General features: G+C 70.7%; 190 protein-coding genes (2 of these 190 running past the window's edge). 79 read left to right on the plus strand and 111 right to left on the minus strand.

The window, feature by feature from the left end; all coding sequences use genetic code 11:
• The 9 genes from VZQ01_RS15670 to VZQ01_RS15710 all read right to left on the minus strand — a co-directional run.
• Positions 1-941, minus strand: the 5' portion of a protein-coding gene (locus VZQ01_RS15670; protein ID WP_426748243.1) for an alkaline phosphatase PhoX. 229 nt of this gene lie to the left of the window's left edge; the window shows 941 of its 1,170 coding nt (coding positions 1-941); its start codon is at positions 939-941; its stop codon lies beyond the left edge, outside the window.
• An 85-nt stretch (positions 942-1,026) separates the two neighbouring features.
• Positions 1,027-1,293: a DUF5985 family protein gene (locus VZQ01_RS15675; protein ID WP_223749247.1), complete on the minus strand. Its 267-nt coding sequence runs from the start codon at positions 1,291-1,293 to the stop codon at positions 1,027-1,029.
• Between the two features lie 15 nt (positions 1,294-1,308).
• Entirely contained in the window at positions 1,309-1,569 is a 261-nt protein-coding gene (locus tag VZQ01_RS15680) for a DUF5985 family protein (RefSeq protein WP_223749246.1), read from the minus strand.
• Complete coding sequence (locus VZQ01_RS15685; RefSeq protein ID WP_223782394.1) at positions 1,562-1,966, minus strand: hypothetical protein; 405 nt, start codon at positions 1,964-1,966, stop codon at positions 1,562-1,564. Before VZQ01_RS15685 ends, VZQ01_RS15680 begins: the two co-directional genes overlap by 8 nt.
• A gap of 30 nt (positions 1,967-1,996) precedes the next feature.
• A complete protein-coding gene (locus VZQ01_RS15690) occupies positions 1,997-3,052 on the minus strand; it encodes a response regulator (protein ID WP_426748244.1) in 1,056 nt (351 codons plus the stop codon).
• Positions 3,049-3,597: a chemotaxis protein CheB gene (locus VZQ01_RS15695; RefSeq protein WP_223749244.1), complete on the minus strand. Its 549-nt coding sequence runs from the start codon at positions 3,595-3,597 to the stop codon at positions 3,049-3,051. The genes VZQ01_RS15690 and VZQ01_RS15695 overlap by 4 nt, the downstream gene beginning before the upstream one ends.
• Positions 3,594-4,427 carry a CheR family methyltransferase gene (locus VZQ01_RS15700; protein WP_267698218.1) on the minus strand — a complete coding sequence of 278 codons (834 nt, stop codon included), beginning with the start codon at positions 4,425-4,427 and terminating at the stop codon, positions 3,594-3,596. The genes VZQ01_RS15695 and VZQ01_RS15700 overlap by 4 nt, the downstream gene beginning before the upstream one ends.
• Positions 4,424-10,327 (minus strand): HAMP domain-containing protein, encoded by a 5,904-nt coding sequence (locus VZQ01_RS15705; protein ID WP_223749242.1) that lies wholly within the window; start codon positions 10,325-10,327, stop codon positions 4,424-4,426. Before VZQ01_RS15705 ends, VZQ01_RS15700 begins: the two co-directional genes overlap by 4 nt.
• Before the next feature lie 331 nt (positions 10,328-10,658).
• Positions 10,659-11,462 carry a hypothetical protein gene (locus VZQ01_RS15710; RefSeq protein WP_223749241.1) on the minus strand — a complete coding sequence of 268 codons (804 nt, stop codon included), beginning with the start codon at positions 11,460-11,462 and terminating at the stop codon, positions 10,659-10,661.
• A gap of 204 nt (positions 11,463-11,666) precedes the next feature.
• Between VZQ01_RS15710 and VZQ01_RS15715 the strand changes: the two genes are divergently transcribed.
• A complete protein-coding gene (locus VZQ01_RS15715) occupies positions 11,667-15,326 on the plus strand; it encodes a protein kinase domain-containing protein (protein WP_426748245.1) in 3,660 nt (1,219 codons plus the stop codon).
• A 387-nt stretch (positions 15,327-15,713) separates the two neighbouring features.
• Here VZQ01_RS15715 and VZQ01_RS15720 read toward each other — a convergent pair whose 3' ends face one another.
• Positions 15,714-16,841, minus strand: coding sequence for an ADYC domain-containing protein (locus tag VZQ01_RS15720; RefSeq protein WP_426748246.1), 1,128 nt, complete (start codon positions 16,839-16,841; stop codon positions 15,714-15,716).
• Between the two features lie 180 nt (positions 16,842-17,021).
• Here VZQ01_RS15720 and VZQ01_RS15725 point away from each other — a divergent pair, with 180 nt between their 5' ends.
• Entirely contained in the window at positions 17,022-18,380 is a 1,359-nt protein-coding gene (locus tag VZQ01_RS15725) for a sigma 54-interacting transcriptional regulator (protein WP_426748247.1), read from the plus strand.
• Between the two features lie 7 nt (positions 18,381-18,387).
• Here the strand turns inward: VZQ01_RS15725 and VZQ01_RS15730 are convergent, their stop codons facing one another.
• Genes VZQ01_RS15730 through VZQ01_RS15740 form a run of 3 tightly spaced genes read right to left on the minus strand, consistent with a single transcriptional unit; the run spans position 18,388 to position 21,089 of the window.
• Positions 18,388-19,209, minus strand: a complete 822-nt coding sequence (locus VZQ01_RS15730; protein ID WP_426748248.1) for a hypothetical protein — start codon at positions 19,207-19,209, stop codon at positions 18,388-18,390.
• Between the two features lie 10 nt (positions 19,210-19,219).
• Positions 19,220-19,588 carry a response regulator gene (locus VZQ01_RS15735; protein WP_046710836.1) on the minus strand — a complete coding sequence of 123 codons (369 nt, stop codon included), beginning with the start codon at positions 19,586-19,588 and terminating at the stop codon, positions 19,220-19,222.
• Positions 19,589-19,613: 25 nt separating this feature from the next.
• A complete protein-coding gene (locus VZQ01_RS15740) occupies positions 19,614-21,089 on the minus strand; it encodes an ATPase domain-containing protein (protein WP_223749236.1) in 1,476 nt (491 codons plus the stop codon).
• A gap of 118 nt (positions 21,090-21,207) precedes the next feature.
• On the opposite strand from VZQ01_RS15740, the gene VZQ01_RS15745 reads away from it, so the two are divergent.
• Both VZQ01_RS15745 and VZQ01_RS15750 read left to right on the plus strand, forming a co-directional pair.
• Entirely contained in the window at positions 21,208-22,551 is a 1,344-nt protein-coding gene (locus VZQ01_RS15745) for a short-chain fatty acid transporter (RefSeq protein ID WP_223749235.1), read from the plus strand.
• Positions 22,552-22,637: 86 nt separating this feature from the next.
• Positions 22,638-23,147 (plus strand): hypothetical protein, encoded by a 510-nt coding sequence (locus VZQ01_RS15750; protein WP_223782387.1) that lies wholly within the window; start codon positions 22,638-22,640, stop codon positions 23,145-23,147.
• A gap of 90 nt (positions 23,148-23,237) precedes the next feature.
• Here the strand turns inward: VZQ01_RS15750 and VZQ01_RS15755 are convergent, their stop codons facing one another.
• The gene (locus tag VZQ01_RS15755) at positions 23,238-24,146 is read right to left on the minus strand and encodes a LysR family transcriptional regulator (protein WP_426748249.1); all 909 of its coding nucleotides are present in this window, start codon (positions 24,144-24,146) and stop codon (positions 23,238-23,240) included.
• A gap of 163 nt (positions 24,147-24,309) precedes the next feature.
• Here VZQ01_RS15755 and VZQ01_RS15760 point away from each other — a divergent pair, with 163 nt between their 5' ends.
• Entirely contained in the window at positions 24,310-25,269 is a 960-nt protein-coding gene (locus tag VZQ01_RS15760) for an MBL fold metallo-hydrolase (RefSeq protein WP_426748250.1), read from the plus strand.
• 57 nt (positions 25,270-25,326) lie between these two features.
• Here the strand turns inward: VZQ01_RS15760 and bla are convergent, their stop codons facing one another.
• Both bla and VZQ01_RS15770 read right to left on the minus strand, forming a co-directional pair.
• Positions 25,327-26,220, minus strand: coding sequence for a subclass B3 metallo-beta-lactamase (gene bla, locus VZQ01_RS15765; RefSeq protein WP_426748251.1), 894 nt, complete (start codon positions 26,218-26,220; stop codon positions 25,327-25,329).
• Between the two features lie 106 nt (positions 26,221-26,326).
• Positions 26,327-26,707 (minus strand): DUSAM domain-containing protein, encoded by a 381-nt coding sequence (locus VZQ01_RS15770; RefSeq protein WP_426748252.1) that lies wholly within the window; start codon positions 26,705-26,707, stop codon positions 26,327-26,329.
• A 217-nt stretch (positions 26,708-26,924) separates the two neighbouring features.
• On the opposite strand from VZQ01_RS15770, the gene VZQ01_RS15775 reads away from it, so the two are divergent.
• The 4 genes from VZQ01_RS15775 (at position 26,925) to VZQ01_RS15790 (ending at position 32,227) form a co-directional block, all read left to right on the plus strand.
• Complete coding sequence (locus tag VZQ01_RS15775) at positions 26,925-28,358, plus strand: hypothetical protein (RefSeq protein ID WP_426748253.1); 1,434 nt, start codon at positions 26,925-26,927, stop codon at positions 28,356-28,358.
• Positions 28,348-30,540, plus strand: coding sequence for a hypothetical protein (locus VZQ01_RS15780; RefSeq protein ID WP_426748254.1), 2,193 nt, complete (start codon positions 28,348-28,350; stop codon positions 30,538-30,540). The genes VZQ01_RS15775 and VZQ01_RS15780 overlap by 11 nt, the downstream gene beginning before the upstream one ends.
• The gene (locus tag VZQ01_RS15785; protein ID WP_426748255.1) at positions 30,537-31,871 is read left to right on the plus strand and encodes a hypothetical protein; all 1,335 of its coding nucleotides are present in this window, start codon (positions 30,537-30,539) and stop codon (positions 31,869-31,871) included. The genes VZQ01_RS15780 and VZQ01_RS15785 overlap by 4 nt, the downstream gene beginning before the upstream one ends.
• A gap of 152 nt (positions 31,872-32,023) precedes the next feature.
• Complete coding sequence (locus tag VZQ01_RS15790) at positions 32,024-32,227, plus strand: hypothetical protein (RefSeq protein ID WP_141331950.1); 204 nt, start codon at positions 32,024-32,026, stop codon at positions 32,225-32,227.
• Positions 32,228-32,311: 84 nt separating this feature from the next.
• Here the strand turns inward: VZQ01_RS15790 and VZQ01_RS15795 are convergent, their stop codons facing one another.
• The 4 genes from VZQ01_RS15795 to VZQ01_RS15810 form a co-directional block, all read right to left on the minus strand.
• Positions 32,312-34,081: a DUF4397 domain-containing protein gene (locus VZQ01_RS15795; protein WP_426748256.1), complete on the minus strand. Its 1,770-nt coding sequence runs from the start codon at positions 34,079-34,081 to the stop codon at positions 32,312-32,314.
• A gap of 41 nt (positions 34,082-34,122) precedes the next feature.
• A complete protein-coding gene (locus tag VZQ01_RS15800; protein ID WP_426748257.1) occupies positions 34,123-36,894 on the minus strand; it encodes a c-type cytochrome in 2,772 nt (923 codons plus the stop codon).
• Positions 36,895-37,149: 255 nt separating this feature from the next.
• Positions 37,150-38,190: a Vgb family protein gene (locus VZQ01_RS15805; protein WP_267698230.1), complete on the minus strand. Its 1,041-nt coding sequence runs from the start codon at positions 38,188-38,190 to the stop codon at positions 37,150-37,152.
• A gap of 91 nt (positions 38,191-38,281) precedes the next feature.
• On the minus strand, positions 38,282-39,400 hold the full coding sequence (locus tag VZQ01_RS15810) for a substrate-binding domain-containing protein (protein WP_426748258.1): 1,119 nt from the start codon (positions 39,398-39,400) through the stop codon (positions 38,282-38,284).
• A gap of 704 nt (positions 39,401-40,104) precedes the next feature.
• Between VZQ01_RS15810 and VZQ01_RS15815 the strand changes: the two genes are divergently transcribed.
• Both VZQ01_RS15815 and VZQ01_RS15820 read left to right on the plus strand, forming a co-directional pair.
• Positions 40,105-41,346 carry a hypothetical protein gene (locus VZQ01_RS15815; RefSeq protein ID WP_223749224.1) on the plus strand — a complete coding sequence of 414 codons (1,242 nt, stop codon included), beginning with the start codon at positions 40,105-40,107 and terminating at the stop codon, positions 41,344-41,346.
• Between the two features lie 287 nt (positions 41,347-41,633).
• The gene (locus tag VZQ01_RS15820; protein ID WP_426748259.1) at positions 41,634-44,153 is read left to right on the plus strand and encodes a sodium-translocating pyrophosphatase; all 2,520 of its coding nucleotides are present in this window, start codon (positions 41,634-41,636) and stop codon (positions 44,151-44,153) included.
• A 68-nt stretch (positions 44,154-44,221) separates the two neighbouring features.
• Here the strand turns inward: VZQ01_RS15820 and VZQ01_RS15825 are convergent, their stop codons facing one another.
• Entirely contained in the window at positions 44,222-44,761 is a 540-nt protein-coding gene (locus VZQ01_RS15825; protein ID WP_426748260.1) for a hypothetical protein, read from the minus strand.
• Between the two features lie 251 nt (positions 44,762-45,012).
• Between VZQ01_RS15825 and VZQ01_RS15830 the strand changes: the two genes are divergently transcribed.
• The 3 genes from VZQ01_RS15830 to VZQ01_RS15840 all read left to right on the plus strand — a co-directional run bounded on the left by VZQ01_RS15830 (position 45,013) and on the right by VZQ01_RS15840 (position 46,515).
• The gene (locus VZQ01_RS15830) at positions 45,013-45,216 is read left to right on the plus strand and encodes a cold-shock protein (RefSeq protein WP_046710823.1); all 204 of its coding nucleotides are present in this window, start codon (positions 45,013-45,015) and stop codon (positions 45,214-45,216) included.
• A 103-nt stretch (positions 45,217-45,319) separates the two neighbouring features.
• Positions 45,320-45,886 carry an endonuclease dU gene (locus tag VZQ01_RS15835; RefSeq protein ID WP_223782378.1) on the plus strand — a complete coding sequence of 189 codons (567 nt, stop codon included), beginning with the start codon at positions 45,320-45,322 and terminating at the stop codon, positions 45,884-45,886.
• A gap of 206 nt (positions 45,887-46,092) precedes the next feature.
• Positions 46,093-46,515: a hypothetical protein gene (locus VZQ01_RS15840; RefSeq protein WP_141331705.1), complete on the plus strand. Its 423-nt coding sequence runs from the start codon at positions 46,093-46,095 to the stop codon at positions 46,513-46,515.
• A gap of 210 nt (positions 46,516-46,725) precedes the next feature.
• Here the strand turns inward: VZQ01_RS15840 and VZQ01_RS15845 are convergent, their stop codons facing one another.
• Genes VZQ01_RS15845 through VZQ01_RS15855 form a run of 3 tightly spaced genes read right to left on the minus strand, consistent with a single transcriptional unit; the run spans position 46,726 to position 48,291 of the window.
• Positions 46,726-47,199 carry an NUDIX hydrolase gene (locus VZQ01_RS15845; RefSeq protein ID WP_267698236.1) on the minus strand — a complete coding sequence of 158 codons (474 nt, stop codon included), beginning with the start codon at positions 47,197-47,199 and terminating at the stop codon, positions 46,726-46,728.
• 59 nt (positions 47,200-47,258) lie between these two features.
• Positions 47,259-47,750: a hypothetical protein gene (locus VZQ01_RS15850; RefSeq protein ID WP_426748261.1), complete on the minus strand. Its 492-nt coding sequence runs from the start codon at positions 47,748-47,750 to the stop codon at positions 47,259-47,261.
• Positions 47,737-48,291: a DUF2378 family protein gene (locus VZQ01_RS15855; RefSeq protein ID WP_223749218.1), complete on the minus strand. Its 555-nt coding sequence runs from the start codon at positions 48,289-48,291 to the stop codon at positions 47,737-47,739. Before VZQ01_RS15855 ends, VZQ01_RS15850 begins: the two co-directional genes overlap by 14 nt.
• A gap of 54 nt (positions 48,292-48,345) precedes the next feature.
• Between VZQ01_RS15855 and VZQ01_RS15860 the strand changes: the two genes are divergently transcribed.
• From VZQ01_RS15860 to VZQ01_RS15870, 3 genes are all read left to right on the plus strand, one after another.
• Entirely contained in the window at positions 48,346-49,098 is a 753-nt protein-coding gene (locus tag VZQ01_RS15860) for a hypothetical protein (RefSeq protein WP_267698237.1), read from the plus strand.
• A gap of 255 nt (positions 49,099-49,353) precedes the next feature.
• Complete coding sequence (locus tag VZQ01_RS15865) at positions 49,354-49,632, plus strand: hypothetical protein (protein ID WP_267698238.1); 279 nt, start codon at positions 49,354-49,356, stop codon at positions 49,630-49,632.
• Positions 49,633-49,637: 5 nt separating this feature from the next.
• A complete protein-coding gene (locus VZQ01_RS15870) occupies positions 49,638-50,138 on the plus strand; it encodes a hypothetical protein (protein WP_267698239.1) in 501 nt (166 codons plus the stop codon).
• A gap of 49 nt (positions 50,139-50,187) precedes the next feature.
• Here VZQ01_RS15870 and VZQ01_RS15875 read toward each other — a convergent pair whose 3' ends face one another.
• From VZQ01_RS15875 to VZQ01_RS15890, 4 genes are all read right to left on the minus strand, one after another.
• Positions 50,188-53,304: an efflux RND transporter permease subunit gene (locus VZQ01_RS15875; protein ID WP_426748262.1), complete on the minus strand. Its 3,117-nt coding sequence runs from the start codon at positions 53,302-53,304 to the stop codon at positions 50,188-50,190.
• A gap of 12 nt (positions 53,305-53,316) precedes the next feature.
• Positions 53,317-54,420, minus strand: coding sequence for an efflux RND transporter periplasmic adaptor subunit (locus VZQ01_RS15880; protein WP_426748263.1), 1,104 nt, complete (start codon positions 54,418-54,420; stop codon positions 53,317-53,319).
• Positions 54,417-55,139, minus strand: a complete 723-nt coding sequence (locus VZQ01_RS15885; RefSeq protein WP_426748264.1) for a TetR/AcrR family transcriptional regulator — start codon at positions 55,137-55,139, stop codon at positions 54,417-54,419. Before VZQ01_RS15885 ends, VZQ01_RS15880 begins: the two co-directional genes overlap by 4 nt.
• A gap of 134 nt (positions 55,140-55,273) precedes the next feature.
• Entirely contained in the window at positions 55,274-55,972 is a 699-nt protein-coding gene (locus VZQ01_RS15890) for a DUF2293 domain-containing protein (RefSeq protein WP_267698242.1), read from the minus strand.
• Between the two features lie 115 nt (positions 55,973-56,087).
• Between VZQ01_RS15890 and rnz the strand changes: the two genes are divergently transcribed.
• On the plus strand, positions 56,088-57,011 hold the full coding sequence (gene rnz, locus VZQ01_RS15895; RefSeq protein ID WP_223782374.1) for a ribonuclease Z: 924 nt from the start codon (positions 56,088-56,090) through the stop codon (positions 57,009-57,011).
• Positions 57,012-57,044: 33 nt separating this feature from the next.
• On the opposite strand, the gene VZQ01_RS15900 is transcribed toward rnz, so the two are convergent.
• Together VZQ01_RS15900 and VZQ01_RS15905 are read right to left on the minus strand one after the other, a co-directional pair.
• The gene (locus tag VZQ01_RS15900; RefSeq protein WP_267698244.1) at positions 57,045-57,572 is read right to left on the minus strand and encodes a hypothetical protein; all 528 of its coding nucleotides are present in this window, start codon (positions 57,570-57,572) and stop codon (positions 57,045-57,047) included.
• Positions 57,573-57,680: 108 nt separating this feature from the next.
• Entirely contained in the window at positions 57,681-58,601 is a 921-nt protein-coding gene (locus tag VZQ01_RS15905; RefSeq protein WP_426748265.1) for an alpha/beta fold hydrolase, read from the minus strand.
• 214 nt (positions 58,602-58,815) lie between these two features.
• On the opposite strand from VZQ01_RS15905, the gene VZQ01_RS15910 reads away from it, so the two are divergent.
• Complete coding sequence (locus VZQ01_RS15910; RefSeq protein WP_426748266.1) at positions 58,816-59,043, plus strand: hypothetical protein; 228 nt, start codon at positions 58,816-58,818, stop codon at positions 59,041-59,043.
• Positions 59,044-59,250: 207 nt separating this feature from the next.
• Positions 59,251-60,933: an amidohydrolase gene (locus tag VZQ01_RS15915; protein ID WP_426748267.1), complete on the plus strand. Its 1,683-nt coding sequence runs from the start codon at positions 59,251-59,253 to the stop codon at positions 60,931-60,933.
• Between the two features lie 7 nt (positions 60,934-60,940).
• Here the strand turns inward: VZQ01_RS15915 and VZQ01_RS15920 are convergent, their stop codons facing one another.
• Positions 60,941-62,956, minus strand: a complete 2,016-nt coding sequence (locus VZQ01_RS15920; protein WP_267698247.1) for a hypothetical protein — start codon at positions 62,954-62,956, stop codon at positions 60,941-60,943.
• 108 nt (positions 62,957-63,064) lie between these two features.
• Here VZQ01_RS15920 and VZQ01_RS15925 point away from each other — a divergent pair, with 108 nt between their 5' ends.
• Together VZQ01_RS15925 and VZQ01_RS15930 are read left to right on the plus strand one after the other, a co-directional pair.
• On the plus strand, positions 63,065-64,309 hold the full coding sequence (locus tag VZQ01_RS15925; protein WP_223749207.1) for a DUF6068 family protein: 1,245 nt from the start codon (positions 63,065-63,067) through the stop codon (positions 64,307-64,309).
• Complete coding sequence (locus VZQ01_RS15930) at positions 64,297-64,623, plus strand: DUF4286 family protein (RefSeq protein WP_426748268.1); 327 nt, start codon at positions 64,297-64,299, stop codon at positions 64,621-64,623. The genes VZQ01_RS15925 and VZQ01_RS15930 overlap by 13 nt, the downstream gene beginning before the upstream one ends.
• Positions 64,624-64,672: 49 nt before the next feature.
• Here the strand turns inward: VZQ01_RS15930 and VZQ01_RS15935 are convergent, their stop codons facing one another.
• From VZQ01_RS15935 to VZQ01_RS15950, 4 genes are all read right to left on the minus strand, one after another.
• Entirely contained in the window at positions 64,673-65,701 is a 1,029-nt protein-coding gene (locus VZQ01_RS15935; protein ID WP_426748269.1) for a pyridoxamine 5'-phosphate oxidase family protein, read from the minus strand.
• A gap of 155 nt (positions 65,702-65,856) precedes the next feature.
• Positions 65,857-66,402 (minus strand): GNAT family N-acetyltransferase, encoded by a 546-nt coding sequence (locus VZQ01_RS15940; RefSeq protein WP_426748270.1) that lies wholly within the window; start codon positions 66,400-66,402, stop codon positions 65,857-65,859.
• 499 nt (positions 66,403-66,901) lie between these two features.
• A complete protein-coding gene (locus VZQ01_RS15945; RefSeq protein ID WP_426748271.1) occupies positions 66,902-67,339 on the minus strand; it encodes an organic hydroperoxide resistance protein in 438 nt (145 codons plus the stop codon).
• Between the two features lie 189 nt (positions 67,340-67,528).
• The gene (locus VZQ01_RS15950) at positions 67,529-69,139 is read right to left on the minus strand and encodes a S8 family serine peptidase (protein ID WP_426748272.1); all 1,611 of its coding nucleotides are present in this window, start codon (positions 69,137-69,139) and stop codon (positions 67,529-67,531) included.
• 217 nt (positions 69,140-69,356) lie between these two features.
• Between VZQ01_RS15950 and VZQ01_RS15955 the strand changes: the two genes are divergently transcribed.
• Together VZQ01_RS15955 and VZQ01_RS15960 are read left to right on the plus strand one after the other, a co-directional pair.
• Positions 69,357-70,142: a HipA family kinase gene (locus tag VZQ01_RS15955; protein ID WP_223782367.1), complete on the plus strand. Its 786-nt coding sequence runs from the start codon at positions 69,357-69,359 to the stop codon at positions 70,140-70,142.
• Positions 70,120-70,518 (plus strand): DUF3037 domain-containing protein, encoded by a 399-nt coding sequence (locus VZQ01_RS15960; protein ID WP_223749199.1) that lies wholly within the window; start codon positions 70,120-70,122, stop codon positions 70,516-70,518. The genes VZQ01_RS15955 and VZQ01_RS15960 overlap by 23 nt, the downstream gene beginning before the upstream one ends.
• A 30-nt stretch (positions 70,519-70,548) precedes the next feature.
• Here the strand turns inward: VZQ01_RS15960 and VZQ01_RS15965 are convergent, their stop codons facing one another.
• The gene (locus VZQ01_RS15965; protein ID WP_141329407.1) at positions 70,549-71,112 is read right to left on the minus strand and encodes a hypothetical protein; all 564 of its coding nucleotides are present in this window, start codon (positions 71,110-71,112) and stop codon (positions 70,549-70,551) included.
• 246 nt (positions 71,113-71,358) lie between these two features.
• Here VZQ01_RS15965 and VZQ01_RS15970 point away from each other — a divergent pair, with 246 nt between their 5' ends.
• A complete protein-coding gene (locus tag VZQ01_RS15970) occupies positions 71,359-72,351 on the plus strand; it encodes an endonuclease/exonuclease/phosphatase family protein (RefSeq protein WP_426748273.1) in 993 nt (330 codons plus the stop codon).
• A gap of 22 nt (positions 72,352-72,373) precedes the next feature.
• Here the strand turns inward: VZQ01_RS15970 and VZQ01_RS15975 are convergent, their stop codons facing one another.
• Positions 72,374-73,333, minus strand: coding sequence for a J domain-containing protein (locus VZQ01_RS15975; RefSeq protein ID WP_426748969.1), 960 nt, complete (start codon positions 73,331-73,333; stop codon positions 72,374-72,376).
• A gap of 136 nt (positions 73,334-73,469) precedes the next feature.
• On the opposite strand from VZQ01_RS15975, the gene VZQ01_RS15980 reads away from it, so the two are divergent.
• The 3 genes from VZQ01_RS15980 (at position 73,470) to VZQ01_RS15990 (ending at position 78,500) form a co-directional block, all read left to right on the plus strand.
• Positions 73,470-76,088 (plus strand): M1 family aminopeptidase, encoded by a 2,619-nt coding sequence (locus VZQ01_RS15980; RefSeq protein WP_426748274.1) that lies wholly within the window; start codon positions 73,470-73,472, stop codon positions 76,086-76,088.
• Between the two features lie 155 nt (positions 76,089-76,243).
• On the plus strand, positions 76,244-78,175 hold the full coding sequence (locus VZQ01_RS15985; protein ID WP_426748276.1) for a PAS domain-containing sensor histidine kinase: 1,932 nt from the start codon (positions 76,244-76,246) through the stop codon (positions 78,173-78,175).
• Between the two features lie 157 nt (positions 78,176-78,332).
• Positions 78,333-78,500 carry a hypothetical protein gene (locus tag VZQ01_RS15990; protein WP_170300435.1) on the plus strand — a complete coding sequence of 56 codons (168 nt, stop codon included), beginning with the start codon at positions 78,333-78,335 and terminating at the stop codon, positions 78,498-78,500.
• Here the strand turns inward: VZQ01_RS15990 and VZQ01_RS15995 are convergent.
• The 4 genes from VZQ01_RS15995 to VZQ01_RS16010 form a co-directional block, all read right to left on the minus strand.
• A complete protein-coding gene (locus VZQ01_RS15995; protein ID WP_223749195.1) occupies positions 78,494-79,102 on the minus strand; it encodes a hypothetical protein in 609 nt (202 codons plus the stop codon). The two genes, VZQ01_RS15990 and VZQ01_RS15995, sit on opposite strands and share 7 nt — an antisense overlap.
• Positions 79,103-79,188: 86 nt before the next feature.
• A complete protein-coding gene (locus VZQ01_RS16000; RefSeq protein ID WP_223782365.1) occupies positions 79,189-82,176 on the minus strand; it encodes a CHAT domain-containing protein in 2,988 nt (995 codons plus the stop codon).
• A complete protein-coding gene (locus tag VZQ01_RS16005; RefSeq protein WP_426748277.1) occupies positions 82,173-82,652 on the minus strand; it encodes an RNA polymerase sigma factor in 480 nt (159 codons plus the stop codon). The genes VZQ01_RS16000 and VZQ01_RS16005 overlap by 4 nt, the downstream gene beginning before the upstream one ends.
• Positions 82,653-82,919: 267 nt before the next feature.
• Positions 82,920-83,477, minus strand: a complete 558-nt coding sequence (locus tag VZQ01_RS16010) for a TspO/MBR family protein (RefSeq protein ID WP_223749192.1) — start codon at positions 83,475-83,477, stop codon at positions 82,920-82,922.
• 128 nt (positions 83,478-83,605) lie between these two features.
• Between VZQ01_RS16010 and VZQ01_RS16015 the strand changes: the two genes are divergently transcribed.
• Entirely contained in the window at positions 83,606-84,196 is a 591-nt protein-coding gene (locus VZQ01_RS16015; RefSeq protein WP_223749191.1) for a DUF924 family protein, read from the plus strand.
• A gap of 7 nt (positions 84,197-84,203) precedes the next feature.
• Here the strand turns inward: VZQ01_RS16015 and VZQ01_RS16020 are convergent, their stop codons facing one another.
• Positions 84,204-84,965 (minus strand): ferritin-like domain-containing protein, encoded by a 762-nt coding sequence (locus tag VZQ01_RS16020; RefSeq protein WP_223749190.1) that lies wholly within the window; start codon positions 84,963-84,965, stop codon positions 84,204-84,206.
• A gap of 1 nt (position 84,966) precedes the next feature.
• Complete coding sequence (locus VZQ01_RS16025) at positions 84,967-86,172, minus strand: hypothetical protein (protein WP_426748278.1); 1,206 nt, start codon at positions 86,170-86,172, stop codon at positions 84,967-84,969.
• Between the two features lie 411 nt (positions 86,173-86,583).
• Here VZQ01_RS16025 and VZQ01_RS16030 point away from each other — a divergent pair, with 411 nt between their 5' ends.
• Genes VZQ01_RS16030 through VZQ01_RS16040 form a run of 3 tightly spaced genes read left to right on the plus strand, consistent with a single transcriptional unit; the run spans position 86,584 to position 90,587 of the window.
• Positions 86,584-88,989, plus strand: coding sequence for a CHASE2 domain-containing protein (locus VZQ01_RS16030; RefSeq protein ID WP_426748279.1), 2,406 nt, complete (start codon positions 86,584-86,586; stop codon positions 88,987-88,989).
• Positions 88,990-89,010: 21 nt separating this feature from the next.
• Positions 89,011-89,586, plus strand: coding sequence for an SH3 domain-containing protein (locus VZQ01_RS16035; RefSeq protein WP_426748280.1), 576 nt, complete (start codon positions 89,011-89,013; stop codon positions 89,584-89,586).
• Positions 89,586-90,587 (plus strand): M48 family metalloprotease, encoded by a 1,002-nt coding sequence (locus tag VZQ01_RS16040; RefSeq protein ID WP_426748281.1) that lies wholly within the window; start codon positions 89,586-89,588, stop codon positions 90,585-90,587. Before VZQ01_RS16035 ends, VZQ01_RS16040 begins: the two co-directional genes overlap by 1 nt.
• A gap of 49 nt (positions 90,588-90,636) precedes the next feature.
• On the opposite strand, the gene VZQ01_RS16045 is transcribed toward VZQ01_RS16040, so the two are convergent.
• The 3 genes from VZQ01_RS16045 to VZQ01_RS16055 are packed head-to-tail and all read right to left on the minus strand — an operon-like array spanning position 90,637 to position 94,893.
• The gene (locus tag VZQ01_RS16045) at positions 90,637-91,851 is read right to left on the minus strand and encodes an extensin-like protein (protein WP_426748282.1); all 1,215 of its coding nucleotides are present in this window, start codon (positions 91,849-91,851) and stop codon (positions 90,637-90,639) included.
• Positions 91,852-91,859: 8 nt separating this feature from the next.
• Positions 91,860-92,819: a ParA family protein gene (locus VZQ01_RS16050; RefSeq protein ID WP_141329317.1), complete on the minus strand. Its 960-nt coding sequence runs from the start codon at positions 92,817-92,819 to the stop codon at positions 91,860-91,862.
• Between the two features lie 40 nt (positions 92,820-92,859).
• A complete protein-coding gene (locus VZQ01_RS16055) occupies positions 92,860-94,893 on the minus strand; it encodes a HEAT repeat domain-containing protein (protein WP_370641891.1) in 2,034 nt (677 codons plus the stop codon).
• Positions 94,894-95,587: 694 nt separating this feature from the next.
• Between VZQ01_RS16055 and VZQ01_RS16060 the strand changes: the two genes are divergently transcribed.
• From VZQ01_RS16060 to VZQ01_RS16070, 3 genes are all read left to right on the plus strand, one after another.
• Positions 95,588-95,950 (plus strand): helix-turn-helix transcriptional regulator, encoded by a 363-nt coding sequence (locus VZQ01_RS16060; protein WP_046710788.1) that lies wholly within the window; start codon positions 95,588-95,590, stop codon positions 95,948-95,950.
• A gap of 195 nt (positions 95,951-96,145) precedes the next feature.
• Positions 96,146-97,042, plus strand: coding sequence for a fatty acid desaturase family protein (locus VZQ01_RS16065; protein WP_426748283.1), 897 nt, complete (start codon positions 96,146-96,148; stop codon positions 97,040-97,042).
• 80 nt (positions 97,043-97,122) lie between these two features.
• The gene (locus VZQ01_RS16070) at positions 97,123-97,872 is read left to right on the plus strand and encodes a helix-turn-helix transcriptional regulator (protein WP_426748970.1); all 750 of its coding nucleotides are present in this window, start codon (positions 97,123-97,125) and stop codon (positions 97,870-97,872) included.
• A gap of 12 nt (positions 97,873-97,884) precedes the next feature.
• Here VZQ01_RS16070 and VZQ01_RS16075 read toward each other — a convergent pair whose 3' ends face one another.
• The 3 genes from VZQ01_RS16075 to VZQ01_RS16085 are packed head-to-tail and all read right to left on the minus strand — an operon-like array spanning position 97,885 to position 100,465.
• Entirely contained in the window at positions 97,885-99,222 is a 1,338-nt protein-coding gene (locus tag VZQ01_RS16075; protein ID WP_426748284.1) for a sensor histidine kinase, read from the minus strand.
• An 8-nt stretch (positions 99,223-99,230) separates the two neighbouring features.
• Entirely contained in the window at positions 99,231-99,836 is a 606-nt protein-coding gene (locus VZQ01_RS16080; RefSeq protein WP_141328883.1) for a glutathione S-transferase family protein, read from the minus strand.
• A complete protein-coding gene (locus VZQ01_RS16085) occupies positions 99,833-100,465 on the minus strand; it encodes a phospholipase D-like domain-containing protein (RefSeq protein WP_223749180.1) in 633 nt (210 codons plus the stop codon). Before VZQ01_RS16085 ends, VZQ01_RS16080 begins: the two co-directional genes overlap by 4 nt.
• Before the next feature lie 104 nt (positions 100,466-100,569).
• Here VZQ01_RS16085 and VZQ01_RS16090 point away from each other — a divergent pair, with 104 nt between their 5' ends.
• From VZQ01_RS16090 to VZQ01_RS16100, 3 genes are read left to right on the plus strand one after another with little or no spacing between them, the layout of a single operon-like run.
• A complete protein-coding gene (locus tag VZQ01_RS16090) occupies positions 100,570-101,250 on the plus strand; it encodes a TetR/AcrR family transcriptional regulator (RefSeq protein ID WP_426748286.1) in 681 nt (226 codons plus the stop codon).
• 32 nt (positions 101,251-101,282) lie between these two features.
• Positions 101,283-102,737 carry an aldehyde dehydrogenase family protein gene (locus tag VZQ01_RS16095; RefSeq protein ID WP_223749178.1) on the plus strand — a complete coding sequence of 485 codons (1,455 nt, stop codon included), beginning with the start codon at positions 101,283-101,285 and terminating at the stop codon, positions 102,735-102,737.
• Positions 102,738-102,761: 24 nt separating this feature from the next.
• On the plus strand, positions 102,762-104,201 hold the full coding sequence (locus tag VZQ01_RS16100) for an aldehyde dehydrogenase family protein (protein ID WP_426748287.1): 1,440 nt from the start codon (positions 102,762-102,764) through the stop codon (positions 104,199-104,201).
• A 24-nt stretch (positions 104,202-104,225) separates the two neighbouring features.
• On the opposite strand, the gene VZQ01_RS16105 is transcribed toward VZQ01_RS16100, so the two are convergent.
• Entirely contained in the window at positions 104,226-105,848 is a 1,623-nt protein-coding gene (locus VZQ01_RS16105) for an ABC-F family ATP-binding cassette domain-containing protein (RefSeq protein ID WP_223749176.1), read from the minus strand.
• A gap of 261 nt (positions 105,849-106,109) precedes the next feature.
• Between VZQ01_RS16105 and VZQ01_RS16110 the strand changes: the two genes are divergently transcribed.
• Positions 106,110-106,889, plus strand: a complete 780-nt coding sequence (locus tag VZQ01_RS16110; protein ID WP_426748288.1) for a hypothetical protein — start codon at positions 106,110-106,112, stop codon at positions 106,887-106,889.
• Between the two features lie 54 nt (positions 106,890-106,943).
• Here VZQ01_RS16110 and VZQ01_RS16115 read toward each other — a convergent pair whose 3' ends face one another.
• Complete coding sequence (locus VZQ01_RS16115) at positions 106,944-107,999, minus strand: zinc-binding dehydrogenase (protein WP_426748289.1); 1,056 nt, start codon at positions 107,997-107,999, stop codon at positions 106,944-106,946.
• Positions 108,000-108,208: 209 nt separating this feature from the next.
• On the opposite strand from VZQ01_RS16115, the gene VZQ01_RS16120 reads away from it, so the two are divergent.
• Positions 108,209-108,748 (plus strand): hypothetical protein, encoded by a 540-nt coding sequence (locus VZQ01_RS16120; RefSeq protein ID WP_426748290.1) that lies wholly within the window; start codon positions 108,209-108,211, stop codon positions 108,746-108,748.
• Between the two features lie 56 nt (positions 108,749-108,804).
• Here the strand turns inward: VZQ01_RS16120 and VZQ01_RS16125 are convergent, their stop codons facing one another.
• Positions 108,805-109,227 (minus strand): hypothetical protein, encoded by a 423-nt coding sequence (locus VZQ01_RS16125; RefSeq protein ID WP_408888257.1) that lies wholly within the window; start codon positions 109,225-109,227, stop codon positions 108,805-108,807.
• A gap of 219 nt (positions 109,228-109,446) precedes the next feature.
• Here VZQ01_RS16125 and VZQ01_RS16130 point away from each other — a divergent pair, with 219 nt between their 5' ends.
• The 3 genes from VZQ01_RS16130 to VZQ01_RS16140 all read left to right on the plus strand — a co-directional run bounded on the left by VZQ01_RS16130 (position 109,447) and on the right by VZQ01_RS16140 (position 112,358).
• Entirely contained in the window at positions 109,447-110,406 is a 960-nt protein-coding gene (locus VZQ01_RS16130) for a helix-turn-helix domain-containing protein (protein WP_426748291.1), read from the plus strand.
• Between the two features lie 222 nt (positions 110,407-110,628).
• The gene (locus tag VZQ01_RS16135) at positions 110,629-111,255 is read left to right on the plus strand and encodes a phenylalanine--tRNA ligase beta subunit-related protein (RefSeq protein ID WP_408888259.1); all 627 of its coding nucleotides are present in this window, start codon (positions 110,629-110,631) and stop codon (positions 111,253-111,255) included.
• Positions 111,201-112,358, plus strand: coding sequence for a phosphotransferase (locus tag VZQ01_RS16140; protein ID WP_426748292.1), 1,158 nt, complete (start codon positions 111,201-111,203; stop codon positions 112,356-112,358). Before VZQ01_RS16135 ends, VZQ01_RS16140 begins: the two co-directional genes overlap by 55 nt.
• Positions 112,359-112,377: 19 nt before the next feature.
• On the opposite strand, the gene VZQ01_RS16145 is transcribed toward VZQ01_RS16140, so the two are convergent.
• Positions 112,378-113,205 carry a glycosyltransferase gene (locus tag VZQ01_RS16145; protein WP_426748294.1) on the minus strand — a complete coding sequence of 276 codons (828 nt, stop codon included), beginning with the start codon at positions 113,203-113,205 and terminating at the stop codon, positions 112,378-112,380.
• A 161-nt stretch (positions 113,206-113,366) separates the two neighbouring features.
• On the minus strand, positions 113,367-114,383 hold the full coding sequence (locus VZQ01_RS16150; protein ID WP_267698272.1) for a zinc-dependent alcohol dehydrogenase family protein: 1,017 nt from the start codon (positions 114,381-114,383) through the stop codon (positions 113,367-113,369).
• Between the two features lie 122 nt (positions 114,384-114,505).
• On the opposite strand from VZQ01_RS16150, the gene VZQ01_RS16155 reads away from it, so the two are divergent.
• The gene (locus VZQ01_RS16155) at positions 114,506-115,465 is read left to right on the plus strand and encodes a LysR family transcriptional regulator (protein ID WP_426748295.1); all 960 of its coding nucleotides are present in this window, start codon (positions 114,506-114,508) and stop codon (positions 115,463-115,465) included.
• Positions 115,466-115,608: 143 nt separating this feature from the next.
• Here the strand turns inward: VZQ01_RS16155 and VZQ01_RS16160 are convergent, their stop codons facing one another.
• Entirely contained in the window at positions 115,609-116,586 is a 978-nt protein-coding gene (locus VZQ01_RS16160; RefSeq protein ID WP_426748296.1) for a GlxA family transcriptional regulator, read from the minus strand.
• A 77-nt stretch (positions 116,587-116,663) separates the two neighbouring features.
• Between VZQ01_RS16160 and VZQ01_RS16165 the strand changes: the two genes are divergently transcribed.
• Positions 116,664-117,251: a cysteine hydrolase family protein gene (locus VZQ01_RS16165; protein WP_426748297.1), complete on the plus strand. Its 588-nt coding sequence runs from the start codon at positions 116,664-116,666 to the stop codon at positions 117,249-117,251.
• 2 nt (positions 117,252-117,253) lie between these two features.
• Here the strand turns inward: VZQ01_RS16165 and VZQ01_RS16170 are convergent, their stop codons facing one another.
• Positions 117,254-117,739: a gluconokinase gene (locus VZQ01_RS16170; RefSeq protein ID WP_426748298.1), complete on the minus strand. Its 486-nt coding sequence runs from the start codon at positions 117,737-117,739 to the stop codon at positions 117,254-117,256.
• A 303-nt stretch (positions 117,740-118,042) separates the two neighbouring features.
• Here VZQ01_RS16170 and VZQ01_RS16175 point away from each other — a divergent pair, with 303 nt between their 5' ends.
• Both VZQ01_RS16175 and VZQ01_RS16180 read left to right on the plus strand, forming a co-directional pair.
• On the plus strand, positions 118,043-119,104 hold the full coding sequence (locus VZQ01_RS16175) for a DNA ligase (RefSeq protein ID WP_223749160.1): 1,062 nt from the start codon (positions 118,043-118,045) through the stop codon (positions 119,102-119,104).
• 196 nt (positions 119,105-119,300) lie between these two features.
• Complete coding sequence (locus tag VZQ01_RS16180; RefSeq protein WP_426748299.1) at positions 119,301-120,170, plus strand: DUF7847 domain-containing protein; 870 nt, start codon at positions 119,301-119,303, stop codon at positions 120,168-120,170.
• A gap of 71 nt (positions 120,171-120,241) precedes the next feature.
• Here the strand turns inward: VZQ01_RS16180 and VZQ01_RS16185 are convergent, their stop codons facing one another.
• Complete coding sequence (locus VZQ01_RS16185; protein WP_223749158.1) at positions 120,242-121,015, minus strand: SDR family oxidoreductase; 774 nt, start codon at positions 121,013-121,015, stop codon at positions 120,242-120,244.
• A gap of 429 nt (positions 121,016-121,444) precedes the next feature.
• On the opposite strand from VZQ01_RS16185, the gene VZQ01_RS16190 reads away from it, so the two are divergent.
• Positions 121,445-121,744, plus strand: a complete 300-nt coding sequence (locus tag VZQ01_RS16190) for a PilZ domain-containing protein (protein ID WP_426748300.1) — start codon at positions 121,445-121,447, stop codon at positions 121,742-121,744.
• Here the strand turns inward: VZQ01_RS16190 and VZQ01_RS16195 are convergent.
• On the minus strand, positions 121,731-123,755 hold the full coding sequence (locus tag VZQ01_RS16195; protein ID WP_223749156.1) for a neutral/alkaline ceramidase: 2,025 nt from the start codon (positions 123,753-123,755) through the stop codon (positions 121,731-121,733). The two genes, VZQ01_RS16190 and VZQ01_RS16195, sit on opposite strands and share 14 nt — an antisense overlap.
• A gap of 489 nt (positions 123,756-124,244) precedes the next feature.
• Here VZQ01_RS16195 and VZQ01_RS16200 point away from each other — a divergent pair, with 489 nt between their 5' ends.
• From VZQ01_RS16200 to VZQ01_RS16220, 5 genes are all read left to right on the plus strand, one after another.
• Complete coding sequence (locus tag VZQ01_RS16200; RefSeq protein ID WP_223749155.1) at positions 124,245-125,081, plus strand: Hint domain-containing protein; 837 nt, start codon at positions 124,245-124,247, stop codon at positions 125,079-125,081.
• Between the two features lie 102 nt (positions 125,082-125,183).
• Positions 125,184-126,923 carry a M1 family aminopeptidase gene (locus VZQ01_RS16205; protein ID WP_426748301.1) on the plus strand — a complete coding sequence of 580 codons (1,740 nt, stop codon included), beginning with the start codon at positions 125,184-125,186 and terminating at the stop codon, positions 126,921-126,923.
• Positions 126,924-126,943: 20 nt separating this feature from the next.
• On the plus strand, positions 126,944-127,747 hold the full coding sequence (locus VZQ01_RS16210) for a hypothetical protein (protein ID WP_223782347.1): 804 nt from the start codon (positions 126,944-126,946) through the stop codon (positions 127,745-127,747).
• Positions 127,748-127,999: 252 nt separating this feature from the next.
• Positions 128,000-129,481, plus strand: coding sequence for a M4 family metallopeptidase (locus tag VZQ01_RS16215; protein ID WP_426748302.1), 1,482 nt, complete (start codon positions 128,000-128,002; stop codon positions 129,479-129,481).
• 48 nt (positions 129,482-129,529) lie between these two features.
• Positions 129,530-130,366, plus strand: a complete 837-nt coding sequence (locus tag VZQ01_RS16220; protein WP_426748304.1) for a hypothetical protein — start codon at positions 129,530-129,532, stop codon at positions 130,364-130,366.
• Positions 130,367-130,431: 65 nt separating this feature from the next.
• Here VZQ01_RS16220 and VZQ01_RS16225 read toward each other — a convergent pair whose 3' ends face one another.
• Genes VZQ01_RS16225 through VZQ01_RS16240 form a run of 4 tightly spaced genes read right to left on the minus strand, consistent with a single transcriptional unit; the run spans position 130,432 to position 133,162 of the window.
• Positions 130,432-131,121 carry a hypothetical protein gene (locus VZQ01_RS16225; protein ID WP_426748306.1) on the minus strand — a complete coding sequence of 230 codons (690 nt, stop codon included), beginning with the start codon at positions 131,119-131,121 and terminating at the stop codon, positions 130,432-130,434.
• Entirely contained in the window at positions 131,118-131,567 is a 450-nt protein-coding gene (locus VZQ01_RS16230; RefSeq protein WP_223749149.1) for a hypothetical protein, read from the minus strand. Before VZQ01_RS16230 ends, VZQ01_RS16225 begins: the two co-directional genes overlap by 4 nt.
• 33 nt (positions 131,568-131,600) lie before the next feature.
• Complete coding sequence (locus VZQ01_RS16235) at positions 131,601-132,764, minus strand: FG-GAP repeat domain-containing protein (RefSeq protein WP_426748307.1); 1,164 nt, start codon at positions 132,762-132,764, stop codon at positions 131,601-131,603.
• 8 nt (positions 132,765-132,772) lie between these two features.
• Positions 132,773-133,162 carry a hypothetical protein gene (locus tag VZQ01_RS16240; protein WP_223749147.1) on the minus strand — a complete coding sequence of 130 codons (390 nt, stop codon included), beginning with the start codon at positions 133,160-133,162 and terminating at the stop codon, positions 132,773-132,775.
• Positions 133,163-133,378: 216 nt separating this feature from the next.
• On the opposite strand from VZQ01_RS16240, the gene VZQ01_RS16245 reads away from it, so the two are divergent.
• From VZQ01_RS16245 to VZQ01_RS16255, 3 genes are all read left to right on the plus strand, one after another.
• Positions 133,379-135,340 carry a HEAT repeat domain-containing protein gene (locus tag VZQ01_RS16245; RefSeq protein WP_426748308.1) on the plus strand — a complete coding sequence of 654 codons (1,962 nt, stop codon included), beginning with the start codon at positions 133,379-133,381 and terminating at the stop codon, positions 135,338-135,340.
• 139 nt (positions 135,341-135,479) lie between these two features.
• Entirely contained in the window at positions 135,480-136,988 is a 1,509-nt protein-coding gene (locus tag VZQ01_RS16250; RefSeq protein WP_426748309.1) for a hypothetical protein, read from the plus strand.
• Between the two features lie 214 nt (positions 136,989-137,202).
• On the plus strand, positions 137,203-138,357 hold the full coding sequence (locus VZQ01_RS16255; protein ID WP_267698286.1) for a hypothetical protein: 1,155 nt from the start codon (positions 137,203-137,205) through the stop codon (positions 138,355-138,357).
• Here VZQ01_RS16255 and VZQ01_RS16260 read toward each other — a convergent pair.
• The 5 genes from VZQ01_RS16260 to VZQ01_RS16280 all read right to left on the minus strand — a co-directional run bounded on the left by VZQ01_RS16260 (position 138,354) and on the right by VZQ01_RS16280 (position 146,357).
• Positions 138,354-139,928 (minus strand): LVIVD repeat-containing protein, encoded by a 1,575-nt coding sequence (locus tag VZQ01_RS16260; RefSeq protein WP_426748310.1) that lies wholly within the window; start codon positions 139,926-139,928, stop codon positions 138,354-138,356. The two genes, VZQ01_RS16255 and VZQ01_RS16260, sit on opposite strands and share 4 nt — an antisense overlap.
• A 795-nt stretch (positions 139,929-140,723) precedes the next feature.
• The gene (locus VZQ01_RS16265; RefSeq protein WP_370641898.1) at positions 140,724-142,760 is read right to left on the minus strand and encodes an ATP-binding protein; all 2,037 of its coding nucleotides are present in this window, start codon (positions 142,758-142,760) and stop codon (positions 140,724-140,726) included.
• Between the two features lie 240 nt (positions 142,761-143,000).
• On the minus strand, positions 143,001-143,660 hold the full coding sequence (locus tag VZQ01_RS16270) for an acyltransferase (protein WP_223749881.1): 660 nt from the start codon (positions 143,658-143,660) through the stop codon (positions 143,001-143,003).
• A 38-nt stretch (positions 143,661-143,698) separates the two neighbouring features.
• On the minus strand, positions 143,699-145,447 hold the full coding sequence (locus VZQ01_RS16275; RefSeq protein WP_426748311.1) for a histone deacetylase family protein: 1,749 nt from the start codon (positions 145,445-145,447) through the stop codon (positions 143,699-143,701).
• A 205-nt stretch (positions 145,448-145,652) separates the two neighbouring features.
• Positions 145,653-146,357 carry a phosphatase PAP2 family protein gene (locus VZQ01_RS16280; protein ID WP_426748312.1) on the minus strand — a complete coding sequence of 235 codons (705 nt, stop codon included), beginning with the start codon at positions 146,355-146,357 and terminating at the stop codon, positions 145,653-145,655.
• A 134-nt stretch (positions 146,358-146,491) separates the two neighbouring features.
• Here VZQ01_RS16280 and VZQ01_RS16285 point away from each other — a divergent pair, with 134 nt between their 5' ends.
• Positions 146,492-147,058 carry a pyridoxamine 5'-phosphate oxidase family protein gene (locus VZQ01_RS16285; RefSeq protein ID WP_426748313.1) on the plus strand — a complete coding sequence of 189 codons (567 nt, stop codon included), beginning with the start codon at positions 146,492-146,494 and terminating at the stop codon, positions 147,056-147,058.
• Between the two features lie 21 nt (positions 147,059-147,079).
• On the opposite strand, the gene VZQ01_RS16290 is transcribed toward VZQ01_RS16285, so the two are convergent.
• On the minus strand, positions 147,080-147,655 hold the full coding sequence (locus tag VZQ01_RS16290) for an imm11 family protein (protein WP_426748314.1): 576 nt from the start codon (positions 147,653-147,655) through the stop codon (positions 147,080-147,082).
• A 1,403-nt stretch (positions 147,656-149,058) separates the two neighbouring features.
• On the opposite strand from VZQ01_RS16290, the gene VZQ01_RS16295 reads away from it, so the two are divergent.
• Positions 149,059-149,367, plus strand: a complete 309-nt coding sequence (locus VZQ01_RS16295) for a hypothetical protein (RefSeq protein WP_223749875.1) — start codon at positions 149,059-149,061, stop codon at positions 149,365-149,367.
• 17 nt (positions 149,368-149,384) lie between these two features.
• Here the strand turns inward: VZQ01_RS16295 and VZQ01_RS16300 are convergent, their stop codons facing one another.
• From VZQ01_RS16300 to VZQ01_RS16330, 7 genes are all read right to left on the minus strand, one after another.
• Positions 149,385-149,819 (minus strand): biopolymer transporter ExbD, encoded by a 435-nt coding sequence (locus VZQ01_RS16300; RefSeq protein ID WP_426748315.1) that lies wholly within the window; start codon positions 149,817-149,819, stop codon positions 149,385-149,387.
• A gap of 106 nt (positions 149,820-149,925) precedes the next feature.
• Positions 149,926-150,168, minus strand: coding sequence for a hypothetical protein (locus tag VZQ01_RS16305; protein ID WP_046710746.1), 243 nt, complete (start codon positions 150,166-150,168; stop codon positions 149,926-149,928).
• Positions 150,169-150,234: 66 nt separating this feature from the next.
• Entirely contained in the window at positions 150,235-150,966 is a 732-nt protein-coding gene (locus VZQ01_RS16310; RefSeq protein ID WP_426748316.1) for a hypothetical protein, read from the minus strand.
• The gene (locus VZQ01_RS16315) at positions 150,966-153,254 is read right to left on the minus strand and encodes a serine/threonine-protein kinase (RefSeq protein ID WP_426748317.1); all 2,289 of its coding nucleotides are present in this window, start codon (positions 153,252-153,254) and stop codon (positions 150,966-150,968) included. Before VZQ01_RS16315 ends, VZQ01_RS16310 begins: the two co-directional genes overlap by 1 nt.
• A 46-nt stretch (positions 153,255-153,300) precedes the next feature.
• Positions 153,301-154,353 (minus strand): hypothetical protein, encoded by a 1,053-nt coding sequence (locus tag VZQ01_RS16320; RefSeq protein ID WP_223749871.1) that lies wholly within the window; start codon positions 154,351-154,353, stop codon positions 153,301-153,303.
• Between the two features lie 107 nt (positions 154,354-154,460).
• Complete coding sequence (locus VZQ01_RS16325; protein ID WP_141331118.1) at positions 154,461-155,198, minus strand: Dickkopf N-terminal cysteine-rich domain-containing protein; 738 nt, start codon at positions 155,196-155,198, stop codon at positions 154,461-154,463.
• A gap of 217 nt (positions 155,199-155,415) precedes the next feature.
• On the minus strand, positions 155,416-157,149 hold the full coding sequence (locus VZQ01_RS16330) for a sigma 54-interacting transcriptional regulator (RefSeq protein ID WP_267698294.1): 1,734 nt from the start codon (positions 157,147-157,149) through the stop codon (positions 155,416-155,418).
• Between the two features lie 135 nt (positions 157,150-157,284).
• Here VZQ01_RS16330 and VZQ01_RS16335 point away from each other — a divergent pair, with 135 nt between their 5' ends.
• Positions 157,285-158,694, plus strand: coding sequence for an NAD-dependent succinate-semialdehyde dehydrogenase (locus tag VZQ01_RS16335; RefSeq protein WP_426748318.1), 1,410 nt, complete (start codon positions 157,285-157,287; stop codon positions 158,692-158,694).
• A gap of 4 nt (positions 158,695-158,698) precedes the next feature.
• Here the strand turns inward: VZQ01_RS16335 and VZQ01_RS16340 are convergent, their stop codons facing one another.
• Complete coding sequence (locus tag VZQ01_RS16340; protein ID WP_223749868.1) at positions 158,699-159,709, minus strand: hypothetical protein; 1,011 nt, start codon at positions 159,707-159,709, stop codon at positions 158,699-158,701.
• Positions 159,710-159,901: 192 nt separating this feature from the next.
• On the opposite strand from VZQ01_RS16340, the gene VZQ01_RS16345 reads away from it, so the two are divergent.
• Positions 159,902-162,847 carry a sigma 54-interacting transcriptional regulator gene (locus tag VZQ01_RS16345; RefSeq protein ID WP_426748319.1) on the plus strand — a complete coding sequence of 982 codons (2,946 nt, stop codon included), beginning with the start codon at positions 159,902-159,904 and terminating at the stop codon, positions 162,845-162,847.
• Positions 162,848-163,375: 528 nt separating this feature from the next.
• The gene (locus VZQ01_RS16350; RefSeq protein WP_223749866.1) at positions 163,376-164,350 is read left to right on the plus strand and encodes a COX15/CtaA family protein; all 975 of its coding nucleotides are present in this window, start codon (positions 163,376-163,378) and stop codon (positions 164,348-164,350) included.
• Between the two features lie 4 nt (positions 164,351-164,354).
• Here VZQ01_RS16350 and VZQ01_RS16355 read toward each other — a convergent pair whose 3' ends face one another.
• The 4 genes from VZQ01_RS16355 to VZQ01_RS16370 all read right to left on the minus strand — a co-directional run bounded on the left by VZQ01_RS16355 (position 164,355) and on the right by VZQ01_RS16370 (position 168,456).
• Entirely contained in the window at positions 164,355-165,881 is a 1,527-nt protein-coding gene (locus VZQ01_RS16355; protein ID WP_426748320.1) for an ABC transporter permease/substrate-binding protein, read from the minus strand.
• Complete coding sequence (locus VZQ01_RS16360; protein WP_408888278.1) at positions 165,878-166,630, minus strand: ATP-binding cassette domain-containing protein; 753 nt, start codon at positions 166,628-166,630, stop codon at positions 165,878-165,880. The genes VZQ01_RS16355 and VZQ01_RS16360 overlap by 4 nt, the downstream gene beginning before the upstream one ends.
• Before the next feature lie 24 nt (positions 166,631-166,654).
• Entirely contained in the window at positions 166,655-167,635 is a 981-nt protein-coding gene (locus tag VZQ01_RS16365; protein ID WP_223749863.1) for a hypothetical protein, read from the minus strand.
• A 155-nt stretch (positions 167,636-167,790) separates the two neighbouring features.
• Positions 167,791-168,456 carry a DUF4142 domain-containing protein gene (locus VZQ01_RS16370; RefSeq protein WP_223749862.1) on the minus strand — a complete coding sequence of 222 codons (666 nt, stop codon included), beginning with the start codon at positions 168,454-168,456 and terminating at the stop codon, positions 167,791-167,793.
• Positions 168,457-168,771: 315 nt separating this feature from the next.
• Here VZQ01_RS16370 and VZQ01_RS16375 point away from each other — a divergent pair, with 315 nt between their 5' ends.
• Positions 168,772-169,659, plus strand: coding sequence for a zinc metalloprotease (locus VZQ01_RS16375; RefSeq protein ID WP_267698301.1), 888 nt, complete (start codon positions 168,772-168,774; stop codon positions 169,657-169,659).
• 157 nt (positions 169,660-169,816) lie between these two features.
• On the plus strand, positions 169,817-171,046 hold the full coding sequence (locus VZQ01_RS16380; protein WP_426748321.1) for an alpha/beta hydrolase family protein: 1,230 nt from the start codon (positions 169,817-169,819) through the stop codon (positions 171,044-171,046).
• 13 nt (positions 171,047-171,059) lie between these two features.
• On the opposite strand, the gene VZQ01_RS16385 is transcribed toward VZQ01_RS16380, so the two are convergent.
• From VZQ01_RS16385 to VZQ01_RS16395, 3 genes are read right to left on the minus strand one after another with little or no spacing between them, the layout of a single operon-like run.
• Positions 171,060-171,359: a hypothetical protein gene (locus VZQ01_RS16385; RefSeq protein ID WP_426748322.1), complete on the minus strand. Its 300-nt coding sequence runs from the start codon at positions 171,357-171,359 to the stop codon at positions 171,060-171,062.
• 34 nt (positions 171,360-171,393) lie between these two features.
• Complete coding sequence (locus VZQ01_RS16390) at positions 171,394-171,630, minus strand: beta-helix domain-containing protein (RefSeq protein WP_408888280.1); 237 nt, start codon at positions 171,628-171,630, stop codon at positions 171,394-171,396.
• Positions 171,627-171,758, minus strand: a complete 132-nt coding sequence (locus VZQ01_RS16395; RefSeq protein WP_255665509.1) for a hypothetical protein — start codon at positions 171,756-171,758, stop codon at positions 171,627-171,629. The genes VZQ01_RS16390 and VZQ01_RS16395 overlap by 4 nt, the downstream gene beginning before the upstream one ends.
• Positions 171,759-172,266: 508 nt before the next feature.
• On the opposite strand from VZQ01_RS16395, the gene VZQ01_RS16400 reads away from it, so the two are divergent.
• Genes VZQ01_RS16400 through VZQ01_RS16410 form a run of 3 tightly spaced genes read left to right on the plus strand, consistent with a single transcriptional unit; the run spans position 172,267 to position 174,698 of the window.
• Positions 172,267-172,593 carry a hypothetical protein gene (locus VZQ01_RS16400; RefSeq protein WP_223782323.1) on the plus strand — a complete coding sequence of 109 codons (327 nt, stop codon included), beginning with the start codon at positions 172,267-172,269 and terminating at the stop codon, positions 172,591-172,593.
• Between the two features lie 9 nt (positions 172,594-172,602).
• Positions 172,603-173,319, plus strand: coding sequence for a response regulator transcription factor (locus tag VZQ01_RS16405; protein ID WP_223749858.1), 717 nt, complete (start codon positions 172,603-172,605; stop codon positions 173,317-173,319).
• Positions 173,316-174,698, plus strand: coding sequence for a sensor histidine kinase (locus VZQ01_RS16410; protein ID WP_223782322.1), 1,383 nt, complete (start codon positions 173,316-173,318; stop codon positions 174,696-174,698). Before VZQ01_RS16405 ends, VZQ01_RS16410 begins: the two co-directional genes overlap by 4 nt.
• A gap of 2 nt (positions 174,699-174,700) precedes the next feature.
• Here VZQ01_RS16410 and VZQ01_RS16415 read toward each other — a convergent pair whose 3' ends face one another.
• From VZQ01_RS16415 to VZQ01_RS16440, 6 genes are read right to left on the minus strand one after another with little or no spacing between them, the layout of a single operon-like run.
• A complete protein-coding gene (locus tag VZQ01_RS16415; RefSeq protein ID WP_426748323.1) occupies positions 174,701-175,405 on the minus strand; it encodes a hypothetical protein in 705 nt (234 codons plus the stop codon).
• 2 nt (positions 175,406-175,407) lie between these two features.
• Positions 175,408-177,645 carry a hypothetical protein gene (locus VZQ01_RS16420; protein ID WP_426748324.1) on the minus strand — a complete coding sequence of 746 codons (2,238 nt, stop codon included), beginning with the start codon at positions 177,643-177,645 and terminating at the stop codon, positions 175,408-175,410.
• 3 nt (positions 177,646-177,648) lie between these two features.
• The gene (locus VZQ01_RS16425; protein WP_426748325.1) at positions 177,649-182,367 is read right to left on the minus strand and encodes an alpha-2-macroglobulin family protein; all 4,719 of its coding nucleotides are present in this window, start codon (positions 182,365-182,367) and stop codon (positions 177,649-177,651) included.
• Positions 182,364-183,986, minus strand: coding sequence for a hypothetical protein (locus VZQ01_RS16430; protein ID WP_223782318.1), 1,623 nt, complete (start codon positions 183,984-183,986; stop codon positions 182,364-182,366). The genes VZQ01_RS16425 and VZQ01_RS16430 overlap by 4 nt, the downstream gene beginning before the upstream one ends.
• The gene (locus tag VZQ01_RS16435) at positions 183,983-184,792 is read right to left on the minus strand and encodes a DUF1175 family protein (RefSeq protein ID WP_426748326.1); all 810 of its coding nucleotides are present in this window, start codon (positions 184,790-184,792) and stop codon (positions 183,983-183,985) included. Before VZQ01_RS16435 ends, VZQ01_RS16430 begins: the two co-directional genes overlap by 4 nt.
• Before the next feature lie 32 nt (positions 184,793-184,824).
• Positions 184,825-185,727, minus strand: coding sequence for a DUF2135 domain-containing protein (locus tag VZQ01_RS16440; RefSeq protein ID WP_426733737.1), 903 nt, complete (start codon positions 185,725-185,727; stop codon positions 184,825-184,827).
• Between the two features lie 238 nt (positions 185,728-185,965).
• On the opposite strand from VZQ01_RS16440, the gene VZQ01_RS16445 reads away from it, so the two are divergent.
• Positions 185,966-186,691 (plus strand): VOC family protein, encoded by a 726-nt coding sequence (locus tag VZQ01_RS16445; protein ID WP_408888285.1) that lies wholly within the window; start codon positions 185,966-185,968, stop codon positions 186,689-186,691.
• 39 nt (positions 186,692-186,730) lie between these two features.
• Positions 186,731-187,093 (plus strand): cupin domain-containing protein, encoded by a 363-nt coding sequence (locus VZQ01_RS16450; RefSeq protein ID WP_046710723.1) that lies wholly within the window; start codon positions 186,731-186,733, stop codon positions 187,091-187,093.
• Positions 187,094-187,098: 5 nt separating this feature from the next.
• On the opposite strand, the gene VZQ01_RS16455 is transcribed toward VZQ01_RS16450, so the two are convergent.
• Positions 187,099-188,709 (minus strand): hypothetical protein, encoded by a 1,611-nt coding sequence (locus VZQ01_RS16455; RefSeq protein ID WP_426748327.1) that lies wholly within the window; start codon positions 188,707-188,709, stop codon positions 187,099-187,101.
• Positions 188,710-188,862: 153 nt separating this feature from the next.
• A complete protein-coding gene (locus VZQ01_RS16460; RefSeq protein ID WP_223749848.1) occupies positions 188,863-189,408 on the minus strand; it encodes a DUF1579 domain-containing protein in 546 nt (181 codons plus the stop codon).
• Between the two features lie 74 nt (positions 189,409-189,482).
• Here VZQ01_RS16460 and VZQ01_RS16465 point away from each other — a divergent pair, with 74 nt between their 5' ends.
• Complete coding sequence (locus VZQ01_RS16465) at positions 189,483-190,547, plus strand: ATPase, T2SS/T4P/T4SS family (protein ID WP_426748328.1); 1,065 nt, start codon at positions 189,483-189,485, stop codon at positions 190,545-190,547.
• Between the two features lie 31 nt (positions 190,548-190,578).
• Here VZQ01_RS16465 and VZQ01_RS16470 read toward each other — a convergent pair whose 3' ends face one another.
• The 3 genes from VZQ01_RS16470 to VZQ01_RS16480 all read right to left on the minus strand — a co-directional run bounded on the left by VZQ01_RS16470 (position 190,579) and on the right by VZQ01_RS16480 (position 193,812).
• The gene (locus tag VZQ01_RS16470; protein ID WP_248543261.1) at positions 190,579-191,049 is read right to left on the minus strand and encodes an NUDIX hydrolase; all 471 of its coding nucleotides are present in this window, start codon (positions 191,047-191,049) and stop codon (positions 190,579-190,581) included.
• Entirely contained in the window at positions 191,046-192,269 is a 1,224-nt protein-coding gene (locus tag VZQ01_RS16475) for a DUF2380 domain-containing protein (RefSeq protein ID WP_426748329.1), read from the minus strand. Before VZQ01_RS16475 ends, VZQ01_RS16470 begins: the two co-directional genes overlap by 4 nt.
• 229 nt (positions 192,270-192,498) lie before the next feature.
• Complete coding sequence (locus VZQ01_RS16480; protein WP_426748330.1) at positions 192,499-193,812, minus strand: hypothetical protein; 1,314 nt, start codon at positions 193,810-193,812, stop codon at positions 192,499-192,501.
• Positions 193,813-194,112: 300 nt separating this feature from the next.
• On the opposite strand from VZQ01_RS16480, the gene VZQ01_RS16485 reads away from it, so the two are divergent.
• The gene (locus tag VZQ01_RS16485) at positions 194,113-194,952 is read left to right on the plus strand and encodes a TonB family protein (RefSeq protein ID WP_426748331.1); all 840 of its coding nucleotides are present in this window, start codon (positions 194,113-194,115) and stop codon (positions 194,950-194,952) included.
• Here VZQ01_RS16485 and VZQ01_RS16490 read toward each other — a convergent pair.
• Both VZQ01_RS16490 and VZQ01_RS16495 read right to left on the minus strand, forming a co-directional pair.
• The gene (locus tag VZQ01_RS16490) at positions 194,933-196,447 is read right to left on the minus strand and encodes a DUF4153 domain-containing protein (protein ID WP_223749846.1); all 1,515 of its coding nucleotides are present in this window, start codon (positions 196,445-196,447) and stop codon (positions 194,933-194,935) included. The genes VZQ01_RS16485 and VZQ01_RS16490 overlap by 20 nt on opposite strands.
• Before the next feature lie 160 nt (positions 196,448-196,607).
• Positions 196,608-197,027 carry an arsenate reductase ArsC gene (locus VZQ01_RS16495; RefSeq protein ID WP_223749845.1) on the minus strand — a complete coding sequence of 140 codons (420 nt, stop codon included), beginning with the start codon at positions 197,025-197,027 and terminating at the stop codon, positions 196,608-196,610.
• A gap of 275 nt (positions 197,028-197,302) precedes the next feature.
• Here VZQ01_RS16495 and VZQ01_RS16500 point away from each other — a divergent pair, with 275 nt between their 5' ends.
• On the plus strand, positions 197,303-198,232 hold the full coding sequence (locus VZQ01_RS16500) for a TerC/Alx family metal homeostasis membrane protein (RefSeq protein ID WP_267698316.1): 930 nt from the start codon (positions 197,303-197,305) through the stop codon (positions 198,230-198,232).
• Between the two features lie 33 nt (positions 198,233-198,265).
• Here the strand turns inward: VZQ01_RS16500 and VZQ01_RS16505 are convergent, their stop codons facing one another.
• The 6 genes from VZQ01_RS16505 to VZQ01_RS16530 all read right to left on the minus strand — a co-directional run bounded on the left by VZQ01_RS16505 (position 198,266) and on the right by VZQ01_RS16530 (position 206,672).
• Positions 198,266-199,105 (minus strand): hypothetical protein, encoded by an 840-nt coding sequence (locus VZQ01_RS16505; protein WP_223749843.1) that lies wholly within the window; start codon positions 199,103-199,105, stop codon positions 198,266-198,268.
• Positions 199,106-199,230: 125 nt separating this feature from the next.
• Positions 199,231-201,498: a PAS domain-containing sensor histidine kinase gene (locus VZQ01_RS16510; protein WP_426748332.1), complete on the minus strand. Its 2,268-nt coding sequence runs from the start codon at positions 201,496-201,498 to the stop codon at positions 199,231-199,233.
• 270 nt (positions 201,499-201,768) lie between these two features.
• Positions 201,769-202,281, minus strand: coding sequence for a thermonuclease family protein (locus VZQ01_RS16515; protein ID WP_426748333.1), 513 nt, complete (start codon positions 202,279-202,281; stop codon positions 201,769-201,771).
• Positions 202,269-204,170, minus strand: coding sequence for a lamin tail domain-containing protein (locus tag VZQ01_RS16520; protein WP_426748334.1), 1,902 nt, complete (start codon positions 204,168-204,170; stop codon positions 202,269-202,271). Before VZQ01_RS16520 ends, VZQ01_RS16515 begins: the two co-directional genes overlap by 13 nt.
• A gap of 112 nt (positions 204,171-204,282) precedes the next feature.
• Positions 204,283-206,319 carry a hypothetical protein gene (locus tag VZQ01_RS16525; RefSeq protein WP_408888294.1) on the minus strand — a complete coding sequence of 679 codons (2,037 nt, stop codon included), beginning with the start codon at positions 206,317-206,319 and terminating at the stop codon, positions 204,283-204,285.
• 155 nt (positions 206,320-206,474) lie between these two features.
• Positions 206,475-206,672 carry a hypothetical protein gene (locus VZQ01_RS16530; RefSeq protein WP_223749839.1) on the minus strand — a complete coding sequence of 66 codons (198 nt, stop codon included), beginning with the start codon at positions 206,670-206,672 and terminating at the stop codon, positions 206,475-206,477.
• Between the two features lie 201 nt (positions 206,673-206,873).
• On the opposite strand from VZQ01_RS16530, the gene VZQ01_RS16535 reads away from it, so the two are divergent.
• Both VZQ01_RS16535 and VZQ01_RS16540 read left to right on the plus strand, forming a co-directional pair.
• Positions 206,874-207,647 (plus strand): alpha/beta hydrolase, encoded by a 774-nt coding sequence (locus VZQ01_RS16535; protein ID WP_223782498.1) that lies wholly within the window; start codon positions 206,874-206,876, stop codon positions 207,645-207,647.
• Positions 207,644-208,216 carry a TIGR02265 family protein gene (locus VZQ01_RS16540; protein ID WP_223749838.1) on the plus strand — a complete coding sequence of 191 codons (573 nt, stop codon included), beginning with the start codon at positions 207,644-207,646 and terminating at the stop codon, positions 208,214-208,216. The genes VZQ01_RS16535 and VZQ01_RS16540 overlap by 4 nt, the downstream gene beginning before the upstream one ends.
• 7 nt (positions 208,217-208,223) lie before the next feature.
• Here VZQ01_RS16540 and VZQ01_RS16545 read toward each other — a convergent pair whose 3' ends face one another.
• The 3 genes from VZQ01_RS16545 to VZQ01_RS16555 all read right to left on the minus strand — a co-directional run bounded on the left by VZQ01_RS16545 (position 208,224) and on the right by VZQ01_RS16555 (position 211,295).
• Complete coding sequence (locus VZQ01_RS16545; protein ID WP_223749837.1) at positions 208,224-209,390, minus strand: ATP-grasp domain-containing protein; 1,167 nt, start codon at positions 209,388-209,390, stop codon at positions 208,224-208,226.
• Between the two features lie 155 nt (positions 209,391-209,545).
• On the minus strand, positions 209,546-210,595 hold the full coding sequence (locus VZQ01_RS16550; RefSeq protein WP_426748335.1) for a GNAT family N-acetyltransferase: 1,050 nt from the start codon (positions 210,593-210,595) through the stop codon (positions 209,546-209,548).
• The gene (locus VZQ01_RS16555) at positions 210,588-211,295 is read right to left on the minus strand and encodes a hypothetical protein (protein ID WP_267698323.1); all 708 of its coding nucleotides are present in this window, start codon (positions 211,293-211,295) and stop codon (positions 210,588-210,590) included. The genes VZQ01_RS16550 and VZQ01_RS16555 overlap by 8 nt, the downstream gene beginning before the upstream one ends.
• A 392-nt stretch (positions 211,296-211,687) precedes the next feature.
• Between VZQ01_RS16555 and VZQ01_RS16560 the strand changes: the two genes are divergently transcribed.
• Positions 211,688-212,293, plus strand: a complete 606-nt coding sequence (locus VZQ01_RS16560; RefSeq protein WP_223749834.1) for a PH domain-containing protein — start codon at positions 211,688-211,690, stop codon at positions 212,291-212,293.
• Positions 212,286-213,041 carry a PH domain-containing protein gene (locus VZQ01_RS16565; protein WP_223749833.1) on the plus strand — a complete coding sequence of 252 codons (756 nt, stop codon included), beginning with the start codon at positions 212,286-212,288 and terminating at the stop codon, positions 213,039-213,041. The genes VZQ01_RS16560 and VZQ01_RS16565 overlap by 8 nt, the downstream gene beginning before the upstream one ends.
• A 581-nt stretch (positions 213,042-213,622) precedes the next feature.
• Here VZQ01_RS16565 and VZQ01_RS16570 read toward each other — a convergent pair.
• From VZQ01_RS16570 to ettA, 3 genes are all read right to left on the minus strand, one after another.
• Positions 213,623-215,251, minus strand: a complete 1,629-nt coding sequence (locus VZQ01_RS16570; protein WP_223749832.1) for a LysM peptidoglycan-binding domain-containing protein — start codon at positions 215,249-215,251, stop codon at positions 213,623-213,625.
• 536 nt (positions 215,252-215,787) lie between these two features.
• Positions 215,788-216,243, minus strand: a complete 456-nt coding sequence (locus VZQ01_RS16575) for a hypothetical protein (protein WP_426748336.1) — start codon at positions 216,241-216,243, stop codon at positions 215,788-215,790.
• Between the two features lie 149 nt (positions 216,244-216,392).
• A complete protein-coding gene (gene ettA / locus VZQ01_RS16580; protein ID WP_141327170.1) occupies positions 216,393-218,072 on the minus strand; it encodes an energy-dependent translational throttle protein EttA in 1,680 nt (559 codons plus the stop codon).
• A 192-nt stretch (positions 218,073-218,264) separates the two neighbouring features.
• On the opposite strand from ettA, the gene VZQ01_RS16585 reads away from it, so the two are divergent.
• The 4 genes from VZQ01_RS16585 to VZQ01_RS16600 all read left to right on the plus strand — a co-directional run bounded on the left by VZQ01_RS16585 (position 218,265) and on the right by VZQ01_RS16600 (position 222,331).
• Positions 218,265-218,648, plus strand: a complete 384-nt coding sequence (locus tag VZQ01_RS16585) for a hypothetical protein (protein WP_223749829.1) — start codon at positions 218,265-218,267, stop codon at positions 218,646-218,648.
• A 158-nt stretch (positions 218,649-218,806) separates the two neighbouring features.
• Positions 218,807-219,748, plus strand: coding sequence for an ABC transporter ATP-binding protein (locus VZQ01_RS16590; RefSeq protein ID WP_223749828.1), 942 nt, complete (start codon positions 218,807-218,809; stop codon positions 219,746-219,748).
• 81 nt (positions 219,749-219,829) lie between these two features.
• The gene (locus tag VZQ01_RS16595) at positions 219,830-220,591 is read left to right on the plus strand and encodes an ABC transporter permease (protein ID WP_223749827.1); all 762 of its coding nucleotides are present in this window, start codon (positions 219,830-219,832) and stop codon (positions 220,589-220,591) included.
• A 99-nt stretch (positions 220,592-220,690) separates the two neighbouring features.
• Positions 220,691-222,331 carry a serine/threonine protein kinase gene (locus VZQ01_RS16600; RefSeq protein ID WP_223749826.1) on the plus strand — a complete coding sequence of 547 codons (1,641 nt, stop codon included), beginning with the start codon at positions 220,691-220,693 and terminating at the stop codon, positions 222,329-222,331.
• A 26-nt stretch (positions 222,332-222,357) separates the two neighbouring features.
• On the opposite strand, the gene VZQ01_RS16605 is transcribed toward VZQ01_RS16600, so the two are convergent.
• From VZQ01_RS16605 to treZ, 3 genes are all read right to left on the minus strand, one after another.
• Positions 222,358-223,947, minus strand: coding sequence for a carboxylesterase/lipase family protein (locus VZQ01_RS16605; protein ID WP_223749825.1), 1,590 nt, complete (start codon positions 223,945-223,947; stop codon positions 222,358-222,360).
• A 366-nt stretch (positions 223,948-224,313) separates the two neighbouring features.
• Positions 224,314-225,753, minus strand: coding sequence for a M20 family metallopeptidase (locus VZQ01_RS16610; RefSeq protein ID WP_426748971.1), 1,440 nt, complete (start codon positions 225,751-225,753; stop codon positions 224,314-224,316).
• A gap of 169 nt (positions 225,754-225,922) precedes the next feature.
• On the minus strand, positions 225,923-227,264 hold the 3' portion of the coding sequence (treZ, locus tag VZQ01_RS16615; RefSeq protein ID WP_426748337.1) for a malto-oligosyltrehalose trehalohydrolase. 500 nt of this gene lie beyond the right edge of the window; only the last 1,342 of its 1,842 coding nucleotides appear in the window; its start codon lies off the right edge, out of view — the gene reads right to left on this strand; the stop codon is at positions 225,923-225,925.

The raw sequence follows: 227,264 nt of genomic DNA on the forward strand, positions 1-227,264 counted from the left end.
CCCGAGCGCGACACCACCACGTTGTCCACGCCCGTCAGCGGCGCGAGCGGCAGGAGCGACGCCGCGTAGATGACCTCCAGCCTCCCCGTCGCCGGCGCGTGCGCCCACACGCGGTTGTCTCCCTTGGTGGTGAAGTAGACGGTGCCGCCGTCGTACCAGCAGCCCTCGCCGCCCTCGAACACCGTCGTGCGCGCCGCGACGTCCGGCTGACGCGACACGGACTTCTCCGGCGAGCACCGCACCCACGACAGCCGGGCCTCACCCGCCAGCGCGTCGCCCGACACCTTCGCGGCCTCCAGCGTGCCCTCCGACAATCGGGGCCACACGGACGGCGTGAAGCGGTACAGCCGCCCCTCGGGCTGGTCCTCCGTCAGGTACAGCCGCTGGCCCACCGGGTCCACCGCCACCGCCTCGTGCGGGAACGCGCCGAGCGCCGGCCGCTCCACGCCCTGCGACGGCCTCGCCGGGTTGCACTCCCACACCCAACCCGTCGGGTGCTCCTCGCACGACAGCCACGTGCCCCACGGCGTGGGCCCGCCCGCGCAGTTCAGCCGCGTGCCCGCGAGGATTCGATAGGCCGCCAGCACCCGGCCGCCCGCGTCGAAGCGCACCGCGCTCGCGCCGCCGGAGATGGCCTCGCTGTTGGACACATAGACGTAGCCACCCTCCGGCCGCGCGAAGCAGGCCCCCCCGTCCGGCGCCGGATGCCAGACGTAACCGGTGGGCCCCACCGGTTGTCCCGAGCGCGCCACGATGCGGGAGGTGAAGCCCGCCGGCAGCCTCAGGCCGTTGGCGTCGGGCGAGCCGGAGATGGCGCCGTAGGGACCGGGGCCCGCCTGGGCCGGGGCCGCGTAGGCGTCCTTCCAGAACCCGGGGCCGAAGGCGAGCGCGCTCCCCCCGAGCGCGGAGAGACGAAGGAAGTCGCGACGACCGAGCCGCATGCGTGGTTCTCCTGTACCGGGAAGGAGAACCACCCGCGCGCCGCCCCACCACTGAACGCGGAGGACGGGTGCGCGTCAGGACACATCAGCCGCGTCGACTCTCGCGATTCTTGTCCCAGATGGCGTAGAGGATGATGAGGAAGGCGACAAGCCGGGCCACGTAGATGTAGTAGCGCCGCTCGTCCTGCACGTCGATGAGCGCGGCCACCACCGAGTTCACCCCGAGCACCGCGAACGACAGCGCGAAGAAGGCGAACAGCCGGTCGTGCGACTGCTTCCAGAAGCGCAGGAAGAACAGCGCGCAGGCCAGCCACGCCATCGCCACCGCGCCATTGAGCATGGAGTGGAACATGGGGGGTTCCTCTCGCTACGAGCCGTCCCAGATGAGGCCGTACAGCAGGACGGAGACGCTGGCCAGGGTGGTGAGCTGGCGGGGCAGGTACAAATCAATCGTCGTCGGCAGGACCACCAGGTCCACGAACAACAGGACGTTGTTGACCGCCATGCCCACGAAGCACAGCCCGCTCCACAGCAGGAGCCGTGACTGGCTGCGCTTCCATGCGCGCAAGAGCAGCACCGCGCACGCCATGCTCGTCAAGGCACAGAGGATGTAGACCGCTTCAGCCATGGTCGCCGTCCTTGTCCTTCTTCAGCACGAAGGCCTCCGCGAAGCCCCGGACCTTGTCCAGGGGCCGGGAGAAGATGAAGGAGATGACACTCACCCGGCGCGCACCGTACACCGCCGCCAGCTCCGTGACGGCCTGCACGTCCTCCGAGCTCGCCGGACTGAAGCGATAGACGGGCACACGTCCGCCGTCGCTCACCAGCAGGCTCCTCGCGGTGAGGTCCGCCAGCCTCGCGGCGGCGGAAGGTTCTGTGATGCGCAGCTCCAGGCTCACCGATGACGCGGTCCACTCCCGCCCCGGCTGGGCTCGAAGCAGGAGGAGCACCTCCAGCTTCTCCAGGGAGTCGATGTGCGTCGTGATGAAGCGCTGGACCCGCGGCGGAAGTCCGGCGTCGCTCACAGGGCCACCATGCCCACGTTATTTTGTGCGTCAACCTTTTCTCGCAACAGGATGTTCAGGTTCCGGCGCGGACGTGTCCCTCGCCCGCTCGCCCTGCCTCACGGGAAGCGGGCCCTCCATGTCCTCCCGTCCCGGGTGGGCGGGCGCAAGCTGCCTGAGTCCTTCCACAAGCTGCACCGTGGCGCTCGGCGCCGCCACGTCCAGCAGGGCGAGCAGCACCGTCTCCGGACGGCCATGCATCCGGGGCAGCCAGGTGCTGAAGGCGCGCACCGAGCCTTGTTGGCCACCCCACTCCCAATCCACATGGAAGCCCTGGAGGGCCTCACCGCGGGCCGCGCGCATGAGGGGCTGCTCGTCGGTGGAGAGCACCTGGCCTTGCGGGCCTCGCACGACGAGGCCCTCGTGGAGGCCCTGGGCCTCGCGGTACGCGAGCCCTCCGCCAGCGAGCCCCTGGGCCGCGCGGTTGGCCAGCAGGGTGTGGCCCGTGCCGGGCTCTACCAGGGCGAGCGGCGTGGGGAGCGCCGCGAGCACGGCCTCCAGCCAGCGCTGCTGGTTGCGGTGCGTCTCCATCTCCCGGCGCAGCAGCTCCTCGCGGGCGCGGGCGCGCTCGGCGTCCACGCGGCGCTGGGCCTCGGCCAGCTCGCTCTCGTGCTCGCGCCGCTCGGTCTGCCGCAGCACCTCCGCCTGACGCTTCACCAGCTCCGTCTTGCGGTAGAGGTCCGCGAACACGCTCACCTTGGAGCGGAGGATCTCCGGCTCGTAGGGCTTGAGCAGGTAGTCCACCGCGCCCACGGCGTAGGCGCGCAGCTCCGGCAGCTGGCCGCGCGACAGGGCGGTGAGGAAGAGCAGCGGGGTGTGGCGGCTGCGCTCGCGCTCGCGGATGAGGCTCGCCGTCTCGAAGCCGTCCATGCCCGGCATCACGACGTCCAGGAGGATGGCGGCGAAGTCCTGGGAGAGCAGGTGGCGCAGCGCCTCGCGGCCGCTGCGCGCGGTGACGAGCTGGAGCCCCAGCGGCGCGAGCGTCGCCTCCAGCGCGAGCAGCCCCTCGGGCTGGTCGTCGACCAGGAGGACGGACACGGGGCTCATGGCTGCACCCTGCCGCGCGACACGTAGGCCAGTCGCGCGAGCCAACCTCCCACGTCCCCGAGTGACAAGCGCTCGACCTCCGCGTCGAACAGCTCCACGTCCTCGCCGCCCACCAGCGCCACGCGCCCGCCGCGCGCCTGGAGCAGGCCCAGCCCCGTGAGGCCGTCGTCATGGCCGCCGAAGAGCAACCCCGCCGCGGCGGCGCCGTGGCTGTCCGCCGCGGACTCGAAGAGCGCGTCGATGGCGGGACGACAGCCGTGCTCGGGAGGCTCCACCGACAGCGACACCGAGCCCCGGTCCACCAGCAGGTGGTAGCCCCACGGCGCCAGGTACACGCGGCCGGGCACCAGGTCGTCCTTGTCGTCCGGCTCCACCACCGGCAGCGCGCAGCGGCGGCCCAGGGGCTCCACCAGCCGGTCGTGCGGCCCCCGGTGCAGCGCCACGACGACGGGCGCCGGCAGGTGCGCCGGCAACACGGACAGCAGCGTCTCCAGGTCCGCCGCGGCGCCACGCGGCGCGCCCACCACCAGCAACCCCACGCTCATGACACCCTCCGGAAGATGCGACCACTGCCCTCCAGCTCCTCGAAGGCCTGGGCGTGGGGCGTGCGCGACAGCGACTCCTTGCGCCCCAGGCACAAGAAGCCGAAGCGGGCCAGGCTCTCGTACAGCCGCGAGTGCACGCGGTTGTGCAGCGCGCGGTTGAAGGACAGCAGCGTGTCCCGGCACACGATGACATGGAATTCGTTGAACGAGCCGTCGATGGCCAGGTTGTGCTGGGTGAAGAAGATGCCGTCGCGCAGCTTCGGCTGGAGGAGCGCCCAGTTGCCGTCGCGCGTGTAGTGGTCCGACAGCGAGCCCTTGCCACCCGACTCCGCGTGGCGGCGCGCGCAGTCCTCGGCGGGCAGGGGCACCACGCCCGTGCGCGCGTCCGCGAGCAGCCCCTCGCTCGCGTCGGACGCGTACAGCCGGCACCGCCCCCACAGCCCCTCTTCATGCAGGAGGATGGCCAGCGAGTAGGTGTCCTCGCCCGTGCCGCAGCCCGCGTGCCACACGCGCACCGACGGCCAGGTGCGCAGCACGGGGACGACGCGCGCGCGGAAGTCGCGGAAGAAGGCCGCGTCCGAGAAGAGCGTGGGCGGTGTGCACGACAGCGCGCGCAGGAGCCCCTCCAGCGCGTCGCTGTCGTGGAGCACGCGGGCCTGGAGCGCGGAGAAGGACTCCAGGCGCTCCTCGCGCAGGTGACGCCGCAGCCGCCGCAGCAACTGCGGACGCGAGTGGCTGCGCAGGTCGAAGCCCCAGTGGCGGGCCACGCCCTCCAGCAGGAGCTCCGCCTCCAGCGTCTCCAGCGCCGAGGACTGGGCCCCGGCGCTCACCCGGAGACCTCCGTGCGCGGGCCCTTGGCCTGAGCACCCCGGGGCGCGTGCAGCCACACGCGCAGGAGGCTGAGCAGCTTCTCGATGTCCACCGGCTTGGTGATGTAGTCGGACGCGCCCGCCTCCAGGCACTTCTCGCGGTCACCCTTCATCGCCTTCGCGGTGAGGGCCAGGATGGGCAGGTGCGAGACGCGCTCCATGCGGCGGATGGCGCGCATGGCCTGGTAGCCGTCCATCTCCGGCATCATCACGTCCATCAGCACCAGCTCGATGTCCTCGTCCGTCTCCAGCTGCGCCAGGCCCTCGCGCGCGCTCTCCGCGAAGGCCACCTTCATGCCGTAGCGCTCCAGCACGGTGTTGAGGGCGAAGATGTTGCGCACGTCGTCGTCCACCACCAGCACCTTGCGGTTGACGAGCAGCGGGTCCCGCTCGCGCGCCTTCTCCAGCATGCGGCGCTTGGTCTCCGACAGCGTGGCGGGTGAGCGGTGCAGGAACAGGCTCGTCTCCTCCAGCAGGCGCTCGGGGCTCTGCGCATCCTTGACGACGATGGCCTCCGCCACCCGACGCAGCTCCGTCTCCTGCGCGCGCGACAGCTCGCGGCCGGTGTAGACGATGATGGGCGGCCCGCCGGCCCCATGCGCCTCGCGCACGCGGCGGATGAGCTCCGTGCCGGGCAGGTCCGGCAGGCCCAGGTCCAGCACCATGCAGTCGAAGCGGCGCTCCGCCAGCGCGGCCAGCGCGGCCGCCGCGGTGCCCACCGCCATCGTCTGCACGTCGTCGCTGCCCAGCAGCTCCTGGAGCGACTGGCGGTGCACGGCGTCGTCCTCGACGATGAGCAGCCCCCGGCCCTTGCGCTCCACGAAGTCGCGCAGGGAGGCCAGCGCCGCCACCGCCGCGGCCGGGTCCGCCGCCGCGCGCAGGTGGCCGATGGCGCCCAGGTTGAGCGAGCGCTCGCGGTGGTCGTCGTCCGACACGGTGTAGACCGGGAGCGCGCGCGTGCTGGCGTCGTGCTTGAGCCGGTCCAGCACCACCCAGCCCGCCATCTCCGGCAGGTCCAGGTCCACCGCCACGGCCACGGGCCGCGAGTCGCGCACCACGTCCAGCGCGCCCTCCACCTCCGTGGAGACGAGCACCTTGAAGCCCGCGCCCTGCGCCGCCGCGCGCAGCCGCGCCGCGTGGTCCGGCGCGTGCGTCACCGCCAGGAGCACCTTGTCCCCGGGCTGGATGGTGGCGCGGTCATCATCGATGGACAGCGTGACGAGCCCCGTGGGCGCCGAGGAGGGCTCCTCCAGGTGCAGGGGCGGCGGCAGCATGGCGACCGACTGCGCCAGCACGCTGGACACCAGGCGGTTGTCCACGCCGGGCCGCTCCGCCATGAAGTCCAGGGGCAGGTAGAGGGTGAAGATGCTGCCCTGGCCCGGCTCGCTCTCCAGCCGGATTTCGCCGCCGAGCAGGCGCGCGATTTCGCGGCTGATGGACAGGCCCAGGCCGGTGCCGCCGTACTTGCGCGCGGTGGAGCCGTCCGCCTGCTGGAAGGCCTCGAAGATGATGTGGTGCTTGTCCTTGGGGATGCCGATGCCCGTGTCGCGCACGGAGAAGGCCACCACCGAGGGCGCGCTGGAGAGCACCGGGTGGTCCGGCGTCCAGCCGTTCCTCGCCATGCCGATGCGCAGCGACACCGAGCCGGACTCGGTGAACTTGAAGGCGTTGGACAGCAGGTTCTTGAGCACCTGCTGCAGGCGCTTGGCGTCCGTCTCCACCTCGCCCGCCATGCCCGGCGACAGGTCGATGTCGAACTGGAGGCCCTTCTTGTCCGCCACCTGGCGGAAGGTGCGGTCCACGAACTCGCGCAGGTCGCTGAAGCGCAGCGGGCCCACGTCCACCGTCATGGTGCCGGACTCGATCTTGGACAGGTCGAGGATGTCGTTGATGAGCTCCAGGAGGTCCGCGCCCGAGGCGTGGATGGTCTTGGCGAACTCCACCTGACGTCCGGTGAGGTTGCCCTCCACGTTGTCGCTGAGCGTCTGGCTGAGGATGAGCAGCGAGTTGAGCGGCGTGCGCAGCTCGTGGCTCATGTTGGCGAGGAACTCGGACTTGTACTTGGAGGTGAGGCTCAGCTGCTCGGCCTTCTCCTCCAGCGCGCGCTTGGCCTGCTCGACCTCGCCGTTCTTGCGCTCGACCTCCGTCTTCTGCTCGGAGAGCAGCTTCGCCTTCTCCTGCAGCTCCTCGTTGGTGCGGCGCAGCTCCTCCTGCTGACGCTTGAGCAGTTCCTCGGACTGCTGGAGCGAGGTGGCCTGCTGCTCCAGGCGCTTGTTCGTCTCCGTCAGCTCCTCCTGCTGCTTGCGCAGCTCGTCCGTGAGCGCCTGGGACTGCTTGAGCAGCGCCTCGGTGCGCATGTTGGCGGCAATCGTGTTGAGCACGATGCCGATGGACTCGGTGAGCTGCGCGAGGAAGCCCAGGTGCACCTCGCTGAAGCGGTGGAACGAGGCCAGCTCGATGACGGCCTTGATTTCCCCCTCGAAGAGCACCGGCAGCACGACGATGTTGCGCGGCACCTCCTCACCGAGCCCGGAGGAGATGCGGATGTACGTGTCCGGCACGTCCGACAGGAGGATGGGCTCCTTCTCCAGCGCGCACTGGCCGACCAGGCCCTCGCCCAGCTTGAAGGTGTTGGAGAGGCCCTTGCGCTCCCGGTACGCGTAGGACGCGAGCAGCTTGAGGATCTGCTCCCCGGCCTCGGCGCGCTCGGAGATGTAGAAGACGCCGTGCTGCGCGTCCACCAGCGGCGCCAGCTCCGACAGGATGACCTTGGACACCGTGAGCAGGTCGCGCTGGCCCTGGAGGACGCGGGTGAACTTGGCCAGGTTGGTCTTGAGCCAGTCCTGTTCCGTGTTCTTGCGCGTGGTGTCCTTCAGGTTGCGGATCATCTCGTTGATGTTGTCCTTGAGGGCGGCCACTTCGCCCTGCGCGGACACCGTGATGAAGCGCGTGAGGTCACCCTTGGTCACCGCCGTGGCCACCTCGGCGATGGCGCGCACCTGCGTCGTCAGGTTCGCGGCGAGCTGGTTCACGTTGTCGGTGAGGTCGCGCCAGATGCCGGCCGTGCCGGGCACGCGCGCCTGTCCACCCAGCTTCCCTTCGATTCCCACCTCGCGGGCCACCGTGGTCACCTGGTCGGCGAACACCGCCAGCGTGTCGATCATCCCGTTGATGGTGTCCGCCAGCTCGGCGATTTCACCCTTCGCGTCCACGACGAGCTTGCGCTTCAGGTCGCCGTTGGCCACCGCCGTCACCACCTTGGCGATGCCGCGCACCTGCGTCGTCAGGTTGGAGGCCATGGAGTTCACGTTGTCCGTGAGGTCCTTCCACGTGCCGGCCACCCCCTTCACCTCGGCCTGACCGCCCAGCTTTCCTTCCGTACCGACTTCGCGGGCGACGCGCGTCACCTCGGAGGCGAAGGACGACAGCTGGTCCACCATCGTGTTGATGGTGTTCTTCAGCTCCAGGATTTCACCCTGCACGTCCACGGTGATCTTCTTCGACAAATCACCGCGCGCCACGGCCGTGGTGACTTCGGCGATGTTGCGCACCTGCGACGTCAGGTTCGACGCCATCGAGTTCACGTTGTCCGTGAGGTCCTTCCACGTGCCGGCGACGCCCTTCACCACGGCCTGTCCGCCGAGCTTTCCTTCCGTACCCACTTCGCGCGCGACGCGGGTCACCTCCGAGGCGAACGAGTTGAGCTGGTCCACCATCGTGTTGATGGTGTTCTTCAGCTCCAGGATCTCGCCGCGCACGTCCACCGTGATTTTCTTGGACAGGTCACCGTTGGCGACGGCGGTGGTCACCTCGGCGATGTTGCGCACCTGCGCGGTGAGGTTGGAGGCCATGGAGTTCACGTTGTCCGTGAGGTCCTTCCACGTGCCGCCCACGCCCTTCACGACGGCCTGACCGCCGAGCTTTCCTTCCGTCCCCACTTCACGGGCGACGCGGGTCACCTCGGACGCGAACGAGTTGAGCTGGTCCACCATCGTGTTGATGGTGTTCTTGAGCTCCAGAATCTCGCCACGCACGTCCACGGTGATCTTCTTGGACAGGTCACCGCGCGCCACCGCCATCGTCACCTCGGCGATGTTGCGCACCTGGGACGTCAGGTTGGAGGCCATGGAGTTCACGTTGTCCGTGAGGTCCTTCCACGTGCCACCCACGCCGCGCACCACGGCCTGACCGCCGAGCTTTCCTTCCGTGCCGACCTCCTTCGCGACGCGCGTCACCTCGGAGGCGAAGGACGACAGCTGGTCCACCATCGTGTTGATGGTGTTCTTCAGCTCCAGCACCTCGCCGCGTGCATCGACGGTGATCTTCTTCGACAGGTCACCCTTGGCGACGGCCGTCGTCACGTCGGCGATGTTGCGCACCTGCGCGGTGAGGTTGGAGGCCATGGAGTTCACGTTGTCCGTGAGGTCCTTCCACGTGCCACCCACGCCGCGCACCACGGCCTGGCCGCCCAGCTTGCCCTCGGTGCCGACCTCGCGCGCGACGCGGGTCACCTCGGACGCGAACGAGTTGAGCTGGTCCACCATCGTGTTGATGGTGTTCTTCAGCTCCAGGATTTCGCCCTGCACGTCCACGGTGATCTTCTTCGACAGGTCTCCGTTGGCCACCGCCGTGGTCACCTCGGCGATGTTGCGCACCTGCGACGTCAGGTTCGACGCCATCGAGTTCACGTTGTCCGTGAGGTCCTTCCACGTGCCGGCGACGCCCTTCACCACGGCCTGACCGCCCAGCTTTCCCTCGGTGCCGACCTCACGCGCGACGCGGGTCACCTCGGAGGCGAACGAGTTGAGCTGGTCCACCATCGTGTTGATGGTGTTCTTCAGCTCCAGGATCTCGCCGCGCACGTCCACGGTGATCTTCTTCGACAGGTCTCCATTGGCGACGGCCGTCGTCACCTCGGCGATGTTGCGCACCTGGGACGTGAGGTTGGAGGCCATGGAGTTCACGTTGTCCGTGAGGTCCTTCCACGTGCCGCCCACGCCCTTCACCACGGCCTGACCGCCCAGCTTTCCCTCCGTACCCACCTCACGCGCCACGCGCGTCACTTCCGAGGCGAAGGACGACAGCTGGTCCACCATCGTGTTGATGGTGTTCTTCAGCTCGAGAATCTCACCGCGCACGTCCACGGTGATCTTCTTGGACAGGTCGCCCTTGGCGACGGCCGTCGTCACCTCGGCGATGTTTCGCACCTGCGACGTCAGGTTCGACGCCATCGAGTTCACGTTGTCCGTGAGGTCCTTCCACGTGCCGGCGACGCCCTTCACGCGGGCCTGGCCGCCCAGCTTTCCCTCGGTGCCCACCTCGCGCGCCACGCGCGTCACCTCGGAGGCGAAGGCGCCGAGCTGCTCCACCATGCCGTTCACCAGCCGGGCGGTGCGGAAGAACTCGCCCTTCAGCGGCCGGCCGTCCACCTCCAGCGCCACCGTCTGGGACAGGTCGCCCTTGGCCACCGCGCCGATGACGCGGCCCATCTCCGTCGTCGGCTGCGCCAGGTCCGCCACCAGTGTGTTCACCGACTCCACGCAGTCGGCCCAGGAGCCCACCGCGCTCACCACGTGCGCGCGCTGGGTGATGCGGCCCTCCTTGCCCACCACGTTGCCGATGCGCTCGAACTCGTGCGCCATGCGCTCGTTGAGCTCGATGATTTCGTTCAGCGAGTCCGCGACCTTGCCCGCGTTGCCCACCTTGTCCACGGGCATGCGCACGGAGAAGTCACCCTTGCGCACCGCCGTCAGCACGCGCAAGAGCTGCCGCGAGTCCAACGCATCCGAGTCGTCCTCCACGGAGCGCTGCGGTGGCACCACCGCACGAGCGCGACGCGAGACAACCTTCTTCACAGTCATTGAGAGCCCCTGCACGTCCCTGGGATGGGCGCGGCCTCTGCGTTGTCCCGCGACTCCCCGCCCCCGACAGCCCCCTCGGGAGGGCACAGTGCCCACCACCGGACACTCGCTCGCGACTTCGTGCGCCAGCCAACATTGACCCAGGGGAGGTCCGCCACGGCGCGTGAAGTCGGACACGCGGACCGAGCCTGCCCGCCCGCTCGGGAGGAAGGCGCGCCCGGCGGTTCCCGGACGCGCCCCGCGCCCTTCCAGGAGCGCCTGGACTCACGCCGGCACGGCCTCGGGCCCTGTCGCCCGAGGCCGCCCGAAGCGCCGGCGTGCGAGCCCCGCGTCAGAAGCAGCGCGCGCGAGCGGCGACACCGGTCTGGTTCGAGGAGCCGCTCAGGTACCAGTAACCGGAGTCGTTGTAGATGCGCACGTACTCACCGCTCCCCTCGAACTTGCCGCGCACGAACGTGAGGCCGCAAGCGCGCGTCGAGGGCGTCGCCATGAGGTAGGACGCGGGCGAGCCCTGGTACCAGGCGACTTCATTCGTATACGCGGGGTCGGTGCCGGACGGCGAGACGTCGATGCACCGCGCGCGGGCGCGCACGCTGCTCTGGCTGGAGTTGCCGTTCAGGTACCAGCTCCCGCCGCTGACGTAGGCGTGCACCCACTCTCCGGTGCCGTTGAACTTGCCGGCGATGCCCACCAGGTAGCAGACGCGGTTGGTCGCGGTGCCCATGTAGACGGGGTACGCCATCGACTGCGTCCACTGGTACTCGGTGGTGTCACCCTCGGCCTCCACGCACCGGGCCGCGCCGTGGATGCCCGTCTGCTGCGAGGCGCCGCCCAGGTACCAGGAGCCGCCCGACTGGAAGATGTCCACGCGCTCGCCACCTCCCTGGAGGTCGCCGCCCACGCGCGTGAGGAAGCACGAGCGCCCGTCCGTGCCTCCCATCGGCTTGGCGAGGTTGCCCTGGGACCAGGTGAACTCGTTGCTCGCCACCAGCGCGGCGGACGTGCTGGCCAGTGACTCGGCGCCGGGCGTGGACGCGCCGTTCTGCCCAGGCGCCTCGGTCAGGTCCTCGGGGCCGCAGCCCCACAGCACGGCGGGAATCGTGAGCATGACCAGGGTGTGACGCAGCTTCGACATGAGGGTGTCTTTCTCGGTGATGGGTTGGGGCGCGCGTTCGCGCCGCCGCCTGCTTGAGCAAGGCACATGCCGCATGCGTGTCGTCGCGCGCTCCGAGCGGGCGCCCGTCCTCGCCCCTCACGTGGCACCACGAATGGCACTCGGATGGCACATGCCTCCGGGTGTGCCACCTGGGTGCACGCGCGCGTGTGGTAGCGTCGGGCCATGCCGCCGCACGGCGCAGATGGACCGCCCCTGACGCCCACCCCGCCCGCGCTGGAGCACTCACCGGCGACCGCCGCCACGGCGGAGGGCTCGGTCTCCGGCGCCTCGCGCGACGAAGCCCCGCGCGCATCCGAGGCCACGTCCTGGGGACACTACGAGCTGCTCGGCCTCCTGGGCCGGGGCGGGATGGGCGAGGTCCACCGCGCGCGCGACACGCGGCTGGGGCGACAGGTGGCGCTCAAGTTCATCCGGGGCGCGGCCCCCGAGCGGGCCATGCGACTGGTGCAGGAGGCCCGCGCCCAGGCGCGCATCGACCACCCGCATGTCTGCAAGGTCTTCGAGGTCGGCGAGGTCGAGGGCCGGACGTTCATCGCCATGCAGCTCGTGGAGGGGGAGCTGCTGGAGCACGCCGCGGCGCGCATGACGCTGACGCGCAAGCTGCGCCTGATGAAGCACGTGGCCGAGGCCGTCCACGCCGCCCACGCGCTGGGCGTCATCCACCGCGACCTCAAGCCCTCCAACATCATGGTGCGCGGCGCGGACTCGGACCGCCCCACGCCCGTCATCCTGGACTTCGGCCTCGCCTACGAGCTGGCGCTGGGACACGGCCTCACCACCACGGGCGCCGTGCTCGGGACGCCCGCGTACATGGCGCCGGAGCAGGCCCGCGGCGAGGTGCGCGCCGTCGACCACCGCGCCGACATCTACGCCCTGGGCGCCACGCTGTACGAGCTGCTCACGGGGGCCCCGCCCTTCCAGGGCGCCACGCCCCTGGAGACGCTCGCGAAGGTGCTGGATGGGGAGCTCGCGCCGCCGCGCGCGCGCGTGCCCACGCTGGACGCCGCCCTGGACACGGTGTGCCTCAAGTGCCTCGCCCGGGAGCCGGACCAGCGCTACGGCTCGAGCCTCGCGCTCGCGGAGGACCTGGGGCGCATCCTCGACGGGCAGCCCATCCTCGGCCGCGGGCCCGGCCTGGTGGACCGCGTGCGGCGCCTGGCGCGAGCGCACCGCGTCGCCTTCTGGCTCTCGGCCGGCTCGCTGTCCGGCATGCTGCTGCTCGGCGCCGCGGGAGGACAGGCGTGGTTGTCCCGGAGGGAGCTGGAGGCGCGCACCGCCTCGCGGGTGCTCCTGGCGGAGCAGCTGGGCCAGCAGGTGCGGGAGCTGGAGTCGTTCGTGCGCGCCTTCCAGGCCCTGCCCCTGCACGACACCCGCCCCGAGCTGCGGCTGGCCCGCGAGCGGCTGGCGAAGCTGTCGGCCATGGAGACCGGGCTCGGCCCCCAGGAGGAGGGGCTCGTGCGTCAGGCGCTCGGTCGGGGGCACCTGGCGCTGCGCGAGTTCGAGCAGGCCCACGAAGCCTTGGAGCGCGCGCACGCCTTGGGCGTGGACACGCCGGGGCTGCACTACGCGCTGGGCCGGGCGCTCGGCGAGCGCTATCGCCAGGGCCTGGAGGACGCCCGGCGCGAGGGCGGGGCGCGGTGGGTGGACGAGCAGCGACGGCAGCTCGAGGCGCGCTTCCTCACGCCCGCCCTCGCCTCGCTGGAGCGGAGCCGGAGCCTGGAGCTGGAGTCGCCGCGCTACCTGGAGGGGCTCATCGCCCTGTACCGCGGCGAGCACGAGGCCGCCGAGCACGCCGCCCAAGAGGCCATGGCCCAGGCCTCCTGGATGCCCGAGGCCCGCGCGCTCGCGGGGGACGTGGCCCGTGCTCGCGCCATGATGTTGCTGGAGCAAGGGGATTACGTCCAGGCACGACGATGGCTGGAGGAGGCCGGCCAGCGCTACGAGAAGACGCTGGAGCTGGGCCGCAGCGACGCGTGGGGTCATGCGGCGCTCGCCGAGGTGTGGCTGCAGCGCTCCGAGCTGGACAAGCGCGAGGGGCGCTCTCGCAAGGCCGCGCTCGACGAGGCGGAGCGGGCCGTGGAGCGCTCGCTCACCGCCGACCCGGAGCGCGCGGCGGGCCACACCCAGCGGGCCCAGGTGCTGATGAATCAGTATCGCGCGGTGAACTTCCAGGGGGAGCCGGACTCGCGCGGCGCTGCGGCCCTCCTCGAGGAGTGGACGCGCGCGGCGGCGCGGGCCGTGGAGCTGGACCCGCGCGACGTGCTCGCGCTCGACTCGCTGGGCTACAGCCACTTCATGCGGGGCTTGCGTCAGGCGCGCGCGGGCGAGACACCGGAGGCCTCCTGGAGCGAGGCCTTGCGCTGGCTGTCGCGCGCGCTCGAGCTGCAGCCGCTGTATCCCTGGGCGCTCAACGACTTGGGGCTCGTGCACCGGTGGCGGGGCAACCACCTGCGGGAGCACGGTGGGGACCCGCTGCCCGCCTACGAACAGGCCGCGCGCGCCTTCCTCGATGCCACGCGCGTGGACCCGCAGTACCTGTTCGCCCACTCGAACCTGGCGGAGCTGTACGTGGCGATGGCGGGCCACCGGCTGGGGCTCGGCCAGGACCCGGAGGACGACGTGCGGCGGGCGCTGGAGGCGAGCGGGCGGGCGCGCGCCATCGACGCCCGGTTCCACTCCGCGCTCGAGCACACCGCGGCGGCGGAGCTGACGCGGGCGCGCCACCTGGAGCAGACGGAGCAGGACCCGGGTCCGGCCCTGGAGCGGGCGCTGAGCGCGGCGCTCGAGGCCCAGCGGCTCAACGCGCGCTCGGAGCGCGCCCTCCTCCACCAGGCCACGGTCCACGTGGAGCGCGCGCGGTGGATGCTCCGCGAGGGCAGTGATGCGACGGCCGCGCTACGCGACACGCGCTCGGAGCACGCCCCGCGCACGCAGAAGACGCGGCGCGAGGCCGGCGATGCCACTGCCACGCTCGACGCGAACTCGGAGCGTGCCATCCCCCTCCAGACCTCGGTCTACAAGGCGCAAGCGCCGAAGATGCGGCACGAGAGCGGCGATGCAACTGCCACGCTCGTTGCGAACTCGGAGCGTGCCATCCCCCTCCAGACTCCGCTCCAGGAGGGGCAAGCGGCGAAGACGCTGCGCGAAGCCGGTGACACGACGGCTGCATTGGAGACGCAGCGGCTCGACACGCGCTCGGAAAGCGCCTTCACCCTCCCGCGCACTGTCCAAGAGGAGCACGCACGGTGGACGCTGCGCGAGGGCGAAGCGACTGCCGCGCTGGAGGCAGGGCGACGCGCTCTGGAGGAAGCCTATCGGCTGAGTCCCTCCTGCGCGGACTGCCGGGTGATGGGGGCCTGGCTGGAGCTGACGGCGGCGGACCTGGAACAACTTCGAGGCGGCTCGGGCTTGCCCCGCCTGCGCCGCGCGCTCGACGAAGCGCGGCGCGCGGTGGCGCTGTACGCCTATGACGAGAGCCACCTGATGATGGCGCGCGCTTGCTGGCGATGGGCCCGCGCCGCGTCCCCTTCCGTCTCGCACGAGGTGGAGGAGGAGGGATTGTCCCACGTGGAGAAGGCGCTACGGCTGTCGCCAGGACTGGCGGAGGCCGAAGCCCTCCGGGCCGGACTGCTGTGGGCGCGGGCCCGGGGCCTGTCGGACACGGCCTCGCGCGAGGCCACCCTGGGCGAGGCTCGCACCGTGCTCGACCAGGTCCTCGAGCGCGCACCACGGCTGAGCCGCGCGTACCCCCGGCTGGTCCAGGACCTCGCCGAGCCCGCGCACACCGGGGCCGCACTCCGAGCCCGGCCCGCGGCCCCCTGAACCGCCCCTCCCCGCGCGAGTCCGTCGCAACAAGGTGGCGGGAGCACCTGCGAAGTGTCTCAGCACTCCGCCGGCCTGCGCACGCTGGCTCCCCCTCGGCGCGCCTCCACGCTCCGCCACCTCGCACACGCTGGCCACCCGCGCCCCGCCCCAGCGCTCCGCCACCTCGCACACGCTGGCCACCCGCGCCCCGCCCCAGCGCTCCGCCACCTCGCACACGCTGGCCACCCGCGCCCCAGCGCTCCGCCACCTCGCACACGCTGGCCACCCGCGCCCCAGCGCTCCGCCACCTCGCACCCGCTGGCCACCCGCGCCCCAGCGCTCCGCCACCTCGCACACGCTGGCCACCCGCGCCCCAGCGCTCCGCCACCTCCCCCGCTGCGCGCCTCAGCGCTCCGCCGCCCTGGGCACGCCGGTCGCCAGCGGCGCGTCCGTGCGCCACTGAGGCGCAGGGCCGCACCTGGGCAGCGACAGCCCCTTCGGCAGCGGCGGCGTCGACTGGCGACGGTTCTCCGGGTTGAGGCACACCGCCCCCCGAGGTCCCCAGAGCGCCTCCAGCGCCTCCAGATCCTCCAGCCGCGCTCCCGAGCGCGGGTCGAACCCGTGCGCGTCACGCCGCAGGAACGGCGTGCCGCTCACCGTGAACGCGCGCAGGTCCCCCTGTCCCACGAAGTACGCGGCGCGCTTGGCCTGCAGACAGGACCGATAGACGAGCTCCCGCTCCGCGTCGTCCTGGTGCGTCTCCGGGTCCCACGGCTGATACCCCCACCTCAGGCACGCCGCGATGGCGCCCGTCTCGCAAGCCAGCGTCACCGCGCTGGCGCGCTCGCGCACCGCGGCGCTCAGGCCATCCACCTGTCGCCCCGGCAGCAAGACGGACCGCGCGTCACCCTGCCCCCCCGTCGCCCGGCACTGGGGCTGCCAGTCCCCGGTCCCCACCACCCGGTAGCGCACCTGGAAGCGGCCCGCCTCCGGCGCGCCCAGCGACAGCTCGTGGAGCACCTGGCGGCGGTCTCCGCCCCCCACGTCCACCGGCAGGTGGAAGTAGAACGACAGCTTCGCCAGCGAGGCCCCGCGCACCTTGCGCGACTCGCCCCCTTGCGTGAGCGCCACGAAGAAGTCCGCGGGGCTGGCGTGCAGGCCCGTGAGCACCCCGATGGCCTCCGGCTCCGGCTCCGACGGACGGGTGAGCCGGACCGGCACGTCGAGCACCGTGCGCCGCTCGGCCGTGGAGCGCACCCGCATCAGCACGCCCTCCGCGGTGTTCAGGAAGCCCTCCGGACACCACACGGGCCGCCCCTCGTGCTGGAAGCAGTAGTCGTCGCCCTCCGCGATGTAGATGCCCAGGCCGTTGGGGTCCGGGTCGCACTGCCCCGTGGGACAGCCCCCGCCCCCCGTCGGACCGTCGGACCGCCCCGCCTGGAGCGGCCCCGGGGGCGCCGTCAGCCGGCACCCTCCACCCACCGCCAACAACGCCAGAGTGCCCACGAGCCACGCCTGCTGAATCCTCGCCAAAGATGTCTCCTCAAAAGCCGCGCCAAGGGCGCGGGTCGTTCGCGGTGGCCACGTTAGCCAGCCCCGTGCCAACCCCCTCCCGCGCCCACGCCCGAGCGGCGCCCCCCGCCAGCGGCGCACGTGGCACACCCAGGTGGCACAGTGCCTGGTGACACCGCCGGTTTACGTAAGATGGGCCCCATGGAACACGAGGGGTCGACCCTGGGGCAGAGCGACGCCGCCGCGCGGCGGGACTCGGACGAGCCACCCCGGCCCGGGCTGGTGCAGGTCCTCGGCGCGGGCGCTCCGGTGGCCGTGGCCGTGCCGCTCCACGGCGAGCAGGCGCTGGGGCGGGGCACGCCCGGCCTGAGCGAGCCGGCCGACCCCAGGATGTCACGCCACCACGCGCGGGTGAGCCACGACGGCCAGCGCTGCTGGGTCACCGACCTGGGCAGCCAGAACGGCACCTTCGTGGACGGAGAGCCGCTCCCCTCCGGCGAGCGGCGCCAGGTGCACCGCGTCCTGCGCCTGGGCGACTCCCTGTTCATCCCCAGCGCGGATGTGGGCCCGCTCGCGCGCCAGGGCGTCATCGACGACGGGGGCTTCGTGCGCGGGCCCGCGATGCGGCGGCTGCTGGAGCAGGTGTCACGCCTGGCCCAGCATGGCCTGACGCTGCACATCCACGGCGAGAGCGGCGCGGGCAAGGAGGGCGTGGCGCGGGCGTTCCATGAGTTGGGCCCCAGGCGCGCGGGGCCCTTCGTGGCCGTCAACTGCGCGGCCATCCCCCAGGGGCTCGCCGAGCGCCTGCTGTTCGGCGCGAAGCGGGGCGCCTACTCCGGCGCCGACGACGCGGAGGGCTACCTCCAGGCCGCGGACGGCGGGACGCTGTTCCTCGACGAGGTGACGGAGCTGGACCTCCAGGTGCAGGCCAAGCTGCTGCGGACGCTGGAGACCCACGAGGTCCTCCCCCTGGGCAGCGCGCGCGCCCGCAAGGTGGACGTGCGGGTGTGCTCGGCCAGCAACCGGGACCTGCGAGCGCAGGTGGCCACCGGACGGCTGCGCGAGGACCTGTACTTCCGGCTCGGTCGCCCGGAGGTCCGCCTGCCCGCCCTGCGACAACGCCCGGAGGAGCTCACGCTCCTGGTGGCGCGCTTCCTCCAGGAGGGCCCCGAGGGCCTCGGCGCGCACGTCTCGCTGTTCGAGGCCTGCCTGCTGCGCGCCTGGCCGGGCAACGTGCGCGAGCTGCGCGTGGAGGTGCGCGGCGCCAGCCAGGAGGCCCTCCTGCGCGGCGCCCGACGCATCGAGGCGGGGCACCTGGCACCGGACGCGGGCCACGCGTTCAACACCGACCCACGGGAGCGGACTCCAGAAGAGGCGCCAGCGCCCAGGCCGCCCCGCCCCCGCCCGCCCCTGGAGGACTCGGAGCGCGCGCGCGTGGAGGAGGCCCTGCGCGCCCACGGAGGCAACGTGGCCGCCGCGGCCCGCGCGCTGGGGATGCACCGCACGCATCTGCGCCGCCTGCTGCAGCGCCACGGCCTGGGGGCGGCCTCGCGCGAGTAGGGCGCCTTCAGTGCCGCACGCGCGGCTTCGGGGCGCGCACGTGGACCTCCATGCGCGCGTCCCCCGCCACCACGCTGCTGAGCACCTCCTGCTGCTCGGGCCCCAGCCGCGCCACCGCGCGCAGCGTGGCCACCAGCAACAGCGCCTCCACCGTCGACGGCACGCCCACGCCGCCCGCGCCCGTCTTCAGCGGCATGGGCAGCCGGGGCACCCGCCCCGCCGAGGACAGCGCCTCCACCGCGTACGCCGGCGTCGTGTCCAGCGTCACCGCGATGGCGGGCAGCTCCTGCGCCGCCTCCGCCTGTCCCTGCGCCTGCATGTGCATCAACTGCTGGAGCGCGCCCTGCTGGAAGTACAGCGCCAGCCCCGCCCGGCCATCGCCGGTGTGGAACACGCAGCCCTCGAAGGTGTGCGTCAGGGGGCCGGACACCGCCACCTCGAAGGGCTGGCTGTCATCCCAATGCGTCCACGGACGCGCCTCCCAGTACTCGGTGGCCGCCTGCACGAACAACAGCGCCTTGTCCGAGCCCAGCCCGGACAACCCCCGCTGTCCCCAGGCCAGGAACGTGGCGATGGCCGCGCGCGACGACAACGCCGCCTCCGTCGGCTCCCCCGCCCGCACGCCCAGCTCCGCGCCAGCCTGGGCCAACGCCGGCTCGCACCGCACCGACTCGCGCGCTTCCAGCCCCTCCAGCAGCACCGTCAGGCCCGCCACGTCGTCGCGCTCGAACACGGGCGCGGACGGCTCGCCCGTGTCGGAGATGCGCAGGTACACGTCCGTCGTGCCCTGGGAGAGCGGCACCGGGCCGAGCTTCAGCAGGTAGAACATGGGGGCCCTTCTAGAGCGCGCGCTTGCCGTCCAGGGCCTTGCGGACCTGCTTCATCAGCGCGGGGATGTCGAAGGGCTTCTGGAGGAAGGGGATGCCCGGGTACTCCGCGCGCAGCGCGGCCACGTCCACCGCGCTCATGCCCAGCAGCGACACGCCCTTCCACTCCGGCTCCGTGCGGATGTGCTTGATGAGCGCGGGGCCGTCCATCACCGGCATCATCCAGTCGGTGAGGACCAGGTCCGGGCGCAGCTCGCTCATGCGCGCCAGCGCCTCGCGACCATGCGAGGCCGTCAGCACCCGGTAGCCCTCCTCGCGCAAAAGGTCCGCGAGGGCCTCCAGGATGCCCTGCTCGTCATCCACCACCAGGACCGTCTCCATACGGGCGGGCTGCGCTCCTCGCGAATCAGGGATGGCCACCGCTCCGGTGGCGGGCAAGCCCCGTCAACAGGGTGTCCAGGGCGACGTCGAAGGGAGGCTGAACCTCGATTCCTTGGCGGGAGATGACGAACTCCCGGATGGAGGGGTCGTAGTCGGTGTCCCGCAGCTTGAAGAGGGTCAACAGCCGGCGCAGACGCCCCTCCAGCTCCACGTGACGCAGGAAGAAGAGGTTCTCCGCCACGGCGGAGGGCCCCGGCTCCAGGGGGACGTCGAGCACCGGCCCGAACAGGCGCGGCGTCTCCAGACTGAAGATGGTGGTGGCGCAAGAGGAGCGCAGCTCCTGCGTGAGCGCCGCGAAGAACGACGGCATGCGCGCGGGGTCCGGCGCCGCCTGGCTCATGGCGGGCAGCCCGTCCACGAACACCCGCGACACGTCGTGCTTGCGCACCGCGCTCAACAGCTGGTCCGCGAGCACGTCCAGGATGCACTCGGCGGGGGGCTGCCAGAGCAGGTGCATCCGGCCCTCCTTCACCGCGCCGGACATGTCCATGCCGGCGGCCGCCACCTTGTGCAGCAGCCGCTCGGGCGACTCGTAGAAGCCCATGTACAGGCAGCTCTCGCCCTGCCTCAGTCCCTCGACGAGCAGGCTGCTGCCCATCAGCGTCTTGCCGCTGCCCGGCGGCCCCAGCAAGAGCGACGTGGAGCCCGCCGCCAGCCCGCCGGGGAAGAGGGCGTCCATGGACGGGATGCCGAAGTGGACCCGCTTCTCGCGCGGCTCGGGCGGCGGGCCGCGCCGCATCCGGGCCTCCAGCCGGGGGAAGACCTCCAGCCCCGCGTTGGAGATGCGGAAGGTGTGCACCCCCCCCATCGTCGCGCCGCCGCGGAACTTGCGGACCTGCAGCTCGCGCCAGGAGCGCACGCCCAGGGTCCGCTCGCGCAGCTCCAGGATGCCATCCACCATGGTGTACTCGGGGTGGACGGTGGGGCCGTTGGAGCTGGTGAGCATCAGCGCGGTGAAGCGGGACAGGCCCGCGGACACCTGCAGCTCGTGGATGAACTTCTTGAAGTCGCGGCTGCTGCCCGCCGCCTCCTGGGCCTGCACCAGGCCGTCCAGCACCAGGATGTTGGCGTTGTGGTTGCGCACCTCGCGGCGCAACAGCTCCAACAGCCCCGGCAGCCCCTGCTCCTCCAGCGTGCGGAAGCCGCTGACGTAGTACACGCCATCGGGCAGCAGCGCGGGGTCGAAGAAGGCCATGTCCCGCATGTTGGCGAGCATGCGCGCGTGCGACTCGGCCAGGAGCGTCACGTAGAGGCAGCGCACCCCGGCTCGGCCCTGGTGGTAGCAGAGCTGGTTGGCGAAGAGTGTCTTGCCCGCCCCGGGCTCGCCCACGACGATGTAGACACCCGAGGTGATGAGGCCACCGCCCAGCACGGCGTCCAGGCCGGGCACGCCGGTGGACACACGCGCGTCCTGCCGCGGCGCTTGCTCGGAAGGAGACATGGGAGCGCTCATACCGCAAAACGTACGTCCCGCGCGCCTGGATTGCTTACAGGGAGCACGACAAGCCCTCGGAATGCCGTAGAACGGACCTGGAACCCTCCAGGAGCCCCTGCCCCGCGTGGACACCCTCGTCCGCATCGCCGAAGCCCTTGGCCGTTTCTCCGCGCGCTTCGTGCCCAGCGCGTTCTCCATCGCCGTACTCCTGAGCCTGTTGACCATGGGCCTCGCCATGGGCTGGGTGGGCGCAAGTCCCCCCAAGGTGCTCGACGCGTGGGGCGGCGGCTTCTGGGAGCTGCTCACGTTCTCCATGCAGATGGCACTGGTGATGTTCACTGGCTACCTGCTCGCGCTCACCACGCCTGTCCGAGCGCTCCTGGAGAAGGCGTCCGGCCTGGCGCGCACGCCGCGCGGCGCGGTGGCGCTGATGGCCTTCGTGTCCATGGCGCTGGCGTACATCAACTGGGGCCTGTCCCTGGTGGCCAGCGCCATGCTGGTGCGCTTCGTCGCGCGGCGCCGGCCGGACGTGGACTACCGGCTGCTCGTCGCGTGCGCGTACTTCGGCCTGGGCGCGACGTGGCACGCGGGCCTGTCCGCCTCCGCGCCGCTGCTGGTCGCCACGCCGGGCCACTTCCTCGAGAAGAGCATGGGCCTCATCCCCATCGACCGGACGCTCTTCTCGCCCTTCAACGTCTCGCTCACCGTGGGCGTCGTCGCCGGCCTCACGCTGCTGGCGTGGGCGCTGCATCCCAGGCCCGAGCACGTGGTGCGGGTGGACCCGGCGGTGCTGGAGAAGCTGGGGGACTTCGTTCCGCCCGAGCGCCCCGCCGACCAGAGCCTGGCCGTCTGGCTGGACCACGCGCGGCTGCTCAACGTCCTCTTCGGGGTGCTGGGGTTGCTGTGGCTGGGCCAGTACCTGTGGCTCAACGGCGGCTGGCGGGCGCTCAACCTCAACGTGGTGAACTTCACCTTCCTGGTGCTCGCGGTGCTGCTGCACGGCACGCCCGCGCGGCTCATCAAGGCGGCGGAGGAGGCCGGCACGGTGCTGCACGGCATCGTCCTGCAGTTCCCCCTGTACGCGGGCATCTACGGCATCTTCAAGGCCACGGGGCTGACGGACCGCATCGGCCAGCTCTTCGTGTCGCTGTCCACGCCGCAGACCTTCCCGGCCATCGTCTATCTCTACAGCGGCGTGGTGAACTACTTCGTCCCGTCGGGGGGTTCCAAGTGGGCCATCGAGGCGCCCTACCTGCTCGACGCGGCCAGTCGGCTGGGGGTGGCGCCGGAGAAGGTGGTGCTCGCGTACGCCTGGGGTGACATGGCCACCGACCTCATCCAGCCCTTCTGGGCGCTGCCGCTCCTGGCCGTGGCCCGCTTGGAGTTCAAGGACATCCTGGGGTTCTTGCTGGTGGCGTTCCTGGTGTACCTGCCGCTGGTGACGCTGGCGTTCTGGTGGCTCGGATGAGACGCGACGGGGTTCCGTGCTAGACCTCCGGGCAGGACCCGCCGGGGAAGGCGGATCCCAACTCATCCAACGAGGGGACCCCGAGCATGAAGAAGCTGATGACGCGGACCATGGTGTGTGCGGTGTTGGGGATGTCGTCGCTGGCGTTGGCGCAGGACGCGGCGGCGGAGGCTCCGGCCAAGGAGCCCGCGAAGGTTCCGAGCGCGGACGCGGTCCGTGACACCTGGAACTTCTTCTACAACGGCAAGGGCCAGGGACCTGTGCTGGTGGAGGCCAAGCTCTGTACGGAGGTGGCCAAGGACGGCCCCAACAAGTACGAGTGCATCGCCGAGGTCGCCGCCGAGGGCATCAAGGCGAACACCACCGTGATGCTGTGGCAGGCCTACCTGGTGCCCCAGGGCGACTCGGTCGAGGACGTCATGGTGCAGACCAAGCAGGGCAACGTGGTGCGCGAGACCAAGGACGTGAAGCTCAAGGGCGACGGCTGGCGCGCGCGGCAGTGGACGGGCGTGCGGCTCAACAAGCCGGGCAACTGGACGGTCTCCGTGATGCGCGGTGACCAGGTCCTCAAGGAGCTGCAGGTCAAGGTGAACTGAGTCACGCACCGCGCTCACTTCGAGCGCATGCGTGAAGCACCTGACGCCCACCACGAGGCCCTTTCGCGGCCTTGGGTGGGCGTCTTGGTGTCAGAGGTCGGGGCGGCTTGAGAACAGCTCGGTCACCCACTCGATGAAGACGCGCAGGCCGGCGGCCTGCTGGCGCGCGGGAGGGTAGACCAGGAACAGGGGCCGGGGTTCGGGCCGCCAGCCCTCCAGCACGCGCACCAGCTCTCCCCTGGCGATGTAGGGCTCCAGCACGAAGCGGGGCGCGAACATCACGCCCAGGCCCGCGAGCCCCGCGGCCAGGTACGCGTTCGTCTCGTTGAGCGTCAGCAGGCTGCGGCCGTGGACCTCCAGCCGCTCGCCGTCGCGGAGCAGGACGAAGGGGAGCTCCTTGCCGCTCGGCGAGGAGAAGTAGCTCACCACCGCGTGCGAGGGGCCCGCCAGCTCTTGTGGATGGCGCGGCCAGCCGTGGCGCTCCACGTACGCGGGTGACGCGCACAGCCCATAGGTGAGGTCCACCAGGTGCCGCGCCACCAGGGACTCGTCCTTGACCCCGCCTCCGCGAATCGCGCAGTCGACGTTGTCGGAGAGCAGGTCGACGACGCGGTCACTCACCCCCAGTTCGAGGTGCATCTGGGGGTAGCGCGCGTAGAACGACGGCAGCGCTGGCACCAGGAGCAGCCGGGACAAGGTGCCGCTCGACTCCACGCGCAGGCGGCCCCTGGGGCCGCGCTTGGATTGGGACAGGGTGGATTCGAGCTCGCGCACCTCGCCGAGCAGACGCAGGGCCTGGGGGTAGTAGCTCTGGCCCTCGGGAGTCACGGTCACCCGACGCGTGGTGCGGTGCAGGAGCTTCACGCGCAGGTGCGACTCCAGTTGCTGGATGAGCCGGGTGACGGCGGTCTTCGGGAGGCCCAGCGCGTCCGCGGCCTTGGTGAAGGTGCCGCTCTCCACCACGCGGACGAAGGCCTCCATGGCCATGAACTTGTCCAATCACGACCTCCGCGCGTGGCATATCGCATTCGATTGTTTCCGGGGTGAAACAGTGTGTAGGGCGGGCGCCCGTTTATCCCAGACAGGGCCGGGGGCTATTTCATCGCCCATGACAAGACCTCTCTCCCGCGGTGCTTTCCACGCAGTCTCACGCGCCCTCACGATGTGGGTGTTGGCCACGGCGCCCGTCATCCCGACCGCTGTCCACGCGGCCGCGCCCCAGGTGCGCACGCAGGCACCTGGCTTCCACCGGATGTTGCTCGGGGACTTCGAAGTCACGGCGTTGTCCGACGGCACCGTTCCGCAGACGGTCCGCGACGTGGCGACCCACACGACGCCCGAGCGGGTCAAGGAGCTGCTCTCGCGCGACCACCTGGAGGACCCCGTCGAGCTGTCCATCAACGCGTTCCTGGTCAACACGGGCAAGGCGCTGGTGCTGGTGGACACGGGCGTGGGGGGCCTGTTCGGTCCCGACGTGGGAGGCCGGCTTCAGCAGAGCCTCCAGGCCGCGGGCTACCAGCCCGCGCAGATCGACGTGGTGCTGCTCACGCACATCCACTCCGACCACTCCGGAGGGCTGATGTCCGGCGCGCGTCGGCTGTTCCCCAACGCCCTCCTCCAGGTGCATGCACGCGAGGCTGACTTCTGGCTCGGGCGCGACAAGGGCACGGGCACGGTGGACCCGAAGTACTTCGAGGAGGCGCGGGCGATGGTGGAGCCCTACCGCGCGGCCGGGAAGCTGCGGACATTCGGCGGTGGGGACACCATCGTCCCGGGCATCCGGGTCATGCCGACGACGGGACATACGCCGGGGCACAGCAGCTTCATCATCGAGAGCCGGCGCCAGCGGCTGGTCCTGTTCGGCGACCTGATGCACTTCGGCTCGGTGCAGCTGCGCGAGCCGTCGGTGACGGTGGCCTATGACGTGGATGACCGGTCCGCCGCCGCGCAGCGGGCGCGCGTGTTCTCCGACGCCGCGGCGCGCGGAGACCTGATTGGCCTCTCGCACATGCCGTTTCCTGGACTGGGCCGACTGAGCGCGGAGGGGCGGAACTACCGGTGGGTGCCCCTCAACTACAGCTCGGGTCAGCGGTGGCCGGAGGCCCGGCTCAGCGCGGAGTGAAGAAGGCACGGCCCGCCACGAGCCCCTGTTTCGAGGGCTCGGGTGGGCACGCGTGGTTCAACGAGGCTTGCGACGCTGCTCGCTCAGCCTGGCGTTGAAGTCGTGCTCGGCGGCGTCCGCGTAGGCCTTGCAGGTCAGCGCCTTGGCGCCGGCCTTGTCTCCGGCGGAATATTCCCAGCCGCTGAAGCTCGGATGAGGTGACAGCAAGACATCACAAGGCAGCGCGCGCACGGTGGCGAGGCTGCGTCGATAGTCGTCGACCAGTCGGGGGTAGCGCGGGTTGCCCAGCAACTGATACCCGGGGGTGCTGAGACTGTCGACGTAGGCGATGCGCACGGGCTTGCCGTCTCGTGTATCCGTCCACGTCCAGGCGGTGCTGCCAGGGGTGTGCCCTGGCATGAAGTGCGCGGTGAACTCGACGCCGCCCTGCTTGACGACCTCGCCGTCCATCACCACGCGGTCCACCACGACGGGGGCGAAGACGAAGTCATCACCGAAGTGCAGATCATCGACGCCCCCGCGAGCCAGCAGGGCCGCGGATTCGGCGCTGGCGACGACCCGCGCGCCGGTGCGGCGCTTCAACGCGGCGAAGGGACCGGCATGGTCGGCATGGGCGTGGCTGCTCAGCAGCAGGCGCAGGTCCTGGGGCTTGAAGCCACGACGCCGCAGGTTCTCCAGCAGATGGTCGGCCATCTGGGGCATGCCGCCGTCGAGCAGCACGACACCGTCCTGGGTCTCCACCAGCAGGGCGGTCAGCTCCTCGGTGCCAATCTGCCAGGTGTGGTCGGCGATGCGCAGCGGCAGGATGGGCTGCAACCAGGGCGCATCCACGGTGTAGGCCTGTAACTGTGGAAGCGGCGGGAGTTTCGGCTGAGCCGGCGGTGTGGCGACAGCGGTCGCGGCGCCCAGCAGGCAGGAGGAGAGAACCCAGGTGAATGTCCGGAAGCGCATGGTGGGTGAAGAGGGCAGGAAGGTGCGGGGACGCTAGCACGGCACCACGCGGGGGCTTCGCGGATACGGGACCGCAAGACGTGGTGTCTCCGAGCCACGACTCACGTCACGGGTCGTCGGACATCTCGTCGAGCTGTCCTTGGGCCACTTCGCGATAGTGCGGCACCCGCTCGACGGCGAGCACGTCCCGCATCACCTGGCGAGCAGCATCGAAGTCGCCGGCTCGCTTGTGAAGGTACATCTGGTTCAGTGAAGACACCATGCGGCTGGAGCCCTCGCGAATGCGCCGCGCGCACTCTTCCAAGAGCGTCCGGGCGCCAGCGTCCGTTGCCAGCAAATCGGTGGCTTCGGAGATACCGATACCAACCTCACGGGCCGTGCGCTCGAGCAGGGTGCGGATGTCATCGGTGAGCACGAGGCCTTCACCGCCCTGCAACACACGACGGGCAAGGGTGCGGATGGGGTCCCAGTCCAGTTCATCGGACACGCACGACCTCGTCTTCGGATAGCACTTGTCGCCTGGCCATTCCTGCTGTCCCTCGCGGGAGGGGGAGCAGGCATAGCCGCTACGCTTCCACCCCTCGACGGGTCGAGGCATTCGTGACTCGTCAAGCGCGACACCCCTCCCGGCCCACCGCCCTGTCGGACCGAACAGGGAACCTCTGTTCCGAGCGCCCCTGCTGGGGCATTCCACGGAGGCGTCGATGTGCATGCGTTCGGCCGTCGTGTTGTGGCTGCTGTTACCCAGGGTCGGGTGGGGCCAGGAGGCCGTCACCCCTGAGGACTTCGACGCCACCGTGCGCAGGCTGGAGGAGGCGCTTCGGGCCGAGGCTTCTGGCGAAGAAGCAGGAGCAGCCCAGACTGACGAAGAGCCCGTGTCACCTGCACCTCCCAGCAATGACACGAGGTGGGCGCACTGGCTGCGCCTGGAGGCCACTTCGCTGACGCTGCTGCCCCGAAGTGGCGTGGGTCGCGACGAAGGTTTCGTGCAACTGGAGCCGCGTGGCGTGGTGAGGAGACAAGGCGCCTTCACCCTCGAAGTCGGAGCACCGGTGCGGTTGCGTCTCTGGGGTGGCGCGGAGGGAGCGGGGCTCGTCAGGAAGGAGGACTGGGACACGCTGTCCGACTGGGGGCAGGTGGTGCGCGCGCTCAGGGTTGGCGGCGCGCCGAACTCTCTGTGGCTGGGCGCTCTGGAGTCCTACACGTTGCTGTCGGGACACCTGGTGCGCCGCTACAGCAACCGGAGCAACCCCGACTACCACCCCGCTGGAGCGGTGGTGACGGGGATGCTGGGCCCGGTCTACGCGGAGGCCTTCGCCTCGGACGTGCTGGGCGCGCGACTGGTGGGCGCGGAAGTCGCGCTGGACATGCAGCACCTCCTCTTCGGCCGCCCCCTCATTCCCTTGCAGTACCTGCTGTCGGTGTCCGCGGCCCATGATTGGGGACGCGCGGGAGGCACCTCGAAGCCGCTGACGCTGGCTCATGTGGACGGCTCGGCGATGCTCGTGCGGCGCAGGAGCGCTGACGGCGGTTTCGAGGTGACGCTGCTGGGGGGCTGGGGCGGACGTCCAGAAGAAGGCGGGGCGTGGGGCGCGGTGGCGGGACTGGGCGTGGATGCGCTGACCGCGACGGTGGACCTGCGGGCCCGTCTGGAGGGACGCGTGCAGCGAGGGGGCTTCCGACAGGGAGCCTTCGGCCCAGACCACGAACTGGCGCGCTTCCAGGTGACGGGCCCGTCCGCCTTGCCGCTGGCGGAGGCGTCCTTTCCGGACGGAGTGTCCGCGTATGGCGAGGTGATTCTCAGTGGGGATGCGGAGCGGCTGGGCACGCTGTCGCGACGCCACCTGCGCCTGACGATGGGGGCGGAGGCCTTCTCGTGGGGCCGGGTGGATGTGGAAGGACGCCTGGAGGTGCAGGCCTTCCACCGGAGCCTCACCGTGGCGGTGGGCGGGATGGCGCTCGGCGCGGGTAAGCCAGCCGCGCGTTACCTCGTCTCGGGCGAGGCTCGGTGGCGCTTCTTGCGTGGCCGCCTCTTCGCGGTGGGACAAGGCGGCACGTTGCTGTTCCCGACGGCGGAAGGGCCGCTGCGTCCGGGTGCCTTCGCGGCCGTGGGGCTGGGGGTGGACCATGCGCGCTGAGCGACGTCGGCGCGGCGGAGTGGGCCTGGTGCTGGCCGTGGCGTTGCTGAACGTGGGCTGCGCCTCGTTGCCCTCGAAGTCAGGGACACAAGACGTACTGAACTTCAGTCCCCATGCCGCATCCACCCATGCAACGTGGAGCGTGGCCGAGGCGTCATCTCTGGACGTGGTGTCGACTTCCTCGACGATGGGGGCGGAAGTTCCCCTGAGTCTTCGACGCGAGCCCCTGGCGGATGGGGCTGAAGGCACAGGTGCGTCAGTCACAGAGTGGCTGGCGCGTGGGGTTGTCGCCTGTGGGGGACGCCCCATGCTCTCGGGCTGGCCTCGCGCGGAGTCGAGTCGTGAGGCGCTGGAGCCCTTCCTGGCATGTGCATCCCCCGGCGAGTTCGTGGCCATGCAGCGCGCGGTGGACATGGCCGCGTTGGTGGCGTCGCTCGCGGACTGGGACGCGGTCCGTCTGGGCGCCTTGGGTCCGATGGATGCACGGGCCTCGGAGGTCCTGGCCCACAAGCGCGCGGCCTTCCTCGTCACGTCCGTGGAGAAGTACGGCGTGCCGTATGCCGAGGTGCTTGCCCTCTTCGTCCTCCACTCGGCCTTCGACGACGAACTGCGCGAGGTGGTGCGGCTGCTGGCCCGCGACAAGCAATTGGAAGAGACGCTGGGCGCCATGGCCACCGTCCGCGAGGAACTGAAGCGGCGAGGCCTGTCGCTGGAGGACTTCCCCGAGCGGGAAGAGCAAGCACGCGATGTCCTGCGCGGACTGGGGCGAGCGGGCCGGGACATGCTCTCCAGCAGTCCGGCGAGCGATAGCGCTCGGGGACAAAGCCTCTGGGCGAAACGCGCCGAGCTCCCGCCGCCTTATCAAGCAGCCCTGGACGAAGTGCAGAAGGTGCTGGCGGAGCGGCACTACGCGCCAGGAAGCGTCTCGGTGGGAGCCTTCGACCACCTGACCTTCGGCGTACCCGTGGGTTTCTACCATCTGCTCGCCGGGACGGGGCACGGAGCGCGCTCGCTGGCGCAGGGCAAATACGAGCGGGCCACTCGCGAGTTGGCGCCAGCCGCGCTGATGGTGGCGCTGTATGCCGGAAGCAAGGGCGCACGAGCCCTGGTGAACTCCACGTCTGGTGGACGCAGTGGCCCGCAGCGGCTCTCCGCGCCAGACGCGGAAGCACTGAGGACCGTCGTGAAGGACTTGGAGGAGCAATTCGGCCCCAGCGCGGTCCGCGAAGTCTTCGCCCTCTTACGCGGCGAACGAGAGGTCGCCCGGTTCGCCGCGGTGGAAGGACCGGCTGGCGTCATCGCCTTGCATGAGGCCCGAGGCAGCCTGCCGAAGGCGCAGGCCCTGTTGACGGAGCGGTATCGGGAGCCCGCGAGCGCCAGCGCGGCGCGAGGCCGTGTCGAGCAGCGAAGTGGTGGCAGCTCGTCCCTCCCACCCGAGGCAGCCGGCATCCCCGTCGAGGTGGCGGAAGCGAAGCTGCGGCAGGCGGAGGCCGAGGCTGGAGGCGCGCGGCTGCCCATGAACGCGGGACTCCTTGAGAAGCACAGGGAGGCATTGCAGAAGGCCGTGCCTCCTGGAGCCGAGGTGCATGCCCTCTGGCCGGACTATCTGGCGTACCTGGAGCGGCGCACCGCGGAAATCGGGCAGCGGCAGGCGACGAAGGGGCCGCTGGGGTGGGCGGACTACCAGGTGATGCGCGACAGGTACGCCCGGGGCCTCGCCTTCGAAAGGACGATGGTCGCCCTTCTCATGGAAGACGCGGCCCGTCCGCGGGCACAACGGCGATGGCTCCGAGACTTCGAGCAGCCCCGCATCGAGACGCACGTGGGAGTGATGAAGGCGGACCTGAGATTCGCGGACGCGCTCGTCATCGAGGAGCGCCCTCCACCGGGACAAGCCCCCCGCGTGGAGACCTTCAGCTTCAAGAGTCGGGAGCTCAATCGCCTGGAGAGGAGTGAGCTGACGGCACAACTGAGAGCGGATGCGGGTGACGCCTTGAAATACTACGGAGAGACTGTGGACATAAGGCGGACTGAACTCCAGCGCCGTGGTATGCCGGTCAAAGTCGAGAGGGTCCGCCTCGTCTATGAACGCAAGCTTGCGCCGAGCGATACGGACGTGCTGGCAAGTACGGTGCGGAACGTCAAAACCTACATCAAGGGAGTGGAGGTCTTGTTTCAATGAAGCTGCTGACCCTCGAAGACCTGAACGTCGAAGACACGCTGAGGTTCTCGTTCGATGGGTCATTCAGCCACCGTGGCGCGCTAGAACGCGAATTGGCTCCCTTTCTTCAAGGGGTTGAGTCGCACGCAGGCGATTGGATGCCCGACCTCGTCAAGGGCAAGCGACAGTATGAATATTCACGCGATGCCGTCGTGAGCGCACTGAAGGAGCGCCAAGATCAATATGGGTCGACAGTGGGTTTGTATCGCACGACCTCTCCGGCAGTCTCTTTGACGATCGACCTGGGGCTCGCACACGAGCCCGCGGGGATTCACATCTGGCTTGATGTACAGCCTGTATCATTTTTCAGCGACCAGGGCCGATGTCAGGCGCTCGTAGAGACTGTTCGCGGGTGGAGTTCGACCTACTCGACTCCCTATGCCGTTGCGCACAGTGCCGCGGACAGACAGTTGGCTGATTTCCCCAGGTTTGGTCGCGATGACGAAACGTACGAGAAGCACGGGGCCGACAAGGTCTACGACGTGTTCTGGTTGAACGTCTTCGGTCCCCAGCTCGTGGAGAGCGTGGGTCGTGAGCGGATGCTCTCGACGCCCGCGCACCTCGTGGAGGAGCTGCCTGACGGCTCCGTCCTCCTGGTGCTGCGGCCTACTGCCGCCGACTTCGCGAGCGACGAGGCGCGCGTGGCGCAAGCGCGTGCGCATGTCCACCTGCGGCCGGACCTCGACTTCGACACGGTGCTGAGAACGTTGAAGGCACGTAGCGCCGCGCTCGCTCCGGTGGAGCCTCACTTCCACCCGGACCTCGCACCGCTGCTCTCGCGACTGCCGGACGAGTTCGCCATCAGCGAGCGACAGACGAAGATCGCCGAGCTCAACGCCTTCCAGCCACCAGAGCCGGAGGAGTGGCTGCCAACTGCGTTGTCGCCCGACGTGGAGAGCCCGGAGCCCCTGCTCGCGTCCTACGGAGCACTGTCCGAAAGCCTCGTGGCGGCCCTGCACACAAAGGTGCCCTCCATCACGGAGGAGACGGCGGAGTCACTGACGGACCTGGACTTCTACTTCTGGAGGGAGAGCTTCCCGGAGCGGTACGAGCGACAGCTCATCGATGGGCACACAGCCCCCGCGCTCGGAGCCTATCTGGCGGCGGTGCTGGTGCGACGGCTAGGCGGCACGTGGCTGCCACGGCAGAAGCAGGAAGAGTCCCAGGTGCGAGTCGGCAAGCGCGTCTGGCTCCCCTTCCTCCGCGCCCGTCGATACATGCAGTCCCGTCAGTCCCTGCTGGACTACTCGCTCACCCAGTTCTTCCGTGCGGTGGCGCGACACCAGACCTGAGCCAATATTTCCATCTCACGACAACCATTCCCGAGCCCAGGGAATGAGGCTGAAAAAGCAACGACTCCAGGTCGACGGTCTCCGGCTGGAAATGAGCACGGCGTCGCCCGGGTAGTCCTCCCGCGCGGAATCCTCCGCGCATGGGAGGACACATGTATCGAATCATGATGAGCACGGCGTTGATGGTGGGACTGGGCGGAGGCTTCACCCTGGGGGCCTTCCCGCTGGCGGCGGAGGCCGCGGGCCCCTCCATCCCGCCCATCTGCAGCAGGTCCCAGTGCCAATACCAGTGCAGCCTGTCGGGTGCGAATGGCGCCTGCATCAATGGGATGTGCCTCTGCTACATCGACGTCTGACACCCCGGGTCGCTGAAAACACCGCGCCCACCTCGAGCCCCTGTTGCAAGGGCCCGGGTGGGCGTCGGAACCGTCAGGCCCGACTCACGGCGCCGGCAGCGGACTGAAGCTGGCGTCGTTGGGGCCCGAGGCGCCCCAGTTGTTCTGCCGGACGTTGAGCGTCCGGTACGTGAGGGAGCCCTCCCACTCACCGATGAGGATGAGGAAGGAGGGCGTGGCGAGCACCCTGCCCCGGATGAAGCGCTCCAGTGAGGACCCACCCGTCGTGCGCACGCCCAGCCACGTGTACGCCGGGGACGTGTTGGACACGGGCGGAGAGAAGACCACACCCGCCGCGGGCTCGGTGGCGGTCAGGAACGAGGCCCCCGTGAGGAGCGGCGAGAAGTCCCCCCGACTGAAGCCATCCTCCAGCATCGAATAGGACCCGAAGTCGAGCGGCGTCGGCGCGCTGGCCGAACAGTGGATGAAGCGCAGGAACGCCGACGGAGGCACCTCCGCCGCGAACCGCTCCCTCACCACGGTGAGCGTCGGCGAGGCGCCCTGTCGTCCACACAGCACGCCCAGGTAGCGGCCACCGGCCTCCAGCGGCCCGCTGTTCGCGGACTCGAGCACCGCCTGCCCGGGCTGACCATTGACGGTGACGCGCACGGGTACGCCCGTCTCCGACACGGGCAGGTCCGCCACCTTCGGCGACGTGCCGTAGGTGATGCCCGTGGCGATGTTGAGCGACTGGTAGACGACCTGGAGCGAGGACGCCGTGCCCCCGGGTGTGGCGGGGAGCAGCCCGTTGAAGAAGTAGACCAGCGGTCCGCGCCGCAGCCGCACGACCTGGTCCTGCTTCGCGGTGATGATGAGCAGCGCGGAGGCCCCATCATCCGGCAGCGTGCGCCGGTCCTCACCGGTGTTGATGACATAGTACGCCCGCCCCTCCTCGAGCGTCCGCGGCGGCAGGTTGTAGTAGAGCCATCCACTCTGCGAGGGCGTGAAGGCCGGGCTCGCCCCCGTGACGCTCACCCTCACGTCCTCCCGTGGAACCCGCACCCCCTCCTCGTGCTCGTCCACCGAGTAGGCATTGACCGTGTTGCCCTCGTAGGGATTGCCCGCCTCGTCGGCCAGGCGCCGCGTCGCCGTCGCGGAGGTGACCCGGTCCGCCGACATGAAGCGCACCCGCACCAGGTCCGGCTCCGTCTCGACCCCCAACGCGTCATCCCTCAACACCACCAGCCGAGGACGGTCCGGTCGCTCCTGTCCCACCTGGAGCAACGAGCCCGCGCCCACCACCGTCACCCACGTCCCCGCCTCCAGCGTGAAGCCCACCTGCGCGAGCACCGGAGCCGACTCGCCTCCTTCCGTGTCGCGCGCCACGAACACCACCTCCTGCGTGTCGCCCGTGAGAATCACCTCCTGGAACGCGGTCACCGCCTCGCCCCCCGCCTCCACCGAGGTGAACAGCTTCGAGTCCCCCACGTGCAGGTCCACCGAGAAGGGCGCCCAGGGCTGGTCCGTCACATCCGTGGGATTGCCCTTCGAACCCAGGAAGGCATTCACGAAGCGCACCCGCGCCCGAGGCCGCGTGTCCGGCCCCGCATCCGGAATCCCCGCATCCGGAGTCCCCGCGTCCGGCACGACAGGGCCCGCATCCGGAGCCCCCGCATCAGGGACGACAGGGCCCCCATCCGGCCCACTGTCGACAGGGCCGGGCCCGGAGTCCCGTCCCGCGTCCGGCACGCCCGAGTCCGGTACGCCCGAGTCGGGCCTCGGGTCCTCGGAATCATCTCCACACCCGATGGGCCCCACCGACAACAGGCCCGCCAGCATCAACAGCCACACACGCAGGAGTCTGCTCTGGGTCACGTTGGCGCTCCGGAAGAAAGGACTCACACGGCCAGGGCCGCTCACGGCGTCACTCCACGCTCACACTCGGTCCGCAGGGGATGGATGGCGCTCGCGCCACGCGACAGCTCGTCACGCAGGTAGAAGTAGGCCATCACCCCCACGTTGAACTGCGCGCGCTGCAGCCACTCGGTGAGCGCGGGCTCCTGTCCGCCGCGCACCGCGTCCGTCAGCACGTTGTCGAGCGTGCAGACCTCCTCCCACATGCGCACGCCGCCCACCGCGTTGCGATTGCCGCTGGGAGGCTCCGCCGACGCGGTGCCGAAGCTCCCCGTGCGGATGAGGTCACACGCCCCACGCCCCGCGCCCAGCATGTTCGCGCCCCACTTGCTCCAGTCCGAGGCGCGCGGCGAGAAGTCGATGTCCACCTCGCCGTATTTGATCCACGCGCTCATGAACTCCGGCGTGAACTGCACCGTCGTCCCACCCGACGCCATGTACGCCAGGTAGCGAGCCGCCCCATGGGGGTTCAGGCTGTCGAACAACCCCAGGTTCGACACCCCGTCCGTCGCGCCGAACATGCCGCTGACCAGGTTGGCCACGCGGCCTCCGTTGAGCGCCACCAGCACCTTGGCCGCGCCCGTCTGTCCATCCCCCGCGCGTCCGTGACAGTTGGCGCAGATGCCCTGGTACGCGGTGGCCCCCGGCGTGGAGTAGTACAGCTCGCCCCAGGGCGCGCGCGGGTTGCCCAGCGCGTTCACCATCCACTTGTCGCGCGAGTCGTTCCACGGGTCATGCCCGTCGGGAGGCCTGCTCCGCGTGGGGAACGAGCAGACGCGCTTGGGCTGCCACCAGTTGGTGGGGAAGCGCTTCTTCGCCAGTTGCTCGTGGCGCTCGGTGATCGCGTACCGCGTGAGGAACTCGAACGGCCCGTGGCCGATGGCCTGACGCCAGTCATGTCCGCGCGGCTCGTACGGCACCTTGTCGGTGAAGTCCTCGGCAATCCAGGTGACGTCCGCCGGGTCCGAGCACGAGCCCGCCACCGCGGTGTCCGCCTGCCGCAGCCGCGTCCGCACCGCCTCCAGCTTCGCCTCCGGGCTCAACGACTTCTCCGCGGGCCACTCGAGCGTCGCCAGGTAGCGCGCCACCAGGAGCGACGCGCGGCAGTCCTTGCCCGGCACGTTGGTGGGCATGTGGATGACGCGCGCGTCCGTGTCCCGCGCCACGCGCTGGTACAGCGCGCTGGACGGCGTGCGGAGGACCAGGTCCTGCTGGAAATTGGGCACCTCGCAGTCCGCGTATACGCGCTGCCCGTTGCTCTCCTTCACGCCGCACGGGTTCCAGCCGAACAGGATGCCCTCCGCCGTGAAGTCCAGCGAGGCGATGGCCGGGTTGCTCCGCACCGCGAACCCGTTGGGGCTGTGGCACTGGCCGCAGTTGCCGACGAAGTACCCCTGCAGCTCCAGCGCCGCCTTCCGGGCCTCCTCCGACCCGGGCAACGCGCGGGCCTCGGCGAAGCGCTCCAGCCGGGGCAGGTGCTCCTCCAGCGCCGCCAGCTCCCGGAAGACGGGCACGCCAGTGACGACGCCATAGCGCACCAGCCGGTCCATCTGGTTCAGCTCGTCCTCCTCCACCCGCGTCTTCGCGTCCACGCCCGCCTCGCCCGAGGCGCGGCGGTTGAGCTGGAGCGGCGTGAAGCCGAGGACGAAGTTCCGGGCCTCCGCGCCCGTGTGACACTGGACGCAGCGGTGGGCTCCGGGGACGGCGTAGTTGCGCGTGGCGCCGCCAATCTCGAACGCCTTGTAGACGAGGACCCGGTCCGAGAACGGCTCGTTGTCCCGGTAGCGCAGGTCATGCAGCTCCGCCACCGTCTCGTCCTCGTTCCAGAGGTAGGTGCCGAAGAGCGACTGATTCCACGGCTCGCGCACCACGATGAGCCGCGTCTCGATTCTGCGATAGCGCCGGTGCCCGTTGCCGTCCGACACCGCCTTGAAGAACGTCTTGTAGAAGCGCGTGTTCGGCGGGATGTGGAACCGCTTCGTCTCCGCGTCGTACCGGATGGACTGTCCCGCGGGGACATGAACCAGCCGCAGCTTCTTGGCGTTGTCGGAGAAGAGCGGGTACGTGGGCGCGAAGGCCACGGTGCCGTGCTCCACCAGCTTCGCCATGTCGAACGTCATGATGTCGGTGTCCGTCTCCGACAGCAGGCGCGGCAGCTTCGTGAGCCCCGCGAAGAAGGTGTCCTTCGGAGCATCGCTGCCCAGCGGATACTCCGGGGAGACGTAGGGCACGCAGTTGCCCAGGTCCGTCATCGCGTCGCCCACCTCGCGCGCCACCGCGACACCGCCCTCGGACGACGCCTCACATCGGACGGGGAACGCCCCCGCCGGAGCGCCCTGCGCCAGCCACGACTGGAGCGCGCAGGACACCTCCACCGCCTCCTTGAGCTGCGAGGGCGTCGCGCGCGGCGGCATCTCGCCCTGGTCCGCCTTCAAGGCCATGCGCGCGCCGTCCCGCTTCAACCCCTCCACATCGGAGGTGTACTGGAAGCCACCCTGGATGTTGGGCGCCACGTGGCAGGAGGCGCATTGCGCATCCACCCGCGTCTTCAGGTGGTCGAAGGTCTCCGTCACCGTGGGACGGGTGCCCGCCTGGCGCAGCGGAATCCGCTCCGCCGTGCGCGCGGGGAGACAGGCCCGCTCGTAGGCGGGCACCTCCACCGGCGCCTCCTTCACGGGCTCCGGCTCGGACGAGCAGGCCAGCACGACCGGAACGAACGTCAGACACAACAGCAGCGCGCGGCCTGGGCCCGGCCCAATCCGTGTCATCCCCATGATGATGTCCCTCCCGCATCCTCCGGATGCACCGTGACCACCCCAGGCCTCCCCCACCGGGTCCAGCTGGATGAAGGAGACCTGCCAGGATGGGGCGCACCCTAGCCGCGCGCACCGGCAGTCAATGCCAAGTCCTTGCAACAAAACCAGACACGCCCCGCCCGCACCCAGCCATGACACAAGACGTCTGCTTTTCGACGTCTCACGAACACGTCACGGCCGGATGCGAAGAAAGGCGCTCAGGTCCCGGCCATGTCACGGCACGGCGATGGCGCGAATCCGTCCCAGCTTGTGCGTGCCGCGCTCGGTGAACCACAGGTGCGCATCCAGGCACCAGGAGCCCGGCGGCGCGAGCACGATGCCGGAGGGCCGGCTGTTGGGTGACGCAAGGGCATACTCGGTGATGGTGCCCGCGTAGGAGATGCGGCCGATGCGGTTGCCGGCGAGCTGGGTGAACCAGAGCTGACCATCCGGCCCCAGCGCGATGGCATTGGGCTGGCTCCCCGGCGTGGGCAGGGCGAACTCCGTCACCACGCCCTCCGGCGTGATGCGGCCGATGCGGTCCCCGGCCTGCTCGGTGAACCAGACATTGCCATCCAGGCCCGCGACGATGGCGGACGGAGCGCTCCGGGCCACCGGCAGCTCGAACTCCCGGATGACGCCGTCGAAGGAGATGGAGCCAATCTTGTTGGCCGCCTGCTCCACGAACCAGAGGTTGCCGTCGAAGCCCTGGGTGATGGCGCGAGGCTGGGCGCCCGCCGTCGGCAGCGCGAACTCCGTCACCACGCCCTCGGGCGTGATTCGGCCGATGCGGTTGCCCACCACCTCGGTGAACCAGACATTGCCATCCAGGCCGGCGGCGATGCCGGCGGGGCTCGAGCCGCGGCTGGGCAGCGGGAACTCCGTCACCACCCCGTCACGGGAGATGCGGCCCACCTGGTTGGCGGCCAGCTCCGTGAACCACAGGTGCCCGTCGAAGCCCGCGGCAATCTGTTGCACGCCCGCGCCCGACGTGGGGAGCGGGAACTCGGTGAGCACCCCGCTCCGGGTGGCGCGCCCCACCTTGTTGGAGCCGGCCTGGGTGAACCAGAGCGCCAGGTCCGGGCCCACGGTGATGCTCAGGGGGCCCGAGCCCGCGGACAGGGAAATCTCCGAGACGTCCCCCACCGCGCCCCGCGAATCCCGGCAGACCCACGGCGCGGCCTGGAGGTCGGACGCCAGGGCGGGCGCGCCCACGAGCGAGGTGGAGACGAGGAGCAGCGACGAGCGAAGCACGACATGAAGGTTCGAGCGCATGGGAGCAGGACTTCGGTTGCGGGAAGACGTTGAAAGGAAAAGGGGAGCGAGGGAGCCCCCCGCTCCCTCGCTCCAGCGGGTCAGCCGATGACTAGTTGCACAGGCCCTGGCCGCGGCCCTTGTCGCCGCCGCAGTCGAGCGCGCCCAGGTCGCTGCAGGCGATGAAGCCCTGCTCGGTCAGGATGGCCTCGAAGTCCTCGGAGTTCGTGTCGTAGATCCACTCGTGCAGCGTGGCCTCGTCGAACGAGCGGGCCGTGTTGCGGTTCTCGTTCAGGAACAGCCGGCGGGACAGCGGGTAGATGTCCGTGGCGCCCGCCTGGAGCAGCTTGCGGACGTTGGTGGCATTGGACTCCACGTAGACGCTCGTGGTGGGCGAGATGGGCGAGACGGCCTTCAGCTTGAGCTTCGAGTTGCCCGGACGGGACGCGGAGTCACCGGCGTAGCCGATGGCGTTGGCGCTGGCCTCCGTCAGCTTGCCGATGCAGGCGGTGGCGCCGTCGGACGCGGTGCAGGGGCTGGGGTTGGCGGCGGACTCGTCCACGATGACCGTCACGCCGGGGCAGAACGCGCCGCCCTTGAGCAGCGACTTGAAGGTGTCCGTGGTGCCGGACAGGTCGTCGCGGCGGTACTTGACGATGGGCGCCGACGGCAGGCCGAACGCGCTCCAGTCCGTGGGGCACGCGCCGGGGATGGCCACGTTCGCGTTGTCGGTGGCGAAGAAGATGCGGCGCAGCTCCTGCGTGGTGAGGCCGTTGCTCGCCAGCGCCGTGTACGTGCTCGTCTTCACGAACGCGTTCACCGCGTCCAGCGCGATGGTGTTGCTGCGCTCGCCGGGGCAGCAGCCCTTCGCGTCCGCGGCGGCGCCCCCCAGACAGGTGGCCCCCGACGCCGTCTTCGGCGCGGCGAAGTCACGCGACATGGGGGCCAGCGTCTGCTGGCCCGCGCCGCAGAAGCCGCTGGAGCCCACGCCGTTGCGCATGCACGCCTCGCCCACGCCGGAGCCCTTGCCCTCCACGCTCAGCCCGGAGCCCGCCTGCAGCGACCCGGCGATGAACGTGTCCTTCAGCGTGTCGGAGCCGTAGAAGGCCTGCGCCAGCGCCTGCCCGCGGCTCGACTCCACCTGCTGCCCTCCCACCACCGACTGACCACCGCAACCGACGACCGACATCGCCACCACCGTGGCGGACATCACCCACTTCATGCTGTTCATGGACGACTCCTCAGGTATCGCGGGGGATTGACGGCAAGACGCGGCCCTCTCCCCGCGGACTGGGGAGCGGTGTGGCTTCGAGTGCCTGGAGAGGACCGTCGAACCCGGAGGCCCGGGCTTCGACGAGGAGCAAGGTGCCTGAATGGCCAGACAGGCGCTGACTCAACTTGGTCAAGATTTGGCCAGCGCCATGTCACACCCGCCGTGCGGCAGCCTTCACAGCCGCTTCGTGGCGCGTTCGTGGCGCGCGCGGGGCGCAATGTCAGACACCTGACAGCCGCTGGCCCCACACCCCGCCACCTCGCCTGCTCGTGGGTGCTACAGGCCTGTCTGCCTTCCTGCCGGCCGCGTCGTTTTTCCTCCCGCGTTGGCTGGTGGACAGGGATTTTTTCAGGAGACAGGACATCCACCCCGCCCTCCAGGCCCATGTCCCCGGGCCTCTCAGAGGGAAAACCCTTGCGGGGACGCCGCTGGCACCCTGCTTGCTGAAGCATTCCCACGGTTGAAGGGCAGAGGGTCGTCGGGGGGTTGGGCGGCGGGAGAGGCTGGGGCGGGCGATGGCGGGTTGGCGGTGGTTGAGCGTGGTGTGTCTGCTGGCGCCTGCACTCGTGGCGTGCGGGGAGCAGGCGATTGCAGCACCACGTGCTCCAGGCCCGGTGGTGGTGGTGGGGACGGCTGAGCGGGGTGGCGAGGGCGAGGGGGTCATGGCGTGGTCGCGTCCGCTGGCGCACGGGGACAGCGAGGCGCCACACGCGGTGATTGCTCCCGACGGGGACGTCCTCGTCGCGGCGACATACCGGGAGCCTATGGACGTGGGGGGCGGCCCCCTGCCTTTCAACCGGAGTGCATCGAAGCCTCATCTGTTGGTGGCGCGCTTCTCCCCGGACGGGGCCCTGCGCTGGGCCCACGGTGTCGTTCCGGAGGAGGGCACCTCGCGCGTGCGCGTGGGCGGGCTCGTCATCGACACCCAGGGACGGCCGTGGCTGGGCGGCGCCATCTCCGGCGCCACGCTCTCGGGCACTCGCCTGCCGGATGGTCCCTTCATCGCGCGCCTGTCGCCCACGGGCTCCGTCGAGGCCGTGAAGGGCTTCACGGGCGAGGGCGCGCTCACCATCCAGGCCGTCACCTCCGACGCGGGCGGCGTGGTGGTGGTGGGAGACTTCAGCGGCGAGCACGACTTCGGCGACGCCGTGCGCTCGCCTCCGGACGGGGAGCGCGGCGCCTTCGTCCTGCGCCTGGACGCCCAGGGCCGCACGCGCTGGAGCCGCGTCTGGTCCGCGGGCGCGGAGGGCTTCGTCACCGCGCGCGCCGCGGGCGTGGATGCCTTCGGCGGCATCTACGTGGGCGGGGCCTACGCGGGCGCGGTGTGCTTCGGCGGTGGCCAGTTCCTCACGGTGCGCCAGCGCACGCCCTTCGTCCTCAAGCTGACGCCCGAGGGCACCCACGCGTGGAGCCGCGACCTCCGAGGCTCCACCGGCGCGGTGAACGCGCTCGCCGTGGGCCCCGACCGCGTCTACGTGGCGGGCGCCTTCTCCAGCCGCTTCTACTTCCAGGGCCAGCCCCACGACGCGGGCAACCACCACGGCTTCGTCGCGGCCTTCAGCGCGGACGGCCAGGAGCGCTGGGCGCGCTCCTTCGCCGCCACCGCCACCGCGCTCGCCACGGATGACGCCGGACAGCTCACCGTCTCCGGCACCCACGACGGCGCCCTGGAGCTGGCCCGCACCGCCGCGCCCGCGGGCCTCTACGTCGCCCGCCTCCAGCCCGAGAAGGGCGACGCGCTCTGGGTCCGCACGCTCGAAAGCCCCCAGCAGCCGTCAGCCCGCACCGTGGCCGTGGATGTCACAGGGCATACATTGGTGGCTGGCGCGCTGCGGCGAAAGCTTCCGCCAGGGACGCCCTATCCGCAGCCGCAGGATGGTTTTCTTTTCCGCCTGAAACCCTGACACGAAAAATGGCGGGAAATACTTAGACGCGGCATCCCAATCATTTGTCTTGCGGGCAATCGAAGCCTGTCTCGGATTCGACTTCCCACGGGCGGCCATGGTATTCGCCGTCTCGCCTTCGGACGCGTGCCGTTCGCGCGCCTTGAAGGGCGAGGCTGTGCTGAAGCGTCGGCGCGCGGCAACTTCGTTCGCAGACGGCCAACCCCTCGACACCACTCCCTGTCATCCCGGGGCGCGGCGTTGTGGGTCGCGCTTCCGGCCGAGTCTCTGTGAGGAGTTGCACCCCCATGACAAGCACCGTTTCACGCAAGGACGCTCCGTCCCGGAGCGTCACCGGCGTGGTCGCCAGGGCCCTGGGGCTCCTGTCGGTCCTCGCCGCCACGTCCGCTCACGCCAGTGAGGCGGACCTGGTCCTCCCCGACTTCGCCTCCAAGACGTTCCTGGGCGGCGGACTCAATGGCCATCAACTGCTGTTGTCCGGCATCGCGGTGAGCGTGCTGGGGCTCGTCTTCGGCTTTCTCCAGTACGCGAGCCTCAAGAAGCTGCCCGTGCACCGGGCGATGCTCGAGATTTCCGAGCTCATCTACGAGACGTGCAAGACGTACCTGATGACGCAGCTGAAGTTCATCGGCGTGCTGTGGGCGCTCATCGCGGTGGTGATGGTGGGCTACTTCGGCTTCTTGCGTCACATGGACGCGGGCCGGGTGGGCATCATCCTCGTCGCGAGCCTCGTGGGCATCGCCGGCTCGTGCGGCGTCGCCTGGTTCGGCATCCGCGTCAACACGTTCGCCAACAGCCGCACCGCCTTCGCGAGCTTGCGCGGCAAGCCCTACCCCACCTACGCCATCCCCCTGCAGGCGGGCATGTCCATCGGCATGGTGCTCATCAGCACGGAGCTGTTGCTGATGCTGGCCATCCTGCTGTTCATCCCGGCGGACTTCGCGGGCCCGTGCTTCATCGGCTTCGCCATCGGCGAGTCGCTGGGCGCGTCCGCGCTGCGCATCGCGGGCGGCATCTTCACCAAGATTGCCGACATCGGCTCGGACCTGATGAAGATCGTCTTCCGCATCAAGGAGGACGACGCTCGCAACCCGGGCGTCATCGCGGACTGCACGGGTGACAACGCGGGTGACAGCGTGGGCCCGTCCGCGGACGGCTTCGAGACCTACGGCGTGACGGGCGTGGCGCTCATCACCTTCATCCTGCTGGCGGTGGGCGAGGGCTTCCGGGTGGAGCTGCTCGTCTGGATATTCATGATGCGCATCGTGATGGTGCTCGCGTCGCTGGCCGCCTACGCGCTCAACAACGTGTACCAGTCCGCCAAGTACAAGAACGCGGACCACATGAACTTCGAGCACCCGCTCACCGCGCTGGTGTGGGTGACGTCCATCATCTCCGTGGCGCTGACGTTCCTGGTCAGCTACCTGCTCATCCCCAACCTCAACGGCGACCCGTCGCTGTGGTGGAAGCTGTCCGCCATCATCACCTGCGGCACGCTGGCGGGCGCCATCATCCCGGAGGTCATCAAGGTCTTCACCTCCACGGAGAGCCGCCACGTGCGCGAGGTGGTGACGGCCAGCCGCGAGGGCGGCGCGTCGCTCAACGTCATCTCGGGCCTGGTCGCCGGCAACTTCTCCGCGTACTGGATGGGGCTCGTCATCGCCATGCTGATGGGCCTGGCGTTCTGGTTCAGCGGCGCGGGTGTCGCGGGCGAGGGCGTGGGGCAGCTGATGATCGCCGCGCCGGTGTTCGCCTTCGGCCTGGTGGCCTTCGGCTTCCTGGGCATGGGCCCGGTCACCATCGCCGTGGACTCGTACGGCCCGGTGACGGACAACGCGCAGAGCGTCTACGAGCTGTCGCTCATCGAGAACGTCCCCAACGTGAAGGAGGAGGTGAAGCGCGACTTCGGCTTCACGCCCGACTTCGACAAGGGCAAGGAGTACCTGGAGGAGAACGACGGCGCGGGCAACACGTTCAAGGCCACCGCCAAGCCCGTGCTCATCGGCACGGCCGTGGTGGGCGCCACCACCATGATTTTCTCCATCATCGTGCTGCTCGTCGGCATCAAGAACGGCGTGCTCGACCCGGAGAAGGCCCAGTACCTGTCCCTGCTGCACGCCCCGTTCCTGTTGGGCCTCATCACCGGCGGCGCCGTCATCTACTGGTTCTCCGGCGCCTCCATGCAGGCGGTGTCCACGGGCGCCTACCGCGCGGTGGAGTTCATCAAGGCCAACATCAAGCTGGAGGGCGTGGAGAAGGCCAGCGTGTCGGACTCCAAGAAGGTCGTCGAAATCTGCACGCAGTACGCGCAGAAGGGGATGATCAACATCTTCCTGGCGGTCTTCTTCAGCACGCTCGCGTTCGCCTGCCTGGAGCCGTACTTCTTCGTGGGCTACCTCATCTCCATCGCCATCTTCGGCCTGTACCAGGCCGTCTTCATGGCCAACGCGGGTGGCGCCTGGGACAACGCGAAGAAGCTGGTGGAGGTGGAGCTTAAGGCCAAGGGCACGGACCTCCACGCGGCCACCGTCGTCGGTGACACCGTGGGCGACCCGTTCAAGGACACGTCCTCCGTGGCGCTCAACCCGGTCATCAAGTTCACCACCCTCTTCGGCCTGCTCGCCGTGGAGCTGGCGGTGGAGCTGGAGGCCGCGGGCCAGGGCCAGCTCACCCGCATCCTGTCGGTGGTGTTCTTCGTGCTCTCGACGGTGTTCGTCTACCGCAGCTTCTACGGCATGCGCATCCAGAGCGTCGCCGGCGCCAGCGCGCCCGAGTCCAAGCCCCAGGCCGCGGTGAAGACGGCCTGAGCGCCGCCTTCCCTTCGTGATTCAACAGCGGCGGGGTGCCTGTCCCAGGGCCCCGCCGCTTCGCGTCTTCAGGCGCCGATGCCCTCGGGGTCCGTCAGGTGCTCGCCGCCCAGGTGCATGCCCGTCTGGCAGCGGTAGTCCGTCACCAGCGCCACCGCCAGCGACGACAGGCCCAGCAGCACGTGCGCCGCGGCGGTGAGGGGGTGCCTCTTCGCATAGCCCAGCGCGAAGGGCGCCAGCACCGCCGCCGCGCCGTGGACGTAGTCGAACAGCTCATGCACCTCGATGGGGATGAGCTTCGAGACGCTCAGCCGCGCGTCGGTGAGCAGCGTGATGCCAACCAGCGACGCGCCGAGGGCCCAGCCCGCTCGACGCGCTGTCCCATCCTCGGACAGGTGCCCGGCCACCACCGCGGCCACGCCGGCGCGGTAGTCCAGCAGCGTGTGGACCTCCGAGGGCACCCAGCGGCGCAGCGGGAAGTGCTCCAGGAGCGGCCGGGAGAGGATGCCCGCCCGGGCGCTGGTATCCACCAGGTGGCGCGCCACCCGGCGGGGGGCGCTCTCCGCCCGGGGGAAGGTGGGAGGGGGAGGCAGCAGGGACAGGCTCATCGCGGGGTCCTTTCCGGGGCGGTACCGAGGGCTCCTCCTGACGGTAGGCACGCCCGCCGCCAGCGCCCCTCCCCGCATGCCCGCGGAAGTAGGAATCCCGGCCACCACTCCTCACCCCTCCCGCACGGCAAGCGGCCGAGGGGGCTTCCACTCAGCCGGCCGCCCCAGGCAGACTATGTCCGACTTACGGCCTCTACATTCTCAGAGGCCGATAACCGCGGCGCGCCGCACCACCCGAGAGAACGCGATTCATGGCAACTGGTACCGTGAAGTGGTTCAACGATGCGAAGGGCTTTGGTTTCATCGTGCAGGACGGTGGCGGTGAGGACGTGTTCGTCCACCACACGGCCATCAACATGGATGGCTTCCGGACGCTGCAGGAAGGCCAGAAGGTGGAGTTCGAGGTCGGCCGCGGCCCCAAGGGCCTCCAGGCGCAGAACGTTCGCGCCGGCTGAGCCTTCTTCCAGTCCGGACGTCCCTGAAGCCCGTCTCCGCGTCGCGCGGGGTCGGGCTTCTTCCTTTCCGCCAGGGCGCGGGCTTTGCGAGGCTGGGCCGCCCATGCGCCTGCCCCGCTTCCCCCGAGTCATCGGCTTCGACGATGGGCCCTTTCCCCGCCGCGCGGGAGTCTCCGTGCCCCTGGCGGGCGTGGTCTGCGCGGGCACGCGCTTCGAGGGGCTCGTCTGGGGGCGCGTGCGCAGGGACGGCTGGAACGGCACGCGCGAGGTGTGCCGGCTGCTGGAGGGCGGCAAGTTCCTGCCGCAGGTGCACCTGGTGTTGCTGGATGGCATCGCGTTCGGCGGCTTCAACGTGGTGGACCTGCCCGCGCTCGCGGCGCGCCTGGGCAAGCCGTGCGTGGCGGTGATGCGCAGGCCGCCGGACCTGGACGCGGTGGAGCGCGCGCTGAGGCGGCTGCCGCGCGCGGACGAGCGCTGGGCCACGCTCCGCCGTGCGGGGCCCATCCACCAGCTTGCGGGCTTCACCTTCCAGGTGCAGGGCGCCGGACCCGACGACGTGGCGGAGGCGCTCCGGCGCGTGACGGACAGGGGCCACGTGCCGGAGGCGCTGCGGCTGGCGCACCTCATCGGCTCGGCGGTCGTCACCGGGGAGAGCAGTCAGCGCGCCTGAGTCGGATGTGACTCGACTTCACGTTGGGCGCGGAGGATTGCGCTGGCGTGAGATGGGGATGCGCGCTGGTGGCAATGTTCCATCGTCCCGGGTCTGTTGCGACACAATTCCTTTCGACTATTCCAGGGCGGACAGACTGTCCGGGGGTGGTTTCGGAGTGGCCCGGATGTTTGTTATTGTTTGTCCTCCCCAGGAGGGAGGGCTCCATGTTCGAGGTCTCCAACGATACGAACCGCCGCACCGTCACGGTGCGGTTGAAGGGCTTTGTCCGACCCAATGAGATGAAGGATTTCGCCGCGGCCTACCGGACCGCGACGGATACGTATGCGAAAGGCCGGCACCTGGTGCTGGCGGATATGCGGGGCTTGAAGGCGCTGGAGCCGGAGTCGGCGGCCATCTTCGGCGAGGTCGTCCAGTACGGACGCGAGCGGGGCTGCCTGGTGTGCGTGCATGTGTCGGACTCGGTCATCGCCCGGCTCCAGACGGCGCGCGTGGCCTCCGAGACGGTGACGGAGAACGGCGACATCACCGTGAATTGTGTGTCCATCGAGGAAGCGGACAAGCAGCTCGCCAAGGCCCGTACCCAGCACTTCCTGGTCAACGAGCCCGCGGTCGCCCACGCCCGCTGACGACGGTCTCCTCTCCCCGCACGGGCCCCCTCCTCGACGTCACTGTCGCGCCCGCACGGGGATTTCTCACCCTGGCAATCCCTGTCTCGAGGACGCCGGCTCACCCCGGCCTGGCGGTGCCATGTCTCGAGACACGGCCGCGGAGGTGACGCGGCGGGAGCGGGCATGGCCCCGTGGGCCCATCGTCTGCCCGCGTGGGATTGCCGGGGGTCAGCGGCGTGAGCGCGCGTGCTCCAGGTAGGCACGGACCAGGGGCGAGACGGGCAGACGCAGGGCGGTGTCCAGGTCGATGAACGCCGCCCAGGTGACCTCGCGGTCATCGATGGTGAGCGTGGGCTCGTGGTCCACGTCGAGCTCGAGGAAGCGGACGTGGTCCTCCTTGTTCTCGGAGGTGCCCACGGTCTCGAAGACGGGGCGCAGGGAGGACACGTCCACGCGCAGGCCGACCTCCTCGTGCAGCTCGCGGGCGCCGGCCTGCTCGGGGGACTCGCCCCCGTCCATGCCTCCGCCGGGCATGCTGAGCGGGTGCTTGTAGGAGTTCTGGAGGAGCAGCACCCGGCCGGCGTGCCACACGCCGACGAAGACGCCCTGCGTCCTGGGGTGACGCACGAGCCAGTACAGCCGCGCCAGCGTGTACGCGCCCCGGTACCCCGTGCGCGCGAGCGCATCCACCCATCGCTTCACCGTGGCCTCCTTCCGGCGCAACCCGAGCCCCCGTCATAGCAGGGACGCGGCAAGGGCCCCTACCGGGCGCGGACCTCGGGCGGCACCTGCGCGAGCCAGCCCACCTCCAGCACGCCCCACAGGCCCAACAGGATGGCCTCCGCGGCGTCGTGGCGCAGCGAGGTCGGCTTCGGGGCGCCGGACCACGCGATGACCCTGCGCGCCAGTCCGTCCGCCGCGTCCTTCGCCTGTCCGCCACTGCGCTGCTCACGCGCGTACAGGAGCCGCTCGCGCCAGTCCTCGGCGGAGACGCGCAGCACGGGCAGCGCGCGCCGTGCGGCCTCGCGCTCCCAGACGTCCGCCACGGGTCCGCCACCCTCGAGGACGAGCCAGGCCAGCTCGCCCGAGCCCGCGAGGACCGAGGGCACCGCGCGCTTCAGCCGCGACTGGCTGCCGAAGTTCTGCGAGCGGTACGTCCGCAGCCGCCCATCCGGTCCGTACAGGGCGAGCCCCGAGCGCAGGCCCAGGTCCACGGCGAGCAGGCCCGGCAGGGAGGGCTCAGGAGACTCCATTGCGCCACGTGCAGCGGTAGGTGACGTCGGCGGAGGTGAAGCCCGCCACGGTGACGAGCGGCTGCACGGCGCCGGTGGCGCGCAGGCCCGCGCGCAGGGCGCCCTGGGTGAAGTAGCGGATGGGGCCGGCCTCGTTCATCCAGAGGTCCACCTCGTTGGAGGAGACATCCTCGATGCGGGCCTCGGTGTAGTTGTTGCCGGAGCGGAACATCTGCTGGGCGCGGCCCACGCCGCGTCGAGGGCCCAGAAGCTGGATGACGCTGAAGAGGGCGCGCCCCATCGCCGTCTCGCGGTAGCCGTCCACCATGCGCTCACCCAGCAGGGCATAGCCCTCCTCGGGGGGCACGTCGGGGTGCAGCTCCTGGGCGGCGACGCGGACGGCGGAGCACCAGATGTCGAAGTCGTAGGCGGGCCGGAGCTTCTTCTTCAGGTCCAGGCCGACCTCGTGCAGGCGGTCTCGCAGGACGGGCGTGACGCGCCCCGCGAGTCCCCTCACGAAGAGCCCTTCGAAGGTGTGCTCGAAGACGAGCTTCTCCGGCATGTTCACCAGTGTACTCTGGACCCATCTGTCGTTGCAGCGGGGAACGAAAACACCATGGGTCTCCAACGAGAGCTGGCCGTGATGGCCATGAACGCGACGCCGCTTCCGGGCAAGACGAACTTCCTGGAGGAGCTGGGGTGGGTGACGCCGGTGCCGGCGGTCCGGGGCTCCATCGGGGCGGTGGCGCACGAGCCGTTCCTCGCGTTCGAGAACAAGCGGCTGTTCGACTTGCTGGTGGCCTTCACCATCGCGGACTTCCCGGACGACGTGGGGTGCTCGGACTACTTCAATCCGCACAGCCCCTGGTACAACGTGTTCTACGGCGCCTATGGCGTGCGCTCGTACAAACGGGACGGCAACCCCTGGGGTTTCCGGAGCGATGGACGGGTGGACGTGGAGGAGATGCTGGAGATTCCGCGGCTGGACTACAACTTCCTGACGGCGGGGGAGCTGGGGTGCCCGGCGTCGCGGATGTGTTTCGAGCCGCTGGAGGTGACGACGGGGCGGCAGGGCGCGTGGCACAGCGCGGACGTGGCCTGTCTCATCCCCAGCGGGTTGCATCGCACCGAGGACGCGCAGGCGCCGGACCTGAGCTACTACGCGGTGTTCGGCGTGCCGGAGGAGGACTACCTCGCCGGTGGCCGGGAGAGCTATGAGCCGGTGAGGATGCGAGGGCGCATGTACTTCCGCCCCGTCGCCGAGCGCCTCACGCTGGTCTGGGGAGGACTGTGCCCGGACACGCCGGACGGCCAGGCGCTCATGCGCGCCATCCTCGACACGATGACGCCCGTGTACACGGGCGGGTAGGCCGCATATCGCCCAGGAGCCGACAGCGCGCCACCGATGCGTGGGTGCGCATCCTCGCGCGCCGGTAACCTTCACCAGATGGAACGAAGGACTGGCTCGGGAGTCGGGCGATACATCCTGGTCCTCTTCGTCTGCGGCCTTTTCGCCTGCGCCCATGTCGATGAGGGGAGTGGCGGTGGCTTCGGACGGAACAGCGCTGAAGCACGCATCACCCACCTGATTTCAGAGGGACGGTTCGCGGAAGCCGAAGCGCTGGTGTCCGAGTCAGCAGCCTCCGGACTCATCGAGTCCTCCGCCGCGACGGCCTTTCGCCGTCACATCGCGGACCTCTCGATGAAGCTCGGAGAGATTCCCGCCCGGCTCCAGCGCGTGCCGAACTTCCCCGCCAGGCTCAAGGACTTCACCCGGCACGATATCCAGAAGATGTACGACGCGGAGAACTTCACCCTCGCGACGAAGAAGGAGCTGCAGACGGCGCTCAAGCTCCTCAAAGATGTGGCGAAGGACAACTCGCGACTCCTTCAGAAGCAGTGAGCCCCATGCACCCGAGCCCGCACGACCTGCTGCGACTGCTGACCGAAGCCAAGCGCCTGGACTGGGGAAGTCCCGAGCAGCTCCGACTGCTCGAACGTCTGCGAACGAGCTGCCCTACCCACGTACCAGGGCTGCTCTTCTCCAGCCGGGCGCTCCTCTGGGGCAAGCCCGAGCCCACCGAGGACCCCGAGGCCTTCTTCGCCTCCGTCGAGCACATCCTGAACGAAGCCCTGGAGTCCTCCGACCGGAGTCCCGAGGCGCTCATCGGCATGGCCCGCTTCCAGAGCGTCGTCCGCGATTCGCCCCAGCAAGCAGAGGCCCTCTACCAGGAGGCCTCCACCAGGGCGTTGAGCACGCTCGAGGAGTCCTGGGCCGGCCTCATCGAATCCCTCGTGGAGCAGGGAAAGACCGAGGAGGCCGCGCGACTCGCCACCCGCGCGCGCGCCCTGTTCCCCGACTCCACCGCCATCGCCGAGGCCCACGGCTCCGGCGGACTCGACAAATGAACAGGGCCCGAGCCAACCGCCTCGGGCCCCGTGTTTCATGCAGACGGTGTCATGCGGCCTGACTGGGCCCGGACTCCACCGGCTTCACGGCGGGCCCGGCCGCGGGCGTCTTCTTGCGACCGAAGCGCCCCACCCGCTCCATCGCCGCGAACACCACCGGCACCACCAGCAGCGTCAGGAACGTGGACGTGATGACGCCGCCAATCACCGAGATGGCCATGGGCGCCCGGAACTCCGAGCCCGTCCCCGTGCCCACCGCCGTCGGCACCATGGCAATCGCCATCGCCGCGCTCGTCATCAGGATCGGACGCAGCCGACGAGGCCCCGCCTTCATCAGCGCCTCGTCCACCGAGTCACCCTCGCGCAGGTGCTGCAACGCTCCGTCGATGAGCAGGATGGCGTTCTTCGTCACCAATCCCATCAACAGGATGATGCCAATCATCGCGCCCATCGACAGGTGATAGCCCGTCAGCACCAATCCCAACAACGCGCCCACCAGCGCCAGCGGCAAGGACGCCATGATGGTGAACGGGTGCTTGAAGGACTCGAACTGGCTCGCCAGCACCATGTAGATGAACACGAACGCCAGCATGAAGGCCGTGCCGAACGCCTCGTTCTGCTCATCCATGCTCTTCATCTGGCCGTCGTAGACAATCGTGTACCCCGGCGGCAGCGGCGCCAGCGCCACCTGCTCCTTCAGCTTCGCCGCGATGTTGCCCAGCGCCGCGCCCTTGCCCAGCTGTGAGAACACGGCAATCTGCCGCTCGCGGTTCTCGTGCTCGATGACGCTCGGCCCGTCCCGCAGCTCCACGCTCGCCACGTCCGTCACCGGCCTCAGACCCCGGGGCGTGAACACCTCCAGCTGCCGCACCCGCTCCGGCGTGCTCCGGTCCTTCTCCGCCAGCCGCACCCGGATGTCCGTCTCCGTCGTGCCCTCGCGCAGCTTCGCCACCACGTCGCCGCCAATCGCCAGCCGCAGCTGCGTCGCCAGCCCCGCAGCGTTGATGTCCGCGTCGCTCGCCCGCGCCCGGTCGATGTGCACCTGGAGCTCCGGCTTGGGCGGATTCGCCTCCACCCGCACGTCCGCCGTCCCCTCCAGCTTGCGCAGGATGTCGGCGATTCGCTCCGCCTCCACCTGCACCCGCGCCAGGTCCGGCCCCGTCACCCGCACCATGATGGGATAGAAGTCCCCCCCCATGCCCTCGAGGATGGGCGGGTCGCTCAGGTTCACCCGCGTGGCCACCAGCCCCGTGAGCAGCTCGCGCGCCTCCTCCTTCAACTGCGGGATGCCCTTGGTGCGCTCGCCCTTGCCCACCGTCAGCACGCGCAGCCGCGCCTTGTTCACGTCGCCGTTGGTGCCCACCACCGAGTAGACCGCCGTCACCTCCGGCAGCTTGCGCAGCAACTCCTCCGCCTCCCCCGTGCGCGACTCCGTCTCCGCGATGCTCGCCGAGTCCGGCAGCTGCAAATCCACCATGAACTGCGAGCGGTCCTCCGCCGACAGGAACTCCAACCCCAGCCGGCTCGACGCGCCGAACGACACCACCAGCACCACCACGGTGATGCCCGTCGTCAGCCACTTGTGCGCGAGCACCCAGCGCAGGATGCGCTCGTACACGCGCTCCGTGCCGTCCAGGAAGGCGCGCAGCCACGCCGCCACCGCGTTGTCCTTGTGCACCTCGCCCGGCCTGCGCTGCTTGGCGAGCCGCGCCGACAGCATCGGGTCCAGCGTGAAGGAGATGAACAGCGAGATGAGCACGGCGACCGAAATCGTGATGCCGAACTGCTTGAAGAACTGACCGACGATGCCCGGCATGAACGCCACCGGCACGAACACCGCCACCAGCGACAGCGTCGTCGCCAGCACCGCGAGGCCGACGTCGCGCGTGCCGTTGGCCGCCGCGCTCATCGGGTCCTCGCCCTTCTCCAGCCGGTGCGTGATCGCCTCGCGCACCACCACCGCGTCGTCGATGAGCAGACCGATGGCCAGCGACAACCCCAGGAGCGTCATCTGGTTGAGCGTGTAGTCCAGCAGGTACATCGCGAAGAACGTCCCGAGCACCGACGTGGGCAACGCCAGCGCGGAGATGAACGTGCCGCGACCATCCAGCAGGAACAGCAGGATGATGAGCACCGCCATCGCGCCGCCGAAGATGAGCGCCACCCACACCTCGTGCGCGTTCTCCTTGATGAGGTCCGACTGGTCGATGAGCAGCCGCGCCGTGAAGCCCTGCCCCACCTCCGGCCCCATGTCCTTGAGCACGCGCTTGACGTTGTCGCTCACCGCCATGGTGTTGGAGCCCGGCTGCTTCACCACGTCCAGGATGACGGCGTCCTGCCCGTTGAGCCGCGCCACCGTGCGCCGCTCCGCCACCCCGTCCGTCACCGTCGCAATCTCCTCCAGCCGCACCTGCGCGCCCGTGCGGCTGCGCGCCACCGGCAACCGGCGGATCTCTTCCACGTCCTTGAACTGCCCCAGCGAGCGCACCGTCAGCTCGCTCGAGCCCAGCTGCAGCCGGCCCGCCGGCAGGTCCAGGTTCTCCGCGCCCACCCGCTGGGCAATCTCCAGCGGGGACACGCCCGCCGCGCGCGCCTTGTCCAGGTCCAGGTCGATTTGAATCTCGCGCGTGTCGCCGCCGGTGATGCGCACCTCCGCCACGCCCTCCAGCTGCGCGAGCGCCGGCTTGATGCGGTCATCGATGAGCCGGCGCAGGTCCTGCGAGCGCAGGTCCGCGGACACCGCGTACGTGAGGATGGGCGTGGCCGACAGGTCCACCCGGCCCACCACCGGCGCGTCCGCCGTCTGCGGCAGCTTGTTGGCGATGCCCGCCACCTTGTCGCGCACCTCCTGCACCGCGCGGTCGATGTTGGTGGACAGCTTGAACTGCACCACCACCGTGCTCAGGTTCTCGCGGCTCCAGGAGTGGATCTTGTCCACGCCGCTGATGCCCGCGACGGCATCCTCGATGGGCTTGACGACCTGGGTCTCGATTTCGCCCGGGCCCGCGCCCTTGTAGACGGTGCTGACGACCACGACGGGGAAGGCCACGTCCGGATACAGGTCCGTGCCCAGCCGCCCCAGGCCCATCAGGCCGAGGACGACGAGGCACAGCGACAGCATCGTGGTGAAGACGGGCCGACGGATGGAGACGTCGCTCAGGAGCATGGCGGCGTCCCTCTACTTCACGGTGACGCGCGAGCCCTGCGACAGGCTCGGCGTGGGGTGGTCGATGACCGACTCGAACTCGGAGCGCGCCAGCACCACCACCTCGCGCTCGCGCCGCTCCAGCACCTGCACGTCCACCCGCTTCACCTCGCCGCCCGAGCCGACGATGAGCACGTGGTCCCCGTTCGCCGACGACAGCGCCGAGCCCGGCACCACCCGCGCGTCCTGGTCATCCCCCAGCTGGAGCACCGCGCGCGCCAGCGTGTGCGCCACGAAGCGGCCGTCGGCGTTGGGCACCGCCAGCTCCACCGGCACCCGCCGGGTGGCCGGGTCCGCGGAGGGCAGGATGGTGCGCACCACCGCGTCCTCGGTGAAGGCGCCCCCGGCGATGGACTCCACCCGCACCTTCTGGCCGGGCTTGAGCCGGGCGCGCAGCGACTCCGCCACCGTCGTCTTGAGCAGCAGCGTGTCCAGCCGCTCCAGGTTGAACAGCGGCGTGCCCGGCCCCACCGTGGCGCCCGTCTGCTCCGGCGCGTCGATGAGCGTCCCCTCGAAGGGCGCCTTCAGGTCGTGCCGACGCCGGGCCGCCCGCGCCTGCGACAGCTGCGCCTTGGCCGCGAGCAGCTGCGCCTGGGCCTGCGCCGCCTGCGCCGCGGTGGAGCGGTTCTGCAGGTCGCTCACCCCGCCCTCCTTCTGCAGCGTCTGGTTGCGCGCGGCCACGTCCGCCGCCATGTCCGCCCCCGCCTGCGCCGCCGCCACCGCGGCCTCCGCCTGCGCCACCTGCGCGTCGGCGATCTCCACGTCCAATTGCCCCAGCACGTCCCCCTTCTTCACCACCGTCCCCTTGCCCACCTTCACCGCGGCCAGCCGCCCGCCCACCTCGAAGCCCACCTGGAGCATCTGCGCGGGGAACAGCGTGCCCGTCACCTCCTCGCGCGGCGCGGCCTTCACCGTGCGCGCGGACACCAGCTTCACGGAGGGCGGCGCGGCCTCCGTCTTCGCTCCGGCGGCGGGCGTGGAGGACGCATCCGCGCGGGAGCAGGCGGACACGGACAGCGTCGCGGCGACGAGCCCCGCCACGGCGAGCGCCCTGGGGGCGTTTTTGGAGAGGTTCACGGACGTTTCCTCGGGGTGTGACGGGTCTTCGCGCGGGCGGGTGCCCGTCGCGTGGAAGTCTGGGGCCGCTGCGCGCGCGCCGGAGTCCGGGCGGGAGCGGGCGTCTCGAAGCGCGGCACCGTGCCGCCTTCACACAGGCGCTGGAGCGTGTGGGCCCAGGCCGTCAGGTCCGGCTTCTCCTGCAAGTGCACCATGCGCTGCGCGAGCAGCACGAACGCGCCGACGATGAACGAGGCGAACAGCCGCGCGTCCATCTCCTGGTCCACCGCGCCCGCCTCCTGCAGCCGCCGGAAGTCGCTCGCCACGCGCTCCACCTGCGCGTCCGTCATGCGCCACAAGAGCGACTCGAAGGGCGTGCCCTGGCTGCCGTTGACGAGCACCGCGACGATGTCCCGGTGCGCCCACATCAGCTCGAGCGACTCCAGGTCGAAGTCGATTTCGGTCTGGAAGAAGCACTGGTAGCGCTCGGTGCGCTCCAGCCTGTCCCGGGGGCCCGGCAGCCCGTGCTCGCGCAGGTGGCGCTCCATCGCCTCCATCCGCCGCGCGTTCATCGCGTTGAGCCGCGTCTCGAACGACGTCAGCACCTGGGCGAACAGCGCCTCCTTCGACTCGAAGTGCAGATAGAAGGCGCCCTTGGAGAGGCCACACGCGGCGGTGATGTCCTCGATGCGCGCCCCGCGCAGCCCCTTGCGGGCGAACTCCGCGCGGGCGGCGGTCATCAGGGCTTCCCTGGCATGGGGGTCCGCGGGTCTCGGCATGACGGACCCGTTACTAACCCGCCAGTCAGTAATCACGCAATGTGAGTGAACGGCGGGTCAGAAACCCCACCGTCAGTCCACCTGCGAGGCCGGGCTCACGGCTGGGGAGTACCCGCTCCCACACGCGACAGGGCGGTGCACAGCGGACACGCGGCGGGGCCGTGGGGCACGTCGCGGCGGTGCAGGTCCAGCACGGCGCGGGAGATTTCCGCCAGCTCGCGGCGCACCTCACGCCGGGCGCCCTTCACGCGGGCGATGCTCATGTCGTCGTACTGGGTCGTCTGGTGGCGCATCCAGGCGATGACGGCGGCCTCGGCGCGGCGCTCCACGGGGATGCGCTCCGTCCGGGCCACGGTGCCGCTGCCCACGGGGGTGGCGTGCGCGGAGACGAGCACGGCCAGCTTCTTGGCGTGGGCCAGCCACGCGGGGGAGAAGGCGAGGAAGCGCAGGACGCTGTTGGCGAAGTCGACCTCGTACTGCTCCTGCTCGCGGGCGCGCCGGTCGCGGCCGGCGGCCAGCTTCCTGGCGTAGGCGGGGGTGGCGCGCTCGGCGTCCAGCGCGGCCTTGGCCTGGAGGATGTGCGGCTCGGGGGCCCACACGCCTCGGGAGAAGAGCTTGCGGCCCACCTTCTCCACCACCGTCCAGGTGGGGCCCGCGGCCTTCACGCGGCGGGTGAGCCCGGCGTCACCGGGGGGCAGCAGGACCCAGCCCTCCGGCACGGAGAGCACGCGGCCATCCGGGGCACGCACACGGCGGGGGTCCGAGGTGGGGGCGAACGTCAGGGATTCGGGCATGGCGGTGTCTGGGGGGCGGCTCACATAGCACGGGCGGGTCCAAAGCCTGCTAAATGGCGCCTCGCGCCCTGGCGGTCCGGGCGCGGGAGACACTCTTCGCGTGGGAAGTGCCGGCATGTCCCTCCTCAGGCTCACCTTCCTCGGCACCTCCGCCGCCCAGCCCACCCTGCACCGCAACCTGTCGGGCCTCGCGGTGAAGGCGGACACGGACCTGCTGCTGTTCGACTGCGGCGAGGGCAGCCAGCGGCAGATGGTGCGCTTCGGCACCGGCTTCACGGTGGACGCGGTCTTCTTCACGCACTTCCACGCCGACCACTACCTGGGAATCATCGGCTTCCTGCGCACGCTGGGGATGATGGGGCGCGAGCACGCCATCCACCTGTACGGCCCGCCGCCGGCCCGCCGCCTGCTGCACCAGGCGGTGCACCTGGGCGTGGAGGCCATGTCCTTCCCCGTCGAAATCCACGAGGTGAAGGACGGCGACGTGGTGCGGCGCAACGGGTACGCGCTGCACGCCATCGGCGTGGACCACCGCATCAACGCGCTGGCGTACGCGCTGGTGGAGGACGAGCGGCCGGGGCGCTTCAACCTGGAGAAGGCGCGCGAGCTGGGCGTGCCGTCGGGGCCCCACTTCGGCAAGCTGCAGAGGGGCGAGAGCGTCACGCTGGAGGACGGGCGCGTGGTGAAGCCCGAGGACGTGCTGGGCGCGCCGCGGCCGGGGCGCAAGCTGGTCATCTCCGGGGACACGCGGCCGTGCGCCGCGGTGGTGAAGGCGGCCCAGGACGCGGACCTGCTCATCCACGAGTCCACCTTCTCCGACGACGAGCAGGCGCGGGCGCTGGAGACGCATCACTCCACGGCGCGCGAGGCGGCGCGGGTGGCCCGCGAGGCGGGAGCACGCCGGCTGGTGCTCACCCACCTGTCCAGCCGCCACGACACGGACCCCGCGAAGCTGCTCGCGCAGGCGCGCGAGGAGTACAAGGGGCCCTGTGAGGTGGCGTACGACGGCTTCACCCTGGAGCTGCCGCTGCGCGACTGACGCGCGGCGGCTCCTCGGGGACGCCGGGCTTCGTTACTGGATCTTCTCCGCCTCGGCGCGCAGGGCGGTGGCCGACTCGGCGTCCACCTTCTGCAGGAGCTCCCACTCCATCTCCGGGTCGCGGTTGAAGGTGGTGCCGTCGGCGCGGGGAGCCGGGTCGTTGAACTCCGACTGCTGACGGCCGCCGCTCTGGGCGCCGCGGGACTCGGTGGACAGCTGCTTGTAGTACTCGATGGCGCACTGGCCGGGGCCGCGCTCGACGGCCTTCACCAGGTAGCGCACCTGGGTGGTGCCCAGCGACGAGGGGGCGCCGTGCATGAGCCACTCGGTGGACGCCTCGAAGCCGTCCTTGCCCGCGCGCATCGAGTAGCCCTTCTCCTTGAGGAGGGCCAGCGCCTGCGGCCAGACCTCGGCGGCGGGCTTGCGGTAGACGTGGGCACGCGCCTTGTCGTTGAGGAAGGCCTCGCGGCGGCGGCCGGCGCAGCCGGTGGCGGACGTCAGACAGAGGGCGGCGACGACGAGCAACGACAACGCCCCGAGGCGGGACTGGGACGGGTTCATGCGCTTGACTCCAGGGAATGTGAGACGGCCGGAACATCCCTCACCGCTGCCCCGTCGCCAAGTCCCCGGGGGGAAGGTTGCCGGGGACAACCATCTCATCGCGGCGGTCTACGCTCGGCGTGTGGGCTGGGGCGGGTGTGTGCCCACGTGTTCGAGGATCTGCGCGGAAACCAGGGCGGGCGCCTCCAGGGGAGCGAAGTGGCCCACGCCTGGGAGGAAGCGCACCTGGGGAGGCAGCTCGAACCAGGGCTCCAGGTCGTGGGTGAGCTCGCGGCCCAGGGCTCGGTCCTCCTCGGCCCAGACCAGGCGGAAGGGCGCGCGGATGCGGGGGTAGCCCTGGAGGAGGCGGCGGGCGCCGTTGGGGGTGAGGAGGTCGCGGAAGGACTGGCGGTAGTAGTCCACGGCGGCGCGGGCGGCGTCCGGGTGGGAGAGGTTCTGGGCGTAGGGGGCGAGGCGCGCGTCGCTGACCTGGGAGTTGCGGGACATGCCCCGGCGGATGAGGCCCGGGACGCGGGCGCCGTTGTTCGCGGAGAGGGCGCGCTCGGGGAGCCAGGGGAGCTGGAAGAAGAACATGTACCAGGAGCGGCGCAGCTGGGCGGGGCGCCAGATGCGGCGCAGCAGGACGGAGGGGTGGGGACAGTTGACGACGGTGAGGGTGGCGACGATGTCGGGGCGGGTGGCGGCCACGTGGTAGGCGATGCCGCCGCCCCAGTCGTGGCCCACGAGGTGGATGGGGCGGTCGGGCTGGAGGTGGCGGGCGAGCTGGTAGATGTCCTCGGCGAGCGTGTCGAGGTCGTAGCCCTTCCGGGGACGGTCCGTGCCGCCATAGCCGCGCAGGTCCGGAGCCACGGCGTGATAGCCCGCCGCGCCGAGCACGGGCAGCACGTCACGCCAGCTCTCCGACAGCTCGGGGAAGCCGTGCAGCAGGAGCATGAGCGGGCCGTCCGCGGGCCCCGCCTCCAAGGCCTGCATGCGCAGCGAGGCCAGGGGAATGGACAACGAGGCGAGCGCGGGGGTGTCGGTGTCCATGAGGGCGCAAGCTAGCAGTCCGTGGCAGAGACAGGTCTCCATCCAGAGGCCATGCGTCCATGACTCATCAACGCGCGAGGATGCATGTCAGAGTTTGCGGACAGCGCCCAAGGAACGGTCCTCCACGGGCTCCTGCTCATGGCCAGTGAGGACATCGGACATCCATCATGTCTTGGGTTCGAACACTTCCGATAAATCGAGTCCCGGGTCGACCATGAAGCGAGCCACCCGCATCCGTCAGTCCGAGGTCGCATTCCGCAGCGGCATCCGACTGGTCCTGTTCTTTCTGGCCCTTTGGCTGTGCGCGATGTTCTTCAGCGTGACGTGGGCCACGAAAATCACGGGGGTCTTGGCCCTCTGCTTCACGGCCACGACGGCCCTGGAGGCATGGAACGTGTGGCGCTTGCGTCGCCTTCCACCCGAGGAGCTGAAACGAAGGTGAAACCCGACGTGAGCGGGAGGCCGCATCGGTCGGATGACCAACCTCCTCCCGTTGACCGACCTCGGGCGAATGACGAGAACGATTAGCACCCATGCCGAACGCTCGGTCGTCGTGAGCAGACTGGCCCCCGACCACCGGGTACGCCAGAGTGTCGCGCGCCCGCCCCAGGCTCGGGGCGGCCCTCCATCCAGACAGGTGCGCGAAACGATGCTGCGACGAATCGGCGGGCTCCTCGGTGCGGTACTGCTCCTCTCCCTCCTCGGCGGCTGCACGCGGAACACCCCGCGCCCGGACGCCGCGGGCACCTCCGTCTATGTGGCGGCGCGCGTGCGCACCCTCGACCCGGGCCGCCCCGTCGTCGAGGCCCTCGCCGTGCGCGAAGGCAAGGTGCTCGCCACCGGCACCCGTGACGAGGTGCTCGCCGCCGCCGGTCCCGGCGCCCGCGTCGTCGACCTGGGCTCCGCCACCATCGTCCCCGGCCTCACCGACTCGCACGGACACCTGTCCTCGCTCGGTCAATGGGAGGCCACCGTCACCCTGCTCGGCGCCACCACCAAGCAGGAGGCCCTCGCCCGCGTCGCCAACGCGCCGAGCACCTCCTACCAGGGCGAGTGGCTCGTCGGACAAGGCTGGGACCAGAACGACTGGCCCGAGAAGACCTTCCCCACCCGCCAGGACCTCGACGCCAAACACCCGCGCACGCCCGTGTACCTCACGCGCATCGACGGCCACGCCGCCTGGGTCAACAGCGAGGCGCTGCGCCGCGCGAACATCACCCGCGCCACCCAGGACCCCAACGGCGGCCGCATCCTCCGCGACGCCAACGGCGAGCCCACCGGCATCCTCGTCGATAACGCCATCGGCCTGATTCACGCCGTCCTGCCGCCCCTCACCGAGGCCGAGCGCACCGCGCAGCTCACCGCCGCCCTCAACCGCGCCGCCCGCGTGGGCCTCACCGGCGTGCACGACGCCGGCATGGACCTGGCCACCTTCCAGTTGCTCCAGCGCCTGGACAAGGAAGGCAAGCTGCCCCTGCGCGTCTACGCCATGGCCGACGGCCAGGCCCCCGAGCGCGCCGAGTTCCTGCGCATGGGCCCCTACCAGGGCGAGCGCCTCACCCTGCGCGCGGTGAAGCTCGTGCTGGACGGAGCGCTCGGCAGCCGTGGCGCCGCCCTGCACCAGGACTACAGCGACGAGCCCGGCCACCGCGGCCTCTTGCTCCTCACCCCCGAGGAGTACGAGAAGCGCGTCACCGACTTCATGCGCGCCGGCTTCCAGGTCTGCACCCACGCCATCGGCGACCGCGCCAACACGCTGGTGCTCGACACCCTCGCGCGCGCGATGCAGGCCACGTCCACGCAAGCGGGCCGCCACCGCGTCGAGCACGCGCAAATCATGGGCCTGGACGACATCACCCGCCTGGGCCGCATCGGCCTCGTCGCCAGCGTGCAGCCCACGCACGCCACCAGCGACATGCCCTGGGCCGAGGCCCGCGTGGGCCCCGAGCGCATCCGCGGCGCCTACGCGTGGCAGCGCCTGAAGTCCTCCGGCGCCGTGCTCGCCCTCGGGAGCGACTTCCCCGTCGAGCGCCCCGACGTGCTCGCCGGCCTCTACGCCGCGCGCACCCGCCAGGACGCGCGCGGCACGCCCGAGGGCGGCTGGTACGCCGACCAGCGCCTCAGCGGACAGGAGGCCCTGGAGGGCTTCACCGCGGGCGCCGCCTACGCCTCCTTCGCCGAGGCGCGCCGAGGCCGACTGCAGCCCGGCATGGACGCGGACTTCGTCGCCCTGTCCGTGGACCCCGTGGACGCCCCCGTCTCCGAGCTGCCCGGCGCCCAGGTCCACCTCACCGTGGTGGGCGGTGATGAAGTCCACCGCGCCACCCCGTGAGCCGTGATTAGAGGTTCGACACCAGGCTGAGCGACTGGACGCGGCGGTGCAGCTCCTCCTGCGCCGCCTGTCGCTCCTTCACCAGCCGCTCCAGCTCGCGGGCGATGGCCTCCAGCCGGTCCTCCTGCTCGTTGAGCTTGGCCACGAAGCGCTCGGCCAGCTCCCGCTGCGACACGCCGCTCTTGAGCGACTCGATGTTGGAGCGGATGCGCTCCTGGTCCTTGAAGAGCTGCGCGCGCTCCTGGGTGAGCTGCTGCTCGTCGCGCGTGAGCGTGGCCACGCGCTCGCGGATGGCAATCACCTCCCGCAGCGCGTCCGACATCGCCTTGTCCACGTAGCGCTGCGACAGGAAGAAGGCCACGTCGTCCGGGCCCACCGAGGACAGGGCGTAGTGCCGATGGCCTGTGGTGCGCTCGGACACCACGAACGTCTCCTGCGCGCCCGCGGCCAGCGTCCGCTTGAAGCGCCAGAAGCCGTCCGTCGTCTCCTCGGGCGCGGGCATGTCCTTGGCCAGCTCCCAGCCGATGCGCGGGTGCTCGATGAACAGCACCTGCGGACGGGGCGCCTTGTTGCGCACCACGTACGTCGTGCGCCGCACGTTGTGGTACTCCGCCATCAGGCTGCCGTGGCTCACCACCACGCGGAAGACGGGCCCGTCCTCGGCGCCCTCCTCCACCGTGACGACGCAGCCCAGCTCCACCGCGTACGGCACGAAGCGCGTGTCCTGCGGCTTCATCGTGTCGAGCATCGCCTCGCCCACGTAGCGCTCGTCCTCCGTCACCGTCACCGGGCCGCCCTCCAGCGTCAGGCCCGTGGTGTTCTTCAGCTCGATGCACGCCATCGGGTTCTTCTCGCGCGTGGCCCGGTTGTAGAGCAGCACCCGACGCCCCTCGAACGGCTTGTGCAGGATGGGCACCAGTGCGCTCTGGTTGCGGTGCACCGTCACCGGCCGGTCCACGCCGTACTCGAACAAGTCCCCCACGTCCTTCGTCAGCGTCGTCACCTTCGAGCCCTGCTGCTCGAGCACATCGCGCAGCCGGGGCCCACCAGGACCACCGGAGGTCGCTCCGCCCTTGCTTCGCATCAGCGAGCGGGAGCGGCCCGGCGCCATCGCCGGCGCGGGCGCCAGCTCGGCCATCATCGGCATGGCATCACTCTCTTCATCCATCACGGCCGGGGCGCTCGCGTAGCTCTCCTCCGGAATCACCGGCGCGGCGGCGGCCTCCGTCCTCACCTCCACCACGGGACGCTTCATGTAGCGGGGGTTGTAGAGGTCGTGCACGAACGACACCGGCAGGCCCGCGACGAGCGCCAGCTCCACGTCCACCCAGTCCTCGTCCCCCGTGTTGTCCACCAGCGCCCAGCCCTGGAGCAGCGGCGACTCGCCCTCGTCCAGGAGGATGCGGTAGCTGGTCTTCCACACCGGCGCTTCCACCACATAGCTGACGAACACCTCGCGCTCGCCCTCGCCCGCGGTGAGGATGCTCATGCGCTTGCTGTCCTTCTTGTACGAGGACAGCACCGTGGACAGATAGAACTCCAAGTCCTTGCGCACCGCCTCGTCGAGGAACTCCAGCTCGGTGATGTCCAGCACGTCGAACGTGCGCAGCGACGCGCCCACCAGCAGCGACAGGAAGGGGCGCACCACGCTCGTCTCACCGGCGGCCACCGCGAGCGACTCCAGGCCGATGATGGCGCCCTCCACCTGACCGCCGCCCACGCGCGCCCGCACGCGCGCGCCCTTGATCTGCCCGAGCAGCGCCGTGAGGCTGCCGTCCTCTGGAATCCGGATGGTGGCCTCCGCGAGCAGCTGCTCCAGCGGCTTCGTCGAGTCGTAGCTCACCGCCGACACCGAGCCGCCCGACAGGTCCAACACCGTCAGCGACTTGAGCACGTCGTTCATGTCCCGCGCCTTGAAGTCCAGGTGCAGGGTGTCGCTGCCCGTGACGCTGCCCCGGCGCTCGAAGTACCCGACGCCATGCTTGTAGAGGACGACCCGGCGGATGGAGAGAGGTGTGGGCATGAGCGAGGAAACTCCAGGAAGTTGGGGATGACCTGTCCCCCGGTGTATCAAGCCCCGCCTGGGGTCGCGCAATGCCGCGCAAGGCCCTTCTCGTGAGGTGACGCCCGAATGCGAAAGCCCTCCGCTTCCTTCCTGTCCCGCTCCGCGCTCCTGTGCGCGACGCTGACGCTCGGCTCCGGCTGTGAGAGCACGAAGCCCCGCGCCGCGGGCCCCACTGATGGTGTGCCGGTGACGCAAGGCGGCACGTCCGGGAGCACCACGGACACGCCCACGGGCACCGCCGCGCCCGAGGCTCCTGCATCGACGAAGGGGACCTCTGCCTGGCACCGCGCCCGGGTGGGCGACCAGGTCGTCTATTCGTTCTCCGCGATTCGCACGCCGCCGCGCGACGCGCAGGGTGGCTCGGCCGCGGCGGGCCAGCTGACGCTGGAGGTCGCGGCGGTGGAGAGCTCGCGCGTGTGGCTGACGTTGACGCTCCAGAGCGACAAGGGCGGTGAGCTGACGCAGCCCCGGCTGTCGCGGCGGCTGGCGATTCCCATGCGCGTGGAGGCCTCCCGGCCGCTGGAGGTGGCGCGCGAGGGCACCGCGACGTCCGAGCAGCCCACGGCCGCGGGCCGCACCTGGGAGGCCAAGCGTTATCTGCGCGACAATCGTCCGGTGGATGGTCCACTGGAGAACCGGCTGTACGCGGTGGACGCGGGGCCGCTGTACCTGACGAACGGGCTGCTCGACGCGAGCACCACGCTGTCGGGCTTCGGCGGCGCGGGCAGCCATCAGCTCACGCTGGTGTCGATGCGCCAGGGCAAGGAGGGCGCGGGCATGGCGCCGGACCTGGAGTGGCCGCTGGGCCCTGGCACGTGGTTCGACCGGGAGATGGAGTCGGAGGGCACGAAGACGGTGCTGCGCACGTGCCAGTCGGCGGAGGCCGGTTACGTGCTGCGCACGGAGGCGCCGGTGAACCCCGCGACGGACGAGGCGCCGTGCCAGGACTTCTCGCAGGCGAGCGTGATGCCGCTGGAGGAGGTGCTGCTGTCGTTCATCTCGCTGGGGCTGGAGCCCAAGCAGTGGCCGCCCGCGGTCCCCAACTCTGCGCCGGCCGTGCGCGAGACGCTGGCGGTGGGCACCAAGCGGGTGCCGGTGCTCCAGGTGGACGCGAACGAGGGGCCGACGAACGCGAAGCAGGTGCGCACGCTGCTGTTCGCCGCGGACCCGTGGGAGAAGACGCTCGGCGGGCTGGCGCACGAGGCGCGGTTCGAGCCGCTGTCGGACTTCACCTATCGCGTCTCGTCCAAGGGCAAGCGTGAGTCCCAGGGTGGCGCGAAGCTGACGGGCTTCGGTGCGTGGCAGCCGTGACGGCGCTGTACACGGTGGTCATCGAGGTGGAGCCCGGCGCGGAGGCCGCGTGGAACCAGTGGCACGAGGGGACGCACGTCCCCGAGGTGCTGCGCGAGCCGGGGTTCCTGGGGTGCCGCAAGTGGAAGGACACGGAGCGGGCCCCGGATGGCTGGACCCGGTACGTGTGTCACTTCGAGCTGGCCAGTGAGGCGGACTTCCAGCGCTACACCACGAGCGACGCGGCGAAGCACCTGCGCGCGGAGTCGCTCGCGCGCTTCGGGACGGTGACGCGGCACTCGCGGCAGGTGTTGACCGAGGTGAAGCGGTTCTGACGGTGCACGAGGGCTCCCTGCGTCGCGAGACACGGGAGCCCTCGCGGACTCAGTACAGGTTCTTCTTGTAGTCCTGCTCCAGTGCCCAGCTGAGCATCCTCCTGGACACGAGGGCGCGCACCGTCGCGGCGGCGGCGCCCTTCTGGGGGCTGCGCCGGACATGGTCGACGAACACATCGGCCATCTTGGGGAGCTGGCTCGCGGGCACGTGACGCGCGGTGTCCCACAGCCCCGCGTCGACGATGGCCTGACTGGAGTGGAGACGCGCCGCGTGGGACTCCAGGAGCAGCGCCATCTTCGGCACCTTGCCCTCGACGGTCATCGAGGCCAGCAGCGCGGGCTCGGTGGAGAGCGAGGCGACGCCAGAGACCTCGAGGAAGCGCGTCTCACCGGGGATGAGCGCGAGCAGCGCCACGCGGGATTGTTCGAGGACGTTGTGGAACGTGTCCGTGCGACGGTTGCCGGGGCGGTCGGGCACGGCCACGCGCGTGCCGTCGAGTCGGAGGAAGCCCGTGGGGTCGCCCTTGGGGCTCACGTCCGCGAGGCCCTGCGCATCCCACGAGGCCAGCGCGACGAAGGGCGTGCGTGACAGCCAGTCGTGCACCTCGGGGTCACCACTCCAGGTGCCCGCGGCGCGAGTGTCCGAGGTCGCGGGCTTCGGTGACTTCCAAAGTCCCGAGCGGATGATGGCCTTCGCGCAGTGCACGAAGGCTTCTTCCACGGTGACGTGCAGGGTGTGTCCTTCGAGCGTCGCGTGCCCGTTCACCCGCAGCGTCTCGCCCAGGCCCGGGATGAAGAACAGCAGGCCACAGCCCACGGTGGGGTTGAGCGGGATGGGCGCGTCCAGCCGCAGCTCCAGGTGCGTCGCGTCCACGACGCGAGCGAACCCCAAGGGCCCACCCGCCGCCGTCGCGCGCCCCTGCCCGTCCACGTCGACATAGCCGAGCACCGCGAACGATGAACACGCCAGCAGCTTGACGCAGTGGTCGTCCAGCGAGTCCAACGACTTGAGCATCACGCCCAGCGGGCGGGAGCCCACCACCCCTTCGAGCGCCTCGACTGTCTGGACCCGTGCCATGGACCCAAGCATACAAACTTGAGATTGACTTGCAAAGTCACAAACTCCAACCAAGCCGCTTGGAGGTGGCCCGCCAGGGCGCTGCGCCGGCTCACGCGCCGCCACCCGCGACAGGAATGCGCGAGGCGGGAGTCCGTCTCCCGCCAGCGGCCGCGTCACGCGCAGAGATTGCGCGCGGCGACGCGTGGGAAGTACCCCACCGACCCGGAGGGCAAATCCAACCGGAGATAGACATACCCGCTCGGAGACATGTCGCCGGACAGCTGGCCTGAAACGTCCAGGCGCCGGAAGCCGAGCGACTCCAGGGTCGAAAGCGACGTCGAGTGACCCGCGCGGACGGAGGTCTCCAGGTGTCGCAGTCCATCCAGCCTGACGCCCTGCCGGATGAGCTCCGACATGGTCCAGTGCCCTGCACCATTCTGGCGATGCCGCGCCAGGATGGAGCAGCACACGCGGGCGTAGTGCTCCTCGCGGCGGATGTTGGTCAGCGCGGCGAGGCCGATGACACCGTTGCCCCGCTCGGCCACGGCGAACAAGCGGGTCCCCTCCGCCGCGCTCCAGCGCCCTGGCGGACGACCTCCCGCCTCGGGCCGCCACCACCCGAAGAACTCCTCGACATCGGGCTCCTCCAACAACATCCGAGCCGCCACCAGGACCGCGGTCCCCGCCACATCCATCGGAATGAGCTGACGCTCCTGCATACAGGCTTCCCCCCCCTTCACCCAGGGGAGACTTCAAGGGACATGCCAGGAGGGCCTCTCACGGCACATCCCGTGTGCCCTCCGAGGGAGGGCGTCGAGGAGCGACGCACCCGCGTGCTTCCCGCACGCACCTGACACCGCGTCCCTAAGGGGAAACCCGTGCGTCCTCCATGGCACAGCGTGTCCCCCACGACACGGTGCGCGCCTGGCGCCGCATCCCTGCACGTGGCCGCTCGTCGAACGGCCCACGCAGCCCTTCCACGAACACATCCGCGCCCGTGCCCCTGCTCACCGTGACGAGCGACTCGCGGAGCGCGCCGAATGACACGCGCGAATGCTCCGGGTCCCGCTCCGCCGGTCGATGACGAGTTCACGGCCGCCTCTTCGGCGCGGCACGAGGCGAGGGAGCGGGCCGCGAGGTGTTCGACCCCCCTCGCGATGCCCACTCCCATTCAACCTGGCCGGTGCGCATCCAGGACGCCGCCTGGCGCCCCTCCACCTACTCCGCGACGGAGAGCTTCACGTCGATGTTGCCGCGCGTGGCGCGTGAGTACGGGCACACCTCGTGCGCCGCGTGCATCAGCTTCTCCGCCTCGTCACGGGGGATGCCCGGCAGGATGCCCTTCAGTTCCACCGCCAGCCCGAAGCCCCCGTCCGGCGTCTTCCCAATCGTCACCGACGCGGTGATGCCCACCTCGGGCCCCAGCTTCTTGCCCGCCTTGCCCGCCACCAGCCGCAGCGCGCTCTCGAAGCACGAGGAATACCCCGCCGCGAACAGCTGCTCCGGGTTCGTCGCCGCCCCACCCGCGCCGCCCAGCTCCTTCGGCATCGCCAGCGGCAAATCAATGACCTGGTCCGAGGACTGGACCTTGCCCGACCGGCCTCCGTGGGCGGTGGCGTGGGCGGTGTACAGCGGCGAAATCGTGACGGGCGCCATGGCTTGTTCTCCTGGAAGTTCAGAGTCGCTTCTTTTCGACCCCCTTTATCTAGGGCGCAATTCAATCGCGCGCAATCAATTCGGGCCGAAAAGAGGCCCCTGCCACCGCGAAACCCGCGGAAAACAGGGGCCGGATATCCACCCACCCGACCGCTCAGGGCCCGGAGGACGTCCGGGCCCGTGGGCGCTTCAGCGGCCCGCGACGGTCGCGGGGGGCGTGGTGACGAACTCCTCGGCGGCCTTCACGGCGGCGGCGATATCCAGCTTGCCGCCCGTGCTGACCTTGCCCTTGAGGTCCGGGTCGAGCTCCACCGTCTGCACCAGCAGGTCGCGCACCTGGGCGGCCGTCAGGTCCGGGTTCGCGGCGAACATCAGGGCCGCGGCGCCCGCCACCGTGGGGGTGGCCATGGACGTGCCGCTCATCTTCTCCCAGTCGCCGCCGGGCACGGTGCTCAGGACGTTCTCGCCCACCGCGGCCAGCTCCACCACCTTGTCGCCGTGCGAGGAGAAGCGCGCCAGCTTGTCGTTGCGCTGGTCCATGGCCGCCACGGTGATGACGTTGGGCAGGTCGATGTTGGCCGGGAAGTCCTGCACGTTGTTCATGTTGCTGCCGTTGCCGTTGGCCGTGGCCGCGACCAGCAGGATGTCCGCGTCCGCCAGCTTCTGCACGGCGGCCTTCCAGCGCGCCTGCGAGGCCGCGTCGCGGTACTCGTCACCGAAGCTCGCGTTGAGCGCGCGCACGTTGACGCCGTGGTTCTCCTTCATGTTGACGATGTAGTCCACGCCGCGCTCGAAGTTGGTGAGCAGGTCCGCGCCGTCGTACAGGCCGCCGATGCTCATCACCTTCGCCTTGCCGGCGGCGATGCCCGTGTTGCCCTCGCCGTTGTCCTCGGCCGCGATGATGCCCGCCACGTGCGTGCCGTGGTCCGTGCCCTGGCCCTTCATCACGTCGCCGCTGTTGAAGCCGACGTTGTAGCCGTGGATGTCGTCCTTCACGCCGTTGCCGTCGTTGTCGATTCCGTCGCCGGCAATCTCGTTCGGGTTCGTCCACATCGCGCTGTCGAGGTCGCTGTGCTTGAAGTCCACGCCGCCGTCGAACACCGCGATGACCGGGTCACCCGTGGGGCGCGGGGGCTTGGGGTCCACCGGGTCCGTGGACGGCGCCTTGCCCGTGGCCTCCAGGCCCCAGCTCTTCAGCGTGCCCGTGTCCGCGCGCGCCTTGTCCTCGACGGACAGCGTCCAGGTGCCCTTGGCCGACTCGCCCTTGAACGTGGTGCTCAGGTCGAACGAGCCCTTCACGTCGTCCGCGCTGCCACCCTGGCGGTTGGACACCGTCGCCGTCTTGCCGGACGGGCTGGTCACCTTCACCACCAGGTCGCCCCGGTACGAGTGCGCCAGGTCCAGGTTCAGCTTCAGCGAGTCGAGCGAGACGTCCTTGTCGAAGCTCACCGTGGACGTCACCGTCGCCAGGTCCTTCACCGCCGCGTTGGGCGTGGCGGACGCCGTCAGCGTCACCGGCGTGGAGGTGTCACGGCCGGCCAGCGTGGCCTTGCTCGGGCCGAAGGCGAACGCCGTGGCCGGCAGCACCGGGGCGTTCGGGTCCGGGCGGTGACCGGTGGGACGGTCCACGAAGTTCGAGGGCCGCGCCGACTTGGCCGACTCGAAGCCGTCCGTGCCGTTCTTGCCGGGCCGGGCCACCACGCGCTCCGCGGCGGGCGTCGCGGGCGCCTCCGGACGAGCAGCCTCCCCGGTACGGGTGGTGGGCGACGGGAGCGACAGGGGCTTGCGGGTGACGGTCATGTTGGCGGCTCCGGGGGGAAGCGGAATCAACGACTGTCCCTGATTGTCGCAGCTCGTCAGGATCAGTTTCCTGGAGGGCTGCTTTTTCCACCTGAAGTGAACCCCCTTGGCGGGTGGGCAGGCGCGTCAGGCGTGGTAGAGCGCGGCCGGGCCCCTCCTTCCGGGGGTTTGGCCCCAGGCCCTGGCCCGGACGCGGCGTGGGGCGAGGACGGGAAGGATGCCGAGGACCATCGTCGCCACGCGCTACGTGACGCCCCTGCGAGAGGGGGGCTCGCTGCCCGCCATCGTCGAGGCGGACGACGCGGGGCTGTATGTCGTGAAGTTCCGGGGGGCGGGCCAGGGGGCCAAGGCGCTCATCGCGGAGTACATCGCCGCGGAGCTGGCCCGGGCCGCGGGGCTGCGCGTGCCGGAGCTGGTGCTGGTGGAGCTGGACCCCGCGCTGGGCCGCAACGAGCCGGACAGCGAGATTCGCGAGCTGCTCAAGGCGAGCGCGGGGCTGAACCTGGCGCTGGACTACCTGCCCGGCTCGGTGACGTTCGACCCGGTGGCGGGGCCGGCGCCGAAGGTGGACGTGGCGTCGTCGCTGGTGGCGTTCGACGCGTTCATCACCAACGTGGACCGCACGCCGAAGAACCCCAACCTCCTGTGCTGGCACCGGGAGCTGTGGCTCATCGACCATGGCGCGTCGCTCTACTTCCACCACGCGTGGGAGGACTGGGAGGAGCGCAGCCAGAGCCGCTTCGCGCCCATCAAGGACCACGTGCTGCTGCCGTGGGCCAGCCAGCTCCCCCAGGCCCAGGCGCTGCTGTCCACGCACTTCACGCGGGAGCTGATGGAGACCACCGTGGCGGGGATTCCGGAGGGCTGGCTGAAGGCGGCCGAGTCCCCCTTCCCCACCGTGGAGGCGCACCGCGCCGCCTACGTGAGCTGGCTGTGCAAGCGCGTCCAGGCCCTGCCGGCCTTCATCGAGGAGGCGGCCCGTGCCCGCGCACAGCTCGTTTGACTACGCCATCATCCGCGTCGTCCCGCGCGTGGAGCGCGAGGAGTTCATCAACGTGGGCGTCGTCCTCTTCTGCACCACGCAGCGCTTCCTGGGCGCGCGCGTGGAGGTGGACGAGGCGCGCTTGAAGGCGCTCGCGCCCGACATCGACCTGGAGACGGTGCGCTGCCACCTGGACAGCTTCCAGCGCGTCTGCGTGGGCGGCAAGGGCGCGGGCCCCATCGGCCAGCTGCCGCAGAAGGAGCGCTGGCACTGGCTCGTGGCGCCGCGCAGCACCATGCTCCAGACGGGGCCGGTGCACTCGGGGCTGAGCCTGGAGCCCCAGGCCGCGCTGGAGCACCTGCTCGACACCGTGGTGCGCCTCAAGCGCGCGCCGTGAGGCCGGGCCCGGGGCCCTCGCGCCCCGGGCTCACTTCACCCGGCGACCGGCGAGGCGGACCTTGTACGTGCACTCCTCGAGCTCCCTCGCGTCGATGCCCAGGCCCTCGAACGAGGTGCGTCGCACGTCGATGAAGCCCTCGATGTCGTCGTCCTCCAGCGAGTCGTTGGCGATGTAGAAGCGCAGCACGTAGACGATGTTCGACTCGCCGGCCACTGTCGACGGGATGGAGCGGATGTCCACGTATTGGAACGGCCCCTCATCAGAGCGCGTGCCCTGGAGGATGTCCGGGGCGTCGTCCTCGTCGAGCGTCGCCACGTCGCCCCGGTGCAGCGTGAAGGAGACGTCGGGCACCTCGATGCTCGTGGCGCCGTACTCCTCGGCGCGCACCGTCCAGCGCTGCTGGAGCGCCAGGCCGGAGACGCCGCCGATGCCCGGCACCGCCACCGGCTCCTTCGCCGTCTTGTCGGTGCACGAGTAGGGCACGGCGGCCGCCTGGGCCGCGTCCAGCTCCACGTCATACGTCTCCTGCTCGAAGCCGCCACAGCCCGCCACCAGCAGCACCAGCGGCGCCGCCCATCCCATCGCGTTCATCGACCCTCCAGTTCCACGGGAGACCACCCTCGCCGGCCCTGGGCGTCCGCCACCCCACCGGGCAGGCGGGCGCCTTCCTCCCGACCAGGAAAGCATGGCCCCCAGGGCGAGGGAACCCACGGGCCGGCGCGAGCTTCCCGACCGGGGACGACCGTCTGTCAACTGTCCGGCAGGTGAGGAATCGGGGGCGCGCGGGCGGGCGGATGAGTAGCTTTGCGGCGTGCCCGGGACGGGCACGGACCTCGTATGCCCGACTCTTCGCTTCGAATCGTCACGTACAACGTCCGCTACTTCGGCCACATGCTCCGGGGCCTGGCGAGCACCGTGGGCCCCAAGCGCCGGGTGGCCTTCGCGCTGGCCGGACTGGACCCGCTGCCGGACGTGGTGTGCCTGCAGGAGGTGGAGACCACCTCGCTGCGCAGCACCATCGCCCACCGCCCCAAGCTGCCCGGCGAGACGCAGCTGATGGCCTTCATGGGGCGCATGGAGGAGACGTTCGCCGCGCAGGGGCGCGACATGCCCTACGAGGCGTTCTACTTCCGCGCGCACCACTACAAGCTGGGCGAGGTGTCGCTCTACACCACGGGGCTGGCGGTGCTCGTCAACAAGCGCACCCTCCAGGTGGACAAGCACAACGTGGACGCGCCCATGTCCATCACCCACCACCACGTGCAGCGGCTCAAGGACCGCAAGCAGAGCCGCATCTGCGCGCACATGCGCCTGCTGCGCCGCGAGGACGGGCGCCCCTTCCACGTCTTCAACACCCACCTGAGCCTGCCCACGCCCTTCGCGCGCGAGTTCTGGTCCACCAAGGACAAGATGGGCTGCGGCGTGAACCAGCTCCACGAGGCGCGCAAGCTGGCGGAGTTCGTGGGCAGCCTCCGCGCCGACGAGCCGTTCATCGTCTGCGGGGACTTCAACTCGCCGCCGTCGTCCCCGGTGTTCCGCTACCTCACCGGGGAGGTCTCCTTCACGTGCGCCCAGGCCGCCGTGGGACAGATTGACCCGAGCGTGTCGCGGGGCTTCCCCACCGCGGGCTTCATGCACATGCGCATGCACCTGGACCACATGTTCTCCGGCGGGGGCGTGCGCTGGCTCGACACCGAGGAGACGCACCCGTTCGGGGACTTGAAGAGCCGCTTCCACGGGCTGTCGGACCACATGCCCATCGTCGCGCGCTTCGCGCTGGAGGCGCTCCCCGTCACGATGCCCGTGCCCGGGGTGCCGAGCGTGGGCTGACGGGGCTGGCCGCGGCGCGCCGCTACGACCCGAGCTCCTGCTCCACGGTCTCCCACGCCTCCAGGAGTTCGCGCGTGCGGCGCTCCGCCAGCTCGCGGAACTCCGGCGCCAGGTGCGCCACCTTGTCCGGGTGGTAGCCGGCGATGAGCGCGCGGAACGCCTTGCGCGCCTCGTCCCGCGACACGCCCCGCTCGAGCCCCAGCACCTCCCATGCGTCCTTGCGCGCGGGGGCCTCGCTGCGTACCCGGGTGCCCCGGGGCGGCGTGGCCTCCGGGTCGCGAGGACTCCGGGCCCCGCGTGCGCGATGCTCGCCTCCGACCTGCTCGTCGTCACCGCCCCAGGCGCCTCGCGAGCGACGACCCGGATGCTCGCCTCCGACCTGCTCGTCGTCACCGCTCCAGGCGCCTCGGGAGCGACGCCCCGGACTCTCGCCGCCCTCCCGCTCCTCGTCCCGCGCACGGCGCCCCCCCGCCTCCTCGGGCTCCCGGGCCGCGCCGGTGCTGGCGGGACGACGCGGTGCGCGAGGCGCGGGCTCCGGGCGCTTCTTCCCCGGTCGGCGCGCGGGGTCCGGCGCGGGGATGCGCGGATCCAGCCGGCTCAGCGCGTCCTCCAGGAACCACAGGTCCTCGGCGGGCAGGCCGTGCTTGCGCACCACCTGGCGCGGCTGGCCATCCACCAGCAGCAGGTAGCCCGTGGTGACGGCGTACGCGTCATCCTTGCTGTCGGGGTGCAGCCTGTCGCCCAGGTCTCCCAGCGGGTCCCTCCACATGCCGTCCGGGGTGCCCTCGTCCGCCACCAGCACCTGCGTCAACACGCGGCCGTGGAGGAACTCCAGCGTGGCGAAGGGCTCGCGCAGCTCGGGCGAGCGCATGGCCGCCCCATGACGCACGCCCGTCACCAGCAACACCCCTCGCGTCCCGTCCACATGGGCGAAGAGCTGCTCGCGCACCCGCTTGTCCGAATAGAAGAGGACGAACTGCACGGTGGACAACGTAGTCCGTCCCGCGCCATCCAGACAGGCGTTATGTCCTGGCGCGGCAAGAGGGTGCAGGGCGGAACAGTGCGACGAAACACCGGCTCGACGGTTTCGCGCGCTTGCGGAAGAGTCATCCCCGCTTATGCGCTGCTGCCACCGTCACTCCTCCGAGCCCGCCCTCCCCCAGTCCCGCGCCTTCAGCCTCCCCGGCGCCACCGAGCACTACGCCGCGGAGCGCCCCCTGCGCGCCGAGCACGTGCGCATCCAACTGGAGCTCGACTTCGAGCAAGGCCGCGTCACCGGCGTCTGCACCACCCGCGTGTCCGCCGTGCGGCTGTCGTCCACCCTCACCTTCGACGCGGTGGACCTGGACGTCTCGCGCGTCCTCGTCGACGAGCGCCCCGTGCGCTTCACCAACTCCGGCTCGCACGTGCGCGTGGAGCTGCCCGCGCCGCTGCCGCCCGGCCAGGCCGCCCAGGTGGCCATCCACTACACCGCCCGCCCACGCCGGGGCCTCTACTTCTGGGGCCCGGAGGCCGCCTACCCGGACCGGCCCCGTCAGGCCTGGACCCAGAACCAGGACACCGACGCACGGCACTGGTTCCCCTGCCTGGACACGCCCGCGCAGAAGGCCACCTCGGAGCTCATCGCCACCTTCCCCGACGGCCTCACCGCGCTCTCCAACGGCGTGCTCGTCTCCGACACCGTGCAGGACCAGCGGCGCACCCAGCACTACCGCATGGAGCAGCCGCACGCGCCCTACCTCGTCACGCTCGCGGTGGGCGACTTCGAGGAGCTCACCGACACCGCGGGCACCGTCCCGCTGCGCTACCTCTTCCCGCGCGGGCGCCGCGAGGACGCGCTGCGGTGCGTGCGCCGCACCCCGGAGATGGTGCGCGTGTTCCAGGAGGCCACCGGCGAGCCCTACCCGTGGAGCGGCTACGCGCAGGTGTTCCTCACCGAGTTCATCTTCGGCGGCATGGAGAACACCACCGCCACCAGCCTCACCGACTCCGTCCTCCACGACGCGCGCGCGCACGCGGACTACAACGCGGAGCCGCTCATCTCCCACGAGCTGGCGCACCAGTGGTTCGGGGACCTGCTCACCTGCCGCGACTGGCCCCACGGCTGGCTCAACGAGGGCTTCGCCACCTGGTTCGAGGTGCTGTGGAAGGAGCGCGCGGACGGCCAGGACGAGGCCGACCACCACCGGCAGGCGGACCTGGAGGCCTACCTGGGCGAGGTGAAGGAGCGCTACGCGCGGCCCATCGTCTCGCGCCGCTTCCACGCCCCGCTGGATGTCTTCGACCGGCACCTTTATGAGAAGGGCGGCCTGGTCCTCCACGAGCTGCGCCGCCGCCTGGGCGACGAGCTGTTCTTCCGCGGCCTGCGCCACTACGTCTCGCGCCACCGGCACGGCTCGGTGGAGACGGTGGACCTGTCGCGCGCCTTCGAGCAGGCCACCGGCCACAACCTGGACGCCTTCTTCGACCAGTACGTCTTCGCCCCCGGCCACCCGGAGCTCAAGGTGGAGGTGCGCCACGAGGCCGAGGAGGGCCGGCTGCGCCTCAAGGTGCGCCAGACGCAGCGCACCGACGCGGGCACGCCCCTGTTCCGCCTGCCGCTGGACGTCGTCGTCACCGTCGAGGGCCGGGACACCCGCCACCGGCTGGACGTGACGGACGCGGAGCACTTCTTCCACCTGCCCTGCCCCACCGCGCCCTCGCAGGTGCGCGTGGACCCGCGCCGCGACGTGCTGGGCACGCTGGAGGTGGACAAGGCCGTGGGCCTCTGGCTGGAGGAGCTGCGCGCCGCGCCCGAGTCCCGCGCCCGCACCGAGGCCGCCCACGCGCTGGGCCGCGACGGAGGCCACCGCGCCGTGGAGACGCTGGGCACCGCGCTCGCGGACGCACGCCTGTTCTGGGGCACCCGCGCCGCGTGCGCCAAGGCCCTGGGCCGCATCCGCACGCCGGAGGCCCGCGCCCGGCTGCTCGCGAGCCTGCGCGCCGAGCACCCGCGCGTGCGCCGCGCCGTCGTGGCCGCGCTGGGCGAGTTCCGCCGCGACGCGGAGGTCATCGCGCTCTTGCGCTCGCTCCTGCAATCCGGAGACACCAGCTACTTCGTGGAGGCGGAGGCCGCGCGCAGCTACGGCAAGCTGCGCGCCGCGGACGCGCTGACGGTGCTGGAGACCACCTCCACGCGCCCGTCCTTCCAGGACGCCATCGCCGTGGGCGCCATGGACGGGCTGGCCGAGTCACAGGACCCCGCCGCCTTCCCGCTGGTGGAGGCGCGCACCGCGTATGGCCAGCCCGCCTTCCTGCGCCGCGCGGCCACGCAGGCCGTGGCCCGGCTGGCGGAGGTGGCCGGCCGTCAGCGCGAGGCGGTAGATTTGCTGGCGGAGCTGCTGAGAGACCCGATGTTCCGCGTGCAGATGGGCGTCTTCGAGGCAGCAAGGACCCTGGGAGACCGGCGCATCATCCCCGCGCTGGAGGGCACCCCGCTCAGCGACGCCCGCGCCCGCCGCGCCGCGCGCGAGACGGTGCGAGCGCTGCGCGAGGGCGAGCCCCAGGCGCGTGAGCTGGCGTCGCTGCGCGAGGAGGTGGACCTGCTGAAGGAGGCCACGCGCGCGATGCGCGAGAAGCTGGAGGGGCTCTCCCTGACGAAGCCTCCTCCAGCGCCCGCGCCGAAGCCCACGCGAGGCAAGCAGGCCGCCGCGCGCAAGAAGGCGGGCAAGCCTCCCGCGAGCAAGCGTCGGCGCTGAGCGTCCAGGCGCGCCGGCCCCCCCGCACCGGCGCGTCCAAGGTCCGTCGTGGCTACCTGTAAGACACCACGGGACGAGCCCCTTCGCGGGGCCACGCCCATGGCGCGCGTGGGCGGCTCGCGTCTTTCCGTCCGACGACGGGCGCAGGGGACGACATGGCCGCAGCCAACGAGGAGCTCAGTGCCTGGCTGGACGCCGCGGTCGACCCGTGGATCGCCTGCGATGCGCACGAGCACGTGTACCTCATCAATCGCGCCGCGGAGCGCCTGCTCGGCTGGACGCGCGAGCAGCTCCAGGGCCACCCGGTGGCCGAGCTCTTCCCCCAGCAATTCCATCACCAAGGCGACCAGAGCCTGGTGCGCTACCTGCTCTCACGCAGGCAGGCGCTGGGCGGGCGACCCACGAAGGTGCTCGCGCGACGACGGGACGGCGTGGAGGTGCTCGTGGAGCTCACGGTGGGCACCTCCGGCGAAGGGGAGGACGAGCGCATCGTCCTCAGCCTCCGGCGCCTGCACGAGGTCATCGACACCATCCGCGAGCCCATGGAGCCGCCTCGCGATGGTGGTGAGGCCAGGCGGACCAGCGGCGACGACCTCTATCGCCTCGTCGTGGAGAACGCCCCCCTGGGCATCTTCCACTACGACACCACGCCCATCATCACCGCCTGCAACGAGCGGCTGGCCACCATCGTCGGTACCCCCAAGCGCGTGGTGGTGGGGCTCAACCTCATGTCGCTGCGCGACGAGCAGCTCATGGCGTGCGTGCGCGAGACGCTCTCCGGCCACAGCGCGGACTACGTGGGGGACTATGCCGCGGTGACCAGCCACAAGGTGACGCCCGTCCATATCCGCTTCGCGCCCTGCTACAACGACGCGGGACAGGTGGAGGGCGGCGTGGGCCTGGTCGAGGACGTCTCCGAGCGCCGCCGCGCCGAGCGCCAGCGCGACGAGAACCTGGCCCTGCTCATCACCCTGTTCGAGACCGCGCCCGTGGCGCTGGGCTTCCTCGACACGAACCTGCGCTACGTGCGCGTCAACGGGCGGCTGGCGCGCATCAACGGCCTGCCCCCCGAGGCCCACCTGGGGCGCACGCCCTACGAGGTGCTGGGTGAGGGCGGCAGCGCCGCGGCGGCCATGCTGAAACAGGTATTGGACACCGGCGAGCCCGTGGTGGGCCAGGAGGTGGACACCCAGGCCGTGGGCTATCCCGGCCCCCGGCGGCTGCTCACGGGGAGCTGCTACCCGGTGCGCGCGCCGGACGGACACCTGTTGGGCGTGGGCGTGCTGGTGGAGGACATCACCCAGCGCAGGCTCGCCGAGGAGGAGCGCGAGCGGCTCTACCGCGAGGCGCGTGAGGCCATCCGCGTGCGCGACGACTTCCTGTCCATCGCCTCGCACGAGCTGAAGACGCCGCTGACGCCGCTGAGCCTCCGGCTGGCCACGCTGGAGCGCAGGCTCGAGCGCGGCGAGAGCGTGGACCCCACCACCCTGCGCCACGCGCGCCAGCACATCTTGCGCATGACCGGGCTCATCAACGACCTGCTGGACGCGTCCCGCATCGAGGCGGGCCGGCTGGCGCTGCATCCGCAGGCCACGCGCCTGGACAGCCTGGTGGAGCACGTGCTGCAGGCGATGGAGGCACAGCGCGGCGGACACGAGCTGCGCTACGAGCGGCCCGAGCACGACGTGCAGGTGTTCGCGGACCCATACCGGCTGGAGCAGGTGGTCACCAACCTGGTGGAGAACGCCCTCAAGTACAGCCCCGATGGCGGCGTCATCCACGTCAAGCTGGAGACGCGCGGAGAGCTGGCGCTCTTGTCGGTGAAGGACCCGGGCATCGGCATCCCCGAGGACCAGCAGAAGCTGCTCTTCGAGCGCTACTTCCGCGCGCGCAACGTGTCCACGCGCTCGTACGGCGGACTGGGCCTGGGCCTGTACATCAGCCGCGACATCGTCGAGCGCCACGGCGGCCGCATCTGGGTGGAGAGCCGGGTGGGAGAAGGCTCCACCTTCCATGTCGCCCTGCCCCTGCTGACGGGAGCCCCCTCTCACCCGCCCGCTTCCCAGCCGGAGCGCCACGTCCACTGAAGCTTTCGCCACCCCCGCTCCCGAAAGAACTACAGCCCCCCGTGTCCACCACTGTGCATCCGCTGCGAGCCAGCACCTGGATTCAGGTGTTTCAGACGCTGGCACGAGGGCTGCTTTTCATCCCGTCAGAGAAGTCGAACCCGAGAGGAGCAGGGACATGACGACGGAAACTCCGGCTTGGACTCGCGACAATGACGGTTGGCTGGTTCGGGTGAAGGTGGCGGGGCGCATCCAGGAGGTCCGCTGCACCACGGAAGGCCAGGCGCGCTACATGGCGGGTGTGCTGGCCCTCAATCCGCCTCCCCCCTCGAAGCTGCGTCACTGAACGGGGGCGGTGCCGGGCGCGGGCGGGCTGATGAGATAGTTGTCGAGCTGCGCCCAGTTGTTGAACGCGACCTTCCACGCGCCCTCGGCCACACCCGGCCGAGGGATGAGCGGACCGCCGACCTGGCCGCTGGTGCCCCAGGAGAAGCCCAGGTCGATGCCGCTGGACGTCTCCAGCACGGTGATGTCGGTGGCGAGCTGGCTGTTGAGGCGGCGCAGCTCCGTCTTCGCGCCGGACACCCAGAAGATGAGCCGCTGGGCGCGCACGTCGAAGCCGAAGGCGTAGAAGGCGTTGGCGTCGTTCGGGTCCGTGACGATGACGGTGTACGCGCTGAGCAGCGAGGCGCTGTTGGGATACATCGGCGTGCCGTTGGGGATGCTGGACAGCGCCGTGGGCGCGGTGGGGATGACCCACGGCGTGCCGGGGATGGTGGTGCCCGGGCAGTAGTTGGGAATCGGCGGAGGCGGCAGCACGGCCTGCTGCGACACGGAGCCCAGCGACTCCAGCGTCTCGGGCGAGGCCTGGTCGATGGAGTCGACGCCGCACGCGGCGAAGGTGGACAGCGTGACGAGGCACAGCAGCGCGGAGCGAAGCGTCTTCATGGGCGGGGTTTCCTTGGTGTGAAGAGACACGTGGAGCGTGCTCGGCTCGTGCGAGCCGAGGTGAGGGACTGACGGCGGTGACGGGGCTACTCGAAGACGACGACCGTCTTCACCCAGCTGTCGGGCTGCGTGGACAACACGCGCAGCCTTTCGTCTCGGAGCGCGAGGCTGGCGGAGGAACCGGCGCGGATGCGCTCCATGACCCGCGCGAAGAAGGGCCCGGCCTCGGCGTCCGGGATGTCGATGGGTGAGGCGATGACGGCGCGCGCGCCCGCCTCGGCGAAGGCCACGGGGAGGCTCCACGGCGCGTGGAGGTAGGGCGCAGTCCGGGCCGCCTGACACGCGCCGAGCAGCACCACCGGCGCGCCCTGCAGCTTCTGCTGTCGCACCTGGCCCGCGGTGAGCGCGTAGCGGCCGCCCGCCTCCGGCGCCATCACCAGCAGCGACGCGTCCGACACGCCCAGGTTCACCAGGCCGTGCGCGTGGATCTCCACCTCGGTGGCCTGCGCCAGCTCCGCCAGCAGGCGCGACGGCGTGGCGGCCGCGCCCGTCAGCTCCACGCGGCGCGGAGACGGCCCGCCGGACAGCTCCCAGCTGCGCAGCCGGGGCAGGTTCAGCGACGCGGGCGCGTCCACGTCGTAGACCACCAGCGGGCGCGGCGCGGAGACCTTCGGCGCCTGGACCTTCGTGCCCGTGTGGTAGCTCCACGCGATGTCCGGCGGCAGCAGGCCCGCCTGTCCGTGCACGGGGTAGCGCGCGAACACGCTCACGTGCTCGCAGGGCTTGAGCGCGGCGATGACGGAGGCGGGCACCAGCGAGGCCACGTCGAAGTCGGGCGAGCGGCGGCTCGCGTCCTGGTGGCCCAGCAGCTCACCCGTGGGTCCGCGCGCGGCGGTCAGCGTGCGCTCGTCGTGCACCTCCACGCCCAGGGCGCAGCGCTCGGGGGCCGGCACGCGGGCCTCCTGCGCGAAGAGGGACAGCGCCCGCGCCCAGTCCCCGGTGGAGCCCGCGTCCAGGATGAGCGACGAGTAGCTGTACGCGCGCGCCTTGGCGGCGACGGGGTCCGCCGCGCCCAGCAGCTCACCGGCGACGATGGCCTGCCCCAGCAGCCGCTGGCCCTCCGCGCGGTCCGAGCCGATGACGGCGCGGCCCTGGATGTGCGTGGCCATGACCTTCTCACCGGGGCGCAGCCAGCCCGCGGCGTCCAGCTTCGCCAGGCCCTCGCGCACCTTCTCCACGTCGCCCGGCTTCGGGTCCAGCCGCGCCAGGTCCGCCAGCACGAACGCGCCGTTGAGGAAGAAGGGCACGTCGCACACCGGGGCCTTCTCCAGCTCCTCGCGCGCGGCCTGCGGGCGCAGCGCGAAGACGTGCAGCGACGCCAGGCTCTCGTGCACGTGCCGGTCGGCCGCGCAGCCCCGGTCTCGCAGGGCCTGCTCACCCAGGTATGCGCGCGTCAGGGCGAAGGCGTTGCGGAAGCGCGCCATGTCGCCCAGCACCAGCAGCAGGTCCGCCTGCAGCGTCCACTCCTGCGTCTGCCGCGCCCAGCCAAGGCCCGCCAGCGCGTGCTCGCGCGCCTCCACCAGCCGGTGCTCGTCCTTGTAGATGTGCGCCAGCAGGTGCTCCAGCTGGCCGCAGCGGTAGTCCGCCTTCGCGACCTCGCACGCCGCCACCGCGCGCAACAGCCGCGCCTCCGCGCCGGCCAGGTCTCCCTTGCCGTACTCGGCCAGCGCGCGCTCGCGCTCCGCGTTGAGCGTCAGCCACGAGTCACCGAGCGCGCGCGCCACCTTCTCGTACACGTCGATGTGCGCCGGCAGCCCGCCCGCCAGCGGCAGCACACCCAGCAGGATGTCCTGGTGCTGCGAGCCGGACAGCTCCTTCACCAGCGGCTCGAGCGAGGCGGCATCGAAGGTGCCTTCCAGCACCTGGCGGAAGCGGGCCGCGAACGGCGCGCGGCGCGCGAAGTCCAGCCCCGCCACGCGCTCCACGGAGGCCACCACCGTGTCGCCGCCGTAGCGCGCGTCCAGCACCCGCGCCAGCGGCAGGAGCTCGCGCACCCGCTCGGCGGAGGGCGCGGTCCACAGCGCGATGTTGAGCCAGTTGCGCGCCGTGCCCGGCACCGCCCGCGCCACGTCCTCCGGGAACGCGGTGCCCTGCAGCGCGAGCGCACGGCCGGCCTGCTGCGCGGAGTCCCACGCCCCACGACGTCCCTCCAGCTGACGGCGCAGCACCGCGGCGCGCTCCCGCGCCTCCTCGGCCCAGCCGGGCTCGCCCAGCGAGGCGACGGTGTCGAACGCCTCGGCCGCGAGCGCGTCCAGGCCCAGCTCGCGCAGCACGAGCGCGCGGTTCCACAGGGCCTGCGGGTGACGCGGGTGCTTCTCCAGCACACCGTCCAGCAGGACGAGCGCGGACTCGAGCTCGCCCTTCGTCAGCGCCACCACCGCCTTGTCGCTGTCCACGTCCGGCGACGCGGGCGCGCGCTGGAGGTAGTCGGCCGCCTGCTCGCGCTCACCGCGCAAGAGGTGCCCCACCGCGAGGCCCTGCAAATCTCCCTGCTCCTCCAGCTTCGCCAGCGCCTGCAGCGGCACCAGCTCGCGCGGGCGCTCGTCGCCGGAGCGCAGCACGCCGTAGGGACGGTGCGCGCTGGCGCCGGACCAGCTCAGCCGCGCCTCCATGGAGCGCGTGGGCGCCAGGGCCAAGAGCTGCGAATCGTCACGCACGCTCGACGGCCCCGAGCGCACCGCCACCAGCACCAGGAGGGCGGCCAGCGAGCCGGACAGCGCGGCGGCGGCCACCCACTTGCGGCGGCTCCACGCGGGACGAAACGCGCGCGGGGGCGCGGACGCCACGGGCTGCTGCGGCACGGGTGCGGTGACGTCGCGCGGGGCCTCGCGAGCCTCCTCGGCCCCCAGCCGGGTGCCCAGCGCCTGGAGCTGGAGGATGTCGTCGAGCTCCTCCTGGCACGCCTCGCACGTGGCCAGGTGCTCGCGGAACTGCTCCGCCTCCTCCTGGGACAGCTCGCCATCCGCGAAGGCGTGCACCAGGTCGTGCGGGTCCATGGGCTCCGGGGCGCTCATGACGCCTCCGCCTTGCCGGTGGCGCCGGGCATCAACAGCTCCTTCAGCTTGCGGCGCGCGCGGATGAGGCGCGTGCCCACCGTCGCCTTGGGAATCCCCAGACGCTCGGCGATGTCCTGATAGGGCATCCCCTCCAGGGCGTGGAGCCGGTACACCGTCGCGAACTCCTCGGGAATCCGCGTCAGGGCCTCGCGCAGCTGCTCCGTGCTGATGGAAGCCCACGCGGGGGCGGCCTCCGGCTCCGGCGCGGCGATGCGCTCCTCCAGCTCCTCCGCCGACACGTCCGAGCGACGCTCGCGCGTCTTCGAGCGGCACTTGTCGATGAAGATGTGGTGGAGGATGGTGAGCAGCCACGCGCGTCCGTCGGTGCCGGGGCGGTAGCGGGACAGGTTGCGAAACCCGCGCTCGTAGGTGTCCTGCAGGAGGTCGTTGGCCTCCGCCGCGTTTCCGCACAGCCGGAGCGCCGTGGCGCGCAACGCCGCCTCGTGCGTCCGGACGAAGGCGGAGAACCAGCGATTGTCCAGGGTCGGCGTTGAGGGAGGCCCGCTATCCACGCGGGGTGCAGGCTGGACCGGCGCGTCATGGGCCGTCAAGCCCCGGGACCGGGGGCGACGGGCGCGTGCGGCAGGTGGTTGCAGGGCGAAAGCATCCATGGCGGGTCGCCCCTCTCAACGACGCCCCGCCGCCATCTTCCCGGCCGGATTTCCCGGCGAATTTTCCGCCGGGGCCATCGCCGCCGGGTCTCAGTGTCCGGAAGAGGGATTGCGCCGGACGATTTCGCCATTGAGGACGTTGGCGAAGCCCACCCAGGCCAGGTAGGGCGCGACCAGCCACGCGGCGGGCCGGTCCACCTCGCGCGTCGCGGCGATGTAGGCCCCGATGCTGCCCAGGAGCGCCAGGTTGTCGGCCAGGGCCTTCCTGGGCTGGTGCCTGCCGAAGAAGAGCCAGGACCAGGCGGCGTTGAGGCCCAGTTGCACGCCCCACCAGCCGAGCGCCCGGGAGCGCGAGGGCCCCGCCGGCGCCGTCCACACGCGCCACCCGGAGACGGCGATGAGCGCATAGAGCGCGGTCCACACCGGCCCGAAGGCGGCGGGCGGCGGCTGGAAGGGCGGCTTGCGCAGGTGGCGGTACCAGCGCGTGTCGGCGGTGCTGTGGCGGGCCCCCAGCGCGGCGGCGCCGAGCGTGAGCGCGCCGAACGCGCCCAGCGCGATGACGGACTCGGTGCGCAGCGTGGGGTTGAGGGCGGTGCGCTTGACCGGCCCCGGCACGGTGCGCGTCGAGGTCTCCCACGAGGTGTGCATGGTCTGTCTCCTTGCGCGCGGTGTGCGGGCGCAGTGTTCGCTGCAAGGTGGTAACGACCTGCCCCCGGGTCCACCCCCGTTGACTGTTGACGGGTGGGCGCTCTATCGAGCCTTTGGGGAGGAACGACATGGTGAGTGCGGAGGAAGTCCTCGACTTCTGGTTCGGTCAGCCGGCGGACCCGGTTCGCAATCCAGCGTGCATCCGACCTCGGGCCGTCTGGTTCCAGCGCGACGCGGCCTTCGACGCGGAGTGCAGGGAGCGCTTCCAGGGAGCCCACGAGCGCGCGGCCGCGGGCGAGCTGGACTCCTGGCGCAACGAAGCCCGCACGTGCCTGGCGCTGCTCCTGCTGCTCGACCAGGTGCCCCGCAACCTCTTCCGGGGCACGCCGCGCGCGTTCGCCACGGACGCGAAGGCCCGCTCGGTGGCCCGCCACGCGCTGGCCCGGGGCCTGGACGTGACGCTGCCCTCGGTGTGGCGCTGGTTCATGTACCTGCCGTTCGAGCACAGCGAGGAGCTGTACGACCAGCGGCTGTCGGTGGACCTCTTCGAGCTCTTGACGATGCACCACTCCGGCAGCCTGGAGACGCTCGACTACGCGCGCCGGCACCGGGACGTCATCGAGCGCTTCGGGCGCTTCCCGCACCGCAACGACGCGCTGGGACGGGCCTCGACTCCCGAGGAAGCGCGCTTCCTCCAGGAGCCGGGCTCGTCCTTCTGAGTCGACGTCAGGCCGGAGCGCCGGCCGGCTCGGCTTGCGAGGCGCGGGCCTCCAGGGTGATGCCCGAGGCGAGCCAGCCGCGCACCAGCGTCAGGTGCTCGGCCTCCGCGTCCAGCGCGAGCTGGAAGCGGTCCGCCAGCGTGTCATGGCCCAGGCCGCGCGCCAGCTCGATGAGCAGCTCCCAGCTCGCGTTGTCCGTCAGCTCCGCCACCAGCAGCGCCTCCAGGGACTGGCGCAGGTTGGTGCGCGGGTCGGACAGCACCGCGGGAAGCCCCATGGACGTGACGGCCACCAGGTCCGCGCACGGCGTCATCGCGGTGGGGTCCGCGCCCAGCTTCGTCAGCGTCTCGGAGACGAGGCCGAAGTGGGCCAGCTCGTCGTCGAGGATGCGCTCCAGGCCCTCGCGGGTGGGGCCGCCCTCCCACGTGCCGTACACGTCGAGCTTGGCGAGCGCGCCCTCGTAGAGCCGCGAGCCCGAGCGCTCGAAGGCGAGCCGCTCCCCCAGCTTGTCGAGGAACACGGTGGGCCTGGCGCCCTTGAGCAGCTCCACCGCCGTCTTGGCCACGCCCTTGAGGTTGGCCGGCGGCGGCACGCTGCCCAGGCCATCGGATTCGCGCGCGTACTGCTGGCGGACCTCCAGGATGAGCGAGCCATCCCCCGCGGAGCTGGGCAGCCGCTCCTGCGCCTGCTGGAAGATGTCCGCGCTGTCGATGGGGGACGTGGCGATGCCCGTGCGGTTGAGTCCCATGTCACTGGTCGTCTTCTTCATGTCAGTGAACCTTCCTTCCCTCGACCACCGAGCCCATGCGCTGTGCCCGCGCGGCGAGCTCCGTGCCAGGAGTCCATTGGTAGCCGGCCGCGGCGATCTCCGACGGCGAGCCTTCCGAGTTGAGCTGGTCGCGGTACACGCGCGAGCGGTGGTCCGCCGGCAGCTCCGCCATGCGCACGTAGTCCGGTCCGTTGGTGGCCAGGTCCTCTTCCTGGCTGAGCGTCTTGCGGACGAACTCGCGGTGCTGCTTGTACTCGATGGGCTCGGGCAAGGTCTTCGGTAGCACCTCGGCCGCGTCCCGGCGCTCGACGTCCTCGAACAGGTCCTTGACGAAGTGCAGCTGCCCCAGCTCGTAGTCCAGGAAGCGCTGCCACACCTCCTTCACGCGCGGGTTCGTCTCGTACTCGAGGCAGGAGTAGAAGTTGTAGACCTCCGCGGCCTCGTGCATCAGCCACTTCTCCAGCAGCGTCTCGCCCGGGTCGAGCAGTGACTCGTACTGGGTGACGTGCTGCTCCTCGATGGCGGCGATTTCGGCGTAGAGCTGACGCGCGACCGGGTCCGCGAAGAACGGGCCCACCGTCATGTAGTAGTCGTGCGTCTGGTTCTCCGCCGCGGTGATGCTGATGGCGTGAATCTTCGTCAGCGGGTGCGCGCGCGTCTTGTCGTACGGGCGGCGCAGGTCATCCACGGGGTGGCGGTGCTCCACCACGGTGGGGCGGCCGGGGATGATGTCCGTATAGGACTGGGTGATGTTGTTGGGGTCCTTGCCCTCGAGCCGGTCGTAGAGCGCCGAGTAGCGGTACAGGTGGTCGAAGTCCTCCAGGAGCCCGAAGCGGTAGGTCTGCGCCAGGTAGGGGTCGGGCTCGCGCAGGGCCACGCTGGCGGTCACCTCGATGGCCACCTGCTCGAAGCCGAGCGTCGTCTCCAGCGGGTTCTGGTCCGCGGGGTTGAGCCAGTTGATGAGCGTCTGCTCGAAGTGCTCCACGCGGCGGATGCGGGCGAGCGGCTCGCGCAAGGACGCGTTGATGCGCGCCATCATGTGCTTGGTGCGCAGGGCATCCGCCATGATGCCGTTCATGTAGATGACGCGCACCCGGGTGAAGGCGTCGTCGTCCAGCTTGCTGTAGGGCCTGCGCACCAGGTCCTTCCAGGTGAAGACCTGCTTGTCGAGGGGGACGCCCTTCTGTTGGAAGATGTCCAGGGCCACGTCGGACTCCTTTTGCGCGTGCGGAGAAGAGGAGGACGGAAGGCGTCGCGCCCGCCGTGTTGGGAGGTAAGGTCCGGTCGCACCGGGACTCCGGCAAACCCCGCCAGCAAGTCACCCCGCCACCGCATGGGACTGACGGAGGCTCGGCTGCCCTGTCGCTGCCCACACCGCCGCCCGCGGGGAGCGGGACACGCCGGGTGTGCGATTCGCGGCCCCTGCGTGGGCGGGCCCGTGAGACGCCCGAGAATAGGACGGGATGTCCTCCGTCTGGAGGGCGGACGGAGGAGCACGCTCGAGCCGGGTATCGAGGCTCACCTGGGATTTTTTGTTTTCACGCTCGTCTGCCGCGAGGACGCGAGGGCTTGGGCTAGTGTGACGCGCGATACACCCCACACATGGCAAGAGGGGGCCGTGGCAGGCGAGACCGGGAGAATCATCCGTCAGCGTTGGCGTGACCACTGGCGGTTGATGCTGGGCATCGCGGCGCTGTCCACGGTGCTGTCCGCCCTGGCGTGGTGGGGCGGCTGGCTGGACGACCTGGAGCGCGGCGCGTACGACCAGGCGCTGACGGCCTTCACGGATGGACGAGGCCTGTCACCCACCGTGTCGGTGGTGGTCATCGACCAGGGCACGCTGGACGGCATCCGCGCCAACGAGCGCTACACGCTCAACTTCGGCACGTGGCCCTACAGCCGCAACCTCTGGGCCCGCGTGGTGGAACAGCTGGAGGCGGAGGGCGCGCGCGCCATCGTCTTCGACGCGGTGATGGACGAGCGCTCCTCGGACGCGTCCACGGACCTGGCCTTCGCCCAGGTGCTGCGCGACACGCGCATCCCGTTCTTCCTCGGCGTCTCCACCAACGTCAACGCGCAGCCCCTGCCCCGCGCGGACTTCGACGCGGCGCCGCCGTCCCCGCTCGCCCCGCCCCCCGTCCCCGTGGCGACTCCGGAGGCCGCGCCCCCGGTGGGCGAGGAGACCTTCCCGGAGGAAGACGGCGAGGCCTTCACCGACACGCCGGATGACAGCGTGCTGCCCGCCGTCACGCCCGAGGAGATGGCGCGGGCGCTCGCCTTCCCCGTGATGGTCCAGGGCCACGCGCCGCCGCTGCTGGAGGGACGCGAGGCGGCGGGTGAGCACCACGTCCCTGGAGACACGGACGGGACGCGCGCCGTGCGCCATCCGGTGCCGCCGATTCCGGTGCTGGTGGGCGCGGTGGATGGCTTCGGCCTGGTGGACACGGAGACGGACCCGGATGGGTTCATGCGCCGTACGCGCTTCGCGTACTCGGACGGCGTCAACACGTACCCGACGCTGCCGGTGCGCGTGGCCGCGGGACTCTTCAGCGCGGAGAAGGTGGAGCTCTCCGACGGGCTACTGAAGGTGGGGGGACGCCAGTACCGCGTGGACGCGGATGGCGGCGCGGCGATGGATTACGGCGGGGGCCCGCTGCACGAGCGCTTCCACACGGTGCCGCTGCTGGACGTGCTGGACGGCTGGGTGCGACGGGAGAACGGGCAGCCCTCGGGGCTGCCGCGGGAGGTGTTCCGCGGCAAGGTGGTGGTCATCGGCGGCACGGCGCTGGGGCTGGGCGACATCAAGGCCACCTCGTTCCTCGCGGAGGTGCCCGGCGTGATGAAGCAGGCGTCGGTGCTGGACACGCTCCTGGGGGATGGCCGCTTCATCACGCGCACGCCGCTCGCGGTGGACCTGGGGCTCACGCTGGTGGTGGCGCTGGTGTCGGTGGTGCTGCTGATGACGACGCGCTGGACGCCGCTGGAGATTGCGTGGCCGGTGGTGCTGCCGGTGGGCATGTACCTGGTCGCGGGGCTGGTGTTGTCGAAGGGCTGGCATCTCTTGACGGCGCTGCCCTCGATGGCGGGGCTGCTCGCGGGCGTCGCGGCGGTGGCCTTCAACCACCTGGTGGCCAACCGCGAGACGGAGTTCGTGCGCGCGGCGTTCAGTCGCTTCATGGAGCCCAAGCTCGTGGAGCAGATGATTTCCGAGCGCAAGCTGCCGAAGCTCGACGGGGAGAACGTCGAAATCAGCGCGTTCTTCAGCGACATCCGCGGCTTCTCCACCTTCAGCGAGCGCTTCAAGGAGGACCCTCGCAGCCTGGTGCGCATCCTCAACACGTACCTGACGCGGGTGAGCGGCGTGCTGCTCAAGGAGGGCGCGTGCCTGGACAAGTACATCGGTGACGCGGTGGTGTGCCTGTTCGGCGCGCCCATGCGCCAGGACGACCACGCGGTGCGCGCGTGCCGGGGGGCGCTTGCGGCCAAGGCGGAGGTGGACGCGATGCGCGAGGAGTTCCGCGCCAAGGGGCTGCCGGACGTCTACACGCGCATCGGGGTGAACTCCGCGGTGAACTTCGTGGGCAACTTCGGCAGCGAGCAGCTCTTCAGCTACACGGCCATCGGCGACGGGATGAACCTGGCGGCGCGGCTGGAGGGCGCGAACAAGGCGTACGGCTCGGTCATCATGATTGGTCCGCGCACGTACGAGCTGGCGCGCGAGCACATCGAGGTGCGCGAGCTGGACCGCGTGCGGGTGGCGGGCAAGACGGAGGCCGTCACCGTGTACGAGCTGCTCGCGCTCAAGGGTGGGCTGGACGCGCGCAAGCGGGCGACGGTGGAGCGCTACCACGCGGCGCTGGCGCTCTACCGGGAGGGGCGCTTCGAGGAGGCCGCGTCGGCGCTGGAGCGGCTCGCGGCCGAGGACGTGGACGACGGGCCGACGAAAGCGCTGCTGGAGCGTTGTCGGAAGTATGCCGAGTCGCCGCCGCCGGGCTTCGATGGCGTGGCGAGCCTGGACAAGTGAAAGGAGTCTGAAGTCATGGGGATGAGAACGAGAGCGGCGTGGGTGGCCGCGTTGCTGATGATGGGGCTGCCGGGCCTGTCCTCGGCGGTGGCGGTGGGGGGCTCGCTGTACGTGAAGGCGAAGAACACGCGGGTGATGGAGAGCCCCTCGCCCACGGCGAACGCGGTGGTCATCCTCCAGCCGGGTGAGCAGGTGAAGTGGGAGGGCGCGGACGCGAAGAACAAGCAGTGGCACAAGGTGAAGACGTCCACGGGCAAGCGCGGCTTCGTGTTCCAGTCCAACCTGTCCACCACCGCGCCCAACCTGGAGCTCGTCGTCGGGGACCAGGGCAAGCGCAAGGTGAACCCGGAGGGCTTCGTGTCCAGCGGCGCGGCGGTGAAGGCGCTCAGCCCCGGCGCCGTCGCGTATGGCAACAAGAAGGGCGGCGGGCACAAGCAGGCGGTGGCGCAGCTGCAGAGCCTGGAGAAGGCGGCCAAGGACGTGTCCACCCAGGACATCGCCAGGCACGCCGCGGCGGCGGGGCTGCACCCGGTGGTGGGCGCGGAGACGACGGCCCGCTCGGGCGGGGCGAAGAGCAAGCCGAAGGGAGGCTCGTGATGAAGGCGCTCGGGAGGACGGCGGCGCTGCTGGGCCTGGGGCTGCTGACGGTGTCGTGCAAGGGCGTCACGCTCGCGCAGGTGGCGGACGTGGCCGGCAAGACGGTCAACAACTCGGTGGCCTCGCAGAAGCAGCGCGACGAGTGCGCGAAGCTGGATGTGGAGCCCACGGTGAAGGAGGAGTACGCCATCGGCAGCGCCATGGCGGTCCACTGGGTGGAGGGCGGCGGCGGGCTGATGGGCACCACCGGCGGCGCGAAGGACACCAGCGTCCACGCGATGCACGAGTACCTCAACACGGTGGGCAAGAACCTGGGCGCGCAGTCGCCGAGGCCCACGCTGGACTGGACGTTCGGCGTGCTCAACGACGACCAGAACTTCAACGCGGTGTCCACGCCGGGGGCCTACGTCTTCGTCACCCGGAAGCTCTTGTCGGAGCTGGACAACGAGAGCCAGCTGGCGGGCGTGCTCGCGCATGAAATCGCGCACGTGGTGCTCAAGCACTCCATCCAGCAGTACAACGCCGCGAAGGTGAGCCTGTGCAAAGTGGCGGTGACGATGGAGGCCAACGTGCCGGGCTCCGGTCAGCTCATCGCCGCGGGAGGCAGCGGCGGCAACCTGGACCTGGACAGCGACACGGCGCTGCTCGGTGACCTGACGGAGAAGGTCATCGGCCTGGCGGAGAGCGGCAACGACAAGGAGCAGGAGTACGCGGCGGACCAGCTCGCCGCGCGGCTGATGATTTCGGCCGGCTACGACCCGAAGGAGTACATCGCGGTCCTCGGCAAGACGAAGGACGGCTCCCGCCTGGGCTCGCGGCACCCGAAGAAGGCGGACCGCGAGGAGCGGCTGAAGACCTTCCTCGCGAGCCTGAAGCCGCGCGAGGGTGAGTTCGCGGAGCTGTCGCTGGAGGGCTTGCGCAGCCCGCCGCTCCAGCCGGAACTCGTCGCCGCCGTGAAGAAGGGCGCGGGGCGGAGCAACGTGGCGAAGGACGGGAAGTAGGCGCGGGCTCGGGCGCCCCCCGTTCGGGGCGCCCATGGCCACGACGCGTTCAGCGCGACGCGGCCTGGCTCAGCGCGCGGTGCACGGCCTCGAGCGCCTTGCGCGCCTCGAGCAGCTCGGCGCGCTCGGCGGTGAGCGAGGCCACCTGCTGGGCGAGCACGTCCCGCTCTCCCTGCAGCGCCTCCACCGCGCGGCGCAGCGACATCGACTCGTCCTTCGCGGACTCGAGCTCGGTGGCGAGCCGCTCCTCCTCGGCGAGGCTGTCCACCAGGGCCTGCTTGCCCCGGGAGACCTCCTCCTCGAGCTTCTCGTGCTCCTTCGCGGAGGCCTGGAGCGCCTGACGGTTCTCCTGGAGGGACAGCAGCGCCTCGTCGCGCTCACCCTCCAGCGCCGCGAGCTCCCGCTCCAGGTCCGCGAGCAGCTTCACGCGGCCCTCCATCTCCGCCGACAGCCGGCGCGCCTCGTCCATGCGCAGCCGAGCCTCCTCGGTGGCCTTCTCCGCCTGACGGCGCGCGACCTCCAGCTCCTGCGTGAGGGACAGGTTCGCCGCCTTCACCTTCACCAGCTCCGCCTGCAGGTGGGTGATGCGCTCGACCGCGCGCTGGCCCGCCTCCGCGACGGTGGCCGGCAGGGGCTCCGGACGCGGATTCTCCCGCACCGCCTTGAGCCGGGCCTTGAGCCGCTCGCGGCGCGCGTCCGAGTCCATCGCCTCCTCGCGCGGCGGCGCGGGCGTCTGCACCTCCACCTCCTGCGGCGGCGCCTCGACGCGGGCCACGGGCTCCGCGACGGTGGCGGTGACGTGGGGGAGCGAAGCGTGGGGAGAGCCCTGCGTCATGGGGTGCGCCTCCGACGACGGCTCGGCCTCGAGGCCGTCCAGGTGGAACGCCATGGTGGGCGGAGCAGCGAAGGTGACGGGCGCCTCACTCACCCCGTCGTCGTAGACGGCGGCCTCCGGCTCCGGCGACGCATACGTCACCGGCTCGGCGACCTGCTGGGTGAACACCGGCTCCCGCGCGCGCGGCCCCTCGGGCTGCGACAGCGCCACCTCCATCGCCTCGGCGGCGGTGGGGCGAGGAGCGCGGGCGCGCTCGATGCGGGCGCGGACCTCCGCGGACAGGTCGGCGCTCGTCGGCTCGGGGGGAGCGACGTCGGCGGCCTGCTCGGGAGGCTCGGTGGGCTCGGTCTGCTCGACGGCGCCGGTGAACGCCCCCAGGCGGAGGCGCGGCTTGGCGCGAGACACGTTCTGTTCGAAGGCTTTCTTCATGGCGAATCTCAGCCAGCCTGCTGGGTGCCCTTCTTCGGGGCGGCGGCGGCCGCGGCGACGAGGCGCGGCAGGACGTTGTCAATCATGGCCTGGATGTCGTTGGCGCCCTTGGACGTGGGGTCCGCGACGAAGACGGGGCGCCCCTCGCTCGAGGCCTGGGCGAACTTGGTGCACTGCCGGATGATGGTCGGCAGCAGGAACTCCGGGTAGTGCGTCTGGAGCGCCTCCAGCGCCTCCTTCGCCAGCTTGAAGGTGGCGTTGAAGGAGTTCACCACGATGAACACGTGGTCCAGCACGTGGTTGAGGTCCTCCTCCAGGCTCTGCACGGTCTCGAACAGCAGCTTCAGGCCGTGGAACGACAGGAAGTCCGCCAGCACGGGGACGAACAGGTCGTTGGCGGCCATCAGCGCGTTGAGGTTGAGCAGGCCGAAGGACGGCGGCGCGTCGAAGACGATGACGTCGTACTGAGCCTCCACGTCCTTGAGGGCGTTGCGCAGCTTGAACTCGCGGCCGGCCATGGGCATCAGCGAGAGGTCCATGGTGGACATGCTGAGGTTGGACGGGACGAAGTCCAGGTTGGGCAGCGGGGACTTCTGGATGACCTTGGCCAGGGGCGTCTTGCGCACCAGCACGTCGAGCAGCGTCTTCTCGAACTCCTCGCCCTCGTAGCCCAGGCACTTGGTGGCGTGGCCCTGGCTGTCCAGGTCGATGAGGAGCACCGAGTAGCCCAGCTCCGCCACGCGCCACGCGTAGGACGTGGACAGGGACGTCTTGCCGGTGCCGCCCTTGAAGTTCAGGAAGAGCTGGCGGCGGTGGCCCACCTTGGCCGGGAAGCGGTCGAGCGTCGTGCGCAGGTCCCAGACGTCGTCCGGGGTGTACACGTCCTTCCTCGCGTCCTCCGGAATCGCTTTCGGAGACACGCCGAGCATCTCGGCCACCTGCTTCGAGCTGTATGTCGGCGCTTCCATGAACGACCCTTCGAAAGACGTACGGGGCGGCTACCTTGCCTCAAGCGGCGAAGTATTTGTGTCCCCTTCGGACCACGGCCCCCCGGGCTGAGAGCAGGGTGATTGCTTCCTGAGCGAGCTCGACGGGCACCCCCAGGGCGGCCGTCAGCTCGGCGAGCGAGCGACCACGGACCGCCACGCGGACCTCGTGGAGCATGGGGGCACAGAGCGTCTCCACGGGCGAGGCGCTCGGGCGCGCGGCGACGGGCCGGGGCTCCTCGGAGCGCGTCGCGGGCTGCGGCGCCGGGGCGCCCATGGCCACGAGGGCCGCCTGGACGGGCGAGAGCCGGGGCGCCGGGGCGGCGGGACGGGAAGGCGGAGGCGCGGCGCGCTGCGGGGCGCCAGCATTCGGCGGGGCGGCCACGGGCTGCGCGGGCTGGGACGGAACCGGGGCGCGGGCCTGGGGGGCCTGAACTCCCTGCGTCGACGAAGGCACCGAGGAACGGGCCTGCGGGGCCTGCGCCACGTGCGTCGACGGCGCGACGGGACGGGCACCCATCGAGGGAGCCGACACCGCAGCATGATGACGGGCACCCACTGTGGCCATTACCTGCTGGCCGTGCAGAACACCATCCGCGCGTTTTGTGATCTGCTGATGCGTCGCCCCCACCACGGCCATCACGGGCTGGGCCACCACGACCGGGGGCGCCACACTCGCGACCACCGGGGCCGGCGCCGGTGCCATGGCCACCACTCGCGCCGGCTCCTCGAGCCGCGCGCGCACGGGCTTGACCGGCAACGTCGCCAGCCGACGAATCTCACGGCGCCGGTGCGTGTCGTCCAGCGCGACGACGCCGGACACATCCTGCCCCAGGATGCGCGACAGGCTCTGCGCCGCCGCCTTGCGCACGCGAGGCTCGCGGTCCCCGAGCGCCTCCAGCAACAAGGCCCGCGCGTTCTCGCCACTCCCCGCGCCCAGCGCCAGCGCCGCCAGCGAACGGACCTCCGCGTCCGCGTCGTGGATGGCCTCTTCACCGAGCCGGCGCGCCGTCTCACCCTCCAGCCCCAGCGCCAGCAGCGACGCGCGCCGACGCACCGAGCGGTCCGGGTCCTTCATCGCCTGCGCCAGGTGCGGCGCCGCGTCCCGGGGCGCCAGCGTCAACAGCGCCTTGAGCGCCGCGATGCGCACCTCCGGCACCGGCGAGGACAACAGCGGCGACACCACCTGCGCGCCCTCCTCCCGGCACAGCGCCGCGAACGCCTGGAGCAGCGCCACCTGCGCCGCCGCGTCCGTCTCCGCGTGCAGCGCGCTCGCCAGCGCCGGAGCCGCCGCGGGCTGCGACAGCGCCTTGAGCCGCTCCGCCGCGCGGATGCGCGCCGCGGGGTCCTGCGCCGAGAGCTCCCGCACCGAGAACCCGAACAGCGTCTCGTCCGTCGGAGCCCCCAGCCCACCCTGCCCGGACAGCTCCGCCAGCTGCGCCGCGCTCACGCCCAGCCGCCCCGCCTGCAGGAAGCGCTGCGCCTCGCGCGCCACCGGCGACAGTCCCTCCAGCAGCGGCTCCAGCAACGCGGGCGGCGCGCTCGAGGCCGCCGCGGGAGGCTGGGCCTTCGCCACCGGCTCGGCCAGCGGGACCGCGGGTGCTCGCACGGGCACCTTCATCGACATCACCGTCGCCGCCGCGCCCTTGCCCGTCTCGTTCTTGAGCAGCGCCTCGCTGCGAAGCTGCGAGATGAACGACGCCAGGTCGAACCCCAGGTCATCGTCCTCGTCGTCGCGCTCCTGCGTGGAGGCGCGCAGCCGGCTCGCCGTCAGCAGCCGGTCCATCAGCTGGTCGCGCTCGCCGCGCAGCGCCTGCGTCAGCCGCACCGACTCCTCGCGCTCGGCCTGAGCGCGCCCGACGCGCACCTCCAGCTCCGCCACCTCGCGCCGCAGCTTCAGCTCGCGCTGATGCGTCTCCGCGAGCTCGCGCTTGAGGTGCTCCATCTCCTCACGCGTCGAGCCCAGCTCGCTGAGCAACTGCTCCGCACGGGCCTCGAAGTAGACAATTTTCTCGAGTGCGCTCTTGAGCAGCGCGTCCGGACGCTCGTCGCTCACGACCTCAACGGCCCTCCCCGCGAGGCACGCGGTGCACCCCCGACCCACCGGGGGGGCCCACCCTACGTCAGACGTCCCGCCTTCGTAAACCACGGAAACACCAGGGCTTTTCCGTGAAGTCCCCACCCGTCCATTGACAACGCCGCGCGGGCCGAATTTTCGGCCTCGGACGTGAGCCCCGGCTTTCCGCCGCACGCCGACGGCCTGGACGCCACCCCCGCGCCCCAGCACCGAGAGTGCGGCCGTCCGGCCGGTGACGTCCAGCACCGGACGAACGCGAAGCAAGACGCCCGCGGTGAGCTTCACCCACGCTCACGGCGACGTGCGCGAGGACGGTCCGCGTCCGCGAGACACGAACGCCCCACGCGCCGCGTGCGAATCGCCCCCGCGCCGAGTTTTCGGGCCCCAGCGGTGTCGACCGCGCGACACCACCCGCCTTCGCGAGGCACGCCCGGAGCGCGCCGGAAACCACGTCCGGAGCCTCGCCGGAGGGGCCTTCCGAGGGCCTCCCGCGGGGCGTGCCGGCGGCGCTTTTTTCAAGCGCTTTCGCACGCCATTCCGGAAGCACCTGAATGTCAGACCCCACCCGTAGTCTGTGTTCCACGAGGCACCGAACCCGCAGTCACTTCTCCCCGGAACCTCTCCGCCCGAGCGCGGGGGGCGAAGCCCTCTTTTCGACAGGTTTCCGCACGCCATGGAACAACGATTGGCCACCATCATTGGAAATGCAGTTCGCGCGGCGCGGCAGCGGCTGGAGCTCACCCAGGCCGATGTGGCCGAGCGCGTGGGCATCGCCACCGAGGTGTACGGGCGGCTGGAGCGCGGTCACATGCTCCCCAGCGTCCGCACGCTGAGGAAGCTGTGTCTGGTCCTCAACTGCTCCTCGGATGTGCTGCTGGGCATGACGGCCGGCGTCGAAGGCGCGCCCACGCTCGCCGAGGACCCGCCGGAGTACCGCGAGCGTCCCGAGGTCCGCCGGCTGCTGCGCACGGTGCGCAAGCTGGACGCGCCCCGGCTGCGCTTGCTGGGACAGGTCGCCAACGCGCTGGAGTCGTGAGCGCGGCGGCGCCGCTCGCGCTCGCCCATTCCCGTCACGTGGAAGACGGCGAGCGCGGGCGGAATCAGCACCGGGGCGGGGTGGACCCGGGTTGAAAGCGATGCCAGCGAAGGACGCTTGAGGTTGCGCGTTTTCGCAATCGCTTGGCGCATGGAATGAAGCGGCGAGACAGGGGCGGGCCTAGCTTCGTGCCCCATGACTCGCCCCCTCCCCGCCCCCGCTCTCGACCTGCCGCAGCTCGCGGTACACGCGCTGTGGTGGGCGTGGTTGCCTTCCTTCCTCTGGAGCTGGGACCACCTGGGCGCCTGGGGCCGCGTGGGCATGTGCGCCGTGGGCTGGGCGGTGATGTTCTGGAACTACGCCGTCCTGCACAACCACATGCACGTGAGCATCGCGAAGCCGCGCGTGGCGCACTGGCTGGTGTCCCGGACGCTGGGCATGGCGTGTGGGTTTCCCTATCGCGGCTACTACATCCACCACTTCAACCATCACCGGTACAACGACGGCCCGGGTGACTGGGGCCAGCGCAAGCCCGGCGAAGGCGTGGTGCGTTATTGCCTGCGCTCGGCGCTGACGCCCTGGTTCTGGCCCTTCGAGGCCGTGGCCAACGTCTGGCGCTGGGCCAGGAAGCGCAACCAGCGCCTGGAGCTGGCGCTGGACTTCCTCATCGTGGATGGGGCCCTGCTGGCGGTCATCGTCTGGCGGCCGGCCCTGGGCCTGGCGTGGTTCGGCGTGCTGCTGGTGGGCCAGTTCTGCATCCACTGGCTCAACCTGGCCGCCCACTTCGAGACCGACTCCACGCAGCGCGGTGCGTTGGGCACCACGTCCACGTCCCGTCTGTACAACCTGTTCTTTTTCAATGCGGGTTATCACCAGGCCCACCACGTGAAGCCCCAGGTGCCCTGGCGGGACCTGCCGGCCACCACCCGGGAGCTGGAGGGCGTGGCCCTGGTGAGGCCGGAGCTGGTGACGGGACTGTCGCCCATCAATCCCCGCTGGGTGCTCCAGGTGGCGAAGCGCTATTCTGCCGAGCCGTGCGATCGGCAGACGGCGTCGACGATTACTTCCGGGACCCCCACGGCCGTTACCTAGTCGGGGAAGGGTTCCTGCACTGGTACGCCTCGGCGGACCTGTGCGGCTTCATCCTGTGGGGACGCCCCGCGGAGGCGCACGTGCGCAGGCTGGTGCACGTGCTCGACGTGGAATTGGCCCCCGCGGCGCCCCATTCCTCGCTGGTGGACGCGCGCCGGCTGGAGGCGGCGGACCCCGCGGCCTTCGCGGTGCTCGTGAAGTACATGCAGGCGCGCGAGAAGTCCTTCGGCACGTCGGTGCAGCGCCAGGCGCTGGTGCGTCCGGAGGGCGTGGCGGGCGCGGTGGTGGGCGGCTTCTACACGCTCCTGACGGGCGCGTACCCCAGCAAGGTCTTCACCGAGCCGGCCGCCGCGCTGGCGTGGCTGGGACAGCCCGAGGCGCGCGCCGCGCCGCTGCTCTCCAAGCTGAACGATTTGGTGGCCGAGGCCACCGGCCAGTCGCCGCTGCTACGCGAGCTGCACCAGGCGATGAAGGGCAAGCTGCCGGACATCAACCTGTCGGACGTCGCCCGGGAGATGGGCATGTCCGAGCGCACGCTGCAGCGCCGCCTCAAGGAGGCCGGCACGTCCTTCCAGGCGGAGCTCAACGCCGTGCAGGTGCGCATGGCCCAGGGGCTCCTCTTGGAAACGGACATGAAGCTCACCGCCGTCGCGGTGGAGGTGGGCTGCGCGTCGCTGCAGCACTTCAGCAGCCTGTTCCGCAAGCTCGTGGGCGAGTCCCCCAGCGCGTGGCGCGAGCGGCAGCTGGGCAAGTCCTCGTCGGAGTCTGAGCCGGACAAGGCCGCCGAGGAGCCCATCGCGCCCACCGGCACCGAGCCCGCGAAGTCGTAGCCGCCCGCGTCCTCAGGCCGGGGGCTCCTTCTCGGGGACGGCGGGCAGGTGCAGCGTGAAGCACGCGCCGCCATCGGGGCAGTTGGCCACGGTCAGCGTGCCGCCGACGCGGGCCAGGTACTCGCGACACAGCGCCAGGCCCAGGCCGGTGCCCTTGCCCGGGGCCTTGGTGGTGAAGAACGGCTCGAACAGGTGCGGAAGGACAGCCTCCGGAATGCCCGGCCCGTTGTCCTCCACCTCCAGACGCACGCCCCCCTCCACCCGCGAGGCCCTGAGCACGATGCGCGCGGCGCGCGAGGGCCGCACCCCGTCCAGCGCGTCCGCCGCGTTGAGCAGCAGGTTCAGCACCACCTGCACCAGCTGACGCTGGCCCAGCCGCACGCGCACCAGGTGCGGCTCCACCTCGCGCACCACCTGCCCCAGGCTGCGCAGCCGCACCGACGCGAGCCGCTCCGCCTCGTCGAGCGCCTCCGCCACACTGCCCGCCTCCTCCGCGTCCGACGCGTCGCGCGAGAAGCGGCGCAGGTCCGTGACGATCTGCTCGATGCGCAGCACGCCCTGCCGCGTCTCCCACAGCACCCGGCGCAGGTCCTCCAGGTCCTGCACGCCCTCGCCCGACACCTCCTCCAGGTAGCCCAGGTTGGACTTCACGTACGCCAGCGGGTTGTTCACCTCGTGCGCCACGCCCGCGGCCAGGCGCCCGACCAGAGCCAGCCGCTCCATCTCCGCCTGGCTGCGCACCGCGTCCGCGCGCAGGTGCTCGCTGCGCGCCAGCTGCTCCAGCGCCGCCAGCCGCGCGTTCACGGCGTCGCGCTCGGTGTCGCGCATCCGGCGGAACTGCTTGCAGCTGAAGACGGCCACCCAGGCCAGGAAGAAGAAGAGCGTCACCTGCCCGACGAGCCGCTGCTCGGAGACGTCCGAGTGCCACGATGCCACCAGCATGCCCACCAGCGTCAGCACGACGGAGGCCCACACCGTCACCACGTCCCCCGGCGCGAAGACGGCGATGATGAGCGGCATCGCGAAGAGCAGCGGGTACAGCGTGCTCGACAGCCCTCCGGTGAAGTGGATGTCCAGCACCAGCGCCACCATGCTGGCCACGCCCGTGACGACGCTGGCGCGATGCACCGTCACCCACCGCGAGCCCATGGCCGCGGCCGTGCCCACGAGCACCGCCGCCCACGCGATGTGGACCACGATGACCGTCGGGATGAAGCCGCCGAAGAGCAGCGGGTGCGTGCCGAGCGACAGCAGCAGCACGCACGCCGAGACGATGAAGCCCCGGCGCTTCAACCCGACGTGGGCCGCGAGCTCCGAGGGCGAGGGACTGGGTACGACGGGTTGATGCACGGGGCCGCCTACTCCAGGGCTCGCCGCGCCGCGGGACGCGCCAGGTGCCGCTCCACATAGGCGCGCAAGCCGGGGAAGTCCTCCAGCAGCCCCATGCTCCCGCCCCACTCCAGGATGGACGTCATCACCACGTCCGCCGCGGTGAAGCGCTCGCCCACCAGGAACGTGCGCCCCTGCAGCCGCGACTCCAGCATGCGCGCGATGTCCGTGAAGCGACGACGCCCGCGCTCCGCCTCGCCCACCACCTGCTGCTCCTCCGGCAGGAAGCGGCTGTGCGCGGAGTACGCGGACAAGGGCGGCTCCATGGTGGACATGCAGAAGAACATCCACTGGTAGTACTCGGCGCGCTCGGGCGAGCCGAGCGGCGGGGCGAAGCCCTGCTCCAGGTACTTGTCCGCGACGTGCAGCAGGATGGCCGCCGACTCGAAGATGGGCTGCCCGTCATCCTCCAGCGCGGGCATGGAGCCCATGGGGTGGATGCGCAGGTACTCGGGGCTCTTGTGCTCACGCTGGAGCACGTCCACCGGCACCAGCTCGTAGGGAACGCCCAGTTCCTCCAGCAACCACCGGGGTCGGGTGGCCCGGGTGTTCCGCGCGAAGTAGAGCTTCATCATCGTCGTGACGACTCCGAGGTGGCGCGCCTCAACCGACGGGACTTGCCGAGCCGAGGAGCGCCGCGGGAGCTTCTCATCTCCTCCCGCCCCCCGGGTGCGGGGATTATCGGGTCCGGGCACACGTGCCGCAGCTTGCATCCCCTGCACTCGGCCCCGCTCCACACCGCCTCGTAGAGCGCCGTCACCCGGTCGATGACGTCGAAGTCCTCCGTGACGAAGCCCAGCTCGAAGTTACGCACCGCGTCGCCCTTGGCCCCCAGGCCCGCCCCCGTCAGATTCGCGCTACCCAGATAGGTCCACGCCCCATCCACCACCACTGCCTTGAAGTGCACGCGGGGGCAGACCTTCAGATTCAAGCCACCCTTCACCAGCCGCGCCCGGGCATCGAACGCCGCGCGGAACGGGCGGCTCGGCAGCTCCGCGTGCAGCAGCCGCAGGGACACGCCCCGGGCCGCCAGCCCGTCCAGCACGTCCACCAGCGGCACGAACTTCCCCTTCGACTCCACGTACATCGCCTTCACGTTCGCCGTGGCCAGCCACACCGACTCGCGGGCGTGGAGCAGCTTCTCCAGCACCACCTCCCGGTACAGCTCGCTTCCGGACAGCAGCTCCGTCTGGATGGGACGCATGGCGGACATCATCTCACACCCACCCACCACACTCCAGGTGCCGGCCAGCGGAAATGACCTTTGGTCACTTGACGGATGACCTGAGGTCACCTACCACTGAGGGCATGGTCAGCGATTCCGGGGAGCAGGCGGGGCGGGTGGCACCCAAGCGCGCGCGCAAGGACGAGGACAAGGAGGCGCGCAGGCGGGTGCTGCTGGACGAGGCGCTCGCACTCTATCAGGCGACCTCGTACTCCGAGGTGAAGATGGCGGACGTGGCCGAGCGGGCCCATCTGGCCAAGGGGACGGTGTTCCTCTACTTCCCGACCAAGGAGGCGCTGTTCCTCGCGCTCCTGGAGGACCTGCTCTTCGCCTGGTTCGCCCGGCTGGAGGCGAGGCTGGGCACGGTGGAGGGGGCGTGGACGGGGCCGTGGCTGGCGCGCGCGGTGGCCGAGTCGCTGGAGCCGGAGCTGTCGCTGACGCGGCTGCTCGCGATGCTGCAGACGGTGCTGGAGCAGAACGTCTCCGTGGAGCAGGCGCGCCGGTTCAAGGAGCGGCTGTTGGAGGCGATGGCGCGCACGGGCGCGCTCCTCGAGTCGCGGCTGTCCTTCCTGCAGCCGGGTGAGGGCGCCCGCGTGCTCGTGCACCTGCACGCGCTGGTGACGGGCCTGCGGCAGATGGCGGACGTGGCGCCCGTGGCGCGCGAGGTGCTCGCCCTGCCGCACATGGCTCCCCTGCGCATCGACTTCACCGCCGAGCTGACGGCGGCGCTCACCACCCTCTTGCGCGGGCTCGAGGCCCGCTGAAGCACCCACCGGATTTCATCGAGGAGCCAACCATGCTGGAGCTCGTCCCCGTTTCCACCGAGTCCAAACCCCAGGCCGACGTCGCGCGCCTGCAGGCCGCGTTCGACTCGCTGCGCGCCAACCGCTGGGCCCTGTCGCGCACCACCGCGGCCGAGCGCGTCGCGAAGCTCAAGCGACTGCGCGAGGCCATCATCGCCCGCCGCGACGAGCTGGCCGAGGCCATCCACCAGGACTTCCGCAAGCCCGCGCTGGAAGTGGAGCTGACGGAGATCCACCCCACGCTGGAGGAGCTGAACCACACGGTGAAGCACCTGTCGTCGTGGATGAAGCCCACGCGCGTGGGCACGCCCATGCTGCTCGCGGGCTCGTCGGCGCACGTGCGCTACGAGGCGCGCGGCGTGGTGCTGGTGCTCTCGCCCTGGAACTATCCCTTCCAGCTCTTGATGGCGCCGCTCATCGCCGCCATCGCCGCGGGCAACGCCGTGCTGTGCAAGCCCAGCGAGAAGACGCCGCACACCGCGCGGTTCCTGGCGCGGCTGGTGCGCGACGTGTTCCCCGAGAACGAGGTGGCGCTGTTCGAGGGCGGCGCGGAGACGGCGGAGGCGCTCTTGCGGCTGCCGTTCGACCACTTCTTCTTCACGGGCAACCCGCGCATCGGCCGCAAGGTGATGGAGGCCGCGGCGCAGCACCTGGCCAGCGTGACGCTGGAGCTGGGCGGCAAGTCGCCCGCCATCATCGACGAGTCCGCGGACGTGCAGGCCGCGGCGGAGCGGCTGACCTGGGGCAAGTTCCTCAACAGCGGCCAGACGTGCGTGGCCCCCGACTACATCTTCGTGCACGAGTCGAAGAAGCAGCAGTTCGTGGACGCGGTGAAGGCGGTCATCACGCGCTTCTACGGTGAGACGGAGGAGGCCCGGCAGGCGAGCCCCGACTTCGCCCGGCTGGTGGAGCCGGCGGCGTGGCGGCGGGTGAAGGACCTGGTGGACCGCACCGTGGCGGCGGGCGCGAAGGTGGAGATGGGCGGGGTGGCGGACGGGCCCTCGCGCTACATCTCGCCCACCGTGCTGACGGGCGTGACGCCGGACATGCCCATCATGGAGGGCGAAATCTTCGGACCGGTGATGCCGGTGATGACGTTCCGCTCGCGGGACGAGGTGTACGCGCACATCCAGCGGGGGGAGAAGCCGCTGGCGCTCTACGTCTTCAGCCAGGACAAGCGGGCCATCGAGGACGTGTTCCGCAACACGACGTCCGGCGGCGCGGTGGTGAACAACGTCCTCATCCACGTGGCGAACCCGAACCTGCCCTTCGGCGGGGTGGGCATGAGTGGCCTGGGGCACTACCACGGCGTCTACGGCTTCCGGACCTTCAGCCATGAGCGGGCCGTGTCGGTTCAATGGATGAAGTCGCTCGCGTCGGTGTTCTTCCCGCCGTACCGCGGAAAGGCCCAGGACTGGGCCTCCCGCGCGACGCGGTTGTTGGAATAGGGCAGCCAGCCTCGAGGAGCCGGGATGCGCGTGGTGAAACAGGAGGAGGAGCTGGTGCCCCAGGGCCTGCGGGAGGCGTTCGAGCGCCTGCGGGCCCGCCGCTGGGAGGTGGGCAGGCGCGGCCCCGGTGAGCGGCTCGCCCGCCTGGAGAAGCTCAAGGCCCTCATCCTGGAGCGGCGCGAGGCGCTGGCCCAGGCGCTCCACGCGGACTTCCGCAAGCCGGCCGCGGAGGTGGAGTCGACGGAGGTGCTGCCCGTGCTCATGGAGTTGGAGCACGTGCGCAAGCACCTCAAGGGGTGGATGAAGCCGCGCAAGGTGACGACGCCGCTGGTGCTCACCGGCACCTCCAGCCACGTGCGCTACGAGCCGCGCGGCGTGGTGCTGGTGATGGCGCCGTGGAACTACCCGTTCAACCTGCTGGTGGCGCCGCTGGTGGACGCGGTGGCGGCGGGCAACACCGTGCTCTGCAAGCCCAGCGAGAAGACGCCGAACACCTCGCGCTTCCTGGCGCAGCTCGTGCGCGACACGTTCCCCGAGGACGAGGTCCACGTGGTGGAGGGCGGCACGGAGGTGGGCGAGGCGCTCTTGCGGCTGCCGTTCGACCACTTCTTCTTCACCGGAGGGCCCCGGGTGGGGCGGCGGGTGATGGAGGCGGCGGCGCGGCACCTGGCGGGCGTGACGTTGGAGCTGGGCGGCAAGTCACCGGCCATCCTCGACACGTCCGCGGACCTGGAGGCGGCGGCGGAGCGGGTGGCGTGGGGCAAGTTCCTCAACGGCGGCCAGACGTGCATCGCGCCGGACCATGTCTGGGTGCATGCGTCGCAGGAGGAGGCGTTCCTGGCCGCGCTGAAGGCGGCGGTGGAGCGCTTCTACGGACGCTCCGAGGAGGCGCGCCGGGCGAGCGCGGACTTCTGCCGGATGGTGGATGACGGCGCCTTCGCGCGGGTGCGCGGGCTGCTGGACCGCACGGTGGCGCAGGGCGCGCGGGTGGTGGTGGGCGGCGGCGTGGACGCGCAGACGCGCTTCATCGCGCCGACGGTGGTGGCGGACGTGACGCCGGACGCGCCGCTGATGGAGGAGGAGATCTTCGGGCCGGTGTTGCCGGTGCTCCGGTACGAGTCGCTCGACGAGGTGGTGGCGCACGTGCGCGCGGGCGGCAAGCCGCTGGCGCTCTACGTGTTCAGCCAGGACGACGCGGCGGTGGAGCGGCTCATCCAGGAGACGAGCGCGGGCGGCACGTGCGTCAACACGGTGGTGTTGCACAACGTGAACCCGCACCTGCCCTTCGGGGGCGTGGGCCCCAGCGGGCTGGGCGCGTACCACGGCGAGGCGGGCTTCAAGGCCTTCAGCCACGAGCGCGCGGTGCTGCGGCAGGGGCGCACGTCGCTGGCGCACCTGTTCTTCCCGCCGTACACGGGCAAGGCGCGCAAGCTGGCGCGACTGGCGAGCCGGCTGTTCGAGTAGCCGGCCCGCCGTCTCACGGGTGCCTCAGGTGCGCAGGCCAGGGGCCTCGTGGCCGGTGCGCGCGACGTACTCGGTGTAGCCGCCGCCGTACTGGTGGATGCCCTCGGGCGTCAGCTCCAGCACGCGGTTGGACAGCGCGCCGAGGAAGTGCCGGTCGTGCGAGACGAAGAGCATGGTGCCCTCGTAGCGGGAGAGCGCCGTGATGAGCATCTCCTTCGTCGCCATGTCCAGGTGGTTGGTGGGCTCGTCGAGCACCAGGAAGTTGGGCGGGTCGAAGAGCATCTTCGCCATGACCAGACGCGCCTTCTCTCCACCGGAGAGCACGCGGCACTTCTTCTCCACCTCGTCGCCGGAGAAGCCGAAGCAGCCGGCCAGCGCGCGCAGCGAGCCCTGACCGGCGCGGGGGAACGCGTCCTCCAGCGACTGGAACACGGTGCGCTCGCCGTCGAGCAGGTCCATGGCGTGCTGGGCGAAGTAGCCGAGCTTCACGCTGCCGCCCATGGCCACGGTGCCCTGGTCCGGCGTGGTGGAGCCGACCACGAGCTTGAGCAGCGTGGACTTGCCCGCGCCGTTGATGCCCATGACGCACCAGCGCTCGCCGCGGCGCACGAGGAAGTCCATGCCATCGTAGATGCGCTTCTTGCCGTAGGCCTTGTGCACGGCCTTGAGGCTCACCACGTCGTCACCGGAGCGCGGGGCGGGCTGGAACTCGAAGAGGACCGTCTGGCGGCGCTTGGGGGGCTCCACCTTTTCAATCTTCTCCAGCTTCTTCACGCGGCTCTGCACCTGGGCGGCGTGGGAGGCGCGGGCCTTGAAGCGCTCGATGAACTTCAGCTCCTTGGCGAGCATGGCCTGCTGGCGCTCGTACTGGGCCTGCTGCTGCTTCTCGTTCTGGGCGCGCTGCTGCTCGTAGAAGTCGTAGTTGCCCGAGTAGGTGGTGAGCGTGCCGCCGTCGATCTCCACCATCTTGGTGACGATGCGGTTCATGAACTCGCGGTCGTGCGAGGTCATCAGGAGGCCGCCCTCGTAGCCCTTGAGGAAGCCCTCGAGCCAGATGAGGCTCTCCAGGTCCAGGTGGTTGCTCGGCTCGTCGAGGAGCATCGCGTCCGGGCGCATGAGGAGGATGCGGGCGAGCGCCACGCGCATCTTCCAACCGCCGGACAGGGCGCCGACGTCGCCGTCCATCATCTCCTCGCTGAAGCCCAGGCCCGCGAGAATCTCGCGCGCGCGGCCCTCGAGGGCGTAGCCGCCCAGCTCCTCGAAGCGTCCCTGGACCAGGCCGTAGCGCTCGACGAGCTTCTCCATCTCGTCGGCCTTGTCGGGGTCGGCGAGGTCGGCCTCGAGCTGCTTGAGCTCGGCGGACACGGTGCTCACGGGGCCGGCGCCATCCATGACCTCGGAGACGGCGCTGCGGCCCGACATCTCACCGACGTCCTGGCTGAAGTAGCCGATGGTGACGCCGCGGTCGACGGCCACCTGGCCCTCGTCGGGGTGTTCCTGGTCGGTGATCATCCGGAACAGCGTGGACTTGCCGGCGCCGTTGGGGCCGACGAGGCCGACCTTCTCCCCCTTGTGGAGAGCGGCCGAGGCCTCGATGAAGAGAATCTGCTGGCCGTGCTGCTTGCTGATGTTGTCGAGACGAATCATGTGCGTAGGGGGTGCCCGGAGAAAGCGGGCGCGGCGCCCTTATGCCATGGGGGACGCCAGAGGAGGACTGTTCCGAACCTCCGGCAATCGCTTCCCATGCCCGAGGGCGGCCAGCCAGGGTGGCGCACGCCCCCGGGCCGGGAGGGAGACCTACATGGGGCGGGGGCCGCGTTCCGCCGTGAGCGGATTCGCAGGCTCGCATCCTGGGTTCGCGGCGGAGGGCCGGGTCCACTAACCTCGGGCCTGATTGGGAGGGAGTCGATGCGCGACACGCGACGTTGGCGGACACGCTCCGCGACCCCGGAGGATGTACTGGCGTTGCTGCGCGCGAAGCTCGCGCACGACGCCGCGCTGGATGCGAGCGTGGAGGAGGACCCGCCCCTCGACTTCGAGACGCCACTGTCCCATTGGGAAGCAGCCCTGGATGCTGGGTTCCGGGACTTCTGGCTCGGATGGAAGCCGCTCGCGGCCTGGCTCCAGTCGTGGCTGTACGTCGAGGTTCCACCGCATGCGCTCGACGCCGCCCTGCGCGCGCATCGCGCGCCGACGATGGGACATCTGTGTGAGTTCCTCGCGCCGCGGCTGCGGCTGCCCGTCCTCGAGCCCCTGCGCGTGGCGGGGACGTCCTGCCTGACGGCGGGTGCCTTCATCACCTTGCGGACCGCGCTGCTGGGCGCGGGGCTCCCCGTCGCAAGAGCGCGCCCGTCCACACCCCTGTCCTTCCAGAGCTGGCAACAGCTGGCGACGTTCCAGGACGTCGTGGGGCTGCTTTCACCCCGGGCGCTCCCTCGCGTCGAAATCCCGTCCACGCCCTTTCGCAGGGCGAGCCTCGGGCTCTTCGTCCTGGCGCTCGTGAGCACCGCCGCGGGCTACCGCCTGGGCTCCATGCCCCTGTTCGTCGGTGGGATGTCGGCGCTGTTGGGGGTCATCATCGCGGCGTGGCTGAGGCCGGGCCCCGCGCCCGGCACGGCGCGCTTCCCCGGAGTCACGACGCTCGGAGACGTGGCCCGCCTCCTCGCCGCGTCCGACAGCACGCGGTGAGCACCGCGTGACGCTCGATGGGACCCGAGCACTCGCGTGCCCGGGTCCTCAGGCTCACGGCGTGATGACGAGCCGGATGGGGTTGCCCTCCTTGCTCACCAGCCGCTCCACGCCCTTGGCCACGTCCTCGAGCGGCAGCGTCGCCGTCACCGAGCGCGACACGTCCAGGCGCTTGCCGCCCACCAGCGTCACCAGTTGGTCCAGGTGCTTCTTCTCGTAGCCCAGGTGCCCGAGCAGCGCCTGCGAGCGCACGCCGAAGTTCACCCCCGCGCCCAGCTGGATGGGCTCCGGCGACAGGCCCACCATCACCGCGCGCCCGTGCCGCCCGAGGCTCATCGACGCCTGCGCGAGCACCGCGTTCGCGCCCACCAGGTCCACCGCCACATCCAGCCCCATGCCGTTCGTGTGCTGGAGAACCTGTTTGCGCACGTCCGGCGCGCGCGGGTCCAACGCCACGTCCGCGCCGAACTCCAGCGCCCGCTTCCGCGCCGCCTCGTTCGTGTCGAACGCGAGAATCGGCGTCGCCCCCATCATCCGCGCAATCTGCACCGCGTGGACTCCCAGCCCACCGATGCCCCACAGGCCCACCGACTGCGCGGGCCGCAGCTGCGCGGTCTCCACCAGCCCCGCGTACGGCGTCGCCACCGCGTCCGCGAGAATCGCCGCCTGCTCGAACGGCAGATGGTCCGGAATCGCAGACAGCACGAAGTAAGGCACCACCACGTACTCCGCCCACGCACCGTCGTAGTGGAAGCCCATGATGTGGAAGTCCAGGCACTCCGCCGGTTGCCCGTTGGAGCACCTCGCGCAACGTCCACACGGCTTGCCGCCCGCCATGGCCACGCGCTGCCCCGCCGTCCAGCGCGGCACCCCCACCCCCACCGCGTCGATGACTCCCGAGGACTCGTGCCCCGGCGTCACCACCGGCAGCGGCGACTGCAACGAGCCATCCAGCAGATGCGCGTCCGACAGACAGATGCCGCACGCCTTCACCTGGACTCGCACCTCACCGGGACCGGGCTGCGGCACCGGAACCGTGGTCACCGTCAGCGTCTTCGTCGCCGTATCGAAGCGCGCCGCCCGCATCGTCCGCTGGTTCGCGTCTGCCATCGATTCGCTCCTCTGCGCCACGCCTCGGCCACACACACGCGCGCGCTCAAGCTCGCAAGGCGCCGAACCTAACACGCGAGATTCATCCGCTTCGCCCTGTGCGGGCCAATGGAGTGTGAGCACACAATTCCACGCTCACGCCGCGCGAGGAGCAACTCACGCGAGACCCTCTCCCCTCGTCGTGCGTTCCGAAGTAGAGCGAGGCCGACATGAACCTGAGCGCGACGAAGCAGGTCATCGAACACCTGGTGCAACACGGCGGACGCGGCAAGGGCTGGTTCCACCAGCACCAGGACCCGCGTCCCCTCGATGCTCAGTCCATCAACGCGCTCACCCTCCCGGACGCGCGTCCACTCCCACCCAGCCTCCGCGAGTGGCTCGCCTTCGATGCGAGCTGGTTTCGCCTGGCGAAAGGCACCCCACCCGAGCTGGAGGTCCGACCGCTGCGGGACATCCTCACCGGTTGGTCCCGGGCCATGACCAAGAACGCACCGGCGGCGGAGTCCTTCACGGAGGAGCAGCTGGTCCAGGCCTGGGTGGACCTGCTGCCCGACCCCACCATGGCGAACGCGCTCGCCCTGGAGTTCTTGCCCTCGGGGAGCCAGGAGCACCTGCTGCTCTTCCACAAAGCGAACCGTCGCGGCGAGTACCCCGTCCTCGGCTGCCACAACCGCTTCGAGTTCTGGCTCAAGTACAAGAGCTTCGGCGACTACCTGTCCCACTACTTCGGACTGTCCGAACCCGACTGAGCGGCCCGACAGCCGCGCCCCTCCGGCACAGGACGGGCGCGGCTCGGGACGATGGGTCAGAAGCAGTCGTTGCCCGGATACGGCGGGCCGAAGCCGTCGATCACGCTCTCGACGATGTAGTAGCTCACCGGGCCGTAATAGCTCGCGTCGCCGTAGCAGGTCTTGATGTCCACGCGAGAGAAGGGACTGCCCGAGCGATACAGCACGCCGTCGAGGTAGACGGCGAGCCCGGGGCTGTACGTCCCGTACGTGCCCTCCACGGTCAAGTAGCCGTCGAAGATGTTGTTGCAGAAGGACTTGATGCCGGAGCCGTCGTGGCAATCGAAGTACTCCTTGACGAAGGCCGGCCCGAAGCCGGAGCGCTGGTACACGCGCTTGCCATTGACGTAGATCTGCGTCAGCGAGCTCTGGGTGTCCTGCGCCGACCAATAGCTCACCAGCGCGTCCGTGTCGGCGAACGGCCCATCATGCTGCGCCATGGCGGGGGTCGCGACGGCCAACGAAAGCACAAACGCTGCGAGGAACTGCTTCATGAAGACTCTCCTTGAGAGGAACCGAGCATCGGTGTCGGTCGGAGGCAGGTATAGGGAATGGGCGGCAGGGGGGCTCGGCCGAGGGTGCACGGGGATTCGGCCGTGGGCGCTGGGAGTGTCGGAGGTGGGTGGGAGGATGCGTGCCACGACATCTGGGGGCGGCACTTGCGCACAGTCTTCTCGACGGACGGGGTCTCCGAGCAGCAGCGGCATGAGTACTGGCAGGAATTGGCGAGCAAGGTGCTCCTGGGACTGAGGACGGAGCACAAGTCCTCCTCCAGTCCCTTCTTCGGGCGGCTCGACCATCACGACGCAGGACCGCTGGGCGTGACGTACCTGCACTCCTCGGCCCAGAGCGTCTATCGGGGGGAGCCGGAGATCGCCCGTGCCCCACGCGAGTGCTACTACCTCTGCATGCAGGTGGAGGGCGTCTGCCGACTGCGCCAGGGACGCGAGGAGCGGTACTCCCACCCCGGTGACGTGGAGCTCTTCGATGGGACCCGACCGGGAGAGCTCTCGTTCGACGCGGACTACCGCCGCATCGTCATCGTGGCGCCCTACTCCACGCTGCGGCCTCGGCTCTCACGTCCGGATGACCTGGTGGGCAGCGTGCTCCATACCCAAGAGGGCGTCGGGGCCCTGGTCTCCGCCTACCTGCGCGCCTTCGCGGTGAACCAGCTCGCCGAGCCCGTCGCGGGCTCCGTCTCGGACAACCTGCTCGAGCTGCTCGCCCTGGCCTTCAACACCCAGGGCCGGACCCTCCAGACCAACGCCGCGAGCGTGCGAGAGGCCCGGCGACATGCCCTCCGCCTCTATGTCGAGCGTCACCTCGCGGAGCCCTCGCTGAGTCCGGCGACGGCCGCCGCCCACTTCCGCATGTCCACGCGCTATCTGCATGGGCTGTTCGCGGAAGGCGGCGAGAGCTTCATGCGCCAGGTCCTCTCGCGCCGCCTGGAGCGCTGCCGCCAGGCGCTCGAGGACCCCGACATGGACGCGCGCGGCATCGCGGACATCGCCTTCAGCTGGGGCTTCGTCGACCTGACGCACTTCGGCCGCGCGTTCAAGAAGGCCTACGGCATGACGCCCCGGGATTGGCGCCACGAACAAGCCCAACGGCACTCGTGACACTGTGCCCCGGAGGCGGGCGCTCCACAGTGAAGTCCGCGACGTTCCGCCAACAAGGGGCCCCGCGAGTGCCCCACGCCACGAGCAGCCTCCCGCGGCGCGCTGCACGCCGGGGCGGACACGGGCCTCCCGCGAGCAGCCGCTGTCCTCGATGAGCAGCGTCTTTCGCCCCACGCATCGACGCCCAGCACGGGACGGCCGGGTGGCGTAGAGTGGCCCGCCGTGCTGACCGTCGACCCGCATCCGTCCCTGGACACGCTGAGCTTCACCACCACCTTCCCCGCGTCGCTGGGCGCGTCGCCCTCGCCGCAGTGGCTGGTGGCGCTGCTGAGGTCGGACGCGGCCGCGCCGCTCTCCAGCGACGACACCGTGCGCGGCGCCGTGCGCGACATGCTCCGCCACGGCGGCTACAAGCCCACGGGCCGGGGCAAGCCCGCCTCCGAGTACCTGGTGCGCGCCGCGGGGGATGGCTCGCTCGGCAGCATCAACACGGCCGTGGATGCGTGCAACGCGGTGTCGCTGCACAGCGGGCTGCCCATCAGCGTCGTGGACCTGGACCGCGCCACCCAGCCGTTCCGCGTCGGCATCGCGCCCGAGGGCGCGCAGTATGTCTTCAATGCCTCCGGCCAGAGCATCGACCTCGCGGGCCTCTTGTGCCTCTTCGACGCCGAGGGCCCGTGCGCCAACGCCGTGAAGGACGCGCAGCGCACCAAGACCAACGCGGACACCCGCCGCACGCTCACCGTACTCTGGGGCGCCAAGGCCCTGGGAGACCGCACCGCGCGGGCCTTCGCGTGGTACCGCGAGCTGCTGGAGAGAGCTGGCGCCACCGTGGAGCGACTCCCCTGAGCGCCCTGGACCTGGCGCGGCTGCTCGCCGATGGCGCGCGCTCGCTCTCCGCGGCCTGGGGACGCCCCGTGCTGCTGACCGAGCCCCAGGTCCTGCGGACCCAGTCGCGCTGCCACGTCGTGCGCGCCCGCGTGCGCGGCGGAGACGTCACCAGCGTCGTGCTCAAGCACTTCCATCAGGACCTGGTGCTCGGGCTGGATGAGTGGGCGGGGCTGGAGCTGCTCGGCCGGCACAACCTCACCATCGCCCCGGGCCTCATCGCGGGCAGCGTCGACTCGCGGCTGCTCGTGCTCCAGGACCTGGGCCTCGGCCCCACGCTGGAGGACCTGCTCCAGGGGGACGACCCGGAGGCGGCCATCGGCGGGCTGCTCGCCGTGGCCCGCCTCACCGGGCAGCTCCACGCGCGGACCTGGGGCCTGCATGGGGACTTCGACATGCTCCGCCATGCGCTGAGCCCTCGCCCCGGGCGCGTGCGCATCGAGAACGCGCGCTATCTGCTGGAGCACGTGGACCGGCTGCGACGGTGGACGGACGCGGTCGACGCGGAGCTGGAGCCGGGGACGCAGGAGGACCTGGAGCACGTGGCGCGCGAGCTGGCCGAGCCCGGTCCGTTCCTCGCGCTCACGCATGGGGACATGGCCCCGGGCAACACGTTGTTCACCGCCAGCGGCCCGCGGCTGCTCGACTTCGAGTACTGCGGCATGCGCCACGCGCTGTACGACGCGCTGATGTGGCTGCTGGTGGTGCCGCTGCCCGAGGAGCTCATCGCGCGCGCGGACGTCACGTACCGCATCACCCTGGCGCCCTCGTGCGAGGCGGCGCGCATCGACGCGACATGGCTGCGCGCCCGCGCGCTGCTCGCCACCGCGCGCACGGTGAACATGTTCCAGTGGCTATCGCCGCGAGCGCTGGAGCGGGACAGGGAGTGGGCGCCCGGGTTCTCCGAGCGCGCCGCCCTCTTGCGTCACCTCGCTCGCGCCCGGGCGCTGCGGGAGGACGTGGACCCGATTCCCGCCCTGTCGCGCACCCTGGATGCGCTCGAGGAGCGCCTGGCGGAGCGCTGGGCCGGGACCGGCTCGTTCACCTGGCCCGCGTTCCGGTAGGCGCGCGCCACCTCGGGTGTCATGGGGTCAGCCGCAGGGCGTGAACCCGCTGGAACAGCTCGCCGAAGCGTCGCTCCTTGAAGGCCTGGACCAGCTCGGGATGGCGGCCCTGCTTCAGCTCGCACAGGTAGCGGTACTTCGCCACGTGGTATCCGGCCACCACCCAGGCGAGCTTCAGCGCCCTCCATCCGCCGCGCCACAGCGCTCCATGCAGCAGGCCATCTCGCAGGAGGTGCGCGGGGCGCTGGAGCGACGCGGGCTTGGACGTGCGCCCTTCCACGAACGCCATCACCGCCCAGAGCAGCGCGTAGCGGTGCTCCTTGGCGGAGCGCAGGGAGACGGACGTGGCGAACCGGTGCTCGATGAACGCCTGGAGCCGCTGTGCACGTCGGCGAGGCAGCGCTTCATGGACAATCATCTCCGGACGCCAGGCGGCCACCTCCCTGCGCAGGAGGCGCGAGCGCCAGTGCGTGCGGTACAGGAAGCGCTGACCGTCGACCTCGGCCCAGTCGCGCAAGGGCAGACGGTAGACGGCCTCGCGCGGGTGGCTCTCCCTCCAGCCGACGATGGCTCGCACGGCGTCTGCGTCCAGGTGCTCGTCCGAGTCCAGGAAGAAGACGTAATCGGAGGGCCTCAGCGAGGCGACGGCCGCGGCCCGGGCGGCGCCATATCCCTCCCAGGCCATCGACACGGACCTCACCCCCATGCGCCGGGAGATGTCCGAGGAACCGTCCGTGGACATGGAGTCCACGGCCACGACGTCGTCACAGACAGCCAGCAGGCTCTCCAGGCACCGGGGCAGCGTGTCCTGATTGTTTCCATGAATGACGAATCCGGCGAGTCTCACGAACCCACCACCTCTCATGCGGCCAACCTCTCGCCCCCGGCCGGCAGAGTCCCCGAACTCTACCTGCGTCCAGCGCGTGAAGGGAAAGGGGTGAGGCCGACGAACTGCATCGTGAGCAACGATTCATCGGCATGAGGCCCTCCCGGGCCCTGGCCTCCGGCTCACTCGCGGACGCGGATGACCAGCTTGCCGAACGGCCCCCGGTCCAGGTGCGCCAGGGCCTGGGGGAAGTCGCGCAGCGGGTACGTCGCGTCGATGACGGGCGCCACGCGCAGCGTGTCCACCGCTCGGACCAGGTCCTCGAGTCCCCGGCGGTGTCCCACGAGCACGCCCTGGATGATGCCGTGGCTCCGGAGCAGCGGGAGCGCGGGGAAGCGCATGTCGAAGCCCTCCAGCACGCCGATGAGCGAGATGCGTCCGCCTGACGCGAGGGCGCTGGCGGAGCGCCCCAGGTTGTCGCCGCCCACCAACTCCAGCACCTGGTCCGCGCCACGTCCGCTCGTCAGCTCCAGCACCTCCTTCTCCCAGTCGGGGGTGCGGCGACGATGGATGCCATGGGCCGCGCCCAGCGTCTTCGCGCGAGCCAGCTTCTCGTCGTCTCCCGAGGTGACGATGACGCGCGCGCCGAGCGCGGAGGCGAGCTGCACGGCGAACAGCGACACGCCCCCGGTGCCTTGCGTCACCACCGTCTGTCCGGGCCTGAGCGCGCCTTGCTCCACGAGCGCCGTCCATGCGGTGAGCCCCGCGCAGGGCAGCGTGCTGGCCTGGGCATCATCGAGCGTCCTGGGCGCGGCGACGAGCCAGCCCTCGGGCATCACGACGTACTCGGACAACACGCCGGGGACGCTCCCTCCCAGGGCTCGCGGTGCGCGAGGAGGTGGGCCGTCCACCCAGTCCGTGTTGAAGGCCGCGAGCACGCGCTCGCCCACCCGGACCCGCGAGACACCCGCGCCGGTGGCCACCACCTCCCCCGCCATGTCGGAGGTGGGAACGAAGGGCCACGGCACGTCGGAGTATCCGCCTGCGTCCAGGAAGAGCTTCTCGCGGTAGTTGAGGGACACCGCGGACACGCGCACCAGGGCCTCGCCCGCGCCGGGCTGGGGAATGGGCACGCTCGCCAGTTGCAGGTTCACGCGGCCCGGCTTGCGCAGCTCCCACCGCTTCATCACGCCATCCATCGTTGCTGTCTCCAGGGTCATGCCATTCGAGGGCCTGGGGGATATACGGGGGAGGGCAGGTCCCCAGTGGAGAGCTTTGGAGGCTTCACTGGAGACAGGAATTCGCCAATGGGAGGCGTGTCGTGACGGACCGGCTGAGTGGAGTGCTGACCTTCGTGCAGGCCGCGGAGGCGGGGAGCTTCGCGCTCGCGGCGAAGCGGCTGGGGTTGTCGCGGTCGGCGGTGGGCAAGAGCATCGCGCGGCTGGAGGAGCGGTTGGGGGCGCGGCTGTTCCTGCGCACCACGCGCAAGCAGGGGCTCACCGAGGACGGACAGGTCTTCTACGAGCGGTGCGTGCGGGCGCTGGCGGAGTTGGAGGCGGCGGAGGCGGAGCTGGACTCGGGGCATCGCGCGCCCACGGGGCGGCTGCGGGTGACGGCCTCGGTGCTGTTCGGTCGTCACTGCGTGGCGCCGCTGCTGGGGGAGCTGGCGCGACAGCATCCGGGGCTCGAGGTGGAGCTGTCCGTGAGCGACCGGGTGGTGGACCTCATCGAGGAGGGGTTCGACCTGGCGATTCGAGTCGCGCCCTTGTCGGACCATGCGGGACTGACGGCGCGGCGACTGGGCGTGCAGAACATGGTGGTCTGCGCGTCACCCGCGTATCTGGCGCGACGTGGTCGACCCAAGTCCCTCGAGGATTTGGGGAAGCATGAGGCCGTGCTCTACGGACGACAGGGGACAACCAAGCCCTGGCGGTTCCCGGACCCACGGGGAGGTGAGCGGCTGGTGTCGATGCGAGGGCGACTGCGCTTCGATGACCTGGAAGCCATCGCCGACGAGGCGGTGAGGGGCGCGGGGCTCGCGTGGCTGCCCTGCTGGCTGGTCGCGCCGCGATTGAGCAAGGGAGAGCTGACGCTGTTGCTTCAGGAAGAGGGACGACACGGGAATGAAGTCTTCGCCGTGTGGCCGCAGAACAAGCACCTGCCCTCGAAGGTCCGCGCGGCCATCGACCTGCTCGCCGCGCGCATCCCCGAGATTCTGTCCGCCGGAGAGGCCCGTGGGAAACGGCGCTCGAGAGCGACGCAACGACCACCTCGACCGTGAGCCATGCGCGCACGGTGCGCATCGAGCACCCAAGATACGAGCGCCCCCATCAGGGAACGAGGCTGGAGGCAGCGCGACATGCACGAACATTCAAATGATTTGAATGTTCCGTCCATTCTTGAGGGTAGCCCGCGTGTCGCGGCTCACCGCAGCGCGAACCGTCTTCTGTACGCATCCGGGGTCAGCCCCGTGCGCGCCTTGAACCGTCGCCGGAACGACGTGGTGTCCGCGTAGCCCACGGCCTGCGAGATGTCCTCCACGGTGCGCGGGCTCGTCTCCAGCATCCGCCGGGCCGCCTCGACGCGCAGGCGTTGGACGTAGTCCAGCGGCGTGTCCCCCGTCGCCTTCTGGAAGCGCCTCAGCAGCGTCCTCGCGCCCAGGCTCGCGGCCTCCGCCGCCTCCGCCAGCGTCACCGGGCCCTGGTAGTGCGCCTCCAGCCACTCCTGCGCGCGCAGCACCGCCGCGTCCCCGTGGTCCCTCGGTGCCGAGTGCACCGCGTACGGCCCCTGCAACCTGCGCCCCGGCTCCACCAACAACATCTTCGCGCACAACGCCGCCAGCTCCGGTGACGCCTGCTTCGCCACCAGATGCAGACACAGGTCCAGATACGCGGTGATTCCTCCCGCCGTGAGCACGTCGTCCTGGTCCACCAACAACAGCTCCGGCTTGAGCCTCACCCCCGGATAGCTCGCCGCGAAGCGCTGCGCCAACCCCCAGTGCGTCGTCGCCTCGCGCCCCTCCAACAACCCCGTCTCCGCCAACACGAACGCACCCGCGCACACCGCCGCCAGCTTCGCCCCTCTCGCATGCTGCGCCTTCAACCACCGCGTCAGCACCCGCTCCCCCAACACCTCCTCCAATCCACCCACCATCGCCGGAACCAACACCACGTCGAAGCGCTCCGCCGGCTCCGGCACCCGCGCCGCCATCAACTCCAGCCCGTGGAAGCTCCTCGCGGGCCGCCCACCCGGCGACACCAGCTCCGCCACGAACGGCTCCGACATCCCCACGTCCCGGCTCAACAGGTTCGCCATCGCGAACACGTCCAGCGGCCCCATCACGCTGGAGGCCACACACCCCTCCAGCGACAACACCGCGATTCGTGTGGGAGACGACGCCATGGCCGCTTGTCGTTTTCCGCCCGGATTTTGTCAATCCAGGCACTCGTCGCGTGCATCCCGTCTGGTTATTCCATCCCATGAAGCCCCACCCCATGGAGGACCCCTTGGACCCCACCACCGCCCTGCTGCTCATCGACATCCAGAACGACTACTTCCCCGGCGGCCGCGCCGAGCTGGACCGCGCCGACGCCGCCGCCACCCAGGCCCGCGCGGCCCTCGACCACTTCCGCCAGCACCGCCTGCCCGTCATCCACGTCCGCCACATCTCCGCGCAGCCCGGCGCCACCTTCTTCCTCCCCAACACCCCGGGCTCGGAGACCCACCCCCTCGTCGCGCCCCGCCCCGACGAGCGCATCATCCTCAAGCACTACCCCAACAGCTTCCGCGAGACGGACCTCCAGAAGCAGCTGGGCGCGCTCGGAATCAAGCACCTCGTGGTGACCGGCATGATGACCCTCATGTGCGTGGACGCCACCGTGCGCGCCGCCGCGGACCTCGGCTACTCCGTCACCGTGCTCCACGACGCCTGCGCCGCCCGCGCCCTCGAGCTCAATGGTGTGAGCGTGCCCGCGCCCCAGGTCCACGCCGCGTTCCTCGCCGCGCTCGGCATGGCCTACGCGAAGCTGGAGGGCACGTCCGACTTCCTCGCCCGCGCGGGGCGCTGACGTCAGAGCTTCAGGCCCTCACGGATGCGCGCGACGACTTCCTCCGGCGGCACCGAGACGTCCACCGGCAGCGCCTGCTCGGGCACCTCCAGCGTCGCCAGCTGGCTGGCCAACAGCTCCGGCGGCATGAAGTGCCCGTGCCGCTGCGCGAGCCTGTGCGCCAGCACCTCGCGCGGCGCATGCAGGAACACCCACCGCGTTCGCGCCGGGTCCACCTCCAGCCGCTCGCGGTAGGAGCGCTTGAGCGCGGACGAGGCCAGCACCACGTCCTCACCGCGCGCCAGCGAGCGCTCCAGCTCACCACGCACGTCCGCCAACCAGGGCCAGCGGTCCTCGTCCGTCAGCGGGATGCCCGCCGCCATCTTCGCCACGTTGGCGGCCGAGTGCAGGTCGTCCGTGTCGAGGAAGCGCCAGCCCAGGCTCTGGGCCAGCGCGCGCCCCACCGTCGACTTGCCGGCGCCCGAGACGCCCATGACGATGACCACCATCCCGTGACGCCTCCTCGATGAAACGTGGACCTCCGGACATGGTGCGACGCCTGCCGCCCGTCCGCCACTGCCTCGCGCGTCGAATGACCACCTCTCCACGTCCCGCGGGCCCCTCACGCGCGACACCGGGCCGCCCGCCTGCCCCCGTGGCGCCCCGTCGAACTCCGGATACCCGTCCAACGTCGCGGGTCCAGCGCGCGGAACACGGCGCCACACCGCCACCGTGCTTGGGAAACGTCAGACCCCAGGGGTACGATTCTCCTCACGGTCGCCGCGAGGACACGCGGCACGGAGGGGATATCAGTGGCGGACCTCGCGGACGGTGAGCAGGCGGAGATGAAGGGCTCGGGCGCCAAGCCCTACATCCTCAAGAACACCGGAGGTGTCTACTCGTGTTCCTGTCCCGCGTGGCGCAACCAGTCCATCGGCATCGAGCGGCGCACCTGCAAGCACCTGCGCAAGCTGCGCGGTGAGGACGCCGAAGCCGCCCGCGTCGGCGGCGCCGAGGCCCTCCCCAAGGCCACCCGCGTCAAGACGGCGAAGGAGTCCGAGTCCGGCGAGGACGCCACCGAGAAGGCCCCGCCGCTGCTGCTCGCCCATCCGTGGGAGAACGACGTGGACCTCACCGACTGGTGGATGAGCGAGAAGCTCGACGGCGTGCGCGCGTACTGGGACGGCAAGCGCTTCTGGTCGCGCCTGGGCAACGAGTTCTTCGCGCCGGACTGGTTCACCGCGGGCCTGCCGGACTTCCCGCTGGACGGAGAGCTGTTCGGTGGCCGCAAGCGCTTCCAGCGCACGGTGAGCGTGGTGCGCCGGCAGGACAAGAGCCAGGACTGGAAGGAGCTGCTCTTCGTGGTGTTCGACGCCCCGAGCGTGGACGCGGCCTTCGAGCAGCGGCTGGAGCACTGTCGCAAGTGGGTGGATGACACGAAGCCCGGGTACGCGCGGTGGCATCCGCACGAGCGCTGCCAGGGCACGGCGCACCTGCGCGCGGAGCTGGAGCGGGTGGAGGGCCTGGGCGGCGAGGGACTGATGCTGCGGCAGCCGGGCTCACGCTACGAGGTGGGCCGCTCGCACACGCTGTTGAAGGTGAAGAGCTTCAAGGATGACGAGGCCGTGGTGATTGGCCACGTCGCGGGCGCGGGCCGGCACAAGGGGCGGCTGGGCGCCCTCGAGGTGGAGCTGCGCAACGGCAAGCGCTTCAGCGTGGGCACGGGCTTCTCCGACGCGGAGCGCGCCTCGCCGCCGGCCCTCGGCACGCTCATCACGTTCCGCTACCAGGAGCTGTCCAACGACGGCGTGCCGCGCTTCCCCTCGTACATCGGCGTGCGCATCGACGCGGCGCCCTTCAAGGCGAAGGGCTGAGCGCCGCCCGCACCGACGGGAGGCTTTCCACGGGGTGACAGGGCCCACGCGGGCCCTGTCCGCTCGCGGATAGGCGGAGCGGCCCCCAGGGGCGAGCCTCCGGAGGAGGACCGGTGCGCAGGGCCCCCGGTTCATAGGGTGGCGGCGCCCGAGGGCGCGCGAGCGGCCCGGGCTTCCTCTTGCCCCGAGCCGTCCCATGTCGTCCGCCGCCTCCGAAATCGCGCCCACGTGTGCCGTGCATCCCCTGGAGGACTCCGTCTTCGTCTGCGACCGGTGTGGCAGCTTCGGCTGCGCCGGCTGTCGCGCCCACCCGGAGGCCGCCCGCTGCGCGCCGTGCGTACATCGGATTCGGGAGGACCCGACGGCCATGGCCCCCACGCGGCTCCTGCGAGATGCCTGCTCGCTCCTGCTCCAGCACCGGGTGCTCCTGGCGGGGCTCTTCATCCTCCAGTGGCTCTGCCTCATGGGCTCCGGGGCCCTCCTCCACCTCACCCAGAGCACCTTGCCCGGCATCACGTCCCTGGTCGCGGCGGAGCTCGGCCTGAGCATCCTCCTCATGCGCACGGTGACCCGGCGGCTGCGCGAGGAGGCCGGGCTGCCAGCCCCGGACGTCAGCTCCCCATGGGTCGTCCTCGGGCGCATCCCCCTCCTGCTCCTGACGTACGTGTTGACGTTCCTCGTCGTCCTGGGGGGCTCGTTCCTCCTCGTGCTGCCAGGCGTCTACATGGCGCTCTGCACGAGCCTGGCCCCCGCCGCCGTCGCGGTGGACGGCAAAGGTCCACTCGCCGCGCTCCGGTTCTCCTATCAACTCGTCCGAGGCCATCGCAGGAGGCTTCTCAGCGCACTGCTCCCAGTGCTCATCCTCATGCCCCTCTCGGACACCGTGGGCTCCCTCCTCACCGACGCGACGGAGCACCTGCCGGCGCCCTTCTCCTTCGCCGCCAACCTCGTCGCCACCTTGATGGTCATGGCGTCGGTGAGCCTGCACCAGTTCGTCCTGGTGCTCGCCTACCAGCGACTGCTGGAGCGACAGCCCGTGTCGCGGTCATCCCCGGAGAGCGCCTGACGGCATCCCCCGTCGGGCCCGAGTCGCTCGCCTCCATCGAAGGTGAGCGACTCGCATCCCACTCCCGGCGACTACTTCGTGGTGTATCCGCCGTTGACGAGAATCGTCTGGCCCGTCATCCACCAGCCCTCGGTGACGAGGAACCGGATGAACGGAACGATGTCCTCGATGTCGGTGAGGCCCGTCTTGGAGAACCTCGACAGCGCCGCCGCCGTCTTGTGGTAGGTGACCGCGTCCTCTCCCTCCGCCGGGTAGAAGAAGGGCGTGTCCATGGGGCCCGGGCCGACCGCCGTCACGGAGATGCCCCGCTCGCCAAACTCCTTCGAGGCCGCCCGGGTGAAGTGCTCGACGGGGGCCTTCATGCCCGCATAGGTCGCGTAGAAGGGCGTGTATGCCCCCAACAGGGACGTGACGAGCGTGCAGACCTTGCCGTTGTCGTTCAGGTGCCGCCCCGCCTCCTTGAGGAAGAAGAAGGCCGTCTTGGCATTCACCGCGCTCATCTCGTCGAACTCCGCCTCCGTGGTCTCGACGATGGGCTTCTTGAGCACCTTTCCCACGGTATTGATGGCGATGTCCGGCCTGCCCACCGCGGCCCTCGCCTCCGCGAAGAGCTGTTCCATCCCCCGGGCGCTCGTCAGCTCTCCCTGGAGAGCCACCCCCTTGGCCCCCGCGGCCTCGATGGCACGCAGCGTCTGCTCGGCGGCGCTCCTCGCGCTCGCGTCGTGGTAGTGAATCACCACCGCCTTGGCCCCATGTCGCGCCAGGTCGCGAGCCATCAACCCGCCCAGGTTCTTGGCGCCCCCCGCGATGAGGACATTCTTCCCTTCGAGACCATGGATGCTCATGGATGGGCCTTTCTCCAACAAGCGCACTGCCCGTCGGGTGGCAGTGGATGACGGGGCACGTCCCATCACCGCCGCGAGCCTCCGCGCTTCACCCCGCTGCCTCAATGCGCTGGGCGAGCGAGACAGACGTCCCGCAACCGACACGCCCCCGCCCATGCGGGCCAGGCCCCGAGAGCCCCTCTGTGCGCTAGCCGTCATCCCACTCGTGCTGCCCCGGAGGCCTCGTCACACCGGCTCCCGCACCCGGTATACAGCCAGGTGTCGCCCCTTCCGCCCCCGCGGGAGCCCCCGAGCGAGGTGACCATGCACTGCGAGCGCTGCCTGTCGGAACACTCCGATGCACTGCCGTGCCCACCCGCCGCGCGTCGTCACGCCACCTCGCGCACAAGCCCCCATCGCCCCATCACGCGGACTCCCGCCCCCTGTGACGTGCGCATCCAGCATCCCCAGGGCCTCGTGGCCCACCGCGTCGAGGTCTGCAAGGGCGGCCTGTTCCTCGGCTGCGAGGAGCCCTTCCCTCCCCTCTTCACGCGGCTGTCATTGACGCTGCGCCTGGACGGCGAGGACTTCACCTGCGAGGGCGAGGTGGTGCGTCACGTCGACACCGCGCACGCCCGCACCTGGGGCTCCACGGCGGGCATCGGCGTGCAGCTCCAACCCACGCCTCCCCGGCTGCGCGAGCTGCTCTCCCGGCCCCACGCCCCAGAGGACGCCGTCACTTCACCGTGAACACCCGCGAGGCGCCGTAGTACGGGCGCACGCGCGCATCCCAGCCGGACTTCCACTCGCCCTCGTGGAGGATGCGGTACGTGCCCGGCGCGGCGTCGCGCGGGATGTGCCACTCCACCGTGACGTGCGAGCACCCCAGCGTGGGCACACAGCTCTCGCGCTCCCAGCGGTAGCGCGTCTCCCAGTCACCATCATCCGCCACGTCCACCCACGCGCCGATGGAGCCCTTGCGCTGCACGCGCAGATACGTCCCCTCCAGGCGCAAGTCGTTCTTCGGATGCGCGCCCCAGAACGTGACCTTCACCGAGTCCCCGCGCGCGTACGACGCCTTCGCGTCCGTGATGACGTCGCCGAACGACACCCAGAGCAGCTTGTCGTCGTACACCACGCCGGGCTGGAGGCTCGCCTGGATGAAGCGCAGGTCCGTGGGCAGGGGCCCCGGAGCAACCGGATGCCCCTCGCGCATCCCCACCGCGAGCGAATCGAACCCCTGCTGCAGCGCCGCGAGCGTCCACGGCCCGAAGTGCGTCGACGCCCCCTCGTAGGACTGGCGCGCGTACTCCTCGCGCGTGGCGACATAGCCCGCGTAGTCGTTGGCCAGCCCCACGATGACCACCTCCGTGATGCCCCGGGGCGAGAGCCGCTCCAGCACCGTCCGACGCAGCCGCCGCCCCGCCATCGTCGTCACCTCGAACGGCACCGCCACCAGCGCGAGCGGCCCCACCGTCACCAACTGCAGCGGCAACACGTCCGGGCTCCACGGGTGCGGCAGCATGGCGCCCATCTCCAGCACGATGGGCTTCTCGCCCTGACACGGCGTGGTGGTGAGCGCGCAGGTGAACTGGCTCCACAGGTCATGGATGACGGCGCACGACGCGCCCTCCACGCCATAGCCGGGCCCGTCCTCCGCGCCCGCCAGCATCGACAGCCCAATCGCCGCGGGACACGTGCGGCGCGGCCTCCCATCCGCGTACTCGGGCGCCACGTCCACCGCGTCCATCTTCACGAAGGTGTGCCGGAAGTCCACGCCCCCCACGAGCGGCGTCGTGGCCCGGGCCCACAGCCGCGCGGCGAAGTCGTGCTGCTTGCGCGCGGACAGCTCCGTGTCCTCGAAGTCGTCGGCCCCACCGCCATTCGTGCCGCCCAGGATGTTGGGCGTGACGTCCCCCGCGTTCGCCTGCGCGAAGGCCGCGACGAAGGTGTCCCCCTTGTCGTGCGCCTTCTCGAACCAGTACGAGGCCAGTCCCTTGTTGTCCCCGCTGATGAGGTGGTTGTCGTTGCCCATGGACGTCGCGTGCACGGCGAACCAGTTGATGAGCCCCACGTCGCCGCCTTGCGCGCGCGTCAGCCGCAGCAGCGTCATCCGCGTGTCCACGTCGTGGGCGTACCGGGCGCGCTCGGCGGGCGGGTTGAGCCGGTAGGCCTCCGGTGAGCGGTTGCGGCTGGCCCCCACGAGCTCCCCCGCTTCCAGCCGCAGCGTCCCCTCGCCCAGCCGCGAGTGGGCCCGGGCAATCGACGTGACGATGCCCGAGACGATGGCCTCGAAGTTCTGCGGCACGAAGCCGAACGTCGTCAGGTTGTACAAGGTGTGGTGCGAGAAGCCGCCCGGCCCCGAGTGCGTGTGCGTGGCGCCGAGCAGCACGTTGTCATTCGAATACACGGCGCCGAAGCGGGCGCGCAGCCGCTCCACCACCTGCGTCTTCACCGCCTGGAACATCATCCCCAGGTCCGCGCTGACGATGGCCACCCGGCGCCCGTTGCACGGCGAGACGATGACGAAGGCCCGCGAGCGCAGCCGCTGGTGCAGCCCCGCGGTCTGCTGCGAGAGCTGCCCGTAGCCCATCATCCCCACCTCCGCGGCGGGGCCGGTGATGTCCCCCAGGCCCGCGCCCACCAGGAAGCGCGTGTTGCCCTCGCAGTCCCCGGGCCCCGTGCCGGGAGCGGCGCCCCAGGCCACCGTCCCCCAGACCAGGACCCATGCCAGCACCAGCCGGACAGGGTGTACGCGCATGCCTTCCTCCAAGGCGCCCGAGGTCGCCTTCGCCAGGGTGGAGCCTCGTCATAAGGACTCGCGCGTCCGTCCGCCCCCGTCCAGCCACTTCGCGTCGGGGGACGACACTCCGCCCCACCGCCACACGCAATCCGTACTGCCAGTGCAACCCAATGGCAGTCATGGAGCCTCCCACCGGGCCCCACCCGCACCTGACCCGCGCAAGGCATACCTGCGGCAATCCCTGAGACGCCCGCACGTCCGCAGGCCCCGCCCGTATCCGACCAGGAGTCCACATAAGCCCCCGTGGATTCAGGGCTTTCAGCCGCGAACACTCCACCCCGCACCGCGACGCGCGGATGGAATTATCAGCAGACACTGCAAATCAATAACAGCCAACATTCGTCGCCAGGAATCCCATATTCGGCGGGAATCCACTTTACTGCGAGTGAACCCTCGATATATCCCGGGGCAGCGAAACCCAGCAGCCCCAGCCTCCAGGAGCGAGCCATGAAGCGACTGTCGTATCTGGTTGTCCTCGCGTGCGCGGTGCTTTCCACGACGGCGTCGGCGCAGCTGTCCACGCGCTGCTTCACCGACGACCAGCTCACCACGTACACGCTGTCGCAGGGTCGCAACAACTGGTCCTTCCGGTGCGGCTACATCACCCAGGCCAAGCGGGACTTCCTGAACGCGGAGGGCGAGTACCAGGTGTACGCGAGCGGCTGTTACTCCTTCGCCGCCACGGGCCCGACGGCCACGTGCTCCTTCTTCATCCCCGCGGACGAGAACGCGCCGTGCATCGCCGGACTGGTGAAGCTGGGCACGTGCGTGACGGGCTGCTACACGGCCAGGGAGAAGGTGTCCTTCGGTGGTGAGTACTGGCCCATCGCGGATGCGTATGCGTCCGGCGTGCGCACGGTGACGGCGCTCACGAAGGACGCTTCGCTGGTGGCGCCCACCACGGGCGAGCAGGCCATCCGCGCCTTCGTCGCCGGCGAGACGGTGGAGGACGTGTTCGCGCTGCAGACGGTGGACGGCCGCCGCGTCGAGGTGACGTCCGAGCACCCCATGGTGCTCGCCACCGGTGAGATGGTGAAGGCCAAGACGCTCCAGGCGGGCGACGTGCTGCTCGGCGTGCGCGGCGAGAAGGTGGAGCTCCAGGACGTCTCCGTCTTCCGCTACGAGGGGACCACCTGGAACGTGCAGCCGCTCAGCAAGGAGAAGATCGAGAACGTGCTGGACGTGGAGGGGCTGCTGACGGGCTCGGTGCGCTTCCAGAACGAGTGGGCGGACGACCACTACCGGCTGTCGGTGCGTGACGAGGCCAGCGTCGACGGCCTGTAGTCCCGCGCACACCCTGTCTGGACCTGCGCGAGGGCCCCCCAGGGGGGCTCGGGTCGGGGCTCTCGCGCTTCATCGTGCTCGTCACCTCACGACAAGGACGCCATGCGAAGCATCCCAGGATGGTCCGCGCAGCCGCTGGCAGGTGTTCTCACACGGGTGGTCTGGGGGCTGTGGGCGCTCGGAGCGCTCGGCTGTGGCCCCACGGTGGAGCCGGAGGGCGCCCTCGACGCGCTCGACGCGCAGTCACACCCGTTCGTGCCCCTGTGGCCCGAGGGTGACTTCTCCGCGCGGGTGACCCGCTACGAGTACGACTTCGCCACGCAGACGGGCGAGGCGAAGTCCACGCTGTACCTGGACGTCGCGCCGCCAGGCGGTGACTGCTTCGTGGTGAACGCGCCCCAGGGGCTCACGGGACTGCGCTGGAACGACGCCGAGCCGACCCGCTCGGAGTCCACCGAGCAGGGCATCCGCGTCTGCGGCCGCGGCCAGTTCGCGGGCCAGGTGAAGCTGGAGGCGCGCTACACGGTGCCCCTGGAGACGTACGACTTCACCCAGGTGGGCTTCTCGCGCCGCACGGACAGGGCCGGCAACACCTTCTCGTATCTCTTGAGCTGGGTGGAGTCGTGCGACCGCTTCGGCCCGTGCGACGACCGCACGGACCAGCTCACGCAGTACGTCTTCACCGTGAAGCACGCGACGGGCGAGCGGGTGCTGTGCCCGGGACAGCTGACGCGCCCCGACAGCACCACCACGAAGTGCACGCTGACCGGGCTCACCCAGGCCCCCACGTACTCGTCCTTCGCGGTGGCCTCCAATCCCGCGTGGCGCTCGAGCACGTTCACCGAGCAGTCCAGCAAGTTCAAGGTCGTCTTCCACGAGGTGGCCGGCGGCAAGCTCGCCTCGTCGCTGGTGGCCGCGGACGTCAAGGCGTACCTCAACTGGGTCATCGGCGAGCTGGGCCCGCTGCCGTACGGCACCGAGCTGCGCGTGGCGGGCGCGCCCACCGAGTGGCTGGGCGTGGAGCACCCCGCCAACCTCATCCTGCGCGAGGACCTGCCGGACCTCCGGCGCGACTACGCGAACATGACGATGCACACGCTGATGCACGAGGTGGTGCACCAGTGGGCGGGCAACCGCACCACGCTGTCGAGCCCGTTCGACTTCGTGTGGAAGGAGGCCATCGCCGAGTACCTCACGTACCGCTACGAGCGCCTGGGCCGCCCCGCGGGCGAGGCCGAGCAGACGCGCGCGTACTGGGACCGGCTGGCGCGCACCGCCGCGTACTACCCGCAGCCCGAGGACGACCCGGCCCCCGTCTTCCTCTCCTTCGCGTCGGACGTCTACGGCACCGGGCCCATGCTCCTGTTCCTCCAGCTGGAGCCGCTGCTGGGCGAGAACATCGTCCTGCAGGCCATCAAGAACTTCCTGTCCGTCCCCGGGGACCGGAGCGTCGCGGACCTGCGCGCCGCGCTGGAGCAGGCGTCCGGCGAGGACCTGGGGCCGTACTTCGACGCGTGGGTGTACGGCGGCGGAGACCCGGACTGGCCCTTCTTCGAGGTGAGCCATGCGCTGGAGGACGGCGAGCTGACCCTCACCGCCGTCCAGCGCTCCGTGTCCGGCACGCGCTACCCCGTCTCCGTGGACGTCCTCGTCGAGGGCGCCACCGAGCGCAGGCGGGTGACGCTGAACTACGGGCTGTCGCCGCAGTCGGACACGCTGAGCGTGACGGTGCCCTTCCCGGAGCCGGTGGTGCAGGTGACGGTGGACCCCGAGAACCGCGTGGTGAACCGCCGCTTCCTCGGACTCGACGTCGAGCCGGCCCCCCCGCGCTGGCTGTTCTGATTCCTTCAAGGAGTGGAGCCATGAACGGACTTCCCGCCGACAATCCCCGGCCCCCAGCTCCCCGACGCTGGCGATGGATGGGACCGGGCCTCGCGCTCGTCGTGCTCGGGGGCACGGGCCTGTATGCGCTCGTCCATCCGCGCTCGCCCTCCGCGCACGAGCCCGCGCCGACCGAGCCCCGCGCTCCCGCGTCGCATACCGCGCCCCAGGCCACGCGCACGCTGTCGCCGCGCCCCACCGCGCCCACGGCCCGGGCCACGAGCCCGGAGGCGGCTGCGCCCACGGACGACGCGGAGCAGAAGACACGGCGCGAGGCCGCGCGCCAGTCCGCGCGTCAGTACCGGGCCGGGCGCTTCAACGCGTTCTTCCGCAAGGAGGTCTTCGTGGAGGAGCTCGCGCGCGACGGGGCCTCCCGCATCGACGGCCTGCGCAGCGAGCTGGCGGACCCCACCGCCCTGCAGCAGCTCCCCGCCGACGCGCGGTTCATGGAGGACAAGCCGGAGCCCGTGCTCGAGCGCATGGCGATGATCGACCTGCTCTTCGAGCTGGCGCCGGACGAGCCCGCCGCCCGCGACGCGATGACGTCGCTGGCGCTGTCGCCCATCGACAGCGGCCTGTCAGATTCGGTGAAGAAGGGGCTGGTGGGTGAGAAGTACGATTTGCTCTTCCGCCTGGCGCAGGTGGACCGGCAGCTCGCCGTGGACACGTACACACGGCTCGACAATCCCCGGCTCAAGAGCCTCCTGAGGGAGGCGCTCATGGCCGGGCTCGCGGAGTCGGGGGCCAGCCCCGCCGAGGTCCAGCGGATGACCGCGCACCTCTAGTCCGCCATCGGACTGGACCCATCCCCATGGGTCCCGCAGTGCCAGCGCCGTCGGCCTCCGACGACGACACGACACGTCCGTCCCTTTCCGCCCCTGCCGCGCGAGCGCAGGCGTGGGAGGCCCGCACGCGCTGGAGCCATGCAGAGCAGCACCTACCCGCAAGACAAGGAGCGCGTCGTGACTCGGACTTGGAAACTGGGATTGATTGGGGCGTGCTGTGCCATGTGGGGCGCCGCTTGCGGCGAGGCCCCCGTGGACCCGACCCGGGACAACACCCCGGAGACTCGACAGGCCGCGCTGGCGGCGCTGGGCCGCGTGGAGGTCGTCGACGCGGGCCGGGACGGCACCCCGAGCTTCATCCGCGGCTCGCTCGGCACGGTGGACCGCTCGCTCGTCTCGCTGAAGGCGGCGGACGCGCTCGCGCCCGTGCTGCGCACCCTGGCCCCGGTGTTCGGCCTGCGCGCCGAGGAGCTCACGGTGCGCAACAGCCGCACGGACGAGCTGGGCTACACCCACGTGCGCTACGACCAGATCCGCCACGGCGTTCCCGTGAAGGGCGGCGAGCTGGTGGTGCACGTGGACGACCAGGGCCTCGTGTACGCGGCCAACGGCTCGGCGCGGGGCGCGGGGGAGCCGTCGACGCTCGCGCGGCTGCCGCTGCACGCCGTCACCGACGCGGCGCTGGAGGGCCTGGACACGCTGAAGGTCGAGGGCGAGCCGCGCTTCGTCTACTTCCTGGGCGCCGAGGGTCCGCTGTCGGCCGCCTATGAAGTGCTGCGCGTGGGCACCCGCGAGGACGCGCCCGCGAAGGACCGCGTCTACGTGGACGCGTCGTCGGGCCGGGTGCTGGACGTGCACCCGCTCATCCACGGGGGACTCAACCGGCGCGTGCACTCGGCCAACAACCAGTGGACCACGCCCGGCACCCTGCGGCGCCAGGAGGGTGGCGGGGCCACGGGCGACGCCCACATCGACCGGAACTACGACCACATCGGCACCACGTACGCCTGCTACGAGACCATCTTCGGTCGCGACTCGTTCGACGACCGGGGCGCCACCATCACCAGCACCGTCCACTACGGCTCCGCGTACGTGAACGCGTACTGGGACGGCATCCAGATTGTGTTCGGGGATGGCGACAACGTGAACTCGGGCCAGCTCGGGTTGGACCTGGACGTGGTGTCGCACGAAATCACCCACGCGGTGACGCAGTACGAGTCGGGGCTCGTGTACCGCAACGAGTCCGGCGCGCTGAACGAGAGCCTGTCGGACATCGCGGCGGCCATCTGCGAGAGCTGGGCGCGCGGCGGGGCGCTGGACGCGGACGTCTGGAAGATTGGCGAGGACATCTGGACGCCGAACATCTCCGGGGACGCGCTGCGCTACATGGACAACCCCACGCGCGACAACTCGTCGCGTGACTACTACCCCGAGCGCTACACGGGCACCGCCGACAACGGTGGCGTGCACTGGAACTCGGGCATCCCCAACCTGGTCTTCAAGCTGCTCGTCACGGGCGGCACGCACCCGCGCGGCAAGTCGCCCATCAACGTGGGTGGCATCGGCATGAACCGCGCGGCGCAGACCTTCTACTTCGCCGCGACGACCTACTTCACGTCGACGACGACCATGTCCCAGGCCAAGGCCTACACCGTGCAGGCCGCGACGGACCGGTACGACGCCTCGGTCGTGAACTCGGTGCGCGACGCCTGGGGCGCCGCGGGCGTGCCCTGACACACGGCACCGAGCGGAAGTCCCACCCCACCACCTGAAGGAGAACCCATGAAGAACGTCTTCATCGCAGCCGCAGTCTTCTCAATCTGTCTGTCGAGCACGGCCCTGGCGCAGCTGTCCACGCGCTGCTTCCAGGACGACCAGCTCGTCACCATCGACCTCGCCCGGGGCCGCAACGCCTGGGCGCGCAAGTGTGGCCTCATCACCGCCTCGCGCGAGGCGTACCTGAACACGGAGAACGAGTACCAGGTCTTCACCAACGGCTGCTTCGCGTACCCGGCGGTGCCCGCGGGCTCCTCGTGCAGCTTCCACGTGCCCGCGGACGAGGCCTCCGCGTGCATCACCGGCCTGAACAAGCTGGGCACCTGCGTGGCGGGCTGCACCACGCCCACGCAGAAGGTGGCCTTCGACGGCCGCATGCTGCCGATTCCGGAGGCGTACGCGTCCGGCGTCACCACCGTCACGGCGCTGAGCCCCACCTCCGAGCCGGGGCTGCTGCGCTACGGCGAGCAGACCATCCGCAGCTACGTGGCGGGTGACACGCAGGAGGACATCTTCGCCCTGGAGACCCAGGAAGGCCGCCGGCTGGAGGTCACCGCGGAGCACCCGATGGTGCTCGGCGACGGGACGATGGTGAAGGCGCGCACGCTGCAGGCCGGCGACACGCTGATGGGCGCCGACGGCAAGCCGCTGCACCTGACGCGCGTCACCGTCTTCAGCTTCAAGGGCCAGGTGTGGAACGTCCGGCCGGAGAGCCAGGTGAAGTTGGAGAACGTGATGAACGCGGAGGGCTTCCTCACCGGCTCCGTGCGCTTCCAGAACGAGTGGGCGCAGGATGACTACCGGCTGTCCTTGAGGGACGAGGTCGACGTCGGCGGGCTGTAGTCCCCACACCGTCCGTCGTCACGGGGCTCCGGTCAGCACGGCCGGAGCCCCGCCTCCCTGACACGTCAGGGGATGTTGCAGGGGTACTCGGGCAGCAGGCAGGAGCCGGCGAAGCCACAGTCCTGGCTGCACGTGTAGGGCGACTCCCTGGAAGAGCAGAGTCCGTCGCCGCAGAAGCCGCAGTCATCCAGGCACGAGCCCCAGCTCTCCGTGCTGGCGCAGTAGCTGTCGCCGCAGTAGCCGCAGTCGTCCAGGCAGGTGTACACGCTCTCCGTGCCGTTGCACGTGCCGTCACCACACGCCGTGCCGCAGTCCGCGGGGCACGTGGCGGTGGACTCTCCCGCGCCGCAGACACCGTCACCGCAGGGGTTGGGACAGCCGCAGTCGACGGGACAGGTGTACACCGTCTCGCCCTTGCACTGGCCGTCGCCGCAGTAGCAGTCCGACGGGCAGTTGCCCTCGGACTCACCGCCGTTGCAGGCGCCGTCTCCGCACACGCTCGCGGGGCCGCAGTCGTAGGGGCAGCTCCACGGGCTCTCGGAGGCCGCGCAGTAGCCGTCCCCGCAGACCTCGCAATAGAGCAGGTTGCACTGGGGCAACATCGGGTCGATGTCCGAGGTCTCCTGGAGCGGCACCATCGGACAGGGGCAGTAGGGCAGCGCCTGGGACGCCTCGCCCAGCTCCGACTCCACCGGCGCGACGGGGCCACAGGCCGCGAGCCACAGCGCCACCACCGCGAACCTCGCCGCGCTCATGTCGGGCCCGCCGCGTCCCGCGAGGCGTCGCGAGCGGCGGCGAACCGGAGCCACGCGGGCGGCCATGGCGCCTCGAGCGTCTCCAGATAGGCGAGCAGCCCCTCGCGCGGAGCCTGAGGCTCACGGTGGGCCACGCACGAGCCGAGGTTGATGAGCCCGGACACGCACGGCGCGCTCGCCGACACGGGCACGAAGTACTGACAGTTGTTCGTGGAGCAGGGGTACTGGAAACAGCCGTTGGCGAAGACCTGATACTCGTTGTCCGCGTTGAGAATCGCCTCCTTCGCCGCGGAGATGTAGTTGCACTTGCGCGCCCAGGCGTTGCGTCCGGCGACCTGCTGCGGCGTGAGGTTGTCGTCCCCGCCGCATCGGCCGCTGAGCTGCGCCCAGGCGGGACTGGCGAAGCCCGCGGTGACGAGACAGATGACGACCCAGAGCTGCTTCATGCCAACCTCCTCGAGGGATTCACTGCGCGAGCCTCAACGGCGCGGGACACGGACGGTGGAGCCCAGGAGCACCTCCACCGAGTCGCGCGTCGTCCAGGCCAGGTCCGGGAAGCCGTCCTGGTCCAGGTCCTCCGCGACCAGGGAGGAAGGCGTCGTGCCCTCGGCCACGCGCGTGGGCGCCCCCAGCCCCCCGGCCTCCTCGCCGAGCAGCAGGTAGACGCCCCCCTCCAATCCCGCGAAGGCGACGTCCTCCCGGCCGTCCTGGTTGAAGTCCGCGACCACCAGCTCGCCCGGTGCGTCGGCGGGGAGGGAGGACACCTCGGTGAAGCCGCCCCTTCCGTCCCCCAGGTGCACGGAGAGGTAGCCGGAGTCCGAGACGCTGTGCGAGATGACCAGGTCCAGCAGGCCGTCCCCGTTCACGTCCAGGGACACGAGGCGGAAGGGCTCGTCGTCCGCGGAGCCGGCGAAGCGCACGGGCGCCGCCGCGGACAGCTCGCCGCGCTCCGTCGCGAGCAGCACGTCCACCGTGAAGCTGTTGGTGTTGAGCACCAGCACGTCGGGCCGACCATCCGCGTTCACGTCCGCGAGCACCAAATCTCTCGGCAGCCCCGTGACGGAGTGGGGCACCGCCGCGCCGAACGTGCCGTCTCCCTTCCCCTTCAGGAAGGTGATGTTGAAGTACCCCCCCGAGCCCGCGTTCTTCGTCATCGCGTCCACCAGCCCGTCACCGTCCAGGTCCGCCACGCGCACCTGCTGCGAGTGATTGCCCAGCGAGTGGGGCACGCCCTCGCGGAAGGTGCCGTCCGACGCGCCCAGCCGCACCGTCAACGCATTGGCGAAGTGGCCGACGATGAGCAGGTCCGGGCGACGGTCCGCGTTCACGTCGCTGACCGCCACGTCCATGGGCGTGGTGCCCGCCGACAGACAGCGGGGCGCGGCGAAGGCGCCCTTCCCCGCTCCGTCGAGGATGCAGACCTGCTCGGTCTGCGAGGCGACCAGGACCAGGTCCTTCACGCCGTCCCCATCGACGTCGGCGGTGTGCAGCCCGCGCGCCTGGGTGCCTCCCGCGGCGTGGGTCACCCGCGCCTCGGTGAAGCCCAGCCACTGGACGTCCGGGAAGCCCCGGGGCGAGATGGTCGAGGACGAGCACGCCAGCAGCGCGCAGCAGGCCCATCCGAGAGAGAAGTACCGGAACATGTCGGCTCCTAGGGCCGGAGGTCGGGAATCGCGAACGGGTCACCCGGCAGCAGACGTCCGGGGACCGCTTCACGCGGGCAGGCGTGCCGGGCCGAGACGAGCGTCGCCGTATGACATGCCCCCGCGCAGGAGCCGGGGCAGCCACAGTCCACGGGGCAGCTGTTCACATCCTCCGCGGTACAGACACCGTCTCCGCAGAAACAGTCGACGGGACAGGTGGCCTCGGTCTCGTCCTGGCAGACCCCGTCACCGCAGCCCAGGTGACAGCCCGCCATGCAGGAGTCCTGGACCGACGCCGAGCGGGCCGCGGGACAGCCCCGCATCGCCTGGACGCTCGCGCCCAGCACCAGGGGCGGCGGCGCCTGCTCCCGGGAACCACAGGCCATCAATCCCAACACGGCGACGACTCCCCACCACCCGCTCCACCTCGACCTCGAGGGCGCTTCAAGCTCGCACACGGGGAGTGCGAGCTGACGATAGCGATGTGGCTTCATCGGGTCAGCCCCCCACCGACGGGTTTCGCTATATCCTCGGGACCTGGCCGTTCCCGACCCAGCAATCACAAGCGTGGTTTGGGTGCCGTACCCAAGTCAAGGAATCGTCCCGGGGGACTCATGCGCCGCAAGCGGCTGAACGTCGTCGCGTTGGCAGCCGTCCTGCTCCTGGCGGGACTGGGTGGCGTGTGGTGGAAGAATGCCACCGACACGACGTCTTCCGACCCCACCGTCGCCCACGTCCGCGCGAAGACGCATACCCTCCCGAGCCCCGGCGCGGCGCCCTTCGAGCCGCTCGCGCCACGAGGCTCCCGGGCCTGGGTGCCGGGCACGCTGCACCGTCACGCGCTGACGCTGGGGCTGACGATGTCCTTCACCGGACAGCCCGCGTCCCAGGGCGGCGCGCCGCCCGGCATGCGCATCACCCTGAAGGGCGAGTGGGACGAGGGCCTGGTCTCGGCGGAGGGCGCGGAGGTCATCGTGCGCCTTCAGCTGCGGCCCACCGCCTTCACGCTCGACGTGGAGGGACAGGGGGCGCTGTCGCCCGAGACGCGGCAGGCGATGGAGGCGGCGCTGTCCCAGCCCTTCTTCGTGACGCGGGACGCGCGCGGCGCGGTGACGCTCACCCACTTCGAGCAGGGCGTGGACGAGCTGGCGATGGGGCTGCTCCGCTCGGTGGTGGCCACGTCCCAGTTCGTGCGGGAGGGCGCGCCCACGCCGACGTGGCGGACCGAGGAGCAGGACACCTCCGGCCAGTACTCGGCGGAGTACCAGCGCCAGGGTGAGCGCCGCTTCGACAAGCGCAAGCGCGAGTACACCGCCGTGGCCACGCCCCAGGGGCTGCAGCCGCTCGGGACGTCGCCGCGCATGAGCGTCAGCGGGGGCGCCACCTTCGAGCTGGGCGAGGACGGGGGGCTCCAGTCGCTCCAGTCGCGCGAGCAGCTCACGGTGGAGTCCGGCCAGGGGATGCCCACGGTGACGAACGCGATGGAGCTGACGCTGCGGCTGCTGGAGCGCCGCGAGGAGCCGACGCTCGTGGGCGCCTTCGCCGCGCGCTCCGGACGCCTGCGCGCCGCCGCGCTGGCGAGCTTCCAGGGCCAGGCGGCGGACCCGCTCGCGCACCACCGGCAGGTGCTGGGCAAGCGCCGCCTGGAGGACATCCTCGCGGACCTGCTCTCGCTGCCGTCCGACGAGAAGGCCCGCGACGACGCGCGCACGCGCGCCCTGGAGCAGCTGCGCGCGCTCCTGCTGCTGCGCCCCGAGGAGGCCGCGCGAATCCCCGCGCTGCTGCGCACCCAGGGCCTGTCCCCGCTGGCCGCCAGCTCCATGCTGGGCGCGCTCTCCGCGGCGAGCACGCCGGAGTCCTTGCGCGCGCTCGTCCAGGCCACGGGGGACACCGCGCTCACGTCGGACGTGCGCATGGATGCGGTCTCCGCGCTGGGCATGGCGGACAACCCCATCCGCGAGGGCGTGGACACGCTGCGGCAGCTGTCGCGCACCGATGACCCCAAGCTGCGCGGCACCGCCACGCTGGCCCTGGGCAACGCGGCGCTCCAGATGAGCGACACCGCGGGCCGCGACGCGGAGGCGCTCGTGCAGGAGCTGAAGAACGATTACCGCGCCGCGCGCGACGCCGAGCAGCGCGCCCTGCTCCTGCGCTCGCTGGGGAACACCCGCTCGCCGGGCGCGCTCGACACGCTCACCGAGGCCCTGCGCTCCGACGCCTCCCGGGTGCGCGAGGCCGCGCTCGTCGCGCTGCGCAACATCCCTGGCCCGGAGGCGGACCGGCTGCTCGTGGAGCGGCTGGTGAACGACACCGCCTCCGAGGTGCGCCGCGCCGCCGTCTTCGCCTGCGGCTTCCGCCCGCTCGAGCCGCTGCTGCTCCCCGTGCTGGGGCAGGCCCTGCGCGAGGACCCCTCCGATGGCGTGCGCTCCGACATCCTCCAGTTGCTCGGCCAGCACCGCCACGCCACCCCGGGCGCCCTGGCCCTGCTGCGCTGGGCGAGCCAGCACGAGAAGAACCCTGATTTGCGACGCATGGCCAACACCTACGTGGAAACCCCGACGACGCCCCAGCCCTGACACCTTGGGGTGAGCGTTCACCCGCTCGGTGGAGGCAGCGAACACATCTGCCGAGAAGACGACGCTGCCCCCGAGGGCAAGAGGACACCCTGCCTCGCCGCGGTATCCAGACCCGGCAACGGCGCGAGGAGCTCGGGGCATGCGAATCACGGCTGGAGCTGTCGCGGCCATGGCGGCATTCGGACTGGCGAGCTGTCAGGACGGCGCCGAGCGGAGCCGACCCGAGGCACGGCCGGACGGAGGCACACCGTCTCGTGGACACCACGTCGTCGTGGTGGACGAGTCACCCGCGGCGAAGGAGCTTCAAGCCATCAGCGAAGTGGAGCGACTCGGAGGCAGCATCACCATCCCCAATCGCGACGGGACGACGAATCGCATCGTCTCCCGGGTGGAGGATGGGGGTGCGCGATTCGTCGAATACTACAACGGTGAAAGCACCCGTCCGGTACTCACCATACGACGCGAGGGAGACCTCACCACTCACTGGGGCGACTACGACGAGGACTCTCGAACCGACTCCTTGTATGACCTCTCGTTCGACGGCGGCGTGATGGTGCAACTGTGGCTCGAGGACACGAATGGAGACGGAGAGTTCGACCAGCGCCGGACCCAGCTAGGCTCCCGTCAAGACATCAGAATCATCCGAGAACGACTGGTGTCGCTGGATGGAGGCGGGCGCGGCTGGCGGGTGGAGTCCGACAGAGAGGCTCCAGCCATTCAGCCGCACCCCGAAGAGGAGCGGGAAACCCACTGGAGCGCTGGCACGCGTTGCGACAGCATGGCCGGTTTCCCGGCGGACATGACGTCGACGACGTCGGTGGCCTCGATGCCCGCCGTCAACATCGTCACCGGGACTTCGCCCGGGGCCTGCACCAGCGAGCAGACGGCGAAGCTCATCGAGGCACTCAAGCAGATACCGGATTCAACCAAATGCCTGGGGGCGACCAACAGCACTCTCGGGACAATGATGCAGTCCGCGCTGGCCTCCGACATCAAGACTTTCATCGGGTGTGGAGGACAGTGCCCTGGCATTCGCGCCGCAACCGACCCTGGACCGCCCTCGAGACTGGATGAGCTGCGCTCTGGCCCCTATCGGATGAACCTCGCGCCCTACGTCGTCGCCGGACAGGGGCTCGAACGGACGCTCTTCCATGAGTTGCTGCACTGGAGCACGGGCCTGCACCACGAAGAAGGAGACAACGGGACGGACCAGGTGTGGTCGTGCGCCCGTTTCTGCAGCCGGTGCACCACCGCTGGGTTTGGGGGAGGAGACCCGGCTGCTGACTGCGCCCGATGCGCGGCACGAGACCAGAAGCTGTCGTGCGGATGGAAGATGGTTGAGGCGAGCATGGGAGGGTGCGAGGACTTTCTTGCGTGGATCGGCCGAGGCGTGATTGACCCAGTCTTGACCCAATGCCGCCTGACAGACACCGTCTACGCGCGCTGCAACACATGCAACGTCGCGCACTGGTCCTACTGCGACGGGACACAGATTCCGGTGCCTGCGGGATACAACGGGTACAGCACCGCCTACAGGTGCTGCACGGGATGCTACGTCGGCACGCCGGTGCGGGACTGCGCCAACGTCCCGTCGTTGCCCATCGACACTACGACGTGCCCACTCCCCATGGCATGCGCTACGCCGTAGCCGAGCAGCCCCGTCCGTGCATCGCCCGCCCACCGAGGGCGAGCGAGTCCGAACGTTCCACGGTGAATGGGTACCCCCTCATCACACCTCAACCCTGACGAGCGTGAGAAGGCAGACACAACGCCTCACTCCGGGATGAGACCGCCGCTTTCAATCACATCCCCGACTTCACTCGGAGTAAATAGACCTCTCCATCCACCCCTCGGGAGGTCCCATGAACAAGGCGGTATCGCGCGCGCTCGCGCTGATGCTGGTCGTCGTTCCAGGGCTCGTCGCGGCGCAGAGCTACGTCGACTCCACGCCGTACGTCGTCCAGCCCTCGAAGTACCCCTTCGTCACGTATGCGCCGGGCTACACGTTGAATGACAAGGTGCCCTGGGAGTCGCAGGTGGCGCCCTTCTCGCCGGCCGCGAGCTACAGCGTCACGCAGGAGTACGCCATCCTCCAGGACGAGGCGAACCGCACGGGAGGCCAGCTCCAGTACGACGCCACGGACTTCACGCACAACATCGACATCCAGCAGGCCACGATTCCGGAGGCCTTCACGCCGATGGTGCCGCCGCCCACGGAGATCATGCCGTGGACCAATCCGTCTCAGACGTTCAACAAGTCCTACGTGCGCACGGAGCGCTTCGGCAACAGCCTGTTCGGCGCGGGCTATCACCTCAACGCCGTGCTGACGGCGGAGACGGCGACGGTCAACGCGGACAAGAAGGTCGTGGCCGTGGCGGAGGGCAAGCTGTTCGCCCAGGTGTTCTCCTCGGAGCACGACCTGGTGCGCGGCCGCGCGCAGGTGGTGGGGCAGAACGGGGGCGACAACAGCGGCACCGCGGCCTTGTACGTGGTGGGTCAGGAGGTGTGGTCCACGCCGCTGTACGCCACGTACGCGCCGCCGCCCATCAACTGGAGCCGCACGTTCTTCTCCGCGTCGAAGACGTTCATGATTGGACCGGTGCCCGTCACGGTGAAGGGCTCGCTGTCCGGCGGCGTGAAGCTGACGGTGCACGGGCTGGTGGGCCCCACGGTGGCCAGGCTGTCGGCGACGCCGGGGGGCTGGTCCAACGTCACCGCGTCCGCGTCGGTGGACGTCATCGTCGTGGCCATCGGCGTGGAAGGGAGCCTGGCGCTCATCAACGCCACGCTCCCCGCCTCCGGCGAGGTGTTCTGGCCCGTGTGCTCGCTCGACTGGAAGCTGCGCACGGACCTGGACCTCAACGCGCTGTCCGGCACCCTCAAGGCCTACGCGAAGGTGCGCGTGCTCTTCTTCAAGAAGACCTGGTGGATCACCATCGCGCAGTGGGCGGGCATCACCCACAAGATACCGCTGCTCGGCGTGGAGGGCTCACAACCCCTGGGCGTCTGTAGTTAGGGGCCCGCCAGCTCGTTCATGATGAGCAGGCCACGTGACGTGTCCACGACGTACACGTAGCCGTCCCCCGGAATGCGGATGCCGATGGCGCCCTCGAAGACGTCATCGGTCCGCTCCGGGTCCGTCTCGCGGTGCGTGTTGTAGTAGGCGATCTGCCGGGGCTGCGTGGGGTTGGACACGTCCAGCACCCGCACGCCCTCCTGGTACCACGCGACGTACAGGCGAGAGCCCACCAGGAGCATGTTGTGGATGGACGTGGTGGGGCGCAGCCGGAACTCGCCCATCTTCACGATGTTCGCCGGGTCGGTCGCGTCCAGCACGCGCAGGTGCGCGCCGTGGTTCTCTCCGCCCTCGAAGACGAGGGTGCGGCCGGCGAAGGTGCCCACCGCGTTGTGGTGCGCGGTGGTGTTCGGGTACGTGTACGTCCCGAGCAGCGGCATGGCGTCCGGGTTCGCGACGTCGACCACCTTGAGGCCGCCCTCGAAGTGGCTGATGTAGAGCCGGCCCTGATAGGCGAAGGCGTCATGGGCGCCGTCGTAGGCCCCGGCCAGGGGGAACGCGAGCCGCTGGAGCAGCACGGGCTCGAGCGGCGACGACACGTCGAACACCAGCGTGTTGCTGGAGGGCCACAGGCCCATGCCGTAGAGCCGGTCTCCGTCCACCAGCACGGTGTGCACGGCGTAGGGCGCGCTGGAGGGCACGCGGCGCACGAGCTTCGGGTCCGCGGGGTCGGAGATGTCGAAGACCACGATGCCGGTGTCCTGGCTCGCGACGTACAGCGCGTCCCCCTTCACCCACACGCTGTTCCAGAGCTGGTCGTCCGGCAGGCTGATGACCTTCTTCAGGACCGGGTGGCTCCGGTCCGTCACGTCGAAGACGGTGATGCCGCCGGGCTTGCCGGGGCGCAGATACGCGTTGGCGGAGACGACGTAGGCGTGGTTCTTCGCGACGTAGATGTCCAGCGGGGTGCCCTGCGCGACGTACGTCTCCGACACGAGCGAGAGGCCACCGGAGGACTCCTCCTCGCCCTCACGCCACAGCATGCGGTCGGCGTGCGCGGTGGCCCGCTGGGTCACCCGGCCGTTGGTGCACCGGGCGAAGCAGCCCGTGAAGGAGCGGTGGTTCGGCGCCTCGCAGCCGGCCAGCACGGTGGTGGTGCTGTCTCCGTCGCGGCCCACGGTGTGGATGCCGAGGAGCAGACGGTTCGCCTCGCGCACTTCATGGGTGACGGGCGCGTAGTAGAACTTGCTGGGGCCGCCGTCGCCGACCAGGTCCATCGTCACGGTGTAGTACGAGCCCACCAGGCCGCCGTCCGGCTGCGCGGTCTCCCGTCGCAGTCGCGTGTGGAAGATGCCGTCCGCCGGGACGTTCGCGAGCGTCGAGGTGTCGCAGGCGGACAGGTCGAAGACGGACGGGTCCAGGCATCCACCGGCGGGGCTCTCACCCACCTGGGGGACGACGTCGCAGGGCGCGAGCGCCCCCGGGTCTCCCGTGCCGTCGCCGAGCTCCTCGAGCACGGTGTACGTGCCATCCCAGGGTGGCGACCCGGCGTCGGGGGTGCCCGAATCCACGGGCGAGCCGGCATCGGGTGGGGGGTCTGACTTGTCGCGGCAGCCTGGGGATGCGCAGAGAAGCAGACCCCATGTGACGGAGAGCACCCAGGACGAGCGGAGGAACAAAGGCATCGGGAGACCTCGAGGGGATACGCCACGCAAGAGTGCGGGCAACGAATCAAAGGGGCGGACCCGTCGGATTCGCGTCGCGCGCGGAAACAGTTGCGCCGTGGAGGGGAACCGCATGCGCGTGCCGAAAACGAGCACGTCGACAGCCCTGGTGGTGTCACGGTTGCATGTCGAGCCACCCGCGACCGCGAGGCATGACGCGAGCGCGCCCGTGTCATGGAGCGCGCTGTCCCACCGAACATCGGGTGAGGCGACGAACCACCCAGAAGGATGACTCGACTCCTGCGCCACGCGAGCGGTGTCTCACCGCACGGGATTGCGCAGGCTCCGTCCAACGACAGCGCGCGAGGTGACGAATCACCGGGCAGGCTTGCTCAGGTCTCGACGACTCGCCGCGCGAGGTGGCGTGTCACCGGACGGGCTTGCTCAAGCCATGTCGGCACGCCGCGCGAGGTGACGAATCACCGGGCAGGCTTGCTCAGGTCTCGACGACTCGCCGCGCGAGGTGGCGTGTCACCGGATGGGCTTGCTCAAGCCATGTCGGCACGCCGCGCGAGGTGAAGAATCACCGGACAGGCTTGCTCAGGTCTCGACGACTCGCCGCGCGAGGTGACGACTCACCGGACAGGCCTGCTCAGGTCTCGACGACACGCCACACCCGGTGGCGTGTCACCGGACAGCGCGTCACAGCCCCCGGTGGGCGTCGGAGATGCCCGGGGGCGCGGCGTGCAGGGCCACGCGGAAGGTGGTGCCCACGCCCACGGACGACTCGACGGAGATGTGGCCGCCGAGCGCGGTGACGATGGTGTCGCAGATGGACAGGCCCAGGCCGGTGCCGATGCCCGCGGACTTCGTCGTGAAGAACGGGTCGAAGATGCGGCGCAGGTGCTCCGGGGGGATGCCGCCGCCGGTGTCCCTCACCTCCACCAGCACGCGCGCGCCGTCGTCCGGCCGCGTGGTGATGCGAATCTCGTTCGTCTCCGACTGGCCCTCTTCAATCGCGTGCGCGGCGTTGATGACCAGGTTGAGGAACACCTGGAACAGCTTGCCCTCGTTGCCGCGCACCGGCGGCACCTCGCCGTAGCTCTTCACCAGTCGAGCGCGGGGCCGCACCTCGCTGGCCGCCATCTGCGCCACCGAGTCGAGCACCCGGTGCACGTCCACCGGCTCCTCGCGCGTGTCGTCCACCCGCGAGAACACCCGCAGCTGGCGGACAATCTGCCGCATCCGCTCGGCGCCCTCGCGCGCGTCGTCCAGCACCTGGCGACACTCCACCAGGTCGTCCGGCGTCAGCGGCCGCGCGCGCGGGCCCACCGTGGCGTGCAGGAAGTCCAGGTTGGACAACACATACGCGAGCGGGTTGTTCAGCTCGTGCGCGATGCCCGCCGCGAGCAACCCCATGGACGCCATGCGGTCGGCGAGCATCAGCTGCGCCTGCGAGCGCTTCCGCTCGGTGAAGTCCCGCGCGATGGTCACCCACGCGGGCGTCCCGTCGAACACCACGGCCAGCGTCACCAGGTCCGCCACCACCGTCTCGCCGTCGCGGCGCACCAGCGGCACCTCCACCGCGCGCGCCGCGCCCTTCCCCTCCAGCGCCTGCCCCAGGTAGAGCTGCGCCGCGCTCCGGTCCTCCTCGCGCACCAGCTCCAGCACGTGCCGCCCGAGCAGCTCCGACGCGTCCCGATAGCCCAGGTACTGCACCAGCGCGGGGTTGACGGACAGCAACACCCCGTCCCCCACGTGCACCATCACCGGGTCCGGGAAGGACTCGAGCAGCAGGTGCACGCCCGCCTCGGTGCGCCGCAGCGTCGTCTCCGTGCGCACGCGCAGGGCCTTGTCGTTGCGCTGCTCCAGCGCGAGCGACAGCGTGCCCGCCGCGCCCGACAGGAGATTGACCTCGATGGGCCCCCAGGGCCGCGCCTCCCGGCAGTTGTCGAAGCCGATGACGCCGAAGAGCTGTCCGTGCACGTGCAGCGGCAACAGCAGCACCGAGCGCACGCCCTGCGCCTCCAGCATGGGCGTGAGCACCTCGGTGAAGTCCTGGGGCAAGCCCTGCACCGGCTCGCCGCGCATCAGGTCCGCGGCCTGCTCGGGCCACAGCGCCTCCAGGAGCGGCAGCCCGTGCATGTTCGGGTCCTCCAGGTTGGGAGGAATGCCCGGCTCGCACCACTCGGCGCGCTGCGAGGCGAGCAGCGCCCCGTTCTGCGCGCGGTGCATCTCGAAGACGTAGACGCGGGAGGCGGCGGACACGCGCCCCAGGGGCTCGACGACGGACGTGTACAAGTCCCGAGGGTCCTGGTGCGGCATCATCCGCCGCTGCACCTCCACCATCGTCTCCAGGTAGCGCTCGCGCGTGGCGACGGCCTCCTCGGCGCGCCGACGCGAGTCGATGTCCAGCAGCGTGCCCACCACCTCACCGGGCTGCCCCGGCACGCCGCGCGCCGTGAGGACCACCCAGCGCGACTCGCCGCCGACGAACAGGCGCAGCTCCTGCCGGGCGTCCGACACCTGCTGCGTGGCCACCGACTCCAGCAGGTGACGCGCGCTCTCGCGGTCCAGCCCATGCACCACGTCCGTCAGCGGATGTCCCTGCGACACCACGCCCAGCGTCCCGGTGAGCTTCTCCCACCCGGGCCCCAGCCACGTGACACGCCCCTGGGCGTCGAGCTGGAAGACCACCTCGCTGAGCAGCCCATCCAGGGACTGGAGCCGCCGCGCCACCGCGGCCCCTCCATCCGTGGACGCGGGCCGCGCGGTCAGGCCGCTCGTGCTCGCCTCGGGAACCTGTGCCAGGGCCTCGACGCGCCCCACGTCCCGCCGCTCGTCTGCCACTTCGGCCTCCTGCGCCCGCGTCGGGGGGTCGGGTGAAAACCGCTCCAGACCCTGTGCCCCTCCCGGTGGCGACCTCCCCTCCAGCATAGGGGCGGCGAATGTCGGGAAGTCAATGAAGGCGGAGAAGGTTCACCCCTGGTCGCCTGGCTCCCACCCGCCCGGCATCCCCGAGCGGGGGCGCTCGCGGCGGTCGCCGAGCACGCGGGCGGGCACCCCTCCGACGATGGCCCAGGGCGGCACGTCGCGAGTGACGACGGCCCCCATGCCCACCACCGCGTGGTCGCCAATCGTGACGCCATCCGTCACGCCCGCGTTGGCACCTATCCATACATCCGCGCCCACGTTGATACCCCGGGACGTGACGGGCTGGTCACGCACGGGACGGTCCGGGGCGAGGCCGTGGTCGAAGGCGTAGAGGGTGGCGCCGCTGGCGATGCGGGTGCCCTCGCCCACGCGGATGCCGGCCGCGCCACCATCCAGGCTCACGCGGGCGTTGAGGCTCACGCGCGGACCGAGGGTGACGGGCCCGTGGACGAAGGCCTCCGCGGCGATGCTGCAGCCGGGGCCCAGGGCGACGGTGCGACCGGGCTCGGCGAAGATGCGGGCCTCGGGGGCGACGAAGCAGCCCTGGGCGATGGTGACGGTCTCCAGCTCCATCAGGAGCGCCTGGACCTCCTGCTGCCACGCCTCCGCCCAGCCCCGGTGGCGGGGCTTGAGGACGAAGTAGAGCCACGGCATCCAGGAGAGGCGGCGTTTGTGCTGCTCACGGCGGAGCGCGTCCAGGTCCACGCCCACTGCCTACCATGTCCGCGCGGGGGCGCGGGGGCTCAGCCGAGCCGGGGCGCCACGGTGAAGTGGTGGCGCTCGCGCTCGGCGGCGATGGCGTCGGTGTCGACGGGGATGGGCTCGAGCGGCAGCACCATGTCGTCGGCCTCCCAGCGGTAGGGCTCGCCGTCGAGCATCACGCGGCCCTCGGCCATCGCGCGCGTGGCCTCCAGGAGCGGCATGGACGCGAGGTCGCGCATCATCGCCTCGAAGCGCCCCTGGCGCGCGGGGTCGGCGAAGCGGAAGCGCGCGCGGGCCACGACGGCCAGATGGTACCACATGGGGCGGAAGGCCACGCCCGCGAGCCCCAGGCGCCTGGCCATGAGCACGAACATCTCCGTGGCCTCGCGCGCGAGCCCCAGGCCGGGCACGTCCTGACCGGGGAGCTGGGGACGCCGCTCGCTGAAGCGCGCGCGGGGGTGGCGCAGGCTCAGCCAGTTGACGAAGAAGTACGGCGCGCCGGTGATGGAGCGCTTCTCCACGACGACGTCCACCAGCAGGTGCTCCTCGCCGCCCGCGCGGCCCAGGACCTTGATGCGGTCTCCGGCGCCGGTGGAGCTGACCTCCACGCGGGGGCGGCTGTAGCCCAGGCGCTCCACCTGCCACAGCAGGCCGTAGCGGAACAGCGCGTACTCGAGCGACTGCGCCGTGTAGAAGCCGAGCACGCGCGGCTGCACGGCGCCGCCCAGGCCCAGCGAGCCCTCCAGGTCCTCGAGCGTCAGCGGCTCATCGAGCGGCGCGCCTTCCTGGGACAGCATCCGCGAGATGCGCCGGTAGCGGGCGCTCATCGGGTCATAGCGCGCCTTGATGCGACGGCCCGCCATGCCGGACAGCACGAGCACCGTGCCGGCGAAGACCTTCCACGACTCGGCGTGGTAGCCGCCGCCGGGGAGCCACACGCTGGGCACGCCGCGCAGCGCCCGGGCGAGCAGTTCGTCCCTGCGCCGCGCGCCCTTCACGGTGAGGCCCACGCGGCCGAAGCGGTCTCCGGCGAGCACGTCGCAGCCCGCGATGACGAAGGCGAGGCGAGGCTTGGGCATGCGCTCGAGCATCGCGTCCAGGAGGGCGAGGTACTGCTCGTCGGTGACGCCCTCGGGGACGCGCGTCTCGTCGACGCCTTCGGGCAGCGCGCCCCAGTCGCTGCCGGACAGGGAGCCGATCCACACCTTGGGGTGGCCGGCGAGACACTCGGCGGTGCCGTCGGGTGGGTGGGCGTCCAGGTCGAGGACGACCGTCTGTCCTTCGTAGCCATCGGCCTGGAGGGCGGCGAGCGCCACGGCGATGTCGTTGACGGCGCAGAAGCCGCCACCGCGTCCCGGGGCGGCGTGGTGGAAGCCGCCGGCCATGTTGACCACGGGGCCTCTGCGGCCGAACGCGAGCCGGGCGGCACCCAGGGTTCCGCCGCAGACGAGGCGCACGTTGGAGAGGAGCGTGTCGACGGGGACCTCGGACGGGTCCACCGCGTAGATGCGAGCGAGTGTCTCCGGCTGGCCGAGGGACTCCAGGTAGGCGGCGTCGTGGACGCGGGACAGCTCCGCGTAGCTGACCTGCCTGGGGTGGTAGACGTCCTCGGGGCGGACGACGTGCTTCTCGAGGAGATACCACGTGGTGAAGTCCACGCCGCGAGGCTCGACGCCGACGGTGGTCTCGATGCCGGTGAGCGGGAGGCGGTAGTCCTCGTCGTAGAAGATGGGGACGTGCTCGCCGCGAGCGAAGGGAAGCCACCGGCCCAGCCAGCGCCACACGCTCATGCCGCGCACCTCGCGCGAGGTGGGAGCGGACGACTCGGAGGGCAGCGGGATGGACGGCGCACGGGAGCGCGACTTTCGCCCAGCGGGAGGCCCATGGGGGCTTTTTCGTGGGCGCGCAGACGGGGGTCGTTTGCTCTCAGCCGCTGAGAGGGTCCGGAAGTCGGCGACCGGGCGACCAAGCGGCCCTGGTGGACGAGGGCGGCGTTCACTCCACCTTACGCCGGGCCTCTTCACGCAGGGCCGGGCTGCGACGGCGCAGGCCCCGCGCGGAGAGCGCGGTGAGCAGCGCCCACGCGAGCCCCGCCACCCAGCCGCCCAACACGTCCGTGGGGTAGTGCACGCCCAGGTACACGCGCGTCAGGCCCACGAGCACCGGGAGCAGGAGCGACACGGTGAGGATGTACGCCTTGAGGCGTCGGCGCTCGGTGAGCTGCGCCAGGAGCGCGCCGAGGGTGAGGTAGACGATGGCGGACAGCATCGCGTGGCCACTCGGGAAGCTGGTCGTCATCACCTCCTTGAGGTGCGGGACCACGGAGGGACGGGGGCGAGAGAAGAACTGCTTGAGCAGGCCGTTGAGCAGCGTGCCGCCCACGGTGGCCACGAGCACCAGCAGCAACGTCCGGTAGCGACGCACCAGGAGCAGGAAGCCGCACACCGCGAGCGTCACCAGGAAGAGCACCGGCGCGCCGCCGAGCGACGTCACGTCCTCCGCGGTGAGCCGCAGCCACCAGGGGCCTCGGGGAAGGGACGGGTCCTGGGGGCTGCGCAGCAGGCGCAGCACGCGCTCGTCGAAGTCCTGCGTCTCGCCCTCCGTCACCTCGTCCGAGAGCGCGATGAAGCCCAGGCAGCACACCGCCAGGAGCAGCAGCATCCCGAAGAGCCGCGTCACCGCCACGTTCCGGTCCGACATCCGCGCCCACTGAGCCCACAAGCCACGCCACATGTTCGTGACACTATGCATGGATGTGCGCCCCGAGACTCCTGGGAAGCGCTGAGTGTCCGCTGTCCTCCACGCCTTCGACGCGCCTGCCCTCGGGACTCCTCATGGCCACCCAGTATCCGCACCTCGAGCCCCTCCACCGCGACTTCATCCTGCGCCAGCGGATGTTCTTCACGGCCTCCGCCGCCAGCACGGGACGGGTGAACCTGTCCCCCAAGGGGCTCGACTCGCTGCGCGTGCTCGGGCCCAACGAGGTCGTCTACCTGGACCTCACCGGCAGCGGGAACGAGACGGCCGCGCACCTGCGCGCCGACGGGCGACTCACGCTCATGTTCTGCGCCTTCGAGGGGCCGCCGATGATTCTGCGCCTCTATGGGCGGGGACAGGTGCTGCGTCGGGGCAGCGCCGAGTACACGCGGCTCTTGGCCCACGAGTTCGGCGGCGTGGAGCCGCTGGGGGCGCGGCAGATGGTGAAGCTCGACATCGACCTCGTGCAGAAGTCCTGCGGCTACAGCGTGCCCCTGTACGAGTTCACCAGTGACAGGCCCACGCTCACGCGATGGGCGGAGAGCAAGGGCGAGGACGGGCTGACGGAGTACCGGCGCAAGAAGAACGCGCACAGCATCGACGGCCTGCCGACCGGCCTGTTCGACGAGGAGGAGTCCGACTGACGGCGGGATGCCCGGGGGTCTTCAGACCTCTTCGAACTTCCCACCGAAGATGCCGTTCGCCTCCAGAGCCTCCTTGACCTCTTCGTCGACGATGAGCGGCAAGGGCCAGCCCCACAGGCGGAACACCCGCACTCCACCGACCTTCGACTTGTCGATGCGCAAACCGCCCACATAGCGATACTGACCTGCCCGCTCCGCGAACATCTCTTCGTCCGCGGTGAAGTGCTGCACTTCACGACAGGCAGCCTCGTCAATGCAGCGGAGCGTCCGAACAGCATTGAGGATGAAGTAGGGCTCCGCTCTTCCATCGACGCATACAGGGAAGAGCTGCACGTCGTCGGAGGCCTGCTCACGGAAGACGGCGGCCACCCGCTCACTGACAACCGGCGCCTTGCCAGCACCCGCGAACTCGATATCGAGCGGCTCTCCGGGGCGCTGAATCGGTATTCGCAACGGCTCTTGATTTTCCAAGGGGCGTCCTTCGGTGAACTGCCAGATGTCGTCGATCTCCGCTCCCTCTGAATCGACGGGGTCCGACAGATACCAACGCCCCTTCACGTACATGTCTGCACTCAGTGCAAAGAAGCGTCGTTCCACGACCTACTCCTCGAGCCCCTTCGTGATGAATCTCCGCAAATCCGTCCCCTCCCTTACGAGGTCCCGCGCAATCTTGATAAGATCACGAAACACCCACACGTCCAAGCAAATCCCACCAATTCCAGCCAAACCCCAAACGAACCAACCCACAAGCCATACAAATCAGACAAGTCACCCACCCAAAACCCTTGCCACCCCCAAGATATCAGCAAAACAAAAAAACACCCACCAAGCCTACTAAACCCACTCAATACAAAGGAAGTCAGGATGCAAAAATCCACCATGGCATGCCTGTTCGCAATACTCACAATTCCCCTCTCCGCAGCAACACAGACTCCACAGACCCCAATCCTCTCTGCCAACTGGACTTTCCGGCAAAAGGAAAATGGAAAACTGAGTCGAGGCATTCACACAGCAAGATTATCCTGCACGCTAGGACAATGCAGCCTAGAGGTCTTGACTCTAAATCAATGCATGAGCGGATCATTCTGGCCAAAAGTCGAGCACTTCAGCAACGAGGACTCTGAAATGGAAGTCCTGGCAAGCGACAAGACCTTGACGATAAAGATTCAAAATCGCGAACACTCATCGGTCCATAGATTGACTTACAAAGGAAAACTTGGCCCCAACATCGAACTCACTGACTACAGCGGTGGCTTCACGAAATATTCCGACATCCTCAACAAGATCATTAGTGTCGAGTACGTCCCGCTGCGATCATCCGACGAGAGCCGCTGGTCAACTTGGAAACTAGATTGCGATGTTCAAGTCCCCACACTACCACGAGGCGAACCACCTTCGAAGTAGCACGACTTCCGACAAGTCAACACAAACACAACTCGGGACGCCCTCCATGACACACACCATTCCAAAAAAGCGCTGCTCTCAATCCAAGACTCCCCTCGCCAGACTTCGTCATCCCGAACTCCCCCTGCCTCACCTCTGCGCCCTGGTCCCGTCGCATCGCATTCAGCACAAATGAGCAACCACTCCGCCTCGTGCAACAACCCAGGATCAAGCCGGCTCGAATCACACCACGACGCGGTTCTATCGGAGTTTCAGCACAGCCTTGAAAATCTTGGCAGCAACGCATTACGAGGAGTCGCGCCTGCTACTCCCACGGCAGGGACTGCTTCTCACGGACAACGTGAAGTCGGGATACGGTAACTGGAGGCACAAAGCCGGAGCAATCACAGCAGCGCCTGGACAGGTTATCAAGGGACTGGCTTCGGGCCCAGATGAGGACCCTCTTCCACCTCGTCCCCCCTGGCGGAGCGACTCCGTACCGCGCCATCAACCCGTAAGAGTCTGACTGATCGAGGGGCCTTCATTTTCGCCCAGGTCCTCGGCCCCTTAGAGGGGAGCGAAGTGCCGCCAGTCCTGGCGGAGGGGGAGGACTTGGAATGACAGTGATTCGCGGTGTCGGCGCCATCTCGCTCGGCAAGTGTCTGGGTGCTTTCTATGCGTTGATTGGCGTCACCGTGGGAACACTGACGAGCATGGCGGTGCTGCTGCTCGGCTCGTCTCGCACCTACGCCATCCTCGGCAAGGGCCTGCACCTGGGCGAGCTGGGACTGGGCGGCGGGCTCCTCCTGATGGTGGGAGCCGTCATCCTCTACGGCCTCGCGGGCTTCGTTCTCGGCCTCATCACCGGCGCCCTGGTCAACCTCGCGCTGCGCCTCGGAGGCGGTGTCGAGCTGGAGCTGGAGTAGCCGCTCGACACACGGGCCTACGGTGAAGCGCCCTCTCCGGGCTTCACCACCGCGAGCGCCACCTGCTTCGCCCCGGCGCCCTGGGCCAGTCGCATCACCTTCAGCACGTCACCATGGGTGAGCGACTGGTCCGCCTTGAGCAACAAGCGCCGGTCCGGCTCCGCTCGAATCGCGGCCTGGAGCCTCGCCTGGAAGGCCTTCTCGTCCGCGTACGACTCCGCCTCCACGAACAGCCGGCGGTCCGACGTCATCGAGAGGATGAGCGGATCCCTCGGGGTCGCCTTCTCTTCGTCCGGCTGTCGCGACGGAGGAAGGGCCACCTGCTGGCCTCGCTGCATCATCGGCGTCACCACCATGAAGATGATGAGGAGGACCAGCACCACGTCGACCAGGGGCGTGACGTTGATCTCACTCTTCACGCCACCCCGGCCACCACCGACGGACATACCCATGCGGCTGCTCCTTGCTGGAAGGGACAGTCACCTGGGTACACGGACGCGAGACGCGGCTGGCGGGCGGACGTCCCGCGAGCGGTCATCGTTCCGTCACGGCGCGCCGCTACCGCGACAGCCGGAACCGGTCCTGCCCCGCACTGCCGAACGCGGCGCCCAGCACGCAGAAGAAGTGCAGCACGATGCCGGGGAACACGAAGAACCAGTACCCCGCGCCCACGAAGCAGAACCACAGGATGGCCCGGAAGAGCTGCCCCTTGTAGAGCTGCCCCAACCCCGGGAAGAAGAACGACAACACACCAGCGATGATGGGGTTGAAGCGGCGCTCGCGGATGATGTCGGTCGTCATGGCGGTCTCCAGTCCTCCTGCCTTCCCTAAAAGGGCGCGGCGCGGCACGAAAATCCCGCCCGTCCCTCAGGGCACCGGGCGAGCGGGCGGCTCGGGCGTCAGCACCAGCCCGTCGAACACACCATACGCATACGCCGCCGCGAAGGCATAGGCGCCCACCAGGTACGTCACGTTCAGCGTGCGCGCCGTCCCCTCGTCCTTCGCGCTGTAGCGCCCATCCGGGCCCCGCAGCGACAGCGACGTCCCCAGCGACACACCCGCCATCGCGAGCCCCAGGCCCTGGCTCACCGCCAGCGCCGTGCCCATCCCCGAGCGTCCCTGCTTGAAGTGCCCCACGCCCATCGGCGCCAGGTACCAGGCCCGGGACATCGTCGGAGGCGCCTCTCGTGTCGCGACCTCGCGCACCGGCGTGGCGATGGGCGTCGGCGGAGGCATCAGGCGCGGACGTCGCTCGGCCCGCAGCTCCGCGATGCGCGAGGCATGCTGGGTCCTCGCGCGCTCCACGAAGGCGAGGAAGTCCGGCGGATACAACAGCGGGTCCAACGCCGCGCCCTCGTGGGCGGCCAGCCCGCGCACGACCTCGTCCTCGGCGCGCGCCAGCTCCTCCTGCGCATGCCACGTCGCCCCGAGCAGCAGGTGCGCATGCGCCTCCAGCTCGTCGCCATCGAGCCGCAATGGATAGAGCAATGACTCCAGCTCCGCGCGCGCCCGGGACAGCTCACCGGACTGGTAGGCCTCCCGCGCGCCATCCAACGGCGACGCGGCGAGCACCCCGAGCACCAGGGCCAACCCCATCATCACGGCGGCCCCTCCATCGAGACCTCGAGCTGCCGTCCCGCCACCGCGTCCACCTCACGCTGCAACACGGGCGCACCCGCGCGCCGCGCCGTCACGGTGTGGCGGCCATGCTCCACCTTCACCGCGCTCGCCAGCGGCGCCACGCCCACCTCCCGGCCGTCCACGAAGAGCCGCGAGCCCACGGGCGCGAGGATGAGCACCTCCGCCTTGCGCAACGGCAACACCACGTCCCGCGTCACCGTCTCCCCAGGCGCGAGCGACACCTGCATCTCCACCTCGTCACACAACGAGTTGGCGAAGCGCAGATGGTGCGTCCCCGCGGGCAACGAGACCTCGCGCACCCGAGGCGTGTACCCCCGGCTCTCTCCGTTCACGAAGACCTCCGCCCACGGGCGCGCCGTCAGCTTCAGCACCCCGGGGCTCGCGGGCGCGGCGGCACTCGCGTCCGAACTCGCCGTCGGCGCGGGGTCACCCGTCACGGGAACGACAGGGGAGCCCTCCATCGACTCCGGCTTCACTGAATCTCCCACGGGGGCATGCGCTACCGACGTCACGTCTCCCCGTGTATTCGATTCGCCAGCGTCCGCGACGTCCGTGTCCGGGGTCGGCTCCGGCTGCGTCGAAGCCCCCGCGGTCGTCTCGCCCACGGTGCTCGGACGCGGAGCCGTAGGCACGGAGGCGCTCCCAGCGCGCCCCGAAGGGCCTCCGGTGGACCGAGCACCCATCGACTTCTTCGCCTGCGTCCGCGACAGCTCGGCGAGAGCCTCGCGCGCCGCGCTGACACTCTCGCCTCCCAGCCCATCATCCAGGAGGGGCTCGGCTCCGCGCCCCGCGTCCTCGCTCCCTCGCGCGAGCGCCTTCAGACATTCCGAAGAGGAGCCTCCCTCCGCGCACGACGCCTTCCCCGCGCCTGCCTCTCCAACGTCCGAGGCTCGTGCGCCCGCCCTTTCCCCTCGGGACGGCGTCGAGCCCTCGCCCTCTGCGCCTGCCTGTCCATCCCGGGACGAGGTCGCGTCCTCGGCCCGCGCACCCGAAAGACCTTCACGGAGCGACGTCGCGTCGTCGGCGCGTGCACCCGACGGACCTTCACGGAGCTGTGTCGCGTCATCCGGGGACAGCGTCGAGTCCCCGGCCCCTGGCACCAAAAGCACATCCTCGGCTCGCGACGCCTCGCGATGGCGAGACAACGTCCATCCACCCAACCCCGTCGCCGCGCAGAGCACGAACCCCGCGGCCCACCACGCCCGCGAGTTCCTGGGCCGCTGCCGCTCCCGCAGCAAGGCCACCACCTCGGACGACGTAGGCTCCAACGCCAACGCGGCGTTGAGCACCTTCGCGGCGCGAGCACCCTCGCCCTTCGCCAGCAGCGTACGCCCCTCCGCGAGCAATCGCTGGAAGCGAGACTTCCGCCACTGGATGGCACCCGCCATGGGGTTGCTCAAGAACTCGCGAGCCACCTCGGCGGGCGGCCCCACCTCCTGCCGCAGCAGCGCCTCCAGCTCCGCCGCCAGCACGCCGCCGTCCGTCGGCCTGTTCCGGGCATCCCTCGCCAGACACCTCGACACCAGGGCCGACAGGGACTCGGGCGTCCCCGGCACCACCTCCGTCAACGACGGCGCATCCCGCGTCATCACCGAGGCCGCCAGGTGCGCGGCGCCCTTGCCCGCGTGCGGCGTTCCGCCCGAGACCAGCTCGAACAGGATGACCCCCACGGCATACACATCCGAGGCTGGAGAGAAGGCGCCCGTGTCGATGCGCTCGGGCGCCATGTACGCCAGCGAGCCCGTCACCGCGCCCGTGCTCGTCAGCCGCTCCTGGTCCTCCAGCGCGGCCAGCCCGAAGTCCGCCAGCTTCAGCGGCCCGCCCTCCGCCACCAACACGTTGTCCGGCTTCACGTCGCGGTGCACGACGCCGCTCGCGTGCGCCGCGGACAGGGCCCGCGCCAGCTCCCAGCCCAGCACCAGCGCCGCCTCGGGCGGCACCGGCCCGAGCCTCGCCGCGAGGCTGCGCAGGTCCTCGCCCCGCACCCACTCACAGACGAGGAACGGCCCTTCCGCGTCCTCACCAAAGTCGTGCACCTCCAGGATGTTGGGGTGGTGCAGGGAGGCCGCCAGCTCGGCCTCGCGTCGGAAGCGCTCCACGCGCCCGGGGTCCTTGCCGGGGTGCATCCGCTTCAACGCCACGGGCCGGGACAGGCGCAGGTCCACGGCCAGGAAGACCGTGGCCATCCCCCCACGCCCCAGCTCCCGCTCGAGTCGGTAGCGGCCCGAAACCACCTCACCCTTCATCACGGGCGCATTCTCGGGGAGCCGCCTCCCGCGAGCAACCCAAGTGCTACAGCCGGCAGGCCTTCGTCTCGCCCACCTGCTCGCACGCTCCCACGGCACCCCCGGGGCAGTCCCTGTCCAGCCGACAGGTGCGCCGACACCGCGACTCCGCCCCCGAGCTCAGGCACACCGCGCACGTCGCGCAGTCCCACGAGTTCTCACAGACTTCCCCCGTCGATTCAGGGATTCCCGTGCACTCCCGCACACACAGCCCATCCAACGCGCACTGGTAGCCCGCGGGACAGATGCCGCCTCCCGCGTTCGGGTTGCAGGACTCCTCGCACCGGGGCCGCTCCGGACGGCACCTCGCGGTGTCCGCGCAGTCGAACGGGTCCTTGCAGGCCTCACCCAACCGGGGCCCCACCTCGCATTCGTCGTTGTTGCAACGTCGCCCATCCCGGCACGTGAAGTCGGACGTGCACGTCTCCGCGCACCGCCCTTCCACGCAGGCCGCGGCTGCCTCCAGGCACTCACAGGCGCGAGTACACGCGCCCCCCATCCCCACCGTGGCCGCGCAGCCCCCATCCGACGAACCACACGTCGGACCCGAGCAGCCCGCGTCCGGCGCCTCGCAAACCGCGGTCGTGCACCCGGCATCCAGGCCGCCACCCCCATCCGCGCCACCGCCGCCGTCCGAGCCACCCCCATCCGCCTGCGTCGCGACGGGCACGCAGGCGTTCAGCAGTCCCGAGGAGTCGGGCACCGGGCCACAGCCGTAGCCCGGGCGGTAGCAGTCCTCGCCGCACCCGAGCAGGCAGACCCCCAGGTCCTTCGCGCACACGGTGCCCGAGGGACATGGCGCGTCGGCGGAGCACTCGAGCAGGCAGTACCCCCCCGGAAAGCCCAGGCCGCAGGTGAGCCCGGGGCCGCATTCCGAGTCCCCGTCACAGTCCTCCCCCACCCGCTCCACGGCCCGAGGCTCACAGCCTCCCCGCACGCAGACCTCGTTCGAGGCGCAGGCGTGTGACTCGTCACAGCGGACACGGATGTCGAGAGGACAGCCCGGCGCGAACAGCAGCACGAGCACGACCAGCCCACAGCAGGAAAGGAAGCGACGCATCAGCAAGGCCTCGCCACTCTACGCGCAAATCCCCGCGGGAGCGCGAGCCCCCGCGAGGCACGGCCCTCGTGCTCCCTGGAAGCACGAGGACCGACTTCAGCGCCCTGCTACATGCAGGTGCCCATGAAGCCCGGCGCGCCGAAGCACTGGCCGCTCTTGCACTGCGAGTTCTCCTGGCACGGGAAGCCGAAGGCGCCCGGGCTGCAGAAGCCGATGACCGAGCCCGTGAAGGGCTTCACGCAGCTCCACTCCGAGGGGCAGTTGGAGTTGTCGCGGCAGAGGCCCTGCATGCAGAAGCGGCCCTTGTTCGACAGGTAGCCGTCGTTGCACACCGCGCCGCCCAGGCCCACCGGGCAGGCCCCGTCCTCGGCGCACGGCGCGAAGCTGGCGCAGTACGGCTGGCGCGCCCCGTCGTCATCCGGGTCCATGCACACCGAGTAGGTGTCGCAGCCATCCTTGAAGTCGGACGTGTTCGGGTCGCACGTGGGCGGGTTCGCGGGCGGACGCAGGCTGCACAGGCCCTCGATGCAGGTCTGGTTGCTCAGGCACTGGGTGTCGGAGGTGCACGTCGGCACCTTCTTGTTCTTGCAGTACGAGGCCAGCGCGCCCGTGTCCTCGGTGTCGCAGTACTGGTCCGCCGCGCAGTTCGCGTTCGACTGGCAGCCCAGCGCACACAAGCCGTTGAAGCAGAACTGCCCGGAGGGACAGGCCTTGCTCGCGCTGCAGAGCATCTTCTCCTGGTCGTTCGGGTCGGGGTTGTTCGGGTTCTTGTCGTCGTCCTCGCTCGTGCTGCCACAGCCCGTCACCACCACCGCCAGGAACAGCGCCATCAGCCATCGCTTCATGTTCGTCTCCGTGAAGGTCGTTCTCGCCGCGCGCCGGCCCTTTCCGTCAGCGGCGTATGGTCAGGCCCCATCGCAACCGCCGTGCCGCGGGCTCATGCGAGTGCGAAGCCCCGCGATTCCGAGGGGTTGCGCGAAGAACGGCGCTCACAGCCGCGCAGCGACGGGGGAAACGTGCCAGGACTGGCACGCGGACAGGGCCTCCCGAGGAGGCGGCGTGTCAGTCCCCCTCGCCCAGGTAGCGGAACAGTGAGCGCAGGCCGATGCCCAGCGCCGCCGCCGCGTCCTTCTTGCTGCCGCCACAGCGGGCAATCGCCTCGCGCACGTAGCGCTGGACGAAGGCCTCGCGTGCCTCCTCCAGCGGAACCATGGGCCCGTCCTCCGCGCCCAGCTCCAGGTCCTCGGGGCGCAGCAGCTCGTCCGTGGCCAGCACCGCCGCGCGCCGCACGCGCGACACCAGCTCGCGCACGTTGCCGGGGAACGGATGGCCTCGCAGCGCCTCCATGGCCTTCTGGGTGAGGCCCCGCGCCTTGCGCGACTCCTGCGTCAGCACGTGGTGCGTGAGCAGGAGCACGTCGTCACCGCGCTCGCGCAGGGGCGGCACGTCCACGCGCACCTCCTCCAGCCGGTAGCGCAGGTCCGCGCGGAAGGTGCCCTTGCGCACCGCCTCCTCCAGCGGCACGTGCGTCGCGGAGACGACCCGCACGTCCACCTTGCGCGGCGTGTGCTCCCCCAGCCGCGTCACCTCGCGCTCCTGCACCACGCGCAACAGGCGCGTCTGGAGCGACAGCGGCATGTCGCCAATCTCATCCAGGAACAGCGTGCCTCCGTCGGCCGCCTCCACCAGCCCCGCCCGCTCCGCGCCCGCGCCGGTGAAGGCGCCGCGCGCGTGGCCGAACAGCTCGCGCTCGATGAGGCTCTCCGGCAGCGCCGCGCAGTTGATGGCCACCAGCCGCCCCGGACGTCCTCCGCGGCGATGGAGCGCGCGGGCCACCAGCTCCTTGCCCGTGCCCGTCTCTCCCTGGATGAGCACGTTGAGCGGCGTGGGCCCCAGCCGCTCCACCTGGCGATACAGCGCGCGCATCGCCGGGGACTCGCCGATGAGCCCCTCGAACGTCGCCGCCTCGATGCGCCGCGTGAGCCCCTCCACGCGCGAGCGCAGCTCCGTCAGCTCGCGCCGCGTCGACAGCAGCAGCGCCGTCATCGCGCAGAGCGCCAGCGCCTCCTCCAGGTCCGCCGAGGTGAAAGCGGGCGCGCCGAGCTTGCGCCCCAGGTACACCACCGACAACGGCACCACCTCCACGCGCAGCGGCACCACCAGCGCGGAGCCCAAGCGCAGCGCCTCCAGGCTCGGAGCCCTCGCCAAGGCCGCGTCCGCCGCCACGTCCGCCACGAGCACGGGCGCGCCCGACGTCAGCACCCGGTCCACCAGGCTGTCCACCACCCCAGCGTCGGCCTTCGCGCCGGTGGCGAACAACACGCGCCGGGGCCCCTGGCTCGAGTCCGCCGCGACGAGGAAGCCCACGTCCGCGCCCACCACGTCGGCGAGGCCCCGCATCGCCACGTCGAGCAACTCCAACGGTGGCCGCTGCGCGAGCAGCCGCGAGGACAGCTCCGCCATCACCGCCACCAGGCGCCGGGGCTCGGGCGTCCGCGAGCCCTCCGCGCGCCCCTCCCCCATCTCGACCAGCTCCACCTCCACCGTGCCCAGGCGGATGCGGTCACCGGGCTCCAGCGGCGCCAGGTCCACGCGCCGGCCCTTCACGCGCACGTCACAGCCGCGCCCCGCCGGGGACACGCTCCAGCCGCGCGCGTCGCGAAACAGCAGCGCGTGGCTCGGCTTCACGCCCGTGCCCGTGAGCACCACGTCGCACGTGGCGTCGGAGCCCAGGGAGAGGACGGGCTTGTCCAGGGGGAGGCGGTGGCCGTCGGGCAGGACGAGGAATTGGGGCATGGCGGACGCGGGCGACATGTGTCGCATATCAGGAACACGGGGGCCCCGGCGCGTGCGGGCCCTGACGCTGGCCTTCACCGGGCATTGTGCGCGCGCGCCCGGCTGCTATCACCGCGCTCCCGCAAGGAGCCTCCCATGGCCATCGCCACCATCGACCCGACGTCCGGCAAGACGCTGCGCACGTTCGACGCCCTCACTCCGGAGCAGCTGGAGTCGAGGCTCCAGCTCGCCTCGGACACGTTCCGCGCGTACCGCCAGACGCCCTTCGCCGAGCGCGCCCGCTGGATGCGCCGCGCCGCGGAGCTGCTGGACGCGGGGGCGGACCACTACGGCCGCATCATGACCGAGGAGATGGGCAAGCCGCTGGAGGCCGCCAAGGCCGAGGCGAGGAAGTGCGCGACGGCGTGCCGCTACTACGTGGCCAAGGCGGAGGGGCTGCTCAAGGACCGGCCCATCGACGTGGGCGGAGACACCGCCTTCGTGCGCTACCAACCCCTGGGGCCCGTGCTGGCCATCATGCCGTGGAACTTCCCCTTCTGGCAGGTGGTGCGCTTCGCCGCGCCCGCGCTGATGGCGGGCAACGTGGGCCTGCTCAAGCACGCGCACAACGTGCCCCAGTGCGCGCTCGCGCTGGAGACGCTGTTCCTGGACGCGGGCTTCCCGAAGGGCGCGTTCCAGACGCTCCTCATCGAGACCGCCGACGTCAACCGCGTCATCGAGGACGCCCGCGTGCGCGCGGTGACGCTCACCGGCAGCGAGGGCGCGGGCCGCGCGGTGGGCCAGTCCGCGGGCAAGTCGCTCAAGAAGGTGGTGCTGGAGCTGGGCGGGAGCGACCCGTTCATCGTCATGCCCAGCGCGGACCTGGACAAGGCGGTGGAGACGGCCGCGTCCGCGCGCCTCATCAACAACGGCCAGTCCTGCATCGCCGCCAAGCGCTTCATCGTCGCCGAGCCCATCGCCGCCGAGTTCGAGCGCCGCTTCGTCGAGCGCCTCAAGAAGGTCACCGTGGGCGACCCCATGGACCCGAAGACGGACCTGGGCCCGCTGGCCACGCAGGGCATCCTCCAGGGCCTGCACGCGCAGGTGGAGGCGAGCGTGAAGGCCGGCGCGAGGCTGCTCCTCGGCGGCAGGCCGCTGGAGCGGCCCGGCAACTTCTATCCGCCCACCGTGCTCGCGGACCCGCCGCCCTCCGCGCCCGCGTTCCATGACGAGCTGTTCGGCCCGGTGGCCACGCTCTTGCGTGCGCGCGACGTGGAGCACGCGGTGGAGCTGGCCAACGCCACGCCCTTCGGCCTGGGCGCCAGCGTGTGGACGCGCGATGCGGGCGAAGAGCGCCGCTTCATCGACGGCATCGAGTCCGGCATGGTGTTCGTCAACCAGATGGTGGTGTCCGACGCGCGGCTGCCCTTCGGCGGGGTGAAGAACTCCGGCCACGGGCGCGAGCTCGCGGACCTGGGCATCCACGAGTTCCTCAACGCGAAGACGGTGCGCGTCGCGACCGGTGGGGACGCGCCTGCGGCTCGCGGCGGCGCGCTCAGCGAGTAGCGCTTCAGCGCGTGCGCACCCGGCCGTCCGGCGGGCGGTGGACCTCCTCCAGCGCCTCCGTCACGGCCTCCACCTCGGCGCCGAGCTGCTCCACGCTCTGGCGCAGACCCAGTCCGGCGACGTCCTCGCCGGACGCGTCCGCCGTGCGCACCCGCAGCACCTGCGCGTAGAGGCCCTCCAGCGTGTAGAACAGCCGCGTGTACTCGGCCTCCAGCCGGTCCGCCGCCGTGGACAGCTCCGCGCGCTGCTGACGCTGCGACTCGAGCGCGGACAGCGCGCCCTGGAGCCGCTCACGCACCACCGCGTCCTGCTCCGTCGCCACCCTCGCGGACAGCGCGCGGTGCTCCTCCTCCAGCCGGCTCGCCTCCTCGGGTGTGGCCAGCGCGCGCAGCGTCCGCTCCCGGCTCGCCAGCGCGTGACAGCCCTGGCGCAGCGCCTCCACCGTGCGCTCGGGGGCGTGCACCACCTCGCGCAGCACCGCGGGCCCCTGGGCCAGCTCCGCCAGCAGCTTCGCGCACACCGCGTCCACGCGCGCCACCTTGGGGTCCACGGGCTCGGCGGACGTGGCGGGCTTCACCCCGAGCCCTGTGGCCTGCGCCTCCTCTTCTTCCGTGGGGCGCCTCAGGTACTTCGCCGACGCCAGGAAGAGTCCCAGCGCCACGAAGACGAGCCACCACAGCCGACGGGGCTGTCCCATGGCGATGAGCAGGCACACGATCGCCGGCGCGATGAAGGCCGCCGCCTTGACCGGGTCCCTGGAGGCGTTCGAGGAGCGCCGCCGTGAGCGGGGCCGCGTCGCCTTGCGCGCGTCCCGCCGGGCCTCCTTGCGCCACTGCTTCTCCCACTGCCGGCGGACCTTCCGGGGAGGCAGGCGCCCCGTCTTGCGCACCCACGCCTCCACCGCCGCGTCCTCGCGGGCCTGGCCCTCCGACAAGGCGTCCTCCAGACGGCGCAGGCGCTCGTCCTGCTGGCGGGGAGGCGCGCTCGGAGGAGGTGGCTCGGAGGCTCGGGGCACGCGATACGATAACGACCTCCCCCGCCATCGGGGAGGTGAATCCCACATCATGTTGGGCGCTTCGTGCTCCCCCGCACCGAGTCGAGACGGGTGATACTCGTGGGTAATCCGGGGAAATGCTCAATCGTTTGCATTCCCCCTGGAAAAGGCCCATGAGATTGTGTTCGCGGGGGGCACAAGGGGTTCGGTGTCGTGGAGAGCATCGAGGAAAAGGGGGAAGGCGGGGAGCTGAGCCCCGAGGCCATCCGCGCGCTGCGTGGGGGCCAGAGTCGTGCTGCCTTCGCCCGGATGCTGGGAGTCACCCCCCTGACGGTGTATCGCTGGGAGCTGCCGGAAGACGCGCCCCAGGCGCGGCGTCCCCGAGGTCGGGTGGCACAGGCGCTCAAGCAGCTGCAGGGCGGCGGGCTCACGGGCGCTCAGCTGCCCTCCCTGTCCCGCCAGGAGCTGCGCCCCGAGGAGAGCCAGCGGCTGCAGCCTGCTCTGGACCGACTGAAGCGGGCCGAGTGGCGCGCGGCGGAGGAGGAGCTGCTCACGCTCCTGGCGTCGGGCGTGCTGCGGACCCCGGGCGCGAGGGCGCTCGCCGCGGTGGGGCTGTCCCACCTGCAGCGCTGGGGACGCGAGGACAGCCGGGGCGCGCTCGCCACGCTGCTGCCGCACCTGGGCGAGGCGGAGATGGGCCTGTTGCCGCGGGGCGTGGAGCTGCAGGTGCACGCGCTCGCGGCGAACCTCTACGCGTCGCCAGATGGGAAGCTGTTCGACGCCGTGAAGAGTGACGCGCACGTGGCCCGCGCGGAGGCGCTGCTGGTCGAGGACCCGGACTCGGACGCGCGCTGCCTCTTGCGCATGGCGCAGACGGCGGGCGCCTTCTACCTGGGTGAGACGGAGCGGGTGGCGCGTTACTCGGGGCGCGTGGCGGAGGCGCTCACCCACGTGACGGACCCGGCGCTGCGACTGCTCGCCGAGGACGTGTGCGCGCACGAGGAGGCCATCCGCGGCGAGACGACGCAGGCCACGCGCCGCTTCCGTGAAGTGGCCCAGGGCGCGGCGCGGCTGGGGTACGCGTTCCTGGAGGCGCGCAACCTCGCCTTCCTCGCGCAGCGTCGGCTGGACGAGGCGTGCGAGCCAGAGGAGGCGCTGCTGCTGGTGCGCCGCGCGCGCGAGGCCGCGTACGGCGGACGCATGGCGCGCGGCTTCTCGTTCATCTTCGCGGCGCGCGCAGAGGCCGAGGCGCTGATTCGCCTGGCGCGCTTCGCCGAGGCGGAGGCCGCGCTGGAGGAGGCCGACGCCGTGGTGGAGGAGCTGAGCTGGACGCCGCTGCAGCTCGCGGTGACGCGCGCGAAGCTGTGGCTGACGGTGAACCGGCCCGCGGAGCTGCGCAAGCTGGCCTCCCGCCTGTCCTCGTACGACGGCAACATCCAGCGCTCGCTCACCGGCGCGTACGCCCTCTTCGTGGAGGCCATGGCGGACCTGAGCGAGGGCACCGCCCAGCGCGCCGCCGCGGGCTTCGCCGCCGCCGGAGCGCGCGGCATGGAGCTGGGCGGCTGGCCCTACCTGCGCCGTGAGTGCCTGCTGTACGAGACGGCCGCGCGCGCCTACGCCGGGCAGCGGGAGGAAGGCCGGGTGGTGCTGCGCCGCACGCGCGCCTTCCTGGAGCGGATGCCGTCGGCGTGGCACTCCGCGCTGCTCCACCGCTTCGAGGGCATGCTCCTGGTCGTCGAGGGCCGCACGCGCGAGGCGCGCGACTTGCTCGAGGCCTCGCTGGGCACCTTCCGCCTCTCCGGCGACGTGTGCATGGCGGCCTTCACGCGCAGCCTGCTGGCGTGGCTGGCCAAGCACGAGGGAGACCCGGCCGCCGACGAGCTGCTGGCCGCCAGCGACGCGGAGCTGCGCCGCATCGGCATGGCGCCGCAGCCCAACTTCATCCCCGCCACGGCGCGCCCGGCCGGCTCGGGCAGCCCCGCCTCCGAGCCCGGGGCCACGACGCGCCTGGGCTCCGAGGCGCTGGTGGTGCCCTTCGAGCGGCTGTCCGTGCGCGGCATGGGCGCGCCGCTCATCCAGCGCGAGCTGCTCGGCGTGCTGGAGGGCCTGTTCCCCGGCTGCGCGCCCCGGCTGGAAGAGGTGGACTCGCAGGGCCGCGTCACGGTGCTCGCGGGCCTGGACGCGCGGCCGGCCACGGACGAGGTGGAGTTCGGCGACGGGTGTGGACGCAGGCTGCGGCTGGGCGTCGTGGGGCCGCTGCCGGTGGATGGCCGCGCGCTGCTCACGCTCCTGTCCCGGCTGGGAGGCTTCGCGCTGGAGGTGGCGACGCTGCGCGGCTTCACGGCGGTGGAAGCGGGCGTGTCGGGCACGAGCGAGCCCGCGTCCGAGGAGCCCGGGCGAGAGACGGAGCTGCCGGGCTTCATCGCCGCCTCACCCTCGATGAAGCGGCTGCGCGCGGAGCTCTCGCGCCTGTCCGCCAGCCGCTCCACCGTCATCGTCACGGGCGAGTCCGGCGCGGGCAAGGAGGTCGTCGCGCGGGCGCTGCACCTGCTCTCCACGCGCTCGCAGCGGCCCTACGTGGCGTTCAACTGCGCGGCCGTCCCCAAGGAGCTCTTCGAGGGACAGCTCTTCGGCTACCGCAGGGGCGCCTTCACCGGCGCGGCCACGGACCACCCCGGCGTGCTGCGCGCGGCCCACGGTGGCACCCTGTTCCTGGATGAGATTGGCGAGCTGCCGCTGGACGTACAGCCCAAGCTCCTGCGCGTGCTGGAGAACGGCGAGGTCTTCCCCCTGGGCGAGACGCGCCCGGTGGAGGTCGACGTGCGCGTGGTGGCCGCCACGCACCGGGACCTGGGCCAGTTGGTGCGCGAGGGCCGCTTCCGCGAGGACCTCTACTACCGCCTCCAGGTGGTGCCGGTGCGCGTGCCGCCCCTGCGCGAGCGGCGCGAGGACGTGGTGGCCCTGGCGCAGCACTTCGTGCGGCAGCTCACGCCCGAGGGACAGCCGCCACCGCAGCTGGGCTCCGACGCGCTGGAGGCGCTGATGGCCCACCCGTGGCCCGGCAACGTGCGCGAGCTGCGCAACGTCATCGAGCGCTCCATGGCGTACGGGCCCTTGCCGGCGGTGCTGGGGGCAAAGCAGATGCGCATCGCGGGCTGAAGTCGAGGAACCACCCCAACCCGCGATGCGCCCCGCCCTGTTTCCCCACACCCCTGTGGGAACCTCATGAGGCGCGCGTCGGAAGAGGTCCGCTCCGGGCCGGGGAGGGGGGGAACCCCGGCCCGAAGCGCGGTACTGCTTCCGACTGTTGCCTCTCAAAGAACACACCCATGGGCCCAAGAGGGGGGAAGCTTCGACCCTGGGTGCCGGGACCGCCCGAGGGCGGTCACCTGTTCAAACCGTGTGTCGCCAGCCTCCGGAGAGGTCCGTCGCGCACTGAGCGATCGCTAAGCACTCTACGTGCCAGCCCTTAGAGGCAGGGAAGTGTCCAATGGACATCATCCAATGAGGTAGTCAAAGGGAGCAGGCATATCCAATAGGACGGGTGGGACATCCGGCGGGCCCTATCCGGATATGCCCCGGCGCCGAGCGAGGGAGGAGCCGAGCAGGCGGGCTGATGGGCGGGGTGACGCTGGATGGGGTGCGCGGGCGGCGGGTGGAGCGCGGTTGCGATAAGGGGTGAGCGCGATGACTCATCCCGCCTCGACCCGCTCGTTCCAGCGCTTCAGCCTCGGCGTGCTCGTCTTCACGTTGGGGGTGATTCTGTGGGGCGCCTTCGTGCGCGCCACGGGCTCCGGGGCGGGCTGTGGTGACCACTGGCCGGTGTGCAACGGGCAGGTGGTGCCCCGCGAGCCGACGGTCCAGACGCTCATCGAGTACACCCACCGGCTGACCAGCGGCGTGGTGATGCTGCTCGCGGTGGCATTGAGCGTGTGGGCCATGCGGGCCCACGCCAAGGGCCACCCGGTGCGCAAGGCGGCGAACTGGGCGCTGTTCTTCATGATGACGGAGGCGCTGGTGGGCGCCGGCATCGTGCTGCTCCAGTACGTGGCGGACAACGCGTCCGTCGGCCGCGCGGTGTGGATGGGCGTGCACCTGGTGAACACGTTCCTGTTGGTGGGCGCGCAGACGCTGGTGGTGTGGTTCTCGAAGGGCCGGGCGAGCCTGGCCTTCCGGGGCCAGGGCTGGGTGGGCGTGCTGGTGGGCGTGTGCGTGGCCGGGATGATGCTGCTGGGCGTGAGCGGCGCGGTGGCGGCGCTGGGGGACACGCTGTTCCCCTCGGAGACGCTGGCGGAGGGGCTGGCGCAGCACGCGAACGACCAGGCCCACCTCTTCGTGCGCCGGCGCATCTATCACCCCATCATCGCGGTGCTGATGGGCGCGGCGCTGGTGTACGTGGGGCGGTGGATGTCGCGGCTGCGGCCGTCGCCGGAGGTGAAGCAGTCCGCGATGCTGCTCACCGGCCTCTACGTCCTGCAGTTGGGGGCGGGGCTCGTCAACGTGGTGCTGCTCGCGCCGGTGTGGCTGCAGCTGGTGCACCTGCTGCTGGCGGACTTCGTGTGGATGACGGTGGTGCGGCTGTGCGCGGCGGGCCTGTCGAAGGACGCGCCCCGCGCGGAGCGGGTGTCGGAGCCGGTGCCGACGCACGCCTCGGCCGCCTGAGGCGTCAGCGTGACTCCGACTCGGCGCGCAGGCGCAGCCCCTTGGGGATGAGCGCGCGGCCCAGGGCCTCGAACAGGCCGCTGACGAGCAGGGCCAGCACGGCGGCGGGGACGGCGCCCTCCAGGATGAGGCGGGTGTCGTCCAGCCGGATGCCGGTGAGGATGGGCTGCCCGTAGCCTCCCGCGCCGACGAGCGCGCCCAGCGTGGCGGTGCCCACGTTGATGACGGCGGCCGTCTGGATGCCCGCGAGGATGGAGGGCGAGGCCATGGGCAGGTCGATGCGCCAGAGCCTGGCGCGCGGAGGCAGGCCGAGCGCGTCCGCGGACTCGCGAACCTCCAGCGGGATTCCCGTGAGGCCCGCGGTGGTGTTCCGAACGATGGGCAGCAGGCTGTAGAGGAACAGCGCGGCGATGGCCGGTCGCGAGCCGATGCCCAGCAGCGGAATCATCACCACCAGCAGCGCCAGCGAGGGAATCGTCTGGATGATGCCGGCGAGCCCCAGCACGCCCTGCCCCAGTCGCGGGCTGCGCGCGGCGAGCACGCCCAGCGGGACGGCGAGCGCGAGCGCGGCCAGGAGCGACACGCCGACGAGGAACAGGTGCTCGCGGGTGCGGCGCAGCACGCGGGACACGAGCCCCTCGCCGTGGACCTCGGTGGAGACGCCCAGCTTCGCGGCGAGGAAGTCGGAGGCCACCCGCGGCTCGGGCACGCGCTCCAGTCGGGCGCGGGCGTTGAGCTTCACCATCGCGTCTTCCGAGAGACGGCCTTGCAGGCGCAGCACGGCCGCGAGGGCGTCGGGGGCGCGCGACTCCAGGTCCTCGCGATAGAGCAGCACGGCGTCGTAGGCGGGGAAGTGGCGCGCGTCGTCCTCGAGGACCCGCAGGCCGTAGGCCGCGATTTCGGCGTCCGTGGAGTACAGGTCCGTCACCTGCACGGAGCTGGCCTCCAGTCCGCGGTACGCGAGGTCATGGTCCAGGCCGCGCACGTCGCGCTGCGGGAGCTTGTAGGTGTCTCGCAGCGCGGGCCACCCGTCGGCGCGCTCCATGAACTCGTTGCTGAAGCCGAAGCGCAGCTCCGGGTGCTCGCGCAAATCCGAGATGCGGCGGATGCCCAGCCGCTCGGCCTCCGCCTCCTTCATGCCCAGGGCATAGGTGTTGTTGAAGCCCAGGGGCTTGCTCATGCGCAGGCCCACCTCGGCGAGCGCGGCGCGCAGGGCCGCGTCATCGGGCAGCGCGCGGCCGGAGAGCAGCTCCTGGCGCAGCGTGCCGGTGTACTCGGGATACACATCCAGCTCGCCCCGCTTGAGCGCCTCCCAGAGCACCGCGGTGCCGCCGAGCTCGCGTCGATGTCTCACGCTCGCGCCCGTGCTCCGCGCGAGCTGCGTCACCAGCTCCCCGAGGATGACGGACTCGGTGAACTTCTTGGAGCCCACGCGCACGGACGCCGTGCCCTCCGGCGTGCTCGACGCGCGGGAGCAGGCCCCCATCGACAGCACGAGCACCAGCAAGGTCCACCTCGCGCGAGCGCTCATCCGGTGACGCCTCCCCCGGGAGGCAGCCGCTGGGCCTGGATGAAGCGCGTGACGAACGTGTCCTGGGGCTGGGTCTCCAACTCCGTCAGCGAGCCTTGTTGCACCACGCGCCCGTCCCGCATCAGCACGATGTCATCCCCGAGGAACCCCGCCTCCGCCAGGTCATGCGTCACCAGCACCACCGTCTTGCCGAGCCGCGCGAAGATGGCGCGCAGGTCCGCCTGGAGCTCATGCCGCACCAGCGGGTCCAAAGCGCCCAGCGGCTCGTCGAGCAGCAGCACCTCCGGGTCCAGCATCAACGCGCGCATCAACGCCACGCGCTGCCGCTGTCCTCCCGACAGCTGCGCCGGGTAGCGCGCGAGCGCCTCGGGTGGGAACCGCGTCAGCTCCACCAGCAACGCCTGGCGCTCCCGGATGCGCGCCTCCGGCCAGCGCAGATGCCGGGCCATCAGCACGACGTTCTCCTCACCCGTGAGATGAGGAAAGAGTCCCCCGCCCTGGAGCGCGTAGCCCACGCGGTGGCGCAGCGCGAGCAAGGCCTTCTCGTCCGTGGGCAGCGGCTGTCCCGCGTACAGCACCTGCCCCGTGTCCGGACGCAGCAGCCCGTTGAGCAGGCGCACCAGCGTGGACTTCCCGCAGCCGCTCGGCCCGAGCAGCGCCGTGGTCCGCCCCGGCTGGAGCGTGAGCGTCACCGCGTCCAGCGCGAGGGTGTCACCGAAGCGCTTGGAGACCTGCTGCAACGCGTACACGGGCGGACTCCTTCCTCGCTGCGTTCAGGGGACGGAGAAGGCGCCATTGCAGACTGCGGGGAACGCGGGCTCCTCGGACTCGAGGAAGCTGCACGCCGCGAACACCGCGCGGTCATCCCAGTGTGTCGCCCCCGCCCAGACGACCAGGGGCCCGCGTGACGTGGGCGCGGTGAAGCGCAGGCACCGCGCGGGCTGCTGCTCCAGCAGGCAGGCCACCTCCTTCACGGGCCCGGCGCCGGGCAGGGCGGCGCGCAGCTCCGACACGCTCTGGTCCCTCCAGCGGACCGTGACCTCGGTGCGCGCGGGCCGATACACGCTCCACACGAAGGACGCGTCGTCGCAGCGGATGCGTCCCGCGCGGCTGGTGGACTCGGAGGGCTGACACTTCTCGGGCACCGCCAGCGAGCGCCAGGGCAGGCGCGGCGGCAGCAACATCGCCTGCTCGTCGAGCAGCTCCCCCTCGGGATTGCCCTTCGCCGCGAGGTACTCGAACAGCTCCAGGCAGCGCGCCACCGCTGGCTGGGCGTTGTTCTTCGCCACGCAGCCCAGCTCCCGCTGCCGGCCGAGCGGCCCCGCCACGGACACCAGGTAGCCGCCCGCGCGGCAGGGCGTCGAGGCCTCCGTGCCTCCCCCTTCCGCGTCACACACCGCGAAGCGAGCCGCGGGCCACGAGCGGTCCGCCAACGGCAGCGCGCCCTCCGCCACCACCACGCGCTCGCCCAGCCGCTCCACCAGCCGGGCCCGGGCCAGCGCCAGCACACGCTCGGACGTCACGGCCTTGCGCTCGACGAGCCACACCGTGGAGTCGCCACACTGATAGACACGCGACGTGGGGCCGTCGGGCACCGGCGTGCACCCCGCGAAGAGCGCGCGCGCCGCCGGCAGGAACGGCCCCACGGGCGTGGCGCCCTCCGGCGGGACAGGCGGGACCTGGGGCGCGGACGTCGCGCACGAGCACAGGACGACACACCACCAGGCAGCTACCCACTTCCAGGCATTCGCCATGCGTCGGGATAAACACCCACCGCCCACCGCGTCAACCCGGGAGCGCGAAAGGCGCCCAGCGGCGCACACAGCGCCTCCCCGAGACGACACCGCGCGGTGACGCCGGAAGCACCGGGTCACCGCGCGGGTGCTGTCATGCGTCGAGCGCGCGAGTCCTAGCGGCGGAGGGCCTTCTCCATCTCCTTGGCCTGCCGCTCGTTGCTCGCGATGCCCTGGCGCGTGCGGCGCAAGAGCTCGCTGAAGGCGGCGTCGGTCTCGTACTTCTTCATGCCATCGGCCACCATGTCCTGGCCCTTCTTGCCGTCATCGGCGACGCGCGACAGGAAGTCCTTGTCGAAGTCCTTCCCGCTCTTCTCGCGCAGCTTGTCCAGGTCCTTCTCGGCCTCGGTGATGGCCTTGTTCAGGCGCTCGTCGACGCCTTCCATCTTCTTGTCGTAGCCCTCCTGCATCGCGCCGGAGCCGCCCGTGCCGGACGCGGGCTGGTTCAGGTCGATGGTGGCCACCTCGATCTGCTTGCTGTCCGCCCACGCCTTCAGGCCCGACAGGTGCTGCTTGTGGTCATCCACCAGCTTCTGGGCGAACGTGCGCACCTGCTCGTCCTGGGTCTTCTCCAACGCCAGATTGCCCAGGGCAATCTGCTTGGCATCGAAGAGCGCCAGCTTGCCGACATACAGCTCCTTCTCGGCCACGGCCTCACCGATGCGCTTCTGCTCCTTGCGGTCCTTCTTCGCGTCGTCCGCGAGCGCGGAGCCCGTCATCGAGCCGAACACCAGGGCCGCCGCCAGGGCCGCCACCCCACCACCACGAATCCTTCGAGCCATGCCGTCCTCCTGGACAGGGATTGCCGCAAAGTGGTCCGGCCCCCGCGCCCCGGCAAACGTCGCCCGCCCGTCAGCCCCTCCCCCGGGCCCCGCGCCCGCGTGCGCCGCCCGACGCTCCCGCTCCGGGCGCCGTCGATTTCCCGTGGCCGCTCTCCGGGTATTTTCGCGTCGATTAAAGACATTTTACATACAGATTTTCCATTGGTGCATCCATGTCTCACATACCGACCCGCATGAGCTTCCGTCTGGGCAGGGATTGACTCTGGTTGAATCATTCGAGTATCCAATGAATCACCAACTTCCCTGGAGTTGACAATGATTGGCAGCGTCGCGAAGAGGAATGGTCGTCTGGCCGTGGTCGCGGGTGCACTGTTGAGCCTGGCCGCGTGTCGCGGAGACGAGGCTCCGGAGGCGGAGGCCCCGGCGGACACCACGGAGCAGGTCGCGGCGCACCGCGGCTGCGCGGCGGAGGAGCCGTCGACGGAGGAGCGTCAGGCCATCGACGCGTTCCTGGCTTCGCGCAAGAGCCAGCTGCGCGCGGTGGGCTCGGTGACGGTGCCGACGTACTTCCACGTCGTCAACAAGGGCACGGGCATCGCGAACGGTGACATCCCCGAGTCGCAGATCAACGCGCAGATGGCGGTGCTGAACGCGGCCTACCAGAACACGCCGTTCCGCTTCGTGCTGCAGGGCATCACCCGCACCACGAACTCCAAGTGGTACGCGCTCAAGAGCGGCAGCGCCAACGAGCGCGCCATGAAGAAGGCCCTGCGCCAGGGTGGCAAGGAGAGCCTCAACATCTACTCCGCGAACCTGAGCGGCGGGCTGCTCGGCTGGGCGACGTTCCCCTCCAGCTACGCGTCCAACCCGCAGCAGGACGGCGTGGTCATCCTCTACAGCAGCGTCCCCGGCGGCACGGCGGCGCCCTACAACGAGGGTGACACGGGCACGCACGAGGTCGGCCACTGGCTGGGCCTGTACCACACGTTCCAGGGCGGCTGCACCGCCACGGGCGACAGCGTGAGCGACACCCCGGCCGAGGCCTCGCCGGCGTACGGCTGCCCCACCGGCCGCGACACCTGCTCGGGTGGCGGTCTGGACCCCATCACCAACTTCATGGACTACACCGACGACAGCTGCATGAACACCTTCAGCGCCGGCCAGGTCACGCGCGCCGACGACCTGGCGGCGGCGTACCGCTAGTCGCGACGACGTTCGACGGACAGCCTGTCGGACCCGACGCCGGGGTCTCCCATGGGGAGGCTCCGGCGTCGTCATGTCGGGTTGCGTGCGATTCCTCCGGGTCGCATGTAACCAATCGGGTGCACGCGGGTTGATGGGGACAGCCCGGAGCCTCGACATGTCCCGCCTTCGCCTGCTGGCCCTCCTCGCCGTGCCCTTCGTCGCAGCCTGTTCCTCCTCAACGGATGACTCCGAAGGGGGACCTCCCGACGAGGTCGTCCTCACGGGCCCGGATGCCGGCCTCCCGGAGGATGGGGGCCTCCCCGCGGACGGCGGCACGCCCGTGGACCCCACCGCTGACGCCGGAACGGAGGGCGAGGACATCACCGCGGGCGTCTGCTCCACCCTTCCCTTCCCCACGCCCTGTGTCGAGCCGCAGCCCGGGACACTCGTCACCGCGGTGAGCGACTGGGGCGTCCCCGGCCCCCACGCCGTCACCGTGGAGCGCGTGGCCAATCCGCACCCGGTGGCACGCGGACAGGTCATCACCTATCGCCCGACGGGGCTCACCTCCGTTCCCGTGCTCTTCTTCTCGCACGCGTTCGGCGCCACGGACGCGGACCTGTACGCCGAGCTGTTCCAGATGCTCGCGAGCCAGGGCTACGCCGTGGTCTTCGTCCCCTACCCGCTCACCCCGGACGTCGAGCGTCCGAACGAAGCCCGCTACGACTGTCTGTGGCAGGGCTTCCTCGCCGCCGTCGCCCAGCAGCAGGGCCGCTTCGACCTGACGCGCGTGGGGTTCTTCGGTCACAGCTACGGCGGCGCCGCGACACCGGACATGGCGCGCCGGGGCTTCGTCGACCGTGGCTGGGGAAGCAACGGGCGGTTCCTCTTCTCGATGGCCCCCTGGTACTCGTGGGGCCGCGACTACGCGACGCTGCCGCCCGACGTGCGCGCCGTCATCCAGGTGTACGCGGACGACGAGGTCAACGACCACGCGACGGCCGTCCAGGACCTCTGGAACAAGTTGCCCACGGGGCTGGAGCGCGCGTGGCACACGGTGGTGAGCGACGCGTGTGGCTGCGGGCTCAACGCCACGCACACCGTGCCGATGTCCCGCGCGAGCCTCACCCAGAACCCGGAGAACGTCCTCAACAGCCAGGACCGCCAGGCCGTCTGGCGCCCCCTGCATGCGCTCGCCGTCTACGCCTTCACCGGTGACACCGCCGCCCGGGACGTGGCCTTCGGGGCGGACCGGAGCCAGGGCTCCTGGCTCGCGTGTCGGGGCCGACAGGTGCGCCCGCTCCTCGCGAGCCGCACCGTGCCGCTGCCCACCGCCTGCCACGCCTACACGTACCCGTACGCGGACCGCTGCCAGTACGCGGACCCCGGCACGCCCTGCCCCTGAGCCCGGCCCTCCGTCACGGGCTGCGCGGGCAGGCGGGCGGCGCCGAGGGGCAGCGGCCGCCCGCGTCCTTCGGTGCCGTCTGCGCGCACTCCGCGATGCGCGCGAACGTGGTGCTCGCCGCGAGGTCGACGTCCGCGCCATCCCACCCGCGCAGGATGCCGTGCCCCGCGCTGTCCTCGGTGCGCGCGTTCGCGAGGAACGGCGCCGCGGGCTCCTTGAACACCAGGATGGCCGAGCTGACGTCGAACGAGTCCGGCAGGTCGTTGCACCCGAACCCCGAGCACTGGCACGGCCCGCCCGCGTAGCGCACCACCACGGACTCCAGCCAGGACTCCGGGTTCAGCTCGTCAAAGGCGATGCCCGCCCAGGCGCCCGCGGACGGGTTGCTCCCGCGCCGACGTGAAGACGATGGGCTTCGCCGCCGTGCCCGCCGCGACGAGCGTGCTGCTCGCGTCGACCACGCGCAGCAGCGTCTCCGGCTCGAAGCGCAGCTCCACGCCCGCCTCGATGGTGAGCTTCGCGGGCGCGTCCGGCCCACCCACCTGGAGCCCCTCCAGCCGATACGGCACCCCCAAATCCCTCAACGTCGCGTCCGCCCCGGGTAGTACACCGACGACGACGCGATGGACGGCCCCACGTAGACGGTGTCCTCCACGTTGCCCGTATAAGTCCCCGCGGGCAGCGTCTCCAGGGCGTTGGGATTGACCATCATCGGATGGGGCCGCGCCTCGTTCCCCGCGCCCCGGATGGTCAGGTCCGAGGAGCCCTCCGCGAACCCCGCCGTGCCGTTGAGTACGATGCCGGGTCCCTGCGAACTCTCGATGGTGACGTGCAGGACGAACAGCGGCGGGGACCGGGCAGCTCCGCGCCCGCGGTCACCCGCACCGTGGCCTGCGCCGCCTCGGGTGCCCCGCCCCCCGAGAACACCCCCCATGCCAGCCGCGCCGAACCTCCCGCGCCGAGGAGCAACCCGCCCCACGGCCTGCCCGACTCGCGAGACTCGAAGCGGATGGGCTGGCATGTCGCCTTCCCCAAGACGGATGGACTGCCCCTCTGCGCGCGACCAGGGCCCATCCGCTCCGACGCGCCAATTCCCATCCGGAGACAGGGTGTGCCCGTCCCGTCGTTACAATCGTTTACATTCGCCACATACCCACGCGACATCGCGCGTCTTGAGTACGCACCATCCCGAGCGGTCCGAAGGTTCCTGGGGGTTCGCGATGTCCCTGTGTCAGACCTGCCGTACCGATGTGTCCCGCGCCGTGCTCCTGGCCCCCGCCGCCTGCCTGCTGGTGGCGACGTCGACGTATGCCGTCCTGCGGGAGCGCCCTCGCGCCGATGCCTGGACCGAAGCGGTGTCCCGCTCCCCGCTGACGGACCTGTCCGTGCACCACGCGGCCCTGGTCGACCTGTGGCGCCGCCCCTCGAGCCCGGCGCAGTGGGGGCAGTGGCTGGTGGACGGGAGCGTGTGGCAGTTGCGCAGGCTGCATCCCCGGGCGTGGGTGGAGCAGCTGCTGACCTCGGGCGCTCGCGCCGAGCGGAACTAGACTGGACCCATGGCCTCGTCACCCGCCTCCGCCATCGAAGTGCTCCTCATCGAGGACGACGCGCACCTGGCGCGGCTCACCGCCGAGTACCTGGAGCGCCAGGGCGTGAAGACCTGCCTCGCGCGGGACGGGGAGCAGGGGCTGGTGGAGGCCTCGCGCCGCGCGTTCGACGCCATCCTCATCGACATCATGCTGCCCCGGAAGGACGGGCTCACCGTGTGCCGGGAGCTGCGGGAGCGCTCGGCGGTCCCCATCCTCATGCTCACCGCGCGCGGCGAGGAGGCGGACCGGGTGATGGGGCTGGAGCTGGGCGCGGATGACTATCTGCCCAAGCCCTTCTCCTCGCGGGAGCTGCTCGCGCGCATCCAGGCCCTGGTGCGCCGCAGCCGGGGGCACCTGGGCCCCACGCGCGACGTGGTCCGCGTGGGTGGCCTCTCGCTGAGCCGGAGCGCCATGCGGGCCTCGCTGCACGGACAGGCGCTGTCGCTCACGCGGCACGAGTTCACGCTGCTCTTGGGGCTCGCCGAGCGGGCGGGCCGGGTGCTGTCCCGGGAGCAACTGCTGGAGCTGGCGAAGGGCGGCGACCCTGACGGCCCCGTGGACCGGGCCATCGACGTGCACGTGTCCCGGCTGCGCCAGAAGCTGGGGGACGACGCGCGCAACCCGCGCATGCTCAAGACGGTGCGCGGCGTGGGGTACGTGCTGGAGCAGGGTGAGGAGTCATGAAGCTCTCCGAGCAGCTGCGCCCGCGCCGGATGTTCTGGCGCATCTACCTGTATGGCCTGCTGATGCTGGGGGGCTCCGTCATCGCCCTGGCCATCGTCGCCGAGGCCATCGAGGCCCAGGGCGGCGGACGCATCAAGGAGCTGGACCACAAGCTGGAGCAGGTGGTGAAGCTCGCGCCGACGGATGCTCCCGAGCTCCAGCCGCTGATGCAGTCCATCGTCGCGGAGCATGGGCACCACATCACCCTGTTCGACGTCCAGGGGCGGTTGCGGCGGAGCACGGCGAATCCTCCCCCGCGCATGCTCGATGAAACCGAGTGGCAGACCATCCGGCTGGGCTACAGCTGGATTACACGCGAGGGGACCCTGTTCTGGGTGACGCTCACGTGGCGAGGCTCCACGTTGGATGGCTACATGCTCCGCGAGGCCTCCGCGACCCGGCGCAGCTACATGTTCCTCGGGCTCGTGGTGACCGTCGTCCTGCTGGTGCTCGCGCTGCTGTCGATTCCGCTCGCGCGCGCCATCGCGTCTCCGCTGGAGCGGCTGACGAAGGTGGTGGGCGAGTTCGGCCAGGGTCGACTGTCCGCGCGCGCGAACCTGAAGGGACGCAACGAGGTGGCGATGCTGGGCCACGCCTTCGATGAGATGGCGGCGCGCAAGGAGGCCCTCATCCGGGGACAGAAGGAGCTGATGGCCAACGTCTCCCACGAGCTGCGCACGCCCCTGGCACGCCTGGGCGTGACGCTGGACCTGGTCGAGGACGGTCAGCCCGAGGAGCTGGCGACCCGACTCCCGGAGCTGCGTCGGGACATCGGCGAGCTCCAGCAGCTGGTCGACGGGGTGATGCAGATGGCGCGGCTGGACCTGGAGACGAACCAGGCGGGACAGCCCGGGCCGCGCGTCCAGCGGGTGAGCGTGTCCCTGCCGGACTTCCTGAGGGACACCGCCGAGCGCTTCCAGCGCACCGCGCCCGAGTGCCCGCTCGCGCTGGAGCTGCCCGAGACGCTGCCCACGCTGGAGGTGGACCCGGTGCTGGTGCGACGCGCGCTCCACAACCTGCTCGACAACGCGCGCAAGTACTCGGAGCCGGGGAGCGCCGTGACGCTGCGGGCCGCCGAGGACGGGGACACGGTGCGGATGGAGGTCGAGGACCGGGGCATCGGCGTGAGCGCCACGGACCTGCCTCAGCTCACCACGCCCTTCTTCCGCACGGACCGCAGCCGCGCGCGGGAGACAGGCGGCGTCGGGCTGGGGCTCACGCTGGTGCGCCGCATCGTCGAGGCGCACGGCGGCACGCTGTCGTTCCAGCACGCCGCCGAGAAGGGCACCCGCGCGACGCTCGTGTTTCCGAAGTCGCCGGGCCTCCAATCCGCGGCCTGAGGTCAGAGACCCTTCTTATGCCTCAGCGCCTGTTCGACCTCGGGGAGGAACGGGCCGCCGCCCGTCCGCACATGAGACCAGGTCTTGTACGCATCCAGGACCCCGCCCCGGATGACCTCGGGGACGAAGGTCTGCGGGTGATGCGACGGGTCGCCGACGTCGACGTCCGGTGTGAAGGACTGCCAGCCCTTGCCTCCCACGATGAGCGCGCGGTAGGCCTCGGGCTCCGAGCGAGGCTTGCCGGCCTTGGCCCAGATGGCCGTGTTCGAGTCGAGCACCACGGCCCTCGCGGTGAGCGTGCTGCTCGTGCCCAGGCTCGCTTCCGAGTCACCACCCGTGCCGACGATGACTCCGGACGCCACGACGTCACCGTCCACCGACACGCGCGCGCTGCTCTCGAAGCGGATGTTGCGGGCCTGGAGCTGGCCCGTGATGAACAACGTGCTGACCGCGTAGTCGTCCGTCGTGCAGACGAGGTCACCGGTCGTCACCAGGTCACCGTCGATGACCAGCACCCACGGCCCATCCCCCGTCGTCAGGTCGTGGTCCACGTGGAGGCCGCCCTCGAGGAGCCGAGGCCTGGGCTCCTCGCTCACCAGCGTGCGGTTCTCCAGCAGCCAGTCCCGCATGTCGTGGCCCTTGAAGCGCTCCGCGAGCTCTTCGAAGGACACTTCCCGACCCATCCCGTCCAACGTCTTCGCATCCATTCCTACTCCCCATCCACGTCGCGAGGCGCCGGGCGCTTCTTCCCATAGGCCGCCTCGAGAATCGCATCGCTGCGCAGGCCGCTCGCCTTCGCCGCCTCCACGTCCAGCCCCTCGCCATGTCCCCGTCCGCGTCCCTCGAACACCAGCACGCTCCCGTTGAACGAGGCCGTGCGTGGACATGACGGCAGCTTCAACCCCGAGCGCAACAGCTCACACGGCAGCGAGCGCCCCTCCTCGTACGTCGCCGTCCCATCGCGCTCGGTGAGCAGGTAGTTCACCCGACCCGCCTCGAAGCGCAGCGACACCAGCCCGCGCCCGAGCAGCCGCTCCACCTCGCCACGCGGACGCTCCTGCTTCCACGGCTCCTCGCCGCCCTGCGAGAAGAGCAGCCACTCCTTCCACTTCAGCGCGGGCATCCCCAGCGCCTTTGCGTCATCGCGCTGCACGCGCACCGTGCCCCGGAAGGCCTGACAGTGCGTCGTGTCGCAGACGGCGCGGCCCGGGTGTCGACTGTGCCGCTCGTTGTGCGCCACCACCCGCGCCAGCGCCACGCGCGGCTCGCCCTTCAGCGTCACGTCCTCCGCCGCCACCACGCCCGCCGTGTACTGCAGCCGCGTGGTGCGGAACACGAAGTCCGAGCCCCGCCGCGCCTTCATCGCGCTCGGTGACGTGGGCACCCCCTCGGGCGGCCGGTACGCCGGCGGTGGGGACCAGGTGAACACGCCCGCGTAGTCGCGCCCCTCCTCCGGCCCCTTCGGGAAGCGCACGCGCCACGGCGCGCCCAGGCACACCGCCGCGCCCTTCGTCGTCAACGTCTCCAGCTGCGTCCACTCCACTGGAGAGGGCTTCGGCATTCCACCGTCCACCGAGAACCCCACGCCCGGACACCGCGCCTCCACCTCCCGCGCGGGCACCAGGCCCAACACCTGCACCCGCGCCGCCTCCACTCCCGCCTGCTTGCGCGCGCGCGCCAGCGCCGCCGGAATCTCCTCCGCGAACTGCCGAGGCATCTTCCCCGGCCGCACCGCCACCACCACCAGGTCCCCGTCCACCGCGGCAATCCAGCCGTACTGCGGACGACTCGCCGCGTCCCGCACCGTCCCCGTCTTCGTCGACACGCCCGACAGTGCCTTCGACGCGGGCAGCTCCGCCAGCGTCCCCCGGTCCGCGTTGTCCGCGAGCAGCGCCAGCACGTCCGGCCGCGCCTCCGCCAGCAGCCGATACGCCTGCGCCACGCCCCACGGCGACAGCGACAGCGTCGAGCGCAGCCCCACCATGTCCGCCATGTCCGCGGGCGTCCCCGTCAGCCCCAGCGCCGACAACACCGGGCCCCAGGCACCAAAGGCCCTGGGCGCCGAGCCCGCCGCCTCCCAGTCCAGGAAGTACCCGTTGCACGAGCGCAGGAGCGCCGTGCGCGCGTCCACCTTCGCCGGCAGACCGGGCCCGCAGCTCCACTCCTGCACGTCCACGCGCGGCGCCAGCACCGGGTGCCCCACGCCCGCCGCGTACACGAAGGGCTTGAGCACCGAGCCATACGGCAGCGCGCGCCGCGCCTCGCCCTCCGACAACAGCACCTCACCCGAGTGCCGGCTCACCACCACCGTGGCCGGCCCCGCGGCGCGCACCTCCACCTCCGCCAGCTCGTCGATGGACAGCGGCACCACCCACCGCGCGCCGTCGTGACACTGACGCAGCCGGCGCGACAGCGCCTTGGGGAACCCCACCGACTCACTGAGCAGCCGCGCCAGCGCCCGCCGCGCCCGCGTCGAGTCCACCGCCGGCGACGACGCCAGCTCCGACGCCGCGCGGGACAGGGACTGATAGCCGCCCTCGCGCCACGCCGGCAGCTCACCGCTCACGGCCACCGCGAAGGCCTCGTGGAACAGCCGGTCCTCGCTCGACTGCGGACACGCCCACCACAGCAGCTGGTGCGCCAGCTCGTGCCGCAGCGCCACGCGCAGCCGCTCATCCAACACGCCGGGCGTGTTCTGCCGCAGCTCGACGAGCCCCGGCCGACCCTGCGCGTTGCGCTCGGGGGACAGGGCCGCGCCTCGCTGGAGGAGGATGGAGACCGGGGCCTTCGTCGGCGCCCCACCCGCCTCCGCGGAATACACCGCCTCCAGCGACGCCCAGCCGGCCTCCGCCTCGCGGCGAAGCTCCGACTCGGGCGTCACGTCACCTCGCGTGACGAAGGTGGGGGTGGCCGCCAGCAACACGGCCACCATGGAAGCCCACCCCATCGACTACAGGTCTCCCGTGCCCTTCTTCGACGGGACCACCTTCAGCGAGTCCGCGGCCGTGCGGCCCCGGATGCTCGCGGCGTACATGTCCTCGATGCGCGCGGGCGGCGCGGAGAACGTGCCGGGGAACTGCGCGCGCAGCACGTAGCCCACCGTGCGCGGGCTGTCGCTCCACCACGCCGGCTCCTCGAAGAAGAACGTCGCGCGCTCCGGGCTCAGCACCCGGCGCTTGAGCGCCTCCGGCACCAGGGGCAGCGAGTGCGGAGGACCGCGGAACGCCTTGTCCTCCTGCAGCGCCACGAAGCCCGCGGGCACCGCGTCCTCCACCACGTAGTACGCCGAGCGCACCTTGTTGCCGCCGCGAGCGTCCATCGTCAGCTCCACGTAGACCTCCTCGCCCTGCGCCACCGTGTCGCCCGCGCCCAGCTTCACCTTCCCGCCCTCGCGCAGCACGTAGTAGGCGCGCTGCAGCGACATGCCCTCGGACTGCTCGCGCACCGCGGAGAGCGGCGTGAGCGTCGTGGCCTGCAGCGTCGCCACGCCGTCGAAGCCGCCCACGTCCACCGTCCGCGTCCCCGCGGGCAGCGTCGCGACCAGGCCCATGCCGCGCGGCGAGAACTTCACCGCGCCCTTCAGGCCCTTCACCTCCGGCGGCGTCATGCCCTTGAACGCCTTCGCGTCACGCTCCAACAGCCACAGCGAGTGCAAGAGCGCCGTGCTCCGGTCGAACGTGGACAGGTCCGGCTCCGACAGCATCTCCAGGATGCGGCGGCGCGCGCGGGTGATGTCCAGCGTGCCGAACGACGCCGCATGCGCGGCGATGGCCGTCAGGCCCACCCGGCGCAGCGGGAAGCGGAAGAACGCCTCCGACTGCTCCAGCTGCTGGCCCGGCTTGTACGCGGCCAGCGTGGTGAAGCCCTCGGAGCTGCGCTTCACCAGCGCGTTGATGCGCGCCTGCAGCGCCGGCTCCTTGATGACGCCCGCCTTCTCCGCCGCGAGCACCGCCAGCGCCAGCGGGTAGAGCTCCCCGGACTCGGAGGACTCCACCAGCGCGCGCACCCGCGCCGCCTGCTTCGGACCGTCCAGCCGCGCCAGCACGTACGCGCGCGTCGCGTCGTACTCGGGCGACAGGTCCTGCTGCGCCTCCAGCCAGCGCGCGCTCTCCACCAGCCGCGGGTCCGTGCGCTCCACCAGCCCCGCCTCCGCCGCGTACGCCAGGCCGTCCAGCGCGATGAGCGTGAGCGGCAGGCTCGGCGTCTCGTAGCCGCCGAACCACGTGAAGCCGCCGCCCTTCACGGACAGGTTGAGGATGCGCGCGGTGCCCTGCACCGAGCGGCTGCGCGCCTCCGCCAAGAGCGCCTGCGTGTCGGTGTCCAGCTTCGCCACCGCGCCCGCCTGCTGCAGCACCTGGTACACCGCCACGTTCGGCACCGTCGTGGAGACCAGCTGCTCCAGGCACCCGTACGGGTACGTGAGCAGCTCACGCACGTTGGACAGCGCCGCGTCGACGATGGACGGCTGGAGCACCAGCTCCACGCTCGCGAGCGTCGCCTCCTTCGCCGCCGGCACCTCCAGCGCGCCGCCACCCCAGGCGCTCACCTTCACCACGTCCCGCACCGCCGCCGGCTCCACCTGGAACAGCTTGCGGTCCTTGAGCGGGTCCTTCGCGCCCGCCACGTCCACCAGCAGCTGCGCGTCGCCCGTCGCCGAGGCGCGCAGCGTCAGCGGCACCACCTTCTCACCGCCCTTGGCCAGCTCCACCTTGTGCTGGGACTGGTCCGCCTTCAGCGCGCCCGCGGACGCGAGCTTCACGTCGAGCAGCTGGCTGGCCGGCGACTTCTCCCCCGCGGACAGGCGGATGGAGGCGAGCGCCTCATCCCCCTCGCGCAGGAACTGCGGCAGCGCGGCGTACAGGTTCAGCCCGCCACGCGTGGCGAACTCGGAGGTGCTCTCACCGAAGCGGCCGGACGTGTCCGCCGCCACCGCCGTCACCACCCACAGCGTCTGGTTGGACGGCAGCGTGAAGCGCACCGTGGCGCGGCCATCGCGGTCCGTCACCACCGACGGGTCCCAGTGCGCCGTGTCCTTCTCCAGGTCCTTCGCCTGACGGTTCGGAGGCTTGATGGACGCGAAGGCATGGTCGGGCAGGCCCGCCATCTTGCGCGCCAGCGCCTCGCCGTAGCCGTAGCCCTGGAACTCCGCCGAGTAGAAGTTGGACACGTTGTTGCGCGCCGGCGGGTAGAAGAAGTCCAGCACGCGCGGACGGAACTCGGACTGGATGGCGTAGACGGCCTTGTCCACCACGCCCACGGAGAGCTGGGCCACCACGCCCTTGCCCTCATAATCCGTGACGCGCAGGTCGATGGTCTGCTCCGTCAGCGGCGTGGCCTCGGCCCGGCGCGGCTGCAGCTCCACGGTGAGCGTGCGCTCGCGCGGAATCACCCGGAACGCCACCGTGCGCTCCTCCCAGCGGCCCGTCGACGTGGGGTACGCCACGGACGCGTACACCGCGCCGCCGAAGCGCTTCTCCACGTTGAAGCTGTGCACCAGCGTGCGGCCCTTGAGCGCCACCACCTGCGTGTCGAAGAGCGTGGCCCCCGCGAGCGTCACCCACACCGGGCCCTCGTCGCGTCCACCCGCGCCCCAGCCATCCGGCATCAGCGCCACCAGCCGCGCCGTGTCGCCCGGCTCCAGCGTGCCCGACAGCGAGGCCAGCGTGAGGTTGGGCACCTGCGCCACCGCCTCGTCCGCCGAGCCGATGACCAGGAGCGACTCCTCGCCCTGCCACACCTCGCCGCGCTTGTCCTTCACCGTCACGCGCGAGAGCACCGCGCCGACATCGGAGGTCGGCACCTTCTCGCGGTGCGTGCCGTCCGCCGCCGTGGTGAACGAGCGCTTGCCCAGGCTCTTCTCCGAGCCGTCGGCGCGGCGCAGCACGAACTCCACCTCGCCCTGGGTGACGCCGTACGCCTTGCCCGACAGCGTGGTGGCGCGCACCGCCAGCGTCGCCTCGCCGCCCTTGGACACCACCGCGTCCGAGTAGCGCGCGGTGCCCAGCACCTCCACCTTCGACAGGAAGAACGACGTCGTCGAGTTGGCGAACGTCTCCTGGTCATCCCGCGCGCGCACCGTCAGCGAGTACCGGTACGGCAGCCGCTCCTCACCGGGCTTGAGCTCCGGCACCGCCACTTCAATCTGCGCCTCGCCCTCCGCGCTGAACGCGGTGGCGCTCGCCCACGGGTCCTCGCTCGCGCCGCGCTCGGCCACGGAGGAGTACAGCCGCTCGGGCACGCTCAGCTTGCCCTCGGTGCTGGACGCCGAGCCGTACGTCACGTCGCTGCCCTGCCCGCCCTTGCCGGCGTCATCCACCCACGCGGGCGCGTCCAGCAGGCTGCGGTAGAGGAACACCTCGTACTTCGCGCCGTCGGGCACGCCGCCCGCGTACCGACGCGCGCGCACCTTCACGCGCAGCGCCTGGCCGGGCACCACCGTCTCCGACTCCGGCTCCGCCTCCAGGTAGAACGTCGGCTTCACGTAGTCCTGCACGCGCGCCTCGCCCTGGTGCGGCTGCCCGTCCAGCTCCGCCGACACGCGCAGCACGCCCGTGCCCAGGTCGTCCGGAACCTTGAGCGTGCCGTTGAACGCGCCGAACTCGTCCACCGACGCGCGCGTGGTGAGGGCCCGGCCCTCCTGCGAGATGAGCTTCACCGTCACCTCGCGCTTCTTCGGCGTGAACAGCCGCGCCAGGAACGTGTCCGGCTGGCGCACCACGCCGCGGAACTTCACCTCGTGGCCCGGCTTGTAGATGGGACGGTCGCTGTAGATGAACACGTCCGGCGTCACCGCCAGCGTCGAGTAGAAGTCCGTGTCCACAATCGCCGTGTCCCCGCCCGCCGACGCCGTGGCGATGATGCGCGGCTCGGTCACCTCCAGCCGCACCTCGCCCTTCGCGTCCGTCTTGCCCGTGGGGCCCTTGCCCTTGGACAGGAACACCTGCACCTGCGCGCCCACCGCGGGCTTCTGGTCCTTGCCCGCCACGCGCACCAGCACCTCATTGTCCGTCTGCTTCAGCTGCACCGTCAGGTCCGTGACGACCAGCACCACCTGGCCCTCGATGAGGCCCTGCACCAGCTGGAGCACGTAGGTGCCCGCGGGCAGCGGCGCCAGCAACACGCGGCGCTCCTGGAAGCCGTAGCCCCCGCCCGAGCTGAAGCCCGGCACGTTGAAGTCGCGCTCGGCGCCGCCCAGGTCCAGGTTGAGCCACTGGCTGCGCGTCACGGTGAAGCCCGGCGGCACACCCACCAGCTTCTTGGGACCCTCGGACACCTTGGCCAGCGGCTCGCTGGAGCCCGGCACGTCCGCGGCCTCGGGCAGCGCGTCGTTCACCGTGTCGCGGAAGCCCACGTTGAGCGAGTTGAGCAGCCAGTGCCCCGGCAGCGTCACCGCGTTGACGCCGCGGCTGAGCGCGCGGCCCGGGTTGTTCATCGTCGGCGGCGTCTGGTACGCGCGCCGCAAATCCCCCTGGGCGCGGATGAACGCGTCCAGGTTGTCCGGCTTGAGCACGCGCAGCTCCACGGGCCCCTTGTCCTCGAAGGCCACGTCCACCGCCACCGGCTCTCCGCTGCCATAGGCGCGCGGCACGGTGATGTAGAGCGGCTTGGCCATCGCCACGCCGGACAGCGCCACCGCCGCCAGTACCGCGAGTCGAGCTACCATCCTCATGACCCGAAACCTCCAGGAACCAACGAATCGCCGCGCACGGTGCCGCGCAGGCCCAGGTACGGCAGCGACTCCAGGTCGCGCCGCGCCGCTTCGATTTCAGGGGGCGTCGCCTTCTGCATCGGCGCGCCACGCCCCACGCGGGACTCGGACAGGTACCCGTCCATGGTGAGCCCGCCGAACAGCCGTCCCAGGTTCACCCCGAAGGACAGCGAGGTGGGCTCACGCAGCCCCGCAACCACCGGCCCCGCCGCAGCGAGCATGCTGGGCTTGTTGCCCGAGCACGACATGCGCAGCGTGTTCATCTCCGACTCGCTCGACGCGAGCACCACGTGATTGCACAGGGTGGCCCGCTGCACGGTGTGGCTGCCGCCGGTGAAGATGGCCTCCAGCGCCGGCGCGTCCTCCGCGCGGCCCCACAGCACCGCCACCTCCTGCGGCAGCGACGCATCGCCCCGCGGCGTCCACGTCACCGCCACCTGACGCGTGCGCGTGGGCCCCTCGCCGCCGGACGCCCAGAACGCCTTGAGCGACTCTGCCGTCAGCGTCTCGGGCAGCTTCAGCTGCATGGCCAGCAGCACCGGCGTCTCCTCGGGCACCAGCTTCAGCAGCTCGTCGGACAGGGGCGCCGTGTCCAGGCGCGCGGTGCCCTCCATCAGCGCTCCCGCGATGCCACGGCCCACCAGCCGGTCGCCCTCCACGCCGAACTGCAGGCGCGTGTCCTCGGACAGGCCCAGCACGTGGGTGAAGAGGTGCGCGTCACGGCCGAAGGTCTGCGGCTGGAAGCCCAGCTCCACGTCCACGCCGTCGCTGGCCTCGAGCTTCGGAAGGTCCGCGCACAGGCCCTGGAGCACCGCCACCGGGTGGCGCGCGAAGACGACCCGGTCGGCGACCTTGGCCGCCCACAGCGTCTGCTCCGCCACCAGCCAGCGCTTGAGCTCCACGCCGTCCGCCTTCGGCGCGGGCGTGCCGCCCGGGCACGTCTTCGCCGTCAGCGTGCCGCGGCTCGCCACCGAGTCCAGCACGTCGTAGGCGGAGACCATGGAGGTCCGCGAGCCGGGGACGATGAAGGCGGGCGTGCTCGCGCGCGCGTCACCGGCGAACCACGTCACGCGGAAGGGCGTGTCACCGAGCTTGCCGAGCATCAGGTCCAGCACCGCGCCCTTGAAGTCGGCCTTGAGGTCCTCGCCGGTGGAGCCGAAGAACGCGGCCCAGCCTCCGACGAAGCCCTGGCCCAGGGGCTGGGAGAGCTGCGAGCGCAGCCACGCGTTGCGCGCCAGCGCGTCACGCACCTTGGCCGGGTGGTGCACGTCCAGCCACACGGCCGGGGGCGCGCCCGAGCCGGGCACCTCCATGTCGGCCGTGGTGGGCTCCGGCAGGCCGTCCACCTCGGGAGGCGGCACGGAGCCGTTGGCGCTCGCGCCGGTGATGAGGGGCGTGTGGGGCGTGCCGTCACCGCCGGAGGAACCGGTGCGACGGCCCATCAGGAACGCGCCGGCGACCAGCACGCCGACGACGACCACACCCGCGCCGATGAGCACTCCCTTGGGAGGGCCCGAGCGGGGCGGAGGGCTCGCCGGGGGCGGCGGCGTGCCCGGAGGCGGGCTCGACACAGACGTCATGGCATCCACTCCTTGAGACGGAAATAGCCGACGAAGGCGTTGTTGGAGGGCACGGGGCGCCACTCGCGCGGCGCCTCGTCGGCGAGATTGTGGAGGAGCCCGGTGCGCACCTGGGCGCCCTTCTCCCCCGGGTGGTAGACGACACGCGCTGGCGCGTGGGCCCGGTCCTCGGGGCGCACCACCAGCATGAGATGGAAGACGGGGCCTGAGTCATGCTCGTGGAGGAACGCGAGCACGTCGCCGGTGCGCAGCGACTCGCGCGTGGCGTCGTCGCGGCCCAGCAGCACCATGTTGCGGCGCACCAGCGTCTCCGCGTCCGCGAAGTCGGTGGGCGTGCCGCGCGCGTCGGTCCACAGCGGCGTCTCCAGCCGCGCGGGGGCGATGCGCTTGTACGCGGTGCGCACGGCGAAGCGGATGAGGCCCGCGCAGTCACGCTGGTCCGGATGCCACGCGGGGTCCTGCTTGCGCACCTGCGCGAGCGCCACCTGCGCCACCTGCCGGCGCAGGAGCACGTCGCGCGACTCGGGCGCTGGGACCAGCACGGCCTGCGTCCCCGAGGTGGCCGCGGGCGTGGAGCCCGCCTGCGGCGCGGCATACGCCACGAGCGGCGCAGAGGCATCCCTCGACGTCGCATGCGACGCAAAGCCCTCTCGCGGTGCCGCGTGCGCCACGAGCGCGGCCGCTTCCCACGGTGCCGCGTGCGACGCGGAGCCCGCCTGCGGCGCGAGCGCGGACACATCCCTCGGCGCCCCGAGGGACACGGGCGCGGAGGAACTCACGAGCAGGATGAGAGGCAGGGCGAGCATGACGGAGGACCGGAGCGCGTCACACGGACGCGTCAGTAGTCGCCCTCGCCGCCGCCGCTGTCGCCGTTCGACTGGAGCTCCTTGAGCGCCTCGGCCAGGTTCTTCGGCCAGCCGGCGCGCGTGGGCTTGGGGTCCGCCGACGGCACGTAGACCTCCGCCTGTCCGTCGCCGAGCACGTTCACCCACGCGAGCACGCGCGTGGTACCCGGCGTCGCCAGGGGGATTCGCACCATGCGGCGAACCTCCTGCGGCGTGCCCTCGAACAGCGACAGGTTCAGCGTCGCCACGGTGTGCGCCTTGTCGCCGCTGGGCCAGTAGTTCGTCGCCACCAGGTACACGCCCTTGGGCGGCGCGCGGTGGATGTAGAGGTACGGGCCGTACGCGGGCTGGTCGAAGTCACCGCCCTGCGAGTTCAGATAGAACGTCCCTCCCGACGGGCTCGCCGTGTCCGCCCAGTACACGTGCGCCATGGACGAGATGGTGAGCGAGCCATCCTTCACGCTCGAGTCCGTGGGCTCGTAGACGTGCAGGTCCGTGTACACGCCATCCGTGTCACTGGTCAGGATGACCTTGAAGGGCACGGGCGGGACCTGCGCGTAGCTGGTCGCCTGAGCGCGCGCGGTGCCCGCCTGGTTCGTGGCCATCACCGTGACGACGTTCTTCCCGCTCGCCGCGGGGAAGCTGCGGCTGAAGCGCCCGTTGAACGTGCGCATCAGGTAGCGGTCGCCGTTGATGGACACGACGACGGGGTCGATGGTGGCGTCGCTCACCGTGCCCTCGATGAGCATCATCCGGTCCACCGTCCAGCCACCGGAGGGCGCGCTCAGGCGCACCGTCGGCAGCGTCTTGCCCTTGCCGATGGGCACACCTTGCTGGCGCGGGTTGGCGGCGGGCGGCGTCTGCGACAAGAGCAGGGCGAGGATGACGGGAAGCATCACGCGTCCTTGATAGGAAATGGGCCCGACAGAGGTGTCGGTGACGGGCAGACTGCGCCCCCTCCACCTTCCATTTCAAGTCGCCTGCCAATCGTCAATAGGGGCGGAACCTCGCGGATTTCCGTCGATGCGCGTCATGGGCGCGGGCAGGCAACCACGCGCGCAGGCGCCGACGAGGGCCTTCTGCCGCACCCGGAGTCCAGGCAGACTCATGCCCCTCGACAGGGGGAGCGACGCGATGATTCAAGGGCTTGATCACATCCAACTCGCCATGCCCCCGGGCGGTGAGCCTCGCGCCCGCGCCTTCTACGGCGAGCTGTTGGGACTGAGAGAGATTCCCAAACCGCCAGAACTCGCGAAACGCGGCGGCCTCTGGTTCGAGCTCCCGGACGGGCGCGGGTTGCACCTGGGCGTGGAGGAGCCCTTCGTCCCCGCGAAGAAGGCGCACCCGGCCTTCCGCGTGCTCACCCTGGACCTGCTGGCCGAGCGCCTGTCCCAGGCGAAGGCGCCGGTGAAGTGGAGCCACGAGGTGCCCGACGTGCGGCGCTTCCACGGCGAGGACCCGTTCGGCAACCGGCTGGAGTTCCAGGAGCACCCGAGCGAGCACAAGCTCACCGAGGACGAGGTGCTCGCCGTGCTGTACGCGCTGGAGAAGGAGGAGGTCACCATCCCGACCGCGCAGCGCCTGCGCGCGGAGGAGGCGCCCAGCGGGGGCGTGCCCTTCGTGTGCTCGAACGGATGGTGCTTCGTCATCTTCAGCGACGCCTTCGAATGGGACTACATCCTGCGCGTCACCGCGCCGGACGGGCGCTGGCTGGAGTTCGCGGACATGATGGGCGAGCCCGGACAGCCCAGTCCCATGCCCCGGCTCGCGGACTACCGGCCGCCGGCCCAGATTGGACTCGACGTGTGGGGGCTCTTGGGCGAGAGCGAAGAGGTGGGTGAGGCGCGCCGCGTGCGGTAGTGTGCGGCCTTCGCCGAGAACCCCGACCCGGAGCGCTCGATGCCAACCCTGATTCCCGCCCCGTTGCGCGTGACAGCCGTGGGCAACAAGCCGAAGCTCATCCACGAGTTCGTGGGCAAGGCCACCACGCGCACGGGTGACGTCAGCGTGGCTCACATGAACAGCCCCGGTGGGTGGGAGGAGCCGGGGCAGCGGCCCGAGTTCAAGGAAATCACCCTGGTGCTCGCGGGCGTGCTGCGCGTGGAGCACAAGGGCGGCGTGCTCGACGTGCGCGGCGGACAGGCCGTCATCTGCGAGCCCGGCGAGTGGGTGCGCTACAGCACCCCGGAGGCCGAGGGCGCCGAGTACGTCGCCATCTGCCTGCCCGCCTTCTCCCCCAAGACGGTCCACCGCGACGACTGAGCGCTTCAGCGCGCGTTCACCATCGTCACGAAGAACTCGCGCAGCGCGCGGAACAGCCGCTGCGTGACGCGCTCGTACCAGGCCTGGTCCTCGTCGGACTCGAAGAACTCGTCGTTCCACGAGCCCATCCCGCCGAACACGTCCGCCAGCGAGCACGCGAAGAGTCCCCGCAGGCGCTCCTCCGACGAGGGGAACACCTGGAACAGCGTCACCAGGGAGAAGCGGCGCTCGAACACGTCCCACGCGCGCTCGCCCAGGCCCTCGGCTCGGAGCGCCTCGCGCACGGCGGCCAGCCGCTCGGGCGTGGCGTCGCGCAGCTGGAAGCCGGTGTTCTCCAGGACGAAGCGCGCCAGCCGGAACGCCTCCGCGAAGGGTGAGCCCTTGCGCGCGGCGAACTCCTCGGTGTCCCTCAGGCTCGACAGCAGCTCCGCGCGGGTGTCCGTCGTCGCGCGCGGCGACAACAGCGGCGAGCGCGCCACCTTCAGCGCGTTGAAGAGATACATCTGGTAGCGGGCGTCATTGGGTGCCAGCCGCAGCCGCTCGCGCTCCGGAATCATCCCCGGGTCCCGGGCGCGCTCCTCCTTCGTGGGGCCCATGGACTTGACGCGCTCGCGCAAGCCGTCCGGGATGAGGAGCTCCGCGCCGCGCGCCTTGCACGTCATCTGGAGCTCCTCCATGAGGTTGCCCATGGGGATGCCCTGCGTCTTCTCCTCGGGGCCCTCGCGCAGGAGCACGCGCAGGGACTCGCCGGTGTGGGGGAACTCGCCCTCCGGCAGGAAGCGGTTGAGGTTCTCCGCCGCGCGCGCCCAGACCTGCTCCGCGAAGGGCTGCGCGTCCGTCAGAGTGGCGAAGTCCTTCGCGGCGTCGGGGCTGGTCAGGTACAGGCGCTCGTCGGAGGGCACGAACTCCGACAGGCGCTCCGGGGGCAGCAGGCTCCGCTCGAAGTCGTCCGGGTCCAGCGTGCGGAAGAACGGCTGGAACGCCTCGGTGAGCACCACCTGCGCGCCGCCGCGGAGCACGGCGGACTGCAGCTCCTTGAGCAGGTCTCCGCCGAGCAGGTCGAACAGCGCGGAGCCCTCGCGCGAGGCCAGGTAGTCGGCCACCTGGGACGGAGCGACGGCGGGGCGCTGGTTCAATAGATTGGAGTCCGTGATGACGCGTGAGAGCGCCTCCAGGACCTTCTCGGGGTGGGGCTGGGCGCGCGCGAAGTCCACGAACTGCCGCGGGGTGATGAGCGACGCGCTGCTGAAGACGACCTCCAGCTGGTACAGGTTGTTGCCGCGCTGGGTGCGCACGTCGAGCACCAGCGCCTCCGAGTTGACGAAGGCCGCGGCCACGTGGTCCGGCATCTCGCCGGGGCCCATGCCGCCCAGGTCCATGGCGCGCACGCTCACCAGCTCCTCGCCGTCGAGCACCTCGCGCCACGCCTCCAGCGGCAGCTCGCGTCCCTCCCTGGTGCGGGCGCCCACCGAGTACGTGCCTGGGACCTCCAACAGCCGCAGCGTCCACCCCGAGCCCAGCTCCGTCTCCAGGCGGGTCAGGACGTCCAGCCACCGCTCCTTCTCCACGCGGAGCAGCGACACGGTCAACGCCAGCACCAGGTCATCCAGCTTCATGCACGTCCTCTCCCGGAACCCGCGGGCCTTCCGGCCCACGCGTCCCTCCCATCACGGGCACCCGTCCCCCTTCGTTATCCCATGCCCTCGCGCCCGCGTGGGCACGTCTGTTCCCCCGAGTGTCGGGCGTCGACGCTCCCGGGGCTGGGGGCGCTAGGCTTGACGGCGGCGCGTCAGGCGGGTCTCCACCGCGCGGTCCTCGCGGCCCTCGGGCCAGATGTTGAAGGACTGGAGGACGAGGGTGTCCGCGTCGGGCTGGTGAATCACGGTGCGCCAGCCCCACTGCTGCTTCTGGGTGACGCCCTGCTCGTCGCACATGCTCGCGGTGTAGCCGCCGAGCACGGACACGTGGCCGTCCTCCCGGGGCGCGCCGGTGGAGAGCATCATGTTGGCGCTCATGTGGAAGCTGTCCACCCAGGCCGCGGTGAAGTGCTCCTCGGTCTTGTCGAAGCCGAGGATGAGCTGGCCCGCGTGCGGCTTGCCCATGGCGGTGGAGTGGTAGTCGACGCGGACGAAGCGGCCGCCGAGCAGCGGTTCGATGCGCGCGTGCGTGCGGGACTCCTCGGGCGTGGCGGTGGGGTCGAACCAGGTACGCGTGGGGCCTTCCCAGTCGCCCGTCATCCGGTGCAGCAGTTGGTGCTGCGGCCCTGCGTCGAACTGCGTCGTGGGGGCGTTGGTGGCGTTCCAGTCCTGGCTCATGCCCCTTCGTAACCCGGGGCCGTCCCCTCGTCACCCTCGCCCGTGTCATCATCGCTGCCCACCCAGGAGCGTCCTTGAGCAACCCCGCCACCTCCTTCGTCGAGCTGCTCTCCGGTCTGCACGCGGGCTTCACCGCCGAGGGCCTCGCCGTCCCCGAGCCCGCGGCCTGGCCCGAGTCCCCCGCCGAGGCCGCGTCGGCGCTGTTCTCCCTGGCTGCGCGCACGGGGACGTTGGTGTTCTCGGTGTGGGCGGACGCGGAGACGGATGAGGCGGGCGCGTCGTTCTTCCTCCCGGTCGCGGACGCGCCTGGGCATGAGGGGTTGCTCGGGCAGCAGCGCAAGCCCGTGCGTCAGCCGTTCGCGCGGCAGCTGCATGCGCCGCTGGCGCGGGCCATCGCGGAGCTGTCGAAGCGGGGGCGGGACACGGCGCGTCCCGGGCGGGGCACGGTGACCTATCCGTTCGACGTGGAGACAGACCCGGAGGTCCTGTTCTGGGTGACGTTCGCGGACAGCGAGGTGGCGCCGAGCATCGTCGCCCATGCGCGAAGCCGGCAGCTGCGCGCGGACCAGCCGGCGTTCTCCACGCTGAGCCTGGGACGCGAGGAGGCGGTGTATCTCACGGAGCGGTTCCTGCGGCTGGACTCGCTGTTCCAGGGGACGCCCGTGGTGTTCTCGGGAGAGATGGGCACGGGGCGCAGCACGTCGCTGCACGCGGTGATGGAGGTGCTGCCGGACTTCACGAATGTGCTCGCCGCGCTGGAGCAGCCGAGGTCGGCGGATGCGCGGCTGGGGACGGCGCGCGTGGGGGAGTCGATGCCGCTCGCGCAGGTGCTGCGCGCGTTCCTGCGGCAGGACCCGGATGTGGTGCTGGCGGACGAGGCGCGGACGGTGAAGGACCTGGAGCTGCTGCTCAACTGCGCGCTCACGGGTCACGCCACTGCGTTCGTGCTCGAGGCGTCGGGCCCGGAGGGGGTGCTCGAGAAGCTGCGTGAGGCGATTCCAGGGCTCCCCGTGGCGCCACTCATCGTTCATCACTCGCGCGAGGCATCGGGTGCGCTCCGGCGTGAGATCTACACCGTGCGATACGGCGACGATGGGAAGGGACTCGTCGAAGCGTGGCGTGCGTCCGCGGCTGGATAGGCTCCCGTCCGCACTGAGCTACGGCCGTTGGTCAGGCTTCGTCGTCGGGGAGGAGTGTCCGGAGAAGCTCGTCATCAGGACCCAGCGGGCGCCAGCCTGCGGGCGGAGGACTCGCGCGAAGCGTAGCTCTCGCTTGCCGAACCCGCTCCTTGTGCGTGCTCGGCGTGTCGGCAGACCAGCAGCCGAGCACTTTGGCGACTTGGAAGCGACTCTCCTCATCCATGACGACTGGCCAGCCTTGGGGAAGAGTCTCGGACAGTTCGCGTACAAGTACGTCACGTACGAAACGTGTGACCTGCTTCCGCTGCTCCGCCTCGGCAAGCAGCCCGCTCATCACCTGAACCCCGGCAACATCATCCTGCCCAAGTTCCTCGGCAAGAGCGTTCAGTGGGACAGCAGGACGTGCCTCGGCAAATGCGGTCAGCGAATCAAACCCACGGTCACGAACCCGTTCATAGAGGCGTGCTTTCCAGTTCCCCTGCCATGAACGACCGTCCGTCATCGGGTACTTCCCTTCGTGAACTTCATGGGGACGTCGTAGCGCCTCATACGAGAAGCGACAATGTTCAGGGCTTCATTCCGCGTCAACATGCGCCCAGCTTCGACCTCCGCTTCGAGTAGTGCCTCCATGATCATCCGGTTCCATTCTCCGGACCAGATGCGCCCCAGCTTCCAGTTCCCTCCTCCGTGAATCGCCTCGTGGTGAGACCGCTCCAGCCGGACGCAGAACTGGTCGATGTCCATGTCGCCCTTGAATCCACGCGCCTCGAACCACTCGCGGTGCTCCTTCGGCATGACGTGGTGCTTCGGGGCCTCGGACATGCCCGCGCCCGCTCTGCCCGTCACGTGCATGCCTCGCACCTCGGGGCTGTCCCCCAGCGCCTCTCGCACGCCCTCGGGCAGGCCCTGGTGCGCCTGCGCCATCATCACCTGCCCACCGTGGATGCGGACCGCGGCGCTCACGACGGGGAGCGAGATGACACCCGCCTGCACCAGCCTCCGCATCATCTCCACCCACTCGGCGGAGACGACGAGCCGCGAGCCCGCCATGACGCCCCCCGAGCTCATCACGAGCCCCATGCCGAGCGTCGCGGGGGCCGCTGGGGGCAGCCTGGGTAGCGACATCTTCAGCGTGGAAATCAGGGCCAGCATCTCCAACGTCTGCACCGCGACCATGACATTGCTGCCCACCTCCATCGCCGAGCGCGCGTCCCTGAGAATCGTGTCGAACTCGCCGCTCAGCGTCCCCATCAACTCGGGCATCTGGGTCGCAGCCACCTCGACGCGCTCTGGGTCCCCTGACGCAAGCTCCCTCAACGTGGGCTCCATCAAGCCCTGCACCCGGTGCAGGTCCGCGAACAGCTTCTCCGTGCCGAACATGGGACAGTCCCGCAGCAAGGCGTCAGCAAGCTGGAGGAAGTCCACCCAGGTGGCCAGCAGCAGGGCTCCGAACATCGCACCTTGGAGTCGCGGCCCCGCCATGCGCAGGACGCCCAGCTCCATGTCCGAGTCCTCCACCTCCGACGCGACTCCCGCCAGCACGGTGGCGCTCCCCAGCACTTCTCGCAGCCACGCCTGTTGATTGGCACCGTGGTCGAGATAGCGCGTGAAGGCCCCACCCAGACTCCGCCCCCCACGAGCAGCTGAACGCGATGCGAGCTGGGAGCGCATGGCCTCGCTGCGCTCCATGGACTGCTTCACCTCGCCAATCGCCTTGAGCACCGCTCGACGCGCGAGAGCGGCCTGCGGCCCTCCACCACCCCCGACTTGTGTTGCTTCGGCCCGTGGTCCCACGTGACGCCAGAGTGGATTCCCACCTCTTGACCCCGAGTTGGAGGGCGACCGAGGAAGCCCCACACGCGACTCCTGGTGCAACACACCGCCACGTTCAGGCGCATAGGGAGTCGAAGCGCATCCCGTGGCAAGCAGCACCCATACCAGCAACAAGGCCTCAGCGCGCATGGTCCACCCCCAGGCCCACCGATGCGAAAGCCCCAGGTCGCAGCGTCCCTTCCGACGTGGGGAACAGCAGCGTGCCGCCCGTCCCCATCGCGTAGAGCGTCCCGCCCAGGAACCTCCAGCGGACCTCCGCCGCGCCCAGATAGCGCGCCCCGGGCTTCCCAGCTCCGACGGCGAGACCCTTCAGCGCCACATCCAGGGCACGCTCGAAGAACTGCATCGCCACGCGTCCATCCACATCGGCGCGGCCCCAGGTGAACGCCTCCACGCCGAGCGACAGCCTCAAATGCCTGCGGAGCCCTCCGTAGCTGACGGCATCCCACTTCACCTCCGCCTCACCGAAGGCGGAGTAGCCCTCCGGGAAGGACACCTCCGCGAGCGGCACGACCGCGGGCCCCACGGCCTGGAAGCGCGCCAGTTCGTAGTCCGCGCCGAAGAAGCCTTGCCGGAATCCCCCCTGCTGACGTCGCGCCTCCAGCCGGAGCCGCAAGTGGAGCTTCTGCGCACGCGTGTCCACGCCAGCGCCCACGACGGCTCCCCACGCGCCACCCTCGCCCGGCCGCCCGCCCCACCCCGCGACCAGATGGACCGCACGGTCCGACCGCACCAGCAACCCGACCGTCGCATCCACGTGCGCCAACGTCACCGACGGTGCACGTCCCCCAGCAAGCCCCCAGTCATGCACGGCGGAGAATCCCAACGTGTAGCGTCCGGGTTGCTCGGGTGGGCCGAAGAAGAGGTGCTCCACGTCCAGGGAGAGCTCGCCCCCCATGAGTCGCGCGCCCAAGGCGTCCGACGTGAAGGCCTCCACATAGACAGGCCCCAGCGTTCCAGTGAGGAGCCCCCCGACCGGGTGGTAGTCGGGGTTCGTGCGATGGGAGTAGCGGCGGACCAGATGCCCGGACAGGAGCCGGTGCTCCTCCAGCGGACCGAACCAGACTCCGAGCGGCGCGTCGTCTGAGCCGAACTTGAGGCCACGGACGAGCTGCCCCCAGTCCGAGAGCGTGTCCCAGTCCTCTCGACGCACGCGTGCTCCGCCGCCGTCCCCGTCCCACAGTCGGAAGCGCACGGGAGCGCCCAGGTTGAGCCCGAGCTCGGGTCCACCATCGAGGATGAACGTCGGCTCCACCTGCAAGAAGCCCGCGTCTTCCCCCACGCCAGCACGCGGCAGGAACGCCAGCGTCGTGGCCTCCAGGCGCATCAGGTAGCGCCACTCGCGCACGAGCGGTGGCGATGGCTCCGAGGCCCATCCCGTCGAGGACAGCAACAGCAGCAACGCGGCCAGACCGCTTCGCTTCCCGTGCATCATCGCCTCCCACGCGCCCCCGACCGAGGCACACATGAGAGGCACACCGAAGCGTGGCTCGTGTCCGCCGGGGCTGAGGGCTCGACGATGCACCCCAGGCCTGACAGTCGTCCGCGCTCGCCCGCAACAGTTCACCGGATACCGGGCCCTGGGGTAGCGAACGCGTGCGGAGGATATCGCCCCCTCGCCTCCGAGGGCAGCTTCCCTTCACGAACGAGGGGCTCGCCACTAACACGGTGTCGGATGGATGGGGCCCTTCGCTAGACTCCGGTCTACCGCGTGAGGGAAGGGGGAATGGTCATGCCGGACGCAAGTCCGAAGGACGGCACCGCCGACACGAGGCTCTTCGCCTCCGTCGTCGACGCCCGCTCGCGCAGCACCGCCGACACCACACGAACCCTCTGGGTGGCCCCCCTCGTGGTGGCCCTCCACGCCCTCCTCCTCGTCGGCCTCGACAGCATCTGGCACGGCGCCACCCGCGCCTCCACGCTCACGACGAAGGACGAGGACACCCTCGTCCTGCGCCTCCTCGCCGCGCCACCTCCGCCCCCGCCGGCCCCCGCCACCCCCTCCGCTCCGCGCCTCGCCAGCGCCCGGCGCGCCCGCCCCTTCCCCAAGCCCACCCTCTCTCGACCCCAGCACTCACGGCCCGAGACACCGCCCGTCATCGACCCGGCCGTGGCCCAATCCCAGGTCGCCGCGCCCGACACCGTCGCCACCGCCACGCCGGGCGGCGTCTCCGGTGGCGTCGCCGGAGGCATCATCGGCGGCATGGTGAACAGCGTGCTCGTCGCGAGCAGCGCGGGCCTGCTGCCCGTCACCCCTCCCCCGCCCACCGCCGAGCAGCGCGCCGCCTGGGAGGAGGACTACTTCGAGGTGATGTTCCGCGACCGCTTCGAGAACGTGCGCTACCCGCACCAGGCCGCCATGGCCGGCATCGAGGGCCGCTTCGCGCTGCGCATCACCGTCGGCGCCCGAGGCCAGCTCCTCGCCCTCTCCATCGTCGGCCGCTGCCCCCACTACGTCCTCTGCGACGCCGCGATGGCCGCCGTGCGCGAGGCTGCCCCCTTCCCGCCGCCTCCGTCCGCGCTCGGCCCGCGAGTCACCGTGGAGCTGCCCTTCAACTACCACCTGCGCTGACAGGCTCCGGCGCCAACGCGCTCAGCGCGCGACACGCACGCCACCGCGAAAGGCTCCACTCCGGCCAGGACACGTCCGCGCACGCCCGGGCCCTGAACTCGTCGCTCAGCTGCTGCGTCGACGACAGCCCCCGCGCCAGCTCCGGCACCGCGTCCAGCGAGAGCTCGTACAGGTACCCCACGTCCACCACGCCCTCCGCGCGCGGCGCGCCCTCGACCGACTCGCGCGCCAGCTCCCGCGCCAGGTTGTGCCGGACGATGAGCGCGTCCGGGTTGATGACATTCACCGTCACCACCGCCCCCAGCGCCGCGGCGAAGGCCCCCACCGCGAAGCGCTCCGGCCGCCACCACAGCGTCACGCCGCGCCACGCGAGCACCCCGCCCAGGAACACCATGAACACGTGCGTGAACACCCGCAGCCGCGTGTACCCGAAGGCATCCTCGTACATCCCCAGCCGCTTCATCGCCGAGGCGAGGATGGCCACCGTCAGCACCGTCATCACGCTCGCCGCCACCTGGAAGGCCACCTTCGCCTTCGCCGTCCCGCGCACCGTCCACCGCGCCAGCCCCATGATGAGGCACAAGGTCAGCATCGACACGAGCAGCAGCTCGAAGAAGCCCCGGCGCGCGTACTCCGCATACGAGTACCCCGGCGCCGGCGCCACCGCGTCCCCCACGAAGAGGTACGCCACCTGGAAGCGCACGAACACCAGGAACAACACATCCACCGCGATGAGCAGCGTCAGCGCCTCGGTGAGCCCCAGCCACGCCCGCCCCTCGCCCACCTCCTCCTCGCCTGGCTCCCTCCTCGTCCGGCGCCGCAGCGCGTGCCCCACCAGCGCCGCCGTGGCGCTCGCCGAGAACAGCACGCCCGACACCCGCCCCACCCCCTCCTCCAGCACCGCCCCCACCTCCAGCGCCATCACCCGCTCCAGCGCGGAGGCGAACGCCGCGTCCGCCGACCCGAGCAGCAGCAGGAACACCCCCACCACCGGCAGCGTCAGCACCAACCCGCGCAGCAGCGGGAAGACCCCGGGCGCCCTCGCCATCGCTCCGCGCAGGTCCACCGCCTCGCGCACCATCGCGGGCGGCTGCACCAGGCTGCGGAACACCGTGGACACCACCACGCCGGGGTAGTCCCCCAACGCCAGCCGCTCCACGCGGCCCGCGGCCCAGAAGTGCGCCACCAGCGCCAACAGCGCCCCCACCGTCAGCAGGTTCAACAGCTGGAGCCACGGACTGTCGCGCACCGCCATGAAGCCCGCGACCACCAGCAGCGGCGTCAGGAGCCACGTGTTCGGCGCGGCGCGCTGCCAGCCCTCGCGGCCCCCCACCCCGAGCAGCGCGCCCACCAGCGCCAGCACCACCAACGGGAACGACACACCCCAGTGCTCCCGCCCCAGGAGCACCTCCGCGAGCACACCCACTGCCAGGGCCACGCCGAGCGTGCGCCGGGGCGCGAAGGGCTTCACCCGGGGCCGGACGACGGGCTCCACGGGAGCGGCGCTCCTGGCGGTCGTGGGAACAGCAGGCAAGGACGATGACATGACGGCGCACCCCGGACGGACGTCGGCTGAAGACGTCCGCAGGATGCGTCCTGCCCGTGCACGCGGGGCTTCGGAGCGGGCGAGCGGTCGCCCGCGCCACCTGGCCGGCCTACGTCCCCGGCTGACCGGCCTTCAGCCACCCCTCGCGCTCCAGCAGCCCCACCACGCGGGCGGCCACCTCGTCGCGGATGCGGTGCACCAGCACCTCCGACTTGCCCTGGGGGTCATCCAGCGGCCAGTCCTCGCGCTTGAGCCCCGGCACGCTCGGGCAGGCCTCGCCACAGCCCAGCGTGATGAGCCAATGCGCGTCCTTCGCCAGCTCGTCCGTGAGCCGCTGGGGTCGGGCGCCCGTCAGGTCCAGGCCCGCGTCGCGCATGGCCTCGAGCACCTCCGGGTGCACCTGCTCGCCAGGCTGCGTCCCCGCGGAGATGGCCCGTGCCTTGTCCGGGTCCGCCAGCACGTTGAAGAACGCCGCCGCCATCTGCGAGCGACCCGCGTTCCGCACACAGGCGAAGATGACCTTGTTCATCGCTACGACTCCTCCTGGTCCCTGGCCGCGCCGCGCCCCTCCCCCGCGCGACGCTCGTCATGAGGGCATCCCCTCATGGGCTGCCCCGCGCGGAAACTGACACATCCCGTGAAGGGATGCTCGCAAAGAGAGCGGAAAGGCCCTTGTCTGTCTGTATGGGTTGGTAAGGCCACAGCGGACAGCCCGGTGGTGTCTGCCCTACCCCATTGGTCAACGCTTGTCTGCGGGACACCGGGCCCCCCGCAGGAGAGGATGCATAGGTTCAGGCGACGACCATGCACCCGATTCCCACATGGCTCTGGGGCGTCTTCTGGGCGGCGGTGTTGACGCTGCTCGTGGTGGACCTGCTCGGACACCGGGGCCACCACGGCGAGTCCCGCCGGGCGGCCTGGATGTGGACGGGCGTGTGGGTGACCGCGGGCCTGGCTTTCGGCGGGCTGGTGTGGGCGGTGCTCGGCCCTCACGCGGGCCAGGAGTACCTGGCGGCGTGGCTCATCGAGAAGAGCCTCAGCCTGGACAATGCCTTCGTCTTCCTCGTCATCTTCCAGAGCCTGTCGGTCCCCGTGCGCGCGCAGCACCAGGTGCTGTTCCTGGGCATCTTCGGCGCGCTCATCTTCCGCGCGCTCTTCATCTTCGTGGGGGCGGCCGCGCTGGAGCGCTGGTCCTGGGTGTCCTACGTCTTCGGCGCCATCCTGCTGGTCACCGCCTGGCGCGTGCTGCGCGAGGACCCGGCGAAGCAGCGGGACAACCGGGCCGTGAGCTGGCTGTCGCGTCACCTGCCGGTGACGCAGCACCTGCATGACAAGAAGTTCATCGTCCGTCGCGAGGACGGCCGCCGCGTGGCCACGCCGCTCCTGTTGGCGCTCTTGGGCCTGGAGCTGACGGACATCCTCTTCGCGGTGGACTCGGTGCCGGCGGCCTTCTCCGTGACGAAGGACACCTTCATCCTCTACAGCTCCAACGCCTTCGCGATTCTCGGCTTGAGGGCGCTGTACCTGGTGCTGGCGGGCACGCTGGGCAAGCTGCGCTACCTGCACTACGGGCTTGCGGGCGTGCTCGCGTTCGCGGGGCTGAAGATGGTGGTGACGCCCTGGTTCCACGTGCCGCCGCTGCCGTCGGTGCTCGTCATCGTCGCGCTGGTGGGCACCGCCGTCGTGGCCAGCGTCATCGCCCGCCGCCGGGAGGCCCCGGCCACCCCCCAATGAGGAGGGGCCGGAGCCGGACGCGACAGCGCGGCGTCAGTCCTCGACGCCCGCGCCCGCGCCGGACAGGTCGTCCGTGGCGTCGCCGAGCACGAAGCCGTCGAAGGCCGCGTTGGCCATGACCTTCACGCGCTCCTCGTGCTTCTTGATGAGCGCCATGTTCGCCGCGGCGGCCTTCTTGGACGCCTCCGAGAGCGTCTCGCCGGTGCCGTTGGCGGTGTCCGACAGCGCCTCGATCTGCTCCTCCAGGCCCGTGCGCGCCTCCTCGAGCTGCGCGCGCGCGTCGGCGGACAGCGAGCCGTCCTCGAGCTTCTTGTCCAGCTCCGCGACCTGCTTCTCCATGGCCTCCACGGCCTTGGCGCTCATCTGCTGCACCGCCGCCGAGCTCTCCGCCACCATGGACGCGTAGACGGTGGAGGTGATGGTCTGGAACTCGTTGGGCGACATGCCGTGCTTCTTCAGGCTCTCGATGTACGCGGCGCGCACGTCCGCCATCATGCTGCCCAGCAGGTTCATCGCCTCCATCGCGGAGTCGAAGGAGGGCTTCGCGTCCGCCCCCGAGCCGTGCTTGTCCCCGAAGGCCTTGGACTTCTCCTCGTAGGTCTTGAAGACGGGCAGCGACGACTCGCGCACCGAGAGGTACGTCGTCAGCCGGTCCTCCTTCAGCGCCAGCACCTCACCGTCGGCGGGCACCGTGAAGGGGTGGGCCTTGTTCAGCTCCACCAGCTCCTTCTGCTGCGTCTCGATCTTCTTGACGGCCGCCAGGCCGTCGCTCGCCTTGTTCGCGACCCACAGCCCGCCCACCACCATGAACCCGACGATGCCGAGAATGATGACGCCACAGCCGATTCCCACCCCGATGAGGACCTTCTTCATTCACCCCTCCGAGAAAAACGAGTCATGCCCCCCGTGCTATCCGGGTGCGTCCCCAGGAGCAAGTGCGCCATGCCTGCTCGGCAGGTCCGGAATACCCCGTGGAGTCGTCCAGGGCAGGCGAGGCGTCAGGGCCAGGCGGCCACATGCGCCGGGGCGGAGAGCACACGCGGCAGGCGGACCATGAAGAGGGTGCCGTCGCGCGCGTTGGAGCGCACGCGCAGCCGGCCGCCGTGGGCATCGACGATGTGCTTCACGATGAAGAGGCCCAGTCCCAGGCCGCCGCGGCCGTCCCGTGACTCGGGGCGCTCGGCGCGCTTCATGGGCTCGAACAGGCGCGACAGCAGCTCGGTGGGGATGGGGTCGCCCATGTTGTGCACGCAGAGCACCACGCAGTCGCGCGTGCCATGGGTGCGCACCAGCACCGGGCAGTGGCTGGGGCTGTAGCTGATGGCGTTGTTCACCAGGTTGGTGATGACCTGGGCCAGCCGGTCCGCGTCCCACAGGCCCGCGCCGCTGCCGCCGTACTCGAGCTCCAGCGTGCGCTCGGGGTGCGCGAGCCGCACCTCGTCCAGCACCTGCCGCGTCAGCTCGTGCAGGTCCAGGGGACGGGGCTGCATGGGGATGCCCCCGCCCAGCCGGGCCTGGGTGAAGTCCAGCACGTCGCGCAGCATGCGCGTGGCGCGATTGGCGCTGGAGAGGATGCGGTCGATGACCTTGCGCTGGCGCTCGTCCAGGTTCTCGCGCCGCAGGAGCGTGGTGGACGCCATGGTGATGGCGGACAGGGGGTTGCGCAAATCGTGGCCGACGATGCCGATGAGCAGCTGCTCGAACTCGGCGCGGCGCCGGGCCTCCTCCTCCGTGGCGCGCCGCTCGGTGACGTCCTGCATGGCGCCCACCATGCGCAGGGGCCGGCCGGCCGCGTCGCGCACCACCTGCCCCCGGTCCTCGACGACGGCCCAGGTGCCGTCACCCCGGCGGAAGCGGTACTCGTCGCGCCAGTGCTCCTGGCCCTGGTCCATGACGGCCTGCATGTCCCGGGCGACGCGCTCGCGGTCATCGGGGTGGATGCTGAGGGTCCACCAGTCGATGTCCATCGGCGCGTCGTGGGACGCCACGCGGAACTGGTGCAGGGCCAGCTCGCTCCACTCGATGCGCCCGGTGGCCAGGTCCCAGTCGTAGATGACGTCGCTGGTGGCGCGCGTGGCCAGCCGATAGCGCATCTCCGACTGCCGCAGGACCTCCTCGGCGCGGCGGCGCTCGGTGATGTCCAGGGACACGCCCGACACGCCGCGCACCCGCCCGTCCGGGCCCAGGTCCGGGGAGACGTAGGCCATGAACCACCCGCCGCCGACCTCCATCTCCAGCGAGAACGTCTCGCCCGCCTGCGCGCGGCGCGCGGCGTCGAGCAGCTCCGGCCGGCCCGCGTACACCTCCGCGGTGTTGCGGCCCACCATGGTGCCGGGCTCCACGCCCATGGCCTTCAGGCCCTGTCCCTCGAAGAGGGTGATGTTGCCCACGGCGTCGGTGGCCCACAGCACGACGGGCAGCTCGGTGATGACCCGGCGCAGCCGCTCCCGGGCCTCGTCGCGCTCCTTCTGCGCCAGGCGCGCCTCGGTGACGTCCGTGGAGATGCCGCACACCGCATGCGCCTGTCCGCCCACGCCGGGCAGGGCGAACTTGAGCGAGTGATAGGTATGCCAGCCGTCCGGGCGCCGCACGTGCTCGTCGGACTCCAGGGGCTGGCCGGTGGAGAGGACGCGGCGGTCATTGGCGGTGAACACGTCCGCCACCTCGCGGGAGAACAGCTCGTAATCGGAGTGCCCCACCGCTTCTTCCCTGCGCACGCTGCCGTGGACCTCGAAGGCCCGGTTGACGAAGAGGTAACGCCCCGAGGCGTCCTTCGCGTAGATGGCGGCGGGCGCGTGCTCCAGGATGTCGTGCAGCTTCGTCTCCGTCTCGCGCAGCGTCCGCTCCCGTTGGTGGGAGTGGCGCTGGACCGCGTCCGCGATGCACACGTCGATGACGCGGTTGAGCGCGCGCATGCCCTCGAAGTCCGGGGCCCACCCCGCGTCCTCCAGCACCTCCACGAGCACCTCCCGCAGCAGGCCGTACTCGCGCACCACCGCGGCGATGTCCGAGCCTTCCCGGGCATGCTCCGCGCCGCGCCCGCCCAGGGCCAGCGGACCGCTCCAATCAGGCGAGACGCTGAGCACGCGCAGCAGCTCCACCACCGAGTCCACCCAGGCCTGGGAGCCCGTCAGCTGCTCGAGGCGTCGGCGCGGGGCCTCGTCTGCCGCCGCGCCCGCGCGGGCCTCCCAGCGCCGGGCGATGTCCTCCCGTCGCGAGGACAGGAGGTCCAGCAGGAGGCTGGTGGGCATGGGGCAGGGGTTCATGGGCACGCCCTCCTCCCCCGTCTCGAGCGAGGCCAGGACCGACACGTCCCAGCCACGCAGCGCGCGTCCTCCCGGGGGCGCGCTCGTGCTGGCCCGCCCTTGGCCGGTCGCTCGTGGGAGCGGACCGTGCTGGATGATTCGCGCGGAGGCATGGCCGTCAGCAATGGGATATTGCGCCCGAGGCTTGCGGGCTCCTCGCCCTCTCGTGCCGACTGGACGCAGCCCCGCTCGGGAGGCGGGCATCAGGGCGCTGCGTGTGCTCTGCGTGATTCATGCGCAGGGCACCGGCGAGCAGGCGCCCCACAAGCCACGTCGGGCACGCCGGGCCTGGGCCTCCAGGGCTTCGAGTTCCCGACGGCGTGAGTCACCCGCGGGCGGGACATGGAGCACGCAGGCGAGGCCCCGCTCCACGAGCAGCGCGCTCACGTCGCGGCCATCGACGAAGACGTAGGCGAGCCGGCGACCGAAGCGGTCCTCACACGCCTCCGCGTCGACGAGCGTCACCTGGCGGCCCTCGACAAGGCTCCGGTTGAACGCGTGCGCCTCGCGGCCGAAGCACTCGCGTCTGCCCGCCGTGAGCTCCGGGGTGTCCGCGAGCAGATAGCGGACACGCACGCCGCCCTCCAGGACGAGGGTGTCACCGTCGAGGACCTCCGTCACCAGCCCCGTCGAGGGACCACACCTGCCACCCGGGTCCGCACCGCACCCGAGGGCGCTCGTGACGAGCCATGCCGTCAGGAGGACGAGCCACCGGGTCGCGGGGATGGGGCTCAGCGCGGGCATGCGCGGTTCTCCAGTCCCGGCGTGCCCCGGTCTCCCAGGCCATAGCGCGCGCTCGAAGGCGCGGCGCAGAAGCTGCCTGGCAGGTCATTGCGCTGGGCATCACTGCTCGCGGGGTCCACCTGCCAGGACACGCCCGGCGTCGCGGCGTTCGACCAGCTGATGGCGTCCAGCACCCTGCCGTCCCTCATCAACCGGAGCGAGCGGGCTCCCGCGGTGTTGGCGAGGTTGAAGGAGAAGGTGGCCAGCACCGCCGGCAGGCCCCCGTTGAGCGCCGGGTCCAGGCTGCGCGCGAGCACCGCGCGGGTGCCAGTCCTCAGCGACAAACAGAGCGCGGCGTCGAGCGGCGTGCTCGCTCCGCTCTCGTTCATCAACGTGACGCCGTTGAGGTCCACCTCGCGTGTCGCGAGGATTTCGACCCACTCGCCCACGCCGTCGGCGACCACGGTCGGGTCCCCCATGAGCTCCGTGAGGACGAGAGAGCCGACCTCCGGTACGCGGACAGCGCGAGCGCGTCCCGTGACCCGGTCGATGCAGGTGGAGCCTGGGGGACCGGCATCTGGCGGTCCAGCATCCGGCGGACCGGCGTCGCGAGGCCCCGCGTCCGAGGTCGAACCTGCATCGCGCCCGCCATCCGTGGAGCCTCCACCTGAAGAGCCCGCGTCGCGCCCTGCATCCGATGCACCGGCGTCCCCTCCGCCGCCATCCGCGGTCCCGGCGTCTGTGTCGCCCTCGGTGCATCGGGCGTTCCCGCGTCCCGGAGTCCCCAGGTTGCCACGCTCGCCATAGCGCTCCCGTGCGGGACACCATGACGACAGTGAATCGTTGTCGGACGCATTCGCTCGCTCCACCGACACCTGGGTCGCCACGCCCTCGCGTGCGGGGCCGTACTCGACCGCGTCCACGACCACGTCCCCTGCTCGTACGAGCACGACACCGCCCGCGTTGCGGAGGTCCACACCGAACGTGGCCAGCGGCGTGGGCAGCCCTCCGTTCAGGACCGCATCCGCGCGACGGGCGAGCAGCGCGTACCCTCCCGCGGGGAGCGACAGACATTGCGTCCCCTGCAGCCGTGTCCCCGAGGTGTCCGAGCCCACCGTCAATCCATTCAGGTCCACCGGAGCCAGGGCCAGGACCTCCACCCACTCGGCCGAGGTGTCATCGCCGATGGGGTTCACCATCAGCTCGGTGATGACCAGCTCACCCACGCGGGGCCACCGCACCGGACGCGCTGCCAGGCCCTCCAGCGGGGAACAGCGCTCCACGCCCGCCTCGCCTCCGGAGGCTCCTTCCGTCGGAGCACAGGGCGCGTTCGCCGAGCCCGGACTCCCCTGGAACCCACCACCCACGGTGGAGCCTCCGGAATCACACCAGCGCGTCGGGTCGTCATTGCCGGCGGAGTCCGGCACCAGTCGCCCGTCATACACACGCGCGACACCACTCTTCGCGGGCGCCGTGAGCGGGACTTCATCCACCACCCTGGAACCACACCGCAGCCCCAGCCGTCCCGACGAGTTCCCCAGCGCGCCCAGCGAATCGCCGTAGGACAGGTCCACGTGCGCGGGCACGGTTCCCTCGCGAACGTCGCCCAGCACCAGGTAGTCACCGGGTGCCAACGACAGCGGCGCGTCGAACAGGAAGGTCTTCTCCTGCGAGCCATCCGAGCGCGAGGCATGGAGCGTCAGTCCCTCCAGGCTCACCGGCACCGAGAGCGGATTGTGCAGCTCCACGTACTCGCGCCCCGTGTCCGTTCCGTCGGGGTCGTTCAGGTACTCGGTGATGACGACGTCCCCCGGCAACAGGTCCGCGCAGGCGTCCTCTGCCCACTCCTCCGCCGGCGCCCCACAGCCGCTCAACCCCACCACGCACAACCACCATCCCCAGCGCCTCACGTCACCCCTCCTCATCACCGACTCCCCTCCCCACCACTCCACGCTTCAGAAACCGCGTCTCCACCACCAGCCCCTCCTCGTCCTCCCGCGAAGGTGCTCAGCGCATGCCACGTCAGAACCGCGTCTCCACATCCAGTTGGAACAGGTGGCGCGGTTCATCCGGCGGCGTGCGCGCGGTCCGCGCGTCCTTCAGGTCCACGACCCACGCGTAGCGCCCTCGCATCGTCGTCCTCTCCAGGACGCTCCAGCGCAGGTCCACCGTCGTGCGCACCTCCTGTCGGAGCCGCGTCCTCTCAGACAGGTCCTCGTCCTTCCACTGGACCCGACCTCCCACTCGCCAGGACTCCGCCGGCCGAAGCTTCAGCTCGACGAGCGCCCGCCCATCCCATCGCGCCGTCGTCGCCCCCGTCTCCACCACGCGCGCATGGCCGTACTCCCAGGCCACCTCGACCTGCTCCGACAACACCGAGCGCACCCGCGCCGTGGCGCCCTGCCGCCCTCCGTTCGAGCACGCCGCCATCTCCTCCGGCTCCGCGTCCCCGTCCCGCTCCACCTCCGCGCACAGCGTGGACAACCCCGCGCCGGACAAGCGCGCATCGAGCCGGAGCGACGGCTGCAACCACGTCCAGGCCAGCACATCCACCCGGGCCGAGGCCCTCAGACGCGTCAGCCCCGCGGTCCCCTCCACCACGCCATCCGAGGGCAACGTCCAGCCATCCACCTGTCCGCGAAGCCGCCACGCGCCCTCGTCGCGGTGCAGGTAGCGCAATCGCACGCCCAGCTCGTTGCGAACCCGCTGCCCCTCCAACACGTCCGCTCCCGAGGTCGCGCCACTGTAGGGATTCACGAAGCCCCGTCCGTAGTAGCGCAGCGACACCTCCAGCTCTCGCCCCACTCCCGAGACCACCGTGCGCTGAAGCGCCGCCCAACCCCCACCCGCCCCCGGCACGGAGTCGAAGCTGCGCGAGAGCTCCAGGAAGACATCCACCGGCCCCGCCCCCCACGCCGCATCCACGCCCACCGCGCCGAAGCCCCCGCCCGACGGGTAGCGAGCGCCCGGCTGGAAGTCGAGCACCGCGCCCTCCACCGCGAACCCGGGCCGCGCCCCCCACCCCGTCACCCCGAGTCGCGCTCGCGGCGAGACCGCCAGCGTCGCGTTGCCCCCTCCCGCCCACTCACGAAACACCCCTGGCAACGAACCAGCCCGGAGCTTCTCCCTGCGCACCCCCGCCACCAGCACCTCCGGCGCCGCGCACGCGCCCGAGGAACACCCGCCCCTGTCCAACACCTCCGAGCGCCGCACCGAGCGCCCCTGATACGAACCGAAGCCCGTGAGCGTCAGCTCCACTCCGCTACCCAGCGCCCCACGCACGCTCCCCGCGACCCCGCGAAAGGCCTCGTCCCAACGGAAGTCCGGGGTGATGTCCGCGTCGCGCGCGTCCTCGTCACACGCCGAGGACGTCAGCAGGCACTCCCGCTCGAGCGCGCCTGGAGGACGCACGCCATCATCCGGAAGGACACCCTCCGGCGAGGGCAGCGCCGTGGTGTCCAGCGTGAGCCGCTGACCGAACCCCAGCCGATACGTCCCCACCAGCACCGAGGCCCGCGTCCCCGTCCACCGCGCATGGAACTTGGGCAGCAACACCGCCGAGCCCGGCGCCTCCACCACGAGCGCCCGACTCCGCGCATCCCGCCGAGGCATCCCCACCTTGCGACGCGCCCACACCGCGAGCACTCCGACGCGCAGCCCCCGAAGTCCTCCGGCCCGCATCTGCAGCGCCACCGGAGGCCCTCGCGAGTCCGACAGCGCGAACGCCGTCAGCAACCTCGCGTCCCCCGTCACGCGCCCCGACTCCTCCCCCACCAGGAACGGCGCGAGCCGCCGCACCTCCGCCTCCGTCAGGAGCGCTGACGCGTCACCGGCGTCACGCGCACGCAACCACGCATCCACCTGCGCGTACGTGAGGCCCGGAAGCGAATGGAGCATGTCCCGGGTCGCCCGCTCCGGCTCGACCCCCGCCCGGCGCAGCGCCACCAGCGCCGCCCAGCTCTCGGCGGAGAGCGTCCCCTCTTCCAACAGCCCGAACAGCTCCAGCTCACCGTCGACGTCGGGCTCCACCTCGTACGGGGCCGCCCAGGCCGACGACATCCCCCACAGCCACAACCACCCCCACCACCCCAGGAACCGATGCACGCGGCGCCGGCACTGCACGCCACAGACCACGCTTCCCTACAGTGGCGCCCCACGCTTCCCGCATCCGGACCTGGGATTGAGCGTCCAGCCTCCGGACACCCCGCGAGGCCTCAGGCGAGGACCTGATGCCGCGAGTCCACCAGCAGCAGCTCCTCCATGACGGACCGGGCCGCCACCGCCCGGGCCAGCGCCGCCGCATAGCGCAGCCGCGCCTCGTCACTGCCATCCAGCGCCGCCCTCGCGCGCTCCAGGTCGGCCTCGGTCAACATCAACAACGCGGACAGGTGCAGTCGGTTCAGTTCCAACAAGGGGGACTCCGGAGGGGGGCGGCCGCTGCCTTCCCAGTATGACAGGAAGCACCGACGACCCCAGGTCCCCGTGTCGGGCTGCACTCCCGAGGCCAGCCGTCCTGTCAGGCGGATGACCCCTCGGGTGTGCGCCCCAGAACCCCTGGCCGCGCCGGAGCGGGCGCCGGGGGCCCATCCATGTATGCTGTCGGCCGCATCCACATGGGCCACGTCCACATCGTCCGAGACCTTCCCTCCCCCCAGGAGGGCTTCTCCCGCACCGTGCGCATCTACACGCCGGACGCGTACGACTCGATGCCCTGGCATCGCTTCCCCGTGCTGTACATGCACGACGGGCAGAACGTCTTCGCCCATCCGGAGTCCGCGCTCTTCGACACCTGGTGCGCCAACCTCGCGCTCGAACAGGCGGTGGACTCGGGCCACCTGGAGCCGTGGATCATCGTCGCGGTGGACTCGGGCCAGGGGCGGCTCCAGGAGTACTCCCCCTGGGACGACACCACGGGCCGGGTGAAGGCGCGCGGCGAGTCCTACGCGCGCTTCCTCGTCGAACACTTGAAGCCCCTGGTCGACCAGCACTACCGCACCCGCGAGGGCGCCGAGTGGACGGGCGCCATGGGCTCGTCGCTCGGCGGGCTGATGTCGCTGTACCTGGGCTCGCGCTACCCGAACATCTTCGGCCGCATCGGCGCGCTGTCGCCCACCGTCATGTGGAGCAACAGCCGGCTGTTCTCCGAGTGGGGCACCCACCCGCGCCGCTGGACGCGCATCTACCTGGACGCCGGCGAGCAGGAGTTCATCCACGCCGACGGCGTCCCGCTCGACTACGGGCGCGGCACGCGCGCGTTCTACGAGCACCTCAAGACGCTGGGCTACGCGGACCACGAGGTGTCGCTGGTGCTGGAGCCGGGCGGTGAACACCACGAGCGGGACTGGCAGCGTCGGCTGCCCCTGGCGATGCGCTGGCTGCTGGCGTGAAGTCCGGCACCTCCGTCCCCCTCGAGCAGCGCATCGTCTACTCGCAGGTCGTGGAGGGCCTGTTGCAGCACGGGCTCTCCGGCCGCATCTCCCCCCGGCTCCAGAAGCGGCTCGAGCAGGCCGGCATCAACGTGAAGGGGCCGCTGAACCCCACCTATCCGGTGGTGATGTGGAGCCGCTGCCTGCGCGTCATCGTTGAGGAGACCTGGCCCGGTCTCACGCTGGAGGAGGGCTTCCGCCAGCTCGCCGCCGCGCACGTGGAGGGCTACGGACGCACGTTCATCGGCCGCGCGGTGTTCGGCGTCATGCGGCTGCTCGGTCCCCGGCGGCTGGTGCTGCGGCTGCCCCAGACGCTGCGCGCCACGGACAACTACACCGAGGTGCAGCTGGTGGAGAAAAGCCCCACCGAGTTCGAGATGCGGATGAACTCCGTGCTCGACACCCCGGGCTACGCGGAGTCCCTCTTCGAGAACATGCTGCGCGTGGGCGGCGCGGAGTCCCCCAAGGTGACGACGCTGTCCGTGGAGGAGGGCCACACCACGTACCTGCTCACGTGGAAGGAGCGCTGAGGCCTGGTCACTTCTTCGTGGCCTGGATGAAGCGCACCGCCTCCCGCATCGCGTCCAGGTCGGTGTGCCGGGACAGGTACATCTCCTCGCCCAGGAGGCTGTGGTAGATGGGCGGCAGCTCGCGGTGCAGCAGGAGCGCGGGCCCCAGCTTCTTCACCACCTCGTCGTGCGAGTGCAGGTAGCGCCGGCCGTGGCGCCTGGCGCTGTGACACACGTGGTAGCGCGGCGTGTAGCGGAAGTCCGCCACCGGGTCCCCCGTCATCACCCGCGCCCAGAGCCGGTACACGTCGATGTCGCACGTGTAGTTCATCATGTCCGGGATGAAGCCGCCGGGCGGCCGCAGGTTGGCCTCCAGCACCACGAAGCGGCCGTCGGGCAGCCGGAAGAACTCCAGGTGGAACCAGCGCTCGCGCAGGCCGAAGGCCTCCACCACCTGACGGCCGAGCACGTCCAGCGCGGGGGGAATCTCCAGGTGGCTCCAGAAGGAGATGTCGCGCCGCTCGACCACCGTCTCCATGCCGCCGTCGCTGTACTCGTGGCTGAGCGTGAAGACGATGACGCCGTGGCGGTCCACGATGCCGTCGTAGGTGACGATGGTGCCGCGCACGAAGGGCTGCGCGACGTAGGTCGTGGGCAGCGGGTGGGCCAGGGCCGTGTCCACGTCCGCGTCGCTCGCGACCTTGAAGGTGTTGGCGGCGCCCACGCCCACGTCGGGCTTGAGCACCAGCGGGTAGCCCACGCGCGCGGCGAACTGCTTCACCTGCGCCGCGTCGCGCACGCGGATGAGGTCCGGATGGGGCACGCCCGCCTGATGGAACACCTGCGCCATGCCCGACTTGGAGCGCATGCGGTGGATGTCCGCGGGGTGGAGGCCGGGGACGTGGAAGTCCTCGCGCAGGCGCGCCTCGACTTCGAGCCAGGATTCGTTGAGCGAGTCGATGCGCTCCAGCCGCCCGTGCCGCCAGGTGAGGTAGCCCGCCGCCCGGGTGAGCGCGTCCTCGTCGTGCAGGCTGGGGACGAAGTAGTACTCGCGCAGCGAGTCGCGCAGTTCCTGGCGCAGGGACTCGTAGGGCGCGTCACCGATGCCCAGCACCGTCACGCCCCGCTCGCGCAGCGCGGTGACGAAGTGGAAGAAGTGGGACGGGAAGTGCGGAGAGATGAAGACGAAGTTCATGGCTCCTCGGGGCGACAGTCCCGGCTCTGCCTGAACCATAGCGCGCCGGGCGCCTTCTCCCAGTTCCTTGTCGAGCCCCCGAGACCCCAGGCGACGGTAGATTCTACCGTCGTCGAGCGGGCCACCCGCGCGAGGGGACGCACCCGCGGGGAATGTCAGCGCAGATGCGTGAAGACGCGGGGCGAGGCGGGCCAGAGGACGTCCGGAGAGGCCAGCGTGCAGACGATGCGCATGCCTCCTGGCCATGGGACCCACCCGGACGCGAGCATCAGCCGGGTGGAGACACAGGGGCCGCGGAGCATCGCGGCGCACTGGGCGCCTTGCGACACCATGTCCCGCATGGCCACGCGCAACAGCCGCTTGCGCTCGGGGCGCGGCACCGACGCGTGGAACGCCACCAGGTCCACCATGGCGATGGTCAGCGGCCCCCGGGCATTCATGGGGAGCGTGTAGTAGTTGACGAGGCCTCGCACCATGCCGTGCCGCTCCAGCACCAGGGTGCGCGGCACATCGCGGTACTGGAGCTGGTGCGCCAACCGGTCCGGCGTATAGGCGTACCCCAGGCTCACCGGCTCCATCGACCGGTCCACCAGCGCCATGCACGCAGGCAGGTCCGTCGGGCGATAGGGGCGGACGTCATGGGCGTCCACGTCCACGGGACGCGCGCGGGGCCAGCGGCTCGCCAGGGTGAAGAGGGCCCGCTCGGGGCCCGAGGACGCCCAGCGGGCCACGGCCGCCAGGTCGAAGACGTGCAGCCACAACCCCAGGGAGCTGAAGGTCCGGGTGCCCTCCATCTTCTTCCAGAAGCGCTCCCCGGCCGAGCCATCCGCCAGACACCCCAGCAGGAGCGCCGCGCCCCGTTCGCGCAGCCGCTCGGTCATGGCGACCGCCAGCTGCTGGCCCACGCGCTCACCCCGGAAGGAAGGGTCCGCGCTGAACCAGCTCCCGTACGCCCCCTCTACATCCCGCTCCCCGAGCCGCAGTCGGATGGGCTCCGCGAAGAAGACCCCGGCCAGCTTCCCGCGCACGTATGCGCCCAGCCGGTACTCGGGCGTGGCGAGCGGGTTGCCGAAGAGCACCCAGTCGAGCAGGCGCGGCTGGAAGTCCGTCAGCGGCCCCTGGGCCGCGTAGTACTGGCCCCAGACGCGGTTGACGAAGACGGACGCATCCTGGGCGTTGCCCTCGAACCTCCGCACCTCAACCATGGCGCTGCTCCCGGACCTCGGGAGCGACAGCGGTCTGCGCGGGGTGGGGGCCGAACAGGTGCGTGAAGAGCGCCCGCGTCGGGGGCGTGAGCATCTCCCACGCGGGCACGTGGACGCGCTCCTGCGCCACGAGCACCTTCGCGTAGAGCGCCTCGTAGACGCGCTTCACCGTGCCCGGGGCGATGGCGTCCACGTCGAAGGCGGGCACCAGCCCCACCAGCGTGTAGCCGCGGTCCTCGGCGTTGCGCTGCCCCAGCGGCGTCTTCAGCGTGGAGTAGTACAGCACCACCTCCGCGCCGATGTTGCGCCCCACCACCTCCAGCGCCGAGGTGCCCAGCGAGCCGATGCCCACCCCCCGGCGCGACGGCTCCACGACGCCCAGCGCCGCGGAGAGCTGGAGCCCTCGCACGTTCCGCTCCAGCGTCAGCAGGCCGATGATGTCCCCGCTGCGCTGCTCGCGACACACGATGGCGTACAGCGGCCGCTCGGGTGACTCGCCGCGCAGGTAGACCTCACGCTCGTAGAAGGAGGGGTCCAGGTGACGGCTCTCCGTGCCCACGCGGATGTCCGGGTACCAGGTGGACAGCAGCGTGGTGAGCCGGGGGATGTCGTCTCGAGAGAGCTGCTCGGCCGTGCAACCCACCGGCGTATCCAGACCCGACAACATCTCCTCGAGACCCAACCAGCGCATCACGTTCATGCGGCGCCACGGTAGGGTCGCGCGGCGCTGAACCAAGCGCCCGATACGTGGAAAGCCGCGGGGTTGTCTCTGAGACGTCAGCACGCTCCAGCAAGCGTGACGTGCTCCACAGCCCGCGCGTCACCGAGTGGTCAGCCTCCCCTTCCCCGCGGAAGCACCCGCGGCGCGGTGTCGATGGCGCGACGCGCGGCTGCCTTCCGGGGTGTTCGCACGGCGGTCCCGACCTCTGGCGGAAAGGAGCATTTCCCCTGTCTTCCCGGGCATCCATCTGCCCGCGCGTGCGCGGGGGCGGGGGCATGACGACGGGGGGGTGGACCGGTGTATGAAATGGGTGTCGGGTTCCCGCGTTGGGAACAGACAGTGACCGTCCGAGACACCCTGGTGAGCCATCCATGATTCCTGGCGGACCCGCCACCTCCTCGCGCCCGCCCCAGCACGCGATGACGCCCGCGAAAGCGGCCTCACCGTGGAAGCTGCCGGTGGTGCTCCAGCCCCACCAGAACCTCCTGGCCAACTACCTGCTGGGCTCGCTGCTGGCGGGGCCGGGCTTCCCCATCCTCGCGCTCATCCGGTACTTCAAGTACCGCACGCTGCGCTACGAGCTGGACGAGGAGGGCATCACCATGCGGTGGGGCATCCTCTTCCGCCGCGAGGTGTCGCTCACGTACGCGCGCATCCAGGACATCCACCTGTCCAGCCACGTGGTGGAGCGATGGCTGGGGCTCGCGCGCATCCTCATCCAGACGGCCAGCGGCAGCGCCCAGGCGGAGATCACCATCGAGGGCGTGCAGGACTTCGAGGCGATGAGAGACCTGCTCTACTCGAAGATGCGCGGGGCCCGGGACACGAAGGCGGACGCGCAGGTGAAGCCCGCAGCGCTGGTGTCCGGTGAGTCGGAGGCGCTGGCCGCCGCGCTGCGCGAGGTCGCCGCCGAGGTGCGCGCGCTGCGACAGGAGCTGGGCACGCCCGCCGTCACCCCGGAGAAGACGAATGGCTGACGTGCCCCATGCATGGCTGCTGCGCTGGTTGAAGGTGCCCTCCGAGCGCCAGCTCCCCGAGGGCACGGTGCGGGTGTTCAACGCGGCGCCCGCGTACCTGAACTACCGGCGGGTGCTGCTCGCGCTCAAGCAGGTGGGCGTGCTCGCGGGCACGGTGGTGGGCTGGTTGTTCATCAGCCGTTGGGTGCCGATGATCCTCGACTTCCCGTACACCCGGCCGGTCATGTACGCGCTCGAGGCGTTCGTGTGGGTGGGCTACCTGGTGATGTTCCCGGTGAGCTTCTTCGTCATCCGGCTGGACTACGAGCTGCGCTGGTACGCGCTCACGGACCGCAGCCTGCGCGTGCACGAGGGCGTCATGTCGCTGCGCGAGAAGACGATGACGTTCGCCAACATCCAGCAGATCTCCATCCAGCAGAACCCGCTCCAGCGGCTGCTGGGCATCGCGGACGTGAAGGTGGAGACGGCGGGTGGCGGCAGCGGCGCGCGTGGCAACGATGCGGACCTGGACCCGGCCGAGCACCTGCACGAGGCGCGATTTCGAGGCGTGAGCGACCCCGAGGCGATTCGGGACGCCATCCTGGAGCGCGTGCGGATGCACCGCGACACGGGCCTGGGCGAGTCCTCGGAGCTCATCACGCGGCCCGAGGAGCCCGTCGCCACGACGTCCTCCGTGGCGGCCGCGAAGGAGCTGCTCGCGGAGGTGCGGGAGCTGAGGGGCACGCTCGCCTCGCGCCGCTCGCCGTGAGCGTGGAGTCCAGGGAGCAGGTCGCGCCCGCTCCGGAACGGCGACCCTCCCCGAGGTGACGGAGGCGAGCCGCACGGCGCGCGCGTCGGGCCCCGACGTTGGGCCTCCTCGCGGCGAAGCGCTCGCCCTGAGCAGGGTCAAGCTTCTCGCGGCGAGGTGCTCCCGCGGAGCCGGGCCGAGCTCGTGCCGCGCCGCTTGCCCCCACTTCAGGATGCGAGACAGGAACCAGGCCTCGTCGCGGCGAGGCGCTCGCCCTGAGCCGGGTCGAGCTTCTCACGGCGAGGCCCTCCTGCTGAGCCGGGCCGAGTTCGTGCCGCGCCGCTTGCCCCACATCAGGACGCGAGACAGGAACCAGGCCTCGTCGCGGCGCGGCGCTCGCCCTGAGCCAGGTCGAGCTTCTCGCGACGAGGCCCTCCCGCGGAGCCAGGCCGAGCTCGTGCCGCGCCGCTTGCCCCCACACCAGGCGCGAGGCGGGGGCCAGGCCACTCGCGGCGAGGCTCGTCCCCCGGCCCTGGACATGGAACAGCCCGGTCGACCCACCAGGGGCCGCCGGGCTGTCTTCGTCCATGCGACGCGGGTGATTACGCGTTCGGGCGGACCATCGTCACGTCGAACTGGCGGCCGACCACGTAGCCGTCGCGAGGACCGGGGCGGGTGAGGTTGCCCGTGTTGGGGTCCACGTAGAAGCGGTTGTTCGCGTTGGTGTCCGCGCCGCGGCTCTGGTTGCGGGTCGCCGGGTCGTTGAACGTGTAGTAGGTGCGGCCCTGCGCGTCCGTGCCGCGGCCGGTGATGACCACGAAGTGGTCCGTGATGCCGTCCGCGTTGCCGACGTTGCGGCCCGTCTTGTGGTTGACGCCCACGACCACCGGCTTGCCCGCGGCCAGCTGCTGGTCGATGTAGTTGCGCCCGCGCTCCGCCGCCGCGCGGTCCACCGTGATTCCGTTGGGGCCCTCGCTGGTGGCGACCTGGATGCGCTGGTCGACGCTCGTCACGTTGGCGCCGGCCTGGCGGGCCATCGCGGTGGCGGCGCGGAAGCACGCCTTGTCACCCGCGCGCTCCACCTGCGAGGCGTCGTACTGGCTGATCCACGGGGTGCGCGTCTGCACCGCGGCCCGGTCCGTGGCCGCCGCGACCTGCGCGGTGTCGCTCATGTCCGTGGGCGTCGCGCCCCCGGTCGTGGTGACGGGGCGCTCCGAGGACGGGCGCGGGCGGGGAATCGGCACATTGTCCGGCAGCACCGTGTCCGACGTGGGACGCTCGGAGACCGGGCGCGGCTGGGGAATGGGGACGTTGCTCGGCTGGGCCTGGTCGGTGTTGCCGGTGCGATAGCCACGCGCGTCGAGCGCCGACACGAGCGCCGTCTCACGGCGCGTCTGGTCCGCGCGCAGGCGGGACTCGCTGTGGTCGAAGCCCGCGGCGCGCAGGACGCCCTGGTCGTTGCGGTACGCGTTCACGCGCGCGTCGATGAGCGAGTCGCGGGTGACGCCGCGCGGGTCCTGGGCCAGCCTGGGCATCTCGCGGTTGATGAAGTTCTGCGCGGCGCGAGGCGACTGGGTGTGCAGGTCGAAGAACGTGGACGCGAGCAGCGCGTTGTTCGGGTCCAGGCCCGCGGCGCGAGCGGCGCGCTCGTAGGCGGGGGTGGCGTTGGTCAGCTCGCGGTTCCAGATCTGGTCCGCGTGCTCGGGCGAGCGCGCACCGCCGCCCTGGTAGGAGAACGAGCCGCGGTTGTGCTTCGCGTTGCCCGGGTCCGTGTGACCACCGTAGCTGGAGGTGGTGGAGCCGTCGGGGCGGCGGTTGCCCTCGGAGGTGCCGACGATGATGGCCGCCTCGGAGTTGGAGCCGCCGCGCGTGAAGGCGCCCAGGTCCTGGATGTTGCGGTAGCCGTTCTGCGTGCCGGACACGTTGTTGGACGTGATGCCCGCCGCCGCCGTGGTGCCCGCGTCGAAGGTGTCGCCCGGGGTCTGCGTCTGCTGGCGGCGCAGGCCCTGGTTGTTCTGCGTGGACGCCGCCGCCTCGAAGCCGTCCTGCTGGCCGGGCAGCCGCAGGGTGGCCCCCGCGCGAATCTTGTTCGGGTCCGCCAGGTTGTTGAGACGGGCCAACTCGTCGACCGTGGTGCCCTCGCGCTTGGCGATCTTCGTGAGCGTGTCCCGCTCCTGGATCTTGTAGCTGCGGGTGTCGCGCTCGCGGTTGCTGACGTTCCTGACAGACATGTGGATGGCTCCCTATGAGGTCCGACGCGCCCCTCCCCAATGGCTGTCAGCCGGGAAAGCGCATCAACAGACGCCAAACGGATTTTCCAGATCACCCACCCAAAGTTGCGAACCCACCCAAATTCACCTTCCCCTACAGAGGGAAACCACGCGCCCCCACACTTCCTGTCCGCCTGTTAATGCGGTGCATTATCTGGGGAATTCCGGACAGCCCGTGACCTGATTGCCACACTCAATTTTCAGCCTCACGACTATTTTTTGACCCAATTACCTGCAATCACTTGCGGGTCGGGTGTCTGCTCTGGCCGACAGTGAGTCTGTCTGGACGCCGACGCTTCCCGGACGGACGAGGCCCGTGACGCAGTAGCAGCCGAAAGGTTCGGTCTGACTGAAATCAGCGTCGAGCACTCACGGGCGCATCAAGACGCCACAGCCAGCGACAGGTCCCGGCGACTCAATCCCACGACATTCAAAGTTTCCGACTTCAATGAATGTCACGAATGAGTCAAACCGGGACCGTCGCGGTGCCACGGGGGTTACTGGCAGTTCGCCGGCTCCTTGCACGAGTAGGTCCGGGTCACGCTGGCGCGGAAGCCATCCGTCCGGTTGGGGCCCAGCGGGATGCACTGGCCCAGGGTGTCGGAGATGTTGCAGCCGCCCGCCGGGCAGTTCGCCGCCACCGTGGAGGTCAGCAGCGTGCGCGCCTGGCTCATCGCCGCGCCGCAGGTGGCGCCCTCACCCGAGCGCGTCGCCGTGTAGCGCGTGCTCCCGCACGTACACGCGGGCGGGCAATAGGTGCGAATGCCATCACACTCCACCCAGCCGCCGTTGTCCGGGCTGGAGGTGCACGTGCTGCCCGCCGACGAGCACGTCACCGGAATCCCGCTCGGACAGGACTGCTCCACGCTGCACAGCGCCGCCTCGGAGGACTCGAGCGCGCCCTGCTCCTCGCTCGGATCCCCGGCGTTGCACGCCGTCAGTCCAAACATCACGACAGCCACCACACTCAACAGCCCACGGGTTCGAAGGTTCATGCGCCGGGACGCTAGAACCCCCCGTGAAGCCACATCAAGAACGGAAAGGTCTCCACACCCTCTCTACCAGGAGAGAGTGGGAGACCTTCCCACGCGCGGCCCGGCGCTCAGGACTTGGAGACGGGGCGGTAGCGGATGCGGTGCGGATTGAGGGCGTCGGGGCCCAGGCGCTTCTTCTTGTCCGCCTCGTAGTCCTCGAAGTTGCCCTCGAAGAAGAAGGCCTTGCTGTCCCCCTCGAACGCGAGGATGTGCGTGGCGATGCGGTCCAGGAACCAGCGGTCGTGGCTGATGACCACCGCGCAGCCCGCGAAGCTCAAGAGCGCGTCCTCCAGGCTGCGCAGCGTCTCCACGTCCAGGTCGTTCGTGGGCTCGTCGAGCAGCAACAGGTTGCCGCCGCTCTTGAGCATCTTCGCCAGGTGCACGCGGTTGCGCTCGCCGCCGGACAGGTCCTTCACGCGCTTCTGCTGGTCCTGGCCCTTGAAGGCGAAGCCCGCCAGGTACGCGCGGCTGGGCACCTGGCCCGCGCGGCCCAGGTCCAGGTGGTCCAGCCCGCCGCTGACCTCGTCGAACACGCTGTTGTCGCCGTTGAGCGCGTCGCGGCTCTGGTCCACGTAGGCCATCACCACCGTCTCGCCAATCTTCAGCTCGCCCGCGTCGGGCTTCTCCGTGCCCGTCATCATCCGGAACAACGTCGTCTTGCCCGCGCCGTTGGGGCCGATGACGCCCACGATGCCGCCCGGCGGCAGCTTGAAGCTCAGGTCGTCGATGAGCAGCCGGTCGCCGTACGCCTTGCGCAGGCCCTTGGCCTCCACCACCAGCCCGCCCAGGCGGGGCGCGGGCGGGATGATGACCTCGCCCGTGGCGTCGCGCTTCTCCTGGCCCTGGTTGAGCAGCTCCTCGTACGCCGCGATGCGCGCCTTGCTCTTGGCCTGGCGGGCCTTGGGCGACTGGCGCACCCACTCCAGCTCGCGCTTGAGCGTCTTCTGGCGGTGGCTCTCCGACTTCTCCTCCAGCTCCAGCCGCTTCTGCTTCTGGTCCAGCCAGCTGGAGTAGTTGCCCTTCCAGGGCACCCCCTCGCCGCGGTCCAGCTCCAGGATCCACTCGGCCGCGTTGTCCAGGAAGTACCGGTCGTGGGTGATGCAGACGATGGTGCCCTTGTACTCCTTGAGCGCCTGCTCCAGCCACGCGACGCTCTCCGCGTCCAGGTGGTTGGTGGGCTCGTCGAGCAGGAGCAGGTCCGGCTTCTCCAGCAGGATGCGGCACAGCGCCACGCGGCGCTTCTCACCGCCGGACAGCTTCGTCACGTCCGCGTCGCCCGGCGGCAGCCGCAGCGCGTCCATGGCCATCTCGATGGTGCGGTCCAGCTCCCAGCCGTTCACCGCGTCGATGGCGTCCTGCAGCCGGCCCTGCTCGGCCAGGAGCTTCTCCATCTCCGCGTCGCTCATGGGCTCGGCGAACTTCGCGCTGACCTCGTTGAAGCGGTCCAGCGAGGCGCGAATCTCCTTCAGGCCCAGCTCCACGTTGCCCTTCACGTCCAGCGACGGGTCCAGCTGCGGCTCCTGTGCCAGGTAGCCGACCTTCGCGCCCGGGTCCGGCTTGGCCACGCCGAAGAACTCCGTGTCCACGCCCGCCATGATGCGCAGGAGCGTCGACTTGCCGGAGCCGTTCGGACCGATGACGCCAATCTTCGCGCCGGGGAAGAACGACAGGTAGATGCCCTTGAGGATCTCCTTGCCGTTCTTGACCTTGCGCAGGTCCTGCATCGTGAAGATGAAATTCTGGGCCATCTGGGGCTTCCTGCTCTGAGCGGGTGGGGGCTCGCGGATACCAGGGTGGAACAACGCACTCAAGGCGAGAGCGTCCCGCCCCTCGGCGGAAGTCCACTGCCCGCCTCACCTTCCCCTCTCCACCCCGCCGTGCTTGGCTCCCAGGCTCATCGCGTCCGGCACCACGACCCACTTCGCCCCCCCGAGGTCGCCATGCGCCGCCTTCCCCTGTTCGCCGTCCCCCTGCTCCTGTGTGCCTGCCAAGGCCCCGAGGTCGCCCAGGACACGCCCGCCCCCACCCAGGGCGAGCAGCCTTTGACGACGCTCACCGGCACCATCCATTCCTGCAACATGCAGGGCTTCGGACGCCCCACCTTCACGTGCGAGGGCATCATCAGCGGCGGTACCCCGCCCTACGGCTTCAACTGGGTCGGCGTCAGCAACGCCACCATCCTCACCATGCTGCCCATGGGCGACGTGCTGTCGCGCGCCAACGGCCGCTGCACCGCCGGCCTCCAGGCCCACGTCCAGTACATCGTCTGGGACTCCGCGGGCGCCTCCGTCACCACGGACGTCTTCTTCCCCTGCACGGTGTGACAGGGCGCCCGGACGCGCGGTCCCTCTCCCGAGGGCGCAAGGCACGCCGCCTCCTCGCGGGGTGAGGGTCGACACGACACACCTCGTCATCCCCGGGCGCATGCGGGCTCTCACAAGCCAAGCGCCCAGCCATCGAAGGTGTTACACGAGGCGGCGCCATGTCGACCCCCACCCCCGCCCTGGAGCTCCAGGGACTCACCAAGCGCTACGGCGACTTCACCGCCTTGCAGCAGATGGACCTCACCATCCGGGCAGGGGAGATCTTCGCGCTGCTCGGCCCCAACGGCGCCGGCAAGACGACGATGATCGGCAGCGTGTGCGGCCTGGTCCGCAAGACGGCCGGCACCATCCGCGTCTTCGGCCAGGACCTGGACCAGGACAGCGTGGGCCCGCGCTACCAGGTGGGCCTGGTGCCGCAGGAGATCAACTTCGACCCGTTCTTCACCGTGGCGGAGTCCCTGCGCATCCAGCAGGGCTTCTACGGCCAGAAGCAGGACGAGGCCCGCGTGGACGAGGTGCTCACCGCGCTCAACCTCCAAGGCAAGAAGGACTCGCTCACGCGCGCCTTGTCCGGCGGCATGAAGCGCCGCCTGCTCATCGCCAAGGCCCTGGTGCACAAGCCCAGGCTGGTGTTCCTCGACGAGCCCACCGCGGGCGTGGACGTGGAGCTGCGCCGCGACCTCTGGACGTACGTGCGCAAGCTGGCCTCCGAGGGCACCACCATCGTCCTCACCACCCACTACCTGGAGGAGGCGGAGGAGCTGGCCGACCGCGTGGGCATCATCAACGAGGGCCGCCTGCTCATGGTGGAGGACAAGGCCACGCTCTTGCGCCGCTTCGGCGAGAAGCGCGTCGTCGTCAGCTTCACCGAGCCGCAGTCCAGCCTGTCGGAGGCCGCGCGCCGCTTCACCTCGCGCCTGTCCGAGGACGGCCGTTCGCTCACCTACGTCGAGCGCGAGGGCGCCGCCCCCGCCGGGGACTTGCTGCGCGTGCTGTACGCGGAGGGGCTCCCCATCGCCGACGTGGAGACGCGCCGCTCGCGCCTCGAGGATGTCCTCCTGGAAGTGCTCCGCGGTCGTCCCTCGCCCCAGGCCGCCTGACCCCACCCCTTTCTCGCGCCCGCCCACGAGGACGCGCCTTCCCAAGGCGACGCCTCGGGGCCGCGCCGCCATGACACCACCATGAACGTCCTCGGGATGCAGACGCTGTTCGTGAAGGAGGTCCGGCGCTTCATGCGCGTGCCGGGGCAGACGGTCCTCTCTCCGCTCATCAGCACCACGCTGTATTTCATCGTCTTCGGCTACTCCATCTCCGGCCGCGTCGCCGAGGTGGAGGGCTCGCCGTACCTGCACTTCATCGTGCCGGGCCTGGTCTTCCTCGGCATCGCCAACAACGCCTTCCTCAACAGCTCCTCGTCGCTGTTCATCACGAAGATCCAGGGCACCGTGGTGGACCTGCTCGTGGCCCCGCTGGGCCCCGGCGAGCTGATGGCGGGCTTCATCGGCGGCGCCATGGTGCGCGGCCTCGTCGTCGGTGGCCTCACCTGGGCCGTGGCCGGCCTGTTCACCGGCTTCAGCCTGGAGCACGCGTGGGTGGCCGCCTACTTCCTGCTCATCGCCTCCTACGTCTTCAGCGTGCTGGGCCTGCTCGCTGCCGTGTGGGCGGAGAAGTTCGAGCAGATCAACTTCTTCCCCACCTTCGTGATGTTGCCCCTCACGTTCCTGGGCGGCGTCTTCTATTCGGTGCGCGAATTGCCCGCGCCCTGGAGCACCATCAGCCTCTTCAACCCCATGGTCTACATGGTGGAGGGGCTGCGCTACGGCATGCTCGGCAAGAGCATGTTCTCCCCCGCGCTGGGCGCCGGAATCCTCGCGGGCGTCGCGCTGGTGGCCACCGCCGCCGTTTACTTCGTGCTCCGTTCGGGCTACCGGATGAAGGCATGAGACCCACCCGGACCTTCACCCCATTCCGTCAATGTGGGGTGACAGACGACTGGCCATTTCCCGCACGGTGAGAAAGGGAGATATCCTCCCGGACACATCATGGCGGTGCCATTCGGTAAGTACGAGTTGCTGCGGAAGATTGCGTCGGGCGGAATGGGCCAGGTGTTCCTGGCCCGTGAGCACGGCACGGGATTCGAGCGGCTGGTGGTCCTCAAGCTCATCCTCCCGCACCTCGCGGAGGACGATGAGTTCTTGTCCATGTTCCTGGACGAGGCCGGGCTGGTGGCCCGTCTCACCCACCCCAACCTCATCACCATCCTCGACCTGACGCAGATTGAAGGGCGTCACTGTCTCGCCATGGAGTACGTCCAGGGCGACGACGTGCGGCGGCTGGAGAAGTTCTCCCGGACCCAGGGCAAGCCCCTGTCGGTGGGCCTCATCCTGCGCATCATCGCGGACGCGGCCGCGGGGCTGCACTACGCGCACCAGGCAAGAGACCCACAAGGCCGGCCCATGCGGCTGGTGCACCGCGACGTGTCCCCGCAGAACATCCTGGTCGGCTTCGACGGCGGGGTGAAGGTCATCGACTTCGGTGTGGCCAAGGCGGCCACCAGCAGCGCCAACACCGCCACGGGTGTGCTGAAGGGGAAGTACCCCTACATGTCCCCGGAGCAGGCGAGCGGCCTGGCCATCGACGCGCGCAGCGACTTGTTCGCCCTGGGCGTGGTGATGTGGGAGCTGCTCACCGGCAAGCGGCTGTTCAAGGGCGACTCCGACCTGATGACGCTGCGGCTGGTGAAGGACTGCCAGGTGCCCAGGCCCTCGCAGCTGAACCCCAAGCTGCCACCGGGGCTGGATGAGGTGGTGCTCAAGGCCCTGGCGCCCACGCCCGAGGAGCGCTACCCGGACTGCGGCGCGTTCCGGCTGGCGCTGGAGGACTACGCGCTCAACCTGCGGCTGCCCACGAGCAGCGCGCACCTGTCCGCGTACCTGCGCGAGCTCTACAACGAGCGCATCTCCACGGAGACGGACCCGGCGAAGCTGGACCAGCTGGCCGAGGACGCGGACCTGGACTCGCGCTCCAACTCGTCGTTGAGCGGCGTGGGCCCCTCCGCGCAGGGCGCGCGCACGTCGGCCTCGCGCCAGCAGCGCAACGTCACGCCGGGCACGCGCTCGCGTCAGGCCGTGGCCGCCGCGGTGGGCGGGCCGGTGGTGCAGGACCGCACGCGGGGCACCTCGCCCATGGAGCGCGTGGTGGAGCCCAGGCGCGTGCCGTGGGTGCCCGTCATCGTCGTGAGCGCGGCCCTGCTGGTGGCCGGCGCCGCCATCGTCTTCCTGCGCGGCCCCGCGAGCGTCACCCCGCCGACGGAGAAGCCGCCCGTGCAGGCCGTGGTGGTGGAGCCGGAGAAGCCGCCCGCGCAGCCCACGAAGCCGCCGCCCGTGGAGCCGGTGAAGACGGTGGAGCTGCCCGTCATCACCGAGCCGCCCGGCGCCACGGTGAGCATCGCCGGCGAGGAGCGCGGCGTGACGCCCATGAAGCTGGCGCTGGAGAAGGGCGCGCCCATCGTGTCGGTGACGCTCGCGCTCGCGGGCTACGAGCCGGTGACGCGCGAGGTCTCCGCCGCGGACGACGAGCTGCGCCTGGAGCTGCGGCGCCAGGGCGGCAAGTCCCCTGGCACCACGAAGCGGCCGCCCGGGGGCACCCCGAGCGGCAACCTGGGCATCAAGACGGGCCGCTGACGGCCCGCCTCATCCCCGCGTGAAACTCAAGGGGTGGCCTGGGGCCGCCCCTTGCTCTTCGCGGCGGTGGAGGTGGCGCCCTTCGAGCCGCCCGCGGCCCCCCGAGGCATCGCCGGGGGCTTGGGCTTGGCGAAGGCATCGATGAGGGGGATGCACAGCGTGGCCACGTCGAGGATGGCCTTGTCGAAGTCCGTCTCCGCCGTCACCGTGGGCGCGAGCCGCAGCAGCCGGTCCGCCTCCTGGGTGTGCTCGTGCCAGTCGACGCCGCCCACGCTCCCCGGCTTCTCGTCGCGCGCGAAGCGGACGATGGCGTCGAGCATGTGGCCGGCCCAGGCCCTGTCCTTGTCATTCATGAACCCCTGGTTCGGCGGGCCCAGCTCCGTCGTCCCGAGGAAGAACGGAATCTCCTGGCCGTGGGGCACACCGTTCGGGCTGCGGGGGCGCAGCATCTCCGCGGTGTAGTCGAAGGCGTAGCGCCACACCGGGTTGCCGCGGGACGCGTGGAGCGTGGCCAGGTAGCGCGGCAGCACGGCGAACACGAAGTCGCGACACATCCTCCGGCCAATCTCCCGGTCCCCCAGCTGCTTTCCGTACAGCGCGCGAACCGTGTCCGCGAGCCCGCCGAGCTTCTCCAGGATGGTGCCCGGGTCGATGCCGAAGGAGGCCACCACGCTGGAATCATCGCTGGTGTTGCCGATGACGAGCGGCAGGTCCAGCTGCTCCCCGGCCAGGAAGGTCTCCCGGATGCCCAGGGGCAGCACGGAGTCCCCCGCGATGGGGCAGGGGGCGTTGTTCACGTCCGACGGCAGCGGCCAGAAGCGCTCCGCGGGGAGGGCCCGCAGCTTCTCCATGGAGACCTCGTGCCAGTCCAGGCCCAGCCGCTGGGCGGTGGCCTCGCCGCAGTATCTCGCGTCCGCCAGGGGCTTCTCCGCGAGCACATACGAGCTCATGGCCACGCCCCGGTGGAACAGGTCCCGGCCGCGCATGAGCGGTGAGCAGTAGAGGGCCAGCACGCTCTTGGCGCCCGCGGACTCGCCCATGAGGGTGACATTGCCGGCGTCCCCGCCGAACAAGGCGATGTTGTCCTTCACCCACTCCAGCGCGAGCATCTGGTCCAGGAGCCCGAAGTTGGCGGGGCCGTTCGGCTGCTCTTCCTGCAGCTTCGGGTGCGCGAAGAAGCCCAGGTGGCCCAGGCGGTAGTTGAGGGTGACGACCACCACGTTCTTCATCGCCAGCGGCGAGCCGTCGTAGGCCTCGAAGCGCGAGGCGCCGAGCACGAAGGCGCCGCCGTGGAGCCACACCACCACGGGCAGCTTCGCGTCCGCGTCCAGCTTCGGCGTCCAGACGTTGAGGTGCAGGCAGTTCTCGTCCGGCTCCCCGGGGTCCCCGCCGCCGGACTCGATGCAAGCCTGCCTCGACTGCATGGAGGCCGGGCCGTACTCGGATGCATCCAGGATGTGACGCCACGGCTGGGCCCGCTGCGGCGCCCTCCAGCGCAGGTTGCCCACCGGCGGCTGCGCGTAGGGAATCCCCTTGAAGACGAAGACCGGGCCCTCCACCAGACCCTGCACCTGCCCTTCCTTCGTGCTGACCACGGGCGACCTGCTGGCGTTCATTCGCTTGGCTCCGTTGCTTGGATGACTGTCCATTCGGGTGAAAAGACACACGCCACCAGACTCCGACGAGACCGCTGCTCGTCGGGAAGCACGGACCCGAACGCCGTGAATCCATCTGGATGCGCGGGCCGGGTGATAGGACTTCGGGACAATCCCTCGCAACCACGCATCCACGCGTGTCTCGTGGAACGGGCGCTGGAAGACAGACACACCTCGACGCCCCTCCCCCGGGTCGGAGGCGGATGTCTCGGTGGATGTATCGATGCGCCCTGGAGTCGGCGTGGGACGGGCTTCGCGAGGCGGGCCCCGCACCGCCGCTCCCAGGTGCGGGGAGCGGCGGGGGCCACGCGCCGGCGGAGGCGGGGCCTAGCGCTGGAAGTGGTCCGCGATGACGCTGGCCACGCAGCAGGTGAGCTTCTTGCCGGTGGGGATGTGCAGGAACTCGTTGGGGCCGTGCGCGTTGCTGCCCGGGCCCAGCAGGCCGGTGATGAGGAACTGCGCCTCCGGGAAGCGCTCGCCCAGCATGCCCATGAAGGGGATGGTGCCGCCCTCGCCCATGGCCATGGCGGGCCGGCCGAAGTACGTGCCGGACGCGGACTCCACCGCGCGCGACAGCCAGCTGGCCAGCGGCGGCGCGTCCCAGCCGATGCTGGCCTTGTCACCCTCGAAGGACACCTTGGCCTGGTACGGCGGGTCCTGCTCCAGCGCGTCCTTGAGCGCCTTCTGCGCCGCCTTCGGCTCCAGGCGCGGGGGGATGCGCATGGACAGCTTCACCGTGGTGAAGGGCCGCAGCACGTTGCCCGCGCTCTGCAGGGGCGGCAGGCCGTCCACGCCCGTCACCGACAGCGCCGGACGCCAGGTGCGGTTGAGCACCAGCTCCGCGCCGTCCTCGGACATGGGCTTCATGCCGGACACCCAGGGGAACTTGCCGAAGACCTCCTCGCCCAGCACCTTCGCCGCGGCGCTCGCCTGCTCGCGGCGCTCCTTCGGAATCTCCACGTGCAGGCCGTCCACCTTCACGCGGCCCGTGGACTCGTCCTCCACGCGCGAGAGCACCTGGCGCAGCACGCGGAAGCTCGACGCCACGATGCCGCTGGCGTCACCGGAGTGCACGCCTTCGGTGAGCACGTCCACGCGCAGGTTGCCGGCCACCATGCCGCGCAGCGACGTGGTCATCCAGAGCTGCTCGTAGTTGGCGCAGCCCGAGTCCAGGCACACCACCAGCGACGGCTTGCCGATGCGCGGCGCCAGCGCCTCGATGTACGCCGGCAAATCGTAGCTGCCGCTCTCCTCGCACGCCTCGATGAGGATGACCGTGCGCGCGTGGCCCACGCCCTGCTCGCGCAACAGGCGCAGCGCCGCCAGGGACGCGAACGCGGAGTAGCCGTCATCCGCGCCGCCTCGGCCGTAGAGCTTGTCGCCCTCGCGCACGGGGGTCCACGGCGTCAGGCCCTCGCGCCAGCCCGTCATCTCCGGCTGCTTGTCCAGGTGGCCGTACATCAGGACGGTGTCGTCGCCCTTCGTGCCCGGCACCTCCATGTAGATGACCGGCGTGCGCTCCGCGCCCTGCTCGTTCTTGAGGCGGATGACCTCCAGCGTGAGGCCGGGCAGGTGCGGGGCCTGCGCGCGACACCACTCCACGATGAGCTGCACCGCGGCTTCCATGTGTCCGGCCTTCACCCAGTCCGGGTCGAAGGCGGGCGACTTGTTCGGGATGCGGATGTAGCGCTCGAGCGCCGGGAGGATCTCCTTCTCCCAGATGCGGTCGGAGGACTCGGTGGCGGTCTGGACGTTCAGGACGTTCATGGCCGCGATGCTGAGCACGGCGGGGCCCCCCTGTCGACACCGGCAAGCCCCCTGGGGAGCCCACGACGCGCCGCCCTGATGGGGCCCATCGGCGCGCCTGACACCCTCCCCCGCCCGCACGGGAAGCACCGCGTCAACGCGCGGCGCCCCGGTGGGACTTCACGGGCGGTCAGCCTTGCTTCGCGTCCGCGGACCGCACGATGACGGCGCCGGGGCCACGGAGCCGGAGCGTGTCGCCCACGAGCGGCGAGGCCGCCACGTCCCCGCCGAAGCGCGGCGCGTCGCTCCACAGCACCACCTGGGCGTCGGCGGGCACCGCGTGCTCCACCTCGCCGCGCAGGGCCACCAGCACCTGGAGCACCTGGCCTCCGCCGCGCCGCTCCAGCACCAGCGCGTCCGGGCCCACCGCGCGAGCGTCATAGGTGCCCCGGCGCGCGTCCGTGAGCGTGGGATCCGAGGCACGCAGCGCGAGCAGCTCGCGGTACAGGGCCAGCACGCCCGCGTGCTCGGGCCGCTGGGCCTCGCTCCAGTCGAGCCGGGAGCGCGTGAAGGTGTCCTGGGCCTGCGGGTCGGGGACCTCCTCGCCCGCGAAGCGCGAGAAGCCGGCGAACTCGCGACGGCGTCCCTCCGTGACGAGCCGCCCCAGCTCCGCGTGGTGGTCCGTGAAGTAGAGGAACGGCGTGCTCGCGTTCCACTCCTGGCCCATGAAGATGAGCGGCGTGTACGGCGACGCGAGCAGCAGCGTGCTCATGGCGCGGAAGGCCGCCGGGGACACGTCGTGGCCCAGTCGCTCACCCAGGGGGCGGTTGCCCACCTGGTCATGGTTCTGGATGCAGTACACGAAGCGCCACGGCTCCAGGCCCTCCGCCTTCGTGCCGCGCGCGTGGCCCAGGTTCTTCGACGGCTGACCCTCGTAGAACCAGCCCCGCACCAGCGTGCGCGCCAGGTCCTCCGCGCTGCCCGTGTAGTCCTGGTAGTAGCTCTCCGAGTCCCCCGCGAAGGCGCGGCGCATCTGGTGATGGAAGTCATCCGCCCAGACGCCGTCCAGGCCGTGGCCACCCTCGGATGCGGGCAGCATCAGCTTGCGCTCGTTGCGCTCGTCCTCGGCGATGAGCACCACGCGGCGGCCCGGGGCGCTGGCGCGGGCCCGCTCGGAGATTTCGGTGAGCAGGTGCGGCGTGCCGTCGTCGACGATGGCGTGCGCCGCGTCCAGCCGCAGGCCGTCCAGGTGGTAGTCGCGAATCCACATCTCCACGTTGGAGAGCACCATCTCCCGCACGAAGCGGCGGTGCTCGCCGTCGTAGTTCACCGCGTCGCCCCACGGCGTGTGGTGGCGCCCGGTGAAGTAGTGCGGCGAGAAGGCCCGCAGGTAGTTCCCGTCCGGACCGAAGTGGTTGTAGACGGCGTCCAGCACCACCGCGAGCCCCGCGGCGTGCGCGGCGTCCACCAGGCGGCGCAGCCCCTGGGGCCCTCCGTACACCTGGGCCGGCGCGAAGAGGTCCACGCCGTCG

Origin of the sequence: Myxococcus faecalis (assembly GCF_050039385.1) — a bacterium.
Taxonomy (GTDB): domain Bacteria; phylum Myxococcota; class Myxococcia; order Myxococcales; family Myxococcaceae; genus Myxococcus; species Myxococcus fulvus.

Excerpts from the sequence above, each read along its gene's own strand:
- VZQ01_RS15675 (WP_223749247.1), bottom strand. The coding sequence starts at position 1,293 with ATGTTCCACTCCATGCTCAATGGCGCGGTGGCGATGGCGTGGCTGGCC.
- VZQ01_RS15680 (WP_223749246.1), bottom strand. The coding sequence starts at position 1,569 with ATGGCTGAAGCGGTCTACATCCTCTGTGCCTTGACGAGCATGGCGTGC.
- VZQ01_RS15690 (WP_426748244.1), bottom strand. The coding sequence starts at position 3,052 with ATGAGCCCCGTGTCCGTCCTCCTGGTCGACGACCAGCCCGAGGGGCTG.
- VZQ01_RS15695 (WP_223749244.1), bottom strand. The coding sequence starts at position 3,597 with ATGAGCGTGGGGTTGCTGGTGGTGGGCGCGCCGCGTGGCGCCGCGGCG.
- VZQ01_RS15705 (WP_223749242.1), bottom strand. The coding sequence starts at position 10,327 with ATGACTGTGAAGAAGGTTGTCTCGCGTCGCGCTCGTGCGGTGGTGCCA.
- VZQ01_RS15710 (WP_223749241.1), bottom strand. The coding sequence starts at position 11,462 with ATGTCGAAGCTGCGTCACACCCTGGTCATGCTCACGATTCCCGCCGTG.
- VZQ01_RS15715 (WP_426748245.1), top strand. The coding sequence starts at position 11,667 with ATGCCGCCGCACGGCGCAGATGGACCGCCCCTGACGCCCACCCCGCCC.
- VZQ01_RS15725 (WP_426748247.1), top strand. The coding sequence starts at position 17,022 with ATGGAACACGAGGGGTCGACCCTGGGGCAGAGCGACGCCGCCGCGCGG.
- VZQ01_RS15730 (WP_426748248.1), bottom strand. The coding sequence starts at position 19,209 with ATGTTCTACCTGCTGAAGCTCGGCCCGGTGCCGCTCTCCCAGGGCACG.
- VZQ01_RS15735 (WP_046710836.1), bottom strand. The coding sequence starts at position 19,588 with ATGGAGACGGTCCTGGTGGTGGATGACGAGCAGGGCATCCTGGAGGCC.
- VZQ01_RS15740 (WP_223749236.1), bottom strand. The coding sequence starts at position 21,089 with ATGTCTCCTTCCGAGCAAGCGCCGCGGCAGGACGCGCGTGTGTCCACC.
- VZQ01_RS15750 (WP_223782387.1), top strand. The coding sequence starts at position 22,638 with ATGAAGAAGCTGATGACGCGGACCATGGTGTGTGCGGTGTTGGGGATG.
- VZQ01_RS15760 (WP_426748250.1), top strand. The coding sequence starts at position 24,310 with ATGTGGGTGTTGGCCACGGCGCCCGTCATCCCGACCGCTGTCCACGCG.
- bla (WP_426748251.1), bottom strand. The coding sequence starts at position 26,220 with ATGCGCTTCCGGACATTCACCTGGGTTCTCTCCTCCTGCCTGCTGGGC.
- VZQ01_RS15775 (WP_426748253.1), top strand. The coding sequence starts at position 26,925 with ATGTGCATGCGTTCGGCCGTCGTGTTGTGGCTGCTGTTACCCAGGGTC.
- VZQ01_RS15780 (WP_426748254.1), top strand. The coding sequence starts at position 28,348 with ATGCGCGCTGAGCGACGTCGGCGCGGCGGAGTGGGCCTGGTGCTGGCC.
- VZQ01_RS15785 (WP_426748255.1), top strand. The coding sequence starts at position 30,537 with ATGAAGCTGCTGACCCTCGAAGACCTGAACGTCGAAGACACGCTGAGG.
- VZQ01_RS15790 (WP_141331950.1), top strand. The coding sequence starts at position 32,024 with ATGTATCGAATCATGATGAGCACGGCGTTGATGGTGGGACTGGGCGGA.
- VZQ01_RS15800 (WP_426748257.1), bottom strand. The coding sequence starts at position 36,894 with ATGGGGATGACACGGATTGGGCCGGGCCCAGGCCGCGCGCTGCTGTTG.
- VZQ01_RS15805 (WP_267698230.1), bottom strand. The coding sequence starts at position 38,190 with ATGCGCTCGAACCTTCATGTCGTGCTTCGCTCGTCGCTGCTCCTCGTC.
- VZQ01_RS15810 (WP_426748258.1), bottom strand. The coding sequence starts at position 39,400 with ATGAACAGCATGAAGTGGGTGATGTCCGCCACGGTGGTGGCGATGTCG.
- VZQ01_RS15815 (WP_223749224.1), top strand. The coding sequence starts at position 40,105 with ATGGCGTGGTCGCGTCCGCTGGCGCACGGGGACAGCGAGGCGCCACAC.
- VZQ01_RS15820 (WP_426748259.1), top strand. The coding sequence starts at position 41,634 with ATGACAAGCACCGTTTCACGCAAGGACGCTCCGTCCCGGAGCGTCACC.
- VZQ01_RS15825 (WP_426748260.1), bottom strand. The coding sequence starts at position 44,761 with ATGAGCCTGTCCCTGCTGCCTCCCCCTCCCACCTTCCCCCGGGCGGAG.
- VZQ01_RS15830 (WP_046710823.1), top strand. The coding sequence starts at position 45,013 with ATGGCAACTGGTACCGTGAAGTGGTTCAACGATGCGAAGGGCTTTGGT.
- VZQ01_RS15835 (WP_223782378.1), top strand. The coding sequence starts at position 45,320 with ATGCGCCTGCCCCGCTTCCCCCGAGTCATCGGCTTCGACGATGGGCCC.
- VZQ01_RS15840 (WP_141331705.1), top strand. The coding sequence starts at position 46,093 with ATGTTCGAGGTCTCCAACGATACGAACCGCCGCACCGTCACGGTGCGG.
- VZQ01_RS15850 (WP_426748261.1), bottom strand. The coding sequence starts at position 47,750 with ATGGAGTCTCCTGAGCCCTCCCTGCCGGGCCTGCTCGCCGTGGACCTG.
- VZQ01_RS15855 (WP_223749218.1), bottom strand. The coding sequence starts at position 48,291 with ATGCCGGAGAAGCTCGTCTTCGAGCACACCTTCGAAGGGCTCTTCGTG.
- VZQ01_RS15860 (WP_267698237.1), top strand. The coding sequence starts at position 48,346 with ATGGGTCTCCAACGAGAGCTGGCCGTGATGGCCATGAACGCGACGCCG.
- VZQ01_RS15870 (WP_267698239.1), top strand. The coding sequence starts at position 49,638 with ATGCACCCGAGCCCGCACGACCTGCTGCGACTGCTGACCGAAGCCAAG.
- VZQ01_RS15875 (WP_426748262.1), bottom strand. The coding sequence starts at position 53,304 with ATGCTCCTGAGCGACGTCTCCATCCGTCGGCCCGTCTTCACCACGATG.
- VZQ01_RS15885 (WP_426748264.1), bottom strand. The coding sequence starts at position 55,139 with ATGACCGCCGCCCGCGCGGAGTTCGCCCGCAAGGGGCTGCGCGGGGCG.
- VZQ01_RS15890 (WP_267698242.1), bottom strand. The coding sequence starts at position 55,972 with ATGCCCGAATCCCTGACGTTCGCCCCCACCTCGGACCCCCGCCGTGTG.
- rnz (WP_223782374.1), top strand. The coding sequence starts at position 56,088 with ATGTCCCTCCTCAGGCTCACCTTCCTCGGCACCTCCGCCGCCCAGCCC.
- VZQ01_RS15900 (WP_267698244.1), bottom strand. The coding sequence starts at position 57,572 with ATGAACCCGTCCCAGTCCCGCCTCGGGGCGTTGTCGTTGCTCGTCGTC.
- VZQ01_RS15905 (WP_426748265.1), bottom strand. The coding sequence starts at position 58,601 with ATGGACACCGACACCCCCGCGCTCGCCTCGTTGTCCATTCCCCTGGCC.
- VZQ01_RS15910 (WP_426748266.1), top strand. The coding sequence starts at position 58,816 with ATGAAGCGAGCCACCCGCATCCGTCAGTCCGAGGTCGCATTCCGCAGC.
- VZQ01_RS15915 (WP_426748267.1), top strand. The coding sequence starts at position 59,251 with ATGCTGCGACGAATCGGCGGGCTCCTCGGTGCGGTACTGCTCCTCTCC.
- VZQ01_RS15920 (WP_267698247.1), bottom strand. The coding sequence starts at position 62,956 with ATGCCCACACCTCTCTCCATCCGCCGGGTCGTCCTCTACAAGCATGGC.
- VZQ01_RS15925 (WP_223749207.1), top strand. The coding sequence starts at position 63,065 with ATGCGAAAGCCCTCCGCTTCCTTCCTGTCCCGCTCCGCGCTCCTGTGC.
- VZQ01_RS15935 (WP_426748269.1), bottom strand. The coding sequence starts at position 65,701 with ATGGCACGGGTCCAGACAGTCGAGGCGCTCGAAGGGGTGGTGGGCTCC.
- VZQ01_RS15940 (WP_426748270.1), bottom strand. The coding sequence starts at position 66,402 with ATGCAGGAGCGTCAGCTCATTCCGATGGATGTGGCGGGGACCGCGGTC.
- VZQ01_RS15945 (WP_426748271.1), bottom strand. The coding sequence starts at position 67,339 with ATGGCGCCCGTCACGATTTCGCCGCTGTACACCGCCCACGCCACCGCC.
- VZQ01_RS15950 (WP_426748272.1), bottom strand. The coding sequence starts at position 69,139 with ATGACCGTCACCCGCAAGCCCCTGTCGCTCCCGTCGCCCACCACCCGT.
- VZQ01_RS15955 (WP_223782367.1), top strand. The coding sequence starts at position 69,357 with ATGCCGAGGACCATCGTCGCCACGCGCTACGTGACGCCCCTGCGAGAG.
- VZQ01_RS15965 (WP_141329407.1), bottom strand. The coding sequence starts at position 71,112 with ATGAACGCGATGGGATGGGCGGCGCCGCTGGTGCTGCTGGTGGCGGGC.
- VZQ01_RS15970 (WP_426748273.1), top strand. The coding sequence starts at position 71,359 with ATGCCCGACTCTTCGCTTCGAATCGTCACGTACAACGTCCGCTACTTC.
- VZQ01_RS15980 (WP_426748274.1), top strand. The coding sequence starts at position 73,470 with ATGCGCTGCTGCCACCGTCACTCCTCCGAGCCCGCCCTCCCCCAGTCC.
- VZQ01_RS15985 (WP_426748276.1), top strand. The coding sequence starts at position 76,244 with ATGGCCGCAGCCAACGAGGAGCTCAGTGCCTGGCTGGACGCCGCGGTC.
- VZQ01_RS15990 (WP_170300435.1), top strand. The coding sequence starts at position 78,333 with ATGACGACGGAAACTCCGGCTTGGACTCGCGACAATGACGGTTGGCTG.
- VZQ01_RS15995 (WP_223749195.1), bottom strand. The coding sequence starts at position 79,102 with ATGAAGACGCTTCGCTCCGCGCTGCTGTGCCTCGTCACGCTGTCCACC.
- VZQ01_RS16000 (WP_223782365.1), bottom strand. The coding sequence starts at position 82,176 with ATGAGCGCCCCGGAGCCCATGGACCCGCACGACCTGGTGCACGCCTTC.
- VZQ01_RS16010 (WP_223749192.1), bottom strand. The coding sequence starts at position 83,477 with ATGCACACCTCGTGGGAGACCTCGACGCGCACCGTGCCGGGGCCGGTC.
- VZQ01_RS16015 (WP_223749191.1), top strand. The coding sequence starts at position 83,606 with ATGGTGAGTGCGGAGGAAGTCCTCGACTTCTGGTTCGGTCAGCCGGCG.
- VZQ01_RS16020 (WP_223749190.1), bottom strand. The coding sequence starts at position 84,965 with ATGAAGAAGACGACCAGTGACATGGGACTCAACCGCACGGGCATCGCC.
- VZQ01_RS16035 (WP_426748280.1), top strand. The coding sequence starts at position 89,011 with ATGAGAACGAGAGCGGCGTGGGTGGCCGCGTTGCTGATGATGGGGCTG.
- VZQ01_RS16040 (WP_426748281.1), top strand. The coding sequence starts at position 89,586 with ATGAAGGCGCTCGGGAGGACGGCGGCGCTGCTGGGCCTGGGGCTGCTG.
- VZQ01_RS16045 (WP_426748282.1), bottom strand. The coding sequence starts at position 91,851 with ATGAAGAAAGCCTTCGAACAGAACGTGTCTCGCGCCAAGCCGCGCCTC.
- VZQ01_RS16050 (WP_141329317.1), bottom strand. The coding sequence starts at position 92,819 with ATGGAAGCGCCGACATACAGCTCGAAGCAGGTGGCCGAGATGCTCGGC.
- VZQ01_RS16060 (WP_046710788.1), top strand. The coding sequence starts at position 95,588 with ATGGAACAACGATTGGCCACCATCATTGGAAATGCAGTTCGCGCGGCG.
- VZQ01_RS16065 (WP_426748283.1), top strand. The coding sequence starts at position 96,146 with ATGACTCGCCCCCTCCCCGCCCCCGCTCTCGACCTGCCGCAGCTCGCG.
- VZQ01_RS16080 (WP_141328883.1), bottom strand. The coding sequence starts at position 99,836 with ATGATGAAGCTCTACTTCGCGCGGAACACCCGGGCCACCCGACCCCGG.
- VZQ01_RS16085 (WP_223749180.1), bottom strand. The coding sequence starts at position 100,465 with ATGCGTCCCATCCAGACGGAGCTGCTGTCCGGAAGCGAGCTGTACCGG.
- VZQ01_RS16090 (WP_426748286.1), top strand. The coding sequence starts at position 100,570 with ATGGTCAGCGATTCCGGGGAGCAGGCGGGGCGGGTGGCACCCAAGCGC.
- VZQ01_RS16095 (WP_223749178.1), top strand. The coding sequence starts at position 101,283 with ATGCTGGAGCTCGTCCCCGTTTCCACCGAGTCCAAACCCCAGGCCGAC.
- VZQ01_RS16100 (WP_426748287.1), top strand. The coding sequence starts at position 102,762 with ATGCGCGTGGTGAAACAGGAGGAGGAGCTGGTGCCCCAGGGCCTGCGG.
- VZQ01_RS16105 (WP_223749176.1), bottom strand. The coding sequence starts at position 105,848 with ATGATTCGTCTCGACAACATCAGCAAGCAGCACGGCCAGCAGATTCTC.
- VZQ01_RS16110 (WP_426748288.1), top strand. The coding sequence starts at position 106,110 with ATGCGCGACACGCGACGTTGGCGGACACGCTCCGCGACCCCGGAGGAT.
- VZQ01_RS16115 (WP_426748289.1), bottom strand. The coding sequence starts at position 107,999 with ATGGCAGACGCGAACCAGCGGACGATGCGGGCGGCGCGCTTCGATACG.
- VZQ01_RS16120 (WP_426748290.1), top strand. The coding sequence starts at position 108,209 with ATGAACCTGAGCGCGACGAAGCAGGTCATCGAACACCTGGTGCAACAC.
- VZQ01_RS16125 (WP_408888257.1), bottom strand. The coding sequence starts at position 109,227 with ATGGCGCAGCATGATGGGCCGTTCGCCGACACGGACGCGCTGGTGAGC.
- VZQ01_RS16150 (WP_267698272.1), bottom strand. The coding sequence starts at position 114,383 with ATGGATGGCGTGATGAAGCGGTGGGAGCTGCGCAAGCCGGGCCGCGTG.
- VZQ01_RS16160 (WP_426748296.1), bottom strand. The coding sequence starts at position 116,586 with ATGGCGTCGTCTCCCACACGAATCGCGGTGTTGTCGCTGGAGGGGTGT.
- VZQ01_RS16165 (WP_426748297.1), top strand. The coding sequence starts at position 116,664 with ATGAAGCCCCACCCCATGGAGGACCCCTTGGACCCCACCACCGCCCTG.
- VZQ01_RS16170 (WP_426748298.1), bottom strand. The coding sequence starts at position 117,739 with ATGGTGGTCATCGTCATGGGCGTCTCGGGCGCCGGCAAGTCGACGGTG.
- VZQ01_RS16180 (WP_426748299.1), top strand. The coding sequence starts at position 119,301 with ATGTCGTCCGCCGCCTCCGAAATCGCGCCCACGTGTGCCGTGCATCCC.
- VZQ01_RS16185 (WP_223749158.1), bottom strand. The coding sequence starts at position 121,015 with ATGAGCATCCATGGTCTCGAAGGGAAGAATGTCCTCATCGCGGGGGGC.
- VZQ01_RS16195 (WP_223749156.1), bottom strand. The coding sequence starts at position 123,755 with ATGCGCGTACACCCTGTCCGGCTGGTGCTGGCATGGGTCCTGGTCTGG.
- VZQ01_RS16200 (WP_223749155.1), top strand. The coding sequence starts at position 124,245 with ATGAAGCGACTGTCGTATCTGGTTGTCCTCGCGTGCGCGGTGCTTTCC.
- VZQ01_RS16205 (WP_426748301.1), top strand. The coding sequence starts at position 125,184 with ATGCGAAGCATCCCAGGATGGTCCGCGCAGCCGCTGGCAGGTGTTCTC.
- VZQ01_RS16210 (WP_223782347.1), top strand. The coding sequence starts at position 126,944 with ATGAACGGACTTCCCGCCGACAATCCCCGGCCCCCAGCTCCCCGACGC.
- VZQ01_RS16220 (WP_426748304.1), top strand. The coding sequence starts at position 129,530 with ATGAAGAACGTCTTCATCGCAGCCGCAGTCTTCTCAATCTGTCTGTCG.
- VZQ01_RS16225 (WP_426748306.1), bottom strand. The coding sequence starts at position 131,121 with ATGAGCGCGGCGAGGTTCGCGGTGGTGGCGCTGTGGCTCGCGGCCTGT.
- VZQ01_RS16230 (WP_223749149.1), bottom strand. The coding sequence starts at position 131,567 with ATGAAGCAGCTCTGGGTCGTCATCTGTCTCGTCACCGCGGGCTTCGCC.
- VZQ01_RS16235 (WP_426748307.1), bottom strand. The coding sequence starts at position 132,764 with ATGTTCCGGTACTTCTCTCTCGGATGGGCCTGCTGCGCGCTGCTGGCG.
- VZQ01_RS16245 (WP_426748308.1), top strand. The coding sequence starts at position 133,379 with ATGCGCCGCAAGCGGCTGAACGTCGTCGCGTTGGCAGCCGTCCTGCTC.
- VZQ01_RS16250 (WP_426748309.1), top strand. The coding sequence starts at position 135,480 with ATGCGAATCACGGCTGGAGCTGTCGCGGCCATGGCGGCATTCGGACTG.
- VZQ01_RS16255 (WP_267698286.1), top strand. The coding sequence starts at position 137,203 with ATGAACAAGGCGGTATCGCGCGCGCTCGCGCTGATGCTGGTCGTCGTT.
- VZQ01_RS16275 (WP_426748311.1), bottom strand. The coding sequence starts at position 145,447 with ATGAGCGTGTGGCGCTGGCTGGGCCGGTGGCTTCCCTTCGCTCGCGGC.
- VZQ01_RS16280 (WP_426748312.1), bottom strand. The coding sequence starts at position 146,357 with ATGTCGGACCGGAACGTGGCGGTGACGCGGCTCTTCGGGATGCTGCTG.
- VZQ01_RS16285 (WP_426748313.1), top strand. The coding sequence starts at position 146,492 with ATGGCCACCCAGTATCCGCACCTCGAGCCCCTCCACCGCGACTTCATC.
- VZQ01_RS16295 (WP_223749875.1), top strand. The coding sequence starts at position 149,059 with ATGACAGTGATTCGCGGTGTCGGCGCCATCTCGCTCGGCAAGTGTCTG.
- VZQ01_RS16300 (WP_426748315.1), bottom strand. The coding sequence starts at position 149,819 with ATGGGTATGTCCGTCGGTGGTGGCCGGGGTGGCGTGAAGAGTGAGATC.
- VZQ01_RS16305 (WP_046710746.1), bottom strand. The coding sequence starts at position 150,168 with ATGACGACCGACATCATCCGCGAGCGCCGCTTCAACCCCATCATCGCT.
- VZQ01_RS16310 (WP_426748316.1), bottom strand. The coding sequence starts at position 150,966 with ATGATGGGGTTGGCCCTGGTGCTCGGGGTGCTCGCCGCGTCGCCGTTG.
- VZQ01_RS16315 (WP_426748317.1), bottom strand. The coding sequence starts at position 153,254 with ATGAAGGGTGAGGTGGTTTCGGGCCGCTACCGACTCGAGCGGGAGCTG.
- VZQ01_RS16320 (WP_223749871.1), bottom strand. The coding sequence starts at position 154,353 with ATGCGTCGCTTCCTTTCCTGCTGTGGGCTGGTCGTGCTCGTGCTGCTG.
- VZQ01_RS16325 (WP_141331118.1), bottom strand. The coding sequence starts at position 155,198 with ATGAAGCGATGGCTGATGGCGCTGTTCCTGGCGGTGGTGGTGACGGGC.
- VZQ01_RS16330 (WP_267698294.1), bottom strand. The coding sequence starts at position 157,149 with ATGCCCCAATTCCTCGTCCTGCCCGACGGCCACCGCCTCCCCCTGGAC.
- VZQ01_RS16335 (WP_426748318.1), top strand. The coding sequence starts at position 157,285 with ATGGCCATCGCCACCATCGACCCGACGTCCGGCAAGACGCTGCGCACG.
- VZQ01_RS16350 (WP_223749866.1), top strand. The coding sequence starts at position 163,376 with ATGACTCATCCCGCCTCGACCCGCTCGTTCCAGCGCTTCAGCCTCGGC.
- VZQ01_RS16355 (WP_426748320.1), bottom strand. The coding sequence starts at position 165,881 with ATGAGCGCTCGCGCGAGGTGGACCTTGCTGGTGCTCGTGCTGTCGATG.
- VZQ01_RS16365 (WP_223749863.1), bottom strand. The coding sequence starts at position 167,635 with ATGGCGAATGCCTGGAAGTGGGTAGCTGCCTGGTGGTGTGTCGTCCTG.
- VZQ01_RS16370 (WP_223749862.1), bottom strand. The coding sequence starts at position 168,456 with ATGGCTCGAAGGATTCGTGGTGGTGGGGTGGCGGCCCTGGCGGCGGCC.
- VZQ01_RS16375 (WP_267698301.1), top strand. The coding sequence starts at position 168,772 with ATGATTGGCAGCGTCGCGAAGAGGAATGGTCGTCTGGCCGTGGTCGCG.
- VZQ01_RS16380 (WP_426748321.1), top strand. The coding sequence starts at position 169,817 with ATGTCCCGCCTTCGCCTGCTGGCCCTCCTCGCCGTGCCCTTCGTCGCA.
- VZQ01_RS16395 (WP_255665509.1), bottom strand. The coding sequence starts at position 171,758 with ATGATGGTCAATCCCAACGCCCTGGAGACGCTGCCCGCGGGGACTTAT.
- VZQ01_RS16400 (WP_223782323.1), top strand. The coding sequence starts at position 172,267 with ATGTCCCTGTGTCAGACCTGCCGTACCGATGTGTCCCGCGCCGTGCTC.
- VZQ01_RS16405 (WP_223749858.1), top strand. The coding sequence starts at position 172,603 with ATGGCCTCGTCACCCGCCTCCGCCATCGAAGTGCTCCTCATCGAGGAC.
- VZQ01_RS16410 (WP_223782322.1), top strand. The coding sequence starts at position 173,316 with ATGAAGCTCTCCGAGCAGCTGCGCCCGCGCCGGATGTTCTGGCGCATC.
- VZQ01_RS16415 (WP_426748323.1), bottom strand. The coding sequence starts at position 175,405 with ATGGATGCGAAGACGTTGGACGGGATGGGTCGGGAAGTGTCCTTCGAA.
- VZQ01_RS16420 (WP_426748324.1), bottom strand. The coding sequence starts at position 177,645 with ATGGGGTGGGCTTCCATGGTGGCCGTGTTGCTGGCGGCCACCCCCACC.
- VZQ01_RS16425 (WP_426748325.1), bottom strand. The coding sequence starts at position 182,367 with ATGAGGATGGTAGCTCGACTCGCGGTACTGGCGGCGGTGGCGCTGTCC.
- VZQ01_RS16430 (WP_223782318.1), bottom strand. The coding sequence starts at position 183,986 with ATGACGTCTGTGTCGAGCCCGCCTCCGGGCACGCCGCCGCCCCCGGCG.
- VZQ01_RS16435 (WP_426748326.1), bottom strand. The coding sequence starts at position 184,792 with ATGCTCGCCCTGCCTCTCATCCTGCTCGTGAGTTCCTCCGCGCCCGTG.
- VZQ01_RS16440 (WP_426733737.1), bottom strand. The coding sequence starts at position 185,727 with ATGCTTCCCGTCATCCTCGCCCTGCTCTTGTCGCAGACGCCGCCCGCC.
- VZQ01_RS16445 (WP_408888285.1), top strand. The coding sequence starts at position 185,966 with ATGATTCAAGGGCTTGATCACATCCAACTCGCCATGCCCCCGGGCGGT.
- VZQ01_RS16450 (WP_046710723.1), top strand. The coding sequence starts at position 186,731 with ATGCCAACCCTGATTCCCGCCCCGTTGCGCGTGACAGCCGTGGGCAAC.
- VZQ01_RS16455 (WP_426748327.1), bottom strand. The coding sequence starts at position 188,709 with ATGAAGCTGGATGACCTGGTGCTGGCGTTGACCGTGTCGCTGCTCCGC.
- VZQ01_RS16460 (WP_223749848.1), bottom strand. The coding sequence starts at position 189,408 with ATGAGCCAGGACTGGAACGCCACCAACGCCCCCACGACGCAGTTCGAC.
- VZQ01_RS16470 (WP_248543261.1), bottom strand. The coding sequence starts at position 191,049 with ATGACGGACGGTCGTTCATGGCAGGGGAACTGGAAAGCACGCCTCTAT.
- VZQ01_RS16480 (WP_426748330.1), bottom strand. The coding sequence starts at position 193,812 with ATGCACGGGAAGCGAAGCGGTCTGGCCGCGTTGCTGCTGTTGCTGTCC.
- VZQ01_RS16485 (WP_426748331.1), top strand. The coding sequence starts at position 194,113 with ATGCCGGACGCAAGTCCGAAGGACGGCACCGCCGACACGAGGCTCTTC.
- VZQ01_RS16495 (WP_223749845.1), bottom strand. The coding sequence starts at position 197,027 with ATGAACAAGGTCATCTTCGCCTGTGTGCGGAACGCGGGTCGCTCGCAG.
- VZQ01_RS16500 (WP_267698316.1), top strand. The coding sequence starts at position 197,303 with ATGCACCCGATTCCCACATGGCTCTGGGGCGTCTTCTGGGCGGCGGTG.
- VZQ01_RS16505 (WP_223749843.1), bottom strand. The coding sequence starts at position 199,105 with ATGAAGAAGGTCCTCATCGGGGTGGGAATCGGCTGTGGCGTCATCATT.
- VZQ01_RS16510 (WP_426748332.1), bottom strand. The coding sequence starts at position 201,498 with ATGAACCCCTGCCCCATGCCCACCAGCCTCCTGCTGGACCTCCTGTCC.
- VZQ01_RS16515 (WP_426748333.1), bottom strand. The coding sequence starts at position 202,281 with ATGCCCGCGCTGAGCCCCATCCCCGCGACCCGGTGGCTCGTCCTCCTG.
- VZQ01_RS16525 (WP_408888294.1), bottom strand. The coding sequence starts at position 206,319 with ATGTCGTCGGCCTGGGCGGCCCCGTACGAGGTGGAGCCCGACGTCGAC.
- VZQ01_RS16535 (WP_223782498.1), top strand. The coding sequence starts at position 206,874 with ATGGGCCACGTCCACATCGTCCGAGACCTTCCCTCCCCCCAGGAGGGC.
- VZQ01_RS16545 (WP_223749837.1), bottom strand. The coding sequence starts at position 209,390 with ATGAACTTCGTCTTCATCTCTCCGCACTTCCCGTCCCACTTCTTCCAC.
- VZQ01_RS16550 (WP_426748335.1), bottom strand. The coding sequence starts at position 210,595 with ATGGTTGAGGTGCGGAGGTTCGAGGGCAACGCCCAGGATGCGTCCGTC.
- VZQ01_RS16555 (WP_267698323.1), bottom strand. The coding sequence starts at position 211,295 with ATGAACGTGATGCGCTGGTTGGGTCTCGAGGAGATGTTGTCGGGTCTG.
- VZQ01_RS16560 (WP_223749834.1), top strand. The coding sequence starts at position 211,688 with ATGATTCCTGGCGGACCCGCCACCTCCTCGCGCCCGCCCCAGCACGCG.
- VZQ01_RS16565 (WP_223749833.1), top strand. The coding sequence starts at position 212,286 with ATGGCTGACGTGCCCCATGCATGGCTGCTGCGCTGGTTGAAGGTGCCC.
- VZQ01_RS16570 (WP_223749832.1), bottom strand. The coding sequence starts at position 215,251 with ATGTCTGTCAGGAACGTCAGCAACCGCGAGCGCGACACCCGCAGCTAC.
- ettA (WP_141327170.1), bottom strand. The coding sequence starts at position 218,072 with ATGGCCCAGAATTTCATCTTCACGATGCAGGACCTGCGCAAGGTCAAG.
- VZQ01_RS16585 (WP_223749829.1), top strand. The coding sequence starts at position 218,265 with ATGCGCCGCCTTCCCCTGTTCGCCGTCCCCCTGCTCCTGTGTGCCTGC.
- VZQ01_RS16590 (WP_223749828.1), top strand. The coding sequence starts at position 218,807 with ATGTCGACCCCCACCCCCGCCCTGGAGCTCCAGGGACTCACCAAGCGC.
- VZQ01_RS16595 (WP_223749827.1), top strand. The coding sequence starts at position 219,830 with ATGAACGTCCTCGGGATGCAGACGCTGTTCGTGAAGGAGGTCCGGCGC.
- VZQ01_RS16600 (WP_223749826.1), top strand. The coding sequence starts at position 220,691 with ATGGCGGTGCCATTCGGTAAGTACGAGTTGCTGCGGAAGATTGCGTCG.
- VZQ01_RS16605 (WP_223749825.1), bottom strand. The coding sequence starts at position 223,947 with ATGAACGCCAGCAGGTCGCCCGTGGTCAGCACGAAGGAAGGGCAGGTG.
- VZQ01_RS16610 (WP_426748971.1), bottom strand. The coding sequence starts at position 225,753 with ATGAACGTCCTGAACGTCCAGACCGCCACCGAGTCCTCCGACCGCATC.